The following is a 230,686-nucleotide window of genomic DNA, read 5'->3' on the forward strand; positions in this document are numbered from 1 at the left end:
GTGACCACGAGCATCTCCTCCCATTTCACACCGATGTCGCCCTTGCCGATGTGCGGCTCGACGGCCCACAAGCCCGGTTCGCAGGGCTGGTCCGCCTCTTCGTTCCACAGCGGCGTCTTGTTCAGGCGGGGGCGGATGGCGGAGGAGAGGAGATGGCCGCTGAGGTAGGCGATGGCCTGGGGGCTGAATCCATTGATCCGGAAGGTGGGCAGGCGAGTGCCGGGGACCTTGCCGACCTTGTGTGCGACGACCGAGCCGGGGTAGTAGCTGTGGATGTTCTCGAAGCCCTGGTCGGTGATCAGTTCGTCGATCTGCCGGTAGATCTCCGCCTGGGTGGCACCGCGCCGGACGAGTTGCAGGATGAGGTCGCGGTACGGCTCGAGCGCCATGCGCGCCTCGTGGAACTCATCGCTGTTCTCGCCGCCGAGGGTGCAGGAGTAGCCCATGTCGCAGGCGATGTTGCCGACCACGGGCCCGACGTCGAGGATGACGGCCTCGCCCCGGCGAAGCCGGCGGTCGGAGGGCAGGAACTGCTTGCCGAAGTGGGCCATCTTGGGGTTGAGGAGGCTGCCCAGGGCCCCGCCGCTGGGCTTGACGAAGTCCCGGAACCGGGTCCGCTCGCCGAACCACGCGAAACCGTAGTGGAAGAAGCGGCTCACTCCGTGGTCGCGGAGCCAGTCCTCGACGGCCCGCGCGGCCTGCTTCTCGGTGATCCCCTCGTACAACTGCGCCTCGACGGCTGCCACCGCGTCGTAGGCCAGTCGTTGGGCCGCCTTGAAGTCGTCGAGTTCCTGCTGGGTGAAGTGTTCCTTGGCCATGGGGGTGCAACCTCTCGGAGGAGTGCCGGGTCGGGTGGGCGGATCGTGCGGCGGCCGTCTGCGCCGCCGCGGGTCAGGACGGGGCGGGCGTGTCCCGGAGCGCGCGCTTGAGATCTTCCCGGTGGCGTTGGTGGGCAGGGTGTCGAGGAATTCGACCTGGCGCGGGTACTTGTAGCTCGCCATCTTCTGCTTGCACCAGGCGATGAGTTCGTCCTCGGTGAGTGCGGCACCGGGGGCCCGTACGACGCAGGCCTTGACCTCTTCGCCGTGCCGGTCGTGGGGGACACCGATGACCGCGGCCATGCTCACCGCGGGATGGGTGTGCAGGACTTCTTCGACCTCCCGCGGGTAGACGTTGAAGCCGCCGCGGATGATCAGGTCCTTGGCCCGGTCGACGATGTAGTACCAGCCGTCGTCGTCGCGGCGGGCCAGGTCGCCGGTGCGGAACCAGCCGCCGCGGATCACCTCGGCGGTGGCGTCGGGGCGGTCGTGGTAGCCCTTCATGACGTTGTGGCCGCGGATGGCGATCTCGCCGACGGTGCCGGGGCCCTCGACGGGGGTCCAGTCCTCGGCGACCAGGGCCACCTCCACGCCCCAGACGGGGCGCCCGATGGAGCCGGGACGGACCTCCTCCCCGCGCGGGGAGAAGGTGGCGACCGGGCTGGTCTCCGACAGGCCGTACCCCTCCCGGACTGTCACCTTGAACCGCTCGCCGAAGCGGCGGTGGATCTCCACCGGGAGCGCGGCGCCGCCGGAGACGGCGGTGCGCAGGTTGGCGGCGATCCGATCCAGGTCGGCGGTGGAGGTGTCCTCGCCGAGCAGGGCCCAGTACATGGTGGGCACGCCGGCGAAGAAGGTGACGGCGTGGCGCTCCATCAGGGCGAGGGCGGCGGAGGCGTCGAAGCGGGGCAGGCAGCAGGACCAGGGTGGACCGGCCGGCGAGGCCGGCGTTCATCTGCACGGTCTGGCCGAAGGAGTGGAAGAGCGGCAGGGTGACGAGGTGGATGTCGTGCTCGGCCTCACCGAAGAGCTTGTGGCAGGTCAGGGCGTTGAGGGCCATGTTGGCGTGGGTGAGCTCGGCGCCCTTGGGGCGGCCGGTGGTGCCGGAGGTGTAGAGGATGACGGCGGTGTCGTCGGCCGAGGTGGGCACTGTTTCGAAGTCGGCGCTGTGGTCCGCCAGCGCCGCGGTCAGCGTCTCGGCGCCCGGGACCGGGGAGTCCGCGGCGGCGGTCATCAGGAAGAAGTGCTCGCAGTCAGGGCTCTCGCCGAAGCCGGAAAAACCCTCCCGACCGAGGGGGAGTTCGGCGGTGCCCTCGAAGCAGAAGTAGGCCTTCGCGCCGGAGTCGGCCAGGTGATAGGCGATCTCACGGCCCTTGAGCAGGACGTTGAGCGGGACGACCACCGCGCCGGCCTTCAGGATGCCGTAGTAGACGATCGGGAACCACGGCAGGTTGGGGCAGGACAGGGCCACCTTGTCGCCGGGCCGGATGCCGCGGGAGCGCAGCAGGTTGGCCACCTTGCGGGCGGCGGTGTCCAATTCCGCGTAGCTGGTCCGCTGCTCACCCAGGACGAGGGCGGTGCGGTCGGGGACGGCTCGGGCGCTGTCCTCGAGCATGACGGCGAGGTTGAGCATGGAGACTCCGTGCGGGGGACGAGGGGCGGGGGTCAGAGCGCGGCGGGCAGCGGGGCGTCGCTGCCGCCTTCCACGCGCAGTTCTCGCTCGTAGCTGCGTGAGGCGGTCCACAGGGCGGCGGCGGCGACGGCGCAGAACAGCGGCATCAGGGCCAGGGCGTCGGCGATGCCCAGGGCGTCGGAGAGCCATCCGGTGAGCAGCGGACCCACGGCCAGACCGAAGAGGTTCTGGATCAGGGTGACCATGCCGAGCGCGGTGGCACGGACCTTCGGATCGACCACGTCCATCACGACCGCGGGGACGGGACCCACCGCCGCCGCCACGGTGAAGGCGCCGGCGACGATCAGGCCCAGTTGCAGGGGACCGGCCGGTACCCATGCGAAGGCGGAGGTCAGCAGGGTCAGCGCGAGCAGGGCGAGCCCTGCCGGCAGGGTCAGCTTCCTCCGCGCCCGGACTGCTGCGGCGCGGTCGGCCGCGTAGCCCAGCACGACGGTGCCGGCCGCGCTGGCGATGACCGCCACCGCCGTCACCGCACCGGCCCTGGCACTGGTGTAACCGTGGGTGCGGGTGAGGTAGCTGGGCAGCCAGGTGTAGAGCGTGGAGAGCACCACCAGCTGCGTGGCGCCGCCCAGATACGCGGCGACGGCGGTACGGCTGCGGAAGAGCTCGGCCACGGCGCCCCGCTCACGGGCGGGCGACTCGCCGGGCGCGGCGGCCGGTGCCGCCCCCGGCGCGCGCCCCTCACGCACGCGCAGGAACAGCAGCGCCAGGATCAGGCCGGGCGCGGCGAACACCGCGAGCGTGAGACGCCAGCCGAGCGAGGGCACCATCAGCCCTCCCAGGGAGACCCCCAGGACGACACCGAGCGGGCCGGCCGCCTGGAGCGCGCCCACCATCGTCGCGCGCCGCCGCTGCGGGAACAGGCCGGCGGTCAGGGCGCCGCCGGCCGGCCCGTAGCCGGCCTCGCCGAGTCCGATGGCGGCCCGGGCCGCCAGCATCTGGGTGTAGCTGCCCGCGACAGCGCAGGCCATGGCCGCCAGGCTCCACACTGTGCCCATCAGGGCGATGCACTTGGTCCGGCTCCAGCGGTCGGCCACCAGCGCGAAAGGCAGTGCGCCGATCGCCACCGTCACGGCGACCGCGGAGACCAGGGCTCCCAGCTGGGTGTCCGACAGCCCCCATTCGCTCTTGAGCAGGGGGAACGTGGCGACGATGATCTGACGGTCGATGAAGTCCGTGAGCATCAACCCGAAGGCGAGCGCGAAGACGGACCAGGCGTAGCGCCCGGAGACCGGACGCGGCTCCGAATCCGACGAGCCGGACTCCGAACGCACCACTGGGGTGGGTGAGGGGGTGTCCATGGGAGACCTCCGTGGCGGGGGCGGTGGGCGCACAGGTTGGGCGGGTGGCGGGTGAGGAGGGGGTCAGCCGACGCGACGTACGGCCGGTACGTGCCAGGTGCGCTCCAGGACCTCGGGCTTGGGCCAGAACATGCGCAGCATGAGATTGAAGGAACCCTCCGGCGCGGGAAGCCAGTTGGACTCCGGTCCCTCGGCCGGCGAGGAGTGCTGGATCAGCAGCGTCAACGAGCCGTCGTCGTTGAACTTCAGCGCGTCGCGGTCGCCGACGGTGTAGCGGTCGATCGGGTTGTCGACGAAGAACTGCCGGTCGTTGTACATGGTCAGCGACCAGAACGCGTTCACCGGCGGAAGGCTGCCGGCCTCGAAGTGCAGCTGGTAGCGGTTGCCTCCGTGCAGCGGCTCGCCGTCGGAGTCGACCCGGCACATCGGGTAGACCGCGTCCTGGATGAGGTTCGCGCCCAGGCCGACCAGCGTGACCGCGGATCGCTGCAGGTAGTCCGTGCCGTAGGTGCCGATGTCGAACGCGGTCATCCAGCCGTCGCGGACCTGCGCCCGCGGGCTGCGGCCGGCCGCCTGGATCTGCTCCAGGGCGTCGGCCGCGCCCCGGGTGATCATCTGCCGTGCCTCGGGGGCGAGGGAGTCCCAGTCGAACGGCCGGCCGGGGACGACGCCGAGCCGGGCCAGCCGTTCGACCATGGGTGCGTCGGCGGCCTTCGCCGGGTTGGCCGCCATGAGGTGGGCGGTCATGGCGAAGAACGTGGCGGCGTCGAGTGCGGCCACCTGGTCGACCGGAGCGGTCACCAGGTCCACCGGACCGGGCCCGGCGTCCACGGCGGCGGTACCGGCCGGCGGAGTCAGCCGGTAGCCGGCCTGGACGGCGTGCACCGCCGGGTAGTCCTGTACTCCGTCGACCTGGGTACGGCCGATGATCGCGACCAGGGAGGTGGGGGCGTCGATCCGCTCCACGTCGTCCGGCAGCTCGCCCTGCCAGCCCGGGCCGACCAGCGCGAACTCGCCGGCGGCACTGCCCGTGGTCCGCGTGCCGGGGCAGGCGAAGACATTGGTCCAGGCGTCGTACAGCGGCAGAAGGAAGTACCGCCCACGAGTCTCGGGTACGGACAGCCGCACCGGTCCCGACGACAGGTCCAGCCAGGCCAGCGAGTACAGCGTGTCCGCGTTCGGGCTGACCACACCCTCGAACGAGGCGTCCGGGGTGACCGGCAGGTGCGCGAAGGCGTTCAGCGGCGCGCTGCCGGGGACGGATGCGCCCGGGCTGGTCATCTGGCGCCTGGTCAGCTCCATGGTGACCAGCGGATAGGCGAAGACGTACGCCTCGGCGGCCAGTGCGGCCAACTCCCCAGTGACCTGGGTATCGGTCGTGGTCACGGAATCTCTCCTTGGGTCGGGGTGTGGGTGGTGCAGGTGCCCGGCCGTGCCGACGCGGGCTCCGCCGGCTCGCGCCGCCCGGGAGTCCCCGGCAGGTCGAGGTGAGCTTGCGGAACGGCAGCGGAGCGCATGGCCGGCGGGTCCGGGATCGAGGGATGCTCCGACGCCGGAGCGCTTGGACCGCGACGTTACCCGGCAGTCAGCAGGCTTGCTTTGCAAATCACGACGAATCATTTAGCATTTCACGACATTCGACAGCTGCCGGGAGGCCACCGTGCAACCGCAGATGCGCACCACCGGACTGGCCAACTACGTCGACCTCGTGCGCTCCCTGGGGGGAGATCCGTTGGCCCTGATGCGCACGGCGGGGCTGGACCCGGCCGCGCTCGCGGCCGCTGACCACTGGCTCCCCGTAGCCGCGGTCGCCCAGCTTCTGGAGGACACCGCCACCGCCACCGGCTGCCCCGACTTCGGCCTGCGGCTCGCCGAACTCACCCGGTTCTCCAACCTCGGCCCGATCGGCCTGGTCGCCCGCGAGGAGCCCTCAGTGCGCAGCGCCCTGGAGCTGCTCATCCAGCATCTCCACCTCTACAACGAGGCTCTCCGGGCAGAGATCGCCATCGGCAACGGCCTGGCCGGGGTTTGGATGGACCTGGAACTGGGCGCGGCCCCCAACCGCCGCAGCCAGGGGACCGACATGCTGGTCGGGGTCTGCCACCGCCTCATCGGCCGACTGCTGGGCCCCGACTGGACGCCGGTCGGCGTCACCTTCAACCACGCGGCCCCGGACGACCCCCGTCCCTACCACCGGGTCCTGGGCCCCGCCATCACCTTCGACCAGCCGCGCTCCGGCATCGTCCTCTACCCCTCGGACCTCGAGGCGCCCAACACGCTCGCGGACCCCCGGCTGCGGCCCTACACCCGGCAGTTCCTGCAGAACATCGCTCCGTCGCCGGGCAGCGCCTTCACCGACCGGGTACGGCAGGTCACCGAGGCGCTCCTGCCCACCGGCCGCTGTTCCCTCGAGCAGCTCGCCCGCACCTTCGACCTCGATGCCAGGACCCTTCAACGCCGCCTCGTCGAGAGCGGGGAAGGCTACTCCTCGATCCTCGACTCGGTTCGTACCGACCTGGCGCGCCGCTACGTCGGCGACTCCAAGCGCCCCCTCACCGAGATCGCCGGACTTCTCGGATTCTCCTCCCTGGCCGCGTTCTCCCGCTGGTTCCGTGGCCGCTTCGAAACCAGCCCCAGCACCTGGCGCACACACCACGAGCAGCCCTAGCCCTCGGACATCCACTCAAGGCATCGAGCCTGATGGGACAGCTGGTCGGCGTCGACAGCGACAACCGGCTCTGGTCCACGATTCAGCCCGTGGCGCCTCTCGGTCCGGGCCGCGCAGGAGGCGACATCCTCACGGACCATGCTGTGGCCTGCACGACCGTCGACGGGCGGCTCCACGCCATCATCGGCGGCAATGCCAAGGCCCATCGCATCGGGGGCTTACTGCTGGGCTGAGCACCCGAACGGCGGCCGACACTGCTGCCTGCCCAGGGGACACGCCGGGAAGCACTGGCACCCGTACAGCCGGACCAGCTTCTGATCTCCCGCCCGCCCCGCACCCGTGCTGTTGGGGGCGGGTGGGATGAGGCCCCGGCCGGACGCCGATCCGGCCGGGGCCGACGTATGCCGTACGCGTTCGGGGTGACTTGGACCGCCCCGGTGGCGGTCCGTCAAACCAGGCTGCCGCGCTCACAGTCCGGGCACGTCATGCTGCTCACACCCCTCGCCGACCAGTCGAGGGCAGGGCGCACGTCGTAAACGATCTCGTGGTCGTGCCCGCGGGTGTGGAAGGGGAATCGTCCGGCTACGACGTCGTAGGCGTGAACAGTGATACCGAACTCGTCGGCACCGCGCAGGAGTCCCGACACGTCGTCCGCCTCCAGGGCGGTCTTCAAGTTGGTCATGAGGAGGGACTGGTTCGCCGTCCGCGGCAACGCCAGGAACCAGCGAAACGAATTTTTCGCCCTTCCCCCTCGATGGCCTCGCCAGGCGTCATGAGAACGGCAGGGATCTCGCTCCGGTCGTGGCCTTTCGCGGCCAGAGCTACCCAGAACCCAGCCGTCGCGTCGTACTCCAGATTGCTTCCCGTGACCCCAGAGATGCAGGGCGCCGTCATTAGGCGCTGCAACGCCATTTCCCGGCCCGAACGCGTCACGGCGCGGTGCTGCGGGCTGAGCTTTGCTGCCCTGTGGCGGGTGTGTGCCCCGCCCGCCGCCGCAGCCGGCTCGAACTCCGCCCCACCGTCGCCCGGCCCGCCTCAACTCCCCGCCCATCGCCGCTACAGCAACGAACTGCAGCTGATGCCCCTCACCCGCCGGAAGCAGCCACTGGCCGTGCCGGGCGCACAGCCGGCGTCAGGGTGGCCGGTAGATCAGCACCCGCCCCTCGGCAGCGCCGCGCCGGACTGCACATTCATGACCGCCTCACCCGTGGCCGCCGGCTGGGAGACCGTTACCCGTGATCTGCTGCGGCTCATCGGCGACCTCGTCGACCCGCGTCCAGCGCCGACTCTCAGACACTGGTGCCGACGGGCTGCGGGCTCAGATCCAGAACGTGACCGGCAGTGCGGCCGCTGCCGCACGTCACAGCAACGGCGGCCCGTTCGGGGATGTGGGTGTCCTGCTGGACCGCGTTCTGCACAACGGCGTGCAGTTGCGGATCGCCGACCAACTCCTCATGAAGCTCCTGCTTGCCGACGCCGAACTCGGTCTCGTCCCGCTTGCGACCACGCCGACGGGAGAACCCTGTTGCACCGCGGCGGACTCCTGGACGCGATGGACACCCTGTTCGAGACCGTATGGCGCACCTCGCACCCGCTCGCTCTGTCCACCACCGGCAGCGAAGCCGAATCCGTCATCAAGCTCGGTTCGGAGGGACCGACCGACCTCGACCGAAAGATCATCGCGCTCCCACTGGCCGGGGTGACCGACCTGACGATCGCGACCCGCTCGGCCTGTCGCCCCGCACGCTGCACCGACGCCGCCTCATGGACTTGGCAGGCGTTCAGACCCGGATGCAGCTCGGCGGTCACGCCGTCCGATACGGCTGGGCAGAGCCCCAGGTGCCGGGTCCGACGTGACGGAGCCTGTCACGACGGGCGCCAGCCGCTCGACCGGGTGTTGCCCAGGCAGGTGGAGCGACCGCAACTCCCTGTCGCGTGTCCTTGCGCTCCATGGCGGACGAGTCGATCCGAACCCGGGCTGAGCCATCCGGGTAGACGCGGAATGGCCAACAGGCTCACAGACCGCATCATCCGTACGGTGAGGGTCACGACGTTCGCCACGGGTGCCCGGCACAGCACCGCCGCGGCCTGCGCGGAAGGACTTCGTATGGTCGATCCGGCGCCGAAGCCACCCGCCGAAGAGGCTGATGACAGCACCGACGGGCCGGAGGAAACCCTCTGGTGGCGACGGCTGTGGCCGGTGTCCTGGCGCAGCGTGGCGCCGGGCGCTGTCCAGCTGATGACGCAGAGCCGACGGTCGTGGGGCAAAGACGCGACAGTAGGGCTGACAGTGGCAGCCGTGGCGGTTCCCGGGTCGATGGGCATGGCCGAACTCGCGGGCGTCGAGCCGATCGTGGGGCTCTGGGCGTCGATGCTGCCGCTGGCCGCGTACGCCGTATTCGGGTCGTCCCGTCAGCTTGCAGTCGGCCCCGACGGCACGATCGCCGCTCTCACCGCGACGACGGTGGCTCCCTTGGCGGTCGGCGACGGTGGGCGCTACGTACTGCTGACGTCCTCGCTTGCTCTGGTCGTCGGCGCAGTTCTGATCGTGGCCGGAACCTTGCGCCTCGGATTCATGGCGGACTTCCTGTCCAAGCCGGTCCTGCTGGGGTACCTCAACGGGGTCTCGCTGATCATCATCTCTACTCAGCTGGCCAAGCTCGTCGGCATCAAGGTCGAAGCCGGTGACTTCTTCCCGACTCTCTGGCGGGTGGTGCGCAGGCTTCCCGACGCCTCGATGACCACCGTCGCGCTGAGCGGCGGAGTGCTTGCGCTCATTCTGCTGCTGAAGCACTTCACACCGAGAGTGCCTGGCAGTTTGGTCGCCGTCGTCCTCGCCATCATCGTCTCGGCTGTCTTTCACTTGGAGAACCACGGCATCGCCATCGTCGGTGATCTCAAAGGCGGCCTGCCCGCCCTCGGGTTACCCCGGATCGGACGGCAGGACCTCAATGACCTGGTGCTCCCCGCGGTCGGACTGGCGCTGGTCACCTTCGCCGACGGCAACGCCATTGCACGCGCCTTCGCCAACAAGAACGGATATGAGGTGAGCGCCAATCAAGAACTCGTGGCGCTCGGTGCCTCCAACGCCCTCTCCGGCCTGTCGGGGGCTTTCCCGATCGGCAGCAGCGGTTCACGAACAGCACTTTCGGACGCCTCCGGCGGTCGCACGCAGATCGTCAACCTCACCGCCCTCGTCGTCATCGCCATGATCGCGGCCTTCGCGACACCGCTCATCGCCCCGCTTCCCCAAGCAGCGCTAGGAGCGGTGGTCACTGCTGCCGCACTCAGCCTCTTCGACTTCGGTGCGATCTGGCGGCTACGTCGGATCCGGGACACCGAAGCGGCTCTCGCCTGTGCAGCACTCGTCGCCGTACTCGCTCTCGGCGTCCTCAAGGGACTCCTCGTCGCCGTGGGACTGTCGATCGGCGTCTTCGTCTACCGAACGGTGCGCCCGCACGATGCGATCCTCGGTCATCTCCAGGACATCGACAGCTACCGTGACATCGAGAAGAACGAGCACGCGCATACACAGCCCGGCCTGGTGGTCTACCGCTTCGATGGCCCCCTCTACTTCCCCAACGTCCCGTTCTTCACGACCCGCGTGACGGAACTGACCCACGACGCACAACCCGCGGTGCGCTGGGTCGTCGTCAACGTCGAAGCGGTCACCTACATCGATGCGACCGCCGTCGACGCCCTCGCCCAACTGCACTCGGACCTCGCCGCGCGCGGCACGCTGCTCGCCTTCGCCCGCCCCAAGGCCTTCCTGCGCCGCATCTTCGCCGACACCCTCCTCACCGACCAGGTCGGCGAGGCAAACCTGTTTCCCACGGTCCGGGCAGCGGTCGCAGCCTTCCAGGACCGCGCCACGAAGGTGTGACGCGGTCTGAGCGAGCTGGGCCCACGGGAGCCGCTGTCTCCACGGAGCGCCGGTAGCCAAAGCGCTCCGAGTGCAACGCTGCTGGCGAACCCTCAGCATCGGTCATCTGGTGGTGCCGAGCCTGGACCTGCTCGTGATGGCACCACCCGCACCACCGCACCCACGCCGATGCCAACAAGCCATGGTGCTTCCACCGTGTGTCTCGCGGTGCCCGGATCCTGGCAGTCAGGAGCGGTCTCCACGGCGGGATGTACGGCGCCGATCGGGGGTGGTCCTGACTTCCGTGCGGCCGTGGTCACCTTGAGCAACAGCTTGTGGAGGCGCTCATCGGCTTGGTCGAGCGTGGTGGCCGTAGTCAATGACTGCGTGGTGGAGGTGGGGGAGGCCTGTGAGTCCGAGCAGGCTGTGACCAGCGCGAGAGTTCCAAGAGCGGCACATATGGATACTCGACGTCGACGCACGGTTTCGCCTAGATGATCGCAAAGAGAGCTGATGGTATATCCAGGGGTCCGGCCGGGCCATGGGGGCTTCCTGGGGCCGTCTGAGGCCGGCTATCGCGACTTGAACACGGTGGTTACCTCGCTTCAGTGGTGACCTGTTCGATGATCGAGTGCCGCACGCTCCGGCGTAAGCCGACGCCCTGGACGGCATTCCCTTCACCCGCGGCACGGTGATATGGACGTGCACCCTCCCAGGACCCGAAAGCGGGACTGAAGGCAGCAGGATCTCGCGGCCTCGGTGACGTAACGGGGCCGCAGGTTCCGACGGCCCTTCCTTCGAAGGGCACCGCGAACCGCCCGTTGACGGCCGCGCCTCGTCTGGCCGGCGGAGTACGCCGCTCCCACCGCCCGGCCGGACGGGTACGGCGGCGCAGCAGCTCCATCCCCACGACGAGCAGCAGATGCTCTCCGGCCTGATCGAACTGCTCTTGGCGGGTGGGCTCGCGAAAGAGCCGGCCAGCTCTCCGGCTCCGGCGGCGAGGTCGCCACGCCGGGCGAGGTAGTCTGCCGTGGAGGCACGGTGGGCGGCGCGAGCACGTTCCAGCGTGCCGTCCAGGGTGCGGCCGAGGGCGGCGCTGAGGGCCTCGATGTGGCTCACGACGGCCCGGTCATCGGTGCCTTTACGGGCGTACGGGTCCGGCCGCGCGGATGGGGCCGCTGGTGGCGAACACCGACTCCGGCTCCATCACGTCCCGCACAGCGTCCTTCCCGCCCGTGGCAGACGAACCGCGGCGCGAGGTCGGGAACGATCCGTGACGACCGAGGATGCCGTCTCCGCCGCCTTTGGCGTAGGCGCCCGTCGGCAGACGCGCTCTGCGCGGAGGTTGGCGGTAGGAGGGCGCCCCAAGGCCACCCGCCGGCAGCGCCTGGCCCTGCGCTGGTCCTGAAGCCAGGATGAAACCGGCTCTGACGTCAGCCTCGGGCGGATCCGGGCGTGTCGCGGGACCTGGCCGGGCGAGATGGTGCACCGTCGGCGTCGTGACGATGGCTGTGCAGCATGGGCTCTCGGTCCCCGCTCCGGGGATGGTGCGGATTCCCGGCGGTTCCTTCCCGATGGGATCCGACGACTTCTACCCGGAGGAGCGCCCGGTCCACCCGGTGCGGGTCGACAGCTTCTGGATGGACGAACACCCGGTCACCGTCGCGGCCTTCCGCCGGTTCGTGAGGGCGACGGGGTACGTGACGGTAGCCGAGCGGCCGCTGGATCCCGGTGACTACCCAGGCGCCAACCCTGCCGACCTGGTGCCGGGCGCGCTGGTCTTCCGCAGGGCCTCCGGTCCCGTGGATCTCGACGACTGGAGCCAGTGGTGGAGCTACGCGCCGGGCGCGTCCTGGCGGCACCCCTACGGCGAGGGCAGCACCTTGAACGGACGGCAACTGCACCCGGTCACCCAGGTCGGCTACGAGGACGCCGCGGCCTACGCTGCCTGGGCGGGCAAGGACCTGCCGACAGAGGCGGAGTGGGAGTTCGCCGCCCGTGGCGGCCTCGAGGCGGCCGTCTTTCCGTGGGGCGACGACTTCACCCCCAAGGGCCGCCGGATGGCGAACACCTGGCACGGCCGATTCCCGTGGGAGTACGAGCCAGCCGGAAAGCTCACCGCCACCCCCGGCACCACCCCGGTCCGTAGCTATCCGCCCAACGGCTACGGCCTGTACGACATGGCGGGCAACGTCTGGGAATGGACCGGGGACCACTACACCGCCCGCCATCCGAACCCCACGCCCGCAGCCTGCTGCGCGCCCCGCAACCCCCGCGTACTGCAGGACCCCGCCGGGGCGCCAGCGGAACGCCATCCCAGGCGCACGATCAAGGGCGGTTCGCACCTGTGCGCGCCGAACTACTGCCTGCGCTACCGGCCCGCCGCGCGGCAAGGGCAGACGGAAGACACCGCTACCTGCCACCTCGGGTTCCGCTGCGTCGTGCGCTGAACCGTCCAGCCGCTGAGCCGTCCGGCCGGGAACGCGAGGATCGTCCTTGCGGCCCACTCGTCTGGCCCGCGCCGGTCGCTACAGCCTCGTGGTCCGGCCGGTCCCCGGACGCCACAGGTCCTCCATCCGGCAAGCCGTCACCCGATGCCAAGGCCATGAAGTCCTCACCTCGGATGGAGCACTGCCGGTACGCGCAGGCCCGCGTACGTGCTTACGGTCGGACAGGGGCGCCCTGCCCCGCAGTAAGCAACAGCTGTACGACACCCGGAAGCTCACCGCCCCAGCGAGGGCTCTCCGCCCACAGCGGCGCCAGGAGACGAGTGGCCACATCGGTGGACCTGAAGGAGTGGAACGGCGTGAAGCGCTTCAAGGGGAAGATCGCGCTCGACATTCGCGACTCGGAGCCGGACTGGGCACCGTACCTGGCTCCGAAGGCGCCCAAGGACGCTCCGAACATCCTGGTGATCGCCTGGGACGATGTCGGCTACGCGACGATGGACTGCTTCGGCGGACCGGTGCAGACACCGACGATGACCCGGATCGCGAACATGGGCGTCAAGTACACGAACTTCCACACCACCGCGCTGTGCTCCCCGAGCCGGGCCTCGCTCCTCACCGGCCGCAACGCCACCTCGAACGGGATGGCGACCATCGCCGAGTTCAGCTCCGGCTTCCCCGGCATCTCCACCCGTATCCCGTTCGAGAACGGCCTCATCTCGGAGGTCCTGGTCGAACGCGGCTACAACACCTACTGCCTCGGCAAGTGGCACCTCACCCCCGGTGAGGAGACCAGCATGGCCGCGTACAAGGGGCGCTGGCCCCTGGGGCGGGGCTTCGAGCGGTTCTACGGGTTCCTCGGCGGCGAGTCGAGCTGCTGGTACCCGGACCTGATCCACGACAACCACTCCGTCGAGCCTCCGGCCACCCCGGAGGAGGGTTACCACATCGCCAAGGACCTGTCCGACAAGGCGATCACCTTCATCCGCGACGCCAAGGCGGTCGACCCGGACAAACCCTTCTTCATGTATATGTCGCTCGACGCGGCCCACTCGCCGCACCATGTCGCCAAGGAATGGGCGGACCGCTACAAGGGTGTGTTCGACCAGGGCTACGAGGCGATCCGACCCGGGATTCTGCGCCGGCAAAAGGAGCTCGGGATCCTGCCGGACAACACCGAGCTCTCCGCCATCAACCCCCACGGCGAACCCGATGCGACCGGCCCCGACGGTCAGCCCTGGCCCGAGGTCGACGTCGTCCGCCCCTGGGACAGCCTGAGCGCGGACGAGCAGCGCCTGTTCTCCCGGATGGCGGAGGTCTTCGCCGGCTACGTCTCCTACAGCGACGACCAGCTCGGCCGGGTGCTCGACTTCCTGGACTCCGCCGGCGAGCTCGACAACACCATCATCGTCGCCGTCTCCGACAACGGCGCAAGCGGCGAGGGCGGTCCGGACGGCACCTTCAACGAGTGGCGCTTCTTCAACGGCGTGCCCACCCCGACCGAGCTGACTCTGCAGCACATCGACGAACTCGGCAGCACGGTGTCCTACAACCACTACAACACCGGCTGGGCCTGGGCCTTCGACACCCCGTTCCCGTACTGGAAGCGCTGGGCCGGCTACGAGGGCGGTGTGGCCGACATGTGCCTGATCGCCTGGCCCTCGAAGATCAAGGCAAGAGGCGAGGTCCGCGAGCAGTACATCCACGCCGTCGACGTCGTCCCTACCCTGTACGACCTCATCGGCATCGAGCCGCCCGAGACCGTCAAGGGCCGCCCGCAGAACCCCATCGAGGGGGAGAGTTTTGCGGCCTCGCTCGCCGACGCCGCGGCACCGGGCAAGCAAACCCAGTTCTACGCGATGCTAGGACAGCGCTCGATCTACCACGACGGCTGGCTGGCCTGCACGGCACACCCGCCGCTGAGCGGCTGGGGCAAGTTCGAACACGACCGCTGGGAGCTCTACGACCTCGCCAACGACCGCGCCCAGTCCAATGACATCGCGGCCGACCACTTGGAGAGGCTCGAGAAGCTCAAGGGCCTCTGGTACTACTACGCGGGCATCTACAACGGACTGCCGCTGGACGACCGCAGCACGCTCGAACAGGTCCTGGCCGAGCGCCCGCACGGCACCCCGCACCGGGACCGCTACGTCTACTACCCCGACTGCGCCCCCGTCCCCGAGCAGTCCGGCGTTGCGATCAGCGGCCGCTCGTACACCATCGCCGCCGGCGTCCGGATCGACTCCCCCGACGCCGAAGGCGTCCTGTATGCCCACGGAGGACTCGCCGGCGGCCACAGCCTGTACGTCAGGGACCGACGTCTGCACTACGCGTTCAACTGGCTCGGCACCGACCTGCGGACCATCGAGGGGGACCGGCCCATCGCCCCGGGCAGCCATGTACTCACCGCCGAGTTTGCCATGACGGGCCGCAGCACGGACCCGAACATGCCCGGCGCGGCCGGCACTCTGACCCTCTACGTCGACGACCAGCCGGTCGGCAGCGGAGACATCGTCACCCAGCCGGGCTTCTTCTGCGTCGTCGGCGACGGAATCTGCGTGGGACGTGACGGCGCCTCACCCGTCACGCCCGACTACAAGGTGCCGTTCCGCTTCACCGGCGGCGCCATCGACCGCGTCGTCGTGGATGTTTCGGGCGAACGGTACATCGACCACGAAGCCCAGGTCCGTGGCTGGTTCGTCATCGACTGACCCGGACCGGCCCCATGGATCGGCCTGGCCGCCTCCCGGGGCAACCTGGCCGTCGACGTCAGAGTGTGCCTTCGCCCACCGTGGCCCTGTGCGGTGCTCGGCCAGCGTGACCGGCGTGCAGTCACGAGCACGCTGACCGGAACAGGGAAACATCGGCGGCGAGACCCGTACCGACCTTTTACGTAATCGGTCCAGCTCGTGCTCGTGTGGTTGCTGCTGGCCAGAGGAGCGGCCCTCAGGTCAGGGAGGTGGCCCGTTCTTCAGCATCTGCCGTTCTTCAGCATCTGCGAACTTCGCTCGAGATCTCGACTGGCGGGGTTTCACGCCTGCGACGTGAAGGGTCCGATGTGCCGGGGACGGCTGTGATAGCAGCGCCTGGGTGACCCGCTGCGCGTCCGCAAGAAGGTCGGGGCCACGCCGCTTTGGTCCCGCGGCATCTGTGACGCCCGCTCGGTCCGACAGACGACCGGTCTCCCGCCCCGTAGGACCCCTTGCCGAACGTGGAGCAGTGGAGCTGCACTGGATCACGGCCGTTTGCGGCTGGTGACACGGTTTTACCGGCATCCCTAAGGCGTGGCTCTACCTTGCACCGTGGGTCAGAGATAGGAGACCGGAGCCGACTCTCTTGCTCACCAATCTCCTTCCGGGGCTTCAGTACGCGATTCGATGCCCGCCGTGGCGACTTCCCCGGAAAGGGCTTCGAGTCCGCGGTGACCTACGCCGTGGCGAAGCGGCTCGGCTATGCCGACGCCGATGTCGTGTGGCAGAGCGTGCCCTTCAACAAGGCCTTCGCCCCCGGTGCGAAGACCTTCGACTTCGACATCAACCAGGTGTCCATCAGCTCCGAGCGCCGGAAGGCCGTGGACTTCTCGTCCGGCTACTACGACGTGCGCCAGGCGGTCATCGCGCTGAAGGGCTCCAAGGCCGCGAAGGCGACGAGTCTCGCGGACCTCAAGGATCTGAAGCTGGGCGCCCAGGTCGGCACCACCAGCCTGGACTACATCGACGACGTGGTGAAGCCGGCCCGGCAACCGGCCGCGTACGCGAAGAACGACCAGGCCAAGTCCGCTCTGAAGAACGGCCAGGTCGACGCCATCGTCACCGATCTGCCGACCGCCTTCTACATCACGGCCGCCGAGGTGACGGACGCGAGGATCGTCGGGCAGTTCGAGAACAGGGGCGGCACGCCGGAACAGTTCGGGCTCGTCCTCGACAAGGGGAGCGCGCTGACCTCCTGCGTGACGAAGGCGGTGGACGCCCTGCGCGCGGACGGCACGCTCGCGAGGATCGAGGAGCAGTGGCTGTCCGAGGCGGTCGACGCCCCGGTGCTCAAGTGACGGCGACGACGGAGCAGCCGGGAGAGGACGCCTCCGACGGGGAGGCGTCCTCGGGGGGCGCGCGCGGCGGGGGCGTGCTCGGCGCGGAGGTGTCCGAAGGGAGCCCGTCCGAACGGGACCTGCCCGAACGGGACCTGCCCAGTGGAACGACGCACGGCCTGACAGAGGCGTACGTCCCGTCGCGGCGGAGGATCGAACGCGAGCGCCACCGGCGCGGCCGGGCCCGCCGGTCGGCGGCCGTGGCCGCGTTCTCCACCCTCGTCACGGCCGTCGTGCTGTACCTCGTCGTGGTCGACGCCCCGGGCTGGCCGCGCACGAAGGAGACGTTCTTCGACGCGTCGTTCGCGCGTGAGGCCTTCCCCAAGGTCCTCGACGGACTCTGGCTCAACCTCCGACTGTTCGCGGTGTGCGGCGTCCTGGTGCTCCTGCTGGGCACCCTGATCGCCGTGGCGCGCACGCTGCGGGGGCCGGTGTACTGGCCGGTTCGCGCCCTCGCCACGGCGTACACCGACTTCTTCCGCGGCCTGCCGCTGATCATCTGTCTCTCGATCGTCGTGTTCGGCGTACCCGCGCTCCAGTTGCAGGGCGTCACCACGGACCCCGTCCTCCTGGGCGGTGCGGGGCTGGTGCTGACGTATGCGGCGTACGTCGCGGAGGTCGTCCGCGCCGGCATCGAGTCCGTGCATCCCTCGCAACGGGCCGCGGCACGCTCGCTGGGCCTCACCGCACGGCAGACCCTTCGCCATGTGGTGCTGCCCCAGGCCGTCCGCCGTCAGGTCCCGCCGCTCCTGAACGACATGGTGTCCCTCCAGAAGGACACCAGCCTCGTCTCGATCGGCGGAGCGGTGGAGGCGATGCGTTCCGCGGACATCATCGTCGGCCGCAGCCTCAACTACACGGCGTACGTCATGGCGGCGCTGCTCTTCGTGGCCCTGACCATTCCGATGACGCGTTTCACCGACTGGGTCACCGCCCGCATGGACCGGCGCCGCGGCCAGGAAGGCATCGTATGAGCACGGCACCGGAACCCGGCGGTCCCCTGCTGCGGATGGAGTCCGTCCGCAAGACCTTCGGCGACTCGGTCGTCCTGCGGGACGTCGATCTGGAGGTCGCCCCACACACGGTCACCACGCTGATCGGCGCGTCCGGCTCGGGGAAGTCCACGCTGCTGCGCTGCGCGAACCTCCTGGAGGAGGTGGACGACGGAGCGATCTGGCTGGACGGGGAGGAGATCACCGACCCGCGGACCGACCAGGACCGGGTGCGCCGGCGGATCGGCGTCGTCTTCCAGGCGTACAACCTGTTCCCGCACATGACCGTGCTGGAGAACGTCACCCTCGCGCCGCGTCGCGTCCACGGGGTGGGCCGTGCGGACGCGGAGGCGTACGCGCGTGAGCTGCTCGAACGGCTCGGGCTCGGTGCCAAGGCGGCCGAGTACCCGGACCGGTTGAGCGGTGGCCAGCAGCAACGGGCCGCGATCGTGCGCGCCTTGGCCGTACGTCCCAGGCTGCTTCTCCTCGACGAGATCACCGCCGCCCTCGACCCCGAGCTCGTGGGCGAGGTCCTGGACGTCGTCCGCGATGTGAAGGAGGACGGCATGACCATGGTCCTCGCCACCCACGAGATGGGCTTCGCGCGCGAGGTCTCGGACCAGGTCTGCTTCCTGGAGGACGGCGTGATCCTGGAGCGCGGCACACCCGAACAGGTCTTCGGCGACCCGCAGCAGGAGCGCACGCGGCGCTTCCTCAAGCGGATCGTGGACGCGGGACGCGGGTGACCGGGGGCGTCCGCGGATCAGGGCGGACGCCGCCTCCGGGGTGGGGGAAACGACCAGGTCTCCGACCGGAATCCCCTGCTCAGGTGTTCGCCCGCCCCGTTCCCGCGAGCGCCGCCACCCGCTCCACCGCGAACGCGTATCCCTGCACGCCGCAGCCCGCGATGACCCCGTCGGCCCGTAGCGAGACATACGAGTGGTGCCGGAACTCCTCGCGCTGGTGGATGTTGGAGATGTGGACCTCCACCACGGGAAGCCCGTCACAGGTGTTGAGCGCATCCAGGATGGCGACGGAAGTGTGCGAGTACGCGGCCGGATTGATCACGATCCCCGCGTGGTTCAGCCGGGCCTCGTGGATCCAGTCCACCAGCTCGCCCTCGTGGTTGGACTGCCGGAAGTCCACCGTGCCGCCGTGCGCGGCCGCCGCCTTGACGCACAGCGCCTCGACGTCCGCCAGCGTGTCGGAACCGTAGATCTCCGGCTGCCGCTGCCCGAGGAGGTTCAGGTTGGGGCCGTTGAGAACCATGATCGGGGCGTTGGCGAGGGTGCGGGGCACGTTTCCTCCGGTCCGTCGGGTCTGCCGGCCCGTCAAGGACCGCTGTTCGGACCCGGTCTATCACGGTGCGCCGCAAGCGGGACGGCTCGTACGCTCTCGCCATGACGACCCCCGCGTACCCGCCCAAGCCCGTACCCGGTGACCGGATAGCCGTGATCTCGCCGTCCAGCGGACTGCCCGGACTCCTGCCCCTCCCTTACGAACTGGGCCTGGAGCGGCTGCGCAAGGAGTTCGGTCTGGAACCGGTGGAGTACCCGGCGACCCGGAGGATGGGGTCGACTCCGCGGGAACGGGCCGACGACATCCACGCGGCGTTCGCCGATCCCACGGTCAAGGCGATCCTCGCGTCCATCGGCGGCGACGACCAGATCACCGTACTGCCGCTGCTGGACCGCGAGTTGATCCGCGCGCATCCGAAGCCGTTCTTCGGGTACAGCGACAACACGAACCTCCTCGTCCACCTGTGGAACTCCGGAATCGTCGGCTATCACGGCGCGACGGTGATGTGCGAGCTCGGCCGGCCGGGTGCCATGGACCCGCTGACCGCGGAGTCGCTGCGGGCCGCCCTGTTCACGTCCGGGCCGTACGAGCTGCGTCCCGCCGGCCGTTTCCGCCAGGTCGACGCGCCCTGGGAACTGCCGGAGAGCTTCCTCACCGAGCCGAGGACCGAGCCGGGCGCGGGCTGGACCTGGATCCGCCCGGACCGGGTGGTCGAGGGCCGCTCCTGGGGCGGCAACATCGAGATCCTGTCGTGGCTGCTGATGGCCGACCGCGAGATCGCCCGTGATCCTTCCGTGTACGACGGTCACGTGCTGTTCCTGGAGACCTCGGAGGACATGCCCGGGGCCGACGACGTCTTCCGGATCCTGCGCTCCATGGGCGAGCGCGGCCTGCTGCGGCGGTTCCCGGCGCTCCTCATGGGCCGTCCGAAGGCGTGGTCGTTCGAGCGGCCCCTCGAACCGGAGGCCAGGGCCCGCTACGCCGAGGAGCAGCGCGATGCGGTTCTCCGTGCCATCGCCACATATGCCCCGGAGATGACGGTCGTCTTCGATGTGGATCTCGGTCACACCGATCCACAGCTCGTCATCCCCTACGGAGGACTGGTCCGGGTCGACGGCCCGGCCCGGCGCATCACCGTCACCTACTGACGCATGCCGCGCTCCCGCACGCCCCCGTAACCGGCGATCACTGTGGGTAGTTGATCTGGCATGCACGACGTACGCACCGTAAGGGCGCCCTCCATGCTGCGGCTCGCCGCGGCCTCCCTCACCGGCACGGCCATCGAGTTCTACGACTTCTTCGTCTACGGCACCGCGGCGGCGTTGGTTCTCGGACCGTTGTTCTTCCCGACGTTCTCGCCGCTGGCGGGGACGCTGGCGGCCTTCGGGACGTTCGGCGTCGGGTTCGTGGCCCGTCCACTCGGCTCGATGCTGTTCGGGCACATCGGGGACCGGCGCGGGCGACGGCCGGTGCTGCTGGCCTCGCTGCTGCTGACGGGCGCCGCGACCGTCGCCGTCGGCTGCGTTCCGACGTACGACCGCATCGGTGTCGCGGCCCCCGTGCTGCTGCTGGTGCTGCGGTTCCTCCAGGGGCTCGGACTCGGCGGCGAGTGGGGCGGGGCGGTGCTGCTGACGGCCGAGCACGCACCCGCCGGGCGGCGCGGGCTGTGGTCGAGTTTCCCGCAGATGGGTCCGTCCCTGGGATTCGTGCTGGCGAACGGCGTGATGCTGGCGCTGTCGTCGACGCTGTCCGACGCACAGTTCGCGCAGTGGGGCTGGCGGGTGCCGTTCTGGGCGGCGGGGGTGCTCGCGGTGGCGGGGCTGTGGCTGCGTCGCTGCGTCGAGGAGACCCCGGGATTCCTCGCCATGGACGACCGCGCGCGCGTGCCGCTCGCCGAGGTGGTGCGCGACCACTGGCGGCTCGTCCTGCTGACGGCCGGCGGACTCGCCGTCGGGTACGCCGTCTTCTACACGGTGACGACGTGGGCGCTCGCCTACGGCGTCGACCGGCTCGGCGTGAGCCGCACGGTCATGCTGACCTGCATCATGGCCGCGGTGGTGGTGAAGGGCTCGCTGACACCCGTGGTGGCCCTGCTGGGGGATCGTTACGGACGTCGGCCGCTGTGCATGGCGGGCTGCGCGGGCGCCGCTCTGTGGATGTTCCCGATGATCGGGCTGCTGTCGACCGGCGAACCCCTACTCATGTTCCTCGGCTTCCTGGTGGCGCTGATCGCCTTCGTCACCATGTTCGCGGTGATCGCCGCGTATCTGCCGGAGCTGTACGAGCCGCGGGTGCGCTGCACGGGCGCGGCCCTCGGCTACAACCTGGGCGGGGTCCTCGGGGGCGCGCTCACTCCGCTCGTGGCGACGGCGGTGGCGAGCGGGGAACGCGTGCCGTGGGGTGTGGCCGTCTATCTGACGGGGATCGCGCTGCTGAGTCTCGGGTGCTTCGCGCTGCTGCCGGAGACCCGGCCGGTGCCGAGGCTGACGGTCGTTCCCGTCGCGGAGTGACTGCCGGTCAGGGGTTGACGGCCAGTTCCAGATAGGCGGCGAACACGACCAGGTGAACGCCGCCCTGAAGCGGGGTGGCCCGCCCGGGAACCACCGTCAGGGAGCTCACGACCACGGTCAGCGCGAGCAGGACCATCTCGGTCGGGCCGAGGCCGAGAACGAGTGGTCCGGAGAGCCAGACCGAGGCCAGGGCGACGGCGGGGATGGTCAGTCCGATGCTGGCCATCGCGGAGCCGAGGGCGAGGTTCAGGCTGGTCTGCACCCGGTCCCGGCGGGCGGAGCGCAGCGCCGCGATGGTCTCGGGGAGCAGCACGAGCAGCGCGATGATCACACCGACCACGGAGTGCGGCATACCGGCCGCCTCGACCCCGGACTCGATGGTGGGCGAAACACCCTTGGCGAGGCCGACGACACCGACCAGCGCCAGCCCGAGGAGCCCCAGACTGACCTTGGCCTCGCGGGCGGACGGCGCGTCGGCGTGCTCGTCCACGTCGATGACCTTGCCCTGCTGGGTGATCGGCAGGAAGTAGTCCCGGTGCCGGACGGTCTGGGTCGCCACGAACAGGCCGTAGAGCACCAGGGAGGCGACCGCGGCGAAGGTGAGTTGCGCGGCGGAGAACTCCGGGCCCGGCTTGCTGGTGGTGAAGGTCGGGAAGACGAGGCTGAGCGTGGCGAGCGTCGCGACCGTCGCCAGGGCGGCTCCGGTTCCCTCGGCGTTGAACACGGCGATCCCGTGGCGCAGGGACGCGACGAGCAGACACACGCCGACGATCCCGTTGCAGGTGATCATCACGGCCGCGAACACCGTGTCCCGGGCCAGTGTCGAACTCTTGGCGCCGCCGTCCGCCATCAGGGTGACGATGAGGGCGACTTCGATGATCGTGACGGCGACGGCGAGGACGAGGGATCCGAAGGGTTCCCCCACCCGGTGGGCGACCACCTCGGCGTGATGGACCGCGGAGAGCACGGAACCCGCGAGGACCAGGGTGACCAACGCGACGACCGCGGCCGGCAGGTCGCGCCCCCAGGTGAGGGCCAGCAGCACCACCGCGATCACGGGCACCACGACGGTCCACCGCGTCACGAGTGACCTGAGCCGAACGATCATGCCGCGATCGTCGCAGTGGAAGCCGCGCCCCGCACTCCGGCGGCTCGCTGCCGCCGGAGTGCGGCACCGGGCACGCTCCCGCCGTGGGTCAGGCCACGGGGCACGTTCCGGAATCGCTGCGGTCGGGCCCGAAGGGGCACCGGGAGCGGTGGCGGCCGGTGTTCCGCGCACCGCTCCCGGAGGTGGCCGTCGCCGCGTCCGGCACGGTCAGGCGTCAACGCTCTCCTTCGAGGCGCTCTCGGCCCGCTCACGCGCCGCCTGCTTCCGGGTGGCGTACAGGCTGGTGATCGTGGTGATCACGAGGACCGCGCAGATCACGCCGAGCGAGACCGGGATGGATATCTCGGGAACGTGGACGCCGGACTCGTGCAGTGCGTGCAGGACGAGCTTGACGCCGATGAATCCGAGGATGACCGACAGGCCGTAGCTGAGGTGGACCAGCTTCTTGAGCAGGCCGCCGATGAGGAAATAGAGCTGTCGCAGACCCATCAACGCGAAGGCGTTGGCCGTGAACACGATGTACGGGTCCTGGGTCAGGCCGAAGATCGCGGGGATCGAGTCGAGGGCGAAGAGCACGTCGGTGGTGCCGATCGCGAGCATCACGACCAGCATCGGCGTCATGACGCGCTTGCCGTTCCGGCGGATCCACAGCTTGGTGCCGTGATAGCGGTCGGCGACGCCGAACCTGCGCTCGGCGGCCTTGAGCAGCCTGTTCTCCTCGAACTCCTCCTCGTCCTCGTCGGCCCTGGCCTCCTGGATCAGCTTCCAGGCGGTGTAGATGAGGAACGCGCCGAAGATGTAGAAGACCCAGGCGAAGTTCGCGATGATCGCGGCGCCGGCGGCGATGAAGGCCGCGCGCAGGACCAGGGCTATCAGGACGCCCACGAGGAGCACGCGCTGCTGGTACTTCGAGGGCACCGCGAACTTCGCCATGATCAGGACGAAGACGAAGAGATTGTCGACGCTCAGCGACTTCTCGGTGATGAAGCCGGCGAAGAACTCACCGGCCGGCTGTCCGCCGGCGAAGAGGAGCAGTCCGAGTCCGAACAGCCCGGCGAGGGCGATCCAGACGACGGTCCAGATTCCGGCTTCCTTGATCGATACGTCGTGCGGCTTGCGGCCGATGAAGAAGTCGACCGCGATCAGTGCGGCCAGCCCCACGATGGTCAGGACCCACAGGGTCAGGGAAACATCCACTGCGCCTCCGGCAGTACGTAACGGCAGATTTCAGTCGTTCGCCACCGGAGGTCTCTTCCACCCGAGGTCGCTGGGGCGCTGGATACGCCCCGGAGAGTCCGCGGGCCGACGCCCCGGGATCTGACTCGATCCGTATTGACGGGTGCGTCGCAGCAGATAGGGAGTACTCCCCTCCGAATGGAAAAAGAGTACCCGAATCACCAAGGAAAGGTAAAGAGGAAAGTAAAGGAAGATCCAAGTTGCCTGGTCAGAGAGCTTTACGGTTGCTTGGTGAAGCCGTTCGACACCTGCGGTCCGAAGCTTCGCGAGGGGTCGGGAGCGCCTGGATCAGGTCAGGGGTTCCACGACCGGCGGGCCGCCGCGACCGCCGCGAGGACCTGATGGAGCACCTGACTGTTCGCGGGGACGAGCGAGGGCTCGTACGTCCACGCGTGCCCGACCCACGGATCGGCGAGATGGTCGTCGGGCACCGGCGTGATCCTCAGCAGCGACCGCCACAGCGGATCGAGCAGCGGTCCATACGCCGCCGCGTCCTCCCGGTCGGCCACCATCATCAGATGGACGCCGACCGCCGGCCCCTCGTCCGCCAGATAGCGGAGCTGGGTGACGGCGCGGTCGTCGAAGCCGTGCGGGAAGTCGTTGACGATCAGGAGCTGCTCGGCGGTGTCGAGACCCGGCGGCAGCGAGTCGGCGGCTCCCCCGCGCAACGCCATCTGCACCAGGTCGACGCGCTGCGTGAGACGGTGCAGTACGTCCGCCACGCCGGTGGCACCCGCGGCCGGAGGGATGGCGAGCACCCCTGACTGCGTGAGGGGCGCCAGGGACGAGGCTCCGGTGCCGGCCGGGTCGATGACGTGCACGGTGAACTCGCCCGCGGGATACACGGCGAGCAGCCGGGCCGCGTGCGCCACGGCGGTGTCCATGGCGAGCCGGCGCACCTGGTCGGAGTCGGCGAGCGTGCCCTCCAGGGAGGTGCGACCGCTGTCGATCCACAGGCCGCGCTCCAGCGGCAGACGCACCAGCATGGGAATGCTGAGGTTCTCCGTCTCGGGCAGCCGGAGGTCGCCGAGCCGGAGCGCCATGGGTATCTCCATGGGGGCGCGGTAGGCGTGCCAGACCGGGTTGTCCCAGCGGGCGTAGGCCATCGGCAGCGCGGGCTCCACGACCTCGGCCTCGGCGGTGAGCTGGGCGAGGTCACGGTCGAGAGCGGCCCGTGCCTGGTCGACGAGCTGCGCATGCTTGGCGCGGGCGGTTTCGCGGGCCGCGTCGCCCTGCCCCCCGATCCGGCTGCGCGGGTCGGAAAGGACCTGGTCGAGCTCCTTCTCCATGCGGGAGTCGGCGAAGTCGACGGCGCTGCGGTAGGCGGCGACGGTCCTGGCCAGGTCCTCGAACATCCCCCATACCTGGTTGTACAGCCGCTCCTCCATCGACCAGCCGGTCGCGTCTCCCGCGACCGGCTGCGCGGGCTGTCCGGGCTGGGCCGGTGGAGCGGTGGGCGGGGGCGGCGGCGGCGCGGAGGTCTGGCGCCGGGGGTGGCTGTAGTCGACCGGCCCGGCGGTGCCGGGCGACGGCGACTGGGTGACCGCGGAGGAGTCGGCCTGTGCGGGGCCTCCCGGGTGACCGGTCCCCGGAGCCGTGGCTCCCTGCTGACCGGGTGTGTACGGGCTCTGCTGGGGCGGCACGGCTCCCGAGGTGCTTTGGGGCCCGGGTCCGGCGTAGGGCTGGTCCGGTCCCGGCGCCGAGGCGGCGGCCTGGCGGGACCGGTCCGCCTCCGGGGTGCGGGGCGGAGGCGCCGCGACCGACCGCGCCAGGCCCTGGGCCACCGCTTCGTTGATGCTGCCCGCGAGCTGCCGGGCCTCTGGAAGCCCCTGGTCGGCGAGGAGTTCGGCGAGACCGCCCGCGTAGCCCTGGCCGACCGCGCGCACCTTCCAGGCGCCCTGCCGGCGGTAGAGCTCCAGGGCCACGACGGCGGACTCGGCGTCCAGTCCGGTGAGGGTGTAGTTGGCGACCTCGTGACCGTCGAGGCCGGTGACCGCGACGAAGGGGGCGGCGACGGCGCCGAACCGGACAGGTCCGCCGACGCCGGTGGGCAGCGCGAGCAGCACGCTGACCCGGTGCACGGCCTGGGGCAGGGCGTCCAGGTCGAAGGCCAGCCGGTGGTCGGCCGCCGCCTGCTTGGACACCTCGAGCCCGGGAAGCGTGGGCGCGCCCGGATGGGCCACCCACTCGACGCCCCGGACTCTGCCCTGTTCGTCGCTGAGCGTGGCTCCGGCCACGATCGGCTTCCCGGCCGAGACGCGGACCTCGAGACGGACCTGAGGGAGCGGGTGGTTCTGCCCCCTGACCAGCTCGGCCGTCATCGTCTTGTCCCCCTATGTCGCTGTGTGCGGTGTGCGTCGGCCGCTCAGAGGTGCGGCAGGATGGCGGGCATCAGGTCCTGGAACGTGCGGCCGTTGGCCGGCGTGCCGAGGGCCGTCATCTGCCAGCCGGTTCCGGCGCGGTGCACCTTCGCCATGATCTGGGCCGTGTACTGGCCGCCGCCCGCCAGCGTGTAGCGGGCGAGTTCCTGGCCGTTGGTCTCGTCGACCAGTCGGCAGAACGCGTTCTGCACTTCCTGGAAGGTCTGGCCCGTGAAGGAGTTCACGGTGAAGATGATCTGGTCGATGTGGACCGGGACGCGCTGGAGGTCGACGAGGATGGACTCGTCGTCGCCGCCCTGGCCCGCTCCGCCGACGAGGTTGTCGCCGGTGTGCCGCACGGAGCCGTCGTCGCTGACGAGGTGGCGGAAGAACACCACGTCGACGGGCTGCTTGTCCGCGAAGAGCACGGCGGACGCGTCGAGGTCGATCTCGCGGGTGCGCGAGCCGAACAGGCCGCGCCGGGGGGCCGCCTGCCAGCCGAGACCCATACGGACCGCGGTCAGCGTGCCCCCGTCGTTCTTCTGCAGACTGATGGCCTGGCCCTTGGTCATGTTGACCGTCACGCGCTGTTCCCCTCTCGAACTGTCCCCTGTTGCCGCGGAGTCCGCGGATGAACAGAACCCTACGCAGCGGCACTGACAGCGCCGAACCCTGGGGCGGACTTTGTGTCGGTCTTGCAACACACCGCGCGCCGTGCCGGGGGCCGGCGCCCTCAACGGGAACGTCAGGCGATTCCCGCCTCCTTCATCTGCCGCAGCTCCTTCTTCATCTCGGACACCTCGTCGCGCAGCCGTGCCGCGATCTCGAACTGGAGGTCGGCCGCGGCGGCGCGCATCCGTTCCGTCAGGTCCTCGATCTGCTGCGCGAGTTCGGCCGCGGGACGGTCTGTCGGTACGGCGTCCTTGGCCTTGGCGGACTTGGCGGCGCGGGCCGCCTTGGCGCCCAGCGCGGGCACGGGGGCCTTGGCTCCCTTGCCGTCCTTCGTCCTGCGGTAGCCGGAGCCGAGCAGTTCCTCGGTGTCGACGTCCTCGCGGGCGATCTGCGCGACGATGTCGTTGATCTTCTTGCGGAGGGGCTGCGGGTCGATGCCCCGCTCCTTGTTGTACGCGATCTGCTTCTCCCGGCGGCGGTTGGTCTCCTCGATGGCCTTCTCCATCGCCGGGGTGATCTTGTCCGCGTACATGTGGACCTGGCCGGAGACGTTGCGCGCCGCGCGGCCGATGGTCTGGATCAGGGAGGTCCCCGAGCGCAGGAAGCCCTCCTTGTCGGCGTCGAGAATCGCCACCAGGGAGACCTCGGGAAGGTCGAGGCCCTCGCGCAGGAGGTTGATGCCGACCAGGACGTCGAACTCGCCGGCGCGCAGTTCGCGCAGCAGCTCGACGCGGCGCAGGGTGTCGACGTCGCTGTGCAGATAGCGCACCTGGATGCCCAGTTCCAGGAAGTAGTCCGTGAGGTCCTCGGCCATCTTCTTGGTGAGCGTGGTGACCAGGACGCGCTCGTCCTTCTCGGTGCGCTGCCGGATCTCGTGCACGAGGTCGTCGATCTGGCCCTCGGTGGACTTGACGACCACCTGGGGGTCGATCAGGCCGGTGGGGCGGATGATCTGTTCGACGTAACCGTCACCGCGGGAGAGCTCGTACTTCCCCGGCGTCGCGGAGAGGTAGACGGTCTGGCCGATGCGCTGCTGGAACTCCTCCCACTTCAGGGGGCGGTTGTCCAGGGCGGAGGGCAGCCGGAAGCCGTGGTCGACGAGGGTGCGCTTGCGGGAGGCGTCGCCCTCGTACATCGCGCCGATCTGCGGAACGGTGACGTGCGACTCGTCGATGACGAGCAGGAAGTCGTCCGGGAAGTAGTCGATCAGCGTGTTGGGCGCGGAGCCGGGTTCACGGCCGTCGAAGTGCATCGAGTAGTTCTCGACGCCGGAGCAGGAGCCGATCTGGCGGAGCATCTCGATGTCGTACGTCGTCCGCATGCGCAGGCGCTGGGCCTCCAGGAGCTTGCTCTGCTTCTCCAGCTCGGCGAGACGCTCACCCAGTTCCTTCTCGATGTCGTTGACGGCGCGTTCCATGCGTTCGGGACCCGCCACGTAGTGGGAGGCGGGGAAGACGTAGACCTGGTTGTCGTCGCTGATGACCTCGCCGGTGAGCGGGTGCAGCGTGGACAGTGCCTCGATCTCGTCGCCGAACATCTCGATGCGGACCGCGAGCTCCTCGTAGACCGGGAAGATCTCGATGGTGTCGCCGCGGACCCGGAAGGTGCCGCGGGCGAAGGCGACGTCGTTGCGGGTGTACTGGATGTCGACGAAGCGGCGCAGCAGGTCGTCGCGGTCGATCTCGTCGCCGACCTTGAGGTTGACCATGCGGTCCACGTACTCCTGCGGAGTGCCGAGGCCGTAGATGCAGGACACCGACGCGACCACGACGACGTCGCGGCGGGTCAGCAGCGAGTTGGTCGCGGAGTGGCGCAGGCGCTCCACCTCCTCGTTGATCGAGGAGTCCTTCTCGATGTAGGTGTCCGACTGCGGGACGTAGGCCTCGGGCTGGTAGTAGTCGTAGTACGACACGAAGTATTCGACCGCGTTGTTCGGCAGCAGCTCGCGGAACTCGTTGGCGAGCTGGGCGGCCAGCGTCTTGTTCGGTGCCATGACGAGCGTGGGGCGCTGGAGCTTCTCGATCATCCACGCGGTGGTGGCGGACTTGCCGGTGCCGGTCGCGCCCAGCAGGACGACGTCCTTCTCGCCTGCGCGGATGCGCTTCTCCAGGTCGGCGATGGCCGTGGGCTGGTCACCGCTCGGCTGGAAGTGGCTGACGACCTCGAAGGGCGCCACCGAACGTTCGATCTTGGATACGGGCCGCATGGATCCACCGTACGACCCCGCACTGACAACCGGGCCGGTTCACCTGCTCTGCGGGGTCCTGGAGCGGCGGTACGCGCGTTCCCGCACGGGGCGGACGGCCGGACGGCGGCCGTTGCGCACGGGGACGGTGTGGGCCGGGACGCCCGGCCGCCTGATCTCCGCGGGGCGCCGTTCGGGCTTGCCCACGATCATCTGCGGATCGAACATCACGACGACGCCCGCCAGACAGAGGAGGGCCAGGGGGCCGATCATCATGGGGGCGAGCAGGGCGGCCGCGGAGTCCCCGGCGGGGGTGCCGTCGGCCGGGCCGTGCAGATGGACGCTGAGCGCCGCCATTCCGGTGTAGTGCATGCCGCTGACGGCCAGCCCCATGACGAGGCTCGCGCCCACGCTCCAGAGGAATCCCCGTATCTGCCCGGCGGCCCAGAGGGCGGCGATGGCGGCCACGACGGCGATGACGACCGAGGCGGAGACGGTGAGGGTGTTGTAGGTGAGCTTCCCGTTGAGCCGCATCCCGGCCATGCCCAGGTAGTGCATCGAGGCGATGCCCAGGCCGGTGACGGTCCCTCCGGTGAACAGGGCCGTCCCCGTGGCGCCCTGGTAGCCGACGATGAAGATCCCGGCGCCGACCATCACGACGGCGACGCCCAGACTCGCGAACGTCGTGGGCCGGTCGTAGTGGACGGGGCTCTCCTCGACCGTGAAGCCCATCATCGCGATGAAGTGCATCGTCCAGATGCCGGAGGCGATCGCGACCGAGCCGAGCGCGAGCCAGCCGGCCCGCCAGGAGCCGCCGACGAGCATGGATCTGGCGGTGCAGCGAAGACCCAGCGCCCCGCCCAGGCAGGCCATGAAATACGCCACCAGCGGTGTGACGAGTCCGTAGGTGAAGCCGTCGACCGTGCCTCGCATGCGCGGCTGCCTTTCCCGCCCTGTAACGCCTGGAACCGTCCGAAACACCCCCGCGGCCCGGACCGCCGGAGCGGACCTGGTCGAGGCTGAGAGTACGACCCCACCGGAATGGTCGAACGATAATCCTGCAAACAATCACGACCTCTCCCCAGTTGTGCGGTGGCGGCGAGCGGACTTGGACAACTCCATTCAATCCGCGGCCATCTCCCTGCCCCCCTCCGTCGACTCTCTGCTGTCAATCTTGTGCTGTCCGTGATCGCCCGACGCGAGGAGAACGCATGCACGCGCGCGTTGCCGCCGCCACGACCGCCGCGCTTCTTGGGGGAGCCGTTTTGATACTGCCCGGCCCGCACGCCAAGGCCGGCGGCCGGATCACGGCACCGCTGGTCGTCGCCCACCGCGGCGCCTCCGCCTACGCTCCGGAGAACACCCTGGCCGCCGTCGACCGGGCGGCCGAACTGGGCTTCGACTGGGTCGAGAACGACGTCCAGCGCACCCGCGACGGCCAGTTGGTCGTCCTCCACGACGCCTCTCTGGCCCGCACGACCGACGCCGAGACGGTCTATCCCGGCCGAAGCCCCTGGGACGTCAAGGACTTCACCGCGGCGGAGATCACCCGTCTGGATGCCGGAAGCTGGTTCGGCCCGCGGTTCGCGGGCGCGAAGGTTCCGACGCTGCGGGAGTACATGGAACGCGTCTCGCGCAATCACCAGAAACTCGTCCTGGAGATCAAGAATCCCGAGCTGTATCCCGGCATCGAGCGGCAGACGCTCCGGCTCCTGAACAACCAGGGATGGCTGGATCCGGTGCATCTGCGGGACAGGCTGATCGTCCAGAGCTTCAGCGCGGACAGTGTGCGAACGGTGCACCAGCTGCGGCCCGGCGTCACGACGGCCTTCCTGGGAACGCCTCCGGTCGCGCGGCTGCCCTGGTACGCGCGGTTCGCCGACCAGATCAACTCCGATCACCGGTCGCTGTCCCCCGACTACGTCGCGGCGGTCCACGCGCTCCACGGCCCGCACGGCCCGATGAAGGTCTTCGCCTGGACCGTGGACGACGCGGCCACCGCGCGGAACCTGGCGGACTTCGGCACGGACGGCGTCATCACGAACACGCCCGACGTGATCCGCGCGGCTCTGCCCCAGCAGGCAACCGCACGGCGCGCGGAAGGTTCCGGGTACGCCCCGGGCGTTGTCAGTGGCGGGCCGTACGGTGGACCGCATGAACAGCCACGGGCGGAATGAGCAGCAGATCGTGTGGTCCGTCGTCGGCACGGACATCGGTCCGCTGCTCCTCGCCGCGACGCCCCAGGGCCTGGTCAACGTCGTCTTTCACGCCTCGGACCCCGTGCGCGACAAGGCACTCGACCGCCTCGCGTCCCGGCTGGGCGTCGAGCCGGTCGAGGCGCCCGGGTCCCCGCTACTGGCCGAGGCGATACGCCAGGTGGAGGCGTACTTCGCGGGCGAGCGGCAGGATTTCGACCTGCCGCTCGACTGGTCGCTGATCTCGGGATTCAACCGCCAGGTGCTGCGCGAGCTGGACTCGGGCGTCCCGTTCGGGTCCGTCGTGGCCTACGGCGACCTGGCCGGGCGGGTCGGCGCGCCCGGGGCGGCCCAGGCCGTGGGGGTGGCCATGGGCTCGAATCCGCTGCCGGTCGTGGTCCCCTGCCACCGGGTGGTCGAGAGCGACGGGGGCATCGGCGGTTTCGGGGGCGGTCTGGAGACCAAGCGCAAGCTGCTGGCCCTCGAAGGCGTCCTCCCGGAACCGCTGTTCTGAGGCCGCGACGGGGTCCGGCGGCCGTGCGTGCGGTGGCGTGACCGGTCCGGTGATCCTCAGAGACTGATGTGGTACGCCTTGCGCAGCGTCTCGTGGACGGTCCACGTGGTGCGGTCGCCCTCGCGCAGGAACGCCGCGTCGCCCGGACCCACCTCGATGACGTCGCCGCCCTCCACCTCGACGGTGGCGCGCCCGCTGACGACGACGAAGAGTTCGTTGGCCTCGGTGTCGGTCACCACGCCGGGCGTGATCTGCCAGATGCCCCGCAGCTGCTTGCCGTCGGCGGACTCCCACAGCACCTTGCCCGTCACGACGGGCTCGCCGGAGACGATCTGGGCCGGCTCCAGCGGCTCGGGATCGAGCTCGGCGTCGGGAATGTGGACGGCGAACGACGGCGTGGCCTGCGGGTACGTGGTCATGAGCGGACACCCTAAGGGCTCGCCCTCCGCCCGGCGCACCGAGGGGTCCCCACGCCCGGCCGTGCCGAAGCCACTTCGAGGACGTCCCCGCCGCCGAGGTGGCAGGGACGCGCGGCGGGCAGCGGACTTCGCCGCGCCAATCGGCTGTCGGTATCTGACGGGAGCTCGAACGCGCACGGTGTGCCCCTTCTCGTGCCGAGTTGTCCCTCCTGTCCCGGAGCTCGTGGCGTACCCCGCGGGTGGCGAGGGTTTGGCCGGGCGCGCCGCTCGCCAGAGATCCAGGGGGGAACGTCGACCGACGACAGGAGGCACGCGCGTGATCGTGACGTCCGAAGAGGTGCGGGAGGCGCTCGACGCGCAACGGCCGGTGGTGGCCCTGGAGTCCACGATCATCGCCCACGGGCTGCCGCGCCCGCGCAATCTGCAGGTCGCCCTCGAACTGGAGGAGGTCGTCCGCGAGGAGGGCGCCGTCCCCGCGACGATCGCCGTGCTCGACGGTCGGCCGCACGTCGGCCTGGACAAGGGGCAGCTCGAACGGGTCGCGAACGAGGACGGCATCCGCAAGCTGGGTCACCGTGATCTGCCGCTCGCGGTGGCTTCGGGGGCCAGCGGGGCGACGACGGTGTCCGCGACGGCGCTGCTGGCGGCCCGCGCGGGGGTGCGGGTGTTCGCGACGGGAGGGCTCGGCGGTGTGCACCGGGAGTGGACGGTCACCCAGGACGAGTCCGCCGACCTGGGCCTTTTGGCACGCACCCGGATCACGGTGGTGTGCGCCGGCGTCAAGTCGATCCTGGACGTGCCCGCGACGCTGCAGCGTCTGGAGACGCTGGGCGTGGCGGTGGCCGGGTACGGCACGGACCGCTTCCCCGGCTTCTACCTGTCCGACTCGGGGCACCCCGTGGACTGGACCCTCGACTCCCCCGAGCAGGTCGCGGAGGTGATGCGGGCCCAGGACGCACTGCAGGCTCCCGACTCGTCGCTCGTCGTCGCGAACCCCGTCCCCGAGGAGGAGCAGCTCGATCCCGCGCTGCACGCGCGCGTGCTCGCCGAGGCGCTGCACGCCTGCGAGTCGGAGGGTGTGACCGGACAGGCGGTGACACCGTTCCTGCTCGCCTATTTGGTGCGGCACACGGACGGTGCCTCGCTCGCCGCCAACCTGGCGGCGGTACGCGGCAACGTGCGCCTCGCGGGACGGATCGCGGCGGCCTGGGCGGGGGCGTGAGCGACCCGGACCGGCGTGCCGACGCCGGCGGGGCCGGGGCGGCCGACCGGGGTGGTCTCGCCGAGGGCGCCCTGCTCGTCGTCGGGGAGGTGGTGACGGATGTCGTCGCCCGGCATCGCGGCCCGCTGGCGGCCGGCACCGACACGGCCGCCACCGTCCGGACCGTACCCGGCGGCGCGGGCGCCAACGTCGCCTGCTGGGCCGTGCACGAGGGCTGCGCCGACGTACGCCTGCTCGGCCGGGTGGGCCTCGACGCGGCGGAGTGGCACGAACGCGAACTCACGGCGAGCGGCGTACGGCCCCTGCTGGTGACCGATCCGGAGGCGCCGACCGGGACGGTGATCTGCCTGGTGGACAGCGGCGCGTCGGCGGAGCGTACGTTCCTCACGGACAGCGGGGCGTCCCTGCGGCTGGCACCGGACGACTGGTCGCCCGCACTGCTCGACGGGGTCGCGCGACTGCATCTGTCGGGCTACCTGTTCTTCTCGGGATCGGGCCGGGCGCTGGTGTCGGTGGTGCTGGAGTCGGCACGCGCGCGCGGTGTGCCGGTGAGCCTGGATCCGGCGTCGGCGGGATTCCTCACCGAGCTGGGCGTGGACCGCTTCCTCGATCTGTGCGCGGGAGTCGACGTCCTGCTGCCCAGCCGTGACGAGGCGTGTCTGCTGACCGGGCTGCCCGATCCGGCCGACGCCGCCGCCAAACTGAGCCGCCATTTCCCCCTGGTCGTCGCCAAGCTGGGGAGTGACGGCGCACTCGTCGCCCGTTCCGGATCCGTCCGGGCCCGTGTCCCGGCGCTGCGGGCGACGCCGCGGGACACGACGGGCGCCGGTGACGCGTTCACCGGCGCGTTCCTCACCGCACTGCTCGGTGGCGCCGGCCCCGAAGAGGCGGCGAGAGTGGGGTGCGCGGCCGGGGCCCGGGCCGTGGAACGGGTCGGTGGAAGACCGCCCGCGGCGCATACCCGCCGGGACGAGGGAGGGTCGCGGGCCCACTGAACGCCCCGACCACGTGACGACGCACGCGGGGAGGGGGACCGATCCGGCTCGCTGTGCCTCCCGCCCCCGGTCAGTTCTTGCGGCCCCAGGCCGAGATCATCGGCGCGGTCGCCAGGTCCATGGCCCCGGCGGCGACGTTCGCGAGGTGCTGGTCGATCTCCTCCTGGGTGGCCAGGCCGGCGGTGACGAGCTGGTCGCGGATCTGCCGGACCGTGGCGTCCTCCAGCGCCACGCAGGCGGGCGAGGCGACGGGAAAGTACGCGTCGGCCTCGACGCCCCGCAGGCCCGCGTCCCGAAGCAGCCGCGGGAGCTTGCGCCCGTAGGCGAGGTCGGCACCGCGCTCGGCGAGCAGTTCGCGGAAGCCGTGTCGCAGCCGGTTCGCGAGCCGCTGCTCGGGACCGTGCTCCTCGGGGCAGAGCAGCGGCTGGAGGGCGGGATCGGCGTCTTCGACGAGGAGCCTGCCGCCGGGCCTCAGGGACTTGATCATCGACTGCAACGCACGCTCCCGGTCCGGTACATGGACCAGTACGAGCCGGGCGTGCACGAGGTCGAAGCCCTCCCCCGGAGGTTCCTCGACACCCACGTCGTGGACGCGGACCTCGACCGGTGAGCGGGCCACGGAGGCCGCCCACGAGGTGTCGATGTCGGTCGCGACGATCTTCCCCGTCGGTCCCACCTTCTTGGCGAGCCAGGACACGACGGACGTGCCGCCCGCCCCGACCTCCCAGCAGCGCCAGCCGGACCCGACGCCGAAGCGCTCCATGTGCCGGAACGTCGTGGGATCGAAAAGAGTGGCGAGGGCCTCGAAACGCCGGCCCGCCTCCGTCTGCTGGTTGTCGAGGAGATACCCGTCGGCTCGCGTCATGCGGCGATCATCCCAGTCGACCCGCCCATCGCGGATCGTCGACGCTCCCGTCGTCGGCACGGAGGTCGTGCGAGGGGCGGTCCCGCCCTATCCGGCAAGCCGCCCGCGTGGCGGAACGGAACGCTCCGTTCCCACAGCCTTTTCCGGTGTCCGACCAGGCCTGGCAGACTGGCGCGCCAGGCGCAAAGTGCGGCCCGGGGAGATCCACGCGAGGAGATCCAGATGTCCATGGCAGGGAATTTGCGGAAGGTGACGGCTCTCGGCGCGGTCGACGGCCTCCGCAGAGTGGCGCGGCTGACACGGCGGAGCCGTCGTGTCGACCTGAGTCACCCCGCCCGGTCGCCGCTGGGTTCCTCGGTGGTGAACTGCGTGGCGTACCGGGACGGCGTGCGGCTCCCCGAGAGCAGCGATCTGGTCGACACCGTGCGGCGCATCCGCAAGCGCGACGACGGATTCGTCTGGCTCGGGCTGCACGAACCGACCGACGTGGAGTTCGCGGGCATCGCGGAACTCTTCGACCTGCATCCGCTGGCCGTCGAGGACGCGGTCGAGGCGCATCAGCGTCCGAAGCTGGAGTGGTACGGCGACACACTGTTCGCCGTGTTCAAAACCGTCTGCTACGCGGAGCACAAGGAGCTGACGGCCACCAGTGAGGTGGTGAACACGGGCGAGATCATGGTGTTCGTCGGTCCGGACTTCGTCATCACCGTGCGGCACGGTCGGCACGGATCCCTGGGACCGCTGCGCGAGGAGCTGGAGTCCGACACGCAGCAGCTGTCCAAGGGGCCGGCCGCGGTCCTGCACGCGATCGCGGATCATGTGGTCGACGAATTCGTGAGCGTCACGGACTCGGTCCAGGCGGACATCGACCAGGTCGAGGCCGACGTGTTCGCCGAGAACGGCGCCCGGGCCGACGCGGGCCGCATCTACCAGCTCAAGCGCGAACTCCTGGAGCTGAAGCGGGCCGTGATCCCGCTCGCCCGGCCCGTCCAGGAGCTGGCGACCCGGCCGACGCGCGTGCTCGCGCCGGAGATACAGGCGTACTTCCGTGACGTCTCCGACCATCTCCTACGGGTCACCGAGCAGATAGCCGCCTTCGACGAACTGCTCAACTCGATCCTGCAGGCGCATCTCGCGCAGGTGACGGTGGCGCAGAACGAGGACATGCGGAAGATCACGGCATGGGCGGCGGTCATCGCCGTCCCCACCATGGTCTGCGGCGTCTACGGGATGAACTTCGACAACATGCCCGAACTGCACTGGAGGTTCGGTTACCCCATCGTCATCGGCGCCATATCCATCGGCTGTCTCGTCCTGTACCGGGGGTTCCGGCGCAACGGCTGGCTCTGACACGACCCTCGCCCGGCACGCCCGGCGGGTCAGCCCGTCATGCTGCCCGCGCCACCCCTTGCGTAGACACTCTCGACCCAGGCGGCGAGTTGTTCGTCGCTGAGGTGCTGGGCGAGGTCGGCCTCGCTGATCATGCCGACCAGTCGTTTGTCCTCGATCACCGGAAGCCGGCGGATCTGGTGCCCCTTCATCTCCTGGAGCACCTCGCCGACATCGGCGCCGGCGTCGATCCAGCGCGGTGTGCCCTGGGCCATCTCGCCCGCGGTGATGTGCGCGGGGTCATGACCCATGGCCACGCAGCCGACGACGATGTCGCGGTCCGTGAGGATGCCGCAGAGGCGTTCGTCCTGGTCGCTGATGGGCAGCGCGCCCACGTTGAGCTCGCGCATGAGCTGGGCCGCGCGGTCCAGGGTCTCGTGGGCGGGGATCCACTGGGCACCCCGGTGCATGATGTCTCCGGCGGTGGTCATGAAGTACCTCCTGATGCCGGACGGCCGGCGCGGCGCGGAACACACCGCTAGTCCCGGCGCCCTTCATTCTTGCCGCGCCCCAGGAGCCACGCACCCGGAGATCCGTGGATCCGGGCCCCCGGTCAGCCGTTCCAGGCCGGGTGGCGGGGGTCGTCCGCCCGTACGAGGAGGTCGGCGGCTGTGTCCGGACCCACCTCGCTCTCGTAGCGGGAGAACGCGGGAAGGGTCCAGTGCTCCGCCTCGGGAGTACGGCGACGGAGGGCTCCGGGAGACAGGAGCACGTGAACGCTGAGGTCGAACGGGAACCAGTGGCGCAGGAGGAGGGGGCCGTGGAGCAACAGGATTCCGCCGGGCGGGAGTTGGACGTACGGGCTGCGGGTGGCCCGGTCGGTGTCGGGGTCCCGGAGGTCGGGCAGGACCCTGCCGTCGCCGCCGGGTTCGAGGGGACCGAAGACCTCGCGCCACAGAGCGCCGGTGTCGAACCAGCCGTCGTAATAGGCGTCGACGTCCTGATGGCCGTATTCGAGCCGGAGCGAGGCGGGACGCAGGAAGCCCTGCGTGCCGACGACCAGCGCGGGACGGCCGCGTATCCGCAGCGCCTCGAAGACGCGCTGCGCGAGTTCGCCGGGGCGGGCGGCCGGCGCTCCGTCGAAGGCGACGCGGGGCCAGGGGCTGCCGTCCTGCGGCTTCAGGTCGAGCAGGCGGTCCGCGAGGTGGTCGCCGAGCCGTTCCCAGGTGATCGCTTCGAGTCGCACAGGACCTATGATGCCGCGCGCGTGGTGGGACCCCGCGGGTGCGTCGGGCGGCGGGCGGGCGCCGAGGGCATCGGGCCGCCGGCGTGTGGGTCGCGTGGGGGCATCGCCCGACGACGTAGATGTGGCGCCGGTCCGGGGAAAGAACCGCGTATGGCACCGATCGCTGATCCCCCGCGCCGCAACGGACCTCTCGTGGTCCAGCCGCTCAGGAAGCGGCACTGCGTCGAGTGCCGGAGCGGGCCGCTCCCGCTGCTGGTGCTGGAGGAGGGGGCACCTCGGTGCCTGGACTGCGCCGATCTCGGACACCTGGTGTTCCTGCCGCGCGGCGACACCGCGCTGACGCGCAGATCGCGGGAGGGCGGCACGCTGTCGGCCGTGGTGCTGCGGTTCAACCGGCGGCGTGGGCGCTACGAGCGGCAGGGGGTCATGGTCGAGGAGGCGGCGCTCGCCCTGGCCGAGGAGCGGTGTCTGGCGGACGCGGAGGCGCGGCGGCGGCGCCGGGCACGGGACGCGCGGCGCCGGGAGGCGGAGGACGTCCGCTTCACGGAGGCGTTCGCGCGGGAGATATCCCGGCTGTTCCCGGCCTGCCCGGCCGACCGGGCACAGGCGATCGCCGCGCACGCCTCGGTGCGCGGCAGCGGGCGGGTCGGGCGGAGCTCGGCGGGCCGCGCGCTGTCCGAGGCTGCGGTGACCGCGGCGGTCCGCGCGTCGGTACGGCACGTGGAAACTCCGTACGACCACCTGCTGATGAGCGGCGTTTCGCGGTACGAGGCGCGCCGCCGGATCGCGGCCGCGGTGGACACGAGGCTCTGGGAGTGGCGCGACGACATCACCGCGCAGGCGTGAGCACAGGAACGGCCGGACGAAGCGCGAGGGGCGGACGGCAGGGGTGCGGCGGGCGGACAGCGGGAGGGTGAGGAGCGGTCGGCAGAGGCGTGCGGGGCGGTCGGCGCCAGGGTGAGGAGTAGACGGCAGGGGTGTGGCGCCAGAGTGAGGGGCCTACGGCAGGAGCGTGTGGGGCGGTCGGCTGGACGGTGGAGACGGTCGCGTATGGGGGTGCGGGGCTCGGCCATGGCCGCCGGCGCCGTGGGGGATTTGGCTTGGGATGACGGCCGGCACTGTGCAGGATCTTGGGTTCGGCCGGATCGACACGGGAGTGGACATGATCGATGGACCGTATTTCGTGCTGACCCTGCTGGGGGTGCTCGGCTGCGGGCTCGTGGCCGGAGTGTTCCTCGGCTTCTCGACCTTCGTGATGAGAGCCCTCGCCCAGTTGCCGCCGGCGCAGGGAGTCGCCGCGATGAACGCGATCAACGTCGCCGCGGTCCGCCCCCCGTTCATGCTCGCGTTCGTCGGGTCGGCTGTGCTCTGCTCGGTGCTGGCCGTGGTGACGTTCGTGGTGCTGCCGGACGACGGGACGGTGGAGTTGCTGCTCGGCAGCGCGCTGTATCTGTTCGGGGCGTTCGGGGTGACCATCGCGGCGAACGTCCCGCGCAACGACGCACTGCTGAAGCTGGATCCCGGAACGCCGGAGGCCGCCGCCTACTGGCCCATATTCGTGCGCCAGTGGACGACGTGGAATCACGTCCGCACCGTGGCCTCGGCCGCGGCGGCGGTGTCGTACGTGCTCGCCCTCACCTGAGCCGTGTGCGCCTTCGCCCTGCCCGTGGCCGCCCTGGTCCGGGTGCTCGGCCCGCTGCCGTCCGGAGCGGCGACGGGTACGTGGGAGACGTATCGTGGCGGGAAAGGGGTGCTGCCCGGATTCCGTGGCCGACCAGGGCCGATGTCCGCGCGGCCGTACCCCCTCGTACGCGTACATGAGGGAGACGGCCATGGCCGATCCCAAGGGTTTCATGAACACACCCCGCCAGGAGTATCCGCGCCGGCCGGTCCGGGAGCGGGTGCGGGACTGGAACGAGGTGTACGTTCCCGGAGGCCTGCTGCCGATCATCGAGAAACAGGCCGACCGCTGCATGGACTGCGGCATTCCCTTCTGCCATGAGGCGTGTCCCCTGGGCAATCTGATCCCCGAGTGGAACGACCTCGTCTCGCGGGACGACTGGCGGGCCGCGAGCGACCGGCTGCACGCCACGAACAACTTCCCCGAGTTCACGGGGCGGTTGTGCCCCGCCCCGTGCGAGGCGGGCTGTGTGCTGGCGATCAACCAGCCGGCGGTCACCATCAAGAACGTCGAGGTCGCCATCGCCGACCGCGCCTGGGAGGACGGATTCACACCGCCGCGTCCGCCGGACCGCCTTTCGGGCCGGACGGTCGCGATCGTGGGGTCGGGGCCCACCGGGCTCGCCGCGGCACAGCAGTTGACCCGGGCCGGTCATACGGTGGCCGTGTTCGAACGGGCGGACCGGGTCGGGGGTCTGCTGCGGTACGGAATCCCCGCGTTCAAGATGGAGAAGCGGCAGCTCGACCGCCGGCTGACGCAGATGCGCGCGGAGGGGACCAAGTTCCGTACGTCGACGGCGATCGGCAGCGACATCGGGGCGGCCGAGCTCAAGGCCCGCTACGACGCCGTGATCCTGGCGCTCGGCGCCACCGCCTGGCGCGAACTGGACGTTCCGGGAAGGCAGTTGTCCGGCATCCATCAGGCGATGGAGTACCTTCCGCTGGCCGACCGGGTGTGCGAGGGGGATCTCCAGGTCTCCCCGTTGTCGGCGGCGGGCAGACACGTGGTGATCGTCGGCGGTGGTGACACCGGCGCCGACTGTCTGGGGACGGCGGTGCGCGAGGGCGCCGCTTCCGTGACACAGCTCGACATCTACGCGCAGCCGGAGGCCGAACGCGACGAGGACGCCGAGCCGTGGCCGACGTATCCGAAGATCTACCGGCTCTCCCCCGCGCACGAGGAGGCCGGCGCGCTGGGCACGGCGCCCGCGGCGGACGCGGACGCCCGGCTCTTCGCCGCGTCCACGCTCCGGTTCGAGGGCGACGCGGACGGCCGGGTGCGCTCACTGCGTCTCGTGGAGGTCGACGAGCGGCGCCGCCCGGTCCCCGGCTCCGGGCGGACCCTGCCCGCCGATCTCGTCCTCCTCGCTCTCGGCTTCTCCGGCCCGGACCTGCACGACGGACTGGTCGACCAACTGGGACTGGAAGTCGAGCCGCGCGGCACGCTCGCCCGGGGCGCCGACTTCGGCACGAACGTTCCCGGGGTGTACGCGGCCGGGGACGCGGCGCGCGGGCAGTCGCTGATCGTGTGGGCGATCGCCGAGGGCCGGGCGGTCGCCGCGGCGGTGGACCGGGCGCTCAGCGGGGCGGCCCGCTCGCGTCTGCCGGCACCGATCGGACCGTACGACCGCCCCATGACCGCCTAGTGGCCGCGGCCTGCCCGGTCATGGAATTCTTCAAAGTCCTTCATAAGTCCGCACCACGGTAAGTGATCAACTCGGAACCAAATTCAGGGAAGTCATGGAAAAGAGCAAACAAATCGTTCAGGAGAGAAGGAAGTCCGCCTCTCCCGCCTTCGCGCCCTCGATGAAAGCGGTCATCTCGCCGGGCGTGTAGATGAGGGCGGGACCGTCCGGGTCCGCCGACTGACGTACGGCGATACGGCCGTCCGCGAGTTTCATCGCCTCCAGGCAATTGCCGCCGTTGCCGCCGCTCCACGGTTTGTGCCAGCCCTCGCTGCCCAGTTCACGGGCGGGCATTCCGTTGTAGATGCGCACGTCGCCTATTCGCGGGTTGATGCGTTCCGGCGTGATGCGTTCCATTCACAGCTCCTTGCGGAGATCCCGGAGGATCTCCTTCGTGCGATGTGCCGTGGCGGCTTGGGCCGCCATGCGGTCCATGACCTCCAGGTGGGTCGCCACCTCGGAACGCGCGTCCAGGTAGACGGCGCCGGTCAGGTACTCGCTGTAGACCATGTCCGGGAGTTCCGGCATGGCGAATCGGAACAGCACGAAGGGCCCGTACGTGCCGGGGTGCGGACCCGAGGAGAACGGGATCACCTGCAACGTCACATGGGGCAGCTTCGTGGCCTGAAGCAACTTGTCGATCTGCGCGCGCATCACCTCGGGGCCACCGATGGTGCGGCGCAGCACCGTCTCGTCCATCACCACCCAGATGCGGGGCGCGTCCTCGCGCGTGAGCAGATCCTGCCGCTGCATGCGCAGTGCCACATGGCGCTCGATGTCCTCGGGACTGGTCTGCCCGATGGCTCCGGCCTTCATGACGCCGCGCGCGTAGTCCTCGGTCTGCAACAGGCCGGGGATGAAGTGCGGTTCGTACGAGCGCAGCAGGGAGGCCGCGCCTTCCAGGCTGACGTGCATGGAGAACCAGTCGGGCAGGATGTCGTGGAACCGCTGCCACCAGCCCGGCTTGTTGGCGTCCTCCGCGAGCTGGACGAAGGCTTCGGCCTCCTGGTCGCCGACCCCGTACGACCTCAACAGGAGCTGGAGGTACGGGATTTTGAGGGAGACCTCGGCCATCTCCATCCGGCGGACCGTCGCGGGGGCGACACGCAGGATCCGCGCGGCCTCCTCGCGCTTGAGACCCGCGCGTTCCCGCAGGTCCAGCAGGCGCCGTCCGAGGACGACCTGGCCGACCGTCGGCGCGGACCGCGGTTCGCTCACGCCCCCACCTCCCCTGAGTCCGGGCAGCCCGTTCGGCGCCGTCCGGGTTCTTCCTCGTCCACCTCGACGATCCCAACTGGCGCCGCTCGGCTAGCTGTTGCCAGCAGTGTGCCACGCGCCCCCACGGCGTCACACGGCACTCTGCATTTTTCAGAGTGAGTCTTGCCAAGTGTTCGCGGCGACGCGATAGTGGCAAGCGTGATTCCGTCCGCGCCGTTAGGAACAGACGCCGTCGAAGACCGGTTCGGTCTCCGAGCCGCCCTGGGGCACCACCCCGGCGCGGCCGCCGAGCGCCGGTTCCGCTTCGAGTTGGCCGCACACCCGGGCTCCGTGGCTCAGGCGAGACGCCTGACCCGGTCCCGCCTGTCCGGCTGGGCGGTGGGCGAGGACGCCTGTGACACGGCGACACTCGTGGTGTCGGAACTGGTCACCAACGCGATCGTCCATGCCGCCGGGCAACGCGTCGTCTGCGAACTGCAGGACGCCGGCGACGTGGTGCGCGTAGTCGTGTGCGACGAGGGGTGCGCTCCGGGCGAGCCGCACCCCTTGGCACAGCGGCCCGACGAGGAGCACGGGAGGGGATTGCTTCTCGTCGCGGCAGTGTCCAGGGGCTGGGGGGCCCAGGACACCGGGCCCGGTCTGCTGGTGTGGGCGGAGATCGCCCGCTCGGCAGACCGGGCCGAAAGCACCTGGCGCGAAGCGGGGGCGCCCGAGGCGGACACGGGTCCGCGGGCGGATCTCGGCTGGAGCGCGAAGAAGCCCCCGAACGACGGTCGGGGCACGGGGGCGGAGGGATCCTGGGGGGCGGGAACCGTGGGGAACCCCCGGCTTCCCTCCGCCCCGGGCGACAGCGGGGACCGGGATCCGAAACAGGATCCGGAACGGAAGCAAGACCGGGATCAAGGTCGGAATCAAGATCGGGATCGGGAGAGCCTGTGAGCCGTACGTCTGCGGCGGGGCCCGCGGCGCGGGTCCTGAGCCTGGACACGCTGGTCCGCGTGAACCGCGGCCGGCGGCGGTCCGGGCCGCCGAGGCGTCTCCCCGTCCCCGAGGGCATGAACGTGCCGCTCGGCTGCGACGCGGTGTCGGTGCCCGCCGACTTCGGACCGCTGTTGCTGGCGCGACTGCCCCGTGTGGGCTGCGTCTACGCCGACGGGGCGCACTGGTGGTGGATCGTTCCTTCCGACTCCGATGTCGCCCTGGAGTGGCCGACACCCGCCCACTACATCGCGGGGGCGGTCCTGCCGGACGCGCCTCGGATTCCCGGGCTCATCCACAAACCGGATGGCACGCTTCCGTATACCCCGCCGATCCCCCTCTACCTGGCGCTGTGCCAGGTCACGGGCACGACCCCCGCCTGGTCCCGGCCGATCAGCGCGTGAACCCCGTTCCGCGACGGAGGCTCCCCGCCCCTGTTCGAGAGCGGCCGGTCCGGCCGGCGCTCACTCGACGCCGTCGACACCGCCCACGACGACCAGGAACGCGTCGGAGGCGAGATCCATGACGACCTCCGCCGCCTGGCCCTCCTGACGGCGTGCCTGCGCGAACTCCTCCGCGGGCCACGACCCGCGTGGTCCTCCGGCGGGGAAACGCTCCAGAACCCTTCGCCCGTTCACGCTCAACCTCCATGTCGTACCGCTGTGGAGAGTTAAACGCCTGCAATGGGGTGAACGGCTCTGGCAGTGACGGTACTGAGACGAAGTCGACACCGGGCGGCAGAACGGCCGCATGGGACCCCGAGGTTCCGGATCAGCAGACGGCGGACACGCGCAGTCCCGCGCGCTCGCGCCGCTCGGCCAGCTCGCCGAGGAGTTCGGCGATCCGTTCGGTGTGCCGGGGCGTGAGCCGGCCGGTGCCGTCGAGCTGCACGGCGCACGCCGTGGTCGTGTCGACGAGCCGTTCCAGGGTGGCCGCGACCGCGCCGGTTCCCTCGGAGTGCCGTGCCAGGGCGGGGAGTTCGGCCGCGGCGAGATCGATCGCGGCACGGGCCTCGGCGAGCGCGCGATAGGCCTCCCGGCGCAGGACCCAGCGTCCCGTACGGTCGCGGGCCGTGCCGTCGCCCATCACATGGGCGAGATACACGTCCGCCGCCTCACCGGCCCGGGTGAGCCTGGCCCGCACGGTCCCGCCACGCTGGCCGAGGGTCGGCAGATGCCCGACGAGCAGCACGATCGCGCAGGCCAGCGAGGTCTCCACGATGCGGTTCCAGGAAGCCTGCGGCTCACCGCCGACCATCACGAGAGCCAGGACGAGGACCGTCACGACCGCGGTCTGCGCGGCGAAGTGCCGGGTGGCGACGGGGATGAGGGCACCGCTGACCGCGACCAGGGCGACGAACCCCTCCGGCCGCGGCAGCACGAGGGCGAGCCCCGCGAAGGCGACCGCGCCGAGGACGGTTCCCGCCGCACGGCACAGCACGCGTGAGGCGAGCGGTCCGAGATCGGGCTTGACGAGGAAGACGGCGGTCGCGGGAAGCCAGTACCAGTGTGGGTGGTTGCCGTACCAGCGTGCGTGGTGCAGGGCCTGGGCCACGGCGACACTCGCACCGAAGCAGAGGGCGACCCTGATGCCGTACTCCCGTCCGGCGGCACCGAGCGCGGTGCGCACGAGCGAGGCAGCGGTACGGCGTCTGGTGTGCAGCGCGTTCCCGGAACCCCGGTCGAAGGTCTCGGCGGCGTGCAGCAGGGCGTCGTGGAGGGCACGCAGCCCGGGAACGACGGATGTGCTGCCCGCCGGACCGGACCGGGTTCCGGGGACGGCGGGCGCCGGCAGCGGCCCGGTGGGGGCGCCGGTGCGGACGGCGGCCGCGAGCCGCCGGGGGCCTTCCGCGGCCCGTACGGGCACGGCCTCACCGGCCCAGGCGAGCGCGGTCGCGGCCTCGGCGAGCGGCAGGGCGGCCGCGTACTGCGCGTGCAGTCGCCGCTCGGCCGCGGAACTGGCGTACCGCCGGAGCCGGGGCCCGTCGAGCGCGTCCTGCGCGTGGTCGAGGGCCGCGGTCAGCGCGACGCGCCGCCGGGTCGCGTCTGATCCGCCCACGGCGAGCAGCAGCCGGGCGATGGCGTCGTACACACCCCCGACCGCGTCCCGCTCCCCGTCGAAGCGGTAGTCGCCGGTGTTCACCGCGGTCGTCGGCAGCGCCAGCCTGAGCGCGAGCAGCCAGCCTGCCCCGCCGAGGAAGAACAGCGCGCGCACCCACCCCGGTTCGGGCAACGGCATCCCGGCCCCGATCGCCGAGGCGACCAGGAACTGGGTCCCCGCCCCCGAGGCCACGGGTCCAACGGCGCTGACGGCGCCGGCGAGCAGTCCGAGCCCGGTGAGGACGAGGGTGAGTGCCACGGCGCCGGCATGCTGTCCGGCGTACGAACCGATGATCAGTCCGGCGGCACCGGCGAGGGCGGGTACCCCGAGCCGTTCGACGGCGACCCGCCGGCTGCCGGGGCGGTCGTTGATCCCCGTCAGCATGGCGCCGAGCGCGGCGATCACGCCGAGGGAGGTTCGGCCGCACAGCACGGCCGCGAGCAGCAGCGGGCCCGAGGCCAGCGCGCCTCGCACGACCGCGTTCCAGGGGACCGGTCCGCGCTGGGCGCGCAGGGCATGGGCGAGCCAGGGAGGTACGGCGAGAGGGGCGAGGCGCACGGGGCTCCTGTCGGGCGAGGGCGGGTGCCTTCGGGCGACGTCGGCCGGGCTCGTGTCCTGATCAGGGTAGTGCGCGTCGGCGGCGGACGACGAACGCGCGGATTTCAACGATGTGACATCTCACGGGATCAAGCCCCAGCGCTGAGAGCTTCACATCTCACGGGATCAAGCCCCGTCCCGAGAACTTCACATCTCCGGGAGTCGTCTTCAGAGCACTCCACATCTCGCGGGAGCCGGATGCGAAGGGCTGCGGGCTGCGGGACGTGGGAGGAGGAGCGGGTCCGAGGGCGTAGCCGGCCCCCGGACCCTGAGATGCCACCATGTCGCACGCCGGCACACTTGAGAACCCAGGTCAGTCGTTATGTCGCCGCGTCCTGCCTTTGGACCACCACGCATCGAGCTGCGCGGACTGGACTTGAACCAGCATCTCGGCGTACTGGGGCCTGGGCCCGGTCGATCCGGCGATCGGTGGCGAATGCTGAGTCTGGAGCAATAGTCTGAGATTGATCGCGGTCTGCCTCTACCGGAATTGGGCTACCGCGGCGCGTAGGCACTCCCTCGGCGGGAGTGCTCTTTGGTGCCGCGGGGAGGATTTGAACCTCCACTGGAACCGCGCATTCACGACAAGCCTCAGGTTCAGCTTGCGCTCCTCGCGCACCCCGGCCGTGGTGCGTTGTGGCCGGGGAGTTCAGAGGCTACCCCTGTGCGAACAGGTAGCCGAAAACCGCGTCGCCGACGCGCTGGTCGACGACATCCGCGCCGTTGGCCTCCTCGCGGGCGAACTTGACCGCCTGCTGCAACTTCTCGACCCGGTCGAGGAGTTCGTTCACGCGCCGCGCGGGCAGGGCCCCGGAGAACTTGACGGTCGTCCAATAGCCGACGGGGATGTCCTCGTAGTACACCTCGACCTGGGCCGGGTGCTTCTCGGTGGCCTCGGCCTTGACGTGGTTCCGCGGGACCTTCTTCGTACGAAGGGTCCGCACCGGCTCGGTCTTCCAGGCGTCGGTGGACGGGTCCCGTACCCAGGACTCGGAGGCGTCGAGGACGGGCAGCTTCCTGACGAAGGTGTTGAGATCGGTGAGCTGCTTCTCGAGGAAGAGCAGATAGGACACCGGCGCCTCGGCGACGAGCACGCGCCCGTCCACCACCACATCGGCCCGCGCCGTGCAGTTGGCCCAGTCCTTGGTGGCGGTCACGTCGAACAGCCGGGTCAGGGTCGCCGCGGTGTCCCGCAGCACGTCCTCGGCCTGCACCTGGACCCGGGTCGACTCGGGCGGAAGCTGCTCGCCCTCCTCGTCCTTCGGCTGGTACGTCCGCGAGATGCCGGCGAGCAACGCCGGCTTCTGCAGGCCATGATGAGCAGCCGTCAGGTCCTGATGAGACTTGGACTTGATGCCCTTCTCCACTGCGATGATCTGATTGAGTTTCGCCACGTCGGTGACGGTAGCAGCGACTACGGGAATCGTTCGAAACATTTTTCGCCCGGGACGGGCAGCGGGCACAGCGCCCCCGTCCCGGCCTCCGTCCCGACCCGCGTCCGTCCGGCACGCCTGCCGCCACGCACGGCACGCACGGCACGCACGGCACGCACGGCACGCCGTCGACGGTAATGAGGGTGCGCGGGCCCGCGTCGGACCCGCATCATCGGCAGGTCGTCCGTCACCCGTCGGCGGACCCCGTCCACAGGGAGCCCCCATGGTCCGGCGCGTCACCGTTCCCAGCCTCTTCACGCCACCCGTCTACGCGCACGCGTCCGTCGTCGAGGCGGGGACGCGACTGGCCTTCCTCGCCGGGTCCGTACCGCTCGACCCCGACGGGAAGCTGGTCGGCCCGGGTGATCCCGTACGCCAGGCCGAACAGGTGCTGGCCAACCTCGACGAGCAACTGCGTGCCGTGGGCAGCGACATGGCCCATGTCGTGTCGACCGACGTGTACGTCGTCAGTGGTGAGACCGCGGTGCTGTCCGCGGTCTGGAACGTCGTCGAGACCTCGGGGCTGAGTATCGGCCCGCACTCCTCGACCCTCCTGGGAGTGGCCTGTCTCGGGTACACCGGACAACTCGTGGAGATCACGGCGACGGCCGTCGTCCCGGAGGCCGAACCGGCGGCCGGGAGCGGGTCCGAGCACGCCTGACAGGCGCGGGGCGCCTACGGGGAGCGCGTCGTCAGCCCCGCGGACTCCGCCGCCGCGGCCAGGACCTGCCGCAGCATCTCCGGAGTGAGCCGCCCGGTGAAGGTGTTCCGCTGGCTGACGTGGAAGCACCCGAAGATCTCTACGGAAGCGGAAGCGGAAGCGGCCGCGAGACCGGAGGCGGAATCGGAAGCGGCCGCCGACGCGGACTCGGTGCCCGTACCCGGTTCGTCCGGTTCCGGCGGCCGTACGAGCGTCACCCGCGCCCCGTGGGCGAATGCCGGACGCGGCCGGGGCACCGTCCACCCCGCCTCCGCGAAGGCCGGCAGGGTGGCCTGCCAGCCGAAGGCCCCGAGGACGACCACCGTGCGCAGCGTGGGCCGCAGCAGTCGCAGCTCCCTGACGAGCCAGGGCCGGCAGGTGTCCCGCTCCTCGGGCGTCGGCTTGTTGGCGGGTGGCGCGCAGTGCACCGGAGAGGTCACGCGGACCCCGTACAGCTCCAGTCCGTCGTCCACGCTCACCGAGGTTCCCTGCGAGGCGAGCCCGACGTCGTGCAGCGCGGCGTACAGCACGTCGCCCGACCGGTCCCCGGTGAACATGCGACCTGTCCGGTTGCCGCCGTGGGCGGCGGGGGCGAGCCCGACGAGGAGGAGGGACGCGTCGGCCGGCCCGAACCCGGGTACCGGACGCCCCCAGTACGACTGATCGGCGAAAGCGGCACGCTTGGTGGCGGCCACCTCCTCGCGCCACTCGACGAGCCGCGGGCAGGCCCGGCAGTCGGCGATCCGCTCGTCGAGCACGGTGAGATCGGCGGAGCGGGCCGCGCCTTCCGCCGGAGCGCTGCTGTGCACATCACCACCGTACGACCGGCCCGACCGCGCGGGCCGCAGTCCCGCCCTGCCCGCTTTTCCCACCGGCATCACGTCATCTCCGCCCCCAGCGCCAGGAATCCGCAGATCAGCAGGAAGAGGATCGCGAGAAGGGGCCAGATGAAGCGGAGGTACTTGTCGTAGCCGACCTTGGCGAGGGCTACGCCTCCGATGGTGACGGCGGTGGTGGGGACCCAGAGGTTCATCCAGCCGCTGGCGGACTGCCAGGCGGTCACGACGACGGCACGGGAGACGCCCGCGAAGTCGGCGAGCGGGGCGAGGATCGGCATGGCGAGGGTCGCGTGGCCCGAGGTGGAGGGGATGAGGAAGGCCAGCGGCAGGTTCACGATGAAGACGATGATCGCGAAGAGGCTGGAGGAGGTGCCCTCCACGATGCCCTCGATGGAGTGCAGGACCGTGTCGGTGATCTTCGAGTTGTTCATGATCACGGTGACTCCGCGGGCGAGCACGATCACCAGCGCGGGCGAGATGAAGTCCGCGGCGCCCTGGACGATCGTCGCGCTCAGCTTCTGTTCGCCCATCCGCGCCACCACCCCGACCAGCACCGCCGCGCACAGGAACAGCGCCGCCAGCTCGGGGAAGGACCAGCCGAGCTCGAACCCGTAGGGCCGCGCGTCCGCCTTGCCGGTGAGCGCGCTCGACCACGGCACGACGGAGAAGATCATGAACGCGAAGACCAGTGCCGTGGTGACGAGGACCGCCTTGTGCAGACCGGTCAGCTCGGGAACCTCGCCGGCCGCGTCCTGGGCGTGCTCGCGGTCCCCCGGCAGGAACCCGGTGATCGAACGGTCGGGGCTCCGCTGCACCCGGCGCGCGTAGCGGATGACGTACCCGATCGTGACCGCCGTCAGCACGACCCACATCACGAACCGCAGGACGATGCCGTCGCCGAGCGAGATGCCCGCGGCGGACGAGGCGACGCCCGTGGCGAACGGGTTCACCGTCGAGCACAGCACCCCGATGCCGGCACCGAGGATGATCGTGCCGACGGCCACCATCCGGTCGTAGCCGAGCGCCAACATCAACGGCACGATCAGCCCGTAGAAACCCAGGGTCTCCTCGGCGAAGCCCTCCACCGTGCCGAGCACCGAGAACACGAGCATGATGCCCGCGATGAGCAGCGCGCCGCGGGTCCTCAGCCGGTGGGCGAGCAGGCCGATGCCCCGGTCGAGCGCGCCCGTCGCGAACACCACCGTGATGAACGCCCCGATGGCGAGCACGAAGAGGAACACGCCCGCGCTGCCGTACAGTTCGCCGGCGAACTCCGGCCCGACCTGCGCGGTCTTCTCGTCCAGGATCCCGTAGAGGCCGTTGACGGGCGAGAGGAAGAGGTCGTTGAGGCGGTCGACGAAGCTCTGTCCTGAGTCGACGCGGTGATACGTGCCCTGGATCGGCCGGCCCTCGGGCGTGCGGTCGTACTGCCCCGCCGGGATCAGGAACGCCAGGGCCCACACGGCGATCGTGACGATCGCGAGAACGGTCAGCGCGCTCGGGAACGTGAACCTGCGCCGGTGCGGCGGTTCCTCGGTGCCGGGCGCCTCGGTGTCGGTCGGGGTGGTCACCGGACCGTCCCGTCCGCGCTCACGTGTTCTCCCCCGCTCCCGCGCGGAAGTCGGCCGCGTACTCCCGTACGAAGGCGCACATCGCCACCACCGTGTTGCGCAGCTCCGAGAAGAGGACGCGCTCGTTGGGGGCGTGCAGGTTGCACATGTTGTCCTGCGCCCCGAAGAGCAGCACCTCGGCGTCGGGTGCGGCGCGCGCGAGGCCGTTGACCAGCGGAATCGAACCACCGGTCGCGATGTACGACGCCTCCTCGCCCCATGCCTCGCGCAGCGCGGTGAGTGCGGCGCGATAGGCGGGGCCGCCGGTCGAGGCCCGGTAGCCGGGGCCCGTGTCGCCGGGTGTGACGGTGAGCGGGACGCCGAGGGGCCGCAGCGAGCGCAGATGGTCGACGAGCGCGGCCTGCGCCTCCTTCGCGTCCTGGCGCGGATGGAAGCGGAGGTTGAGCTTGGCACGCGCGTACGGGACGACGGCGGAGGCCGCGTGGTCGACGCTGGGGGCATCCAGGCCGATCACCGTGATCGCGGGCCCGCTCCACAGCCGTTCGCCGAGACTCCCGCTGCCGATCAGCGGGATCCCGTCGCGGACACCGGCGAGTTCGCGGAACTCGTCCTCGGTGTACGTCGTTCCGCGCCACTCCTCGCGGCGCAGCCCCGCCACGGCAACATCGCCTTCCACGTCGTGCAGCGTGGACAGGGCGGTCAGCAGCACGATCAGCGCGTCCGGCGCGGCACCGCCGAACTCGCCGCTGTGCCGGGGCTCGTCGAGGGTGCGCACCTCGACCTGTACCTCGGCCGCGCCGCGCAGCGCCGTGGTCAGGGTGGGGGTGCCGGGGCGGAGATTGCCCAGGTCGGCGATGACCATCGCGTCGCACGCGAACCGCTCGGGATCGCTCGGCGGATAGTCGTCGAAGGGGCTGCCGTACTCCTCCTGCCCCTCGAAGACGATCTTCACCCCGACCGGTGGCCTCCCCTCGTAGGCCCGGAGCATCCCCAGGTGAGCGATCACGTTGGACTTGTCGTCCGCGATGCCGCGGGCCCGGAGACCGCCCTCGACGGGTGTCGGTTCGAAGGGCGGCGACAGCCACAGCTTCTCGTCACCAGGGGGCTGAACGTCGTAGTGCGAGTAGAGGAGGACCGTCGGCGCGTCCGGGTGCGGCGACGGGATCTCCCCGAAGATCACGGGGGCGGTGCCGGGAAGATCGATGCTCTCGACACGCTCCACCCCGGCGTCCCGCAGCAGTCCCACGAGGAGGTCGTGGGCTTCTCGAACCGGCTCGGCCGGGAATCCGGGGAACGCGACGGAGGGGATGGCGGTGAGGCGTTCCAGATCGGCGCGGAGGCCGTCCATCAACGCGTCGACCTTCGCTGCTGTCGTCACGCTCGGTCCCCTCTCCTGTTCCCCGGACGGCTTCACCGACAGCCTCCGCCCGCCCAGGGGGCCACGCATCCGGTGTGGTCCGTGCGACGGAAAAGGCATGCGGTGTCCCGGGCCGGGGGCATTAGAGTCGGGTCATGGCTTCTCAGGGTGCTGACGGGGAGATGAAGGACGCGAGGACCGAGGGCGAGCGCGAAGCGGACGACGGGCAGACCGCCAGGTCCGGCTCCGGCTCGGAGACCTGGTCCCGGACCGACTCCGGAGCCGCCTCCGGAGCTGATTCTCGGTACGACTCCGGGACCGCCTCCGAAGCCGTGTCCGGGGGCGACCCCGAAACGGACGCGTCGGCTGACTCCGCGAGCGCTGCCGCCGTCAGGGCCGCCGTCGCCGCGGGGCCCGGCGGGGGCGAGAGCGTGCGGGTCGACGCCTGGATCTGGTCCGTCCGTCTCGTCAAGACCCGCTCGATCGGTGCGACAGCCTGCAAGGGCGGCCATGTCCGGGTCAACGGGGACCGCGTCAAGCCGGCGTACTCCGTCCGCGTCGGCGACGAGGTACGCGTGTGGCACGAGGGCCGCGAACGGGTCGTCGTCGTGAAGCGGGTGATCCGCAAGCGGGTCGGCGCACCCGTCGCCGCCGAATGCTACGTCGACAACAGCCCACCGCCTCCGCCGCGCGAGGCCGTCGCTCCGGCGGGCGTCAGGGACCGGGGCGCGGGGCGCCCCACCAAGCGGGACCGCCGCGACATGGAACGCCTGCGGGGCATGCAGACGGGATCGTCCGGCCCCGTCCGGACCTCGGGCCCCTCCACGGGACCGACCGGCGCGACCGGATCCAAGGGCACGAACGGGTCCTCGGCCACCACCAGGTCGGGCGCGAACCGGGGCAAGGGCTCGACCGGGTCCACGGGCGCGACCGGGTCTTCAGGCTCGACCAGGTCCTCGGGCGCGAACGGGGGCAAGGGCACGACCAGGGCCAAGGGCTCCTCCGGCCACTGAGATCCTCCCCCCTCAACTATTGCCTCCCCCTCTTCCCCCCTCCCCCGCCCCTCCCTCCCCTCGCCTCCTCCCCCTCACCCCTTCTTCGTGATTCCCGGCCCCCCGGACGTACGTACGCGCCGAGGGCTCCCCCGGTCCCGGAGGAGCCCCGCGTCCTTGCCGGTCCGTCACGCCCGGCGTCCCACCCGGCGCCGTACCAGGCGGAGCAGTTCGGTCGTGTGGCCGCGCCTGGCCCAGGCGATCAGGCCGAGCGGCAGGATCAGGATCAGCGGGGTCGCCACGTACGGGCCGTGGACGACGGTGACGTTGACGATGAACGCACCGACCATCAGCGCGCTGAGCGCCACCGCGGCCACCGAGTCCAGCAGCGGGATCAACAGGGCGAGACCTCCGGCGAGTTCGAGCGCGCCGATGATGTACATGCCGCCGTGGCCCCAGCCCAGCTTGGAGAACGCCTCCGTCGCCGAGGGGTGGGCGATCAGCTTGGGAAGGGCGCTCGCGAACGCGTAGAAGAGGCCGAGGACGATCTGCAGGGTGGCCAGGGAGATCCGAGCCGCACGGGAGCGGGGGGTGACGGCGGCGCGGGTGGCGGTTAGGGGGAAGGCGGTCTCGGACACGGTGGTCTCCTGTGGGAAGCGGTGGTTGCTTTCACAGAGACAGACCTGGGGACTGCCGAGAACTCATCGGCGCCGGAAGGAATTTGTCGCGCACGGCCCCCGTCGCTCACCCGGCGACCGAGGCTCACCCCTTCACGGCTCTCACCCAGGTCCCGTCGTCCGTCAGATAGCGGTCGACCTTGAGCCCCGACTCCGCCAGCGCCTCCTCGAAGGCGTCCTTCGTCAAAGGGCGGGACAGGAACATCTGGGTCCACGTGGCGTCCGGGAACGTGTACTCCGCGCGCACCGAGTCGACCCCGTCCCCGACGGGTTCGGCGGACAGGATGCGCACGACGAATCCCGAAGGATCGGTGCGCTCGCGGGGCACCTCGGTGTGGTAGTTCTCGCCCTCGCGCTGGATCAGCACGCAACCGTCGTCGGCGACATGGCGGGCGCAGGTGTCCAGGAGCGCCCGCCGCACCCGGACGTCCCCGGCGTGCACCAGGAACGACGCCAGCAGCACGACGTCGAACGTCTCACCGAGGTCGAGGTCCTCGATGCTGCTGCGTATCCGGCGCGCCCCTCGGACGTGCTCCAGCATCTCGGCGGACTCGTCCACCGCCGTGACCGCGAAGCCGAGCTCCAGGAGGGGATGGGTCATCCGGCCGACCCCGCTGCCCAGTTCCAGGATCTGCGCGGCGGCGGGCACGGCCGCGGTGATGATGTCCGGTTCCGTTCCGGCGGGCAGCCGGGTGTAGAGCTCGACCGCGCAGCCGTCCGGCGTGATCGCACCCGGTCCGGTGCCCTCGTATCCCTGACGCATTTCGATCCTCATGCCCGTCCAACGGACGACTTCCGCACGCCCGTTCCCCTACTCCATCACTCATTCGGGTGACATGTTCGAGGGGCATACGTCCGAGTCCGGATCCGGTGGGCCGGGCTACAGCGCGAACCAGCCTCGCCCTCCGTACCAGTGTCCGCCCGCGCGCAGGTGGTCGACCACGGCGCGCTCGACGCTGTTGCGCCGCGGCAGTTCGCCGGGCGGGAGCTCCGGATCACCGAAGACGAAGCCGATGGGCATCGTGTCGTCCGGGGTCCTGTCCTCGGCGACCAGGTGGAAGCGGTCCTGGAAGCGGATGATGTTGGAGTCGGCCGGCAGATATCGCTTGAGCTGCGGGTCGAGCAGCCAGGAGTCGCAGACGGCGATCCGATGGCGCTCTTCGGGGTAGTGGCGGGCGAAGAACTCCCGCGCCAGATCGAGCGAACGGTCGCACGCGGCCGGGGAGAGCGGGCCGCGGAAGTCCGTGATGTGCAGGCTCAGACAGGGCGCGCCGGGGTGCGGGGTCGGCCCCACCGCCTCGGCGGCCTCGGCCGTGCGCCGCCCCAGGAGGGCCCGCTGGAACTGGAGCCGGCCGAGCTGGAACAGCTCGCCGTGGAAGTGCAGGGCGATCCACCAGGGGAACAGCAGCCCGGGGCCGCCGGCCCTCCTGTGGTGCACGGACACATGACGGCCGAGGTCGGCGAGCGTGCGCCGCGACACGTCCTCGGGTACCCCGCGCTCCCGGTGATGGGCGCGGACGTACGGAAGCGCGGCGATGAAGACGTACAGGTGGAAGCAGCGTCCGAGGAGTCCCGTCGTCGTGGGGAAGGCGGGCGGCTCCCAGCTCTTGCCGATGTCCCCCATGTCCCGAACGAAGCGGGTGACGCAGCGCGCGAGGAGGGTCATGGCCTCCGGGTCGGCGGCCAACCGGGCGCGCAGGGCGACGAGTTCGTTGATGTGTTCGTGGGGCACGGACAGGTCGAGCAGGATGTCGGGCAGCGCGTCGGCGTCCGGGAGCACCGCCTCGCGCGGGACGGAACGCTCGCTCTCCAGGTCCCTCAGCCACTCGGCGGTCCTCGCGTCCGCCCGCAACGCCGTCAGCAGCACCGTCGCCTCCCCCGGCGGCCGTGGTCCGACCGCTCTCCTTTGGTGAACGTGCACCACGAAGAGTACGTTTTCTCGTAGGAGTGGTGATCCTGATGCGTACGGGCAGTGAACCGGTGACAGCGCGCAGTGCTCTGCGGATGCGCTTGTGGCTGAGCGTCTGGGGGCTGCTCTGGGCCGTCTTCGGGACGGTCGCGTTCATCCTGGTCGGGCGGCCGGGCTGGGCCGCCGCGTGCGCCGTGCTGTGGGTGATCGTCACGGTCGACATGACCATGATCCTTCGGCACATCAGGGAGGGCCCGCACTACCAGCCGGGCCGTGACGTCCCGCCGTACGAGCCCGTGGACGACCGGCGAGGCTACCGGCCGCCGGAGCGTCGTCGGCCGTCGAGGCCGTCGCACCCCTGACGCGGCCGCACCGCCGCGTCCCCTCGTACGGAGCCTCGCGCGGCGCCCCGCAAGCCGGCGCTAGAGGTCGAACCGGGCGGCTTGCAGGTACTGCGGCTTCGGGTCGAGCGCGGCCGCCAGTCTGAAGTGCCGCTTCGCCTGTTCGGGGCGCCGCTGGCGCTCATAGGTCCGGGCGAGCGCGAAGTGCGCGAACGCGTTGTCCGGCTCACGCTCCAGGACGATCGTGAACTCCAGCTCGGCCGGCCGCAGTTGCGCGGCGGCGAAGAAGGCACGGGCGCGCAGCAGCCGGGCCGCCGTGTTCTCCGGGTGGGCGGCGATGACGGAGTCGAGCAGCTTCACCGCACCCCGCGGGTCGCGCGCGGCGAGCAGTTGCTCGGCGGCACGGAAGTCGATGACGTGCGTCTCGGGAGTTCGTCCGGTCGATCCGCTGGTCTCGGGCACGGCAGAGTCCTTCCCTCGCTGCAAGGGTTCAACGCCCCTCCGGAGGGGCCCTATTCCTGGGATGTGCGGGCCCTGTGCGTGAGATCGGCCCAGACCTCCGCCACGCGCCGCTCCAGCGCGTCCAGGGGCACGTCGTTGTCGATGACGATGTCCGCAATCGCCAGACGCTTGTCGCGCGAGGCCTGCGCGGCCATGCGGGCGCGGGCGTCCTCCTCGGTCATGCCGCGCAGGCGGACGAGGCGGTCGAGCTGGGTCTCGGGGCGGGCGTCGACGACGATCACGAGGTCGTACAGCGCGGCCAGGCCGTTCTCCGCGAGCAGGGGCACGTCGTGGACGACGACGGCGTCCTCCGGGGCCGCTTCCTCGAGGTCGCGCGAACGGGCGCCCACCAGGGGGTGCACGATCGCGTTCAGGGTGGCGAGCTTCTGCGGGTCGGTGAAGACGATCGAGCCGAGCCTGGGCCGGTCCAGACTGCCGTCACCGGTGAGGACGTCCTCGCCGAAGGCGTCGACGACCGCCGCCAGCCCGGGAGTTGCGGGCGCCACGACCTCCCGCGCGATCCTGTCCGCGTCGACCAGCACCGCGCCGTGCTCGACGAGCAGCCGTGACACTTCGCTCTTGCCGGCGCCGATACCACCGGTCAGGCCCACCTTCAGCATGCCTCGCAGCTTAGGCCCTGCCACCGACAGCCCCTCCGGCCGGGAGCCCGGAAGCTCCGGAAGCCCGGTGAGGAGGGGTCAGGCGTCGCCTTCACGTTCCGCCAGGAACCGCTCGAACTCCTGGCCGATCTCGTCCGCCGAGGGGATCTCCACCGGTTCCGCGAGCATGTTGCCGCGGGTGTCGGCGCCCGCGGCGGCGTCGTACTGGTGCTCAAGGCCCTGGACGAGGGCCACGAGCTCCTCGTCGCCCTCCTGGATCTGGCGGTCGATCTCGGTCTGGGTGCGGTGCGCCTCGGTCCGCAGGGCGTGCGCTATCCCGGGAAGCACCAGGCCGGTCGCGGCCGTGATGGACTCCAGGACGGTCAGCGCCGCGTCCGGGTACGAGGAGCGCGCGATGTAGTGGGGCACATGGGCGGCGACACCGAGAACGTCGTGGCCGGCCTCCATGAGGCGGTACTCGATGAGTGATTCGGCGCTTCCGGGCACCTGCGCCTCGTCGAAGGGGCTGCGGTGGCCGGGCACCAGGTCGGTGCGGTTGCCGTGCGGGGTGAGGCCCACCGGGCGGGTGTGCGGGACGCCCATGGGGATGCCGTGGAAGTTCACGCAGAGGCGGACCCCGAGCCGTTCCACGATCTGCTGGACGGCGGCGGCGAAGCGCTCCCACTCGGTGTCCGGCTCGGGGCCCGACAGCAGCAGGAAGGGCGCGCCGGTGGCGTCCTGGACGAGCCGTACCTCCAGGGTCGGTTCCTCGTACTCCGCCCAGCGGTCGCGCTTGAACGTCAGCAGCGGACGGCGGGCGCGGTAGTCCACGAGCCGGTCGTGGTCGAAACGGGCCACGACCTGATGCGGCAGCGAGTCGAGCACCCGGTCGACGATCTGCTCGCCGGTTTCGCCCGCGTCGATGTATCCGTCGAAGTGGTAGAGCATGACAAGACCGGCCGACTCCTGGGCGAGCGCCATGTCGACCACGGCCAGGCCCTTCGGCTCCCATGCGTACAAACCCTGCGGATCAAGCACTGTGACCGCTCCTCCTCGTGTTCGTACTGCACAACGTGGCCCGGGGCACGGACATTCCCGTCCCGGGCCGGTGGCGCACAGCAAAGTGGGCCCGCACCGAATCGGTGCGGGCCCACTTCTTTCAGCTACTTGCTAGCGGTGAGCATTCAGCTCTGGCCGCCGGCGAGCTTCTCGCGGAGGGCGGCGAGCGCCTCGTCCGACGCCAGGGCGCCGGAGTTGTCGTCCGACTCCGAGGAGTAGGAACCGCCGCCACCACCGGAGGCGGCCGGAGCCGCGCTGGAGGTGCTGGCACCCTCGGCCTCGGCCTGAGCGTCGGCCTCGCGGGACTTGATGACCTGAGCCTGGTGCTGCTCGAAGCGCTGCTGCGCCTCGGCGTACTGGTTCTCCCACACCTCACGCTGGGACTCGAAGCCCTCGAGCCAGTCGTTGGTCTCGGGGTCGAAGCCCTCGGGGTAGATGTAGTTGCCCTGGTCGTCGTACGACGCGGCCATGCCGTACAGGGTCGGGTCGAACTCGACCGAGGCCGGGTCGGCACCGAAGGACTCGTTGGCCTGCTTCAGCGAGAGGCTGATGCGACGACGCTCGAGGTCGATGTCGATGACCTTGACGAAGATCTCGTCGTTGACCTGGACGACCTGCTCCGGGATCTCCACGTGGCGCTCGGCCAGCTCGGAGATGTGGACCAGACCCTCGATGCCCTCGTCCACGCGGACGAACGCACCGAACGGAACGAGCTTGGTGACCTTACCCGGGACGACCTGACCGATCTGGTGCGTACGGGCGAACTGCTGCCACGGGTCTTCCTGCGTCGCCTTGAGCGACAGGGAGACACGCTCGCGGTCCATGTCGACGTCGAGGACCTCGACGGTGACTTCCTGGCCGACCTCGACAACCTCGGAGGGGTGGTCGATGTGCTTCCAGGAGAGCTCGGAGACGTGCACCAGACCGTCGACGCCACCCAGGTCCACGAAGGCACCGAAGTTGACGATCGAGGAGACGACGCCGGAGCGGACCTGACCCTTCTGGAGGGTGGTGAGGAACGTCTGGCGAACCTCGGACTGGGTCTGCTCCAGCCAGGCACGGCGGGACAGGACCACGTTGTTGCGGTTCTTGTCCAGCTCGATGATCTTGGCCTCGAGCTCCTTGCCCACGTAGGGCTGGAGGTCGCGGACACGGCGCATCTCGACGAGAGAAGCCGGCAGGAAGCCACGGAGGCCGATGTCGAGGATGAGACCACCCTTGACAACCTCGATGACGGTGCCGGTGACGATGCCGTCCTCTTCCTTGATCTTCTCGATGGTGCCCCAGGCGCGCTCGTACTGGGCACGCTTCTTCGAGAGGATCAGGCGGCCTTCCTTGTCCTCCTTCTGGAGAACAAGGGCTTCGATCTCGTCGCCGACCTTGACGACCTCGTTCGGGTCGACGTCGTGCTTGATCGAGAGCTCGCGGCTCGGGATGACACCTTCGGTCTTGTAACCGATGTCGAGCAGGACCTCGTCCCGGTCGACCTTCACGATGACGCCGTCGACGATGTCGCCGTCGTTGAAGTACTTGATCGTCTCGTCGATCGCGGCGAGGAATGCTTCCTCGTTACCGATGTCGTTGACCGCTACCTGCGGCGTGGTAGAGGTGGTCTCGGTGCTGCTCGTCATGTGGGAAAGGGCTCCGGTACGGACAGTGAGTCGTAGGTACTGCTTACGCCGGGAGCCCGTTTCGCCCTGTAGAAGCCGGACAGTGAAGGAAGCGCCCGACCCGGCACAGCCGGAGGCGCCTCGAAAACCGAGGGGACATACATACAGATGCGAGCACAGCCTGCTACGTCTGAGGAGCGCAGGCCCGCAGCGCAACTTGTAGCATACGGGGGCAGCCGGGCAGGGTCAATGCGCGAAGGCGCACACCCGGGGCGGATCGCCGCAATCCCGGCACAAGACCTGTCTCACAAGGCCACGCGGGCGGTAGGAAGCCCCTGTCGTGACACGCCCGAGACGGGTTGAACGGAAGAGTACGACGAGGGAGCCGATCATCCAAGAGCCCGAACCGTTCGAACCGGAAGCCACCCGACGCGACGCGGATCTCATCGAGAGTTCCCGGGCGAATCGGGGCTGGTGGGACCGGAACGCGGACGACTACCAGATCGAACACGGCACGTTCCTCGGCGACGACCGGTTCGTGTGGTGTCCCGAGGGTCTCGACGAGGTGGAGGCCGAGCTTTTGGGCCCCCCGGAGGACCTCAAGGGCAAGGACGTCCTGGAGATCGGCGCCGGCGCGGCACAGTGCTCGCGCTGGCTGGCCGGACAGGGCGCGCGCCCCGTGGCCCTCGACCTCTCCCACCGCCAGCTCCAGCACGCGCTGCGCATCGGCGGCACCGTGCCCCTCGTGGAGGCGGACGCGAGCGCGCTGCCCTTCGCGGACGGCTCCTTCGACCTCGCCTGCTCGGCGTACGGCGCGCTGCCCTTCGTCGCCGATCCGGTGCTGGTGATGAGGGAGGTCCACCGGGTGCTGCGCCCCGGCGGCCGTTTCGTCTTCTCCGTCACGCACCCGGTCCGCTGGGCGTTCCCGGACGAGCCGGGCGCCGAGGGTCTGTCGGTGTCCGCGTCCTACTTCGACCGCACCCCGTACGTGGAACAGGACGAGGAGGGCCGCGCGGTCTACGTCGAGCACCACAGGACGCTCGGCGACCGGGTGCGCGACGTGGTGGCCGGCGGCTTCCGCCTGGTCGACGTCGTCGAGCCCGAGTGGCCCGCCTGGAACACCCAGGAGTGGGGCGGCTGGTCCCCGCTGCGCGGGAACCTCATTCCGGGCACGGCGATCTTCGTCTGCGAACGGGACTGACGTACGCCCGTCCGGCGCTCGTACGAGACTGGGGTCGTGATCCGTTACGAAGCCCTGGACGCGCTGCCCGTGCGCGGCGCCCTGCCCTCCGTGGACGACGCCCTGGGGGGACACGGCGCCGCGGTGCTGGTGGCGCCGCCCGGCACCGGCAAGACGACGCTGGTGCCGCTCGCCCTGGCCGGTCTCCTGGACGACGGGCGCCCGCACCGCCGGGTGGTGGTGGCCGAGCCGCGCCGGATCGCGGCCCGGGCGGCCGCCCGGCGGATGGCGTGGCTGCTGGGCGAGAAGGTCGGGGAGAGCGTCGGGTTCACGGTGCGCGGGGAACGCGTGGTCGGCCCCCACACGCGCGTGGAGGTCGTCACGACCGGGGTCCTGCTCCAGCGGCTCCAGCGGGACCAGGAACTCACAGGCGTCGACGTGGTCGTGCTCGACGAATGTCACGAGCGGCACCTGGACGCCGACACGGTGGCCGCGTTCCTCCTCGACGTGCGGGCCGCGCTCCGTCCCGAACTGCGGCTGGTCGCCGCGTCCGCGACGACCGACGCCGGGGGCTGGGCCCGGCTGCTGGGCGACGCGCCGGTCGTCGAGGCGGCGGGGGTCTCGTATCCGGTCGAGACGGTCTGGACGCCGCCCGCGCGCCCCGTTCGGCCCCCGCACGGGATGCGGGTCGATCCGGCCCTGCTGACCCATGTGGCGTCCACGGTGCGGCGGGCGCTGGCCGAACGCTCGGGTGACGTCCTGTGCTTCCTTCCCGGGGTCGGGGAGATCGCGCGGGTGGCCGGGCAGCTCGGCGGTGTCGGGGACGTCGATGTTCTCCAGGTGCACGGACGGGCTCCGGCATCGGTGCAGGACGCGGTGCTCACGGCCGGCACGCGGCGCAGGGTGGTCCTCGCGACCTCGGTCGCCGAGTCGTCGCTGACGGTTCCGGGAGTGCGGGTGGTCGTGGACTCCGGGCTCGCGCGGGAGCCGAGGGTGGACCACGCGCGCGGGCTGAGCGCCCTGGCGACCGTACGGGCCTCACAGGCGGCCGGGCGGCAGCGGGCGGGGCGGGCGGGCCGTGAGGCGCCGGGCGCGGTCTACCGCTGCTGGACGGAGGCGGAGGACGGCCGTCTGGCACGGTTCCCGGACCCCGAGATCAAGGTGGCCGACCTGACGGCGTTCGCACTCCAGGCGGCCTGCTGGGGCGATCCCGGTGCGACGGGGCTGGCCCTGCTGGATCCGCCGCCGGGCGGGGCGATGGCGGCGGCGCGGACCGTCCTGTCGGCCGTGGGCGCGGTCGACGCCGCGGGGCGCGCGACGGCACGCGGTGTGCGCATGTCCCGGCTGGGCCTGCACCCCCGGCTGGCGCGCGCCCTGCTGGACGCGACCCCGCTCGTGGGCGCGGCCCGGGCCGCCGACGTGGTCGCCCTGCTGAGCGAGGAGCCCCCGCGCGAGTACGGCGACGACCTGGCCGCGGCCTGGCGCACCGCCCGACGCGGCGGCGACGCCTACGCGGCCCGCTGGCGCGCCGAGTCCCGCCGCCTGCGCTCGTCGGCGGCCGGCCTCGCGGACGCCTCGGTCTCCTCCGGTTCGGCCTCGGCCGGCGCCTCGGCTTCGGCCACCGCACCCGGCACCGTCACCGTCACCGGCACCAGCACCAGCACCGGACAAACGCCCCCTTCGGGCTCCCCTTCCCCCGGCTCCTCCCCTATCCCGCCCATCTCTCCCATCTCCTCTACTTCCCCCGTCACCTCTCTCTCCTCTGTCCCTCCTTCCTCCGTCCCTCCTTCCTCTCCGGGCGGGCGTGCCGGGGAGGCGGAGCCCGGGGACGACCGGGTGGTCGGGCTTGTCGCCGCTCTGGCGTTCCCCGAGCGTGTCGCGCATCTGCGGGGCGGCTCCCACCTCATGGTCAGCGGGACCCGCGCCGACGCCGGCGAGGGTTCCGTACTGCGCGGTGCTCCCTGGCTCGCGGTGGCCGTCGCCGACCGTCCCGTCGGCAGGGGGCACGCGCGCGTGCGGCTCGCGGCGGTGATCGACGAACCGACGGCACGGCGTGCCGCCGCCGGCCTCCACGACGAGGGCGAGGAGGTCCACTGGGCCGCGGGTGACATCGTCGCCCGGCGGGTGGAGCGGCTCGGGGCGGTGGAGCTGGCCGTGCGGCCGCTGCGCGACGCGGACCCCGGCCTCGTACGGGAGGCGCTGCTCGAAGGGCTGCGGGAGGAGGGCTTCGGTCTGCTGCGGTGGTCGGCGGACGCCGAGGTGCTGCGGCAGCGGCTCGCGTTCCTGCGCCGGCGGCTCGGCGACCCGTGGCCCGATGTCTCCGCGGAAGCCCTCCACGCGCGCGCGAGCGAATGGCTGGAGCCGGAGCTGAGCCGTGCGCGGCGGCGCGCGGATCTGGCGCGGATCGACGCCGGACAGGCGCTGAACCGGCTGCTGCCCTGGGCCACGGGGGAGGCGGCCCGGCTGGACGAGCTGGCGCCCGAGCGGATCGAGGTGCCGAGCGGGTCGCGGATCCGCGTCGACTACGCCGATCCGGCGCAGCCGGTGCTCGCCGTGAAGCTGCAGGAGATGTTCGGGCTCCAGGCGTCTCCGGCGGTGGCCGGTGTGCCCGTGCTCGTTCACCTCCTGTCGCCCGCGGGGCGGCCCGCCGCGGTGACCGCCGATCTCGCGTCCTTCTGGAAGGACGGCTACAAGGGCGTACGGGCCGAGCTGCGCGGCCGCTATCCCAAGCACCCGTGGCCCGAGGACCCGGCGACCGCCGAGGCGACGCGGTACACGAACGCGCGGCTCAGGCGCTGACCGGCTCGGGGTCGGCGGCGGGGGCGGGCGTGGGTTCGCCCGGCCTGCGGCCGCGGGCCTCCAGATACAGCGAGAGCGACAGCAGGGCCGCGCCCAGGAGCAGGAAGCCCCAGGGGAGGTACGAGGTCATCATCAGGACCAGGGTGCGGTTGGACTTGACGAGGTCGACGGTGTGCCGGGTGTAGTCCTCGCGCATCCTCACGTCCCCGGAGAACGCGGTCACCTTGTCGCGGCCGCCCAGGAGTGTGCCGCCGCGGAGTTCCTCCTTGTGGATCTCCTCGCCGAATACGGGCGCTCCGGTGACGGGTTCGACCCAGAACTTGCGGACCGTGGTGTACCAGCGGGTGGTGCCGGTCTTGGCGAGGGACTCGGGGGTGACGCCCTGGACGGGCATGATCTTGGGGAACTTCACCTTCGTCCAGGGGATGGTCTGCTCGAAGTAGTAGACCTTGACGCCCCGGAAGGTCGTGGTGCCCTTGTAGTGGATGGGCGCCGAGGTGCGGGTCTGCGCGTCGAAGTACTCGTAGTCCCGTTTCTCGGTCCTGAAGGGCCATTTGAACTCGATGCCCTGGCGGGTGACGGGGTCTCCGTCGACGGACTCGCCGGTGGCGTGGACGGGTTCCTGGCTGTGCGCGTCGAAGATGTAGCGCTCGGGGAGTTTGGAGACCATCTTCCCGTCGGGGCCCTGGACGTAGGAGAGGGAGTCCCAGACGACGACGTCACGGCCGGCGGTCCGTTCGATCTTCTCGGAGGCCTCGACGTTGCCCTTGAGGGTCTGGACGACGGTGACCTTGGAGACCTTCTTGGCCGTCATGGTGCCGTAGTCGAGCAGGGTCGCGTCCTTCGCCTCCAGGACCATGTCCTGGTACTGGCCGGCGGGGATCTTGGCCAGGCGCGGGAAGGCGTACCAGCGCAGCAGCGGGGACAGCGCCGCGAAGAACACGGCGAGCACGAGCAGGATCAGGCTTGCCTTGCGGCGCATCTCGACGGCCCTCCCGGTGCGTGTGTCAGGGGTGCTGGGGGACGGTGGTGAGCAGCGGCTTCGGCGAGGTGTGTCCGGCCGGCGAGCCCATGGCCGTGAGGGTCAGGACCAGCGCGAGTGCCGCGGCGAGACCGGTCGCGGCGGCGATGAGGGCACGCATGCGGGCCTCCCGGGGCCAGGAGCTGATACACCGTCAGGTCCGGCACCGTAGCAACGGCGGGGCGAGATGAGAACACGTCGCGCACACAACGGATCAGGGCGCCCGCGCGGCGTGAGCCGGGAGGGCGCCCTGGAGGCGAGCCGTGCCGCGCGGTGGCGGCTCAGTACTAGGAGGCGGTGGGAGAGGCGCTGGGCGTGGCGGTGGCGGGAGCGGCGGCCACCGTCAGTTCGACGGTCAGGGTCGCCCCGCCCGTGGTGGTGACCCGGAGCAGGAAGGTGCCGGTGGTGTCGTCGGCGTACAGCTTCGGCAGCTTGAGCAGGCCGTCCGCGTCGGTGGTCAGGGCGCCGAGGGTGCGTACGGGCTTGCCGTCCGCGTCCTTGAAGTAGGGGCCCTTGTCGTTCTCGCCCGCGTCGTCCGCGGACTTGACCAGGGTCGCGGTCGCGGCGACCTTGCCCGCCACCGCGCCCTTGTAGGTGGCCTTCACCTCGACCTGGTCGGCGAACTCGCCGCCCGGTACGCAGGTCAGCGCGGTGTCGGCGGTGCGTGCCAGGGTGTCGGCCTGGCGCGCGGTGACGCTCGCCGTGTAGTCGAGGCCGGCCATGACGCGGCCCACGACGGTGACGCGGACGGTGAAGTCGCCGGTCTTCTCTCCCGCCACGAGCGCGGGCGCGGTGGCCACGCCGAGTCCGTTGGTGACCAGCGTGGCGACGCTCTCGCCGCCGGTGAAGGTGGCGTCGGTGTCGCCGACGATGGTGAACCGCACCCGGACCTTCGCCACGGCCTTGTCGGCCTTGTCGTCGGTGCGCACGGCGATCTTCTGCGCGAAGGTGTCCCCCGCGGTCGCCGTGAGCTTGCCGGCGCCCACGTTCGTCAGGTGGTCCACCGTCTCGGTGGGCGTCGGCGTGGACGTGGGCGGGGTCGTCGGGGGCTGTGTGGCCGGCGGGGTCGGGGTGGCGGGAGGAGTCGGCTTCGGGGCGGGGCTCGACGGGCCGGGGCTGCCCGGCGAGGACGGCTCGGTGGGACTTGGGCTCGGCGAGGTGGGCTCGTCGCTGTTGTGCGAGGGCAGCGATCCGGTGCCGTCCGGCACCTCGTGCGTGCCCTTGCGGTAGTACTCCAGCCACGACAGGACGGTGTTCAGGTACGCCGTCGAGTTGTTGTAGCTGAGGATCGCCGCGTTCATCTGCGCCTGGACCGCCATGTCGTGGTCGAAGCGGCACAGGTAGTGCCCGGCGGCCAGCGCCGCGTCGTAGATGTTGTTCGGGTCCTTCTTGCCGTCGCCGTTGCCGTCGCGGCCCGCCCACTCCCAGGTGGAGGGGATGAACTGCATCGGCCCGACGGCGCGGTCGAAGGTGCTGTCGCCGTCGTACGCGCCGTTGTCGGTGTCCTTGATGTTGGCGAATCCGTAGCCGTTCAGGACCGGGCCGAGGATGGGCGACAGGGTCGTGCCGTTCGCGTCGACGCGGCCGCCGCGGGCCTGGCCCGACTCGACCTTGCCGATGGCGGCGAGGAGCTGCCAGGGCAGGTTGCAGGTCGGCTTGGACTCGTGCAGCGACGCCTCGGCCTGCTTGTAGGCGGCCAGCACGGTGGCGGGAATGCCCGCCTCGGCGGCGCCCGTGGCGGCGGGCGTGTCGCTTCCCGTGGTCGGCGCGGGGTTGGGGCTCTGCAGCGGCGGAAGGTCCGTGAAATAGCGGCCGTTGCCGGTCGCGGTGCCGTCGTCGCCCGTGTCGCCGGTGCCCAGGCCGAGGTCGGCGCCGGCCGACTGCCGGCCGTGGTCGTCGGTGATCGCTCCCGGGCCCTGGGAGGCGGACAGAGCCGCGACCGCGAGCGCGGCCACAGCGGTGGTTGCCGCGCCCTTGCGCAGCCTCCTGCCGAATTGCGCCGCCATCGAGTGAACCCCTCCCACGGACGACCGGTGTGACCCCGTCGCCTCTCCGTCCTGCGCTGCCGCTGCCTGCGGCCGTGCTCCCCGCACGGCAACCCAAGCGACCCTACGACAACTTCCGTCGCCCAGAGACCTGTTCGCGCCCGATATTCACCAGTTGGCCATGAGCCGTCGTCCCGCATACTGGTCTCCGGTGATCAACCGGCCGACCATAGCCGGTCAACAGGAGACGCAGGGGGACGATTTGCCCTTCACTCTCAGTCACGCCGCCGCCGTGCTTCCCGCGATCCGTGGGAACGGAAACGGCCGCGGGCGATTGATTCCCGCCGTTCTCGTGGCGGGTTCCTTCGCTCCCGACATGACCTACTACGCGGCGAGCGCGGTACCCGGGGCGATGGAGTTCGGCACGTTCACCCACACGTTCACCGGCGTGTTCACGGTCGATGTGGTCATCGCATGGGCGCTCGTGGGAGCCTGGCTGGTGCTGCGCGAACCGCTGGTGGCGTTGATGCCCGCGGCACGACAGGGGCGCACGGCACAACTTCTGCGCTGTGGAGCCACGCGTGAGCCGGTGTGTGCGCCGACCGTTCTCCGCTGGTACGCCTCCGCGGTGCTCGGCGCGCTGACGCATGTCGTCTGGGACGCGTTCACCCATCACGACCGGTGGGGCGTGGAGCTCTTCCCCGTCCTCGGACACACCCTCGCGGGCTCACCGCTCTACTGGTACGTCCAGTACGGCAGTTCGGCGGTCGCGGCCGTCGTGATCGTGACGTGGGTGGTGCTCGCGCTGCGCCGCGCCCCGGAGGGTCCCGTCGTCGCCGTGCCCGTCCTGTCCAGCGCCGACCGGTGGCTGGCCGCGGTGGTGATCGGCGGCCTCGCGCTGGCCGCCGCGGTGCAGCGGGCGGTGCGCTGGTGGGCGTACTGGAAGTCCGTCGCGAAGCCGTGGGAACTCATTCCGGCGCTGTGCTTCGGCGGGGGCGCCGGACTGGTCCTCGGCCTTTTCCTGTACGTCCTCGCGGTCAGGATCTGGCGTCCCGCTCCGGCTCGTCCCGCTCCTGAGGCGGCGCGTACGGAGCCGAGCCGTCCCGCCGCCCGCTGACCGCCCCGCCCGCGGTGAGAACCCGGAGCAGCCCGCACCCCCGGCCGAGGCCCCGGTGCACGGCTCGGGCGACCCGCTCGACGACACGGGCGCGGTACGGCATCGTCGGATGGTCGTACGACAGGACGATGACCCGGTAGCTGCGGGCCGGGCCGGTGAAGGAACCGATGCCGTGGACACGACCCCCGTTCGCGGCCCGGGGCAGCCTGCCGGTCGCGATGTGCGCCCCCGGACGGCGCCGCAGGCCCGGGAGCGCTCCGCGCGGCCGGCCGTCACGGAGCCGTGTGAACTCCCGCAGGCGCCGCGCGCCGGCCCGCCGGAACGCGCGGGCGCCGGACACCACCGCCGACCACGGCCGCGACCGGTCACGGGCCGTGCCGCGGGCCCGGCCGCCTCCCTCGTCGTCGCGGACCGACACCAGGACCGTGCCCGGGCGCGCGGACAGTGCCGCCTGGAGATCGCGGGACAGCCGGGTCCCGAAATCCTCGTCACGGGAGGAACCGCCGGACCCCAGGAGCTGGGCGGTGCCCGCTCCGGCCGCGACCGCGGGTACCGGCGCCAGCAGCACCGGGACGACGGCCGCGGCCACCGTCGCGGTCGCGACCACCACGGTCGTGGCCATGGCCGTACGGCGGTGCAGCGTGCGTATACCCATGCCCGCATCCTTACGTCGCCCTCCGGGCCGGGGCTCCCTGTGAGAGCCACGCGAGTGACGAGCCCGCACAGGCACCCGAGCCGCCCGCACCGGCACCCCGGGCCGCCCGCGCCGCGGCCGAAGACACCCGCGCCGCGGCCGGAGACGCCCGAGGGCCGCGGGTCCCGCACCTCGTGGTGCCGGACTCGCGGCCCTCGTAAGAAGGGGCGCCGCACCTAGTGCGCGGCCGACTCCCAGTCCGGGCCCACGCCGACGGAGACGTCCAGCGGAACATCGAGCCGGACCGCCGACGCCATCTCGTGGCGCAGCAGTTCCTCGGTCCTCTCCCGCTCACCGGGAGCGATCTCCAGGACGATTTCGTCATGGACCTGGAGCAGCATGCGGGAGTCCAGCTTCGCCTCGCGCAGCGCCCGGTCCACGTTGAGCATCGCGATCTTCACGATGTCGGCGGCCGTGCCCTGGATGGGCGCGTTCAGGGCCATGCGCTCGGCCGCCTCACGGCGCTGACGGTTGTCGCTGTTGAGATCCGGCAGATAGCGGCGGCGCCCGAACAGCGTCGCCGTGTACCCCGTGGCCCGGGCCTCGTCGACCGCGCGGCGCAGATAGTCCCGTACACCGCCGAAGCGCTCGAAGTACGTGTCCATCAGCCCACGGGCCTCGCCCGCCTCGATGTTGAGCTGCTGGGACAGACCGAACGCCGACAGCCCGTACGCGAGGCCATACGACATCGCCTTGATCTTGCGGCGCATCTCGGCGTCGACCGAGGACCGCTCCACCGAGAACACCTGGGAGGCGACGGTGGTGTGCAGGTCCTCACCGGAGGTGAACGCCTCCAGCAGACCCTCGTCCTCGGACAGATGGGCCATCACCCGCAGCTCGATCTGGCTGTAGTCCGCGGTCATCAGGCACTCGAAGCCCTCACCGACGACGAAGCCGCGGCGGATCGCGCGGCCCTCGTCCGTGCGCACCGGGATGTTCTGCAGGTTCGGATCGGTCGACGACAGGCGGCCGGTCGCCGCCACCGTCTGGTTGAACGTCGTGTGGATCCGGCCGTCCGCCGCGATCGTCTTGATCAGACCCTCGACCGTGGACCGCAGCTTGGCCTGCTCACGGTGACGCAGCATGATCACGGGCAGTTCGTTCTCGGTCTGCGCCGCCAGCCAGGCCAACGCGTCCGCGTCCGTCGTGTAGCCCGTCTTCGTCTTCTTCGTCTTCGGCAGGGCCAGTTCACCGAAGAGGACTTCCTGGAGCTGCTTGGGCGAACCGAGGTTGAACTCGTGCCCGGCGGCCGCGTGCGCCTCCTTCACCGCCTGCTGCACCGCGCCGGCGAACGTCTGCTCCATGGTCTCCAGGTGCGCCCGGTCCGCCGCGATGCCGTACCGCTCCAGCCGCGCCAGCAGGGTGGACGTGGGCAGTTCCATGTCGCGCAGCAGATCCGCCGCGCCGACCTCCTGGAGCTTCTCCCCGAACGCCTCCCCGAGATCGAGGATCGTGCGGGCCTGCGCCATCAGCGCGTCGGCCTCGGCCTGCTCGTCCGTACCGAAGGCGAGCTGTCCGTCGGCAGCGGCGGCGGGCCCGAGCTCTCGGCCCAAATACTCCAGGGACAGCGCGTCCAGCGCGAAGGAACGGCGGCCCGGCTTGACCAGATAGGCGGCGAGCGCCGTGTCCATGGTCACGCCCTCGATGGTCCAGCCGTGCTCGGCGAAGACCCGCATCACGCCCTTGGCGTTGTGCATGACCTTGTGCCGGTCCGGGTCGGCGAGCCACGCGGCGAACGCGTTCTCGTCGGACTCGTCCAGCCGGGACGGGTCGAACCAGACCGCGGGACCCGTCCCCGTGGCGATCGCCACCTCGGCGACCGACCCCGAGCCCAGCGCCCACGAGTCGACCGTGGACACGCCCAGCACCTCGGTGCCGTGCTCGGCGAGCCACGGCTTCAGCTCGCCCGCGCCCAGCACCGTCCCCTCGATCTCGACGCCCTCGGCGACCGGCCGCGCCTCCTCGGACTCCCCTGCTCCCGGGTCCACGGCGAGAAGCCGCTCACGCAGCGAGGGGTTCCGGATCTCCAGCGTGTCCAGGACCATCGCCACGGCCGTGCGGTCGTACGCGGCCCGCTCCAGGTCCGCCACCGTGCCCGACAGCTCGACGTCCTTGACCATCTCCGTGAGACGGCGGTTGAGCTTCACCGCCTCCAGGTGGTCGCGCAGGTTCTGCCCGGCCTTGCCCTTGACCTCCTCGACCCGCTCGACGAGCTCCGCGAACGAACCGAACTGGTTGATCCACTTCGCGGCCGTCTTCTCACCCACACCGGGAATGCCCGGCAGGTTGTCCGACGGGTCGCCGCGCAGCGCCGCGAAGTCCGGATACTGCGCCGGCGTCAGCCCGTACTTCTCGAAGACCTTCTCCGGGGTGAACCGGGTCAGCTCGGAGACGCCCTTCGTCGGATACAGCACCGTCGTGTGCTCCGAGACGAGCTGGAAGGAGTCACGGTCACCCGTGACGATCAACACCTCGAAGCCCTCGGCCTCCGCCTGGGTGGCGAGCGTCGCGATGACGTCGTCGGCCTCGAAACCGTCCACCGCGAACCGCCGCGCGTGCATCGCGTCCAGCAGCTCGCCGATCAGCTCGACCTGCCCCTTGAACTCGTCCGGGGTCTTCGACCTGTTCGCCTTGTACTCGGTGAACTCCTCCGAACGCCAGGTCTTGCGCGAGACGTCGAACGCCACCGCGAAGTGCGTGGGCGCCTCGTCGCGCAGCGTGTTCGCCAGCATCGACGCGAAACCATAGATGGCGTTCGTCGGCTGGCCCGTCGCGGTCGTGAAGTTCTCCGCGGGCAGCGCGAAGAACGCGCGGTAGGCCAGCGAGTGCCCGTCCATGAGCATCAGTCGCGGGCGGCCCGTACCTGCGGTCTTCTCGGTCTTCTTCGATGCTGTCTCTGCCACACCCCCGATCCTGCCACGGCCCGCTGACAACGAGAGCCCTCCGGGTCCGCCGCACCCCCTCCCCTCCCGGATCCCCACAACCCGCGGGCCGCGCTGTCGGCCGCGCGTGCGAGGATCGAAGGGGTACGAACACACGCACACCGACGTGCGCACGCGAAGGGGTTCAGCGATGGCCAGCAAGCCGCCGAAAAGCGATCCGGTCCAGGACGCGCCGCAGGTAGCCGGACCGAAGCACGCCGCGGCCGGGCTCCCCGCCATCGGACACACCCTGCGCATCGCGCAGCAGCAGATGGGCGTCCGCCGCACCGCGCTCACCCTCCTGCGCGTCAACCAGAAGGACGGCTTCGACTGCCCCGGCTGCGCCTGGCCCGAGCCCGAGCACCGGCACGCCGCGGAGTTCTGCGAGAACGGCGCCAAGGCCGTCGCCGAGGAAGCCACCCTGCGCCGGGTGACCCCCGACTTCTTCGCCGCGCACCCCGTCTCCGACCTCGCCGGCCGCAGCGGCTACTGGCTCGGGCAGCAGGGCCGACTCACCCACCCCATGTACCTGGCCGAGGGCGCCGACCACTACGAGCCCGTCCCCTGGGAACGCGCCTTCGACATCGTCGCCGAGGAACTCGCCGCGCTCGGCTCCCCGGACGAAGCCCTCTTCTACACCTCGGGCCGCACCAGCAACGAGGCCGCCTTCCTCTACCAGCTCTTCGCCCGCGAACTCGGCACGAACAACCTGCCGGACTGCTCGAACATGTGCCACGAGTCGTCCGGCTCCGCGCTCAACGAGACCATCGGCATCGGCAAGGGCAGCGTCCTGCTGGAGGACCTCTACCGCGCGGACCTGATCATCGTCGCCGGGCAGAACCCCGGCACGAACCACCCGCGCATGCTCTCCGCCCTGGAGAAGGCCAAGGCGAACGGCGCGAAGATCATCACCGTCAACCCGCTGCCCGAAGCGGGCATGGAGCGCTTCAAGAACCCGCAGACGCCCCAGGGCATGATCAAGGGCGCCGCGCTCACCGACCTCTTCCTCCAGATCCGCATCGGCGGCGACCAGGCCCTCTTCCGCCTGCTGAACAAACTGATCCTCGACACCGAGGGCGCCGTCGACGAGACGTTCGTCGCCGAACACACCCACGGCTTCGAGGACTTCGCCGAGGCCGCCCGCGCGGCCGACTGGGACGAGACGCTCACCGCGACCGGTCTCACCCGCGACAGCATCGACGAGGCCCTGGAGATGGTCCTCGCCTCGGAGCGCACCATCGTGTGTTGGGCGATGGGCCTCACCCAGCACAAGCACTCCGTCCCCACCATCCGCGAGGTCGTCAACTTCCTGCTGCTGCGCGGCAACATCGGCCGCCCCGGCGCCGGCGTCTGCCCCGTCCGCGGACACTCCAACGTCCAGGGCGACCGCACGATGGGCATCTTCGAACGCCCCGCCCCCGCCTTCCTCGACGCCCTGGAGAAGGAGTTCGGCTTCAAGCCGCCCCGCGAACACGGCTACGACGTCGTACGGGCCATCCGCGCGCTGCGCGACGGCGACGCGAAGGTCTTCTTCGCCATGGGCGGCAACTTCGTCTCCGCCTCCCCCGACACCGACGTCACCGAGGCGGCCATGCGACGCGCCCGGCTCACCGTCCACGTCTCCACCAAGCTGAACCGCTCGCACGTCGTCACCGGCGCGCGCGCCCTCATCCTGCCCACCCTCGGACGCACCGAGCGCGACCTCCAGGGCGGCGGCGAGCAGTTCGTGACCGTCGAGGACTCCATGGGCATGGTGCACGCCTCACGCGGCCGCCTGGAGCCCGCGAGCCCCCACCTGCTGTCCGAGCCCGCCATCGTCGCCCGCCTCGCCCGCAGGGTCCTCGGCGAGGCCAGCGGCACCCCCTGGGAAGAGTTCGAGAAGGACTACGCGACCGTCCGCGACCGCATAGCCCGCGTGATCCCCGGCTTCCAGGACTTCAACGCGCGCGTGGCCGACCCCGCCGGCTTCGCCCTCCCCCACGCCCCCCGCGACGAACGCCGCTTCCCGACGGCCACCGGCAAGGCCAACTTCACCGCCGCGCCCGTCGAACACCCCGAACTCCCCGAAGGGCGCCTGCTGCTGCAGACCCTGCGCTCCCACGACCAGTACAACACCACCATCTACGGACTCGACGACCGATACCGGGGCATCAAGAACGGCCGCCGGGTCGTCTTCGTCAATCCCGACGACGCCCGCGAACTGAAGATCGCGGACGGCTCGTACGTCGACCTCGTCGGCGAGTGGAAGGACGGCGTGGAACGGCGCGCCCCCGGCTTCCGCGTCGTGCACTACCCCACCGCCCGGGGCTGCGCCGCCGCCTACTACCCCGAGACGAACGTCCTGGTCCCCCTGGACTCGACGGCCGACACGAGCAACACCCCCGCCAGCAAATCCGTGGTCGTCCGTCTGGAACAATCGACAGCCGACTGAGCGTTCGCTCAGTGAGGGAATTCCACGACGACGTGGTCCACGACGAACGGAGCCGGGCCCCATGGGCGAACAGCACACCCCGAAGTTCCCGCAAGGGGTCATCGACGAGTACGCCGCGCTCGGCGTCGACCTGCCCGCGCTGTTCTCCGCGGGCCACCTCGGCAACCGCATGGGCGTCCAGATCACCGAGGCCTCCGCGGACCGCGTCGTGGGCACCATGCCCGTCGAGGGCAACACCCAGCCCTACGGCCTGCTCCACGGAGGAGCCTCCGCCGTCCTCGCCGAGACCATCGGCTCCGTCGGCGCCATGCTCCACGGCGGCATCACCAAGATCGCCGTCGGCGTCGACCTGAACTGCACGCACCACCGCGGCGTCCGCTCCGGCCTCGTCACCGGCGTGGCCACACCCGTCCACCGCGGCCGCACCTCGGCGACGTACGAGATCGCCATCACCGGCGAGGACGGCAAGCGCGTCTGCAGCGCCCGCCTCACCTGCATCCTCAAGGACGCCCCCCAGAGCTGACCCCCGGCTCTCCCGGGCGCTCACGGGTCCCCCGGGTCCCCCGGGGCGCTCCGGGGCCCCGCGGATCACCCTGGGCGATCCGGAGAGCGTGGACCCCTGGGGCGCCTCGGAGCGCTCGGAGGCGCGCGGATCCCCCGGAGTGGTCGAGGCACGCGGATCCCTGGGCGCGCCGTGACGCGCGGATCCTCCCGGGTCGCACAGGCGAGCGGACCACCCCGGGCCCAGGCGCGCGGGGTCTTCGGGTGCCGTCCCGAGGGCCGCGCGCTTCGGCGGCCCCGGCGCCGGGGTTCACCAGCCCCCGGAGTCGTCCGGAGCCCTTGAAGTTCCGCCTGCCCGCCGAGGTCCAACCCTCGCACTCTCGGCCCCCGTTGGGCCGAACCCCGACGCGGCCCGCGGCGGCGCGCCCGGGCACGGAGTGTCGTCGCGATCGCAATCGGCGACCCCGTCAGCCCCCTCCACGGCGCCCGTGACCGCCGAGGGAGACGCGCCCCGGTCACAAGTGCCCTGGCGACACGCGCACTTCCTTCCGCTTCGCGGGCGGCACCGAGCGCCGCACGGCCGGAACCGCCCACAAGTAGGCTCCGGTCCGCCCTAGTTGAGCGCGGCACCCCACCTCCGCTGCCACTGACAGTGAGGGCCGGAAACGCCCGCCTCATCACCTTGCGCGGCCCCGTATACAACCGCGCCCGCCCGCCGCCCGGCGTCCGGGCTCTCCCCGCCCCGACCTGCCTGTCCTCCACGACGACGCACAGCAACAGCAAAGCCTCACTTCGGCGGCATCCGGCAGCCCGGCGCGAAGACCGTCACGCGCGCCCCCCACTTCCCCAACGCGCCCTCCCCCACACCCACTTCACCCGGCCAGGACACCGCCGACCGCCTCATGCGGCGGTAACACACGGTTACCTCTGCCGCAATAAAGCAATCCCCCCGCCGCGAGCCGCGCCGCACCACGCCCCGGAAGGCCCCCCGAACCGCCGCACGGCGTACAGCTTCCGGTATCCGCCATCAACCCGGAACAGCGCGTTCTCACCATGCGAACACATAACCGCCTCCGGGGGGCACGCCGAAATGCTCCGATCGTCCGCCCCACGCCCCGCAGGGCACCCCCCGGATAACAAGAGCGTCACAGCCTTCCCCACGCTCCTCCCCACCCCCCCAACCTGCGCTTATAGTCACGGCCAGTCACCGCGCCGCCGGGCGCGTCACTGCACGGCCCTGCTTCATCCAGTACGGCCCGGCGAGAAACACGGCCCCCACCCTGGGGTGCCGCGCCAGGGAGAGGATTCAACGTGCGACAGCGTTCTATGGTCATACTCACCGCCGTGCTCACGACAGGAGCACTCACGCTGACCGCCTGCGGCTCGCGCGACGACAGCGGCGACAGCAAGAGCGACAAGAAGACCGAGATCATCATCGGCGTGGACGCGCCGCTGACCGGCCAGAACTCGGCCACCGGTCTCGGCATCCAGGGCGGCGTCCAGATCGCCGTGGACGACGCCAACAAGAACAACACCGTTCCCGGCGTGACCTTCAAGGTCAAGGCGCTCGACGACAAGGCCATCCCGGCCTCCGGCCAGGCCAACGCCACCCAGCTCGTCCAGGACGACAAGGTCCTCGGCGTGGTCGGCCCGCTGAACTCCGGCGTCGCCACCCAGATGCAGCAGGTCTTCGACACCGCGGGCCTCGTCGAGATCTCGCCGTCCAACACGGCGCCCGAGCTCACCCAGGGCAAGAACTGGCAGACCGCCAAGTCCCGCCCGTTCAAGACCTACTTCCGCACCGCCACCACCGACGCCCTCCAGGGCGGCTTCGCGGCCGACTACGCCTACAACACGCTGAAGAAGCGCAAGGTGTACGTCGTCGACGACAAGCAGACCTACGGTGCCGGCCTCGCCAAGCTCTTCAAGGCGGGCTTCACCAAGTCCGGCGGCAAGCTCGCGGGCGAGGACCACGTCAACACCGGCGACACGGACTTCTCCGCCCTCGTCACCAAGATCAAGAACTCCAAGGCCGACCTCGTCTACTACGGCGGCCAGTACGACGAGTCCGAGAAGCTCACCAAGCAGCTCAAGGACGGCGGAGCCAAGATCCCGCTGTTCGGCGGCGACGGCATGTTCTCCGACACCTACATCCAGACCGCCGGCAAGCCCTCCGAGGGTGACCTCGTCACCTCCGTCGGCCAGCCCGTCGACTCCCTCGCCTCCGCCGCCGACTTCATCAAGAAGTACAAGGCGTCCGGCCTCAAGGGCGACTACGGCACCTACGGCGGCTACTCCTACGACGCCGCCACGGCCATCATCAAGGCCATCGGCGCTGTCGTGAAGGACGGCAAGATCCCGGACGGCGCCCGCGCCAAGATCGTCGCCGAGGTCCAGAAGACGAAGTTCGACGGCATCGCCGGCCCCGTCTCGTTCGACGAGTACGGCGACACCACGAACAAGCAGCTCACCGTCTACCAGGTCGTCGACGGCAAGTGGAAGGCCGTCAAGAGCGGTACGTTCAACGGCTGATCAGCTACACCCGGGCCACTCCGGTGGATCGGTCCACCACCAGGCGACGGCGCCCCGAGCGGCACCACACGCCCGGTCCGATCCACCGGACAGGCCCTCCGCACAACCTCAGGGCCGCGCGGCCACGACCACACGTCACCGCGCGGCCCGCTTCATACGCCCTGATCAACTCTCCCCACCACATGGAGGCCACGCGGTGAACACCCTGCCGCAGCAGCTGGCCAACGGGCTGTTCCTCGGCTCGATGTACGGGCTGATCGCCATCGGCTACACGATGGTGTACGGCATCGTCCAGCTCATCAACTTCGCCCACGGCGAGATCTTCATGACCGGCGGCTTCGGCGCACTCTCGGTCTACCTCTACGTTCTGCCAAACGGCACATCCATGTGGATAGCCCTCCCAGCGATGCTGATAGGCGGCGGAATCGTCTCCGTCCTCATCGCCGTCGGGGCGGAACGCTTCGCCTACCGACCACTACGCGGAGCACCACGCCTCGCCCCGCTCATCACCGCCATCGGTCTGTCCCTGGCCCTCCAGCAGATCGTCTTCAACACCTACCCCGACGCCAAGACCGACCTGACGTTCCCCCAGCTTCCCTTCGGTCCCTGGCACATCGGCTCCGTCAGCATCCAGAGCGGCTCGGTCTTCGTCATCGTCGCCGCCCCCCTGTGCATGGCGGCCCTCGCCCTCTTCGTCAGCCTCTCCCGCACCGGCCGCGCCATGCAGGCCACCGCGCAGGACCCTGACACCGCACAGCTCATGGGCATCGACACCAACCGCATCATCGTCATCGCCTTCGCCATCGGCGGCTTCTTCGCCGCCGTCGCGGCCGTCGCCTACGGCCTGCGCTACGGCACCGTCAAGTACGACATGGGCTTCCAGATGGGCCTCAAGGCCTTCACCGCGGCCGTCCTCGGCGGCATCGGCAACATCTACGGCGCCATGATCGGCGGCCTCGTCCTCGGCCTCGCCGAGACCCTGGCCACCAGCTACATCGACGGCATCCCCGGCATGCAGCAGCTCGGCGGCGGCGGCTGGTCCTCCGTCTGGGCCTTCGTACTCCTCATCCTCGTACTGCTGTTCAGGCCACAGGGCCTCGTCGGCGAACGCGTCGCGGACAGGGCGTGAGCACCATGGCAACCACCGAGACCTCCACCCCCGAGCGCGGCCTGATCGCGCTCCCCGAGAGCGCGGCCCGCGTCCTCGTCGCGGTCGGCGCCATCGCCACCATCGCCAGCACCTTCATGTCCTGGACCTACACGTCCGACTTCCCCGGGGACCTCACCTACTACGGCTCCCCGGCCGGACTCCAGGTCCTCGACATCGTCGCCGGCGTCCTCACCCTGCTGTTCGCGCTGACCCTCTGGAACGTCCGCGGCCTCGGCTGGCTCAACCCGGCGGGCGCCACCCAGCCCGTCGTCCTCGCCGCCGCCTCCGCGTTCGCCGTGAGCTGGTTCAGCGCCATCGCCATCGCCGTCGACCTCAAGGGCCTCGTCGCACTCGACCCCGGCGCCTACGTCGCCGCCGTCGGCTCGCTGATCGCCCTCCTCGGCACCCTGGCACTCCCCAAGCCCGGTGACACCTTCAAGGACTACGTCACCAAGCCCGGCCTCATCCCGCCGGCCGCCAAGCTGCCCGCCTGGGTCGAGCGCCTCGTCATCACCGGCGCCACCGCCGTCGCGCTCACCGCGTTCACGTACGGCATCGGCGTCGACCCCGACGCGAGCGAAACGTTCCTGGGCTACCTGCTCCTCGTCGTCTTCGGCACCTGGGCCCTCCAGACAGCCGGACTCTTCGACCGCTTCGCCCAGCTCAACGCCCGCCACAAGGGATTCGCCACCACCATGGCGTTCCTCGCCGCGGCGATCTTCCCCTACTTCGCGAACAACGAGCACAACTCCAACGTCGGCGTGAGCATTCTCGTCGTCGGCACCGTCGCCCTCGGCCTCAACATCGTCGTCGGCCTCACCGGACTCCTCGACCTCGGATACGTCGCCTTCCTCGGCGTCGGCGCCTACGCCGCGGCCCTCGTCTCCGGCTCCGAGTTCTCCCGCTTCTCCGGCGTCCAGTTCCCCTTCTGGGCCGCCATGCTCACCGGCATGGCAGCATCGCTCGTGTTCGGCGTCCTCATCGGCGCCCCCACCCTGCGACTGCGCGGCGACTACCTCGCCATCGTGACCCTGGGCTTCGGAGAGATCTTCCGCATCGCCGTCAACAACCTGGACGGCGCCTCCGGACCCAACCTCACCAACGGCCCCAACGGCATCTCCATGATCCCGGACCTCAACATCTTCGGGTTCGACTTCGGCACCAGCCACGACGTCGCCGGCCACGCCCTCGGCCGCTTCGCCAACTACTTCCTGCTGATGCTGCTCATCACCGCACTCGTCGTCGTCGTCTTCTCCCGCGCCGCCGACTCCCGGATCGGCCGCTCCTGGATCGCCATCCGCGAGGACGAGACCGCCGCCACCGCCATGGGCATCAACGGCTTCCGCGTCAAGCTCGTCGCCTTCGCCCTCGGCGCCTCCCTCGCCGGCCTCGCCGGAACGGTCAGCGCCCACGTCGGCTACAGCGTCAACCCGGCCCCGTACCAGTTCGCCGGCTCCGTGCCCCCGAACTCCGCCTTCCTCCTCGCGGCGGTCGTCCTCGGCGGCATGGGCACCGTCAGCGGACCCATCCTCGGCGCCACCCTGCTCTACCTCCTCCCTGAGAAGCTCCAGTTCCTCAAGGAGTACCAACTCCTCGCCTTCGGCGTCGCGCTCGTCCTCCTCATGCGCTTCCGCCCCGAAGGCATCATCGCCAACCGTCGCAACCAGCTCGAATTCCACGAGGGCGACGACAGCGACGAGACCGTCCACATCCCCGAACAAGGCCTGCCCGACTCCACCGTCGGCGTCACCAAGGCAGGGGCGTAACCAACATGACCACCACCACAGCCCCCAGCCCCGTCCTCGAAGCCACCGGCGTCACCATGCGCTTCGGCGGCCTCACCGCGGTCCGCAACGTCGACCTCACGGTCAACGCCGGAGAGATCGTCGGCCTCATCGGCCCCAACGGCGCGGGCAAGACCACCTTCTTCAACTGCCTCACCGGCCTCTACGTCCCCACCGAGGGCAAAGTCGCCTACAAGGGCACGGTGCTGCCCCCCAAGCCGCACCTGGTCACCAGCGCCGGCATCGCCCGCACGTTCCAGAACATCCGGCTCTTCGCCAACATGACCGTCCTGGAGAATGTGCTCGTCGGACGCCACACCCGCACCAAGGAAGGCCTCTGGTCGGCCCTCCTGCGCGGCCCCGGCTTCCGCAAGGCCGAAGCCACCTCCCGCGAACGCGCCATGGAACTGCTGGAGTTCATCGGCCTCGACCACAAGGCCGACCACCTCTCCCGCAACCTCCCCTACGGCGAACAGCGCAAGCTGGAGATCGCGCGAGCCATGGCGAGCGAGCCGGGCCTGCTCCTCCTCGACGAACCCACCGCCGGCATGAACCCGCAGGAAACCCGCGCGACCGAAGAACTCGTCTTCGCCATCCGCGACCGCGGCATCGCCGTCCTCGTCATCGAGCACGACATGCGCTTCATCTTCAACCTGTCCGACCGCGTGGCCTGCCTCGTCCAGGGCGAGAAGCTCGTCGAAGGCACCTCCGAGGTCGTCCAGGGCGACGAACGCGTCATCGCCGCCTACCTCGGCACCCCCTTCGAGGGCGCCCCCGGCGCCGACGAACTCGCCGAGGTCGAGGCCGCCGAAGCCGCCGGAACAGCCGCGGACACCCAGCCCACGACCGAGGAAGCCGCCGACACCCCGGCAGCCGCCCCGGCCGACGACACCACGGAAGCCCCCGCGACCGAGGAGGCCGAGGAGACCCCGGCAGCCGAGGACAGCACGGCGACCGAGGCCACCACGGACACCGACGAAGCCCCCGAGGCCTCCGAGGAACCCGCGGACGCCACCCCGTCCGAAGACTCCGACGCACCCACCGCGTCCGACGACTCCGACGCGCAGGGCAGCACCACCAAGGAAGGAAACGCCCAGTGACCGCACTGCTCGAGGTCGAAGACCTCAAGGTCGCCTACGGCAAGATCGAAGCCGTCAAGGGCATCTCCTTCACCGTCGAAGCCGGCCAGATCGTCACCCTCATCGGCACCAACGGCGCCGGCAAGACGACGACCCTGCGCACCCTCTCCGGGCTCCTCAAGCCCAGCGGAGGCCGCATCCTCTTCGACGGCCAGCCCCTCGCCAACATCCCCGCCCACAAGATCGTCTCCCTCGGGCTCGCTCACTCCCCCGAGGGACGGCACATCTTCCCCCGCCTCACCATCGCGGAGAACCTCCAGCTCGGAGCCTTCCTCCGCAGCGACAAGGCGGGCATCGAGAAGGACATCCAGCGCGCCTACGACCTCTTCCCCATCCTGGGAGAACGCCGTAAGCAGGCCGCGGGCACCCTCTCGGGCGGCGAACAGCAGATGCTCGCCATGGGACGCGCCCTCATGTCCCAGCCCAAGCTGCTCATGCTCGACGAACCCTCCATGGGCCTCTCGCCGATCATGATGCAGAAGATCCTCGCCACCATCGCCGAACTCAAGGCGTCCGGCACCACCATCCTGCTCGTCGAGCAGAACGCCCAGGCGGCGCTCTCGCTGGCCGACCAGGCCCACGTCATGGAGGTCGGCAACATCGTCCTCTCCGGCACCGGCCAGGACCTCCTCCACGACGAGTCCGTCCGCAAGGCGTACCTCGGCGAGGACTGATCCGCCCGCGACCCCGGTCGCACGAAAAGGCCCGCACCTCCGTCAGGGGTGCGGGCCTCTTCCGTCCGCCGCTTCGACGCGGACCAAGCTCTGCCGGGCCGCGGTACTAGCCCTTCGCCGCCTTCTTCTCCGCGGCGTCCTCGATGACCGCCTCGGCCACCTGCTGCATCGACATACGACGGTCCATCGACGTCTTCTGGATCCACCGGAACGCCGCCGGCTCCGTCAGGCCGTACTCCGTCTGGAGAACCGACTTCGCGCGGTCCACCAGCTTCCGCGTCTCCAGACGCTGCGTGAGATCCGCGATCTCACCCTCCAGCGCCTTCAGCTCCGCGAACCGGGACACCGCCATCTCGATCGCCGGCACCACGTCGCTCTTGCTGAACGGCTTCACCAGGTACGCCATCGCGCCCGCGTCACGGGCCCGCTCGACGAGGTCGCGCTGCGAGAACGCGGTCAGCATCAGCACCGGGGCGATCGACTCCTCGGCGATCTTCTCCGCCGCCGAGATGCCGTCCAGCTTCGGCATCTTCACGTCGAGGATCACCAGGTCGGGCTTGTGCTCCCGGGCCAGCTCGACGGCCTGCTCACCGTCGCCGGCCTCGCCTACGACGGTGTAGCCCTCCTCCTCCAGCATCTCCTTGAGGTCGAGACGGATCAGCGCCTCGTCCTCGGCGATGACGACACGGGTCGTCAGCGGAGGCACGTGCGACTTGTCGTCGTCGGGCGCGTCTACGGGCTGGGGCGACTCGGGGGCGGTCACGGGGGCTCCTCGTTGCGGGCCGGGCAGGTAGTGCTGCTTAAGAAGACTACCTAGCGGCGGCGAGCTGCGATGACCCGGTATGCTTCCGCAGAGCCACTCACGCCGGGTTGGCGCAACTGGTTGACGCGGAGGTCTCAAACACCTCTGTCCGCAAGGACATGTGGGTTCGAATCCCATACCCGGCACAGTTCACCGCAAAGCGGAGGTCCACGTTCGCGTGGACCTCCGCTTTTTGCTGCACCCGGTAGCGATCAGTGACGCACGGTGTTCACATGAACTCTCATGGAACTGAAGTGCGAGAGAAGGCCCTCACCCTGCTCCGCGACGGAGCCAAGAACACCGACGTGGCACGACGGTTCGAGCTTCCGCCGGGAACGGTGAGCTACTGGAAGCATGTCGACCGGGTGAAACGGGGTGAGCCGGTCGCCGTTCGGCGTCGCTCCCCTGCCCGAGGTGCGACGGCCGCGACCTCGACGAGGCCTCGTACAGCTATCTCCTCGGCCTGTACCTGGGCGACGGGCACATCAGCCACTACGCGAAGCACAAAGTGCCCAGCCTCATGATCACCCTCGACGACGCGTGGCCGGGAATTCAGGACAGCACGGAGCGCGCCCTGCGAGCCGTGTTTCCCCACAACGCCACGTGCCGCGTTCGCAGCAAAGGCGCGCACAACATCAAGGTGTACTTCAAGCACCTCGACTGTCTCTTCCCCCAGCACGGCCCCGGCAGGAAGCACGAGCGGCCGATCGTGCTCGCGGCCTGGCAGCGGGAGATCGTCGATGACCACCCCTGGGAGTTCGTCCGGGGGCTCATCCACTCCGACGGGTGTCGCATCACCAACTGGACCACCCGCGTCGTCGGCGGGGAGCGCAAGCGCTACGAATACCCCCGGTACTTCTTCACCAATGTCTCCGACGACATCAGGCGGCTCTTCACCGACACCCTGGACAGGCTCGGCGTCGAGTGGACGCACTGCACCCGGCACGGCAACCCGTACAACATCTCGGTCGCCAGGAAGGCCTCCGTGGCCCTCATGGACGCCCACGTCGGCCCCAAGTACTGAGCAGCGAGGGCCCCTCGGGCGGCTCAGAGGGGCCCGTCGGACGTGTGGCGGCTACTTGGGGCTGTCGTCCTCGCCCACGTGGTGGACGCGGACCAGGTTCGTGGTGCCGGAGACTCCGGGCGGGGAGCCGGCGGTGATCACGACGATGTCGCCCTTGGCGCAGCGGCCGTACTTCAGGAGGAGTTCGTCGACCTGGTCGACCATGGCGTCGGTGGAGTCGACGTGGGGGCCGAGGAAGGTTTCGACGCCCCAGGTGAGGTTGAGCTGGGAGCGGGTGGCGGGGGTGGGGGTGAAGGCGAGGAGCGGGATGGGTGAGCGGTAGCGGGAGAGGCGGCGGACGGTGTCGCCGGACTGGGTGAAGGCGACGAGGAACTTGGCGCCGAGGAAGTCGCCCATTTCCGCTGCGGCTCGGGCGACGGCGCCGCCCTGGGTGCGGGGTTTGTTGCGTTCGGTCAGCGGGGGCAGTCCCTTGGCGAGGATGTCCTCCTCGGCGGCTTCGACGATGCGGCTCATCGTCCTGACCGTCTCGACGGGGTATTTGCCGACGCTGGTCTCGCCGGAGAGCATCACGGCGTCGGTGCCGTCGATGACGGCGTTGGCGACGTCGGAGGCTTCGGCGCGGGTGGGGCGGGAATTGTCGATCATCGAGTCGAGCATCTGGGTGGCGACGATGACCGGCTTGGCGTTGCGTTTGGCGAGTTTGATGGCGCGCTTCTGGACGATGGGGACCTGTTCGAGCGGCATTTCGACGCCGAGGTCGCCGCGGGCGACCATGATGCCGTCGAATGCGGCGACGATGTCGTCGATGTTGTCGACGGCCTGGGGCTTTTCGACTTTGGCGATGACGGGGAGGCGGCGGCCTTCTTCGTCCATGATGCGGTGGACATCGGAGATGTCCTTGCCGCTGCGGACGAAGGAGAGGGCGATGACGTCGAAGCCGGTGCGCAGGGCCCAGCGGAGGTCGTCCTCGTCCTTGTCGGAGAGGGCGGGGACGGAGACGGCGACGCCGGGGAGGTTGAGGCCTTTGTGGTCGGAGACCAGGCCGCCTTCGATGACGGTGGTGTGGACGCGGGGGCCGTCGACGGAGGTGACTTCGAGGCAGACTTTTCCGTCGTCGACGAGGATGCGTTCACCGGGAGTGACGTCGGTTGCGAGTCCGTCGTAGGTGGTTCCGCAGGATTCGCGGTCTCCTTGGGCGCCTGCTTCGACGGTGATGGTGAAGGTGTCTCCGCGTTCAAGGAGTACGGGTCCTTCGGTGAAGCGGCCGAGGCGGATCTTCGGGCCTTGAAGGTCGCCGAGGATTCCGACGCTGCGGCCGGTTTCGTCGGAGGCTTTCCGGACGTGCCGGTAGCGCTCTTCGTGGTCGGCGTGGGTGCCGTGGCTGAGGTTGAAGCGGGCTACGTCCATTCCGGCTTCGACCAGGGCTTTGATCTGGTCGTATGAGTCGGTGGCGGGGCCCAGTGTGCAGACGATTTTCGCTCGGCGCATGATTCGAGCCTAGGCCTTACCGGTCGGTAGAGAATTGGTCGCGCATGACTACTCAACAACCTTTGCGTGAAGGGTTATTGACAACTGTTGAATTGTGCGCCGCGCCGCTCCGATGAGCGGAGCGTGGTGCCCGGTGCGGCCGGCGCGTTCTTCGGCCTGTGCCCGTCCAGTGTGCGCCGGGCTGCGGGGTGGGTGCGCGGAAGAGTTGTGCGGTGACTTTCCGTGATGCTGCCAGGTGTGGCTAGAGCCGTGGTGGCGCCATGGTGAAGCGGGCGACGACCTGGGCGTGGACGTGCTGGCGTTGGGGTTCGAGGTCGAGGGGTGCGGGTTCGTCGTCGGCGGGGGCGGCGGCGTAGACGGCCCGGCTGCGCGCGCGGGTGCTCTGAGGGACCTGGGCGTGGGTGCCCTCGGTGCCGGTGTCGGCGAGTTCGACGAGGGCGGTGAGGGTGGTGTCGAGGGCGTCGGCGTATTCGCGGGCGCGCTGGACGGCTTCGCGGACGGCTTGTTGGCGTGCTGTGCGGTGGGCCGGTGAGTCGGGGCGCAGGGTCCACCAGGGGCCGTCGACGCGGGTGAGGTCGAGGTCGGCGAGGGCGGTGGTGAGTTCGCCGAGTGCGGTGAAGTCGTTCAGTTCGGCGGTGATGTGGACGAGTCCGTGGTGGGTGCGGGTGCGTTCTCCGCGGCTGTGGCGGCTGAGTTCGGGGGTGATGGTGAGGGCGCTGGTTTCGAGGTGTTCGACCGCGTCGCCGTGGGCTTTGACGAGTTCGAGGGCGCGGGCGTTGCGGTGGGTGAGGTCGGTGAGGGTCTGTCGGCGGTCTTTGCCGCGGGCGGTGACGGTGATGGTGATGCGGGCGATCTCGGGGTCGACTTCGAGGTGGGCTTCGCCGCGGACGGCGATGCGGGGTGTGGCGGGGGTGCCGTAGGGGACGGCGGGGGTGGTGGCCGGGGTGTGCCGGTCGGTGGGGCCGGTGTCGGGGGTCATACGTCCCACTCTGTCACTGGGTGGGGTGTCTCCGGTGCCGTCCGGCCATCAGATGGAAACCTCCAGGGTCTTTTGCGGGGGCGGGTGTTGGGCCAGAATCTACGCGCGTCGTCACCCCCGTCTCGAGGAGTTCGTGCCATGCCGTTGAATCGCCGGAAGTTTCTGAAGGAGTCCGCCGTGACCGGTGCGGGGGTGGCGCTCGCGGGTGTGGGCGCGGCTCCGGTGGCGCAGGCCGCGGAGGGGTCGAAGGGGGGCCGGCCGGTGAAGCGGTACGAGCTGACGGTGATGGGGACGACCGATCTCCATGGCCACGTGTTCAACTGGGACTACTTCAAGGACGCGGAGTACTCGGACAAGGCGGGCAACGCCCAGGGTCTGGCGCGGATCTCGACGCTGGTGAACGCGATCCGCGCGGAGAAGGGGCGTTGCAACACGCTGCTGCTGGACGCGGGTGACACGATCCAGGGCACTCCGCTGACGTACTACTACGCGAAGGTGGATCCGATCACCGCCAAGGGTGGTCCGGTGCATCCGATGGCGCAGGCGATGAACGCGATCGGCTATGACGCGGTGGCGCTCGGGAACCACGAGTTCAACTATGGGATCGAGACGCTGCGGAAGTTCGAGTCGCAGTGCCGTTTCCCGTTGCTGGGTGCGAACGCGCTGGACGCGAAGACGCTGAAGCCGGCGTTCCCTCCGTACTTCATGAAGGAGTTCCGTGTTCACGGTGCTCCGCCGGTGAAGGTGGCGGTGCTGGGGCTGACGAATCCCGGTATCGCGATCTGGGACAAGGCTTATGTGCAAGGGAAGTTGACGTTCCCGGGTCTTGAGGAGCAGGCGGCGAAGTGGGTGCCGAAGCTGCGGTCGATGGGTGCGGACGTGGTGGTCGTGTCGGCGCACTCGGGCACGTCGGGTACGTCGTCGTACGGTGATCAGGTGCCGTACGTGGAGAACTCGGCGGCGTTGGTGGCGCAGCAGGTGCCGGGGATCGACGCGATCCTGGTGGGTCACGCGCATCTGGAGATCCCGGAGTTGAAGGTCACGAACACGGCGACGGGCAAGACGGTGGTGCTGTCGGAGCCGCTGGCGTTCGCGGAGCGGCTGTCGGTGTTCGACTTCGGTCTGGTCTTCGAGAAGGGGCGCTGGCGGGTCGAGTCGGTGGCGGCTTCGGTGCGCAACACGAACGCGGTGGCGGACGACCCGAAGATCACGCGGTTGCTGAAGGACGAGCACGATCTGGTGGTGGCGTATGTCAACCAGGTGGTGGGTACGGCGACGGACACGCTGACGACGGTGGAGGCGCGTTACAAGGACGCTCCGATCATCGATCTGATCACGAAGGTCCAGGAGGATGTGGTGCGGGCGGCGCTGGTGGGGACGCAGTACGCGTCGCTGCCGGTGATCGCGCAGGCTTCGCCGTTCTCGCGGACGTCGGAGATCCCGGCCGGGAAGGTGACGATCCGGGATCTGTCGAGTCTGTATGTGTACGACAACACGCTGGTGGCGAAGGTGCTGACGGGTGCGCAGGTCCGTGCGTACCTGGAGTACTCGGCGAACTATTTCGTGCAGACGGCTGTGGGTGCGGTGGTCGACACGGAGAAGCTGACGAACGCGAACAATCGTCCGGACTACAACTACGACTATGTGTCGGGTCTTGGGTACGACATCGACATCGCGCAGGCTGAGGGTTCGCGGATCAAGAACCTGACGTACAAGGGTGCGCCGTTGGACGACGCTCAGCAGTTCGTGTTCGCGGTGAACAACTACCGTGCCAATGGTGGTGGCGCGTTCCCGCATGTCGCGTCGGCGACCGAGGTGTGGTCGGAGTCGACGGAGATCCGGACGCGGATCGCGGAGTGGGTCACGGCGAAGGGTGTGCTGGACCCGAAGGACTTCGCGTCGGTGGACTGGAAGTTGACGCGTGAGGGTGTGCCCGTGTTCTAGGGCGTTCTTGGTTCAGGTCGGCGGCGTCGGCGCGGTTTCTCGCGTCGGCGCCGTTTGTGTTGGGCGGGTGGGTGATGCGCTCGGGGAGTCCCGGCTTGTGCGTGAACCGATCAGTGGGGCTCGTCCGATGAGGGGATGTGGGGCGATCCTCATCGTCCTTCGACGAGGGGGATGAGCGGGACGAGGGGGGTGAGGGTTCGGGGTTCCTGTCGGGCGGCGGGGACGCGGGGGGTGCTGTCGAGACCGAAGGTGGTGAAGGCGGTGCGGCCGGGGAGGGGGTAGGGGTCCTTTCCGGTGAGGGAGTTGAGGATGGTGGCGCTGCGCCAGGCGGCGAGGCCGAGGTCGGGGGTGCCGACGCCGTGGGTGTGGAGTTCGGCGTTCTGGACGTAGACGCGGCCGGTGACGGTGGGGTCGAGGACGAGGCGGAACTGGTCGTCGATGTCGGGGCGTTCGGCGTTGTCGCGGCGGAGGTAGGGGTCGAGTCCGGCGAGGAGGGGTGCGATGGGGCGTTCGCGGTAGCCGGTGGCGAGGACGACGGCGTTGGTGGTGAGGCGGGAGCGGGTGCCTTGCTGGACGTGTTCGAGGTGGAGTTCGATCTTGGTGGTGGCGATGCGTCCCGCGGTGCGGACGGTGACGGCGGGGGTGAGGACGGCGTCGGGCCAGCCGCCGTGGAGGGTGCGGCGGTAGAGCTCGTCGTGGATGGCGGCGATGGTGTCGGCGTCGATGCCTTTGTGGAGTTGCCACTGGGCGGCGAGGAGGCGGTCGCGGACGGGTTCGGTGAGGGCGTGGAAGTAGCGGGTGTAGTCGGGGGTGAAGTGTTCGAGGCCGAGTTTGGAGTACTCCATGGGGGCGAAGGCCTCGGTGCGGGCGAGCCAGTGGATCTTTTCCTTGCCGATGGGGCGGTTGCGGAGGAGGTCGAGGAAGACCTCGGCTCCGGACTGGCCGGCGCCGATGACGGTGATGTGGTCGGCGGTGAGGAACCGGTCGCGGTGCTTGAGGTAGTCGGCGGCGTGGATGACGGGTGCGTCGGGGGCCGCGACGAGTGGTTTGAGGGGTTCGGGGATGTGGGGGGCGGTGCCGACGCCGAGGACGATGTTGCGGGTGTGGGTGCGGCCGAGGGCCTGTGCCTGGCCGTGGGCGTCGAGGCGGGTGAAGTCGACTTCGAAGAGGTCGTGTTCGGGGTTCCAGCGGACGGTGTCGACCTGGTGGGCGAAGCGGAGTCCGGGGAGGTGGTCGGCGACCCAGCGGCAGTAGGCGTCGTATTCGGCGCGTTGGATGTGGAAGCGCTCGGCGAAGTAGAAGGGGAAGAGCCGGTCGCGGTCCTTGAGGTAGTTGAGGAAGGACCAGGGGCTGGTGGGGTGGGCGAGGGTCACCAGGTCGGCGAGGAAGGGGACCTGGAGGGTGGCGCCGTCGATGAGGAGGCCGGGGTGCCAGTCGAAGCCGGGGCGTTGTTCGTAGAAGACGGTGTCGAGTTCGGTGAGGGGGTGGGCGAGGGCGGCGAGGGAGAGGTTGAAGGGGCCGATGCCGATGCCGACGAGGTCGCGGGGTGTTTCGGCGGTGGGGCGCTGGGGCTGGGGTGTCGGTCTCATCGGGGTGTGTGTCCTTCCACCAGTTTCAGGAGCGTGGCCAGGTCGCCGGGCCGGGTGTGGGGGTTGAGGAGGGTGGCTTTGAGCCAGCGGCGGCCGTCGAGGGTGGCGCGGCCGAGGACGGCGCGGCCTTGGTCGAGGAGGGTGCGGCGTACGGCGGCGACGGTGTCGTCGGTGGCGCCTTCGGGCCGGAAGAGGACCGTGCTGATGACGGGGTGGTCGTAGAGCTCGAGGCCGGGGTGGGCGGCGACGAGGTCGGCGAGTTCGTGGGCGTGGGCGCAGACCTGGTCGACGAGGTTCCCGATGCCGTGGCGTCCGAGTGTCTTGAGGGTGACGGCGATCTTGAGGATGTCGGGGCGGCGAGTGGTGCGCAGGGAGCGGCCGAGGAGGTCGGGGTGGCCGGCTTCGGTGTCGTCGTCGGCGTTGAGGTAGTCGGCGCGGTGGCTGAGGGGGGTGAGGTCGGTGGGGTCTCGTACGGCGAGGAGTCCGGCGGCGACGGGCTGCCAGCCGAGTTTGTGGAGGTCGAGGGTGACGGTGTCGGCGCGGGCGAGTCCGTCGAGTTTGCCGCGGTGCCGGTCGCTGAAGAGGAGGCCTCCGCCGTAGGCGGCGTCGATGTGGAGGCGGGCGCCGTGGGTGGCGCAGAGGTCGGCGATGTCGGGCAGCGGGTCGATGAGTCCGGCGTCGGTGGTGCCGGCGGTGGCGGCGACGAGGAGGGGGCCGCGCAGTTCGGTGAGGGCGCTGTCGAGGGCGGCGGGGTCGAGGGTGCCGGCGGGGGCGGGGAGGAGGACGGGTTCGGGGAGGCCGAGGAGCCAGGCGGCGCGCTGGAGGGAGTGGTGGGCGCCTGCTCCGCAGACGAGTTGGATGCCGTGGTGTTTCTCGCGGGCGAGGAGGAGGGCGAGGTGGTTGGATTCGGTGCCGCCGGTGGTGATGAGGGCGTCGCCCTGGACGCGTCGCACCCCCATCGCCTCCACCCGCGTGCCCTGCGCGTCCGTGCCCCGCGCCGCCTGCGTGCCTGAGGAGTCCGAGGCACCCCCGGCGTCCGGGGCAGCCCCGGTGTCCGAGGCAGCCCCGGTGTCCGAGGCGTCAGGGTCGCCGTAGACCAGGTGGGCGAGGGTCCGGGCGAGGACGGCTTCGAGTTCGGAGGCGGCGGGGGCCTGGTCCCAGGAGTCGAGGGACGGGTTGAGGGCGGAGGCCGCGAGGTCGGCGGCGGTGGCGACGGCGAGGGGCGGGCAGTGCAGGTGGGCCGCGCACAGGGGGTCGGCGGGGTCGGCGGCGCCTTCGGCGAGGGCGCGGACGAGGGTGTGCAGGGCGTCGGCGCTGCCGTGCGGGGGCAGGGGGTCGCCGAGGGCTGTGCGCAGGCGCTCGGCGACGCGTTCGGGTCCTCCGGCGGGGAGGGGGCCTCCGCGGGCGGCGGCGCCCTCGGCGAGGGCGTGCAGGACGGTGTCGAGCAACGGCCGCAGTGCGTCGGGGCCTTCGGGGCCTGAGGCGAGGGGCGGCGTGCTCATGGCTGTCCTCCGATGGACGTGCGGCGGGTCCTTCCCGGCGTGAACGTGTTTTGGGCAGGTGCGCCCGCCAAGGAGAACGATTCGGTCCCGGCGGGGGTACTGCCGTACGGAGGATTTGTGTGAGCGGGCCGGACACGCCGGACGCCGGACCGCTGCACGGGGCAGCGGTCCGGCGTCCGGGTTCGCGTGGGTGTGTCCGGTCGGCGGCCGGATCTGGCTGCTAGGCCTGCCTCACCCGCAGCGCGCGGGCGAGGTCGTCGAGTTGGTCGGCGAGCTTGCGGCGCAGGGCCGGGATGGGGTCGGCCTCCCTCAGGCAGCTCTCGCCGAGGGCGAGGGTCTGCGGGGTGACGGCGCTGGCGGGGAAGGCCCAGCGGCCGGCGGCCTCGGCGATGGCGGGGCCGCGTCGTTCGGCGACGGCCACGGCGTCGGGCCAGAACCGCTCGACGTACTCGCGGACGAGGTCGGCCTGTTCGGGCTGCCAGAAGCCCTGGGCGGTGGCGGTGAACAGGTAGTTGGAGAGGTCGTCGGTGGCGAACATCGCGTCCCAGGCGGCGCGCTTGGCCTGGGGGTCGGGCAGTGCGGCGCGGCAGCGGGCGGCGCCCTCCTGGCCGGTGGCGCTGGGGTCCTGGACGAGTTCGGCGTCGATCACGGCGTCGTCGACGGCGCCGAGGACGCTGAGCCGGCCGAGGATGCGCCAGCGCAGCTCGGGGTCGAGTTCGGGGCCGCCGGGGACGGTGCCCTCGGAGAACCAGGCGCTGATGGTGTCGGGGCGGACGGCGACGTCGATGAGGTGGCGTACGGCGGTCAGGCGCAGGCCGGGCTGGGTGCCGTCCTCGGTGCGGCGGATGAGGTCGCGGCACAGGTCGGTGAGGGTGGTGAGGGCGGTGGGCCGCTCCTCGGGGCTCAGGTACCGGCCGGCGACATGGGCGGTGGCGAAGGTCAGGACGCCCTGGACGACGGCGAGGTCGGTCTCGCGCGGCAGCTGGGTGCGGGCGGTCTCGATGTAGGCCATGGCGGGCAGTTCGCCGTCGCGTACGGCGTCGCGCAGGGCGTTCCAGACGACGGCCCGGGTGAGGGGGTCGGGGAGGCCTCCGAGGGCGGCTCGTACGGTCTGGAAGGACTTGGGGTCGAAGCGGACCTTGGCGTAGGTGAGGTCGCCGTCGTTGAGGAGGAGCAGGTCGGGGCGGCGGCCCGGCCTGGCGGTCTTCGAGTCTCCCTGGGGGACGTCGAGTTCGAAGCGCTCGCGCAGGGTGAGGCGGTCGCCCTCGCCGGGGACGGTGTCGTAGGCGCCGACGGCGATGCGGTGGGGGCGGCTGCCGTCGCGGTCGACGGTGAGGTGCCACTGGCCGTCGGCTTCGGTGATGTCGGGCCTGAGGGTGTCGACGCCGGTGGTGCGCAGCCAGGCGTCGGCCCAGGCGTGGACGTCGCGTTCGGTGGCGGAGGCGAGGTTGTCGATGAAGTCGGCGAGGGTGGCGTTGGCGAACTTGTGGCGGGCGAAGTGGGTGTTGATGCCCGCGAGGAAGTCCTTCTCGCCGAGCCAGGCGACGAGTTGGCGCAGTGCGGAGGCGCCCTTGGCGTAGGAGATGCCGTCGAAGTTGAGCATGGCGGACGCGGTGTCGGGGACGGCGTCCGGGTCGGGGGCGACGGGGTGGGTGGAGGGGCGCTGGTCGGCGTCGTAGCCCCAGGACTTGCGGGCGACGCCGAAGTCGACCCAGGTGTCGGTGAAGCGGGTGGCTTCGGTGAGGGTCTGGTAGCCCATGTACTCGGCGAAGGACTCGTTGAGCCAGATGTCGTCCCACCAGCGCAGGGTGACGAGGTCGCCGAACCACATGTGGGCCATCTCGTGGGCGATGACCATGGCGCGGGTCTGCCGCTCGGTGTCGGTGACGGCGGAGCGGTAGACGAAGTCGTCGCGGAAGGTGACGAGTCCGGGGTTCTCCATGGCGCCGGCGTTGAACTCGGGGACGAACGCCTGGTCGTAGGAGTCGAAGGGGTAGGGCTCGTCGAACTTCTCGTGGTAGCGGTCGAAGCAGGCGCGGGTGACGTCGAGGATCTCGTCGGCGTCGGCGTCGAGGTAGGGGGCCAGGGAGCGGCGGCAGTGGAGGCCGAAGGGCAGGCCGGCGTGTTCGGTGCGCACCGAGTGCCAGGGGCCTGCGGCGACGGCGACGAGGTAGGTGGAGATCAGCGGGGTGGGGGCGGCTTGCCAGCGGCCGTCTCCGAGGTGTTCGGTGACGCCGTTGGCGAGGACGGTCCAGCCTTCGGGGGCGGTGATGGAGAGGTCGAAGACGGATTTGAGGTCGGGCTGGTCGAAGGCGGCGAAGACGCGCTGGACGTCTTCCATGAAGAGCTGGGTGTAGAGGTAGGTCTCGCCGTCGGTGGGGTCGGTGAAGCGGTGCATGCCCTCCCCGGTGCGGGAGTAGCGCATGGAGGCGTCGACGCGCAGTTCGTGCTCGCCGGCGGTGAGTCCCTTGAGGGGCAGCCGGTTCTCGTCCAGGGTCGCGGGGTCGAGGGGCCGGCCGTCCAGGGTGACGGAGCGCAGTTCGGCGGGCTTCAGCTCGACGAAGGTGTCCGCGTCGGTGCGGGAGGTGAACCGGATGACGGTCAGGGAGTCGAAGGTCTCGTCCCCTCCTGTCAGATCGAGTTCGATCCCGTAGTGGTGGACGTCGAGGAGCTTGGCACGGGTCTGCGCTTCGTCGCGCGTCAGTACGGACATGAGGCCATGCTGCCCGATGGCACGGTCGGGACACAGGGGTGGTGCGGTATGTACGCTCTGCGCATTTCCGATCGCGGGGCGCGGTCACGGCGCGGCGGGGACGGTCGCCGCGCGGCCTGGCGGCGGTTGAGGCCGGCCGGGTGGCGGTCGCGGCGCGGCCGGGCGGCGCTTGAGGCACGGCCGGGCGGGCACCGGACAACCAGGGAGCGGTCACGGCACCTCCGGGCCCGTGGTCGCAGCGCGGCCGGGTCGCGGTCACGGCGCGGCCGGGTGGCGGTCGCGGCGCAGCACGGCCGGGGGCTCACAGCACGGCAGGGGGCGCGGGAACTGCGCGGCAGGGGGCGCGGTCACGGCGTGGCCGGGGTGGTCACCGGCCGACGGCGGGATGGCGCGCCCCGCCGCTGTCACTCCCCCGTGTCGGAGGTGCCGGTCGCGTCCGTGGTGCCGGCCGGGCTGCCGCCCGCGTCGTCGACGATGCGCTCGTGGTGCCGGATGACCTCGGCGATGATGAAGGTCAGCAGCTTCTCGGCGAAGGCCGGATCGAGCTTGGCGCTCTCGGCGAGGCGGCGCAGCCGGGCGATCTGGTGGGCCTCGCGGGAGGGGTCGGCGGGCGGGAGCTGGTGGGCGGCCTTGAGGTGGCCGACCTGCTGGGTGCACTTGAAGCGTTCGGCGAGCATGTGGACGACGGCGGCGTCGATGTTGTCGATGCTGTCGCGCAGCCGGGCCAGCTCCGCGCTGACGTCGGGGCCGGCTTCCTGGGGCTTGCTGGTGGTCATGACAGCCAACCCTACGTGGCGCGCGGGGGCCCGATCCTGACGGGACGCCGTGCGCGGTCGCCCGCGACCGGGGTCGCGGGCGCCGTGCTCACGGGCCGTACGGGATCAGAGTCCGGCGGCCGCTCTGGCTATGTCGGCGGCGAAGGTCGAGACCTCGCTGTACACGCCGGGGTATCCGGGCTCGGCGCAGCCCTCGCCCCAGCTCACGATGCCGACCTGGATGTAGGCGCCCGTGTCGTCCTTGCGGAACATGGGTCCGCCGGAGTCGCCCTGACACGTGTCGACGCCGCCCTGGGCGACGAAGCCGGCGCAGATCTCGTCGCCGGGGACGAGGTCGCTGCCGTACGCCTGCTTGCAGGTGGCGTCGTCGACGAAGGGGACGGTGGCCTTGAACAGGTAGCGCTGCTGTCCGCCGCCTTCGCGGGTGGCGCCCCAGCCGGCGACGGTGAAGTTGCCGTTGTTGTAGGCGGTGTTGGTGGCGATCTTCAGGGTGGGCAGGCTGATGGGCCGGGCGAGCTTGATGAGGGCCCAGTCCTTGCCCTTGCCGGTGTAGCCGGGGGCCTGGAGCACCTTGGTGGACTTGACCTTGACGGCGCTGCTGCTCTGGAGGTCGACGACGCCGGCGGTGGCGGTGATGGAGGTGTTGGTGCCGGAGCCGTTCACGCAGTGGGCGGCGGTCAGGACGATGCTCTGGGTGTAGAGGGCGCCGCCGCAGCCCATGGAGAGGCGGACCATGAAGGGGAATTCGCCCTGGGCGGCGCGTGTGCCGCCGACGACGGGCGCGGGTGCGGCGTGGGCGGTCAGCGGCTGGAGGGACACGGTGGCGAGTGCGATCGCGCCGACGGTGAGCAGTCTTCTGACGACGCCGTACTTCCTGAGAGACTTCAACGCGCTTCCTTTCGTGGGGGGTTGTCCGCGAGGCGGGCGCACGGGGAAATGCACGGGGAACCCTGCATGGCATGCACCTGCCAAGCTGGTGGGGATTATGAGGACCGTCCGCCGCGCCGGGCAAGAGCCGCATTCCGGCCAGTCGCGGCCTTCCGCCGTGCTCCCCCCGCCCCGCTCCCCCGTCACCGGGCGGAACCGCGCCTACAGTGGAGAGGAGTTCCGGCGTCTTCTGGGGGTGCGGGCGTGGCGAACGGCGGACCCGTCGAGCACGGCTTCCCGCATCTGGACACGGTGCGGGCATCGGTCACCGCGCTCTACAAGCGGCTCTCGTACGACACCGTCCACACCTTCGCGACCAGCGTGGCGCCCGCCGACGTGGCCTTCGCGGACGTCGACGACCTGCATCTGGGCGCCCAGCGCGTCGCCCGTGAGATGGTGCGGCACTACCGGCTGCCCGACGCCCGGATGATCATCGGTTTCCGCGAGATGACCCACGCGGCACATGTCGAACTCGCCGCGGGACCCGAGTACTTCATCGAGCTCAACGACCGCTTCCGCACCCACCGCAGGGACATCGGCGCCGCCCTCGCCCACGAGGTGATGCACGTCTATCTGCACCGCCTGGACCTCTCGTTCCCCGGCACCCGCGACACCGAGATCCTCACCGACACGGCCGCGGCCTACCTCGGCGCGGGCTGGCTGCTCCTCGACGCCTACCGCGAGGACGGCGCCTCCTCGCAGAAGCTCGGCTATCTGACACCCGAGGAGTTCGGCTATGTCCTCGCCAAGCGTGCCCTGGTCTTCGGCGAGGACCCCTCGGTGTGGTTCACGAGCGCGCAGGCCTTCACCGCGTACACCAAGGGCATGGAACTGGCCCTGCGCGACGGGCGGCAGCCCCCGCTGACCGCCGCCGGCTGGGCGGGCCGCCGCCGCTACGCCCGGGACCGCCGGCACGCCCAGGACCGTCACACCCCCGACCCCTCCGGCGTCCCCTACGCCTTCGCGCCCGACGAACGCGGGCCGTTGCGCGTCTCCTTCCCGTGCCCGACCTGCCACCAGCGGATCAGGGTGCCGGTCCGCGGCCGGGTGCGGGCGCGGTGCGGACTGTGCCGGACGGTGCTGGAGTGCGACACCTAGGCGCCGGACGGGCCCGGGTGACCCACCCTGTGGGCCACTCCGCGCGTGCGCCGTTCGCGGCACCGAGGGGCGGGCCGGGTGAGGCAGAACACCCCGAAAGCCTTTGCCTCGTGTGTCCGTGGCGAGCGAGGGTCGAAGGATGAGCACGAACGACCCGACCGCACTTCTCTTCCCCGCCGTGTACGAGGGGGACGACGACGCGGTCGTACGGCTGCTGCGTGCCGGGGTGAGCCCGGAGGCGGTCGACGAGGACGGCCAGAGCGCCCTGTACCTGGCCGCGGTGAGCGACCGGCCGGCCGTCGTACGGCTGCTGCTGACGGCCGGCGCCGAGCCCGACCGGCTCAGCCTGGGTACGGACGCTCCCCTGTGCGGCGCCGCGTGCGGCGGTCACACGGAGGTGGTCCGCGCCCTGCTCGCGGCGGGGGCGTACCCCGACACGGTGGAGGCGTTCGGTTTCACCGCGCTGACCTGGGCCCTGCGAGGGGGGCACACCGCCGTGGCGGAGGCGCTCCTCGCCGCGGGCGCTGACCCCGACCTGCCCGGGCCGGCGGGCGAGCCCCCGCTGGTGACGGCCGCGCACCGGGGTTCGGCCGGCTGTGTACGGGCCCTGCTCGCGCGCGGGGCGGGCGCGCGGGGCGAGGCGCTGGCGGAGGCCCGTCGGCTGCTCGGCGTCGGCGTCGAGGCCGAGCTCCGGGAGGGCCTGGCCCGCACGCACGGCGCCGGCCACCCGGCGGTCACCCACCGGCATTCCTCGCCCGAGGGCGTCACCGTCGAGGTGCAACTCCTGGACGAGCGGGGCAGGCCGTTCGCGGGCGCCGACCTGGAGACCGGCCACACGGAGATCGTCGCCCTGCTGAAGGCGAGCACGACCCGCCCCGGCCACTGAGCCCGACGGCTCCAGGAGCGGTACGGCGGCACGCGCGCCGGTCCCGTGGGGCTCCAGGTCGGGAACCGTGCCGTGCCCTGCCGTACCCGACCCCGGCGGGGCACGCCGGCCTCGACCGAACGACCTCCACCGAATGCACCGACCCCCGCTGACCCGGGCCCACACGTCACCGTGGGCTTCCGCCGGCCTGATCCGCCGGACAGGCCCTACCGCGCCCCGTACACCGCCCCCGGAGTCTCGGCCCGTGTCAGCAGTTCGCGGGCCGTCTCGCCCGCTTCCCCCGGGGTCCAGCGGGCTCCCTTGTCGATGCTCGGGCCCGGCCGCCAGCCCTCCATGACCGTGATCCGGCCGCCCTCGGTCTCGAAGACCCGGCCGGTGACCCCGGCGCTGGCCGCCGATCCGAGCCAGACGACCAGCGGCGAGACGTTGCCGGGGTCCATGGCGTCGAATCCGCTGCCGGGGGCGGCCATCGTGTCGGCGAAGGTGCGCTCGGTCATCCGGGTGCGGGCGGCCGGGGCGATGGCGTTGACCTGGACGCCGTGGCGCTCCATCTCGGCCGCCGCGACGAGGGTCAGCGCGACGATGCCGGCCTTGGCGGCGCTGTAGTTGCCCTGGCCGACGGACCCGAGCAGGCCCGCGCCGCTGCTGGTGTTGACGACCCTGGCGTCCGGCGCGCGGCCCGCCCTCGCCTCCGCGCGCCAGTGCGCCGCCGCCTGCCTGAGCGGCAGGAAGTGCCCCTTCAGGTGGACCCGCATCACGGCGTCCCAGTCGTCCTCGTCGAGGTTGACCAGCATCCGGTCGCGCAGGAATCCGGCGTTGTTGACGAGGGTGTCGAGACGCCCGTACGTGTCCAGCGCGGCGCGGACGAGGGATGCGGCGCCCTCCGCCGTCGCGATGTCGCCGCCGTGGGCCACCGCCTCGCCGCCCGCCGCGCGGATCTCCTCGGCCACCCGCCGGGCCGGGCTGTCCGCCGCGGGGACGCCGTCGAGGCCGACGCCGAGGTCGTTGACCACGAGCCGGGCGCCCTCGGCGGCGTAGGCCAGCGCGTGCGCCCTGCCGAGCCCGCGGCCCGCGCCCGTGACGATCACGACCCGCCCCTCGCACAGCAGTCGTGCGCTCATCGTGTCTCTCCTGACTGGTCCTTGTTGGCGGTGGCGGCGTCGAGGAAGGCGGGCCGTTCCCCGCCTCCGTGGACGAGGAGGGAGGCGCCGCTGATGTAGGCGGCGGCGTCGGAGGCGAGGAAGACGGCGGCGGCGCCGACGTCGGAGGGCTGGGCGAGGCGGCCCAGCGGGACGGTGCGGGCTACGGCGGCGAGGCCGTCCTCGCCGCCGTAGTGCAGATGGGCGAGTTCGGTGCGGACCATGCCGACGACCAGGGTGTTGACCCGGATCTCCGGCGCCCACTCGACGGCCATCGAACGGGCCAGGTTCTCCAGCCCCGCCTTGGCGGCGCCGTAGGCGGCGGAACCGGGCGAGGGGCGTGAGCCGCTCACGCTGCCGATCATCACGATCGAGCCCCGGGTCCGTGTGAGGTGCTCGCGGGCCGCGATGGACGCGGTGAGGGGAGCGACGAGGTTGAGCTCGACGACCCGGGCGTGCCGCTCGGCCTCCGCGTCGGCCAGCGGGCGATAGGGGGCACCGCCCGCGTTGTTGACCAGCACGTCGAGCCGGGGCAGGGCGTCGAAGAAGGCCCGTACCGCGGCCGCGTCGCGCAGGTCGAGGGGGGCGAAGTCGGCTTTGCCGATGGGGTTTTCGGGCGGCCGTCGGGCGCAGACCACGACGTGGGCGCCGGCTCGCACGAAGGCGCGAGTGATGCCCGCCCCGACGCCTCGGGTGCCGCCGGTGACGACGACGGTCCGGCCGCCGAGGTCCACGGCGGGTCCGGGCCTGTCCATGGTGTCCGCGTTGTCCACAGGGCCTCCCGCGCGGCCGCGATCGCTGCTAGCTTCGCATCACACCTAACAAACGTTTGGTGGAAAGGTAGCTGATGTCGCCATGGGTGTCTCCACGTCGTCCCCGGAAAAGGGGATTTCCGTCGTCACGGTCGACTTCCCGCCGGTGAACGCGCTGCCGGTGCGCGGCTGGTTCGCCCTCGCCGACGCCGTGCGGGCGGCGGGCGCCGGCCCCGGGGTCCGCTGTGTCGTCCTCGCAGCGGAGGGGCGCGGGTTCAACGCGGGCGTCGACATCAAGGAGCTGCAGCGCGACCCCACCGGCGGGGGCGCTCTGATCGGCGCGAACCGCGGCTGCGCGGAGGCCTTCGCGGCGGTGTACGAGTGCGAGGTGCCCGTCGTGGCCGCGGTGCACGGTTTCTGTCTGGGCGGCGGGATCGGGCTCGTGGGGAACGCGGACGCGATCGTGGCGAGCGAGGACGCCGTCTTCGGGCTGCCCGAGCTGGACCGCGGCGCGCTGGGGGCGGCCACGCATCTGTCCCGTCTGGTCCCCCAGCATCTGATGCGGGTCCTGTACTACACCTCGCGGACGGTGACGGCGGCCGAGCTGCACGCCCACGGTTCGGTGTGGCGGGTCGTGCCGCGCGAGGAGCTGCGGTCCGCGGCGCTGGAGCTGGCGCGCGAGATAGCGGCCAAGGACGGGCAGCTCGTCCGGCTCGCCAAGGCGGCCATCAACGGCATCGATCCGGTCGACGTGCGGCGCAGCTACCGCTTCGAGCAGGGCTTCACGTTCGAGGCCTCGCTGGCCGGTGTGGCCGCCCGCGTCCGCGACACCTTCGGCGAGGAGGCACCACGGTGAGCGACAAGACCATGTCGGCGCGGGACGTCGTCGGCCGGCTGGAGAGCGGGATGACGCTCGGTATCGGCGGCTGGGGCTCGCGCCGCAAGCCGATGGCGCTGGTGAGAGCGTTGCTCCGCAGCGAGATCACCGATCTGACCGTCGTGTCGTACGGCGGCCCGGACGTCGGTCTGCTCGCCGCCGCCGGCCGTATCCGCACGTTGGTCACCGCCTTCGTGACGCTCGACTCCGTGCCGCTCGAACCGCACTACCGCGCGGCCCGCGAGCGTGGCGCGTTCGAACTGAGGGAGGTGGACGAGGCGATGTTCATGTGGGGGCTGCACGCGGCGGCGAACCGGCTGCCGTTCCTGCCGGTGCGGGCGGGGCTCGGCTCGGACGTGATGCGGGTCGATCCGAGTCTGCGGACGGTCACTTCGCCGTATCCGGACCCGGTCTCGGGGATCCGGGAGGAGCTCGTCGCCATGCCGGCTCTGCGCCTGGACGCGGCCCTGGTCCACATGAACCGGGCGGACCGCGCGGGCAACGGCCAGTATCTGGGCCCCGATCCGTACTTCGACGACCTGTTCTGCGAGGCGGCGGACGCGGCGTACGTCTCCTGCGAGCGGATCGTCGACACGGCGGAGCTGACCAAGGAGGCGGCGCCGCAGACGCTGCTGCTCCAGCGGTCCTCGGTGACCGGCGTGGTGGAGACGCCGAACGGGGCGCACTTCACCTCGTGCGATCCGGACTACGCACGGGACGAGGCCTTCCAGAAGCTGTACGCGACCACGCCGTACGCCGAGTTCGCCGAGCGGTTCCTCGGCGGCGGCGAAGACGCCTATCAGAGCGCCGTGCGGGACTGGCGGAAGGAGCGGGAGCGGTGAACGGGGAGGGAGCGGGAGCGGTGAATGGAGAAGGTGCGGGACCAGGAGCGGTGGGCGTCACCCGGGCCGAGTACTGCGTGATCGCGTGCGCCGAGGCGTGGCGGGGCGACGGAGAGGTGCTCGCCGGCCCGATGGGCGTGATCCCCTCGATCGGCGCCCGGCTGGCCCGGCACACCTTCTCGCCGGATCTGCTGCTGACCGACAGAGAGGCGCTGCTCGTCGGTCTCGACGGCACTCCGGAGGGCTGGCTGCCGTACCGCAGGCATCTGACGGCGGTGACCGGCGGGCGGCGGCACGTGATGATGGGGGCGAGCCAGATCGACCGGTTCGGCAACCAGAACATCGCGTGCGTCGGCGACTGGTCGCGGCCCCGGCGCCAGTTGCTGGGCGTGCGCGGAGCTCCGGTCAACACCCTGAACAATCCGACCAGTTACTGGATCCCCAGACACTCGACCCGGGTGTTCGTGGAGCGGGTCGACATGGTGTGCGGGGTGGGGTACGACCGGGCCGCCGCCGCGGGCCCGAGCGCCACCCGCTTCCATCGTCTCCCCCGGGTGGTGACCGACCTGGCCGTCCTCGACTTCGCGACGCCCGACCACTCGATGCGGCTGGCGTCCGTCCACCCGGGCGTGAGTGTCGAGCAGGTCGAGGAGTCGACGGGGTTCGGGCTGAGCGTCCCGGACGAGGTGCCGTTCACCCGTGAGCCGACCGCGCGGGAGCTGGAGCTGATCCGCACGGTGATCGACCCGGCCGGCCGGCGCGAGCGCGAGGTGCCCGATCCGCGGGGCACCTCGACCGCTGGTCGGGGCGGGGGCGGGCGCTGATGGAGACCGCGCTGACCCGGCTCGTCGGTGTCCGGCATCCCGTCGTGCAGACCGGCATGGGCTGGGTGGCGGGGCCCCGGCTGGTCTCGGCGACGGCGAACGCGGGCGCGCTCGGCATCCTGGCCTCGGCGACGATGACGCTCGACCAGCTCCGTGACGCCGTGCGGGAGGTCAAGTCCCGTACGGACCGGCCCTTCGGGGTGAATCTGCGCGCGGACGCCGGGGACGCGGGCGACCGGGTGCGGATCATCGTCGAGGAGGGTGTGCGCGTCGCGTCGTTCGCGCTCGCCCCGTCCCGCGAGCTGATCGCCGGGCTGAAGGAGGCGGGGGTGGTCGTCGTGCCGTCCGTCGGGGCGCGGCGGCACGCCGAGAAGGTGGCCGCCTGGGGTGCCGACGCGGTGATCGTGCAGGGCGGTGAGGGCGGCGGCCACACCGGGGAGGTGGCGACGAGCGTGCTGCTGCCCCAGGTGGTGGACGCCGTGGACATCCCGGTGGTGGCGGCGGGCGGCTTCCACGACGGGCGGGGTCTGGTGGCGGCGCTGGCCTACGGGGCGGCGGGCATCGCGATGGGCACACGGTTCCTGCTGACCTCGGACTCGACCGTGCCCGACGCGGTGAAGGCGAGGTATCTGGCGGCGACGGTGCGGGACGTGACCGTGACGACGGCCGTGGACGGGCTGCCGCACCGCATGCTGCGCAGTGAGCTCGTCGACGCGCTGGAGGGGGCGGGGCGCGCCGGGGCGCTGGTCCGGGCGGTGCGCCGGGCCGCCCGGTTCCGGCGTCTGTCCGGGCTCTCCTGGTCCCGGATGATCCGCGACGGTCTCGCCATGAGACACGGCAGGGATCTGACCTGGAGCCAGGTCCTGCTCGCCGCCAACACCCCGATGCTCCTGAAGGCGTCGATGGTGGACGGCCGGACGGATCTGGGGGTGATGGCGGCGGGACAGGTGGCGGGCGTGATCGAGGATCTCCCGTCCTGCGCGGAGCTGGTCGAGCGGGTGATGGCGCAGGCCCACGCGACGCTGGAGTCCCTTCCCGCGGCGGGCGGCACGGATCCGTCGTGGGCCGAGGCCTGCGGCGGGCCGCCCGCTTAGCGCCCGCCCGGTGCCGGCACCGGCACCGGCACCGGCACACGTGTCCGGTCCCCTCCCGTCGGGTCCTTCAGATCCGTTCGATGATCGTCACGTTCGCCTGGCCGCCGCCCTCGCACATCGTCTGGAGGCCGAACCGGCCGCCGGTGCGTTCCAGTTCGTGCAGGAGGGTGGTCATCAGGCGGACGCCGGTGGCGCCGAGCGGGTGGCCGAGGGCGATGGCGCCGCCGTTGACGTTGACCTTCTCGGGGTCGGCGCCGGTCTCCTTGAGCCAGGCGAGGACGACCGGGGCGAACGCTTCGTTGATCTCGACGAGGTCGATGTCGGCGAGGGACATGCCGGTCTTCTTCAGGGCGTGGGCGGTGGCCGGGATGGGGGCCGAGAGCATCCGGATGGGGTCCTCGCCGCGTACGGAGAGGTGGTGGACGCGGGCACGGGGGGTGAGGCCGTGTTCGCGGACGGCCCGTTCGGAGGCGAGCAGCATCGCGGCGGCGCCGTCGGAGACCTGGGAGGAGCAGGCGGCGGTGATGGTGCCGCCGTCGACGACCGGTTCGAGCGCCGCCATCTTCTCCGGGCTGGTGTCGCGGCGCGGTCCCTCGTCGGCGGTGACGTCGCCGAGGGCGACGGTCTCGCGGGCGAAGCGGCCCTCGTCGGCGGCGCGGATCGCCCGCTGGTGGGAGCGGAGGGCGAACTCCTCCTGGTCGCGGCGGCTGATGCCCCATTTCGCGGCGATGAGTTCGGCGCCGTGGAACTGGTTGACGGGGCGGTCGCCGTAGCGTGCCCGCCAGCCCTCGCTGCCCGCGAAGGGGCCTTCGGTGAGGCCGAGGGGTTCGGCGGCCCGGCGGGAGGCGAAGGCGATGGGGATGCGGCTCATGTTCTGCACGCCGCCGGCGACGACGAGGTCCTGGGTGCCGGACATCACGCCCTGGGCGGCGAAGTGCACGGCCTGCTGGGAGGAGCCGCACTGCCGGTCCACGGTGACGCCCGGGACCTCCTCGGGCAGTCCGGCCGCCAGCCAGCTCGTGCGGGCGATGTCGCCGGCCTGCGGTCCGACGGTGTCCAGGCAGCCGAGGACGACGTCGTCGACGGCGGCCGGGTCCACGCCGGAGCGTTCGACGAGGGCCTTGAGCACGTGGGCGGCGAGGTCGGCCGGGTGGACGTCGGCGAGTCCACCCCCGCGTCGCCCGACGGGTGTGCGGACCGCTTCGACGATGTAGGCCTCGGCCATGACGACTCCCTCGGGGGTGTGGGTGGTTCGCTTACGTCTCCTCGCGGACGGAGATGCCGTCGAGCACCATCGACAGGTACTGCCGGGCGATCTCCTCGGGGCTGTGCTGACCGCCGGGCCGGTACCAGGAGGCGGCGACCCACACGGTGTCGCGCACGAAGCGGTAGGTGAGGCGGATGTCGAGGTCGGCGCGGAAGACCTCGGCGCCGACGCCGCGTTCCAGGGTGCTCAGCCAGGCCTTCTCGAAGTTGCGCTGGGACTCGGCGAGGAAGGCGAAGCGCTCCTGCGCGGCGAGGTGGCGGGCCTCCTTCTGGTAGATCGCGACGGCCGCGCGGTGCCGGTCGATCTCCCGGAAGGATTCGGTGACCAGGGCTTCGAGGGTTTCGCGGGGGCCGAGTCCGGCGTCGAGGACGATGTCGTAGCCGTCCCAGAGTTCGTCGAGGAACGTCCGCAGGATCTCCTCCAGCATCGATTCCTTGGAGTCGAAGTGGTAGTAGAGGCTGCCCGCGAGCATCCCGGCCTCGTCCGCGATCTTGCGGACGGTGGTGGCGTTGTAGCCCTGTTCGGCGAACACCTCGGCGGCGGTGCCGAGCAGTTCGCGGCGGCGCTCGGGGGTGGCGGTCACCTGGGGCTTCTTCTTGGTAGGCACCGGGTCATTGTCGTCCTACGCATGCTGGCTGCTCACGGACACGACCTCGCCGGTCAGGTACGAGGAGTAGCCGGAGGCGAGGAACACGATCACGTTGGCCACCTCCCAGGGTTCGGCGTGGCGGCCGAACGCCTCGCGGGCGGTGAGCTCTTCGAGCAGTTCGGGGGTGGTGACCTTCACCAGGTGGGGGTGCATGGCGAGGCTGGGCGAGACGGCGTTGACGCGGACGCCGTAGGCGGCGGCCTCGATCGCGGCGCAGCGCGTGAGGGCCATGACGCCCGCCTTCGCCGCGGCGTAGTGGGCCTGTCCGGCCTGGGCGCGCCAGCCGACGACGGAGGCGTTGTTGACGACGACTCCTCCGCCGCCGTGTTCCTTGAGCCGTTGGAGGGCGGCCCGGGTGCAGCGGAAGGTGCCGTTCAAGGTCACGTCGAGGACGGTGGACCACTGCTCGTCGGTCATGTCGACGAGGGCCGAGGTGCCGCCGAGGCCCGCGTTGTTGACGACGATGTCCAGTCGGCCGTGGAGGTGCTCGGCGGTGTCGAAGAGGGCCTGGACCTGGTCCTCGGCGGTGACGTCGCAGGGCAGTGCGGTGATCTGGCCGGGGCCGAACTCCGTGGCCAGGGTCTCGGCGGTCTCCTTGAGCCGGCGGGTGTGGGCGTCGCTGATCAGGACGCGGGCGCCCTCCTCCAGGAACCGGCGCGCGGTGGCTCCGCCGATGCCGGCGCCCGCGGCGGCGGTGATGACGGCGGTGCGGCCCTTCAGCAGTCCGTGGCCGGGTACGTACGCCGGGCTCTCGACGTCGCTCATGACTCCAAGCTAACCTACCAAACACTTGTTAGGGAAGCTCCGCCGGAAGGTGCCGCCGATGGATCTCACCCGCTCCCCCGCCGACGAGGCGTTCCGCGCCGAGGCCCGCGCCTGGCTGGACGTCCATGTCCCGGCGGCCCCGCTGCCCTCGCTGGAGACCGAGGAGGGCTTCGCGGCGCATCGCGCGTGGGAGGCCGAACTGGCCGCGGACCGCTGGTCGGTGGTGTCGTGGCCCGCGGAGTACGGCGGCCGGGACGCGGACCTCGTGCGCTGGCTGGGGTTCGAGGAGGAGTACCACGCGGCGGGCGCGCCGGGCCGGGTCGGGCAGAACGGCATCAGTCTGCTGGCGCCGACCCTGTTCGAGCACGGCACCGACGGGCAGCGCGCGCGGGTACTGCCGACGATGGCCACGGGCGAGGTGGTCTGGGCACAGGCCTGGTCCGAGCCCGAGGCGGGTTCGGACCTGGCCTCGCTGAGGTCGCGCGCGGTGCGCGTGGACGGCGGCTGGCTCCTGCGGGGGCACAAGACGTGGTCGTCGCGGGCCGCGTTCGCCGACCGGGCCTTCGGCCTGTTCCGCAGTGAGCCGAGCCCGCCGAAACGCCACCAGGGCCTGACGTACCTGATGTTCGACCTGCGCGCTCCGGGTGTGACGGTCCGCCCGATCGGGCGCCTGGACGGCCGGCCGGCCTTCGCGGAGCTGTTCCTGGACGACGTGTTCGTGCCCGACGAGGACGTGATCGGCGAGCCGGGTCAGGGCTGGCGGGTGGCGATGTCGACGGCGGGCAACGAACGGGGTCTGACCCTGCGGTCGCCGGGCCGTTTCCTGGCGGCCGCGGACCGGCTGGCCGCTCTGTGGCACGCCGACGGCGACCCGTCGGACTCCGCGCTGCGCGACCGGGTGGCCGACGCGGTGATCGGTGCGCGCGCCTACCAGCTCTTCACGTACGCCCATGCCTCCCGGCTGCTCGAAGGGGAGGACATCGGGCCGGAGTCCAGCCTGAACAAGGTGTTCTGGTCGGAGCTCGACATCGCGCTGCACGAGACGGCTCTGGATCTGCTGGGCCCCGAGGGCGAGGCGGCGGACACCGCGTGGTGCGAGGGGTACGTGTTCGCGCTCGCGGGTCCCGTCTACGCGGGCACCAACGAGATCCAGCGCGACATCATCGCCGAGCGGCTGCTCGGCCTTCCGAAGGGCCGCCGCTGATGCGCTTCCTCCTCGACGCCGAACAGCGCGCCTTCGCCGCCTCCCTGGACCGGATGCTGGCGGCCGCGGACACGCCGTCGGCGGTGCGCGCGTGGGCGGACGGCGACCACGCGCCGGGGCGGGCGCTGTGGTCGCGGCTGGCCGAGGCGGGCGTGTTCGCGCTGGCGGTCCCGGAGGCGTACGAGGGAGTGGGACCGCGTCCCGTGGAACTGGCGGTCGCCTTCGTGGAGTTGGGCCGGCACGCGGTTCCGGGTCCGGTGGTGGAGACGGTCGCCGCCGCCGTGCTGCTGGGTGAGCTGAGCGCGCTGGGCGAGCCGGGTCCGGCCGAGCGGCTGCTGCCGGGGCTCGCCTCGGGCAAGAGCCCGGCCACTCTGGTCCTGCCCGACGGCCACGCGCCCGCGGCGGGCGCTTCGGCACCATCCGGCGGGCACACGCCTGACGCGAGGGCGACACCTTCCGGCGACCACGCACCGGACCCGAACCCGGCGGCCCTGTCCGGCGGTTACGCGCTCGACGCGGACGCGGCGGCGGTGTCGCTCGTGGTGGACGGTGGCGGGCTGTGGCTCGTGTCCGGTCACGGGCCGGTGCGGGCGTCCGTGGACGGGGCGCGCCGGCTCGCCCGTCCGGAGGGCGGCGGCGAACTCCTGGCCGAGGGCCCGGCTGTCGAGCGCGCCGCGGTACGGGCGCTGGTGTGGGCGCGGCTCGCCACGGCCGCCCAGGCCCTCGGGGTGGGCCTCGCGCTCCTCGGCCGGACCGTCGAGTACGTGGGCCGGCGGACCCAGTTCGGGGTGCCCGTCGGTTCGTTCCAGGCGGTCAAGCACCGACTCGCGGACGCGCTGATCGCCCTGGAGTTCGCGCGCCCGCTGCTGTTCGGGGCCGCGCTGTCGATGGCGCCGGCGGAGGTGGCCGCCGCGAAGGTCACGGTGTGCGAGGCCGCGTACACGACGGCGCGGGCCGCGCTGCAGTTGCACGGCGCGATCGGCTACACGGCCGAGTACGACCTGTCGCTGTGGTTCACCAAGGCCCGCGCCCTGCGGTCGGCCTGGGGCACCCCGGCCGCGTGCAGGGCCGAGGCGCTGGCCGGTCTCAGTGGTGGTGGCCGTCCTCCCCGCTCGTGAGCGCCCGGTGCTCCTCGGCCGTCGGCTTCGGGATCCTGGTGCCGGGCCCGTACAGGGCGCGTGCCAGCCGGGCGCGCAGCCGTGCGGCCGGACCGACGCGGCGGGCCACGCCGTTGGCGTCGACGAGCGGGCCCACCTCGTAGGGCGGCGCCTGTTCGTGCTGGGTGAGGGTGAACCGCCGGGCCGGGGTGAGGGGTTCGTGGACCTCGATGTACTCGCCGTGCGGCAGCATCTTGATCGTGCCGGTCTCGCGGCCGTGCAGCACCTCGTCGCGGTCGGCGCGTTGCAGCCCCAGGCAGATCCGTTTCGTGACGACGTAGGCGAGCGCGGGTCCGGCGAAGACGGCGACGCGGACGAACCAGGTGATCGCGTTGATCGACAGATGGAAGTGGGTGGCCCACAGGTCGTTGCCGCCGCCGACGAGCAGGACGGCGTACAGCGTCAGCCAGGCGACGCCGAGCGCTGTGCGGGTGGGCACGTTGCGCGGCCGGTCCAGGATGTGGTGCTCACGCCGGTCGCCGGTGACCCAGGCCTCGACGAAGGGGTAGGCGGCGATGGCGGCCATGATGAGCGGGAAGAGCGAGAAGGGGATGAGGACGCCCAGTTGGAGGGTGTGGCCGAAGGCGTTGATCTCCCATCCCGGCATCACGCGGATGAGTCCTTCGGAGAAGCCGAGGTACCAGTCGGGCTGGGCGCCGGTGGTCACCAGGTCGGGACGGTAGGGCCCGAACGCCCACACGGGGTTGATGGTGGCGATCGCGCCCATGATCGCCAGGACGCCGAAGACCAGGAAGAAGAACCCGCCGGCCTTGGCCATGTAGACGGGCATGAAGGGCATGCCGACGACCGACCTCTGGTTCTTTCCGGGTCCCGGGTACTGCGTGTGCTTGTGGTAGAAGACCAGGATCAGATGGGCGACGACCAGCCCCAGCATGATGCCCGGCAGCAGCAGGACGTGGATGGGGAAGAACCTCGGGATGATGTCGTGCCCGGGGAACTCCCCGCCGAAGAGGAAGAAGGAGAGGTACGTCCCCACGACGGGAATCGACAGGATGGCGCCGTCGGCGAAGCGGACGCCGGTGCCGGAGAGCAGGTCGTCGGGGAGCGAGTAGCCGGTCAGTCCGGTGATGAGGCCGAGCATCAGCAGGGTCCAGCCGAACAGCCAGTTGACCTCGCGCGGCTTGCGGAACGCTCCGGTGAAGAACACCCGCATCATGTGCACGAGCATCCCGGCAAGGAAGACGAGCGCGGCCCAGTGGTGGATCTGGCGGATCAGCAGACCGCCGCGCACGTCGAAGCTGATGTCGAGCGTGGACTCGTACGCCCGGGTCATGACGATGCCGTTCAGCGGCCCGTAGGAGCCGTGGTAGACGACCTCGACGCCGCTCGGCTCGAAGAACAGGGTGAGATAGACGCCGGTGAGGATCAGGACGAGGAAGCTGTAGAGGCAGACCTCGCCCAGCATGAACGACCAGTGGTCCGGGAAGACCTTGCGCATGTTGGCCTTGGCCAGGGAGTAGATGCCGAGGCGTCCGTCGGCCCAGTCGGCGAGCCGCTCCCCCTTGCCGGTCTCGGGCGCGCGCCGGGCCCGTACGGCCGTGTCGCCCGAAGTCCGCGCCGTCCCGCTCCCGGGTGCTCCGTTCGCCGAAGTCCCCGCGGTCCGGCCGGAGTCGATCTCTCGTGCGCCCATTCGCCGCTCCCCTCGGCCCACCAGGGTGGCACGTCGGCCGTTCGAAGCCAACGGGGCGTCATGGAGGGGATGTCGGGGCGGACCGGGCAGGGGACGGGCGGTGTCCGCGCCCCGGCCTCGGCGGGGGAAGGGCGGGTCAGGCCAGGATTCCGCGGGCGCGAGCCGCCGCCAGCCACCGCGGGAACTCCGCCACCAGCCGGTCGTACAGCTCCCCGTCGCTCACCCGGCGCGGATCCGAACCGGCGTGGAAGAAGCCCGCGTTGTCGACGACCCGCTTGTGCGGCACGGCCAGTTCGTCGAGCTTGCGCAGGAAGTCGAACTGTCTGCTGCTCCGGTCGCCGAACCCCACGAACTGCCAGAACATCGGCAGCCTGGCGGCCTTGCACACATACCGTTCGGCGGCGAGCTTGTTGATCGGTCCTCCGTCGGTCTGGAAGACGACGAGGGCCGGGGCGTCGGAACCGCTGTCGAGGTAGTGGTCGATGACGGCGTCCATGGCGAGGTGGTAGCTGGTCCTGCCCATGTGTCCGAGCCCGGCCGCGATCCGTTCGATCCGCCCCCGGTGGTTGTCGAGCGCGATGTCGGTGACCGCGTCGACGTCCGTGGAGAAGAAGACGACGGGGACGACGCCGTCGTCGTCGAGGTGGGCGGACAGGCCGAGCACCCGGTCGGCGAGTGCCTGCACACTGCCGTCGTCGTAGTACGGCTTCATCGACCCCGAGTAGTCCACCACCAGGTACACGGCGGCCCGTTGGCCGCTCAGTCCGTGTTTGGTGAGACTGACTCCGGCGCTCCTGTAGGGGCCCACCAGCGCGGGCGCGGTCTCCTCGATCTTGGTGAGGCTGATTCCGGCCATGCGGGCTCCCGTCGTACGCGGACTGCGGAACGCCGAGAGTACGTGAACGTCCCGGCACCGTCCCGGCCCCTCCGGAGCGCGGACCCGGGGTGGCTCCAGGGCGGGTCCGGATCGTGGCCCTGCCGTTCCCCGCGGGCCGGGGGGTTGGATAGTTTGATCACCGCCGCCCCCACCGGCTCACCTACCCCCTGTACCCGTGCGTTCCAAGGAGCCGGCCGTGGAGTCCGAGTCCGCCGTCACCACCTGCTACCGCCACCCCAAGGTGGAGTCGCATGTGCGCTGCACCCGTTGCGATCGCTACATATGTCCGAACTGTATGCGTGAGGCGGCCGTCGGCCACCAGTGCGTGGAGTGTGTGAAGGAGGGTGCGCGATCCATCCGGCAGGCCCGCACGGCCTTCGGCGGCCGGATATCGACGGTGCCGGCGGTGACGTACGCCCTCATCGGCCTGAACGTGCTGGCCTATGTGGCCGAACTGCTGCGCTCCTCGGTCGTGGACCGGTTCGCGATGCTCGGCGCGGGTCTCGCGGACTCGGAAGGGGGCCACTACTTCTGGGACTTCCCGTACCCCTCGTCCCTCCACGCGGAGGGCCTCGTCGACGGGGAGTGGTACCGGCTGCTGACCGGCGCGTTCCTGCATCTGCCGCCCACGGAGGGCACGTTCGGGATCGCCCACATCGTGATGAACATGTTCGCGCTGTGGAACATCGGCCGGATCGTCGAGTCCCAGCTCGGCCGGGTCCGCTACCTCGCGCTGTATCTGCTGTCGGCGCTCGGCGGCTCGGTCCTCGTGCTGCTGATCGCGCCGCAGGAACAGGCGATCGGCGCGTCCGGCGCGATCTTCGGCATCAGCGCCGCCTACTACGTGATGGCCCGCCGCGTCGGCGCGGACATGGCCGGCGTCAACCGGTTCATGGCGGGCCTGCTGATCTGGCTCCTGATCTCGGCGGGGCTCACGTCCTGGCAGGGGCACCTGGGCGGGCTCCTCGCCGGCGGACTCGTGACCGCGGCCTACGCGTACGCTCCGCGCGACCACCGCAGGACCTTGATCCAGGCGTCGGTCTGCGTGGGCCTGCTCGCCCTGTTGGTGATCCTCACGGTACTGAAGGTGTCGGCGCTGCGAACGGGCGCGGTGTAGCGGGCGCGGGAGCGGACGCCGGGGCCCCTACGTCGGCACGGGCCCGGGCCGCCCTGGCGGAGCAGGGCGACGGCCGCCGCCCGGTCGGGTGTCTCGTGGTACACCTGTGCGGCGCCCTCGCGGCCCGCCAGGGGGCATGGCCGTGCCCCCGCCGTGCGTACCCTGTCCGCCATGAAACGCGCGGATTGTCTGTTCTTCGTTCTGGCCGCCGTGCTGATCACGGCGGCGGTCCATCTCGCCACGCCCGAGCACGCCACGGCCGACGCCAAGGGCGGCGCGTCGCCCCCGGCCCGGTCCCGCGCGCGGGCGGAGCCGGAGCGGGTGGCCGGCGGCAGGGCCGTCGTCGCGCCGGCGACCAGCCGTGCCACCCCCGTGAGCTCCACCGTCCCGGCGAGACCCGCAGCCCCGGCGAGGTCGGCCGGCCTCGCCGCTCCGGACAAGAAGGAACTCGCCCAGGAGATCGTGGCGAGCGCCGAGAACTCCACGCTGAACTGGCACGAGGCCTACGGCTACATCGAGGACATCGGCGACGGCCAGGGCTACACGGCGGGCGTCGTCGGCTTCTGCACCGGCACCCACGACCTGCTCACCCTCGTCGAGCGCTACACCGCGGCCCACCCGGGCAACGGGCTCGCCCGCTATCTCCCGGCCCTGCGCGAGGTCGACGGCACCGACTCCCACGAGGGCCTGGACCCGGGCTTCCCGACGGCCTGGCGCCACGAGGCCGGCCTCACCGCGTTCCGCGAGGCCCAGGACTCCGAGCGTGACCGGATCTACTTCGACCCCGCGGTCCGGCTCGCCGAGCACGACGGTCTCGGCACGCTCGGCCAGTTCATCTACTACGACGCCATCGTGCTGCACGGTCCGGGTACCGGCGACCACGGCTTCCAAGGGCTGCGCGAGCGCGCCCTGCGCGAGGCGGCCCCGCCGTCCGAGGGCGGCGACGAGAAGACGTACCTCGGCACCTTCCTGGACATCCGGCGCGCGGCCATGAAGTCCGAAGACCCCGACCGTGACACCAGCCGCGTCGACACGGCCCAGCGCCGGTTCCTCGACGAGGGCAACCTCGGCCTGCGCAAACCGCTGGAGTGGAAGGTGTACGGCGAGACCTACCGCGTGCCGTAGCCGCCGGGCGGGTGCGGACATGCGGCGGCGCCTGCCCAGTCGTCCGGTCGGGGACAGTGGGGCAGGCGCCGTCTCGTGTTCCGCACGCCTTTGTGCGGGACGTTTCGAGTGACCGTGTCAGGTCACGCATCCATGGGTCAGACCGTCAGCGAACGGTCCGTCGGGCGGATCGGGGCCGGCAGGTCGCTCGCTCCGGTGAGGAAGCGGTCGACGCCGCGGGCGGCCGAGCGGCCCTCCGCGATGGCCCAGACGATGAGGGACTGGCCGCGGCCCGCGTCACCGGCGACGAACACTCCGGGAACGTTGGTCGCGAAGTCGGCGTCGCGGGCGATGTTGCCGCGCTCGTCGAGCTCCAGACCGAACTGGGAGACCACGCCGTTCTCGACGTCCGTGCCGGTGAACCCCATCGCCAGCGTCACGAGCTGGGCGGGGATCTTGCGCTCCGTGCCCGGCTTCTGGTTCAGCTTGCCGCCGGTGAACTCTACCTCGACCAGGTGCAGCCACTGGACGTTGCCGTCCTCGTCGCCCTCGAAGTGGGTGGTGGAGACCGCGTAGACGCGCTCGCCGCCCTCCTCGTGCGCGGAGGTGACCTTGTAGAGCATCGGGAACGTCGGCCAGGGCTGGCCCGGGTTCCGCTCCTCGCCCGGCCGCGGCATGATCTCGAGCTGCGTGACGGAGGCCGCGCCCTGACGGTGGGCGGTGCCCACGCAGTCCGCGCCCGTGTCGCCGCCGCCGATGACCACGACGTGCTTGCCCTCGGCGGTGATCGGGGGCGCCACGAAGTCGCCCTCCTGCACCTTGTTCGCGAGCGGCAGGTACTCCATGGCCTGGTGGATGCCGGTCAGTTCCCGCCCGGGGACGGGCAGGTCACGGGCGGTCGTGGCGCCGGCGGCGATGACCACGGCGTCGTACCGCTTGCGCAGGTCCGTCGCCTTGAGGTCGCGGCCGATCTCGATGCCCGTACGGAAGCGGGTACCCTCCGCGCGCATCTGCTCGATGCGGCGGTTGATGTGCCGCTTCTCCATCTTGAACTCGGGGATGCCGTAGCGCAGCAGACCGCCGACGCGGTCGGCGCGCTCGTACACCGCGACCGTGTGACCGGCCCGCGTGAGCTGCTGGGCGGCGGCGAGACCGGCCGGGCCGGACCCGATGACCGCGACGGTCTTGCCGGAGAGGCGCTCGGGGGCCTGGGCCGCGACGGAGCCGCTGTCCCACGCCTGGTCGATGATCGAGACCTCGACGTTCTTGATGGTCACGGCGGGCTGGTTGATGCCCAGCACACACGCGGACTCGCACGGCGCGGGGCACAGCCTGCCGGTGAACTCCGGGAAGTTGTTCGTGGCGTGCAGCCGCTCGGAGGCGGCCTGCCAGTCCTCGCGGTACGCGTAGTCGTTCCACTCGGGGATCAGGTTGCCCAGCGGACAGCCGTTGTGGCAGAACGGGATGCCGCAGTCCATGCAGCGCGAGGCCTGCTTGGAGATGATCGGGAGCAGCGAACCCGGAACGTAGACCTCGTTCCAGTCCTTGAGCCGCTCCTGGACCGGCCGGGACCTGGCGACCTCACGGCCGTGGTTCAGAAAGCCCTTGGGATCAGCCATTGGTCGCCGCCTCCATCATCTTCTCGGTGATCGCGGACTCGTCGAGTCCGGCTCGCTCGGCGGCGTCCTTGGCGGCGAGCACTGCCTTGTACGTGCTGGGAATGATCTTGCTGAAGCGCTCCGCGGCGACGGGCCACTCGGCGAGCAGCTTCTCGGCGACCGTCGAGCCGGTCTCCTCCGCGTGCCGGCGCACGACGTCGTGCAGCCACTGCTTGTCGGCGTCGTCGAGCTCCACGACGGCGTCCACGCTGGCGACGTTGACGTTGTCGCGGTCGAGGTCGATCACATAGGCGACGCCGCCGGACATGCCGGCCGCGAAGTTGCGGCCCGTCTCGCCGAGGACGACCGCGTGACCGCCGGTCATGTACTCGCAGCCGTGGTCGCCCACGCCCTCGGAGACCACCAGCGCGCCCGAGTTGCGGACGCAGAAGCGCTCGCCGGTGCGGCCGCGCAGGAACAGCTCGCCGCCGGTCGCGCCGTAGGCGATGGTGTTGCCCGCGATCGTCGAGTACTCGGCGAGGTGGTCGGCGCCCCGATCGGGGCGGACGACGACACGGCCGCCGGAGAGGCCCTTGCCGACGTAGTCGTTGGCGTCGCCCTCCAGGCGCAGCGTGACACCGCGCGGGAGGAAGGCGCCGAAGGACTGGCCGGCCGACCCGGTGAAGGTGATGTCGATGGTGTCGTCGGGCAGGCCCGCGCCACCGAACTTCTTCGTCACCTCGTGGCCGAGCATGGTGCCCACGGTGCGGTTGATGTTGCGGATCGCGACCTGGGCGCGGACCGGCTGGGCGTCGGTCGCGGAGTCCGTGGCCAGCGCGTCGGCGGCGAGCTTGATGAGCTCGTTGTCGAGCGCCTTCTCCAGGCCGTGGTCCTGCTCGATGACCTGGTGCAGGGCCGCGCCCTCGGGCAGTTCGGGCACGTAGAAGAGCGGGGACAGGTCCAGTCCCTGCGCCTTCCAGTGGGTGACGGCGCGCTCCACGTCGAGGTTCTCGGCGTGGCCGACGGCCTCCTCGATGCTGCGGAAGCCGAGCTCGGCGAGGATCTCGCGGACCTCTTCGGCGATGAACTTGAAGAAGTTCACGATGTACTCGGCCTTGCCGGCGAACCGGTCGCGCAGCACCGGGTTCTGGGTGGCGATGCCGACCGGGCAGGTGTCCAGGTGGCAGACGCGCATCATGACGCAGCCGGAGACGACGAGCGGCGCGGTCGCGAAACCGAACTCCTCGGCGCCGAGCAGCGCGGCGATGACGACGTCGCGGCCGGTCTTGAGCTGACCGTCGGTCTGCACGACGATGCGGTCGCGCAGGCCGTTGAGCAGCAGGGTCTGCTGGGTCTCGGCGAGGCCGAGCTCCCAGGGCCCGCCCGCGTGCTTGAGCGAGGTGAGCGGGGAGGCGCCGGTGCCGCCGTCGTGGCCGGAGATGAGCACGACGTCCGCGTGGGCCTTGGACACGCCCGCCGCGACCGTGCCGACGCCGACCTCGGAGACCAGCTTCACGTGGATGCGGGCCTGCGGGTTGGCGTTCTTGAGGTCGTGGATCAGCTGAGCCAGGTCCTCGATGGAGTAGATGTCGTGGTGCGGCGGCGGGGAGATCAGGCCGACACCCGGGGTCGAGTGACGGGTCTTGGCCACCCACGGGTAGACCTTGTGGCCGGGGAGCTGGCCGCCCTCGCCGGGCTTGGCGCCCTGGGCCATCTTGATCTGGATGTCGTCGGCGTTGACGAGGTACTCGCTCGTGACACCGAAGCGGCCGGAGGCGACCTGCTTGATGCTGGAGCGGCGCGCCGGGTCGTACAGCCGGTCCGCGTCCTCGCCGCCCTCACCGGTGTTGGACTTGCCGCCCAGCTGGTTCATGGCGATGGCGAGGGTTTCGTGCGCCTCCTTGGAGATGGAGCCGTACGACATGGCGCCGGTGGAGAAGCGCTTGACGATCTCGGAGACCGGCTCGACCTCGTCGAGGGAGATCGACGGGCGGTCCGACGCGAAGCCGAACAGGCCGCGCAGCGTCATCAGGCGCTCGGACTGCTCGTTGACGCGGTCGGTGTACTTCTTGAAGATCTCGTAGCTGCCGGAGCGCGTCGAGTGCTGGAGGCGGAAGACCGTCTCCGGGTCGAACAGGTGCGGCTCGCCCTCGCGGCGCCACTGGTACTCGCCGCCGATCTCCAGGGCGCGGTGCGCCGGGGCGATGCCGGAGGCGGGGTAGGCCTTGGCGTGCCGGGCGGCGACCTCCTTGGCGACGACGTCGAGGCCGGCGCCGCCGATCTTGGAGGCCGTGCCGTTGAAGTACTTCTCGACGAAGACCTTCTCCAGACCGACGGCCTCGAAGACCTGGGCGCCGCGGTAGGAGGCGACGGTGGAGATGCCCATCTTGGACATGACCTTCAGGACGCCTTTGCCGAGCGCGTAGATCAGGTTGCGGATGGCCTGCTCGGGCTCGATGCCCTGGAGGAAGGTGCCGGCGCGGACGAGGTCCTCGACGGACTCCATCGCGAGGTACGGGTTGACGGCCGCGGCGCCGAAGCCGATGAGCAGGGCGACGTGGTGGACCTCGCGGACGTCTCCGGCCTCGACCAGCAGGCCCACCTGGGTGCGCTGCTTGGTGCGGATGAGGTGGTGGTGGACGGCCGCGGTGAGCAGCAGCGAGGGGATCGGCGCGTGCTCGGCGTCGGAGTGACGGTCCGAGAGGACGATCAGGCGGGCGCCGTTCTCGATGGCGGCGTCGGCCTCGGCGCAGATCTCCTCGATGCGGGCGGCGAGGGAGTCGCCGCCGCCGGAGACCCGGTACAGGCCGGACAGGGTCGCGGCCTTCATGCCGGGCATGTCGCCGTCGGCGTTGATGTGGATGAGCTTGGCCAGCTCGTCGTTGTCGATCACCGGGAAGGGCAGGGTGACGCTGCGACAGGAGGCGGCCGTCGGCTCCAGCAGGTTGCTCGCCGGGCCCAGCGAGGAGCGCAGGGAGGTGACCAGCTCTTCGCGGATCGCGTCCAGCGGCGGGTTGGTGACCTGGGCGAACAGCTGGGTGAAGTAGTCGAAGAGCAGACGCGGGCGCTGCGAGAGCGCGGCGATCGGCGAGTCGGTGCCCATGGAGCCGATCGGCTCGGCGGCGGCCTTGGCCATCGGCGCGAGGATGATCCGCAGCTCCTCCTCCGTGTAGCCGAAGGTCTGCTGGCGGCGGGTGACCGAGGCGTGGGTGTGCACGATGTGCTCACGCTCGGGCAGGTCGGAGAGCTCGATCTCGCCGGCTTCCAGCCAGTCCGCGTACGGCTTCTCGGCGGCGAGGCCGGCCTTGATCTCGTCGTCCTCGATGATGCGGTGCTCGACGGTGTCGACGAGGAACATCTTGCCGGGCTGGAGGCGGCCCTTGCGGACGACCCTCGCGGGGTCGATGTCGAGGACGCCGACCTCGGAGCCGAGGACGACGAGGCCCTCGTCGGTGACCCAGTAGCGGCCGGGGCGCAGTCCGTTGCGGTCGAGGACCGCGCCGACCTGGGTGCCGTCGGTGAAGGTGACACAGGCCGGGCCGTCCCAGGGCTCCATCATCGTGGAGTGGAACTGGTAGAAGGCGCGCCGGGCCGGGTCCATGGAGTCGTGGTTCTCCCACGCCTCCGGGATCATCATGAGCACGGAGTGCGGCAGCGAACGGCCGCCGAGGTGCAGGAGTTCGAGCACCTCGTCGAAGGAGGCCGAGTCGGAGGCGTCCGGGGTGCAGACGGGGAAGATCCGCTGCAGCTTGTCGTTGTCGCCGAAGAGGTCCGAGGCGAGCTGGGACTCCCGGGCGACCATCCAGTTGCGGTTGCCCTTGACCGTGTTGATCTCGCCGTTGTGCGCGACGAAGCGGTACGGGTGGGCGAGCGGCCAGCTCGGGAAGGTGTTGGTGGAGAAGCGGGAGTGCACGAGCGCGATCGCGGAGGCGAAGCGGCGGTCGGACAGGTCCGGGAAGAAGGGCTCGAGCTGGCCGGTGGTCAGCATGCCCTTGTAGACGATGGTCCGGGCGGACAGCGAGGGGAAGTAGACCCCGGCCTCGCGCTCGGCGCGCTTGCGCAGCACGAAGGCGCTGCGGTCGAGGGCGATGCCCTCGTTCTCGCCGTCGGTGACGAAGATCTGGCGGAAGGCCGGCATCGTCGAGCGGGCGGTGGCGCCGAGGAGTTCGGGGGCGACGGGGACCTCGCGCCAGCCGAGGACGGTGAGGCCCTCTTCGGCGGCGATCGTCTCGATCCGTGAGACGGCGTCGGCCGTGCCGTCGTTCGGGAGGAAGGCGATGCCCACCGCGTACGCGCCGGCTGCGGGAAGCTCGAATCCGGCCACTTCGCGGAGGAAGGCGTCCGGGACCTGGGACAGGATGCCGGCGCCGTCACCCGAGTCGGGCTCGGAGCCGGTGGCACCGCGGTGTTCCAGGTTGCGCAGAACGGTGAGCGCCTGCTCGACCAGCGCATGGCTCGCCTCGCCGGTGAGGGTGGCCACGAAGCCGACGCCGCAGGCGTCGTGCTCGTTGCGGGGGTCGTACATACCCTGCGCAGCAGGGCGAGCATCCATGAAGGACCACTTCCGGTCGTTCGTGGAGTGCTGGGACGGCTGGCGCGGAGTACGCATCGGCTCTCCCGTCGTCGTCGGGGCGGGGGGTCTCCCAGGCTCTCGGGCACTGGGGAGACAACTGCCGAGGGACGACTCTGGCCCTCTGCGGGGTGCAAAATTTCGTGCAGGTTACATGATGGAGTGGTTCTCGGGAACCGGATACTTCGTTCCAACATGCGGACACCACAGGAGCCGCGCGGGGGATGTCGGGCTTCAGCGGTGGAGGTTTCGGGACCTGAGCGGACAGATCGATGACCATCGGTCCGGTTCGTGGCGGAGGTGGTGTTCCGCCACGAGGGGCGCGGCGCGGGCGTCATTGCCCGCGGCGCTTACGGCTCATTCCCAGCAGCCACGGAATCGAAACCGCCGGGTAACAATTACTTATGCAGTCCCGTGCATAGGTGATCGAGGCCTCATCCTACGGCCGCGCCGAACAAAGTGCCGAGGGCGTACGTCACACCTGCCGCGGCGCCGCCGAGAGCGAGCTGCCGCAGTCCGCTGAACCACCAGGACCGCGCGGTCACCTTGGCCACGACGGCACCGCACGCGAAGAGCCCGATCATGGCGAGCAGCAGCGCGGGCCACAGCACGGTCGCGCCCAGCAGGTACGGCAGTACGGGCAGGAGGGCGCCGAGCGCGAACGAGCCGAAGCTGGACACGGCGGCGACGGCCGGGGAGGGCAGGTCGCCGGGGTCGATGCCGAGTTCCTCGCGGGCGTGGATCTCCAGGGCCTGCTCGGGATCACGGGAGAGCTGCCGGGCGACCTCGCGGGCCAGGGGGGCCTCGACGCCGCGGGCCTCGTAGAGCGCGGCCAGCTCGCGCTCCTCGTCCTTCGGGTGCTTGCGCAGTTCGCGCCGTTCGACGTCGAGTTCGGCCTCGACGAGCTCGCGCTGCGAGGCGACGGAGGTGTACTCGCCCGCGGCCATGGAGAAGGCTCCGGCGGCGAGGCCCGCGAGTCCGGTGATGACGATCGTCTGCTGGGACACGGAGCCGCCGGCGACGCCGGTCATCAGGGCGAGGTTGGAGACCAGGCCGTCCATGGCGCCGAACACCGCCGGGCGCAGCCATCCGCCGTTGACGTCGCGGTGGGTGTGGTTGTCGCGGTGCGCCACATGCAGCGCCGCCTCGGTCTCGATGATCGCCATACTCGTCCCCCGGAGAGCTTGATTGGACTGCTTCCACTTTTCGACAACCCTAAAAGTACGCCGAGAAATTCCCCGCCGCCAGCAAGGAAAGGCTGGGCTAACCTGCGGTTTTACCCTTCGACGCTCATCCGTGGCATGTCATGCACATATGTCGACCGGGTGACAGTGGAGCCCGCGAGGCTCCTGTCAACCGCCAAGGTGGGACAGATCCGCAAAGGGTTCCGCGCGCCGCATTCCGCGCGCCGACGGGCCCTGAGAGGAGAAGCACGTATGGCTTCCATCGCCTGCATTCCCTCGGCCCCGGCACCCGGGAGCGCCGCCGCCCTCCGTGACCGGGCACGCGGCGCACTGCTCGGACTCGCCGTCGGGGACGCGCTGGGCGCACCCGCCGAGAACATGAAGCCCTCGGAGATCCGCGCCCGGTGGGGCCGGATCACCGGGTACGTCGCCGAACATCCGGCCGGGACGGACGACACCGAGTACGCGATCTTCTCGGGACTGCTGCTGGCCCGGCACGGCTCGGCGCTGACCGTGGCGCACGTCGAGTCGGCCTGGCACCAGTGGATCGCGGACCGCGACGAGGGGCCGTTCCGCGGCGCCGGGTTCAGTGAGCGCGGCACGCTGGAGAACCTGCGCCGGGGGCTCGCGGCGCCCATCTCCGCCCAGCATCGGCACGCCTGGAGCGACGGTCTGGCCATGCGCGCGGCGCCCTTCGGCGTCTTCGCCGCCGGCCGGCCCGCCGAGGCGGCCCGGCTCGTGGCGATCGACGGCTCGGTGAGCCACGAGGGCGAGGGAATCTACGGCGGGCAGGCCGTCGCGGCCGGGGTCGCCGCCGCGATGGCGGGCGCCTCCACCGCCACGGTCGTCGCCTCCGCCCTGGCCGTCGTCCCGGACGACTCCTGGACGGCCCGCTCGCTGCGCCGGGCGGTCGCGGTGGCGCACCGCGGCGAACGCGCCGTGCGGTCCGCGGTCGTGATCGGCGGCTACCCGTGGACCGACCTGGCCCCCGAGGCCGTGGCCCTCGCCTTCGGCGCCTACGCGGCGGCGGACGGAGAGTTCACCGAGTCGGTCCTGACCGCGGTGAACATGGGACGTGACGCCGACACGACGGCCGCGGTGGCCGGGGCGCTGGCCGGCGCGACCCGGGGGATGTCCTCGGTCCCCGCCGAGTGGGCGGCGGCCATCGGACCGGCCCGCGGGAGCTGCCTGCCCTCCATGGAGGGCCACCACATCCTGGACGTTGCGGAACTGCTGACCCCGGAGCACGAGGAGAAGTGGGGCGCCGAGCGGCACGCGCCGCCCGCCCCCGAGACACCCGCGGCCCCTCCCCCGGACCCGTACGGGGCCACGGATCCGCCCCTGGAGCCGTACGGGACGCCCGCCGGTGACGCCGGAGCACGCCGGTGAGCCCCGGGCCGGCCGGCTACGACGAGCCCGGCGGACGGACGGGCGAGGGTGCCGTCTCCATGGCCCCCCTCGCACCGACGCGGCCCGGCACGGCGACGGACCCGGCACACCCCGGCCCGGCCACCGGGCCGGGGGTGTCCACCGAGGGCACGAGGCCGGGGGCGCCGGACACACCCGCGAAGCCCGGAGCACCCGGAACGGGGGCGGGCACCGGAACACCCGGAACGGGAACGAGACCGCGGACACCCGCGACGGGGGCCCGGCCGGACGCGCTCGCGCCGGTGGCGGGGCCCGGAGCGAGAACGGGGGCCGACGTGCTCGCGCCGGTGACGGGACCCGGAACGCCCGGAGCGGGAACGGGGACGGACATGCTCGCGCCGGTGACGGGACCGGGAACGGGAACGGACGTGCTCGCGCCGGTGGCGGGACCCGGAACGCCCGGAGCGGGAACGGGGACGGACATGCTCGTGCCGGTGGTGGAGCCCGGAGCGGGAACGGGGGCCGACGTGCTCGTGCCGGTGGTGGAGCCGGGGGCGCGGCGCGGGGGGACCCCTCGGGCCGGGACCGGGCCGGGGTCCGCGCGGGCGGCGGAGCCGGGGGCCTCGTGCGAGGTGAACCCGTGGGCCGGGGCCGGGACGGGAGCCGGGGAGGCGGTACAGCCTGCGCCGTCACCCGGGGCGGGCGTGCGCCGGATCGAGGGGCTGCTGCTCGGGCTGGCCGCCGGGGATGCCGCCGGATGGCCCGCCGCTCGGCACCGGGCCGCGCGGATGCCCGAGTGGACCCGGCGGCTGACCCGCGAGCTGGACACCTTCGCGGAGCAGAACGCGACGACCACCCTGCCCGTGCCGATCGCGCTGAACCAGCCGCCGGAACCCCTGCGGCTCGGCCCGTCGGACGACGCCGAGTGGGCGGCGTTCGCGGCGGAGGCCGTCCTGCGGGCCGGGGAGACCGGCGCGCTCGGCGACCTGAGCCTCGGCCGCAGGATGCGCGCGTCCATCGACCTGTCCTGGAACGCCGTCGCCAGCGAGGTGGCCGCCGCCGCGGACCGGGCCCCCGAGGTCGAGTCCGCCCTGCTCCCGCTGCGCGCCCGGATCTCGGTGCGGGCCGGACTCGGCAACCTCGCCACCGGTCTGCGCCCGCCCGCCACCGGCCACGACAACCCCCACTACTTCGACGACGCGGCCTGCGTCCGGGCCTGCGTGCTCGCCGCGGCACACCCGGGAGACCCCCGACTCGCCGCGGAACTCGCCGAGTTCGACGCCCGCTACACCCAGGACGGCGACGGGGTGCACGGCGCCCGCGCCATGGCCGCCGCCGTGGCGCTCGCCCTCGCCGGTCACGACGTCGGCACCTGCGTGGCGGCGGCCCTCGCCGAACTGCCCGCCGCCACGGAGATCGGCCGCAACGCCCGCGACGCCCTCGCGCTGGCCCAGGACAGCGAGAGCACCTTCGCGCTGGTCCCGCTGCTCGAGCACCGGATCGTCGACCACGTCTACAGCTACGGGATCGCGGCCGCCGAGACCGTCCCCGTCGCGCTCGCCCTGGCCCTGGCCGCGCACGGCCGGATCGCCGAGGCCGTACCGGCCGCCGCCTGCCTCTCCCGGGTCGCCGACTCGGCCCCCGCCCTGGCCGGGGCGCTCACCGGGGCGCTCGGCGGCGCCGCCGCGATCCCCGCCTCCTGGCGCGACGCCTGCCGCACCCTGTCCGGGTGCGCGCTCCCCCGGCTGACCGGCACGGATCTCATCGGGCTCGCCGAACTCCTGGAGGCGACAGGACTCGCCGACCCGCTCGATTCCCCGGAACTGGCCGCCCCAGAGGGATGATTCGGGCATGACGCCCAAAGGAGAAGGAACGGGAACCCTCGACGAACGGATCACCGGAGCCCTCGTCGGAGCCGCCGTCGGCGACGCCCTCGGCGGACCCGTCGAGGGGTACTCCCCGGAGCAGATCGCCGAACGCCACGGCGGCCGCGTGCACGGCGTCGTCGGCCCCTGGAACGGCGACGCCTGGCCCACCGCCCGCCCCATCGCCCCGTACCACAAGGGCGACGGACACGTCACCGACGACACCCTGATGACCCACGCGCTGGTACGGGTGTACGCGGAGGTCCGCGACCACCTCGACGCCTACGCGGTCGCCGGGCACCTCGTCCCCGACCTGATGACGACCCCCCGCTGGATCCCGGAACTGGAGGCCGAGGCCCTCCCCCTCCAGCGGATCTTCCTCGCCGAGAAATGGCTGGTCGCCCGCCTCCACTACGGCCACGTCGACCCCCGCGAGGCCGGCACGGGCAACATCGTCAACTGCGGTGCCGCGATGTACATGGCCCCGGTCGGACTCGTCAACGCGGCGAATCCGGCGGGCGCGTACGCCGAGGCGCTCGACGTCGCGGGCGCCCACCAGTCCTCGTACGGCCGCGAGGCCGCGGGTGTCTTCGCGGCGGCCGTGGCGGCGGCCTGCACCCCCGGCGCGACCCCCGCCTCGGTCGTCGCCGCGTGTCTGGCCCTGGCCAAGGACGGCACCCGCGCCGCCGTCGAGGCGGTCTGCGAAGTCGCCTCACGCCACACGGACTTCGAGTCGGCGCTCGTCCCGCTGCGCCGGGCGGTGGCCCCCTTCGACACCGTCGGCCCCGACTACCGCTCCCCCTCGCTCGGCGCCCGCCGCCCCTCGCGGCTCCACTCCATCGAGGAACTCCCCGTCGCGCTGGGCATGTTGCTGGTGTCCGGCGGCGACTTCCGGCACGCGGTCCTCGGTTCGGTCAACTACGGGCGCGACTGCGACTCCATCGCCACCATGGCCGGAGCGCTCGCGGGCGCGCTCGGCTCGGAGGTCCCGCACGACTGGGCCAAGACCGTGGCCGAGTCCAGCCGCCTCGACCTGGACGCCCCCGCGCGTACGCTGGCCGAGGTGACCCGGGAGATCTTCGACCGTGACGTCCAGCGCCGCCGGGCCCACGAGGCGGCGTACACCGCGCTGGCGGGAACACCGTGCTCCGGCTGACCTGGGTCCAGCCCGAGGACCTCCTCGGGCACGAGCTCCACCAGGCCGTGCAGGACGGCCGGGACCCGGCGGACGTCACCGCCCGCTGGTACGCGGCGGGCGGCAGGCCCGCCCCGCTGCGCGCGGGCGCGTCGGCGGCCCCGGCCTCACCGTCCCTGCGCCGGCTGGCGGCCGGGCTCCTCGACGAACTCGCCGCCCTGCCGGGCAGGCTGGCGGACGACGAGCCGACGGATCTGGCACTGATCAAGGCCCAGTGCCCCGACTGGCCGCCCCCGCGGTACACGCCCCTGCCCGCTCCCGGCCCGGCCCGCCTGGAGGCGGCCTGGCTCGGACGGGCCGTCGGCTGTCTGCTCGGCAAACCGGTGGAGAAACTCCCCCTCGAAGCGATCCGGGCCCTGGCCGAGGCCTCCGGCAACCGGCCCCTGCGCACCTGGTTCACCGCGCGGGGCGTACCGCGGGACCTGCTCGACGCCCACCCCTGGAACCGGCGCTCCGCCACCACCTCCCTCGCCGAGAACATCGACGGCATGCCGGAGGACGACGACCTCAACTACCCACTCCTGAACCTGCTGTTGCTCCAGCGGTACGGCCGGGACTTCACCACCGCGGACGTGGCCCGCCTCTGGCTCGACGAACTCCCCGCCGGCCGCACCTTCACCGCCGAGCGCGTCGCGTACCGCAACCTCCTCGGCGGGGTCGAGCCCCCGGACACCGCCCGCCACCACAACCCGTTCCGTGAGTGGATCGGCGCCCTGATCCGCGCGGACGTGCACGGCTGGACCAACCCCGGCGACCCGGCGGGGGCCGCGGAGCAGGCGTACCGCGACGCCGCCCTCACCCACACGGCCAACGGCGTCTACGCGGCGATGTTCACCGCCGCCGCCATCGCGGAGGCGGCCGGCGCGACCCGCGACGTCCACGCCTGCCTGCGGACCGGACTGAGAGTGGTCCCGCCCGGCTCCCGGCTGGCCCGGGCGGTGCGCCACGCCGTCCGTCTGGCCCGTACGACACCGGACTTCGACACGGTCGTGGACGAACTGCACGCGGCCCACCGGGACTGCCACTGGGTCCACGCCGTCCCCAACACCGCGCTGATCGCGGCCGCCCTCACCCACGCGGACGGCGACTTCGGCGGCTCCGTCTGCCGGGCGGTGTCCGGCGGTCTGGACACCGACTCGAACGGGGCGACGGCCGGAAGCATCGCCGGCCTCCTCACGGGCGACCCCGCCGGGCTGCCCGACCACTTCACGGGCCCCCTCAAGAACCGGCTCGCCACCTCCGTCGCCGACTTCAACGGCATCGGCTTCGACGCCCTCGCCCACCTCACACAACGGGAGACCGTTCGCCCATGACGCATATCGCCGTGCTCGGCAGCACGAACATGGACCTCGTCGCGTATGTCGCCAAAGCCCCGCAGCGCGGAGAGACCGTGACGGGACGGGAGTTCCGCACGGTCCCCGGCGGCAAGGGCGCGAACCAGGCGGTGGCCGCCGCGCACGCGGGCGCCGACGTCTCCCTGATCGGCGCGGTGGGCGCCGACTCCTTCGGCAGCCAACTCCGCTCCACGCTGGAGCACTTCGGCGTGAACACCGACCATCTGCGCACCACCGAGGGCCCGTCGGGCACCGCTCACATCGTGGTGGACGACGAGGGCGGCAACGCGATCGTCGTCATCCCCGGCGCCAACGGCACCGTCACCTCCCTGGCCCCCGGCGACGAGGGCCTCATCGCCAGCGCCGACGCGCTGCTCCTCCAGCTCGAGATCCCGCTGGAGGCCGTGCTCTCCGGCGCGGAGGCCGCCCGCCGACACGGCGTCCGGACGATCCTGACCCCGGCCCCCGCCCAGTTCCTCTCGCCCCAACTGCTGTCCGCCATCGACCTGTTGGTGCCCAATCAGCACGAGGCCGCCGCGCTCACCGGCTTCACCGACCCGCGCGGGGCCGCCGCGGCACTGCTCGAACAGGTCCCGGAGGTCGTCGTCACCCTGGGCGCCGAGGGCAGCCTGTACGCGACCCGGGGCGCCGAACCCATCACGGTGCCCGCGCCCAAGGTGACCGCCGTCGACTCCACCGCGGCGGGGGACACCTTCGTCGGCACGCTGGCGGTGGCGCTCGCCGAGGGCCGGGAGATGTCGGAGGCCATGGTGTGGGCGTCGGCGGCCGCCTCGGTGTCGGTGCAGCGGCCCGGGGCGACGTCCTCGATGCCGTACCGCTCCGAGATCGACACCCAGGCCGGCGCGTGAGCGGGCCCAGCGAGGACGGCTCCCTCGCCGGCCTGCGCGTCCTCGACCTCGCGACCCTGTTCGCCGGGCCGCTCGCCGCCACCATGCTCGGCGACTTCGGCGCGGAGGTCGTCAAGGTCGAACACCCTTCCCAGCCGGACGCGTCCCGGGGGCACGGTCCCTCGAAGGACGGTGTCGGTCTGTGGTGGAAGCTCCTCGGCCGCAACAAGCGCACGATCACGCTCGACCTGTCGAAGCGCGGCGGCCGCGCGACCCTGCTCCGGCTCGCGGCCGACGCCGACGTGATCATCGAGAACTTCCGTCCGGGCACCCTGGAGAAATGGGACCTGGGCTGGGCGGAGCTGTCCGCGGCCAACCCGCGCCTGATCCTCGCCCGGGTCACCGCCTTCGGCCAGTTCGGCCCGTACGCGCACCGGCCCGGCTTCGGCACGCTCGCGGAGGCCATGAGCGGCTTCGCCGCCGTCACCGGCGAACCCGACGCGCCGCCGACCCTCCCGCCGTTCGGCCTGGCCGACTCGATCGCCGGCCTCACGACCGCGTACGCCGTGCTCACCGCGCTTCGGGCGCGCGACCGGACCGGCGAGGGCCAGGTGATCGACATGGCGATCATCGAGCCGATCCTGACCGTCCTCGGCCCGCAGCCGATCTGGTACGACCAGCTCGGCCATGTCCAGCCCCGCACCGGCAACCGCTCGGCGAACAACGCGCCCCGCAACACCTACCGCACGGCGGACGGCTCCTGGGTCGCGGTCTCGACGTCGGCGCAGTCGATCGCCGAGCGGGTGATGCGGCTGGTCGGCCGCCCCGACGTGATCGACGAACCGTGGTTCGCGACCGGCGCGGACCGGGCACGCCACGCGGACATCCTGGACGGGGCGGTCGGCGCGTGGATCGCCGAGCGCGGCCGGGACGAGGTCCTCGCAGCCTTCGAGAAGGCCGAGGCGGCGGTCGCCCCGGTCCAGGACGTCCGGGACATCATGAGCGACCCCCAGTACCAGGCCCTGGACTCGGTCACCAGCGTCGACGATCCCGAACTGGGTCCGCTGCGCATGCAGAACGTCCTCTTCCGGCTCTCCGCCACACCCGGCGCGATCCACTGGGCGGGCCGCCCGCACGGCGCGGACACCGACGCCGTGCTCGGTGAACTCGGTCTGACGACGGCCGAGATCGGGGCACTGAGGGCGGAGGGGGCGCTGTGACCGCCGACCTCCTGCCGCTGACCTGGCTGTACGTGCCGGGTGACCGTCCCGAGGTGGTGGCCAAGGCGCTGGTCTCCGGCGCGGACGTCGTCCTCGTCGACCTGGAGGACGCGGTCGCGCCGCACCGCAAGGAGTACGCCCGCTCGGCCACCGCCGACCTGCTCGCCGAGGCGCCGCCCGTCCCGGTGCACGTCCGGGTCAACGCCCTCGACGGCCCCTTCTGCGACGCCGACGTGAAGACGCTCTCGCCGCTGCGCGGCCTGTCCGGCCTGCGGCTGCCGAAGGTGACCTCCCGCTCCGACGTCGTACGGGTGGCGGAGAGCGCGACCCCCGCGGAGGGCGGCACGGTCCCGCTCTACGCCCTGCTGGAGACGGCCCTGGGCATCGAGCGGGCCTACTCCATCGCCTCGTCCCATCGCGCGCTGCGCGGGGTCTCGCTCGGCGAGAGCGATCTGCGGGCCGACCTGGGCGTCCGTGACGACGCGGGCCTGGACTGGTCCCGGGCCCGCCTGGTCGTGGCCGCGCGGGCCGCCGGACTGCCGCCGCCGGCCCAGTCGGTCTACCCCGACATCCGCGACGTCGAGGGCCTGGCCTCGTCCTGCGCACGCGGTCGCGCCCTCGGCTTCCTCGGGCGCGCGGCGATCCACCCCCGCCAGCTCCCCATCATCGAGCGGGCCTACCTCCCCACTCCGGCCGAGGTCGACTCCGCCGAGGCCGTCGTCCGGGCGGCCGCCGCGGATCCGGGCGCGCAGGCCCTGCCGGACGGCCGTTTCGTCGACGCGGCGGTGGTCACGGGCGCCCACCGCATCCTCGCCCTCGCCCAGCGCCTCACCTGAGACCACGGGCCGGGCCCGAGCCACGGGGGCTCGGGGCGACCGGCCCAGGGCGACACGAAGGGGGCGCCGCGTCCCGGACGCGGCGCCCCCTTCGCTTTTACGTGCGTGTACGGGAAGGACTCAGCCCTTCTTGGCCGACCCGGCCTCGTCCCGTGCCACGGACGCGGCACCGGACCCGTCCTCGGGGTCCTCCTCGGACTCCGGCGCGGAAGCGGGCTCGGCGGAGTCGGTGGACGTGGCGGAGTCGGCGGTCGCGGCGGACTCGCCGACGGTCTCCTTGCCGAGATCGACCGAGTCGTCGCCCGTCCCGCCCCCGGCCTTGTCCTTGCCCTCGTCCTTGCCCTTGTCGGTGGTCCCGGCGTCGGACGTGCCCTCGGACGCGTCCGAGGCGCCCTCGGTGGCGACCGACTCGTCGTCCTCGGCCGACGCGTCCTCCTCGGCGCGCGGCTCCACGATCTCCTCCCGGCCCGGACGCAGCCGGGACGAGATCACGATGTAGAGCACCGCGAGGAGGAAGACCACGATCGCGGTCCAGTCGTTCAGACGCAGGCCCAGGATGTGGTGGGCGTCGTCGACCCGCATGTACTCGATCCAGCCGCGGCCGACGCAGTAGGCGGCGACGTACAGGGCGAAGGCGCGCCCGTGGCCGAGCTTGAAGCGGCGGTCGGCCCAGATGACCAGGAATCCGACGCCGACGCACCACAGGGACTCGTACAGGAAGGTCGGGTGGTAGTAGCCGGGGACGCGGCCGTCCGTGGAGGACGTGATGTGCAGCGCCCACGGGAGGTCCGTGGCCCTGCCGTACAGCTCCTGGTTGAACCAGTTGCCCCAGCGCCCGCACGCCTGGGCGAAGGCGATGCCGGGTGCCACGGCGTCGGCCCAGGCGGGCAGCGGGATACCGCGGCGGCGGCAGCCGATCCAGGCGCCCAGCGCACCGAGGGCGATGGCGCCCCAGATGCCGAGTCCGCCCTGCCAGATCTTGAAGGCGTCCACCCAGTCACGGCCCTCGCTGAAGTACAGCTCGTAGTCCGTGATCACGTGGTACAGCCGACCGCCGACGAGGCCGAAGGGCACGGCCCAGACCGCGATGTCGGCCACCGTGCCGGCCCGCCCTCCCCGGGCGACCCAGCGCTTGTTGCCGAGCCAGACGGCCAGAAAGACGCCGATGATGATGCAGAACGCGTAGCCGCGCAGCGGAATGGGGCCGAGGTGCAGCACACCGTGCGACGGGCTGGGAATGTAGGCAAGTTCCATGGCAAGGTCGACGCTACCGTGCCGGACGCCGCCCACGGCGGGCAGCCCCGCAACGGGTCCATAACGTGCGGTGCCCCCGACCGGTGGCGGGCGGGGGCACCGGAGCCGCGGAAGCGGCTCAGCCCTTGTTGGCCTCTTCCACCATCTGCTTGAGCTTGGCGGGGGTCATCGACTGATCCGCGTAGATGTTCTTGCCGCCCAGGAGCACGGTCGGGGTGCCCGAGAAGCCGCCGGCCTGGAACGCCGCGTTCGACTTGCGGACCCAGGCGTCGTGGGTGCCGTCGTTGACGCAGGCGCGGAAGGCCGGGGTGTCCAGGCCGTCGACCTTGCCGGCGAGCTCGATGAGCTTGGCGTTGTCGGCGAAGGCGTCGTCGGTCTCCTTGGGCTGGTTCTCGTACAGGACGTCGTGGTACGCGCGGAACTTCCCGGCGTCCTGGGCGCACGCGGCGGCGTTGGCGGCCTTGAGGGAGCCGCTGCCGCCCATGTTCCCGTCGATGAGGGTGACCAGGTGGTACTCGACGCGCAGCTTCCCGGCGTCGGTCAGTTCCTGGATCGTCGGGCGGTAGGCCGTCTCGAAGGCCTGGCAGGCCGGGCAGCGGAAGTCCTCCCACACCGTCAGGGTCGACTTGGCGCCGTCCTTGCCGACGGGGATCGCGAGAGCGTCCTTGCCGGTGGCGCCCGAGGGCGACACGACCGGACCCGACGTGTCGCTCTTCTTGTCCTTGCCCGAGTTGGCGGCCACCACGCCGATCACGGCGGCCAGGCCGAGGACGCAGATCACCGACGCTCCCACGATCAGCGCCCGGCGGCGCTTGTCCGCGGCCTTCTGCTTCTCTCGCTCGACCGCCAGCCGCTCGCGGGCGTTGCGCTTTCCGTCACGGTTCTTCTCGCTCACATCCGGCAGAACGAACCGGGGAGGCGCAGCGCGCCTCCCCGGTCCAAGGTCCACTCGTTCGAGTGAGCGGATTGTCCGTTACGCGCGGATCCGCCGTTCGTCGCCGCGCGGATCCGCTCCGTCACGTCACGCCGTCGTGCGCACACCCTTCGCCAGGTCGGCGGCGAGCTCCCGTACGGCTTCGAGGCCGGCGGCCTCGTCCGGCGCGTCCAGCATCCGCTTGACGAACGCCGAGCCGACGATCACGCCGTCGGCGAAGCCGGCCACCTCGGCGGCCTGGCGGGCGTCGGAGACGCCGAGGCCGACGCAGACGGGCAGCCCGGTGGTGGCCCTGGTGCGGGCCACCAGGTCCTGGGCCTGGTTCCCGACCGACTCCCGGGTTCCGGTGACCCCCATCAGCGAGGCCGCGTACACGAAGCCGCTGCCGGCCGCGGTGATCTCAGCGAGGCGGGCGTCCTTGCTGCTCGGCGCGACGACGAAGACGGTCGCGAGACCGTGCTTCCCGGCGTGCTCCCTCCACAGGGCCGACTCCTGGACGGGCAGGTCGGGCAGGATGCAGCCCGCGCCGCCCGCCTCGGCGAGCTCGGCCGTGAAGCGCTCGACACCGTAGCGGTCGATCGGGTTCCAGTACGTCATCACGAGGACGGGCTTGCCGGTGGCCTCGAAGGCCTCCCGGACGGTCCGCATGACGTCCGCGATCCTGACGCCGCCGCGCAGGGCGATGTCGTCGGCGGTCTGGATGACGGGGCCGTCGAGGACGGGGTCGCTGTGCGGCAGTCCGACCTCGACGACGTCGGCGCCGCCGTCGAAGACGGCCTTGATCGCCGCGATGCCGCCGTCGACGGTCGGGAAGCCCGCGGGCAGGTACGCGATGAGGGCGGACCGCCCCTCCGCCTTCGCGCCGGCGAGGGTGTCGCTCAACAGCTCGATGTTGCCGCTCACTTGGCGTCCCCCTCGATCTCGGCGTTCTCGGTGTCGGCGTCGGCGGCGACGACCGCGTCGACGCCGTTGTCGTAGAGGCCGAAGTAGCGGGCGGCGGTGTCCATGTCCTTGTCGCCGCGTCCGGAGAGGTTGACGACGATCAGCCCGTCCTCACCCAGTTCCCTGCCGACCTCCAGGGCTCCGGCGAGCGCGTGGGCGCTCTCGATGGCCGGGATGATGCCCTCGGTGCGGGAGAGCAGCCGCAGGGCCTGCATCGCCGCGTCGTCGGTGACCGCGCGGTACTCGGCCCGGCCGCTGTCCTTGAGGTAGGAGTGCTCGGGGCCGATGCCGGGGTAGTCGAGGCCCGCCGAGATCGAGTAGGGCTCGGTGATCTGGCCCTCCTCGTCCTGGAGGACGTACGACCGTGATCCGTGCAGGATGCCGGGCTCGCCCGCGGTCAGGGTGGCCGCGTGCTCGCCGGTCTCCACGCCGTGCCCGGCCGGCTCGCAGCCGATCAGGCGGACACCGCCGTCGGGGATGAAGGCGTGGAAGAGACCGATGGCGTTGGAGCCCCCGCCGACGCAGGCGATGGCGGCGTCGGGCAGCCGTCCGGCGCGCTCCAGGATCTGCCGGCGGGCCTCGACGCCGATGACGCGGTGGAAGTCGCGGACCATGGCGGGGAAGGGGTGCGGTCCCGCGACGGTGCCGAAGAGGTAGTGCGTGCGGTCGACGTTGGCGACCCAGTCGCGGAACGCCTCGTTGATGGCGTCCTTGAGGGTGCGGGAGCCGGACTTCACGGCGATGACCTCGGCGCCGAGCATGCGCATCCGGGCCACGTTCAACGCCTGGCGCTGGGTGTCGATCTCGCCCATGTAGATGGTGCATTCGAGGCCGAAGAGCGCGCAGGCGGTGGCCGTGGCGACGCCGTGCTGGCCGGCGCCGGTCTCCGCGATCACCCGGGTCTTGCCCATCCGCTTCGTGAGCAGGGCCTGGCCGAGCACGTTGTTGATCTTGTGCGAGCCGGTGTGGTTCAGGTCCTCGCGCTTGAGGAAGATCCGCGCGCCGCCGGCGTGCCGGGCGAAGCGCGGCACCTCGGTGAGGGAGCTCGGGCGTCCGGTGTAGTGGACGAGCAGGTCGTCGAGCTCGCGGGCGAACTCGGGGTCCGCCTTCGCCTTGTCGTACTCGACGGCGACCTCGTCCACCGCGGCGACCAGCGCCTCGGGAATGAACTTGCCGCCGAACGCGCCGAAGTAGCCCTCGGCGCTGGGGACTTGACCGTCGGGGTCGGGAATGAAGAACTCGCTGGGCATACGGACACCTCGCAGGGGCGACAGCCCCGGTCACGGGATCGGACAGGGTCACGGAGAACCGGACGCACCCGCGCTCCGGTGACACCGGCTGCTGCGCCGGTGACGTCGCCCGTCCTGTCGCGGTCCGCCCGCGCACCCGACGGGCGAGCCGTCGCGGGGACCGCGTGTGCCGGATTCCGGCGCGGTCTCGGTGCGGGGTGGGACGCGGCCCCGTTCGGCCGGCCGTGGACGCGGGCCCGGTTCACACACACGGTGACCGGTCCGGCACGGAGCCGAGGGGGATCAGACCCGGTTCACCTGTGGGAGTGACCGGGCCCGGAGGGCGTGAGCGCGAGTACGCGCCCGGGCCATCGCATGCCGTTGACCTGACCCGGCTCGTCGCCGATGACGTAACGGACCCGGCGCCCGTGCACCCGGCGCGCTGGTGCCCTGCAACCGCGCGGACGGCAGCCGCGGGCGAGGCGGGCGTAGGGGTCACGGGCCGCCGAAGGCACGGGAAGCACGGCGGCGGAGGGTGCGCCGGGGTGCCCCGCGTACGGGTCCCCGGGAAGCGAGAGGCGCGCGACGGGCGGCAGCGGCGGCAGCGGGCCCTCGTCGTGCGCCGCGGGCCCGGGCGATCCGGCCCTCGCCCGCGGGAGCGCTCCGGCGGACGCCGGAGCGGCCGACCCCGCGCGCGCCGGTACGCCGTCGGGGCGAAGGCCCGGACGGGGTACGGCGGCGAGGGTCGGGGCGGACACCGCGGGTCAGTCCCGTCCGTGCCGCAGGGCCGGGTGGGCGCCCGCCGCGACCAGGTCGGAGACGGCGGTCTTCGGGTCGCGGCCGGTGACGAGGGACTCGCCGACCAGGACCGCGTCGGCGCCCGCGTTGGCGTACGCGATGAGGTCGTGGGGGCCGCGGACACCGGACTCGGCGATCTTGACGAGGCCGTCGGGGATCTCGGGGGCGACCCGCTCGAAGGTCGTACGGTCGACCTTCAGCGTCTTCAGGTTGCGCGCGTTGACGCCGATGATCTTCGCGCCGGCGTCCACCGCGCGCTCGACCTCGTCCTCGTCGTGCACCTCGACCAGCGGCGTGAGCCCGATGGACTCGGCGCGCTCGATGAGGGACTCCAGGGCGGGCTGTTCGAGGGCCGCGACGATGAGCAGCGCCAGGTCGGCGCCGTACGCGCGGGCCTCCCAGAGCTGGTACGACGTGACGATGAAGTCCTTGCGCAGCACCGGGATGTCCACGCGGGCGCGCACGGCCTCCAGGTCGGCGAGCGAACCGCCGAAGCGGCGCTGTTCGGTGAGCACGGAGATGACGGCGGCGCCGCCCGCCTCGTAGTCGGCGGCCAGGGCCGCCGGGTCGGCGATCGCGGCGAGCGCGCCCTTGGAGGGGCTGGACCGCTTGACCTCGCAGATGACCTTGACGCTGTCGCCGCGCAGGGCGGCCACGCCGTCCTTGGCCGCCGGAGCCTTCGCCGCGCGCTCCTTGAGCTCGTCGAGGCTGACGCGCGCCTGCCGCTCCGCGAGGTCGGCACGGACTCCGTCGATGATCTCGTCGAGCACACTCACGCGAGCGGCCCCCTTCCCTGCGGTGGACGGTTGAAGCGGTCGATCGGTGACCCGGGTTCACCGTCCCTGACGGAAAAGTCGGGTCACTGCGATGGTATCCGGAGGAAGGCGTAGCCCTCGCATCCGGTTGACGCCGGTCCCACTACCTGGACATTTGTCATTTGATCAAGGGTGCAGCCAGCCACCGGAGGGAAGATTCCGGACAACGGTGAAGACCAGCGTCAACGCGCCCAGGCTCCACAGGTGGACGGGTCCGAGGTCGAGCCGGGCGGGCCGTCCGCGCGCGATACGGATCACCCAGACGGCCCACAGCACCGCGAAGGCCAGGTACCCGCCGACGGCGAGCGCGTTGTCCGTGAGCGCCGTGGCGAGGTCCCCGTGCGCGACGGCGTGCGCGCTGCGCAGACCGCCGCAGCCGGGGCAGTACACGCCCGTGAGGCGCAGCAGCGGGCAGACGGGGTAGTGGCCGGGCTCGTTGGGGTCGACGGCCCCGACGTACGCGAAGGCCCCCGCGACGGCCGCGAGCAGCGCGCCCGGAACGGCCAGCCGCCGCAGCACACCCGCGTCCGGCCCGGTCCGCGTCACCCTCTGGGTTTCGGCGTTCACGCGACGCATTCTGCCTCTCGCGCGGGCCGGGCGCTCGCCCGGGTACACGGAGGGCGGCCCCGGCGAATCGCCGGGGCCGCCCTCCGTCACAGCCTCAGTGGGTCAGGCGTCGGCGCCCACGGTCGAACGCGCCGTGTTCGCGGGCTGCGCTGCGGCCTTCGGCTGGCCGAGGCCCATGCTCCGCATGAGCATGCCCACGACACCGCCCAGGGCGACGACGACCATGCCGGCCCAGAAGCCCAGCGGTTCGGCCTTGACCATGAAGGCACCCGCGACGCAGAAACCGATGAAGGCGATGATGACACCGGTCCAGGCGGCCGGGGTGTGACCGTGGCTGCTGCCCGCCATGACTTGCTCCTCGTTGCTGTATGCGTGTGTGAGTCGGACGCTCACGGCCCATTGTCCCGTACGCACGGGTCCGCCGTGAGCGGGGGGTCACCCCCGCGCGTGCCGGTCCGGGCCGCTCACGGCGGGGGCCCCGGGCCCGGGAACCTCCGCGAACGGGCTCTAGGGCCTGTCCGGGTCGGGGGCGGTGTCGGGGCCGGTGGGGTCCTCGCCGCGGTCGAGGGCCTTCCAGAGGTCCTCGGGGCGGTCCGGGTCGACCGGCTTGGCCTTGCGGGGCCGGGGCCTGCCGTCCCGCTCGTAGCGGCCGGACATGGCGGGCCAGGTGCGGCCGTGGCGCAGCGCGAGCAGCCCGGCCAGCAGGATGAGCGCGCCGGCCGCCGCGGCCACGTACGGCCAGCCGGTGTGGCCGATCCCGGCCGCGGTGGCGGCGGTGTTGCCGGAGGCGGAGGCGGCCTGCTCGTCGAGGGCGGAGCTGTCGCTCGCGCCGAGGACGGAGGCGACGGCGATGCCCGCGCCGGAGAGCGCGAGGAGCGCGGAGACCAGGAGGCGGCCGGAGCGGCGGACGGCGAAGACGGCGACGAGCGCGGCGAGGCCGACTATCGCGAGCGCGGCGGGCACACCCGTGACGTCGCTGCCCTTGACGGTCAGCGGGAAGTCGCCGCCGGCCACGGTCGCGGTCCCCCGCGCCCAGCCCTGCCGGCTGGCGAGCAGGGCGACGGCCGCGCCGAGCGCGCCGCTCAGCAGGGTCACGGCAAGGCTGCGGCGGCCGGACCGGGCGGGTCCCGCGGCTTCGGTTCGGGGGTGAGGTACGGCAGTCACAGACCCCACTATCGCCTGAACCCCGGGCGAACCGTCAGTCGGGGTTGCGTGAGCCTCGTCCTATTCGGGCCGTTCGGGCGCGGTTCGCACGGATCGTACGGCCCCGGGTGCGGCCGGGACCGTCGGCCGGACGTCGGCCCGACCGCCCGCCTCCCGGCCGTGCGAGCCGGTCCGCGGCCCCCGGCCGACCCCGCCCGGAGCCGTTCGGCGTACGGGCCGGGCCCACGCGGACACGGCCCAGGGCGTTCCCGCGAAGTCGCGCCCGCCCGGCGTCCGGACGGACTACGCGACTTCGCCGGACACGCCTTGGCGACCGAGGCGGTTCGCGGTGTGGACCGCCCGCAGTACCGCCGCCGCCTTGTTGCGGCACTCGTCGTCCTCCGCCTGTGGGACCGAGTCGGCGACGATGCCCGCGCCGGCCTGGACGTAGGCCGTGCCGTCGCGCAGCAGGGCCGTACGGATGGCGATGGCGGTGTCGGAGTCGCCAGCGAAGTCGAGATAGCCGACGCAGCCGCCGTACAACCCGCGCCGGGACGGTTCCAGTTCGTCGATGATCTGCATCGCGCGCGGCTTGGGCGCCCCGGAGAGCGTTCCGGCGGGGAAGCAGGCGGTGAGCACGTCGAAGGCCGTACGGCCCGCGGCGACCCGGCCGGTCACCGTGGAGACGATGTGCATCACGTGCGAGTACCGCTCGATGGACATGAAGTCGACGACCTCGACGGAGCCGGGCTCGCAGACCCGTCCGAGGTCGTTGCGCCCGAGGTCGACGAGCATGAGGTGCTCGGCGCGCTCCTTGGGGTCGGCGAGCAGCTCGTCGGCGAGTGCCTGGTCGTCCTGGACGGTCGCGCCGCGCGGCCGGGTGCCGGCGATGGGGTGCACCATCGCCTGTCCGCCCTCGACCTTGACCAGGGCCTCCGGGGAGGAGCCGACGACGTCGAAGCCGTCGAAGCGGAACAGGTACATGTACGGCGAGGGGTTGGTCGCCCGCAGGACGCGGTAGACGTCCAACGCGCTGGCCGTGCAGGGGGTTTCGAAGCGCTGGGAGGGGACGACCTGGAAGGCCTCGCCGGCCCGGATGCGCTCCTTGATGTCCTCGACGGCGTCCTGGAAGTCGGGGCCGCCCCAGAGCGCGGTGTACTCGGGGAGTTCGGAGGGCGGGAGCGCGGCGGGCGGCTGGGACACCGCGCGCGAGAGGTCGGCCTCCATGGCGTCGAGGCGGGCGACGGCGTCCGCGTACGCCTCGTCGACGCCCGTGTCGAGGTCGTTGTGGTTGATCGCGTTGGCGATGAGCTGGACCGAGCCGTCCCAGTGGTCCAGGACCGCGAGGTCGCTGGTGAGCAGCATGGTCAGCTCGGGCAGGTTCAGGTCGTCCCGCTCGCCGGGGCCGATCTTCTCCAGGCGGCGCACGATGTCGTAGCCCAGATAGCCGACCATGCCGCCGGTGAACGGGGGCAGCCCCTCGGTGCCCGGGGTGTGCAGCGCCTCGATGGTGGCGCGCAGGGCCGCGAGCGGGTCGCCGTCGACCGGGACGCCGACCGGCGGGGTGCCGAGCCAGTGCGCCTGTCCGTCCCGCTCGGTGAGGGTCGCGGCGGAGCGGACGCCGACGAAGGAGTAGCGGGACCAGGACAGGGAGGTGCGGCCGTTCTCCGCGGATTCGAGCAGGAACGTGCCGGGGCGCTCGGCGGCCAGTTTGCGGTAGAGCGCGACCGGCGTGTCGCCGTCCGCGAGCAGTTTGCGGCTGACGGGGATGACACGGCGGTCGGTGGCCAGCTTGCGGAACGTCTCGAGGTCCATGGCGGCTGACCTTACTGATTCCGGGCCGGCGCGCCGGAATCGGCGTCCTCGGCCCCGTCGCCGGTGTCCTTGAGCAGCACATCCGCGTCGAAGCAGGTGCGGGCACCGGTGTGGCAGGCGGCGCCCACCTGGTCGACACGCACCAACAGGGTGTCGGCGTCGCAGTCCAGGGCCACGGATCTGACGTGCTGGAAGTGGCCGGAGGTGTCGCCCTTGACCCAGTACTCCTGGCGGCTGCGCGACCAGTAGGTGCAGCGGCCGGTGGTGAGGGTGCGGTGCAGTGCCTCGTCGTCCATCCAGCCGAGCATCAGCACCTCACCGGTGTCGTACTGCTGGGCGATGGCGGGGACGAGGCCGTCGGCGCTGCGCTTGAGGCGGGCGGCGATCTCGGGGTCGAGACTGCTGGCGGGAGGCGTGCTGGTCATGGGTGCCATTGTGCCGCGCCGGGTCGTCCTGCCCGGCCGTTGTCCACAGGCCGGACCCCGCGTTCGTCCACAGGTGGGACCCGGCCGGTCGCGCCGCGCTCTCCACTGGGCGCAGTGGCCGCCCGGCCGTAGGCTGGCCGTCATGTCGACCTATGCCAAGCGCGAACGGCTCCTCCTCGCCGATCTGTTGGAAACCGTGGGACCGGAGGCCCCGACCCTGTGCGAGGGCTGGAACACCCGGGACCTCGCCGCGCACGTGGTGGTGCGCGAGCGTCGCCTCGACGCCGCCGGCGGTGTCGTCGTCAAACAGCTCGCGTCCCGGCTGGAGCGGGTGATGGCGGAGTTCGCCGACAAGCCGTACGAGGAGTTGATCCAGCTGCTCCGGACGGGGCCGCCGCGGTTCTCACCGTTCTCCCTGAAGCAGGTGGACGAGGCGTCGAACGTGGTGGAGTTCTACGTCCACACCGAGGACGTGCGGCGCGCGCAGCCGGGCTGGACGCCGCGCGAGCTCGACGCGGTGTTCCAGGATGCCCTGTGGTCGCGTCTGGACCGCACGGCCAAGCTGATGGGCCGGGGCGCTCCGACGGGTGTGGTCCTGCGCCGCCCGGACGGCCGGACGACGGTGCTGAACAAGGGGACGCCGGTGGTGACGGTGACCGGCGAGCCCTCGGAGCTGCTGATGTTCGCGTTCGGCCGGCAGGGCGTGGCGGACGTCGAGCTGGACGGCGACAAGGACGCGATCACCAGGCTCCACGAGGCGAAGCAGCTCGGGATCTAGGGATCCGGAGCCCGCCCGTCCGCCGGGACCGGACCGGCGGTCAGCGGGGGAGTTCGGCGCGCCGCAGGTCCCGTACGCACAGGGCGAGGACCCCGCCGAGGCCGCACACGGCGGCGCTGGCGACGAAGACCGGCCCGGTCCCCCACCGGCCGATCGCGGCGGCGGTCACCGGCATGCTGAGCGGCGCGAGACCGAGGCTGACGATGCCGGCGACGGCGCTGACCCGGCCCAGGTAGGCGGGGTCGGACTGGGTCTGGATCAGCGCTCCGCACAGGGCGCCGCTGAGCCCGGCGAGCAGCCCGACGACGAGGGCGACACCGACGGCCCCGGCGACGCCCGGCACGAAGGCGAGCGCGCCGATCGCCACGGAGCCGCCGAGGATGGCCACGGCGGCGACGGTGCCCGCGCGCGGGAGCCGTCCGCGCAGGGTCAGCAGCAGCGCCGCGGCTCCGGCGCCGGTGCCGAACGCGGCGATCACCCAGCCCATCCCGGACGCGCCCCAGCCGCGCCGGTCGGCGAGCAGGGTCAGTCCGACGTTGAACGGTCCCACGAAGCCGAGGTCGCCGAGGGCGATGACCGCGATGAGCGGGGCGAGGACGCGGTGGCCGCGGATGTGGCGCAGCCCGTCGCGGAGGTCGTGCCAGGCGGTGCGGCCGGCCCCGCCCGCCTCGTCGTCCGGGGTGAGTTCCCGCATGCGTACGGAGATCAGCAGCGGCACCGACACGGCGATGAGCAGGCCGGCCAGCGCGAACGCGGTGGCCGCGCCGCCGAGGGCGACGGCGAGGCCGCCGAGCGGGGCGCCCAGCACATTGGCGGAGCGGATGGCGAGTCCGCGCATGCCCTGGACGCGGGCGAGCTGGTCGCGGCCGGTGACACGGGCGGGGAGCGCACCGACGGCGGGCATGAACACGGCGTCGACGACGCCGAAGACGACGGCGGCCAGGCCCAGCAGCCACAGCCCCGGGCTGGTCACGAAGAGCAGCGCGGCGACCGCCAGCACGGTCGCGCAGCGCACCGCGTCACTGCCGATGACGACCTTCCGCGGCCCGAACCGGTCGGCGACCACTCCCCCGCCCAGCATCAGCAGGGCCCGCGGTACGGCGCTGACGGACATCACGAGCCCGGCCTGGGAGGGGCTGCCGGCCTGGACGGCGGCCCACGACAACGCGATGTAGTAGACGTTGTCGCCGATCATCGACGAGGTGTAGGCGCCGAGCCAGCGCAGGACGTTGCCGTCGCGGTGGGCGGCCCTGCCGGGAGCGTGCGCGGTGGTCGGGGCGGGGCCGGGTATGACAGTCGCGGTCACGGGGCCGGGTCCTTTCGGGGCGGACGCGCTCTCGGGGTCAGACACGGAACGGGAATCCGTACACGTGCAGCGCGACGTTCTCGCGCCCTTCGGTGTCACCGGCCGCCTCGTCCGCGCGGCCCTTCTCGTCGTACTTCCGGATGACAGCGAGCAACTCCCGGTTGAGTTCGGTCAGTTCGGCCGGCGTCAGCCGCAGGGTGGACTCGGTGTCGGAGGATGCGCCGCCCCACTCGGCGCCCCAGGCGTGCCGCTCGTCCAGATAGCGCCGGTAGAGGTCGGCGCGCTGGTCGACGAGGAGCCGCGCGAACGCGGTGTGGGCGGCGGACGTCTCCGGTGCGTTCCGGAAGTCCTCGTCGTGGACGCTCAAACCCTCCGACGCGGGCTGCCACCAGCGCTCACGGCCGTCCCCGCTGCGCGGCTCCGCCTCCTCGATGAGCCCGTGCTCGGCGAGTTTGCGCAGGTGGTAACTGACGAGCGAGGGCGCCTCGTCGACCCGCTCCCCCAGCTGGGAGGCGGTGGCGGCGCCCGCGATGTGCAAGGCGCGGTAGAGCTGCATGCGCAGCGGATGGGCGATCGCCTTGAGCGTGCCCATGTCCGTGATCCGGCGGTCTTCCTTGCGCGTCATACCCTCACCGTAGATATGAAAGAAAAGTTGCGCAACTAATATTGCGCAACTTTCCTTTCGCACCTCCGGGGCCGGGAACCGAGGACGGGGAACCCTCACGGATCGAGCAGTGAATGCGCCGCCAGGGCGAGCGACAGCTCGACCACGTCCGCCGGCCGGGTCAGGGAGCGGCCGGTGAGCTGTTCGCAGCGCCGCAGCCGGTTCAGGACCGTGTTGCGGTGGCAGTAGAGGCGGCCCGCGGCCCGCTGGGCGGAACCGTCGCAGTCGAGCCAGACGGTCAGCGTGTCCAGCATGATGTCGCGGTCGGACAGGTCCAGGCGCAGCAGCGGCCCGAGGACCCGCTCGGAGAGTGCCGCGCCGAGGGCCGGCGCGGACACGACGAGCGCGGCGGGCAGGTGCTCCTCCAGGACGATGGTTCCGCCGGAGCGCGGACAGGCCCGCAGCGCCGTGTCGGCGAGGCGGCGGGCGTCGCCGATCGCCGCGAGCCCCTCGACGACCGGGCTCACTCCGACCCGGGCCGGCGGCGGGGCGGTCAACCGGCGGGCGATCTCCCCGGCGTCCAGGTCGGGTCCGTGCGTTCCCGGGCGCTCACCGCCCCGGCCGTCCGCCCGGTCCGCGCCGTCCGTCCCGTGCGCGCCGTCCGGACTCGTCCCGGCCCCCGGGGCGGACGCCGGCCCGGGGCCCGCGTCGAGGAGGCTCTCGTCGTGGCCGCGACCGGGCCGGCCCTCGTCGTGGGGGCGGTCGCCGAGCGGGACGATGCCGTAGGTGCCCTCGGCGTCGCGGTCGCGGTCGCGGTACCAGAGGATCCGCAGGCCGGAGAGACCCACCTGGCCGCGTACGTCCGTGAACGCCCGGCCGGCGGGCAACCGGACCAGCACGACCGCGTACCGGCCCTGTTCGGGAAGCCCCAGGGCGGCGGCGGTGGCCGGCAGATCGGTGATCCTGGCGGTGCCGTCGAGGAGCGCGGCCGTCATCAGCCGCAGCCGGTTCTCCCTGCGCCACATCAGCTCGCGCTCGGTCTGGCGGTAGGCGTCGGTGACCACGGCGCAGTGGTCGTCGACGAAGTTCCAGACGTCGGCGGCCACATGCACGAGCAGGCGCGCGTCGGAGGGATGGCGGCGGGTCGTCTCGTCGACGAGCTCCTGCCAGATCATGCCGCCGCCCAGCCGGAAGGCGCGCAACAACGCGTCCAGCGGAAGGCCGCGTTCGGCGCGGGCCCTGCCGATGGCCCAGGAGCAGCGGTGGGCGGCCTCGCGCAGTTCACCGGGCTGGATCAGGGACCCGACGTTGAGCCGCAGCGAGCGCCGCACCTCGTCGCGAACGCTCTCCGCGTCGGTCTCCATGGCCGCGCGGTACGCGGGTTCGCGCGCCACCAGGAGGTCCACCAGGCGTTCGGACAGTTCGGGCAGCCCCGCGATCAGCGCCCGGGCGGCGCGGTGCAGCACCGAGAGCGCCTCCGCGTCGACGGCCGGGCGGGCGGGCGGGACCGGGGGCCGTGGCCCTGGCCGGGACCGGACGTGGGCGGGTACGAGGTGCTGCATCGCTGTCCTCCACCGGGGTCGGCTCGGTCGGGACGCCCGCTCGGCCGACGCGCGGCACACGGGTGGCCCGGACCTCCTGATCCCGCAGGATGACATACCGCCCGGTCGGTACCTAGGGGTGTGCGGTGGTCTTCTCGGCCCGGTCCACCAGTCGGGACAGCTCGACGCGGGAGCGGACCCCCAGGGCGGCGAAGACATTGCGCAGGTGGTGGTCCACGGTGCGGGGGCTCACGGACAGGCGCAGCGCGACTTCGCGATTGGTGGCCCCTTCCGCCACACAGCGGGCGATCCGGAGCTGCTGGGGTGTCAGGAGGGTGAGCGGACCGGCCGGTTCACCCGGTCCGGCGTCCCCGGTGGCCCGCAGTTCCGCCCGTGCCTGCGCGGCCCAGCCGAGCGCCCCGCCGCGCTCGAAGGACACCAGAGCGTCCCGCAGCCGGCCGCGCGCCTCGCCGGGTCTGCGCCGCCGCCGCAGCCAGGCCCCGTAGAGAAGCTGGGTGCGGCCGCGTTCGAAGTCCCCGGCCACCTCGTCGTGCCGGGCCAGCGCGGCGGCGAACAGCGCCTCGCAGTCCTCGGGGCCACTCAACAACGCACGGCAGCGCGCCAGTTGGGCCGGGGCCTGGGGATCCGCGCCCTGCTCGGACCAGTCGGCGAACGCGGCGACCGCCGACCGGGCGGCCTCCGTCTGTCCCGTGCGGACAGCCGCTTCCACGAAGCAGGGGGCGGCGAGCATCCGTATCGCGAAGTGACCGCGGCGCGGGCCCGCGCCGACCAGCGGGCCGAGCCGCGCCGCGGCCTCGGCGAGCCGGCCGCGGGCCAGGTCGGCGCGGGCCCGCGCCCACTGGGACAGCGTGGCCGCCTGCGCGAGACCGTGGGCCGCGGCGACGCGTTCGGCGGCCGTGGCGTGCTCCGCGACGGTCTCCGGGGAGCCCTCCACGGACGCCACCAGGGCGAGGATCGCGTGGTGGTGCGCCGCGAGGTTGTCCTGGCCGGCTCCGGCCGCCGTGCGCAGGCCGTCCTCGGCGTGGGCGCGGGCACGGGCGTGACGGCCGGCCCGCAGCTCTCCGTAGGCCAGCCGTTCCAGCGCCTGGGCGACCAGGATGTACGGGCCCGTGGCCCTGGCGACGGCGAGGGCGCGGGAGTCGGCGCGCGCGGCGGCGGCGAGGTCCCCGAGGACGAGGGCGGCGTTCCCGGCCCGCAGCAGGGTCTCCGGGCCGTCGTGGACCCCGGCCGCGGTGCCCGCCCGGGCCACCACCTCCCGCAAGGACGGCCGGCCGGTGTCCGGGCGGCCGTGCATCACCGCGGACATCCCCGCCCGGTACGCGGCGAGCAGCGGGTCGGATCCCGGCTGCGCCGGACCCTGGTCCAGGGCTTCCGCGCAGGCCGCCGCGTCTCCCGCCGCCCAGGACGCCTCGACGGCGGCGAGCCGGGCGGCCAGGGCGCGGGGCGGGTCGGCCGGGTCCAGTGACTCGGCGGCCAGCAGCAGTACTTCGCGGGCGTCGGCGACCGGGCCGTCCTGGAGCGCGAGGAGCCCGCTCACCAGTTGGGCCGCGCCGCGCACGACGCCGGCCGGACGCTCGCACCCGGCCCGGGCGAGCAACTCCCGCGCGCGGTGCGGCAGTCCGGCCAGCCGGGCCTGGTCGGCCGCGTCGATCAGACGGACGGCGCACAGCTCCTGGTCGACGGCGAGTCCGGCCGCTCTCGCCCAGGCCGCCGAGCGCTCAGCGTGCGTCGGCCGAGCGTCCGCCGCCGCCGCGGCGGCGAGGGCGTCGCCGAGCCCCGGGGCGGGAGCGACGGCCGCCGAGGCCCGGTGGAAGAGGACGGGCAGGGCGCTCGGGCCCCCGGCGTGGGCATCGGCCAGCAGTCGGTGCGCCGCGCGGCGACGGGCGGGCGGGGCGGTGGCGTGAACGGCACGGGCCAGGCCCGGATCGAGGAGCCGGATACGGCCTCCGTCGAGCCGGAGGTGCCCCGCGGCCTCGGCGGCGTCGAGGACACCCGCCCCGAGGCCGCAGGCCCCGGCCGCCCGGAGAACCACCGAGGCGTCCACCCCGTCGGCCCTCGCGTCCCGCTCCCCCTCGGCCACCACCAGCAGCAACAGTCCGGCCTCGGCCGGACCGGTCCCCTCCGGGCCGACAGGCCCGGCCGGCGCGGCAGGCGTGTCGGGCGCGTCCACCGGGCCGGACGGGTCGGCCGGCTGGGTCGGACACGTCGTCGCGATCGGGCCGGACATCCCGAGCCCCGCGGGCGCGGAACGTGCCCGGGGCGGGCGGGGCGCCCCGGGCGGCGGTAACGGGGCCCGGGCCGGCGCCCCGAGGGGAATTCGCGCAGTCGCGTTTCCAGTCACACCGTCACGTTACTTCCGCGTAAACAACGGCGGAAGCCCCGCGTTCGCTTGCGCGTGCGGGCAAGGAACCCCCTCTGACCTGCACGGACACGACCGCTGCTGGGCGGGGTCCCACGCCGGGCGGGCAAGGCTTGTGCGCCCGCACAGGACCGCGCCCCGGTTCCCCGGAAACGCCCGCACGCGGGTGACCGCCACCGGGATCGGCGGCCGTCACCCGCGCACGGACGGACTGTGCGGGACGGACTGTGCACTGCGGACTGTGCGGTGCGGGTCAGGAGGTGTGCGGGCAGTTGCCCCGGTACTCGGCGATCGTCAGCGAGGCCTGCGGCAGCGGGCAGAGGAACTGCTCGTAGCGGGTGTCATTGTCGATGAATCGCTTGAGCCACGAGATGCTGTACTTCGCGATCGTCGTGTTCGAGCTGTTGGGCGTGAAGTGGGTGGCGCCCCTGAGCTCCAGGTACGCCTTGTCCAGCGTGCTCGGCAGACTCGCGTAGAAGGGCTCCGAGTGCGTGGCGACCGGCGCGATCGTGTCGCCGTCCGCGCCCACGATCAGCGTCGGCGTCTTGATCTCCGGCCAGGTGGTGTCCAGGTTCCATCCGGTGAGCGGGATCGCCGCCTGGAGCGAGGGACGGCTCTTCGCGGCCTCCAGTGTTCCGCCGCCGCCCATCGAGTGGCCCATGACGCCGAGCCGGCTGCTGTCGATCCTGGTCCGCACGGAACTGCTCTGGGTCAGGTAGTCGAGCGCGGCCAGCAGTTGCCGGCCGCGGCTGTCGGGCTGGTCGAGCGTGGTGAGGGTGTCGATGGTGAACACCACGAAGCCCTGCGAGGCGAGCCGGGGACCGAGCCAGGAGATGGACGACTGGTAGGCGGTGTACCCGGGTGAGATGACGACCGCGCCGAAGGTGCCGTCGGCGGTCGAGGTCGGGTAGTAGATCGTGCCGCCGCCGAAGCCGCTCACGGACAGGGAGGAGACGGTGGTGGTGGAGACGGCGTACGAACCACGCGAGGCCTCGATACTGGCGTTCGTGGGGGCGGGGCCGCGCTCGTACGGGTTCGCGGCGGCCTGCGCCGAGACGGCTCCTGCTGCGACGACGGCCTGCGCCCCGGTGGCCTGCGCGGCGACGAGGCCGCCCGTGGCCAGGAGCAGCGCGAGTCCGGCCCGCACCAGACGGCCGGCCGGCCGGTGCGGTCGGCGGGGGGACGGTTCGGATCCGACGGGTGCGACGGGGAGTGCGGGGTTCGGCTGCACGGTGGGTGCGTCCTCTCGGTGAGGCGGGGTGAGGGAGGACGGACCCGCGCCGCGGTCCGGGCGCCGCCCTGGCATGGGGTACCGGAAGGCGCGCGCCACGTCACGGCGGGGGTCCGTCTCCGTGGTTGCGCTGGCAACTGTCCGCCCCGGCACCGGCCCGCACATCGGCAGAACCACCGGCCGTGCGCACCGCCCCCGCGGCCCCACACGCGGATTCCGGCTCCCCCTCGCCCCCCGGAACGAGGCCCCACCGCCCGCGGGTGAACAGTCCCTTTCCCGCGAACTCGCTTCCCCGGGAGGAGGGCCGCACCAGCCCCGGAACGGGCGTCACCGTCCCACGACGAACACCCCTTTCCCGCGAACGTGTGTCCCCGGGACCGGGGCCGCCCGCCCCGCGGAACACTGCCCCGCCTGCCCCACCGGCCCCGGAAACGGTCATGGCCCGCGTCCGGCAGCGAAGGCTGCCCGGGCGCGGGCCATGACGTGAGCCGTACGCGGCCGTTGCGGCCACCGGCGGGAGTCGAAGCCGGCCAGGGACCCCCTGCTGAAGGCCCCGGCCGGGATCGTCAGCGGACGGGATGTCCCGCCTCGCGCAGGGTCTCCTTGACCTCGCCGATCCGCAGGTCGCCGAAGTGGAAGACGGACGCGGCCAGCACCGCGTCGGCGCCCGCCCCGATGGCCGGCGGGAAGTGGTCGAGTCGGCCGGCGCCGCCGCTGGCGATCAGCGGAACGGTGACGTGCTTGCGTACGGCCTCGATCATCTCGATGTCGTAGCCGTCCTTCGTGCCGTCGGCGTCCATCGAGTTGAGCAGGATCTCGCCCGCGCCCAGCTCGGCGGCCCGGTGCGCCCACTCGACGGCGTCGATGCCGGTGCCCTGTCGGCCGCCGTGGGTGGTCACCTCGAAGGAACCGCCCTCGGTCCTGCGCGCGTCCACCGACAGCACGAGCACCTGCCGCCCGAACCGCTCCGCGATCTCGCGGATGAGCTCGGGGCGGGCGATCGCGGCCGTGTTGACGCCGACCTTGTCGGCACCGGCCCGCAGCAGCTTGTCGACGTCCTCGGCGGTGCGGACACCGCCGCCGACCGTCAGCGGGATGAAGACCTGCTCGGCCGTGCGGCGCACCACGTCGTACGTGGTCTCACGGTTGCCCGAGGACGCGGTGATGTCCAGGAACGTGAGCTCGTCGGCGCCCTCGGCGTCGTACACCTTGGCCATCTCGACGGGATCGCCCGCGTCCCGCAGGTTCTGGAAGTTGACGCCCTTGACGACCCGGCCGTTGTCCACGTCCAGGCAGGGAATCACTCGGACCGCCAGGGTCATGACCGCGTTTCTCCCTGCTCCGTGGGGTCTGTCCGGAACGCCTCCACCTCGACCTCGACCACCAGCCGCGGGTCCACCAGACCCTCGACGATGATCATGGAGGCGGCGGGGCGGATGCCGTCGAACAGCGCCTTGTGGGCGCGGCCGACCTCCTCGACGTCCCGGGCGTGGGTGATGTGCATGTGGGTGCGGACGACGTCCTCGCGGCCCAGGCCGAGCCGCTCCAGGGCCGCGAACGCGACCCCGAAGGCGTTGACCGTCTGCTCGTAGGGATCGTCCTCGACGACGTCGCCGTCGATGATCGAGCTGCAACCGGACACCAGCACCAGGCCGTTCGGCAGCTCCACCGCGCGGGAGTACCCGAAGGCGTCCTCCGCGGGCGAGCCGGTCGAAAGGCGGCGTACGGCGCTCACCGGGCTACCGCCGCCAGGGCCTCTTCGAGGGTGAACGCCTTGGCGTACAGGGCCTTGCCGACGATGGAGCCCTCGACGCCGAGCGGCACGAGTTCGGCGATGGCCCGCAGGTCGTCCAGCGAGGACACCCCGCCGGAGGCGACCACCGGGCGGTCGGTCGCCGTGCACACGTTGCGCAGGAGCTCCAGGTTCGGGCCCTGGAGCGTGCCGTCCTTGGCGATGTCCGTGACCACGTAGCGGGCGCAGCCCTCGGAGTCGAGACGGCTCAGCGTCTCGTAGAGGTCGCCGCCGTCGCGGGTCCAGCCGCGGCCGCGCAGGGTCGTGCCGCGGACGTCGAGGCCGACGGCGATCTTGTCGCCGTGCTCGGCGATGACCTTGGCGACCCAGTCGGGGGTCTCCAGGGCGGCGGTGCCGAGGTTGACGCGGGTGCAGCCGGTGGCGAGCGCGGCGGCGAGGGTCTCGTCGTCGCGGATGCCGCCGGACAGCTCGACCTTGATGTCCATCGCCCCGGTGACCTCGGCGATCAGCGCGCGGTTGTCACCGGTGCCGAACGCGGCGTCCAGGTCGACGAGGTGCAGCCACTCGGCGCCGGCGCTCTGCCAGGCCAGGGCGGCCTCCAGAGGGGAGCCGTAGGAGGTCTCGGTCCCGGACTCGCCGTGCACGAGGCGGACGGCCTGGGCGTCGCGGACGTCGACGGCGGGGAGGAGTTCGAGCTTGCTCACAGTGTTCCGATCCAGTTGGAGAGGAGCTGGGCTCCGGCGTCGCCGGACTTCTCGGGGTGGAACTGGGTGGCCCACAGAGCGCCGTTCTCGACGGCCGCCACGAAGGGCTTGCCGTGCGTGGACCAGGTGACCAGGGGGGCGCGCAGCAGCGGGTTGCCGACTTCGAGCGACCAGTCGTGGACGGCGTAGGAGTGGACGAAGTAGAACCGCGCGTCGGCGTCGAGGCCGGCGAAGGCCTCCGAGCCGTCCGGGGCGTCGACGGTGTTCCAGCCCATGTGGGGCACGACGTCGGCCTCCAGGGGTCCGACCGTGCCCGGCCATTCGTCCAGTCCCTCGGTCTCCACGCCGTGCTCGATGCCGCGGGTGAAGAGGATCTGCATGCCGACGCAGATGCCCATGACGGGGCGTCCGCCGGACAGCCGGCGGCCGATGATCCAGTCGCCGCGCGCCTCCTTGAGGCCCTGCATGCAGGCGGCGAAGGCGCCGACGCCCGGCACCAGCAGCCCGTCCGCGTTCATCGCGGTGTCGAAGTCCCGGGTGATCTCGACCTCGGCGCCCGCGCGGGCGAGGGCGCGCTCGGCGGAGCGTACGTTCCCGAAGCCGTAGTCGAAGACGACGACCTTCCTGGAAGGGCTCAACTCCACACCTCCAGCCGCATGACGCCCGCGACGAGGCACATCGCGGCACCGATGGAGAGCAGCACGACGAGGCTCCTCGGCATGTCCTGCTTGACGAAGGAGTAGATCCCTCCGGCGAGGAAGAGACCGACGACGATGAGGATGCTGGAAAGGCCTGTCACAGTGCGCCCTTAGTGGAGGGGAGGATGCCGGCTGCGCGGGGGTCGCGCTCGGAGGCGTAACGCAGGGCCCGGGCCAGCGCCTTGAACTGGCACTCCACGATGTGGTGCGCGTTGCGTCCGTAGGGGACGTGCACGTGCAGGGCGATCTGGGCCTGGGCGACGAAGGACTCCAGGATGTGCCGGGTCATCGTCGTGTCGTACTCGCCGATCATCGGCGCCATGTTCTCGGGCTCGGTGTGCACGAGGTACGGGCGGCCGGACAGGTCGACGGTCACCTGGGCGAGCGACTCGTCCAGCGGGACGGTGCAGTTGCCGAAGCGGTAGATGCCGACCTTGTCGCCGAGGGCCTGCTTGAAGGCGGCGCCGAGGGCGAGGGCGGTGTCCTCGATGGTGTGGTGCGAGTCGATGTGCAGGTCGCCCTCGGTCTTCACGGTGAGGTCGAACAGACCGTGCCGGCCGAGCTGGTCGAGCATGTGGTCGTAGAAGCCGACGCCGGTGGCCACGTCGACCTTGCCGGAGCCGTCGAGATCGATCTCGACGAGGACCGACGTCTCCTTCGTCACCCGCTCCACGCGTCCTACGCGGTTCATGCGCTCTGCTCCTTCGGGGATGCGGGGTTCTCCCCCACAGAGCCCAGTAGTTCACGTACCGCGTCGAGGAACGCGTCGTTTTCCTTCGGGGTTCCGGCGGAGACCCGCAGCCACCCCGGTACGCCGTTGTCCCGGACCAGGACGCCCTGGTCGAGGATCCGCTGCCAGGCCGCGTGGGTGTCGGCGAACCGTCCGAACTGCACGAAGTTCGCGTCCGACTCGGTCACCTCGCAGCCCATCGCGCGCAGTTCGGTGACCAGCCGGTCCCGTTCGGACTTGAGCTGCTCCACGTACCCGAGGAGGGTGTCGGTGTGCTCCAGGGCCGCCAGCGCGGTCGCCTGTGTCACGGCCGACAGGTGGTACGGCAGCCGCACGAGCTGGACGGCGTCCACGACGGCCGGGTGGGCGGCGAGGTAGCCGAGGCGCAGTCCGGCCGCGCCGAAGGCCTTCGACATCGTCCGGGAGACGACGAGATTCGGCCGTCCTTCGAGCAGGGGCAGCAGCGAGTCGCCGTGGCTGAACTCGATGTAGGCCTCGTCGACCACGACCATGGACGGCTTCGCCGCCTGCGCGGCCTCGTACAGCGCGAGGACCGTCTCGGGCGGGACCGCGTTGCCGGTGGGGTTGTTGGGGGTGGTGACGAAGACGACGTCCGGCCGGTTCTCGGCGATGGCCCGCTCGGCGGCGACGAGGTCGATGGTGAAGTCCTCGCCCCGCGGGCCCGAGATCCAGGCCGTGCCCGTGCCGCGCGCGATGAGCGCGTGCATCGAGTACGACGGTTCGAAGCCGATCGCGCTGCGGCCGGGGCCGCCGAAGGTCTGGAGCAGTTGCTGGATGACCTCGTTCGAGCCGTTGGCGGCCCAGACGTTCTCGACGCCGACCGGGTGCTTTCCGGTCTTCGTCAGATAGGCGGCCAGCCCGGTGCGCAGCTCCACCGCGTCCCGGTCGGGGTAGCGGTTGAGTCCGCGGGCGGCCTCACGGACCCGCTCGGCGATCCGCTCGACGAGCGGCTCGGGCAGCGGGTACGGGTTCTCGTTCGTGTTCAGGCGTACGGGGACGTCGAGCTGCGGTGCGCCGTAGGGGGTCTTGCCCCGCAGTTCGTCCCGTACGGGGAGATCGTCGATGCCGGTCACTTGCCCTCGGGTACCTTCCAGCCGCGCGACACTTGTTCATCTCCGACAAACCTTGCCTTCACCGCCGCGCCGTGCGCGGGCAGGTCCTCCGCCTCCGCCAGCGTCACCACGTGATGGGCGACGTCGGCGAGCGCGTCCTTCGTGTAGTCGACGATGTGGATGCCGCGCAGGAAGGACTGGACGGACAGGCCCGAGGAGTGGCAGGCGCAGCCGCCAGTGGGCAGGACGTGGTTGGAGCCCGCCGCGTAGTCGCCGAGCGAGACCGGGGCCCAGGGGCCGACGAAGATCGCTCCGGCGTTCCTGACCCGGTCGGCGACGGCGGCCGCGTCGGCGGTCTGGATCTCCAGGTGCTCGGCGCCGTACGCGTCGACGACCCTGAGGCCCTCGTCGACGCCGTCGACGAGGACGATCGCGGACTGCCTGCCGCTCAGGGCCGGGACGATCCGGTCGTCGACGTGCTTGGTGGCCGCGATCTGCGGTTCCAGTTCCTTCTCCACCGCATCCGCGAGGGCCGGCGAGTCGGTGACGAGGACGGCGGCGGCGAGCGGGTCGTGCTCGGCCTGGCTGATCAGGTCGGCGGCGACGTGCGCCGGGTCGGCGGTGTCGTCCGCGAGGACCGCGATCTCGGTCGGGCCGGCCTCGGCGTCGATGCCGATCCGGCCGGTGAAGTAGCGCTTGGCCGCGGCGACCCAGATGTTGCCGGGGCCGGTCACCATGTCGGCCGAGGGGCAGGACTCGGTGCCGTACGCGAACATCGCGACGGCCGTGGCACCGCCGGCCGCGTACACCTCGTCGACGCCGAGCAGCGCGCAGGCGGCCAGGATCGTCGGGTGCGGCAGGCCGCCGAACGCGGACTGGGCGGGGGAGGCGAGCGCGATCGAGCCGACCCCGGCCTCCTGGGCCGGGACCACGTTCATGATCACGGACGACGGGTACACCGAGCGGCCGCCGGGCGCGTACAGCCCGACCCGGTCGACCGGCACCCACTTCTCGGTGACCGAGCCACCGGGCACGACCTGGGTGGTGTGCGTCGTACGGCGCTGTGCGCGGTGGACGAGACGGGTGCGGCGGATCGACTCCTCCAGGGCCGCGCGCACGTCGGGGTCGAGCTGTTCCAGGGCGTCGGCGAGGGCCTGGGCCGGAACACGTACGGACTCGAGCCGTACTCCGTCGAACTTCTCCGCGTAGTCGATCAGCGCCGCGTCTCCCCGATGATGCACGGCCTCGCAGATCGGTCGCACCTTCTCGAGGGCGGCCGAGACGTCGAAGTCGGCTCGGGGCAGCAGGTCGCGCAGGGCGGGGCCCTCGGGGAGGGCGTCGCCGCGCAGATCGATTCGGGAGATCACGGACTCAATTCTCTCAGACCGCGGCGGGGCGCCGGACGCCTGTATCAGTGGCTGATACAAGCCACTGTCGCCTCCCGTGGAAGATCCCCCTCACCGGGAGCGTTCGCGCCGTGACTGAGCGGGCATTGCAGGACCGTGGAACCCGCGAGTAGCAGGGGAGGAAGTGACATGCCGTGACCGAGGGTGCCGACCTGCGCGCCGGTGACCTGCCCGACGAGCTGACCGCCGCCGAGGCGGGGATGTGGCAGGCCTTCCGCAACGGCAGCGTGTACGACCTGCGCAGTGGGGACACCGCCGTCGACGATCCGCACGGCGGACATCCCTGGGGGCCCGAGCGCAGCGTCCGGGCCCGGATAGTGGCCTGGCTGCTGCTCGACGGGCCGCCGGCCCTCCAGGGCCGGGTCGCCTCCCTGAAGCTGACGGGCGTCCGGATCACCGGCGTGCTCGACCTCGCGGGCGGCGCGGTGGTGCCGTACGTGGAGCTGAAGGGGTGCCGGTTCGAGAAGGAGGTGCTGCTGCCGGAGTCCCGCTTCACCACGCTGCGGCTGGTGGACTGCGCGGTGCCCCGGCTGGAGGCGGCCCGGCTGCACACCGAGGGCGATCTGCATCTGCCGCGCTGCCACTTCCACAACGGGGTACGGCTGACCGACGCGCACATCGGCACGGATCTGCTGCTCAACCAGGCGGTCGTCTACCGGGACCGGCGCGGACAGTCGATCACCGGCGACGGCATGACCGTCGGACAGGACCTCCAGGCCGAGATGCTGGAGTCGCACGGCGAGCTCAGTCTGCGCGGCGCCACCGTCGGCGTGTCGCTGAGCCTGCGCGGCAGCAGGCTCCGCAACCCGTACACCCGGCTCGCCCTCAACGCCCCCCAGCTCACCGTCAACCGCACCCTCTACATGACCCCCGCGGGCCTCGGCAATCCGCTGGCGACCAGCGGCACCACCCCGGCGCGCGGCACCCTGGTGCAGCGGTTCGAGTGCCAGGGCGGGATCCGTCTGGACGACGGGCGCTTCGGTGACGCGGTCGACTTCGACCGGGCCCGTTTCACCTTCGACGACGACCAGGGGCTGTCGCTGCTGCGGGTCCAGACGCCCGAGCTGCGCTTCCTCGGCGAGCGGCCCGAACGCGGCAAGGTCGTGCTGTCCGGCGCGCGGATCGTCAACCTGGTCGACCGGGCGTCGAGCTGGCCGGGCCCCGGCAGCCTGCACATGGGCGGTTTCACGTACGAGAACCTGGTCCCGCAGGGGGCCTTCCCGCTGACCCGGCGCCTGGAGTGGGTGGCGGCGGCCACCGCCGAATACGCCCCGGAGCCGTACGAGCGCCTCGCCGCCGTGCTGCGCGACTCCGGTGAGGACGAGGACGCCCGCGAGGTGCTGCTCGCCAAGCAGCGCCGCCGCCGCGAGACCCTGCCGCCGGCCGCCAAGCTCTGGGGCTACGCCCAGGACTGGACGGTCGCCTACGGGTACCGTCCGGGCCGGGCCGCCCTGTGGATGGCGGTGCTGTGGGCGGCGGCGTCGATCGCCTTCGCGCACGCCGATCACCGGCCGGTCAACACCGACGGGCACCCCGCGTGGAACGCCTCGCTCTACGCCCTGGATCTGCTGCTGCCGGTCATCGACCTGGGCCAGGCCGGCTTCTGGCAGCTGCGCGGCGGCTGGCAGTGGCTGGCCGCGGTGGTGGTCCTCCTCGGCTGGATCCTGGCGACGACGGTGGCCGCCGGCGCCACCCGGCTGCTGCGCCGCGGCTGACGCCGCCCCGTCGCCGCCCGGCGATCGCACAGACATCGCACAGGTTTCGCACACCTGATGGGGCGCCATGCTTTTACCGGTCCTTGACCCGGCGGCGCACAACCAATCGGCTTTACGAAAGCGTCACCGATCGCCACTGGCACAGCTCCGACCTGCGGTTTTCAATGGTCGACACCATGGCACTGCTGAGCGCGCTCCTCCGTACCGCCCGGATGGCCCGGCACACCTCACGCCTCGCCGCCGGACTGCCGGCCGACGAGGAGGTGCTGCTCGACGCCCCCGACCACCGGCTGGGCCCCGCGCTGGTCGCGGCGGCCCAGAGCGATTACGCCCCCGCCGCCGCGCTGCTGGCCGCCACCCGCGAGTCCGCCGAGTGGGAGAACCGCGACCGGTACGCCCTCCGCCTCGCCGCCTTCGCCCGCTCCCGCGACGAATGGCTCGGACGGTGGCAGGCCGACGACCCGCACGACCCGGACGTCCTCCTCGTCAGGGCCGAACTGGCCGTCCGCCGCGCCTGGGCGTCCCCCGCGCGGGTGGAACTGCTGCGCGAGCTCGGCCCGCTGATCATGTCCGCCGCCGAGGGCGATCCGCGCGACCCGGTGCCGTGGCGGATCGCGCTCGACCACGCCCGCGGCACCAACGTCAGGCACACCGAGTTCGAGCAGCTCTGGGCCCAGGCCGTCCGGCGCTCCCCGCACCACTACGGCTGCCACGTGGCCGCTCTCCAGTACCTCTCCGCCGCCTGGTACGGCTCGCACAGCGAGTGCTTCGACTTCGCCGAGCCCGCCGCGCAGGACGCCCTGCCGGGCTCCCTGGTCCAGGCCCTGCCGGTGCGCGCGGCCTTCGCCTATCTGACCGAGGGCGGCGGTCCCGAGGTGCCGCGCGAGCGCCTGGACGCCGCGGCCGACCTCGCGATCTCGGTGTCGGCCTGCTACGCCGCCGCCGACCCGTGGCCCGCCGAGGTGCGCAATCTGCTGACGTACGTCCTGGTCCGGCTGGAGCGCTGGCAGGACGCCCTGGAGCAGCTTCGCCTCATCGGGCCGTACGTGACCTCGTTCCCCTGGGCCAAGGTCTCCGACGACCCGCTCGGGCAGTACCTGGAGCTGCGCGACGGAGTCCGTCTGGAGGTCGCCTCGGGCCTTCCGCTGCGGGACCGCCCCCCCGGCCGGCTCCCCCGGATCGGGTACGGCGGACTCGTCCGCTCCGTCGACCATTAGGCTTTCCCGTCGTGACCACCGTCCGGCTCCCGCTCTTCCCCCTGAACTCGGTGCTGTTCCCCGGGCTCGTGCTTCCTCTGAACGTGTTCGAGGAGCGCTATCGCGCCATGATGCGCGAGCTGCTCAAGACACCCGAGGACGAATCCCGCCGATTCGCCGTCGTCGCCGTCCGCGACGGCCATGAGCTCTCGCCCAGTGCGCCCGGCATGCCCGACGGGAGCGCCGTGCCCGACCGCGGGCCCGCCGCCGGGTTCGGGGACGATCCGCTCGCGGCCTTCCACGAGGTGGGCTGCGTCGCGGACGCGGCGACCATCCGGGAGCGCGCCGACGGCAGCTTCGAGGTGCTGGCGACCGGCACGACACGGGTCCGGCTGCTGTCGGTGGACGCCTCCGGGGCGTTCCTGACGGCCGAGCTGGAGGAACTCCCGGAGGACCCGGGCGACGAGGCCGGGGCGCTCGCCGAGGGCGTCCTGCGCGCCTTCCGGCAGTACCAGAAGCGGCTGGCCGGGGCGCGCGAGCGCTCGCTGTCGACCGGCGCGGACCTGCCGGACGAACCGGCGGTGGTCTCCTATCTCGTCGCCGCCGCCGTGATGCTGGACGTGCCGGCCCGGCAGCGGCTGCTCCAGGCCCCCGACACGGCCTCCCGGCTGCGCGAGGAGCTGAAGGTGCTGCGCGCGGAGACGGCGATCATCCGTAATCTGCCGTCGTTGCCCGCGTCGGACCTGACGCGCGGCCCGACGAGCCTGAACTGACGCTTGCGAGAAGGTCGATGGCCAAGAAGGCGAAGAAGCAGTCCGGCGGCACCCCCGCCACGGTGGCGCTGACGGAGGCGGGCGTCCCGTTCACCGTCCACGCCTACGAGCACGATCCCTCCCACCCGTCCTACGGCGAGGAGGCGGCCGAGGCGATGGGCGTGTCGCCGGAGCGGGTCTTCAAGACCCTGGTGGCGGACGTGGACGGCGCGCTCGTGGTCGCGGTCGTCCCGGTGGCGGGCTCGCTCGACCTCAAGGCCCTCGCCACGGCGGTGGGCGGCAAGCGGGCGGTGATGGCCGACCCGGCGGCGGCCGAGCGCACGACGGGCTACGTCCGCGGCGGCATCTCGCCCCTCGGCCAGCGCAAGAGGCTCCGTACCGTCCTGGACTCCTCGGCCTCCGGGCACGCCACGATCTGCGTCTCGGCGGGCCGCCGCGGCATGGAGGTCGAGCTCTCCCCCGGCGACCTCGCGAAGCTCACGGAGGCGGTGTCCGCACCCGTCGGACGCACGTGACCGGCCGTCGGCGCCCCGCGGCTTCACGGCTTGCGCGGCCCCTCGACGGATGCCTTCTCCTCGGTTAAGCACGAAGGGCATGTCGAAGAGAACGCGCAAACGCAAGTGGCGCATCAAGAAGGGCCGTTCCAACCACGGCCGCCGACCCGCCTGACCCACGCCGCACAGGGAAGGGCCGGCCGGACAGCCGTTCCCACGGCGTCCGGCCGGCCCCGACTCCCCGCGGCGGTACGACAGGCCCTGGTGCCGTGACGGGCAACGGCCCCAGGTCGTGTCCGGCCTAGACGGCCGGAGGTCCCTGCGGCGGCGCGGCCGGGTAGGGGTTCTGCTGGTACGGGTCGGGGTCACGCGGGCCGAACAGGGCCATGAGGCTCAGGTGGACCACCAGGGCGCTCAGGGACCACGCCAGCAGCGCGCCCTTGGCACCGAGCTTCAGCGGCGCGGAGAACGTGACGCCCTTGCCCACGGCCTTGGCGTGCTCGACCACGTTCTGCGTGGGGCCGAGCCAGATCCCCACCCGCCAGGCGAGCAGCGAGCCGAGCAGGCCGCCCAGGGCGAGCGCGATCACCAGGGGCACACCGCCGCGTCGGCGCACGAGGAACACGACCAGGGCGCTCAGCGCTCCGAAGCCGAGCGCGAGCAGGGTGAAGGTTCCGTCGACGCCGATCGCCTGCTCCCCCTCGGTGTCCTTCAGATACACCGCGGTGGCGTCCGCGACCAGCGGCACATGGGGTGCCAGCCACGACCAGAGCACCCCGAGCAGAGCCCCCGCGAGGGCGACCGCGACCGTGATCACGGCGGCCTCCCGCACTTCGGTCTTCATGCCGGGTCCGTCCTGTCCGTAGGAGACCTCGTACGCGCCCGGGTACACGGGGTGACCCGCGGGGCCGGGAGCGGGCGGAGTCTGCCAGGCAGGGTGCGGTTGCCGCCGGTCCTCGGGGGACTGTTCGTGCGGCGGCGGAGGTGGAGTCAGCGGAGCGGTCACCCTGCCATCGTGCCAGGCCCCGCTGTGGGCCGCGTCACCGGAGCCGCGTCACCGCACGGCGGCCCGGCGGTAGGCCCAGGCCGCGAGGGCCAGCGAGACCACCCCGACCGCGCCGCACACGGCGAGATCGGCGACGACGGCCGCCCAGTCGGGACGCGCCCCGAAGGTACGGGCGAAGGCCTCGACACCGTAGGTCGAGGGCAGCAGGTCCCGGAGGTACTGCACCGGGGCCGGCATCCGGTCCGCCGGGAGGACGCCCAGCAGCAGGGCCGCGGACATGCCCATCTGGCCGAGCAGGGTGGCAAGCTCGGGCCGCGGCGCGAGCAGCCCGAACGCGGCGCCGAGCCCGGCGAGCGCGGCGCCCGCGAGCGGGACGACCGCGGCCAGCACCCACAGATGGGCGAGCGGCAGCCCGAAGATCAGGCATCCGACGACGGCGGTGACGAGGGTGCCGGGCACCGTGAAGGACGCGTACGCGGCCGCGGCCCCGAGCACCACGGCCGCCGGCGGCACCGGCAGCGTCGCGTAGTGGTCGAGCCCGCCGCTCGCCCGCAGTTGCCCGAAGTACTGCGCGAGCAGGTTGAGGGCGACGAAGGCGACGACCAGGACCGTGGAGCCGGCGACCACGGCCCGCGCCTCGGCGCCGCCGTCCACCACTCCGCGCATCATGATCATGATGCCGAGGGACTGGAAGGTGGCCACGAACAGCAGCGGGATCCGGGCGACACGGGCGCGGGAGAGCTGCGCCCGGTACACGGCGGCCAGCGAGGGCCACAGCCGCGCCCGCGGCCCCAGCTCCGCGGCCGCGCCGGCGCCCTCGGCCAGGGGCAGCGCGCTGCCCGGCAGAACTCCAGCGGGTACGGCACTCACGTCGAACTGCTCCCCTTCGTCGGCAGCCGTCCTGTTCCGCTCACGTACGACGCCCCTCTCCCGTACGGATTCCACGCCCTGGACACTCACGCCTTCACCAGTCCCTGCGTCGCATGGCCGCCGAGCGCCAGATACACGTCCTCCAGGCTCGGCGTGGCCAGGGTGAAGTCGTCGAGTGCGGCGAAGGCGGCTCCGCCGGTGACCGTGGCCACGGCCGCGCGGGCCTCCTCGGGCGCGAGCCGCAGCGTCCAGCGGCGGCCCGACTCGACGGCGCGGGCCCGCAGCGCGGCGACCTCGGGAACGTGCAGCGGGGCGTTCTCGCGCCAGACGAGCTCGACCCGCACCTCGCCCGCGACCTGCTCCTTGAGCCCGGCGGGGGTGTCGCAGGCGATGACCCGTCCCTCGTCGAGGACGGCGACCCGGTCGAGGACCGTCTCGGCCTCGATGACGTTGTGGGTGACGAGCAGGACCGTGGCGCCCTGTTCCGCGCGGCGCCGGTCGACGGCGGCCCACACGGCGCGCCGGGCGACGGGGTCCATGCCCGTGGTGGGCTCGTCGAGGACGAGCAGCGGGCGCCGCCCGACGAGGGCCGCGGCGAGGCAGGCGAGCCTGCGCTGTCCGCCGGAGAGCTTCCTCAGGGGGCGGGAGGCGAGCGCGGTCAGGCCCAGTTCGTCGAGGACGGCGTCCCGCTCGGCCCGCGCCGCGCGGAGGTCGAGCCCGCGCAGCCGCCCGGTCGTCTCGGCGGCGAGGGACACCGTCAGCTCGTCCAGGGCGGTGGACTCCTGCCCGAGGTAGGCGAGGATGCGGGCCGCCCGTTCGGGGTGGCGCACGATGTCGTGTCCGAGGATCTCGACGCTGCCGCTGTCGGGGCGCATCAGCCCGGTGAGCTGGCGTACGAGGGTGGACTTGCCGGCGCCGTTCGGCCCGAGCAGCCCGAAGATCTCGCCCCGGCGAATGTCGAGCCGTACCCCGTCGGTGGCTCTGACCTCGGGCGTGGCGGGTGTGCCGCGGCGGCCTCGGACGGCCGGATAGGTCTTGGTGAGACCTCGCACGGCGCACACGACATCGCCCCTTTGTCCCGTCGGGGCCGTCTGTGCCGTGCGCGTACTCACGAAGGACGAGAGTACGTGGTCCGGAGCCCCAAGATGCGATCGGGGCCGTGGCGGGCCCCGGGCGAAGCCCTCCGCGGCCCCTGCCCGGGGCCGGGGATCACTCCCCCGCGGGCGCGTGCTCCGTCGCGGTGCGGACGTCGATCTCCCGCCAGAATCCGGCGCGGATCGCGTAGCGGTCGTGCTCGTCGATCTGGTCGTCCTTGTGCGCGAGCAGGCCGAAGCGGGCGGCGTAGCGCAGCAGTTCGCCGTCCACCCGGTGGGGGACCCGCGGGTACATCGCCGACAGCTTCTGCAGATGGCTCGCGTCGGTGAGGCGCCCCATCCAGCGGCGCGCGAAGACCTGGCCCACCTCGTACGGGTCGCCGCCGACCGTGGTGATGTCCTCCTCGCGGTCCGCCCACCGCTGCTCGGCGGAGGTGAGCTGGGCGAGCGTGGGCAGCGCGGCGGCCTCGGGGGACTCCGTGGTGGCGCCGGGCCGGTCGACCCAGCCCTTGTCCGAGGACCAGCGCAGTGTGGCGTTGGCGGGGTGCTGGGCGGGCTGGGTGCCCGGCCCGCGGAGCGCGGCCAGGTCCTTCGGTGTGGGGACTCCCTTGGCGGAGGGCAGCCGTTCCTGGGCGCCGTTCGGCGATTCGGCCGCCTGGTGGTGCTCGGCCTCCTGGGCGGAGCGCTCGGCGGCGGCCGCGAGCGCGGACTCGGGCAGCGGCGCGGAGAGGATGGCGGCGATCTCGGGGCGCGGTACCGGCGGCGGGGCGCAGATCCCGCCGATCTCCTTGGCGCGGACCGCCTTGATGATCCAGGCACGGTCGAGCACCCGCCGCTCGTCGGCCTCGGCCACCAGGTCCTCGGACTGGTTGTAGTCGCCGTCCGCGGCCTGCACGGCCCACAGGTGTACGGCCACGCCGTGCTCCTTGGCGGCCATCATGCCCGGCAGCAGATCGCCGTCGCCGGTCACGAGGACGATGTCGGAGCAGGCGCGGTTACGCGCGAGCTCGGTCAGCTCGGCGTGCATGGCGGCGTCCACGCCCTTCTGCGCCCACCGTCCGTCACTGCGGGTCAGCGCGCCCAGGCGCACCGTGACCCGGGGCATCACGCGCAGCCTGCGGTGTTCGGGCTGGGGTACGCGGTCGGGGGCGCCGTCGAACCAGTAGATGCGCAGCAGGGGCCGTTCGGTGTCGGACTCGGCGCGCTCGCGCAGGCCCTGGATGAGGGCGGTGTGGTCGACGGTGATCCGGGATCGGGACGGCTCCCCCGCGAGGAGACTGGCGGCGGCCCCGAGCAGATACCCGGCGTCCACCAGGACGATGCAGCGGTCCACGCGATCCACCCTCTTTCCGGGAGGTTTGCTTCGGGCTTCCTTGGAGTCTGCCCGACCGTGCGGAGGTTAACGGCCGGAACTCGATCTTCGGCGTGGCGGATCGGATGAACACCTGCCGACAGGTCTTATTACGCACGGTAATTCTACGAAATGCGCTGCTTGTCAGCCTATGTGAATCTGGTCGCGGCCCTGGCCCCTAGTTCCCCCGCAGGAGGCAGATCACCATGGCCAAGAACAAGAATCGCAAGCAGGGCAGCCATCAGGACCGCTCCTCGCAGGCCGAGCGTGCGCAGGAGCAGGCCCAGCGGTCGTCGGCGCAGGCACAGCAGTCGCCGATGTCGCAGGCCCAGGGCAGCCCCGCCGATGTTGCCCGTAAGCATCAGAGGCGTTTCGGCCACAACTGAGGCCGCCGCGCGGGCTGTTGAGGCCCGGACACGCACTGAGGGGCGCATCCCGTACCGGATGCGCCCCTCGATGCGTCTGTGTGTCTCCGCCGCGGTGTCTCCGCCGCCTTCGCCGCCTTCGCCGCGCGGTGGTCAGCCGGCCAGGCAGGCCGGGCCGAGCAGCACCTTCAGGTCGCCGAAGAGCGCCGGGTCCGGCTTCACCCGGTGCCGGTCGAGCCGCAGGACCGTGGTCCTGCTCGGGCCCTGGAGCCGGATGCGGACCTCGCTCTCGCCCTTGTGGTGACTGAGGATCTCGCCGAGACGGCTGACCATCGGCGGAGTCACCTTCAGCGCCGGGATGGTGAGGATCACGGGAGCGTTGGTGCCCGCGTTCGACAGGTCCGGGACCTGGAGTTCCATCGCGACCAGCCGCGGCACGTCCTCGCGCTTGTCGAGGCGCCCCTTGACGAAGACGACGGCGTCCTCGACGAGTTGGGTCGACACGAGCTGGTACGTCGCGGGGAAGAACATGCACTCGATGGAGCCCGCGAGGTCCTCGACGGTGGCGATGGCCCAGGCGTTGCCCTGCTTGGTCATCTTGCGCTGGAGGCCCGAGATGATGCCGCCGATCGTGACGACCGCGCCGTCCGCGTGCTCGCCTCCGGTGAGCTGGGAGATACCCGCGTCGGCCTTGTCGGACAGGACGTGCTCCAGGCCGAAGAGCGGGTGGTCGGAGACGTACAGACCGAGCATCTCGCGCTCCTGGGCGAGCAGGTAGACCTTGTCCCACTCGTCGGTGGTGAACTCCACGTCGAGTCCGAAGCCGGGCTCGCTGGTGTCCTCGTCCCCCATGCCGCCGAAGAGGTCGAACTGGCCCTCGGCCTCCTTGCGCTTCACCGCCACCACGTTGTCGATCATCGGCTCGAACTGCGCGGTGAGGCCCTTGCGGGTGTGCCCCATCGTGTCGAACGCGCCCGCCTTGATCAGTGATTCCGTGGTGCGCTTGTTGCAGGCGACCGCCTCGACCTTGTCGAGGTAGTCCGGGAAGGAGGCGTACTTCCCCTTGGCCTTGCGGCTGCGGATGATCGACTCGACGACGTTCGTGCCGACGTTGCGGACGGCCGAGAGGCCGAAGAGGATCACGTCGTCGCCCTGGGCGGCGAAGTTCTGCTCGGACTCGTTCACGTTGGGCGGGAGCACCTTGATGCCCATGCGCCGGCACTCGTTGAGATAGACGGCCGACTTGTCCTTGTCGTCCTTGACCGAGGTGAGCAGCGCGGCCATGTACTCGGCCGGGTAGTTCGCCTTCAGGTACCCGGTCCAGTACGAGACGAGGCCGTACGCGGCGGAGTGCGCCTTGTTGAAGGCGTAGCCGGCGAAGGGGACCAGCACGTCCCACAGTCCCTGGATGGCCTCGTCGCTGTACTCGTTCTTGCGGGCGCCCTCCTGGAAGAGGACGAAGTTCTTCGCCAGCTCGTCGGGCTTCTTCTTGCCCATCACGCGGCGCAGGATGTCGGCCTCGCCGAGCGAGTACCCGGCGATGATCTGGGCGGCCTTCTGGACCTGCTCCTGGTACACGATCAGGCCGTAGGTGACGGCCAGCACCTCTTCGAGCGGCTTCTCCAGCTCGGGGTGGATCGGCGTGATCTCCTGGCGGCCGTTCTTGCGCTCCGCGTAGTTGATGTGCGAGTTCATGCCCATCGGGCCCGGCCGGTACAGGGCCGAGACGGCGGAGATGTCCTCGAAGTTGTCGGGCTGCATCTGGCGGAGCAGCGAACGCATCGGGCCGCCGTCGAACTGGAAGACACCGAGGGTGTCACCGCGGCAGAGCAGTTCGAAGGTCTTGGGGTCGTCCAGCGGGAGGGCGAGCATCTCCAGGTCGACGCCCTTGTTGGCCTTCACCATCTTGATGGCGTCGTCCATGATCGTGAGGTTGCGCAGGCCCAGGAAGTCCATCTTGAGCAGGCCCAGCGACTCGCACTGGGGGTAGTCCCACTGGGTGATGGTCACGCCGTCGGTGTGCCGCACCCAGATGGGGGCGTGGTCGACGATGGGCTCGCTGGACATGATCACGCCGGCGGCGTGCACGCCCATCTGCCGCACCAGGCCCTCGACGCCCTTGGCGGTGTCGATGACCTTCTTCACGTCCGGCTCGTTCTCGTACATCCCGCGGATCTCGCCGGCCTCGCCGTAGCGGGGGTGCGAGGGGTCGGTGATGCCGTTCAGGTCGATGCCCTTGCCGAGGACGTCGGCGGGCATCGCCTTGGTGAGCCGGTCGCCCATCGCGTACGGGTAGCCCAGCACGCGCGCGGAGTCCTTGATGGCGTTCTTCGCCTTGATCTTGCCGTACGTGCCGATCATGGCGACCTTGTCGGCGCCGTACTTCTCGGTCACGTACCTGATCACCTCGACGCGCCTGCGCTCGTCGAAGTCGATGTCGACGTCGGGCATGGAGACGCGCTCGGGGTTGAGGAACCGCTCGAAGATCAGGCCGTGCGGGATCGGGTCGAGGTCGGTGATGCCCATGGCGTACGCGACGATCGAGCCGGCCGCGGAACCACGGCCCGGTCCCACCGCGATGCCCTGCTTCTTGGCCCACATGATGAAGTCGGCGACGACGAGGAAGTACCCGGGGAACCCCATCTGGATGATGACGTCCATCTCGTACTCGGCCTGCTTCTGGCGGTCGTCGGGGATGCCGCCGGGGAAGCGGCGCTCCATGCCGAGGCGCACCTCCTCCTGGAACCAGGTGACCTCGGTGAAGCCGTCCGGGATGTCGAACTTCGGCATGAGGTTCTTCGCCTCGAACATGCCGGTCGTGTCGATCTGCTCGGCCACCAGGAGGGTGTTGGCGCAGCCCTCCTGCCAGGCGTCCGAGGAGTCGACGGCGTACATCTCGTCCGTCGTCTTCAGGTAGTAGCCGGTGCCGTCGAAGCGGAAACGGTCCGGGTCGGAGAGGTTCTTGCCGGTCTGGATGCACAGCAGGGCGTCGTGGGCGGTCGCCTCGTGCGCGTACGTGTAGTGCGAGTCGTTCGTCACCAGGGGCGGGATGCCGAGCTTCTTGCCGATCTCCAGGAGCCCGTCGCGGACCCGGCGCTCGATCTCGATGCCGTGGTCCATCAGCTCCAGGAAGTAGCGGTCCTTGCCGAAGATGTCCTGGTACTCGGCGGCCGACTTCAGGGCCTCGTCGAACTGGCCGAGGCGCAGCCTGGTCTGGAGCTCGCCCGAGGGGCAGCCGGTGGAGGCGATGAGCCCCTCCGACCACTTCGAGATCGTCTCCTTGTCCATCCGGGGCCACTTCTGGAGCCAGCCCTCGGCGTACGCGTCCGAGGAGAGCTTGAAGAGGTTGTGCAGGCCCGTCCGGTTCGACGCCCAGATCGTCTTGTGCGTGTAACCGCCCGAACCGGACACGTCGTCGCGCTTCTGGTGCGGCTGGCCCCACTGGATCTTGCGCTTGTTGCGCCGGGACTCCGGGGCGACGTACGCCTCGATGCCGATGATCGGGGTGACGCCCGCCTTCTTCGCCGTGTGGAAGAAGTCATAGGCCCCGTGGAGGTTGCCGTGGTCGCTCATCGCGATATGGGTCATGCCCATCTCGTTGCACGCGTCGAACATGTCCTTCAGCCGCGCGGCACCGTCCAGCAGCGAGTACTGGGTGTGGACGTGCAGGTGCGTGAACGGCGGCTTCGACACGGTTTCGGCCTCCAGGAAGAACCATCGGTTACAGGCTGCGGACAGTCTGGGGGGTCAGCGTCGAAGTCTATGACGCGGGACTGACACTCGGCGGAGGATCATCCGTACCGTCGTACGGGGGCCCGTCCGGGGTGTGCGTTCGCCGCCGGAACCCGGGCACTCCCGCGTATCTTCGTCCGTTGGAAGTGGACGGACCCCTTGTCCCGGGGCGGCGCGCCCGCCCCGTCATGTCACGCACCACCTGCACCAGGAGGCACCCAGCGATGTCGGTCCCGCAGCTCAGCGCCGAGCAACGCGGCGAGCAGATCCTCGCCGTCTTCGACACCGCCTTCGGCGAGCTCCTGGCCGCCGACCCGGCCGCGTTCCGCGTGAAGTTCCGCAAGATGGCGGCTTCCGCCTTCGCGTTCTACCGCGGCACGGCGGCGCTCTTCTACCACGACCTCGACCAGGACCGGCGGGGCGGCCCGTACCTGGACGAGCGCACCTCGCGCGTGTGGATCCACGGCGACCTGCACGCCGAGAACTTCGGCACGTACATGGACGCCCAGGGCCGTCTGATCTTCAACGTGAACGACTTCGACGAGGCCTATGTGGGCCCCTTCACATGGGACCTCAAGCGTTTCGCCGCGTCCGTGGCCCTCATCGGGTACGCGAAGGCGCTCAGTGACGAGCAGATCACCGAGCTGGTGCGGGTGTACGCGGCCGCCTACCGCGAGCGCATCCACGCGCTGGCCACCGGCGCCAAGAGCGACGAGGTGCCGCCCTTCACCCTGGACACCGCCGACGGTCCGCTCCTGGACGCGCTGCGCGACGCCCGCTCGCTGACCCGCTTCGGGCTCCTGGACTCGATGACCGAGATCCGCGACTTCGAGCGCCGCTTCGCCCCGGGCGGCGGCTCCATCGAGCTGGACGCCGCCACCCGGTACAAGGTCCTCGCGGCCTTCGACGGCTATCTGGAGACGCTCCCGGAGTCCTCACTGACCCGCCCGGACTCGTACCGCGTGAAGGACGTCGTGGGCCGCCGCGGCATCGGCATCGGCTCGGCCGGCCTGCCCTCGTACAACATCCTTCTGGAGGGCAACAGCGACGCCCTGGAGAACGATGTGGTGATCTACATCAAGCAGGCCCAGACCCCGGCCGTCTCCCGGCACGTCACGGACGCCGCGATCCGCGGCTACTTCCAGCACGAGGGCCACCGCACGGTGATCTCGCAGCGTGCCCTGCAGGCACACGCCGACCCGTGGCTGGGCTGGACCGAGCTGGACGGCGCGGGCCAGCTCGTCGCCGAGGTCTCGCCGTACGCGGTGGACCTGGACTGGGGCGACATCGACGACCCCGAGGAGATCGCCTCGGTGGTCGCGGACCTCGGCCGCTCCACCGCCACGATGCACGCGGCGGCGGACGACGAGAGCGGTCACTCGGAGCTGGTGCCGTTCTCCACGGAGCGGGCCATCGACGCGGCCATCGCGGCCGACGAGGACGGCTTCGCCGACCTCCTGGTGGACTTCGCGCACAGCTACGGCGGCCGCGCGCGAGCCGACCACCAGATCTTCGTGGACCTGTTCCGCAACGGACGGATCCCGGGCCTGTAGAGCACACGGCCGGCCACGGGGCGTCACCCGCGGCCGGCCGCCCCACAACGCTCCCGTAACGCACAGGAGCCCTTTAGGGGATGCTTACGGGAGCGCGTGGGAGACTCACCTCTGCTATGGACATATCCGGGACCCAGCTCAGAGCCGCGCGCGCGGCCGTGTTCACGGCTGTCGTCGTGACGCTCTCCGCCGCGTCGCACGTGCTGCTGTCCCGGATGCCGCTGCCGCTGACCACCGTGGCCGCGATCAGCGCCGCCGTCTTCGCGCTCTCCTTCGCGCTCGCGGGCCGCGAGCGCGGCTTCGGCCGCATCGCCGCCCTGCTCGTCCCGCTGGAGCTGGCCGCCGACACCGTGTTCACGACCGGCCAGCACGTCTGTTACGGCGCGGCGGGCGGCCCGGTCGCGGGCCCGCTGCGCTCCGTCGGCCTCGACGTGCTGTGCGGCGGCACGGTGGGGACCCCGCTGTCCCGGGTGACCGGCGGCGCCCCCGACCGCGCCGCCGCCCTGCTCACGCACGCCGACCCGGCCGCCGCGTGGCTGCTGCTCGGCGCGCACGTCGCCGTCGGCCTGCTCGCCGCCGCGTGGCTGCGCCGGGGCGAGCGCGCCCTGGACCAGCTCGTGCGCGCGGTGGCCGCCTCGACCTTCCGGCCGCTGCTGCTCGCCGTCGCCGCGGTGACCGTACGGCCGGCCCCGGCCCGTCCGCTGCCGCGCACCGCGCACCGGCCGGCCGCCGCCCGCAGTCGCCTGTTCACGCACTCCCTGGGACGCCGCGGACCGCCCCTCAGGGCCGTTCCCGCCTGAACCCTGAGCACGAGCAGTCCCCCTTACGTATTCCGCGTACCACGTTGTGCGCGTCCCTGATGGAGAACACCACCATGAGCAAGCGGAACAGCCAGGCGTCGAAGACGGCGGCGCGCGAGAAGCTGCGCCAGGAGCGCGAGCGTCAGGCCAAGCGCGACAAGGTCAAGCGCCAGGCGATCGTGGCCGGCTCCCTCGTCGCGGTCCTCGCGATAGCGGGCGGCATCGGCTACGCCGTCGTGCAGAACAACAAGCCCAGCTACTGGGAGGGCCTGAAGGACGCCAAGGTCGCGGCCCCGGCCAACACCACGGGCGCCGACGGCACCACCGTCGTCATCGGCAAGGACACCGCCAAGAAGACCCTCAAGCTCTACGAGGACCCGCGCTGTCCCGTGTGCGCCTCGTTCGAGCAGACCGTCGGCACGACGGTGAAGAAGGACATCGACGACGGCAAGTTCAAGATCCAGTACGTGGGCGGCACGTTCCTCGACGGCGACTCGCTGGGCAAGGGCCAGATCGGTTCGCGCGGCGAGGGCTCCAAGAACGCGATGAGCGCGATGGGCGCCGCGCTGAACGTGAGCCAGGAGGCCTTCCTCGAGTACAAGACCGCGCTGTACTCGGCGAAGTGGCACCCGGAGGAGACGACGGACAAGTTCAAGGACGACGCCTACCTCATCAAGGTCGCGAACACCGTCCCCGCGCTGAAGAACAACGCGAAGTTCCAGGACGCGGTCAAGAAGGGCACCTACGACGCCTGGGCCCTGGCGATGTCGAAGACGTGGGACAACAACAAGGACGGCGTCACCGGCACGCCGAGCCTGGTGATGAACGGCAAGAAGCTCACCGGCTCGGACGGCAACGCGCCGATGACGGTCGCCGACTTCACCACGGCGATCGACGCGGCCCTCAAGGCCTGACCGGCCGACCCCCGGTGACCTGTGTGGTCCGAGTGATCTGAGCGGCGAAAAGCCAAAGAGCGGGCGAACTTTTCCAGTTCGCCCGCTCTTGGCTTGTACTGATCGGTAACCTCATCGCCCGTGACCAGTCGACTCAGATCAACCAACTCCGGGGACGCCCTCAACTCCCGCGCCCCGCGCCGCCGTACGGTCGTCAAGGCCGCGGCCGCCACCGCCGTACTCGCCGCCCCGCTCGCGGCCGCCCTGCCGGCCCGCGCCGCCGAGGCACCCGTCTTCCTGCACGGAGTCGCCTCCGGCGACCCGCTGCCCGACGGCATCCTGCTGTGGACCCGGGTGACGCCCACCTCCCAGGCGATACCCGGCTCCGGGCTCGGCCCGGACACCGAGGTGAGCTGGACCGTCGCCCGGGACAAGGCGTTCACGTCCGTCGTCGCCACGGGTTCCACCGTCGCGACCGCCGCCACCGACCACACCGTCAAGGCGGACATCCGCGGCCTCCAGCCCGCCACCGACTACTGGTTCCGCTTCTCCTCCGGCGGCACCGACTCGCCCGTCGCCCGCACCCGCACCACCCCGGCCGCCGACGCCTCCGTCGCCGGTCTGCGCTTCGGCGTGGTCTCCTGCGCCAACTGGGAGGCCGGCTACTTCTCGGCGTACCGCCACCTCGCCGCCCGAGGCGACCTCGACGCCTGGCTGCACCTCGGCGACTACATCTACGAGTACAAGTCCGGCGAGTACGGGACCCGCGGCACGGTCGTACGGCCGCACGCCCCCGCGGGTGAGATCCTCACCCTCGCCGACTACCGCACCCGGCACGGCCGTTACAAGACGGACCCCGACCTCCAGGCCCTGCACCACAAGGCGCCGGTCGTCGCGATCTGGGACGACCACGAGTTCGCCGACAACTCCTGGTCGGGCGGCGCGGTGAACCACACCGAGGGCGCCGAGGGCACCTGGTCGGCCCGTCAGACCGCCGCCAAGCAGGCCTACTTCGAGTGGATGCCGGTCCGCCCCGCCATCGCCGGAACCACCTACCGCCGGCTGCGCTTCGGCAAGCTCGCCGACCTCGCGCTGCTCGACCTGCGCTCCTTCCGCTCGCAGCAGGCGTCCACCGCCAGCGGCTCGGTCGACGACCCGGACCGTACGATCACCGGCCGCGCCCAGCTCGACTGGCTGAAGTCCGGGCTCAAGTCCTCGGACACCACCTGGCGTCTGGTCGGCAACTCGGTGATGATCTCGCCGTTCGCGGTGGGCTCCCTCTCCGCCGACCTCCTCAAGCCGCTCGCCAAGCTCCTCGGACTCCCGCAGGAGGGCATCGCCGTCAACACCGACCAGTGGGACGGCTACACCGACGACCGCCGCGAACTGCTCGCGCACCTGCGGTCCAACGCCATCCGCAACACGGTCTTCCTGACCGGCGACATCCACATGGCCTGGGCCAACGACGTGCCGGTGGACGCCGGTACGTACCCGCTGTCCCCGTCCGCCGCCACGGAGTTCGTCGTCACCTCGATCACGTCCGACAACCTCGACGACATCGTCAAGGTCCCCGAGGGCGTCGTCTCGGCCGTCGCCTCCCCGATCATCCGCGCGGCCAACCGCCATGTGCACTGGGTCGACACCGACCGGCACGGCTACGGGGTCCTGGACATCACGGCCGACCGCGCGCAGATGGACTACTACGTGCTGTCCGACCGCACGAACCCGAACGCGACCTCGTCCTGGGCCCGTTCGTACCGCACGCGCAGCGGCACGCAGTCGGTGGAGCGGACGTACGACCCGGTGTAACCCCCCGGGCTACAGCGAATCGAGGAAGCCGAGTGCCACCTTCCAGGTGGCCTCGGCCGCCTCGGCGTCGTAGTCCGGCAGGTCCGGGTCGGTGTAGACGTGCCCCGCGCCCGCGTACCGGTAGATCTCCACATCGGCTCCGGTTCGCTGCATCTGGAGATACCAGGCGCTCAGCCAGTCGTCCGTCTCGAACTGGTCGGGCTCGGCGACATGGAGCTGGACCGGAAGCCCGTCCACCGACGCGCTCTCGGCGATGTCCGACGTGCCGTGCAGCAGAAGCAGTCCGCGCGCCTTCTCGTCACCGAGGGCCAGGGTCTGACCGATCGAGGCGCCGAGGGAGAAGCCCGCGTAGACGAGGCCTCGGTCGGAGTAGGGCGCGGCGGCCAGGACCGCCCGCTTGAGCAGCTCGTCCTTGCCGATCCCGTCGCTGAAGGCCATGCCCTCCTCGACGGTCTCGAAGGTGTGCCCCTCGAAGAGGTCGGGGGTCCACACCTCGTGGCCCGCGGCGCGCAGCCGGTCCGCCGCCGCGCGCACCGCCGGCCGCGGGCCGTAGGTCGAGTGAAAGAGCATGATGTTCATGGACTCCATGGTGCCAGCCGGCACCGACGGCGCCCGCTCCGGCCGTCCGGCGGGGTGGCCCCGGGCCGGTTGCCGGGTGCCCCGGAACGATCCCCTGGGATACCCCGTTCCGCCCCGAGAACACATGTTCATCACGCCGGTGGCCGGTTAGCTTCTCAGGCATGGAGAACGTACTGCGCCCGGTGATCGTCGTCGGTGGCTCGGTCGTGCTCACCCTCCTCATCGGATGGTCCGTGGACCGTCTGCTGCGGCGGGCGGACGACCGGCACAGCGAGACCTCCCTGTGGGGTCTGCTCCGCCGCGGCCGTGTCCCCTTCCAGCTCGTCCTGTTCGCGGCCCTGCTCAGAGGCTCCTACGGCCAGGTGAGGCTCCTGGTCGAGCACCGGACCGGCATCGGCCGGACACTGACCCTGATCCTCATCGGCGCCGCCGCCTGGCTGGTGGTGAGCATCGCCACGGCGGTCGTCGAGACCTCGTACAGCCGCTACGCGAACGCGCACCGCGATCCGGCCCGGATCCGCCGGGTCCGCACCCAGGTCACGCTGATCCAGCGGGTGGTCACCGCGGTCGTCGGTGTCGTCGCCGCCGCCGCGATGCTGCTCACCTTCCCCGCGATGCGCGCGGCCGGCGCCTCGCTGCTGGCCTCGGCCGGGATCCTCGGCATCGTCGCCGGTGTCGCGGCCCAGTCCACCCTCTCGAACCTCTTCGCCGGACTCCAGATCGCCTTCGGCGACATGGTGCGGCTCGGCGACACCGTGGTGGTCGACGGCGAGTGGGGCACGGTCGAGGAGATCACCCTGACGTTCCTGACGGTACGGACCTGGGACGAGCGCCGGATCACCATGCCGGTCTCGTACTTCACGTCGAAGCCGTTCGAGAACTGGTCGCGCGGCACCCCCCAGATGACCGGCATCGTCTTCCTGCACCTCGACCACTCCGCCCCGGTGGAGGCGATGCGCGGGAAGCTGCGCGACATCCTGCGCGAGTGCCCGGCCTGGGACGGCCGCGACTACGGCCTCGCCGTCACCGACTCGACGCCCAACACCATGCAGGTGCGCGCCCTGGTCACCGCGAAGGACGCGGACGACATCTGGACGGTACGGGTCACGGTCCGTGAGCAGCTGATCCGCTGGCTGACCGAACAGCACCCCTACGCGCTCCCCCGCGTCAACACCTCCGAGGCGGCGCTGCTCCCCGGACGGACCTCGCGCACCGGCCGCCCGGATCCGGACGCGGCGGCGTCCCGCCCCCACGCCCGCCACACCCACGAACCACCCCGCACGGGCCCGGGCCGCGGCTGAGCGGTCCCGACCCCGGCCCCGGCGGACCACCCGGACCCGGCGCCCCGACGGGACGGCAAGGTCCGCCGGGCCCGGGGCCGCCACGCCGTCGGGGCACGGCGGGCGCGGGCGGACCAGGCCGCTCGCCCGGTGCGCCCGGCGGCGGGCACCCGGGGGCGCCGGTGAACACGCCGGCAGGCGGCAGACGTCAGCGGAGGCTGCGGACGTCCAGGTGTCTCAGGACGCGGTCCACGATCTCCGGGTCGGCCCCGGGCTCGCTCCGCGCGGACAGCACCTCGTGCCGGGCCGCGCTCATCATCTCCCCCTGGATCCGCCGCATCCGCTTCATCCGCCGGACCCGCTGCAGATGCGCCTCGCGCCGCTCCTCGTCCCCCATGTCGGGGCTGATCCGCACACCGATCTCGAAGGCCCGGCGCAGCAGTTGCTCGGAGAGCTCCTCCGGCAGCTCCTCCACCTCCTCGATCTCCCGCAGCCTCCGCTTCGCGGCCTTGGCGGCCCGTACCGCGAGCTCCTTCTCGAAGGCCTTCTCGACGTCCTCGTCGGCCCGCACCCCGAGTCTTCTGACGAGCCAGGGCAGGGTGAGTCCCTGGATCACCAGGGTCGCCATGATCACTCCGAAGGCGATGAACACGATCTCGTCGCGGTCGGGGAACGGCGACCCGTCGTCCATCTTCAGCGGGATCGCGAGCGCCAGGGCCACGGAGGCGACCCCGCGCATCCCGGCCCACCACATGACCACGGTCTCCCGCCACGAGGTCGGGATCTCCTCGTCGTAGTCCCGCTTGGCGTGCAGCCGCTTGGTCAGCCAGGTCGCGGGCAGCAGCCAGGCCAGGCGTACAAGCACGACCACGACCACGATCGTGGCGGCCCAGCCGAGCATCTCGCCCCAGCGGCCCGAAGCGGTCCGGATGGCGTTGTGGAGCTCCAGCCCGATGAGCCCGAAGGCGACGCCGGTGACGAGCGTGTCCACCACGTCCCAGACCGTCGATCCGGCGAGCCGGGTCAGGACGTCGTCGGCGTCGGTGGCGTACTCCGCGAGGAACAGTGCGGTGGTGAGGACGGCGAGCACCCCGGATCCGTGCAGTTCCTCGGCCGTGACGTACGCGACGTACGGCACCAGCAGGGTCAGCCCGATCTGCAGCGTGGCGTCGCCGACCAGCGTCATCAGCTTGTTCGCGGCCCATCCGAGGGCCACCCCGACGACGAGCGCGACGACGGCGGAGAGCACGAGGTCGAGCCCGGCCCGCCAGGGCGAGAAGGTCCCGCTGACCGCGGCGGCGATCGCCACGTGGTAGAGCACGATCGCCGTGACGTCGTTGAAGAGCCCCTCGCCCTCCAGGATCGAGACCAGCCGGCGCGGCAGCCCGAGCTGTCCCGCGACGGCGGTCGCCGCGACCGGGTCGGGGGGTGCCACGAGGGCGCCCAGCGCGAAGGCGGCGGCGAGCGGCAGGCCGGGCACGATCGAGCTCGCGACGGCGGCGACCGCCAGGGTGGTGACGAACACCAGGGCCACGGCGAGCAGGAAGATCGGGCGCCTGTTCGCGGCGAACTGTCTCCACGAGGTGCGGCGCACCGCGGCGTACAGCAGCGGCGGCAGCAGCGCCGGCAGGATCAGCTCCGGCGGGATGTCCACGTTCGGGACGAACTCCAGCACGGCCAGCACCATGCCGAGCAGGGTCATCAGGACCGGAGCGGGAAGCCCGAACCGCTCTCCGACCGGGACGCTGACCACGGCCCCGAGCAGCAGCACGAACAGCAGGGCCAACTGATCCACGGTCAGCGCTCCGGCGGGGTCTAGACGATCAGGGGCGAACCAGACCCCAAGCGTGCCACGCCGTTACGGCGATACCCCGCTCACAGGGCCTTGCGCATCGCGCGGTGCGGCATGTCCGCGTCCGTGAACTCCGGACCGTACGCCACGTATCCGAGCCGTTCGTAGAACCCCAGCGCGTGGGTCTGCGCGTGCAGGTCCACGGCGGTCAGGCCACGCGCGCGTGCGGCGGCCTCGATGGCGCCGACGAGCGCGGCGCCGACGCCGAGCCCGCGCGCCTCGCGCGTCACGGCGAGCCGCCCGAGCGAGCCGACGGCCGGATCCCCGCCGACCTTCGCCGCGGCGGCCTCGCCCTCCAGCAGGCGCCCGGTGCCGAGGGGCACGCCGTCCTCGCGGACCGCCAGCACGTGCAGGGCGCCGGGGTCGTAGGCGTCGTACTCGATGTCCTGGGGGACGCCCTGCTCGCCGACGAAGACGTCCTTGCGCACCGCGAAGCAGGCCTCACGGTCGGTGGTGCTCTCCGCGACCCGCACCTCGTAGGCGACGCCGCGTGCTTCCAGGGAGACGCCCGTCGCCACGTCCGGACCGCCGCTCACGCGTTGCTCTCCTCACGGACCTTGTCGAGTGCCTGCTGGAGGTCCTCGGGGTAGCCGGTCTCGAACTCCACCCAGCGGCCGTCCGCGGGGTGCTCGAAGCCGAGGCGCACCGCGTGCAGCCACTGGCGGGTGAGGCCGAGGCGCTTGGCGAGCGTGGGGTCCGCGCCGTACGTCAGGTCGCCGACGCAGGGGTGGCGGTGGGCGGACATGTGGACGCGGATCTGGTGGGTGCGCCCGGTCTCCAGCTTGATGTCGAGCAGGGAGGCCGCGCGGAACGCCTCGATCAGGTCGTAGTGCGTGACGGAGGGCTTGCCCTCGGCCGTGACCGCCCACTTGTAGTCGTGGTTCGGGTGGCGTCCGATGGGCGCGTCGATGGTGCCGCTGGTCGGGTCCGGGTGGCCCTGGACGAGCGCGTGGTAGCGCTTGTCGACCGTGCGCTCCTTGAACTGACGCTTGAGCGAGGTGTACGCGTACTCCGACTTGGCGACCGTCATCAGGCCGGAGGTGCCCACGTCGAGGCGGTGGACGATGCCCTGGCGCTCGGCGGCGCCGGAGGTGGAGATGCGGTAGCCGGCGGCCGCGAGACCGCCGATGACGGTCGGGCCCGACCAGCCGGGGCTGGGGTGCGCTGCCACGCCGACGGGCTTGACGATCACGAGCACGTCGTCGTCGTCGTGGATGATCTCCATGCCCTCGACGGGCTCGGCGACGATCTGCACGGGCGCGGGGGCTCCGGGCATCTCGACCTCGAGCCAGGCGCCGCCGTGCACCCGCTCGGATTTGCCGACCACCGAGCCGTCGACCGTGACCTTCCCCGCCGCGGCGAGCTCTGCGGCCTTGGTACGGGAGAAGCCCAGCATGCGGGAGATGGCGGCGTCGACGCGCTCGCCCTCCAGGCCGTCGGGCACGGGCAGGGTGCGGATCTCGGGAAGCGTGCTCACCCGTCGAGTATGCCGGACGGCTCGGACACCGCCTGACCACGGCCCGAACGCCTGTGCCCGGCCGGAGCCGCCGCGGAGGCGTCGTACAGGCCGCGGGAGGGCCCGTACGACAGCCGGGAGCGGGTCAGTCCTTGTGGACCGTGCCGTCCGGGTCCAGGCCCCGGAACGACAGCAGCACGATCAGGATGCCGCCGCAGACGATCGCGGAGTCGGCGAGGTTGAAGACGGCGAAGTGCTTGGGGGCGATGAAGTCCACGACCGCGCCCTCGAAGACGCCGGGCGAGCGGAAGACCCTGTCGGTCAGGTTGCCGAGCGCGCCGCCCAGCAGCAGGCCCAGCGCGATGGCCCACGGCACGCTGTAGAGCTTGCGGGCGAGCCGGGCGATGACGACGATCACGGCCGCCGCGATCACCGTGAAGATGATCGTGAACGCCTGGCCGAAGCCGAAGGCGGCGCCCGCGTTGCGGATCGCCTCGAACCTCAGCCAGTCCCCGAGGATGTCGATCGAGTCGTGGTGCTCCAGCTTCGCCACGACGATCATCTTGCTGACGAGATCGAGGGCGTACGCCAGCACGGCCACCGTGAAGAGCACGGCGATCCTGCGCTTGCCCCTGGGCCGCTCGGCCGGGGTCGGCGCGTCGGCGCCGGACCGGTCCCCGGACTCCGCGTTCCCGCCGGTGTGATCCGGTTCGGCTCCCGCCGCCCCTGGAATCTCCGGCGTACCGATGATGCGCTCCGCCTCTGCCACGTGAGTGAGTCCCTCGACCTAGGTTCCTGACTGAGGACGAGGGTACGGCACACGCTCGCGGGCCCAGGTGCTCAGGATCACCCGGACCCGCGAGGCGGTGCCGCTCCCTTGCGGCACCCGGGGATCAGTGCCTGCGTTCCTGCTTCTGCTTGCACTCGACGCACAGGGTGGCGCGCGGGAAGGCCTGCATGCGGGCCTTCCCGATGGGGTTGCCGCAGTTCTCGCAGAGCCCGTAGGTGCCCGCGTCGAGGCGGTCCAGGGCGTGCTCGGTCTGCTCCAGCGTCTCCCGCGCGTTCGAGTTGAGCGCCATCTCGTGCTCGCGTGTGATGTTCTTCGTCCCCGTGTCCGCCTGGTCGTCTCCCGCGCCGTCCCCGGAGTCCCGCATCAGGCCCGCGAGAGCCTCCTCGGACGACGAGATCTCGGCGCGCAGCCGCAGCGCCTCCGACTGGAGCTCCGCGCGGGCCGCCCCGACCTCCTCCGGGGTCCAGGGGTCCTCCCCCGGCCGCACCGCGAGCTCACCGGGCTCGACCGCGGCGATCCTCGCCTTCGGCACGGCGGTGGCCTTCTTGGCGGCCGTGGCCGCGCCACGGGTCTTCTTCGCAACCACCGTCGTGGCTCCCGTCGTCTTCGCGGCCTCGGCCGCGCCCTGGGCCGCCGCAGCGGCCGTCTTCCTGGCCGTAGCGGTGCTCTTCCGTGCCGTGCCCGTGCTCTTCCGCGCCGCGGAGGCGGCGGACTTCCCGGCCGCGGGCTTCCCCGCGGCCGTCGCCGCCTTCTTCGCGGTGGTCTTGCCGCCCGCCGTCTTCCTGCCCGCGGCCTTCGCGGACGCGGTCCCGGAGGAGGCGGCCTTGGTCCCGGGCGTCTTCGTCCCGGCCGTCTTCGTCCCGGCCGTCCGCGTGTTCTTCTTCCCGCCTGTTTCCCTGGCCGCCGCACTCGTGGATCTGCCCGACGCCGACTGCTGTACGGCGGTCTTCTTCGCCACCATGGCCGCGGCCCCTTCACATATTGTGATCTTGCTCGCGAATCGTGCTGGGACGATAAATCGACTTCCGGCCCGCGGCAACGGGGCCCGCCACGATTCGCCCGCCACGCGAGCCCCGCGCGGCGAGTCTGCCTCCGTTGTGCCCAGCTCCCCGCCGGGTAATCCGCCAGGATCGGCGTCCCGGGATCCGGACGGGCGCGCCTCGCCATTCGGGTCACCGCGCAGGCCACGGCCGTGACCGGGAAATCCGGTCGGCCGACGGCCCCGGGGCGCCGTACACTGGGCGCAGCGAGAAGCGTGGATGGGGACGAGTAGCGGCGTACGCGGCCAGGAGCGACCCGGGGACGGTGGAAGCCCGGGGGCGAGCGCGACGCGAAGATCACCCCGGAGCCGCCGGCAGAACACCCCTCTGGGGCCAGTAGACCCGGCATCGCGACCCCAATGAGGGGGCTCACCGACACGAACGGCGCGTCGGAGGGCCAAGGAGGGTGGTACCGCGGGAGCGCGCCGCACACGGCGTCCGCAGCAAGACGGCTCTCGTCCCTCCGACGGAAGGCAGAAAGTCCGTTGGAGGAAGCTCGCCGATGACAGCGCCGACGTACCGCCAGGTGCCCGCCCAGGTCGACCTGCCCGCACTCGAGCACGCCGTGCTCGATTTCTGGCGTGAGCAGAAGATCTTCGCCAAGAGCCTCGAGCAGTCCGAGGGCCGGCCGGAGTGGGTGTTCTACGAGGGCCCGCCCACCGCCAACGGCATGCCGGGCGCCCACCACATCGAAGCGCGCGTCTTCAAGGACGTCTTCCCGCGCTTCCGCACCATGCGCGGCTACCACGTGGCCCGCAAGGCCGGCTGGGACTGCCACGGCCTGCCGGTCGAGCTGGCGGTCGAGAAGGAACTCGGCTTCACCGGCAAGCAGGACATCGAGGCGTTCGGCATCGCGGAGTTCAACGACCGGTGCCGCGAGTCCGTGACCCGCCACACCGACGCGTTCACCGAGCTGACGAACCGCATGGGCTACTGGGTCGACCTCGACGACGCCTACCGCACCATGGACCCCGAGTACATCGAATCCGTGTGGTGGTCGCTCAAGGAGATCTTCGACAAGGGCCTGCTGGTCCAGGACTACCGCGTGGCGCCCTGGTGCCCGCGCGACGAGACGGGCCTGTCGGACCACGAGCTGGCCCAGGGCTACGAGACCATCGTCGACCCCTCCGTGTACGTCCGTTTCCCGCTCACCTCCGGTCCGCTGGCCGGCCGTGCCGCGCTCCTGGTGTGGACGACCACGCCGTGGACGCTGGTGTCCAACACCGCGGTCGCCGCCCACCCGGGTGTCACCTATGTCGTCGTGACGAACGGCGAGGAGCAGCTCGTCGTCGCGCAGCCTCTCGTGGAGAAGGCGCTCGGCGAGGGCTGGGAGACCACCGGCGAGTCCTTCACGGGTGCCGAGATGGAGCGCTGGACGTATGAACGTCCGTTCGAGCTCATCGAGTTCCCCGAGGCCGCCCACTTCGTGGTCAACGCCGAGTACGTGACGACCGAGGACGGCACGGGTCTGGTCCACCAGTCCCCCGCCTTCGGCGAGGACGACCTCAAGGTCTGCCGCTCGTACGGCCTTCCGGTCGTGAACCCGATCCGCCCGAACGGCACCTTCGAGGAGAGCGTCCCTCTCGTCGGCGGCGTCTTCTTCAAGAAGGCGGACGAAAAGCTCACGGAGGACCTCCAGAACCGCGGCCTCCTCTTCAAGCACGTCCCGTACGAGCACAGTTACCCGCACTGCTGGCGCTGCCACACCGCGCTCCTGTACTACGCGCAGCCGTCCTGGTACATCCGCACCACGGCCGTCAAGGACCGTCTCCTGGAGGAGAACGAGGGGACCAACTGGTTCCCGGAGTCCGTCAAGCACGGCCGTTTCGGCGACTGGCTGAACAACAACATCGACTGGGCGCTCTCGCGCAGCCGTTACTGGGGCACCCCGCTGCCGCTGTGGACCTGCGAGGAGGGCCACCTCACCTGTGTCGGCTCCCGCGCGGAGCTGTCCGAGCTGACCGGCACCGACCAGTCGGACCTCGACCCGCACCGCCCGTACATCGACGCGGTGACCTTCCCGTGCCCGCAGGGCGGCTGCGGTCTGACCGCGACCCGCGTGCCCGAGGTCATCGACGCCTGGTACGACTCGGGTTCGATGCCGTTCGCGCAGTGGGGCTACCCGTACAAGAACAAGGAGATCTTCGAGAGCCGTTACCCGGCCCAGTTCATCTCCGAGGCCATCGACCAGACGCGCGGCTGGTTCTACACGCTGATGGCCGTCGGCACCCTGGTGTTCGACAAGTCCTCGTACGAGAACGTCGTGTGCCTCGGCCACATCCTCGCCGAGGACGGCCGCAAGATGTCCAAGCACCTGGGCAACATCCTGCAGCCGATCCCGCTGATGGACCAGCACGGCGCCGACGCGGTGCGCTGGTTCATGGCGGCAGGCGGTTCCCCGTGGGCGGCGCGGCGCGTGGGTCACGGCACCATCCAGGAGGTCGTCCGCAAGACGCTCCTCACGTACTGGAACACCGTCGCCTTCCAGGCGCTGTACGCCCGCACCAGCGACTGGGCGCCCAGCGCGGCCGATCCGGCTCCGGCGGACCGTCCGGTCCTGGACCGCTGGCTGCTCTCCGAACTCCACGCGCTCACCGACCAGGTGACGCAGGCTCTGGAGGCGTACGACACCCAGCGGGCCGGCAAGCTCCTGTCGGCGTTCGTCGACGACCTCTCGAACTGGTACGTGCGCCGCTCCCGCCGCCGCTTCTGGCAGGGCGACAAGGCCGCTCTGCGCACGCTGCACGAGGTCGTGGAGACCGTCACGCGGCTGATGGCCCCGCTGACCCCGTTCATCACCGAGCGGGTCTGGCAGGACCTGGTCGTCCCGGTCAGCCCGGACGCCCCGGAGTCCGTGCACCTGTCGACCTGGCCGGAGGCGGACCTGTCCGTCATCGACCCGGAGCTGTCGCGCCAGATGGTGCTCGTGCGCCGTCTCGTCGAGCTCGGCCGGGCCACGCGCGCGGAGTCGGGCGTCAAGACCCGTCAGCCGCTGTCCCGCGCGCTGATCGCCGCCACCGGCTTCGCGGCGCTCGACCCCGAGCTGCACGCGCAGATCACCGAGGAGCTGAACGTGAGTTCCCTCGCGTCGCTCTCCGAGGTCGGCGGCTCACTGGTCGACACCACCGCGAAGGCGAACTTCCGCGCCCTGGGCAAGCGGTTCGGCAAGGGCGTCCAGGATGTGGCGAAGGCCATCTCCCAGACCGATGCCGCGGCCCTGTCCCTCGCCCTGCGCGAAGGCACCGCCTCGGTCGAGGTCGGCGGCGAGACCGTGACCCTGGCCCCGGACGAGGTCATCATCACGGAGACCCCGCGCGAGGGCTGGTCGGTCGCCTCGGACTCCGGCGCGACCGTCGCGCTCGACCTGGAGATCACCGAGGAGCTGCGGCAGGCGGGCCTCGCCCGTGACGCGATCCGGCTGATCCAGGAGGCCCGCAAGAACAGCGGCCTCGACGTGGCCGACCGTATCGCCCTGCGCTGGACCTCCACGGACCCGGCGGTCGTCGCGGCGCTCGGCGAGCACGCCGGTCTCATCGGCGACGAGGTCCTCGCCACGGACTTCGCCCAGGGAGAGGCCGACGGCGCCTACGGGGAGCCGTTCACCGACGAGGGGCTGTCCCTGGTGTTCCGCCTCCGCAAGGCGTGACGCGGAACACCCACCCACGCTGAAGGCCCGGGGCCGCCAGGAGATCCTGGCGGCCCCGGGCCTTCGCCCTTCCCGGGCCGGGCCGCCGCCGCCCGGCCCGGGATCGCGGGGTCTCTGTCCCCCACCCCTGCGGGGCCGCTCGGACTCCCCCGCGGTTCCGCCCGCCGATGTCGCCCCCTCCGCCCCTACCCGTCCCGTACCCGGGGCTCCGCCCCGGACCCCGCTCCTCGAACGCCGGAGGGGCTGAGCCTTCCCCTCCGCCAGAACAGCGGACCGGAGGGGATGGGGCTTCTTTTGATGGTGGCGCTGGATTCCCGTAGGGGGCCTTCGGGGCGCGGGGGCCACAGAAGGTCCACTCGCCGTCGTCGGCACCTCCTGGACCCCGTACAGGCCCTTGGCGGGCGTGCAAAAGGGCGGGGCCCCCGGATCTCTCCGGGGGCCCCGCCCTGAATGCTGCCGACGCCTAAGGCGTGCGAGCGGCCGTCAGTTGTCGTCCTCGTCGATGAGGAACCCGCGCATCGGCGAGGGCGCCTGCTGCATCGGCGACGGGCCCTGGGGCCGCACCGGAGCCATCGGCTGGGTCATCGCGGGCGACATCTGCTGCTGCCCGCCGTAGGACGGTCCGCCCTGCGACGGTCCACCCATGCCACCCATGCCCGGGTTGCCGCCGTAGGACGGCGCACCGGCACCCGCGGGAGCCATCGACGGCGCGGAGGACGCCGGCAGCGACGCGGCGGCCGGAGTGCGCGGCGGGGCGAGCGAGTCGTCCGCCTGCGTCTCCAGCTGGCGCAGCTGCGACTCCAGGTAGGACTTCAGACGCGTGCGGTACTCGCGCTCGAAGCCGCGCAGATCCTCGACCTTGCGCTCCAGCGTGGCGCGGGCGGACTCCAGGGAGCCCATCGCGACGCGGTGCTTCTCCTGCGCGTCCCGCTCCAGGGCGTCGGCCTTGGCACGGGCGTCGCGCTCCAGACCCTCGGCGCGGCTGCGGGCCTCACCGACGATCTTGTTGGCCTCGGAGCGTGCCTCGGCGATCGCCTGGTCGGCGGTCTGCTGAGCGAGCGAGAGGACACGGGCCGCGCTGTCGCCACCGGGACCCTGCTGCGGCATCTGCTGACCGGGGCCGCCCATGGGGCCACCCATCGGACCGCCCATGGGGCCACCCATGGGACCGCCCATCGGGCCACCCATCTGCTGCATCTGGCCGGGACCCTGACCCATCGGGCCCTGACCCATCGGGCCCTGGCCCATCTGACCCTGACCCATGGGGCCGCCCATGGGGCCACCCATCTGCTGCATCTGGCCGGGACCCTGACCCATGGGGCCCTGGCCCATCGGACCCTGACCCATCGGACCCTGGCCCATGGGGCCCTGACCCATCGGACCCTGACCCTGCGGGCCGCCCTGGCCGCTGGGGCCGGCAGGCAGCGCGGGAGCACCGCTCGGGAGCTGAGGCGGACCACCCATGGGGCCACCCATGCCCTGCGGCGGACCTGATATCCCGGCGGGCACAGGAGCGCCGGGCCCTCGCATACCCTGCGGCGGGCCCTGCTGGTCCTGCTGCTCCGGCGGTTTGCGCATACCCTGCTGCTGCTGGTTCTGCGCGGCCGCGCGCGTGGCGGCGGCCAGCTTGGCGCGCAGGTCCTCGTTCTCGCGGAGCAGGCGAGTCAGTTCGGCTTCGACCTCGTCGAGGAAGGCATCGACCTCGTCCTCGTCATAGCCTTCTCGGAGGCGGACGGTCGTGAACTGTTTGTTCCGCACGTCCTCGGGGGTCAACGGCATCTCTTCACCTCAACGTAGTCGTCGGCATTCGGCAAGACCGTATCGTTCACATCGCTCACATCACGCTCTGCGTAAGTCTGATCAAGATGAAGACGATGATCATCAGTACGAAGAAGGACAGGTCAAGCGCCACGCCCCCGAGACGCAACGGCGGGATGAACCGCCGCAGAAGCTTGAGCGGTGGATCGGTGACAGTGTAGGTGGCCTCCAGAACGACCACCATCGGCTTGCCGGGTTGCCATGAGCGGGCGAACTGGAAGACGTAGTCCATGACCAACCGGAAAATCAGCACGATGAGGAAGCACATCAGCGCGATGTAGAAGACCTGCCCGACCACGCTCATGATCCGTGCTTCCCTCTCCCCTGTTTCCCATGCGGTGTTTCCGGTCCTGCGTCTCAGCTCTGGTTGAAGAACCCGCCCTCTGCGATGCGGGCCTTGTCCTCCGCCGTGACATCGACGTTAGCAGGCGACAACAGGAACACCTTCTGCGTCACCCGCTCGATGCTGCCGTGGAGACCGAACACCAAACCGGCGGCGAAGTCGACAAGTCGCTTCGCATCAGTGTCGTCCATCTCGGTCAGGTTCATGATCACCGGGGTGCCCTCACGGAAGTGTTCCCCGATGGTACGGGCCTCGTTGTACGTCCGGGGGTGCAGCGTGGTGATCCGGTACGGCTCTCGTTCCGACACGACCTTGGGCATGATCACCGGGGCGTTCTTCTCCAGGCTCTGACGTTCTTGTGTGATGGACGCCACGGGGGCGATGCGCGCCGGACGCCCGGACTCCGCGGCGAGCGACGCGGAATGCGACACCGGTTCGCGGGGGGTCGAGGGCTGTACCACTCGTACCGGTTCGTCCCTTTGGGACGAGTGCGCCTGATGTGACTGGTGCGGCGGCTCATGCCGTCGCCGGTCGCGCTCGGGCTCCGGGTCGAGCTCGGGCTCGAAGTCGTCGTCGGGGTCGAATCCTCTGCCGTCGTACCCATCGTCCTCCACGAGGCCGAGGTAGACCGCCATCTTGCGCATCGCGCCGGCCATGCTCTGAGTCCTCCGCTCTGTGGTGGATCGGCTGACGAATTGCCAAGTGCCCGCGATCCACGAGGTCGTTATGCCCGCATTTGGCGGTAATGACCATATTTTCTGCTGTGGTCCGACTTCTTGGCGACGTTACCGGAGGCCGGGTCGGACTCCGAGTACCGCAGTACCGACGCGTACATGTGTCGCTCCGGCCGCCACAGCCTGTTCGAGATCCGAGCTCATCCCTGCCGAGACCATGTTCGCAGCCGGATGGGCCCGGCGTACGGCAGTCGACAAATCCATCAGCCGCCCGAACGCCTCTTGTTGCCGCCCCGCGTAGACGCCGGTGAGCGGAGCGACGGTCATCAGCCCGTCGAACCGGAGCCCCGGGGACCCCGCGACGAGGTCGGCCAACTCCTCGACCCCGCCGACCCCCACACCTCCGCGCTCGCCGCGGCCGCTCTCCTGCGCGTCCAGCGCGACCTGGACGAGGCATCCCACTTCGCGCTCCGCCCGCACCGCCTCCTTCGAGAGGGCCGTGACGAGCCGGGAACGGTCGATGGACTGCACGAAATCCGCGTAACCAACCACAGAACGCACCTTGTTGGTCTGCAATTGACCGACAAAGTGCCACAACAGCGGCAGGTCCGAGCACTCCGCACTCTTGGGCGCGGCGTCCTGGTCCCGGTTCTCGGCCACGTGACGCACACCGAGTTCGGACAGGATCCGCACATCGGCGGCGGGATAGGTCTTGGTGACCACGATCAGGGTCACTTCTTCGCGCTTGCGCCCGGCGGCGGTGCACGCCGCCGTGATGCGCTCTTCCACTTTCGCCAGATTCGCGGCGAGTTGAGCCTTACGGTCCGTCATGCCCCATCAGTCCAGCCAGACGTAACCGGCGAGCCGCCCGGTCGTGCGGTCCCGTCGGTACGAGAAGTGGTCCCCCGATTCGATCGTGCACACCGGCGACTGCTCCCGGTCGCGCACTCCGAGCCGTTCGAGCTGCGCGTGCACCCCGGCGGTCACATCGACCGCGGGTGTCCCCCACCGGGTCTCGGCGTAGGCCGCGGGTTCCACGCCGGCGACCTCGGCACGCATCGCGTCCGGCACCTCGTAGCACCGTCCGCAGACGGCGGGTCCGGTGCGGGCGACGATCCTGGCCGGGTCGGCGCCGAGTTCCACCATGGCCCGTACGGCCGCGGGAACCACGCCGGCGACCATGCCGGGCCGTCCCGCGTGCGCGGCGGCCGCCACCCCGGCGACGGGGTCGGCCAGCAGGACGGGCGTGCAGTCGGCGGTGAGGACGGCGAGTGCCAGCCCCCGCCGCGCCGTGACGATCGCGTCGACTGCGGGGATCTCCGAGGCGCCCCAGGGCTCCTCGACGACGGCCACGTCGGGCCCGTGCACCTGGTTCATCCAGACGACCCGGGCCGGGTCGAGTCCGAGTGCCTCGGCGGCCAGTTCCCGGTTGGCGCGTACGGCGCCGGGGTCGTCGCCGACCGCCCCGCCGAGGTTGAGCTCCTCGTACGGAACGGCGCTCACCCCGCCCCACCTGTCGGTGAAGGCGAAGTGGGCGCCGCCCACGGTGCTCGCGGCGGAGCGCTGTCCTATCACTTCAGGAAGTCCGGCACGTCCAGTTCCTCGGCCGCGCTGTCCGAGTAGGAGCGGGACGGCGGGACCGGCGGGGACACCGGCAGCTCACTGACCGGCTCCGGAGCGGGCTCCGGGGCCGGCTCCTTGGGCGTGACGCTGCCGAGCGAACCGAAGGACGGACGGCTCTCGGCCGGACGCGACGGGACGGGGTCGTCGCGCCGGGCCGAGGCCGAGCCGAGGACGTTCTCGCGCTTGGCCGGCGGCTGACCGCCGTCGAAGCCGGCGGCGATGACGGTGACCCGCACCTCGTCGCCGAGGGCGTCGTCGATCACCGCGCCGAAGATGATGTTGGCCTCGGGGTGCGCCGCCTCGCTGACGAGCTGGGCCGCTTCGTTGATCTCGAACAGGCCGAGGTCGGAGCCGCCGGAGATGGACAGCAGGACGCCGCGGGCGCCGTCGATGGACGCTTCCAGCAGCGGCGAGGAGATGGCCATCTCGGCCGCCGCCACCGCGCGGTCGTCGCCGCGGGCGGAGCCGATGCCCATGAGCGCCGAACCGGCCTCGGACATGACGGACTTGACGTCGGCGAAGTCCAGGTTGATCAGACCGGGCGTGGTGATGAGGTCCGTGATGCCCTGGACACCGGAGAGCAGGACCTGGTCCGCCGACTTGAAGGCGTCGAGGACGGAGACCTGGCGGTCCGAGATGGACAGCAGCCGGTCGTTCGGGATGACGATGAGGGTGTCGACCTCTTCGCGGAGTTCCGCGATGCCGTCCTCGGCCTGATTGGCGCGGCGCCGGCCCTCGAAGGTGAACGGGCGGGTGACCACGCCGATGGTGAGGGCGCCGAGCGAGCGGGCGATGTTGGCCACGACGGGCGCGCCGCCGGTGCCGGTGCCGCCGCCCTCTCCCGCCGTCACGAAGACCATGTCGGCCCCCTTGAGGACCTCCTCGATCTCCTCGCGGTGGTCCTCGGCGGCCTTGCGGCCGACGGCCGGGTTGGCTCCGGCCCCGAGGCCGCGGGTGAGTTCCCGGCCGACGTCGAGCTTGACGTCGGCGTCGCTCATCAACAGCGCCTGCGCGTCGGTGTTGATGGCGATGAACTCGACACCCTTGAGACCGACCTCGATCATCCGGTTGATGGCATTGACACCACCGCCGCCGACACCGATGACTTTGATGACTGCGAGGTAGTTCTGCGGTGCTGCCACGTCGAAGGCCTCTCGCCTCGAGTTACGTGTCGTCGCCTCGCGTGCTCGCGATCCGACGACTGATGCCGAATGGGACGGTCCGAACGCCGACCCGAACCCTAACGCTGAAGTTTAGGGTTACCAGTGTGTCTGTTCCTTGGACTCTTCCGAACAGGACACTAAGTCGACAAGTGGCGCGCGTTCAACGAACACGCCGAACCTCCCGTTTTTCTTTTCACCCTATGTGATCAGGCCGAGCACTGCCCAACCAGGGTGCTGGCCTGCGCCGATGCGAGTCAACTGCTGGACGATGCGGGGGCGGTGGGGGCACTTACGTCGAAGTGCCGGGCCCCGGAATCGGCTTTCATGAGAGCAAGGAGCGTCCTGGCCTTCGCCCGGCCCTTCTCCGCGCTGCCCCACTCGACGGTCCGGCCGCCCGTCAACTCCAGCGAGACGGCGTCGTAGGAACGGACCTTGAGGGTACGGGTGTCACGGGCGACCCGGTCCGGGATGTCGCCGGCGATCCGCACCGCCTCGCGCACGAGCCGGCCGACGGGGAAGCGGCGCGCGGCGGCGCCCTTGGACACCGCCAACTCCAGGACGGGCACGCCCTTCGGAGCCACGGAAACCGTGGCGAACCGGACGCCCTGGGCGTCCACTTCGACGAACTTCGCGCCTTTTCCGATGATGAGGACCGGAGTCCGTTCGGTCACCCTCAGACCGATTCCGTGCGGCCAGGAGCGGACGACCTCGACCGAGTCGATCCGGGGCAATTCCCTGAGCAGCCGCGCCTCGATGGCGTCCGTGTCGACGGAGACCAGCGGGGATCCGACCGGCACACCGGCCGCCTGGCGTACCTGCGCGGGGGTCAGCACCCGCGTCCCGGAGACGGACACGCTTTCCGTGCGCAACCAGGAGGAACCGTAGAGGATCCACACCGCGGCGGCTCCGGCCAACACCACGGCGAGCAAAAGGATGATGAGCCTACGAAGCCGGTGGAGCCGCCCGACGAGGGGCGGCCGGGGCGGGCCGGACTCCAGCTTCTGCCGTTCACCGCGCTCGGCGGTACTCGGTCCGGCCACGCTCCCTGCCTTCCCTCGTGCGGTCCTAGTGCCGGCGCGAGGCGATCGCCTCGTACACCATGCCGACGAGCAGCTCGTCGGCGTCGCGTCGGCCGAACTCGCTGGCGGCGACCGACATCTCGTACAGCCGGTGCGGGTCGGCGAGCACGGGCAGCACGTTCTGCTGCACCCACTGCGGGGTCAGCTCCGCGTCGTCGACCAGCAGTCCGCCGCCGGCCTTGACCACCGGCTGGGCGTTCAGCCGCTGTTCGCCGTTGCCGATGGGCAGCGGGACGTAGGCGGCGGGCAGTCCGACGGCGGAGAGCTCGGCGACGGTCATCGCGCCCGCGCGGCAGAGCATCATGTCGGCCGCGGCGTACGCGAGATCCATCCGGTCCACGTACGGTACCGGGATGTACGGGGGCATCCCCGGCATCTGGTGCACCTGCGGCAGTTCGTTCTTCGGGCCGACCGCGTGCAGGATCTGGATTCCGGCCTGCTGGAGGTACGGAGCCGCCTGCTGGACCACCTCGTTGAGGCGGCGGGCGCCCTGCGAGCCGCCCGACACGAGCAGCGTCGGCAGGTTCGGGTCGAGTCCGAACGCGGCGCGCGCCTCGGGCCGTACGGCGGCCCGGTCGAGGGTGGCGATGGTGCGGCGCAGCGGGATGCCGATGTAGCGGGCCCCGCGGAGCTTGTTGTCGGGCGTGGAGACGGCGACCTGGGCCGCGTACCGCGATCCGATCTTGTTGGCGAGTCCGGGCCGGGCGTTGGCCTCGTGGATGACGATCGGCACGCCGAGGCGCTTGGCCGCCAGGTAGCCGGGCAGGGCCACGTAGCCGCCGAAGCCGACGACCGCGTCCGCCTTGGTCCGCTCCAGGATCTGCTCGACGGCCTTGATCGTGCCGCGCAGCCGCCCGGGGACGGTGATCAGCTCGGGGGTGGGCTTGCGCGGCAGCGGTACGGCCGGGATCAGCGCCAGTTCGTAACCGCGCTCGGGTACGAGGCGGGTCTCCAGGCCCCGTTCCGTGCCCAGGGCCGTGATCCCCACGGTGGGGTCCTGCCTGCGCAGGGCGTCCGCGAGGGCGAGCGCGGGCTCGATGTGGCCGGCGGTCCCCCCGCCGGCGAGTACGACATGCACCGAAATTCACCGCTCTCCGGACGAACGCGCCGCAGAGGCACGCCGTCGCATCGTGTTCCATCTCCGGGGCCCCGCGGCCCTTGCGGACTCTCTCACCGCACCCCGCTTTCTGCCAAAGCGGGGTTGCCGCATAGCGAGAGCCGCTCGCGCAGCGGGGTCGTCACGCGCGAACGCGATCAGCAGCCCGATGGCGAACATGGTCGGCAGCAGGGCGGAACCCCCGTAGGAGAACAGCGGGAGCGGGACACCGGCGATCGGCAGCAGACCGAGCACCGCACCGATGTTGATCACGGCCTGGGCCGTGATCCAGGTGGTCACGCCTCCCGCGGCATACCTCACGAAGGGGTCCTCCGTGCGTCCGGCCACGCGGATACCCGCATAGCCTAGAGCCGCGAAGAGAGCGAGCACCGACAGCGTCCCCGCGAGGCCCAGTTCCTCCCCAGTGATGGCGAAGATGAAGTCGGTGTGCGCTTCGGGCAGTTGGCCCCATTTCTCCACACTGGCGCCGAGGCCCGATCCGAAGAGCCCGCCGGAGGCGAGGGCGTAGATGCCGTGCACGGCCTGCCAGCAGGTGTCGTGCGGCCCCGGCTCGGTCGCGCCGATGCAGGCCAGCCTGGACATGCGGTTGGGGCTGGTCTTGATGAGCAGGAAGCCGATCGCCAGGGCGACGGAGAGCACGCCCACGAACAGCCGGGTGGGCGCTCCGGCCAGCCACAGCAGCCCGAACAGGATGGCCGTGAGGATGATCGCCGTTCCCATGTCGCCGCCGAGCATGATCAGGCCGAGGAGCATGAACGCGGCGGGCACGAGCGGCACCAGCATGTGTTTCCACTGGGTCAGCAGCCGCTTGTCCTGCTTGCGGGCGAGCAGATCGGCGCCCCAGAGCACGAGAGCGAGCTTGCCGAACTCGCTGGGCTGGATCTGGAACGAGCCGCCGAGGGAGATCCAGTTCTGGTTGCCGTTGACCGAGAGTCCTATCCCGGGCACCTGCACCAGGGCCATCATGAAGACGGCTCCGGCCAGGATCGGGTAGGCCAGCGCCCGGTGCAGTTTCACCGGCATCCGGGAGGCGGCGAACAGCAGCACACCACCGATCAGGGCGGCGAGGAACTGCTTGCGGAAGAAGTACGAACCGGGCAGCGAGAGCTGGAGCGCCGTGATCTGCGAGGCCGAGTAGACCATCACGAGCCCCAGCACGGTGATCAGCAGGCTGCCGCCGAGGATCAGGTAGTACGCGGTCAGCGGCCGGTCCCAGGCCTTCTGGGCACGCAGGTACAGACGGCGTACGGGATTGTCGCGGGGCGCCCCGGCGGCGGCGGGCCGGCCGGCCCGCCGCGCGGGAGGGCGGCCGGTGCGGCTAGCCGGCATCGGGGTCTTCGGTCCACAGCGATGTCACGTGTCCGTCCCTCCCAGGTCCGCCCGGCCAGGCAACCGGGTCAGGCGCCGAGTTCGCGGACCGCCTCCGCGAACGCGTCACCGCGCTTGTTGTAGTTGGCGAACATGTCCATGGACGCGCAGGCCGGGGCCAGCAGCACCGTGTCCCCGGGCTCGGCGAGCCTCCTGGCCTCCTGGACAGCCGCGAGCATCGCCCCAGTGTCGGTCCGGCCGAGGTCGACGACCGGTACCTCGGGGGCGTGTCGCGCCAGGGCTTCGCGGATCAGCGCGCGGTCCGCGCCGATCAGGACGACGCCCCTCAGCCGCTTCGCCGACCGGGCGACGAGCTCGTCGAAGGTCGCGCCCTTGGCGAGCCCTCCGGCGATCCACACGATCGACTCGTAGGCGGCCAAGGAGGCTTCCGCGGCATGCGTGTTGGTGGCCTTGGAGTCGTCGACGTAGGCGACCCCGTCCACGTCGGCGACGTGCGCGATGCGGTGCGCGTCCGGCGTGAAGGCCCGCAGTCCGTCCCGTACGGCCTTGGGAGGCACCCCGAAGGCGCGCGCGAGGGCCGCCGCGGCAAGGGCGTTGGCGACGTTGTGCGGGGCTGGCGGAGTGACGTCGGAGACCTCCGCCAGCTCCTGGGCGTTCTTCTGCCGGTTCTCGACGAAGGCGCGGTCGACCAGGATGCCGTCCACGACGCCGAGTTGGGAGGGCCCCGGAGCCCCGAGGGTGAAGCCGACGGCGCGGCAGCCCTCCTCGACGTCCGCGGCGCGCACCAGGTCCTCGGTGGCCTTGTCGGCCACGTTGTAGACGCAGGCGACCCGATTGCCCTCGTAGATACGGCCCTTGTCGGCGGCGTACGCCTCCATGGAGCCGTGCCAGTCGAGATGGTCGGGCGCGAGGTTCAGCACGGTCCCGGAGTGGGCGCGCAGCGAGGGCGCCCAGTGGAGCTGGTAGCTGGAGAGTTCGACGGCGAGGACGTCGTACTCCTCCTCGCCGAGGACGGCGTCGAGGAGCGAGACGCCGATGTTGCCGACGGCCGCGGTGCGCAGGCCGGCCGCCTTCAGGATGGAGGCGAGCATCTGGACCGTGGTGGTCTTGCCGTTGGTGCCGGTGACCGCGAGCCAGGGGGCCGGCTTCCTGCCGTCCAGTTCCCGCAGCCGCCAGGCGAGTTCGACGTCGCCCCAGACCGGGACGCCCGCCGCGGCGGCCGCGGTGAACAGCGGCTTGTCCGGCTGCCAGCCGGGCGCGGTCACGATGAGCTCGGTGCCCTCGGGCAGGGTCGCGCCGTCACCGAGGCGCACGGTGACGCCGAGTGCCTCGAGGTCCGCGGCCTGCGCGCGCGCCCGGTCGTCGTCGCCGTCGTTGACGACGGTGACGAGCGCGCCGAGGCCGTGCAGGACCTTGGCCGCCGGGATGCCCGAGACGCCGAGGCCGGCGACGGTGACGTGCTTTCCCTGCCAGTTGGTCACTTCTTGGCTGCCCATCCTGCGTAGAAGAGGCCGAGTCCGACGATCACGCAGATGCCCTGGATGATCCAGAATCGGACCACCACAAGGACTTCGGACCAGCCCTTGAGTTCGAAGTGGTGCTGGAGCGGGGCCATGCGGAAGACGCGCTTCCCGGTCAGCTTGAAGGAGCCGACCTGGATGACCACCGACATGGTGATGAGGACGAACAGGCCGCCCATGATGGCCACCAGCAGCTCGGTGCGGGAGAGGATGGCCAGGCCGGTGAGGACACCGCCGAGGGCGAGCGAACCCGTGTCGCCCATGAAGATCTTGGCGGGCGACGTGTTCCACCACAGGAAGCCCAGGCAGGCACCCATCAGGGCGGAGGCCACCACGGCCAGGTCGAGCGGATCGCGCACCTCGTAGCAGGCGCCCGGGTTGGTCAGGGTCGTCGCGTTGGCGCACGACTCCTGGAACTGCCAGACCCCGATGAACGTGTAGGCGCCGAAGACGAGGACGGAGGCGCCGGTGGCCAGACCGTCCAGACCGTCGGTCAGGTTCACGCCGTTCGACATCGCGAGGATCATGAACAGCGCCCAGATGACGAACAGCACCGGGCCGAGCTTCCAGCCGAAGTCGGTGATGAACGACAGCTTGGTGGAGGCCGGGGTGTTTCCGCGGTTGTCGGCGAACATCAGGGCCAGCACCGCGAAACTGATGCCGACGATGAGCTGTCCGGCCATCTTCGCCTTGGCCCGCAGACCGAGCGAACGCCGCTTGACGATCTTGATGTAGTCGTCCAGGAAGCCGACCATGCCCATGCCGAACATCAGGCCGAGAACCAGCAGACCCGAATAGGTGGGCGGGTAACCGGTGATGACCTTGCTCAGGAAGTACGCGGCGATCGTCGCCAGGATGAAGGCGATACCACCCATGGTCGGCGTACCGCGCTTGCTGGCGTGCTCGCGCGGGCCGTCGTCGCGGATGTACTGGCCGTAGCCCTTGCGGGCCAGCAGCTTGATCAGCAGCGGAGTGCCGGCCAGGGTCAGGAACAGACCGAGGACTCCCGCGAAGAGGATCTGCTTCATCATCGGGCGGAAACCTCACCCTCGGTACCGTCGGCGAGCAGCGCGAGCGCCACCCGTTCCAGCCCGACGGACCTGGACGCCTTCACGAGCACGACGTCCCCTGGGCGCAGCTCGCTGCGCAACAGGTCGACAGCCGCCTGTGCGTCGGACACGTGCACCGACTCCTCACCCCACGAACCCTCGTTATATGCGCCCAGTTGCAGCCAGGACGCTTCCCTGCCCCCGACCGCGACGAGCTTGCCGACATTGAGCCGGACGGCAAGCCGTCCGACCGCGTCGTGCTCGGCGAGCGCCTCGTCCCCGAGCTCGGCCATCTGACCGAGCACCGCCCACGTACGACCCCCTTGTGCCTGACGGGCTGTGCCCATCGCAGCGAGCGCGCGCAGGGCGGCCCGCATGGACTCGGGGTTCGCGTTGTAGGCGTCGTTGACGACCGTCACGCCGTCCGGACGCTCGGTGACCTCCATCCGCCAGCGGGAGAGGGAGCCCGCCTCGGAGAGCGCGCGGGCGATCTCGTCTGCGGACATGCCCAGCTCATGGGCGACGGCGGCCGCGGCGAGCGCGTTCGACACGTGGTGCTCACCGTACAGGCGCATGGTCACATCACTGCACCCGGAGGGTGTGCGAAGGCTGAAGGAAGGCTGTCCGCTGTCCGTGAGCCGGACGTTCTCGGCCCGTACGTCCGCTTCGCCGGACTCTCCGAAGAGGATCACGCGCGCCTTCGTGCGGGACGCCATGGCGCGTACGAGGGGGTCGTCCGCGTTGAGGATCGCGGCGCCGTCCTCGGGGAGGCTCTCGACGAGCTCGCCCTTTGCTTGCGCGATCTGTTCGCGGCCGCCGAACTCGCCGATGTGGGCGGTGCCGACGTTGAGGACGAGACCGATCCTCGGCGGGGTGAGCTCCGTCAGGTAGCGGATGTGGCCGATGCCGCGGGCGCCCATCTCCAGCACGAGGAACTTCGTCTCCTCGGTGGCGCTGAGCGCGGTGAGCGGCAGTCCGATCTCGTTGTTGAGGGAGCCGGGGGTGAAGACGGTCGGCGCCTTGCTCCGCAGCACCTGGGCGATCAGGTCCTTGGTGCTGGTCTTGCCCGCGGAGCCGGTGAGGGCCACGAGGGTCGCGCCGAGCCGTTCGACGACATGGCGGGCGAGGGCGCCGAGGGCCGTCTGCACGTCGTCGACGACGATGGCGGGCACGCCGACGGGGCGGGACGCCAGGACGGCGGCCGCGCCGGCCTCGATCACCGCCCCGGCGTAGTCGTGGCCGTCCACGCGTTCGCCGACGAAGGCGACGAAGAGGCTGCCGGACTCCACTTCACGGGAGTCCCTGACGACCGGTCCGGTGACCTGTAGCTCCGGATCCGGTATGTCGTACGTCTGCCCGCCGACGACTGCTGCGATCTCGGCGAGGGAGAGGGCGATCACAAGTTCATCCCTGGGTCTGCTGGATAGCTTCGCGGAGCACCTGGCGGTCGTCGAAGGGACGCACCACCCCGGCGATGTCCTGGCCCTGCTCGTGGCCCTTGCCGGCGATCAGCACGGTGTCCCCCGGCTTTGCGCGCGCGACGGCCGCGGCGATGGCGGCGGCCCGGTCCTCGAAGACCTGGACCTCGCCCCGCTCGTGGGCCGGCACCTCCGCGGCACCCGCGAGCATCGTGGCGAGGATCGCGAGCGGGTCCTCGGAGCGGGGGTTGTCGGAGGTGAGGACGGCGGTGTCGGCGAGCCGGGCCACGGCCGCGCCCATCGGCATGCGCTTCGTCCTGTCCCGGTCGCCGCCGCAGCCGAGCACCACGTGCAGCCGGCCCTCGGTGACCTTGCGCAGGGCGCGCAGGACGGATTCGACGGCGTCCGTCTTGTGGGCGTAGTCGACGACGGCGAGGTACGGCTGGCCCTCGTCCACGCGCTCCAGCCGGCCCGGGACCCCGGGGACGGCGGCGATTCCGTCGGCCGCGGTCTGCGGGTCGATCCCGGCGGCCGTGAGGGCGACGATCGCGGCGAGCGTGTTCGCCACGTTGAAGGGGCCGGCGAGCGGCGAGCGGGCGGTGATCCGCTCGCCCTTGGGGCCGACCGCGGTGAACGTCGAGTCCATCGGGCCGACTTCGACCTCCTCGGCGCGCCAGTCGGCGTCCGGGTGGCCCTCGGCGGAGAAGGTGACGACGGGGACGGTGGCCTCCCCCGCGAGCCTGCGGCCGTACTCGTCGTCGAGGTTCACGACGCCGAGGCGGCTGCGCCTGGCCGTGAAGAGCTGGGCCTTGGCCTGGAAGTAGTCCTCCATGCCCGTGTGGAACTCCATGTGTTCCGGGCTGAGGTTGTTGAAGACGGCGACGTCGAAGACGCAGCCGTCGACGCGGCCGAGGACCAGCGCGTGGCTGGAGACCTCCATGGCGACCGAGTCGACCCCGCGCTCGCGCATGACGGCGAACAGGGCCTGGAGGTCGGTGGCCTCGGGTGTGGTGCGCTCGGACTTGATGCGCTCGTCGCCGATGCGCGTCTCGACCGTGCCGATCAGGCCGGTGGAGCGGACCGTCTTCAGGCCGCCCTCGACGAGGTAGGCCGTCGTGGTCTTGCCCGAGGTGCCCGTGATGCCGATCTGGAGGAGATCGCGCCCCGGGTGGCCGTAGATGGTGGCCGCGAGCTCGCCCATCGATCCCCGGGGGTCCTCGACGACGAGGACCGGCAGGCCGGTGGCCGCGGCGCGGCCGGCGCCGGTCGGGTCGGTCATCACCGCGACGGCGCCGAGGCCGGCCGCCTGGGTCACGAAGTCGGCGCCGTGCAGACGGGCGCCCGGCAGTGCGGCGTACACGTCGCCGGGTCGCACCGCCCGGGAGTCATGGGTGATGCCCGTGACCCCGACGTCGCTCTCCGGCTTCTCGGCACCCAGCTGATCGGCCAGCTCCGCGACGGGGATGGCGGAGACGTGAACCGGACGCGGCGGCCCCGGATATGTCACAGGGACGCCCTTCTGGGTGGTTTGGGACTGATCAGCTTGTGGCACGGCGGTGAGCGTACCGGGCTCACCCCCGCCGGGGCGAAGCGAGGGCGCGGACGGGGTGCGCGGGGGGCGCTGGTTCCCGGGGTCCGGGGTGATCGTTGTCACGAGTGGTTCCTGGTCCGTTGTGCGGGATTGCTGATCACGGCGTGCGGTCGGGGGCGGTCACGGCGTGTAGTCGACGGGCAGCCGGGCCGCGTGCGCGCCGGTGGGCGGGACCTGAAGGGTCTTCAGGGCGAACTCCATCACCTGCTTGAAGACGGGTCCGCAGATCTGGCCGCCGTAGTAGCTGCCCTTCGTGGCGTTCTGGATCGCGCAGTAGACGGTGACGCGGGGCTTGTCGGCGGGGGCGAAGCCCGCGAACGAGGAGGTGTAGCCGTGGTATTTCCCGGTGGCCGGATCCACGCGGTTGGCCGTACCGGTCTTGCCCGCGACCCGGTACCCGGGGATGCGCGCCTTGATGCCGGTGCCCTGCTTGTCGTCCACCACGGACTCCAGCATCTGGGCGAGTGTCTTCGCCGTCTTCTCGCTCACGACCCGGGTCTTCTTCGGCTCGGCGGCGGGTGTGAAGCGGCCGTCGGGCCCCTTCGTGCCGCGCACCAGGGTCGGCTCGACGCGGACGCCGCCGTTGGCGATCGTCGAGTAGACGGAGGCCGCCTGCATCGCGTTGATCGACACGCCCTGGCCGAAAGGAATCGTGTACTGCTGCGAGGTCGACCACTTGTCGGCGGGCGCGAGGATGCCCGCCGTCTCGCCGGGGAAACCGAGCCCGGTGGGGCTGCCGATGCCGAACTTGCGCAGATACGAGTACAGGACCTGGTTGGCCTGTTTCTGGGTCTTGCCGAGCTGGCCGGTCGCCAGGATGGTGCCGATGTTGCTGGACATGGCGAGCACGCCGTTGAGCGTGAGGTTCCAGGTCTTGTGGTCGACGTCGTCCTGGAAGAGCCGGTCGCCGCGGTGCAGCCGGTTGGGCACGACGACATGCGTCGCGGGGGTCGCCACGTTCTCCTGGAGGACGGCGGCCATCGACATCAGCTTGGCGGTGGAGCCGGGCTCGTACGCGTCCTGGAGGGCCGCGTTGCCCATGGCCGCAGCGTTGGCCTGGGTGAGGTCGTTGGGGTCGAAGCCGGGCGCGTTGGCCATGGCGAGGATCTGGCCGGTCCTCGTGTCCTGCACTATCACGTAGCCGCGGTCCGCCCCGGACTTCTTCACCTGCTCGGTGATGGCGTCCTGCGCGGCCCACTGGATGTCCCGGTCGATGGTGAGCTCGACGTCGGAACCGGCCACGGCCGGCGTCTCGGTGGAGCCCACGGTCGGCACCTGACGGCCCCCGGACTGCGCGTAGCGGATCTTGCCGTCCTTGCCGGTGAGCTGCTTGTTCAACTGCTGCTCGACACCGCCGCCGCCCTTGCCGTCGGCGTTGACCCAGCCCAGTATCCCGGCGGCCAGGTCGCCGTTCGGGTACACGCGCTTGCTGGCCGGTACCGCGAGGACGCCCGCGAGGACGTTGACCGTGTTCCGGTCGGTCTCCGCCTTGGTCCCGAGTGTGCTCTTGAGGTCCTTGATCTGCTGCCAGACCTGGGGGGTGCGGCGGTGCGCGAGGAGGACGTAGCGGGTGTTCTTCGTCCGCAGCTTCCTGGCGACGGTGTCGACGTCCTGGTCGATGATCGGGCCGAGGAGGGCCGCGGCCTGTTCGGGGGCGTCCCCCACCTCGGTGGCCTCGCGCGTGAACATCGTCGGGTCCGCGGTGATGTCGTACGCGTCCACGCTCGTCGCGAGTTCGACGCCGTCGCGGTCGGTGATCCCGCCACGCTCGGCGGCCAGGGTGCGCCCGACGTACCGGTTCTGCTCGGCCTTGGCCGCGTAGGTGCCCGCGTCCACGGCCTGCACCTGCAGCAACCGCACGACGAACGCGATCATCACCAGCGTCAGGGCGAGGCCGACCATGCGCAGGCGGGGGCGCGGGCTGCCGAGGCGGATGAGCCGCGGGCCGTCGGAACGGTTCGCGGCCGCCGGGCGGCGGCCGGGGCGGGCGCCCGGCCCCGGGCGGCTCCGGACCGCCGGGCGTGGGGGTCTGGCGGGGCCGGGCACGCGGCGGCGCGGCGGTTCCCTGTCGGACACTTCCGTCACCTGCCAGGGGTCGTGGAGGGCTGTTTGGAGGCTCCCGCGGAGGGCTGCCGCGAGCCGGAGGACGGTGTCGCGCCGCGCGCCGCGGGCCGGCTCGGGGTGCGGGCCGGGGCGAGGACCTCGGGCGGCGGGACCATCGGGGAACGCGCGGCGGAGCCGGCGGCTCCGGGAACACCCTTGACGGTGCCGTCGGGGCCGAGGAAGGCCGGGTCGCCGCCGGGGACCATGCCGAGTTCGCGGGCGCGGCGCTGGAGGGCGTCGGGGGCCGAGTAGGCGTCCACGTCCCGCTGGAGGGCCTGTTCCTCGTCGGTGAGGCTCTTGGTCTCCTTCTGGAGGTCGTCGAGGCGGAACGCGCCTTCGCTGAGCGCCGAGTTCAGCACGAGGAGCCCGATGAGGCCGCCGCCGAGGAGAAGGACCACCAGAAGGACGAAGGGGGTGCGGGCGGCCTGTCCGGCCCCGGCCGGAAGGAGCCGCGCGAGCCGGGCGGCCCGCCCCCTGAGTTCGGGTCTGCCGCTCACGCGCCCTCCCTGTGGCTCTGGTGTGCCGCCTTCACGGCCGCTCCATGGGTCCGGTTCCCCTACTCACGAAACCGCCGCCGGTTCGGTTCCCGGCCTCGGCGAGCCGCCGCGGGTCCCGGTGCCCGGTCCCCGCCCTCCGGCGGGTCCGGGAAACGGGCCCGGGGCGTCGCTCGGGTCCGGGTTTCCGCCTCACGGCCTCTCCTTCTCCCCGCGCCTACTCGGCGGATTCCTCGCGGATGCGCTCCGCTCCCCGCAGCCGGGCGGGAGCGGCCCGCCGGTTCTCGGCGACCTCCTCCTCGGTGGGAAGTTCGGCACCGCGGGTGAGGAGCTTGAGCCGGGGCTGGTAGCGCTCGGGGACGACCGGCAGTCCGGGCGGCGCGGTGTTGGCGGCGCCCGCCGCGAACACCTGCTTGACCAGCCGGTCCTCCAGCGAGTGGTACGACAGAACGGCGATCCGGCCGCCGACGGCGAGCGCCTTCACGGCCGCGGGAATCGCCCGCTCCAGGACACTCAGTTCGCCGTTGACCTCGATGCGCAGCGCCTGGAAGGTGCGCTTGGCGGGGTTGCCGCCGGTGCGCTTGGCCGCCTGGGGCAGCGCGTCCCGGATGAGTTCGACGAGCCGCGCGCTGTTGGTGAAGGGCTTCTTCTCGCGCTCGCGCACGATCGCGGAGACGATCCGTTTGGCCTGCTTCTCCTCGCCGTACGCCCGCAGGATCCGCACCAGTTCGCCCGGCGGGTAGGTGTTGAGGACCTCGGCGGCGCTCATGCCGGTCGTCTGGTCCATGCGCATGTCGAGCGGGGCGTCCTGGGAGTAGGCGAATCCCCGGTCGGCCTCGTCGAGTTGCATGGAGGAGACGCCGAGGTCGAACAACACGCCCTGGACGCGCGGGACACCGAGGCGGTCGAGCACGTCGGGGAGTTCGTCGTAGACCGCGTGCACCAGGTCGGCGCGGGTGCCGTAGGGGGCGAGCCGCTCCCCGGAGAGGCGCAGCGCCTCCTTGTCCCGGTCCAGGGCGACGAGCCGCACTCCGGGGAACCGGGTCAGCAGTGCCTCGCTGTGGCCGCCGAGTCCGAGTGTGCAGTCGACGACCACGGCTCCCGGCTCGGTGAGGGCCGGGGCCAGCATGTCCAGGCACCGGTCGAGCATGACCGGGACGTGTCGGCTCTGCCCCTCCGGTCGCCCGCTGTCACCCTCGTCGGGAAGCGCTTCGCGCCCTTTCATTCCGGGCCCTCTCAGGTCCGGCGCGGCCCTACGCACCGCCGGGTCCCCACCCGCTCGGGAAGGGGAGGCCCGCCGTCGCCGGATGAAGGGCGTCGGCCGACCGGGAGCGGGAGGAGGCCGAGCCGTACGTACGCGCCGCGCACGCGGGGAAACTCCGGAAAGTCGCCGGGTCTCCTGGGGAAAACAGTGCAGTGGGGAGAGCCTCGCCTCCCGCTTCGCGTCACTTTAGTCCACGGTGTCTCGCGGTCAACCAACCGGCATGCGCGTCGCGGACGGCGCTGGGACCGAAGCCACGGATCCGGAAGAATCACCCGAACGGGCAGGCCGTCACCGCCCGTGTGGATTACCTCACAACAAGCCGCGATGACATTCTTTGTCCCCTCTCACAACAGGCCTCGCCCATGCGTGACCAGTAACGTCGCAGGTATGACGACTTCCGCATCCGTTCCCACCGAACCCGAAGACGCCATAGACACGGAGCGCTCGGTCACCGACCGCCTCGTGGACGCGAACGGGAAATACGCGGCCGCCTTCGCCGACCCGGGGATGGACGCCCGCCCCGTCCAGCGGGTCGCCGTCGTCGCGTGCATGGACGCCCGCCTGGACCTGCACGCCGCGCTCGGCCTGAAGCTGGGCGACTGCCACACCATCCGCAACGCGGGCGGCGTGGTCACCGACGACGTGATCCGCTCCCTCACGATCAGCCAGCGCGCCCTCGGCACCCGCAGCGTGGCCCTCATCCACCACACCGGCTGCGGCCTGGAATCCCTCACGGAGGAGTTCCGGCACGACCTGGAGATGGAGGTCGGCCAGCGCCCCGCGTGGGCGGTCGAGGCCTTCCGGGACGTCGACCAGGACGTACGGCAGTCGATGCAGCGCGTGCGCACCTCCCCTTTCCTGGTGCACACCGACGACGTGCGCGGCTTCGTCTTCGACGTCACGACCGGCCTGCTGCGGGAGATCGACCCCTCCTGACCTGTCCCACCCCGACCCCGGTCGCCGGCCCTCCGCAGCTCGTGGGACCCTCTCTGCACAAAAAACCCCGGCCGTCCGGTGCCCAAAGAGCCGTAAGAACTGACATATCGCGGCCACTTGTCCACAGGCGGATGACACGAACCGGTAACGGCAACAAGAATGCGGGTGTGGCGTCACGCGGAACCTTTCGCGCGTGGTGCCCGTGTTTCGGGGTGGGCCGGTCCGCACAGGGCGTCGGCCCGAAGGGCCTAGGAGGGCCGGGGTGACGACCTATGACGATCGTGCGAGCCTGACGGATCTGACCGCCACTGCGGAGCGTGTCCGCAGTTCGGTGGAAGGAGTGATCGAAGGCAAGCCTGAGGTCGTACGGCTTTCGCTGACCGTGCTGCTGGCCGAGGGCCATCTTCTGATCGAGGATGTCCCCGGCGTCGGCAAGACCATGCTCGCCAAGACGCTGGCGCGTTCCATCGACTGTTCGGTGCGGCGCATCCAGTTCACGCCCGACCTGCTGCCCTCGGACATCACGGGTGTGTCCATCTGGGACCAGCAGCGCCGGGACTTCGAGTTCAAGCCGGGTGCGATCTTCGCGCAGATCGTGATCGGCGACGAGATCAACCGCGCCTCGCCCAAGACGCAGTCCGCGCTCCTGGAGTCGATGGAGGAGCGCCAGGTCACCATCGACGGGCAGACCTACGAACTGCCCAGCCCGTTCATGGTGGTGGCCACCCAGAACCCGGTCGAGATGGAGGGCACCTACCCTCTGCCGGAGGCCCAGCGCGACCGCTTCATGGCCCGTGTCTCCATCGGCTACCCCAGCGCGGAAGCCGAACTGCAGATGCTGGACATCCACGGCGGCGTGAGCCCGCTGGACGACCTCCAGCCGGTCGCCCACGCGCACGACATCGTGAAGCTGATCGACGCGGTCCGCACGGTCCATGTCGCCGACCCGGTGCGCCGCTACGCGGTGGACCTGGTGGCGGCCACGCGCACCCACCCCGACCTCAGACTCGGCGCCTCACCGCGCGCCACGCTGCATCTGCTGCGCGCGGCGAAGGCGTCCGCGGCGCTCAGCGGCCGGGAGTACGCGCTGCCGGACGACGTGCAGGCCCTGGCCGTCGCGGTCCTGGCCCACCGCCTGCTGCCCACGGCGCAGGCGCAGTTGAACCGCCGCACGTCCGAGCAGGTCGTCCAGGAGATCATCCAGCGCACCCCGGTGCCCGCCGCTCCCCAGCAGTCCGGCCTCTCGATGGGCCGGGGCGCGCCCACGTACGGTCAGCAGCCGCCCCGGAGGCTGTGATGACACAGGCGAGCGCGGACCACACCGCCGAGGACAAGGGCGGGCTGCGCACCGCGCTCGCCGGTCTCACCACGCGCGGCCGCTCGTTCCTGGCCGCGGGAGTGGCCGCCGCGATCTGCGCGTACGTCCTCGGGCAGAGCGAGCTGCTCCGGGTCGGCCTGCTCCTCGCGGTGCTGCCGCTGGTCTGCGCGGCCGCCCTGTACCGCACCCGCTACCGGGTCTCGGGCAGCCGCAGGCTCTCGCCCGGGCGGGTGCCCGCGGGCTCCGAGGCCCGCGTGCATCTGCGCATGGACAACATCTCGCGGCTGCCCACGGGTCTGCTGATGCTCCAGGACAGGGTGCCCTACGTCCTCGGTCCGCGCCCCCGCTTCGTGCTGGACCGGGTCGAGGCGGGCGGCCGCCGCGAGGTGTCCTACCGCGTGCGCTCGGACCTGCGCGGCCGCTATCCGCTGGGCCCGCTGCAACTGCGGCTGACCGACGCCTTCGGGATGTGCGAGCTGACCCGCTCCTTCTCGGCGTACGACACCCTGACCGTCATACCGCGCGTGGAGGCGCTGCCACCGGTGCGGCTGACCGGTGAGGCGAAGGGGTACGGCGACGGGCGGCAGCGCTCTCTCGCCCTGGCCGGCGAGGACGACATCATTCCGCGCGGGTACCGCCACGGCGACGACCTGCGCCGTGTGCACTGGCGGCTGACCGCCCGCTACGGCGAGCTGATGGTCCGCCGCGAGGAACAGCCCCAGCGCTCCCGCTGCACCGTGCTGCTGGACACCCGGGGCATCGCCTTCCAGGGCGCGGGCCCCGACTCGGCCTTCGAGTGGGCCGTCTCGGGAGCGGCCTCGACGCTGCTGCACATGCTCGAACGGGGCTTCTCGGTGCGCCTTCTGACGGACACCGGCAGCTCGGTGCCCGGCGAGGGCGCCGACGGGTTCGCGGGCGCGAGCCACGAGTCGGCGGACGCGGCCGGGATGATGATGGACACGCTCGCCGTCGTCGACCACTCGGACGGCACGGGCCTTTCCCGCGCCTACGAGGTGCTGCGCGGCGGCAACGAAGGAATGCTGATCGCCTTCCTCGGCGATCTCGACGAGGAGCAGGCGAGCGTGCTCGGCAAGATGCGCCAGCGCAGCGGCGGGGCCGTCGCGTTCCTGCTCGACAGCGAGTCATGGGTCCGGGAACCGACCGAGGTGCCCGGCCCGTTGGACGAGGGCACGGACCCGCTGCGCCTGCTGCGCGAGGCGGGCTGGACCGCCGTGACGGTGCCGCGGGGGGCGTCGCTCGCCGACCTGTGGCGCGAGGCGGACCGCCGGCGCACGTACGCGGCGTCGACGGGGACTACCGCGGGGGGTGGCGCATGAGCGGGCGGGCCAGGCTGGCGCTGTACGCGGCGGCGGCCACACTGATGACGTCGTTCGCGCTGCTGCCGCTGGTGAGCCCGGCGACATGGATCTTCCAGGCGGCGTTCCTGCTGGCCGTGCAGACCGGTGTCGGCGCGCTGACCCGGCGGGTCCCGCTGGCCCGGCCGCTGACCGTGGCGGCACAGGCCCTGGTGACGCTGATGATGCTGACGCTGGTCTTCGCCCGGGGCCAGGCCCTCGCCGGGATCGTCCCCGGCCCCGAGGCCTTCCAGCACTTCTCGGCACTGCTCCAGGCGGGCGCCGACGACGTCGGCAGATACTCCATCCCCGCTCCGCTCTCGGACGGGATCCGGCTGATGGTGGTCGGCGGTGTCCTGGTGATCGGGCTCGCGGTGGACACCCTCGCGGTGACCTACCGCAGCGCCGCGCCCGCCGGCCTTCCGCTGCTCGCCCTGTACTCGGTCGCCGCGGGCCTGTCCGGCGGCGGCGCGGCATGGCTGTGGTTCCTGCTCGCGGCCGCCGGCTATCTGATGCTGCTGCTGGCCGAGGGCCGGGACCGGCTCTCCCAGTGGGGCCGCGTCTTCGGCGGAGCGGGCCGGGCACCCGGCCCGGAGTCCGCGAGCGGTGTCGTCGCGCGCGTCCGCTTCGGGCGGCGGATCGGGGCGGTCGCGCTGCTCGCCGCCCTGTTCGTGCCGTTCGCGCTGCCCTCGCTCGACGGCGGTCTGCTGGACGGCGCGGGCCGCGGCATCGGCAACGGCACCGGAGGCGGCGGCACGATCGCCGCGGTGAACCCGCTGGTCTCGCTTCGCGACAGCCTGAACGTGGACGAGGACCGCACGGTCATGACGTACCGCACGAACACCGGGGACACACAGAACCTGTATCTGCGGATCGTCTCGCTGGACGACTTCGACGGCACAGCGTGGAAGCCGGCGCAGCGGCACATCGTGGACGTTCCGAAGACGTTCCCGTCGCCGATCGGTCTGTCCGGAGAGGTCAAGCGCGCGACGATCCGGACACAGATCGCGGCCGCCGACTGGTACGCGCAGGACTGGCTGCCGATGCCGTATCCGGCCAGCAAGGTGGACGTCAAGGGGAGCTGGCGGTACGAACCCGTGGGGCGCACCCTCGTCGGCGACCACGGACAGAACACGCGTGGCGCGCGGTACGAGGTCACCAGCCTGATGGTGGAGCCGACGGCGCAGCAGCTCGCGAGCGCCCCGGAGGCCTCGCCCTCGATGAAGCGCGAGTACACCAAGGTTCCGGAGTCGCTGCCCGCGATCGTGGCGAAGACGGCCCGCAAGGTCACCGCGGGCTCGGCCAACCACTACGAGCAGGCGGTCAAGCTCCAGGACTACTTCGCGGTCAGCGGCGACTTCCGTTACAACACCCAGGTGCAGGCCGGCAGCGGATCCACCGCGATCGCGAACTTCCTGAAGGCGAAGGAGGGCTTCTGCGTCCACTTCTCCTTCGCGATGGCCTCGATGGCGCGCACCCTCGGGATTCCGGCCCGCGTCGCGGTCGGCTTCACGTCGGGCACCCCGCAGGCCGACGGTTCGATGGCGGTCGGACTGCGGGACGCGCACGCCTGGCCCGAGTTGTACTTCGAGGGCGTGGGCTGGACCCGCTTCGAGCCGACCCCGAGCCGGGGTTCGGTGCCCTCGTACACCCAGACGAACACGCCGGGCGAGATCGAGTCCGCGGCTCCGAAGCCGACGTTCTCGACGTCCGCGGCGCCCTCGGCGGAGCCGTCGGCGAGCGAGAGCTGCTCGCCGCAGCTCCGGAAGCTGGCGGCCTGCCCAGGTCAGTCCGCGGCGACGGCGCTCGGCCCGGAGGACGACGACTGGCCCTGGACGACGTTCCTCCTCCTGTCGCTGGCCGGCCTCCTGCTCATGGGCCTGCTGCTGTCGCCCATGCTGTGGCGGATGCGGGTGCGGGCGGTCCGGCTCGGCGGTCACGGCCGCACCGAGGCGGACGTGGCGGCGCACACGCTGGGGGCCTGGTCGGAGGCGACCGATACGGCGTGGGACTACGGGATCGGGCCGACGGAGTCGCAGACGCCGAGAAAGGCGGCCGAGCGGATCGCCGGGCTCGGGGAACTGGATCCGGAGGCCGCGGCGGCGGTGCACCGGCTGGCCGCGGCCGTGGAGCAGGTTCTCTACGCTCCGCACCCCCGGCCGGTGGCGGGCCTCGCCGACGACGCGCGCCGGGTCGAGAGGTCCTTCTGGACGTCCGCGAGCCGTCCCGCGCGGCTTCGCGCTCTCTTCGTCCCCCGTTCGGCCGTCCGGGTGATCTGGATGGCCTCGGCCGCCTGGACGAACCTGAAAACCCGCCGCCCCCACCCGACCGGCCAGAACACCTGACGCCCCCGCCCGGCCCGGCCCGGCTGTGGGCAGGCGTCCCGCAGCCTGGGCCGGGCCACACCCCGCTGTGGGCAGGCGTCCTGCAGGGCGGGACGGGTGGGCACAGCCACCGGTGCCGGGTGCCTCGGAACGTGGTTCCCGGTCACCGGGGAGGCGGACCGTGGTTCCCGGGTCACCGGGGAGGCGGACCGTCGGGGCAGGGGCCGCCGCCGGCCCCGCAGGGGCGCACGGCGCACGCGTGAGGGGGCGTCCACCCGGATCCGGGTGGACGCCCCCTCACGCGTATGTCCGCGGACGACGCCGAAGGCTCAGTGGCCGCCCTGCTCGTCGCGACGACGCTGCCAGCGCTGTTCGATCCGGTCCATCATGGAACGGCGTTGTCGCCCCTGCCGACGAGCGGCGGACGAACCCGGAACGGTCGGCTGCTCACCCGGCTTGGGGGCTTTGCGCCAACCGGTGACGGCGAGCACCGCACAGCCCAGCATGACGAGGAAGCCCACCACGCTCAGCCAGATCTGAACCGCGACCATTCCAGCCATGAGGAGCGCGATACCCACCAGGAAGCCCGCGACCGCCTGGTAGACCCGTCGCCGGGTGTACGTACGCAGCCCGCTTCCCTCAAGCGCTGTCGCGAACTTGGGATCTTCGGCGTACAGCGCTCGCTCCATCTGCTCGAGCATTCGCTGCTCGTGCTCCGAGAGCGGCACGGAGTCCTCCTCATCGTGCAGTCGCCGGGGCGACCGGGGGTCCCCTTCAGGATAGGCAGGGAATCGGCCCCGTGAAACCCGCCCTCTACGCCAATTCGCCGACCGGAACCCTTCATGGCGCCCCGATGCGCTGAGGCGTGCATTCCCCAGCGAACGGTCCGTCATGCCGGACGGTCTCCCCCGATCATACGGCGCCGCGCACTCGATCGGGTGGTCTGTGGCGTACTCCATCTGCCGCCAAGCCCCTGATCAGCGGCGCACCGCGGGGGCCCCTCAGCCCTCGGTGGCCCCTCGGGCCTCACCCAGCACATGGAGCTGTGTGGCCACGGAGTGGAACGCGGTGAGCTCGGCCGCCGCCGCCTCCAGCTTCAGCAGTGCCTCCAGGGCTCCCGGCTCGGTGTCCACCAGGACCCCCGGCACGAGGTCCGCGAAGACCCGGACACCGTGCACGGAGGCGACGTGCAGACCGGCGCCCGCGACCAGCGAGGTGAGCTGCTCCGCGGTGAACCGGTGCGGAACGGGATCACTCTCGCCCCAGCGTCCGTCCGGGTCGTCGAGCGCGTGCCGGGCCTCCTTGAAGTGCCCGGCGAGGGCACGGGCCAGCACGGCACCGCCCAGGCCCGCGGCGAGGAGGCTGAGCACGCCCTCGGGGCGCAGCGCGTCCACGACGTTGCGGACGCCCTCGGCCGGGTCGTCCACGTACTCAAGGACGCCGTGGCACAGCACGGCGTCGTAGCGGCCGCGCTCGACCACGTCGAAGAGGCCGTGGGCATCGCCCTGGACGCCCTGCACGCGGTCGGCGACACCGGCCTCGGCGGCACGGCGCTCCAGCGCGAACAGCGCGTTCGGGCTGGGGTCGACGACGGTGACGCGGTGACCGAGGCGGGCCACGGGCACGGCGAAGTTGCCGCTGCCGCCGCCCGTGTCGAGTACGTCGAGCGACTCCCGCCCGGCGGCCTTGACCTGACGGTCCAGGGCGTCCTTGAGGACCTCCCAGACGACGGCTGTACGGAGAGAAGCGCGGGGGCGCATCGGGTCCGACACGGCAGTTGACTCCTCGGCGCGGCACCGCCTCATGAACGGCGGAGCGAAGTTCGGGCCTCCCGGCGGGGAGGCAGCAGGCGCCTCCACCCTATTGCCTCCGCCACCGTGGCCGGTCCTCCGTCTCACGCGCGCCGGATCACGCGAGGAGTGGGCGGATGAGCGCACGGTGGATCGCCCCGCGGTCCGCCGAAGTCCCCACCGGTCCGCCCGAAGTCCCCACCGGTCACCCCGCGTCCGGCACCTCCCCGTCCACCCTGCCCGTCCCGTCCAGCCGGTCCCGGTCAGGGTTCTGGTCTCCGTCCTGGCGGGGCTGGGGCAGCACGGGCTGCAGCGACAGCATCCGCTCGACCAGGCGCAGGAACATGTGGACGTCGCGTATCAGGTCGTCGGCGTCGCGGGTGCTGGCCGCCCCCTGGATGCCGGCCTCCGCGCGGGCACGACGGGTGGCCCCGGAGGCGAACAGCGCGCTCCACTCGGTCAGTTCGGGAGCGATCTCCGGGAGGACTTCCCAGGCGCTGCGGATCCGGGCTCTGCGCCGGGACGCGGGCTCCGGGTGGACCCGGGCGGCGAGGACGGCGGCGGCGGTGCGCAGCGCGGCCAAGTGGGCCGTCGCGTAACGCTCGTTGGGCGTCTCCAGGGCCGTCGCCTCGTCAAGTCCGGCGCGGGCCTGGGAGAGCAGGTCGAGGGCGGCGGGCGGGGCCGTGGCCCGGCGGAGCACGGGGTGGACGTCCCCCGCCGGTCCGGTCAGTGAGGGGGCAGGGCCGGTGGCGCGGCGCCGGCGGGCGGCGGCTGCGGACGAGCTGGCCATGACGAACCTCCTGTCGTCGTGTGACGGCACTGTGGCCGTATGTGCCCATCGTGCGGTATGCCACTGACAATCCGTTCTGACCTGCGGCTTTGCTTCGATCGACAGTTCGGGTTAGTTTTTGCACTGACCAGTCAGTTCAAAAGTGGTTCGTAGGGGTTCCACAGGATGGGGGAGCTGTGGACGGTCCGTACGGACTGCGTGTCACGGCCGAGGACTTCGGCCTCGAAGGACCCCGCGGATGGGTTTTCCGCGGGGTCCGTCTCGACGCGGAGCCAGGAGCGCTCGTCGCGATCGAGGGGCCGTCGGGCTCCGGCCGCACCTGCCTGCTGCTCGCCCTCACGGGGCGGATGAAGGCCACCGAGGGGACGGCGGCCGTGGGTCCCTCGAAGCTGCCGAAGCAGATGGCCGCGGTGCGCCGGACCAGCGCGCTCGCGCACGTGCCCGGCGTCACGGACCTCGACCCCGCGCTGACCGTCGGGGAGCACCTGCGGGAACGGGCCCTGTTGCAGCGGCGGTTCGGGGGATCGCTGCGCGGTCTGCTGCGGCCTCGCGGCGAGCGGGTGAGTGAGACCGAGGCGCGGATCGGTGCCGCGCTGGCCGCCGCCGGGCTCGACCCGGACACACTGCCCAAGGGCACGAGGACCGCCGTACGCGATCTGGAACGGCTCGAGACACTGCGGCTGTCGCTCGCGCTGGCCCTGATCGGCCGTCCGCGACTGCTCGGCGTCGACGACACCGACCTCAAGCTCTCGGACGCCGAACGGTCGGAGGCCTGGGCCCTGTTGGCGTCGCTCGCCGAGTCCGGCACGACGGTCGTCGCGGTGTGCAGCGAGGCTCCCGAGGGTGCCGTCGTCGTGACCACCGCACCGGCCGCCACGGCGAGGACCACCGCCGAGGAGACCCCGGGCGCCGACACCGGCACCACCACCCCCGCGGACACCGCCTCCGAGACCGCCTCCGAAGCGGACGCGGACACGGCCACCGCCACCACCAGCGACAGCGACAGCGACAGCGACAGCGACAGCCCGAACCGCGACAAGGAGACGGCCGATGCGATCGCCTGAACTGGCCTTTCTCGAACTCCGCCGCTTCGGCCGGGGCAAGCTCCCGCGTGCCGCCCTGGTCGCGCTCCTGCTGTTGCCCCTGCTGTACGGCGCCCTGTACCTGTGGTCGTTCTGGGACCCGTACGGCCGTCTCGACCGCATCCCCGTGGCGCTGGTGAACGACGACGAGGGAGCGAGGGCCGACGGCCGCAGGGTCGCCGTCGGGGACACCATCACCGAGGGGCTGCGCGACAGTGACACCTTCGAGTGGCACGAGGTGAGCTCGGCCGAGGCCCGCCGGGGCGTGGAGGACGGCACGTACTACCTGTCGCTGACCATGCCGGGCGACTTCAGCAGGAGGATCGCGTCCAGTTCCGGGACCTCGCCCGAGACCAGCGCGCTCCAGGTGCGGACCAACGACGCGAACAACTACATCGTCGGGCAGATCTCCCGCACCGTGTTCAGCGAGGTCCGGACGGCCGCCTCCACGAAGGCCTCGCGTTCGTTCCTCGACAAGATCTTCATCTCGTTCTCGGACATCCACGGGAAGACCGTCGAGGCCGCCGACGGCGCCGACCGGCTCAGCAGCGGCATCGGCAGGGCGAAGAAGGGCTCCAAGGATCTCGCGGACGGTCTGAAGGAGGCCCAGAAGGGCAGCGGGAAGCTCTCCGGGGGGCTCAGGAAACTCACCACGGGCGCGGGCGACCTGGAGGACGGTTCGCAGCAGGTCGCGGAGGGCACCCGGGCGCTGGCCGGCAAGGTCGACGGGGTCGCGGACAAGGTGGGCCCCTTCCTGGAGGACAACGAGAAGTCGATCGGCGACACGGCCGAACTGGTCGCCGACTCCGCCGCGGGGATCCGGCACAACCTCGGCACCCTGGTGAAGACCGCCCCGGCCGCGGCCAAGGGCGCGCGCGCCGCCTCCGACGCCCTGAACACCGTCCACCACGCGCGGTGCGAGGCCCTGCCGGTCCCCGACCCGGCGTGCCCCGAGCTGACGAAGGCCACGGAGGCCGCCGCGGACGTCGTCGCGGTCGCCGAGGACGTCAACACGCTGATCGACGACCAGGACGGCGACCTCGTCGAGCTGGACAAGAACCTGGCCACCCTGGAGAAGCAGGCCCGCGCCCTCGCCGGCCGGGCGCCGCATCTCTCCGAGGACCTCGACGACACCGTCTCCAAGATCGACAAGCTGAACGAGGGCGCCACCGCGGTCGCCCGGGGCGCGAAGCGGCTGCACTCCGGGCTCGGCACCGCGAAGACCGGCGCGGCGACCCTCGACAAGGGCGTCGGCCGGCTGGAGACCGGCGCGGGCGACCTCGACGGCGGCCTGTACAAGCTCGTCGGCGGCTCCGGGAAGCTGGCGGGCGGTCTGCACGACGGCGCCGAGCAGGTCCCCGACTACGACAAGTCCGACCGCGACCTGCGCACCGAGGTCATGGCCGACCCGGTGCGCATGGCCTCCCGGGATCTGCACAAGGCGCCCAACTACGGCACCGGTTTCGCCCCCTACTTCATCCCGCTGTCCCTGTGGGTCGGCGCGATGGTTGCGTACATGCTGATCCAGCCGCTGAACCGGCGCGCGCTCGCGGCGGGCGCCTCGGCGTGGCGCATCGCGCTGGCGGGCTGGCTTCCGGTCGCCGTCGTCGGCGTCCTGCAGACGGCCGCCCTGATGGCGGTGCTGCACTGGGCGATCGGCCTCCAGATGGCGCGGGCGGCGGGGACGGTCGGCTTCCTGTTCCTGGTCACGGCCTGCTTCGCGGCGATCGTGCAGTGGCTGAACGCCCGCTTCGGAGCCGCCGGCCGGATCCTCGTCCTGGCCTTCCTGATGCTCCAGCTCACCTCGGCGGGCGGCACGTACCCCGTCCAGACCAGTCCGGCCTTCTTCAACGCGATCCACCCCTTCCTGCCGATGAGTTACGTCGTCGAGGCGCTCCGCAGGCTCATCACCGGCGGCGGCCTGGAGCCCGTACGGACCGCGTGCGCCGTGCTGACCGCCTTCACGGTGGGCGCGCTCGCGCTCACCGCCCTGACGGCCCGCCGCAAGCAGGTGTGGACCCTCGACCGGCTGCACCCGGAGCTGAGCCTGTGACCACGCGCGCGGGTGCTCCTGTGACAATCGGTGCCATGGAAAGCAGCAGCACCACGGCGGGCGGCGGAAGCCGCCGCGAGGCGACCCGGCAGAAGCTCTACGAGGCGGCCGTCACCCTGATCGCCGAACAGGGCTTCTCCGCCACCACGGTGGACGAGATCGCCGAGCGGGCCGGAGTCGCGAAGGGCACGGTCTACTACAACTTCGCGAGCAAGTCGGTCCTCTTCGAGGAGCTGCTGCGCCATGGCGTCGGGCTCCTCACCGCGTCGCTGCGGGAGGCGGCGGAGAAGACCGAGCGGGACGGCGGCAGCAAGGTCGACGCGCTGGACGCGATGATCCGGGCCGGGCTCGTCTTCATCAACCGCTATCCCGCGTTCACGCAGCTCTACGTGGCGGAGCTCTGGCGCACCAACCGCGCCTGGCAGTCCACCCTGATGGTGGTGCGGCAGCAGGCGGTGGCGGTCGTCGAGGGCGTCCTGCGCGACGGAGTGGCGGGCGGGGAGCTCAGCGACGAGATCGACATTCCGCTGACGGCGGCGGCGCTGGTCGGGATGGTCCTGGTGGCCGCCCTGGACTGGCAGGCCTTCCAGCCGGAGCGCTCCCTGGACGACGTCCACGCGGCGCTGTCCCGGCTCCTCCAGGGGCGCGTGAGCGGCCACCGCTGAGCCGCGGCGACGGGGCCCGGCGCCGGAAGACCGGTGGCCGGCCCGTGGCCGGAGGGGTGGGGCGCCCTGACGTACGAGAGCGCCGGTACGGTCGGCCGCGTCCCCCGCGGGCGTCCGTACCGGCGCCTCGTCGTGCTCCCCCGTACCCCCGTCGGGCCCCCGTTCGGTCGTCCCCCGGGTTCCCCCGTGTCTCACTCCCGCCGAGCGGATCGGCGGAAGGAGCGGCCAAGGGCGCGGGTTCCGTTCCGCCGCCCCGTGTCGGCGGTGCCGGAGCCGCGCCCCTTTCCGTGTCTCCACTCTCCCGTTCGCGCAGGTCGGACCCATCCGTGCGCCTACTCATCTCACCCTGTAGGTACGGATACTCAGGCATACGTGCTCAGACCCAGGACGCCCCGGCCGCCGACTGGTTACGATCCCCTGCGTGTCGGTACTCCCCCTGGTCTTCACCAGCGGCTGGGCCAGCGGCATCAACGCGTACGCGGTGGTGCTGCTGCTCGGCGTATTCGGGGCCACCGGACTGAGCGACGAGGTCCCGGCGTCCCTGCAACGCCCTGAGATCCTGGTCACAGTCGGTGTCCTCTTCCTCTGCGAGGCGGTCGCCGACAAGATCCCGTACGTCGACTCGGTGTGGGACTCCGTGCACACCGTGATCCGGCCGGCGGCGGGTGCCTGGGTCGGGGCGCTGCTCGCCGAACAGAGCGGCTCGGTCTCGGATCTGACAGCGGCGGTGCTCGGCGGTTCGACGGCGCTGGCGAGCCACGCGGTCAAGGCCGGGACCCGGATGGCGGTCAACACCTCGCCGGAGCCCTTCAGCAACATCGTGGTGAGCATCGCCGAGGACCTCGGGGTGGCGGGCGTGATCACGCTGGCGATCTTCCATCCCTGGGCGGCGGCGACCGTCGCCGCCGTCCTGCTGTTCACCGGGCTCACGGTGGTCGCCTTCCTCGTCTCGCGCATCAGACGGTTCCTGCGCCGCCGGGCACAGCGCCGGGAGGAGCGGCGGACGGCCGGGGCGGTGGGGCGGCCGCCGGACGGTGTGCCGTGGCCGGACCGCGACTGACGGGACTGTCGGCGGGGGCGGATAAAGTCGCCGCCATGGGACGGATTGCGGTGATCGGCGCCGGGATGGGCGCGATGGCGGCCGCCGCCCGGCTGGCCGTCGCGGGCCACCGGGTGGTGGTGTACGAGCGGACGGAGACGTACGGCGGTGCGGTGCGCCGCTTCGAGCGCGACGGCTTCGCCTTCGACACGGGCCCGGCGCTGCTTCCGCTGCCCGCGGTTTACCGCGACCTGTTCGTCAAGACCGGGAAACGACCCCTGGAGGAATGCGTCGAGCTGGTGCAGGTCGATCCGTCGGCCGCCCACGTGTTCGCCGACGGCACCCGGGTGACGCTGCCGAACGCCTCGCGCGCGGGTGTGCTCGCCGCGCTGGACGAAGCGCTCGGCGACGGCGCGGGCACCCGGTGGGGGGACTTCCTGGTGCGGGCCCGTGAGGCTTGGGACCGCTCGCGCCGGCCGCTCCTGGAGGAGCCGCTGTGGCCCAACTGGACGGTGCTGGCCGAACGCGAACCGTACCCCTCGATGCCGCACAAGAGGCTGCTGCGCACCCGCAGGGCCACGACCCTCGCGGAGGTCGCCGCCTGGGAGCTGCGCGACACCCGCCTGACGGCCCTCCTGGAGGGCCACGCCGTGGCGTACGGGCTCGACCCGCGCGCGACCCCGGCGAGCGCCGCCGTGCTGCCGTACATGGACCACGCCTTCGGCACCTGGTACGTGCGCGGCGGCATCCGGGAGCTGGCGCGCGCGGTGTACGAGCGGTGTCTGGAGCGCGGGGTCGAGTTCGGCTTCGGCACGGCCGTCGAACGGATCGTCGAGAAGGACGGCCGAGTCGTCGGTGTGGAGCTGTCGCGGGACCGCTCGGCGGCTTCCGGTGCCGGCGGCGGCCCGGAGTCGTCCGGGTCCGGGGAACGCTTCGAGCCGGCGGATTTCGTGGTCGCGGGCGTGGCGCCGGACGCCTTGGACGGTCTCGTCGCCGGGGCGGTGCTCCGGGGCGGTGACGAGGTACCTGCGCGGCCCGCCGCGGCCAGCAGGCTGACGCTGCTGCTCGCGCTGCGCGGCGGACGGCCCGCCGGGACGGCGCACCGCACGGTGGTCCACTCGGCCGACCGCGACGGCGAGCAGGCCCGCCTCTTCGGGGAGCGCCCGGGGGTGCCCGCCGCGCCGACCGTCGTGGTGACCCGTCCGGACGATCCGGCGCTCGTCCCGGACGCGGAGCACGAGGCGGTCACGCTGACCGTCACGGTCCCGTCCGGCGCCCAGGTGTCGGAGAAGGACGTGGAGCGGGTTCTCGACGCCGCCGGGCGGGCCGTGCCGGGTCTGCGCGACCGGCTCCTGTGGCACGAGGTGCGCACCCCGGCCGACATCGCGGAGGTGACCGGTGCGGCGGGCGGCGCGGTGCCGGCGCCGACGCTCGCCGCGGCGGACGGCCGGCTGCTGCACCCGTCGAACACGACGCGGATCCGGGGACTCCTCGCGGCCGGGGGCTGGGCGCATCCCGGCGGCGGTCTGCCGCACGCGGGCATGTCGGGCGCCCTGGTGACCGGACTGATCGTGGAAGGGCCGGAGTTCCAGGGCTCGCAGTGAACGCTCCGGCGGGCGGCGGCGCGGGAAGGCCCTCAGCCGCTGTCCCGCCGGTCAGTAGCGGTACTGCTCGTCGTACCCCGCGTTGCCGTTGCCGTTGCCGTTGCCCTGGTAGGGGTACTGCTGCTGCTCGGGCGGGAGTTCGCCGCCGTACTCGTCGGTGCGCTGCTGCGGCACCCAGACGCCGCCGGCCGGGGTCTCGCCGCCGTACGTGCCGGTGGCGTACTGGTCCTGGCCGTAGTTCTGCTGCTGTTGCTGTGCGTAACCCTGGTCGCCGCCGTTGTAGGCGCTCTGGTCGTACGTGCCGTTCTGGTAGGTCTGCTGGCCCGTGTACGGGTCCGTGTAGCCGGCGTACTGCTGCTGGCCGTAGCCGTACTGCTGCTGGTCGTAGCCCGTGTAGCCGTCGTACGCGTAGGCCTGCTGGTTCTGGCCCGTCGCGTAGGCCTGCTGGTTCTCGCCCGTGGCGTAGGCCTGCTGGTTCTGACCGGTCGAGTAGGCCTGCTGGTCCTGGGACGGGGACGCGCCCGCGTAGGACTGGTCGGTGGCCGCCGCGTACGCGCCGGAGTCGTAGACCCCGTAGGAGCCGGTGTCCTCGGGCAGCGGCTGCGGCTCGTACACCGAGGTCGTCTCGGCCGCCGCGGGCTCGGCCGGCTCCGGGGGCGCGAAGCGGTCGGACGGGGCGGGCGTGAAGACGTCGTCCTCGTCCGCGTACTGGTCCTCGCGCCGGTAGGCGGCCACCTCGACCTCTTCGAGGTCGGCGTTCTCCTCCGCCTCGTCCGCGTCCTCCGGCTCACCGCGGCGGCGCTTGCTGAGCTTGCCGGGCTTGTCCTCCGCACCGGGGCCCTTGATGGCCCAGCCCTGCGCGAAGCCCTGACGGAACGACAGCGTCACATAGGTCTGACCGACCGTGAAGGCGGCCGCGCCCAGGCCGATGACGACGACCGAGTGCATCAGGACGCCGAGGACCACACCGAGGAAGCCGACGAAGGCGAGCAGGCGGAAGCGCAGTCGCGCCTTGTACTGCAGCAGCACCTCGCCGAGCAGCCACAGCGCGACAATGCCGAATGCCAGATAGAGGACCGTCAAGCCCATGTACGCCCCTCTCCCAGTGGCCGCTACGCAGTGTGTCGTACGCGGGTGCGACCGGTCTAGGCCTGCTGCGGGTGATGCAGGCCCAGATTCTCGTAGATTTCCAGCGTCGCGGTGGAGTTGTTGAGCGTGATGAAGTGCAGCCCGGGGACACCCTCGGTCAGCAGCCTCGCACAGAACTCCGTCGCGAACTCGATCCCAATGGAGCGTACAGCCGCCGGATCGTCTTTGACTGTGAGGATCCGCTCTTTCAGGACGTCCGGGAACGAAGCATTCGAGAGTTTGGGCAGCCGTTCCAACATCTTCACACTTGTCACGGGCATGACTTCCGGGATGACCGGCGTCGCGCAGCCCGCCGCGTCGACGCGGTCACGCAGGCGGAGGTAGGACTCCGGCTGGAAGAACATCTGGGTGATCGCGTAGTCGGCGCCGGCGCGGCACTTGTCGACGAAGTGGGAGACGTCCAGATCCCACTCCGCGGACCGGGGGTGCATCTCCGGGAAGGCGGCGACCCCGACGCAGAAGTCCCCGGATTCCTTGATGAGGCGCACCAGTTCGGCCGCGTAGGTCAGACCCTGGGGGTGGGGGACCCACTCGCCCATGGGGTCCCCGGGCGGGTCGCCGCGCACGGCGAGCATGTTGCGGATGCCCGCGTCCGCGTACTGCCCGATGATGTTGCGCAGCTCCGCGATCGAGTGATTGACCGCGGTGAGGTGCGCGACCGGGGTGAGGGTCGTGTCGAGGACGATCTGCTCGGTCTCCTTGACCGTGCCGGCCCGCGTGGAGCCGCCGGCTCCGTAGGTCACGGAGACGAAGTCCGGGGCCACGGCCTCGACCCGCCGCAGGGCGTTCCACAGGTTCCGCTCGCCCTTGGGGGTCTTCGGCGCCGAGAACTCGAAGGAAAAGGTCTGTTTGCCGGTCGCGAGCATGTCGCGCACGGTGCGTGCGCGATCAGTCCTGGTGGAAGCAGATCCGAGGGCCATACCCGCAGGTTAGCCAGAGGGCGTCGGTGACCCAACCGAACCGCTGACATTTGTCCGATCTGTCGATTTCTTGTCCACCCCTCGGACAGCGGCCCCGCCGGACCCCCGGCGGCGGCCGCCGCCGGGAAAACCTCCGCGGCCGCCGGGCCTCAGACCTCCCGCAGCCGCTTCGCGAACTCGGCCGCCGCCGCGCCCGGGTCGTCCGCCTCGGTGATCGCCCGTACGACGACGACACGGCGGGCACCGGCTTCGAGCACCTCGTCGAGCCGGCCGAGGTCGATGCCGCCGATCGCGAACCAGGGACGGTCGGTGCCGAGGGCCGCCGTGTGGCGGACCAGGCCGAGTCCGGGTGCGTGGCGGCCGGGCTTGGTGGGGGTGGGCCAGCAGGGGCCGGTGCAGAAGTAGTCGACGCCCTCCTGGACGGCGGCGGCAGCGGCTTCGGCCTCGGAGTGCGTGGAACGGCCGACGATCACCTCGTCGCCGAGGATCGCGCGAGCCGCGGGAACCGGGAGGTCGCCCTGGCCGAGGTGCAGGACGTCGGCGCGGGCCGCGTGCGCCACGTCCGCCCGGTCGTTGACCGCGAGGAGCTTTCCGTGCCGGGCGCAGGCGTCCGCGAAGACCTTGAGGTGCTCCAGCTCCTCCCCCGCCTCCATGCCCTTGTCGCGGAGCTGCACGATGTCCACGCCGCCCGCCAGGACCGCGTCGAGGAATTCGGCGAGGTCGCCCTGGCGTCCACGGGCGTCGGTGCACAGATAGACACGGGCGTCGGCGAGGCGGCCCCGTGCGGTCGTGGCGGCGTTCTCGGGCATGCGGGGTCCCCCGTTGTCGGTGCGCGGGGAGCGCGGCGGCCGGGAGGGTCCCGCCGCCGTGCTCCCCGTGCCGGACGGTCTCGATCAGGTCAGACGGCGAGCGCCTGGGCGCGACGCTTCACCTCCGTGCCGCGATTCTCGCTCAGTGCCTGCGCGGGGGTGCCGGGCAGGGTCGGGTCGGGGGTGAAGAGCCATTCGAGGGCCTCTTCGTCGGAGAAACCGTCGTCCCTCAGAAGCGTCAAGGTGCCGGCCAGGCCCTTGACCACCTTCTGTTCGTCCACGTCGATGAAGTCGGCGGGGACGTGCAGCGCGCGGTTCTCACCACGGCGTACGGCGATGAGCTGGCCCTCCTTGACCAGCTGCCGGACGCGTGTCACCTCGACATCGAGTTGCTCGGCGATGTCGGGGAGGGTGAGCCAGGCGGGGACGAGAGCATCGGTCTTTGCGTCAATCTCGGTCACGGGACAAGCCTGCCATCCCGGACCGACAGCCGGAAGCCGAGGGCGTCCGACCCGGGGTGACGGGATCAGGCCGTGGCGCCCTTCAGCGGCCTCGACGGGTTCGCGAGCAGCACCGGATCCATCGCGGCGCCCGCCTCGATCAGCCGGCGGCCCTGGGCGAGGTCCCTCGGGCGGCCCACCGCCAGGAGGGCGACGAGCCGTGTCCCGCGGAGCCAGCACACCGACCAGGAGGCGCCCGCGGGGTCGCCGCGCCACACCAGGGTGTCGGCGGGCGTGTGGTGGCCGACGTACTGCACGAAACGGCCGAACTGCTCGGACCAGAAGTACGGCACGGGGTCGTAGGCGGCGGGCGTCTCGCCGACGATGTTCAGGGCGACCGTGCGCGGGCCCTGGAGGGCGTTGTCCCAATGGTGGACGAGGAGGCGTTCCTCGTAGCGGCCGGACGGGAAGGAGGCGCAGTCGCCGACCGCGTAGACGTCCGGCAGCGAGGTGCGCAGATGGTCGTCGGCGACGATCTCGCGGTGGGCGCCGAGTTCGATGCCGGAGCCGGCGATCCAGGCGGTGGCGGGCCGCGCGCCGATCCCGACCACGACGGCGTCCGCGGGCACCCGGGAGCCGTCGTCCAGGATCACCGCGCCGCTTTCGACACGCTCCACGCGCGCGCCGGTGCGCAGCGAGGCCCCGCTGTCCGCGTACCAGGCGGTCATCGGGGCGGCCACCTCGGGCGGCAGCGCCCCGGCGAGCGGCCGGTCGGCGGCTTCGACGACGGTGACCGCGCAGCCCGCCTCGCGCGCCGCCGTGGCGAACTCGGCGCCGATCCAGCCCGCTCCGACCACCACGATGTCGTGCTGCCGGGTGAGTACGGGACGCAGCCGGTCGGCGTCGTCCAGGGTGCGCAGCAGATGCACGCCGGGAACGCCTTCGGCGCCGGGGAGCCGGATCGGTTCCGCGCCGGTGGCGACGACCAGGACGTCGTACGGGACGGATCCCGCGTCCGTGTCCAGTTCGTGGTCGCCGGGGCGCACGCCGAGCGCCTCGCTGCCCAGCCGGAGATCGATGTCCAGGGCCTCGAAGTCGATGTCGAAGGCGGAGCCCTCGGCCTTGCCGAGCAGGACGGCCTTGGACAGCGGCGGCCGGTCGTAGGGCTGGTGCGGCTCCGCGCCGATCAGCGTGACGGTGCCCGTGAAGCCCTGTTCGCGCAGGGCGACCGCGGTCTGCACCCCGGCCATGCCCGCGCCCACCACGACGACCCGCCGTGCCGTGGGCCTCTGCGACTGTGCCTGCGTCTGATCGCTCACCTGATCACCATAGACACGTGACGATGCGTCAGTCAGCGGACGTGCTCGGTGACCTGTTGCACACGGCTTGCACACGGTCGGTCGCGGGCGGTTCCTCCACCACGCTCGTCCCGGCGCCCGGCTGCGACTCCCACGTCCAGGTCTCCTCCAGCCGCACCCGGCCGTCGGGGAGTTCCACGACGAGGGACACGCAGTGGCCCGACGCGGTGGTCCCGTCCCGCTTGAGCTGCACGTACCGGAAGTCGAGGCGGTCGCCCTCGCGGGTGCCGACGAGATGTCCGCGGACGACGTCGCCGCCGGTGTAGTCGGCCCAGACCACGCCGTCCTCCTCGTGGTAGGTGAACCGGGTGCGGGTGCCCACCTGGCCCGGGGCCTGGTCGGCGACGGGGGCGAGCACGAGGCCGTCGAGCGGTCGCGCCATGGGCGGAGGCTCCCTTACTGAGACGGACGGGGGCGGGCTAGGGTGGCCAACGTAAAGCACTCGCGGGAGCCCGGACGCACCGGGCTGAGAGGGAGGCTGGGCGGCCTCCGACCGTACGAACCTGATCCGGGTCATGCCGGCGAAGGGAGGGGCTGGACGCCCATGCCGTCTGCACGTTCGTCGGACGTCCTCGTCGTCGGGGGCGGGATCATCGGTCTGGTGACGGCCTGGCGGGCCGCGCAGCGCGGGTTCACGACCGCGCTCGTGGACCCCGAGCCGGGCGGCGGCGCCGCACAGGTCGCGGCCGGGATGCTGGCCGCCGTCACCGAACTGCACTTCGGCGAGGAGACCCTGCTGGGCCTCAACCTCGCCTCCGCGCGCCGTTATCCGGACTTCGCCGCCGAGCTCACCGAGGCGTCCGGACAGGACCTCGGCTACCGCCGCAGCGGCACGCTGGCCGTCGCGCTGGACGCCGACGACCGCGCCCATCTGCGGGAGCTGCACGCGCTCCAGGTCTGCTCGGGGCTGGAGTCGGAGTGGCTGAGCGGCCGTGAGTGCCGCCGTCTGGAACCGATGCTCGCGCCCGGCGTGCGCGGGGGTCTGCGGGTGGACGGCGACCACCAGATCGACCCGCGGCGCCTCGCCGCCGCCCTGGTCACCGCGTGCGAGCGGGCCGGAGTGACCGTCCACCGGACCTGGGCGGAGCGTCTGAGCGTCGTACGGGAGCGGGCGACCGGTGTCGTCACCGCGGACGGCACCGGCCTCACCGCGGACCGGGTGGTGCTGGCCGGGGGCAGCCTCAGCGGGCGCCTGGCGGGCGTCCCCGAGGACGCCGTGCCGCCGGTGCGCCCGGTCAAGGGGCAGGTGCTGCGGCTGACCGTGCCGCGGCGGTACGCGCCCTTCCTGAACCGCACCGTGCGGGCCGTGGTGCGCGGCAGCCACGTCTACCTGGTGCCGCGCGAGAACGGCGAGCTCGTGGTGGGCGCGACCAGCGAGGAGCTGGGCTGGGACACCACCGTGACGGCGGGCGGCGTGTACGAACTGCTGCGCGACGCCCACGAACTGGTCCCCGGGATCACCGAGCTGCCGCTCACCGAGACCCGCGCGGGGCTGCGGCCCGGCTCGCCCGACAACGCTCCGCTGCTCGGCCCGAGCGCCCTGGACGGGCTGCTGCTGGCCACCGGGCACCACCGCAACGGTGTGCTCCTGACGCCCGTGACCGGTGACGTGATGGCCCACGTGCTGACCACCGGCGACCTCCCCGCCGAAGCCCGCCCCTTCACCCCCCTGCGCTTCGGCGCCACGGCCCGCACGGAGCTGCCGGTATGAACATCGTCGTCAACGGGGAGCGGCGGCTGATCGACGCCGGGACCGCTCTCGACGCGCTCGTCGCGACCCTCACCGCCTCGTCGTCCGGGGTGGCCGCCGCCCTGAACGAGACCGTCGTCCCGCGCACGCAGTGGCCGTCCACCGCGCTCGCCGAGGGTGACCGCGTCGAAGTCCTCACCGCCGTCCAAGGAGGCTGACCCATGGCAGACGATCCCTTCGTCCTCGGCGGTACGGTCCACGGGTCCCGGCTGATCATGGGGACGGGCGGCGCGCCCAGTCTCGACGTGCTGGAGCGCGCCCTGGTGGCGTCCGGAACGGAGCTGACGACGGTCGCGATGCGGCGCGTGGACGCGTCCGTGCACGGCTCGGTCCTGTCGGTGCTGGCGCGGCTGAACATCCGCGTCCTGCCGAACACGGCCGGCTGCTACACCGCGGGCGAGGCCGTGCTGACGGCCCGTCTGGCGCGCGAGGCGCTGGGCACCGATCTGGTCAAGCTGGAGGTCATCGCCGACGAGCGCACCCTGCTGCCCGATCCGATCGAACTGCTCGACGCGGCGGAGACACTGGTCGACGACGGCTTCACCGTGCTGCCGTACACGAACGACGACCCGGTGCTGGCGCGGAAGCTGGAGGACGTCGGCTGTGCGGCGATCATGCCGCTCGGCTCGCCCATCGGCTCCGGGCTCGGGATCCGCAACCCGCACAACTTCGAGCTGATCGTCGAGCACGCGCGCGTGCCGGTGATCCTGGACGCGGGAGCGGGCACGGCGTCGGACGCGGCGCTCGCGATGGAGCTGGGGTGCGCCGGGGTGATGCTGGCCTCGGCGGTGACACGGGCGCAGGAGCCCGTGCTGATGGCGGAGGCCATGCGGCACGCGGTGGAGGCGGGCCGTCTGGCGCGGCGGGCGGGGCGCATCCCGCGGCGGCACTTCGCGACGGCGTCCTCTCCCGTGGAGGGCATGGCGGTGCTGGACCCGGAGCGCCCGGCGTTCTGAGCCCCGGCGCCCCGCAGCGGCTTCGTCCGGCATCGGTTTCCACCCGGCGGCGGTTCCGTCCGGCGTCGGTTTCCGGCCGCGCGCGCGGTGCGGGTTGTCGTGTTGCGTCCTTGTGGTGACAGACGGGGCATGATCGGACATCCGTGCGACGAACAGACCTTCGCATGCCCGGTGTGCGTCACAGCTCGGATGCAGTCGGGCGCCCGAATCGCCCGAACGGGGCGCCGTGACAGTGGTGGCTCGTAGACTCACCTGCGTGGATACGACCCTTCAGGACCCGCTTGTCGGACACGTGCTCGACGGCCGCTATCGCGTCGACGCGCGGATCGCGGTCGGCGGGATGGCCACGGTCTACAGGGCCTTGGACACCCGCCTCGACCGCGTGCTCGCGCTCAAGGTGATGCACCCGACGCTGGCCGCCGACGCCTCGTTCGTCGAGCGGTTCATCCGCGAGGCCAAGTCGGTGGCCCGGCTGGCGCACCCGAACGTGGTGCAGGTCTTCGACCAGGGGGCGGACGGGTCGTACGTCTATCTGGCCATGGAGTACATCGCCGGGTGCACCCTGCGCGACGTGCTGCGCGAGCGCGGCGCCCTGCAGCCGCGGGCCGCGCTCGACATCCTGGAGCCGATGCTCGCCGCGCTCGGCGCGGCCCACCGCGCCGGGTTCGTGCACCGCGACATGAAGCCGGAGAACGTCCTCATAGGGGACGACGGCCGGGTCAAGGTCGCGGACTTCGGGCTCGTCCGCGCCGTGGACACGGTGACGAGCACGACGGGCACGGTCCTCGGCACGGTCTCGTACCTCGCCCCCGAGCAGATCGAGCACGGCACCGCCGACACCCGGGTCGACGTCTACGCCTGCGGTGTCGTCCTCTACGAAATGCTCACCGGCGCCAAGCCGCACAGCGCGGACTCCGCCGCCCAGGTGCTCTACCAGCACCTCCACGAGGACGTACCGCCCCCGTCGGCCGTCGTGCCGGGCCTCGCGTACCCGCTCGACGAGCTGGTCACCGCGGCCACGGCCCGCAATCCCGAGCTCCGCCCGGCCGACGCGGTGGCCCTGCTCGGACAGGTCCTCGAAGCGCGCGCCGGCCTCACCGCCGACCAGCTCGACGCGGTCCCGCCGGGCGCCCTGTCCGTGGGCCACGACAACGCCGACGACCGTACGAGCGTGATCCCGCGCTCGCTGTCCGTCCCCCGTCTGTTGCCCGTGAACGACGACGACTCCCTCGACCGGACCAGCCGGTTCGAACAGAGCAGCCCGTTCACGACCGACAGCAGCCCCTTCACCACGACGCCGGTCCCGCAGCGGACCCCGGGCACACGGCCGCCGCGGCGCGGGATGCTGCTGGTCGTCGCCGCGATCGTGCTGGTGCTCGGCCTCGGCGCCGGCGTCTGGTACATCAACTCGGGCCAGTTCACCAAGGTCCCGCCCGTCCTGGCGAAGACGGAAGCGCAGGCGAGGACCCAGCTCCGGGGCGCCGGGCTCGACGTCAAGCAGGTCAAGCACGCCTACAGCGACACCGTGAAGCGGGGCACGGTCATCAGCACCGACCCGAACGTCGGCGAGCGCATCCGCGACAACGACTCCGTGACGCTGACCGTCTCCGACGGCCCCCAGACGGTGAAGGTGCCGGACCTCAAGGGCCTCGCCCTGTTCAAGGCCAAGGAAGTACTCAAGGGCGACGGGCTCGTCGCGGGCATGGTCACGCGTGAGTTCAGCGAGGACGTGACGAAGGGCTTCGTGATCGGTACGGATCCGGCCACGGGCACCGAGCGGCACTCGGGTTCGGCGATCGCGATCGTGGTGAGCAAGGGCAGCCCGGTGGAACTGCCCGACGTGACCGGCTCGTCGGTCGAGGACGCCACCGCGCAGTTGGAGGGCGCGGGCCTGAAGGTGAGGATCGCCCCGGAGCGGGTCAACTCCGAGTTCGACAAGGGCCAGGTCGCCCAGCAGACGCCGCGCGCGGGCCGTGAGGCCGCCACGGGCGACACGGTGACACTGACCCTCTCCAAGGGCCCCGAGCTGATCGAGGTCCCGGACGTCGTGGGCGACAGCGTGGACGACGCCAAGAAGGCCCTGGAGGACGCCGGGTTCAAGGTCGACGAGGACCGCGGGCTCCTCGGACTCTTCGGCGACACGGTCAAGAAGCAGTCGGTGGACGGCGGCGACACGGCGCCCAAGGGCTCGACGATCACGATCCAGATCCGCTGAGCGGATCCCCCGCCGGGGACCCCGTGGGGCGGGCCGGGAACCCCACCGGCACCCGGCGGGGTGCCCCACGGGTCCGCCCGCGGGGTGGCCGGCGGCGCGTGACACCCTGACGGGTGTGACCAGCAAGCAGCTCCGCAACCCCGTCGGCGGCCATGTCCCCGTGGCCGGCGGCCTCAACTCCGTCGGTCTGGCCTACGCCCGTGAGCTCGCGGCCGAGACCGTCCAGGTCTTCGTCGCGAACCCGCGCGGCTGGGCGACGCCCGCCGGGAACCCGAAGCAGGACGAGGACTTCCGCGCCGCGTGCGCCGCCGGGTCGATCCCGGCGTACGTGCATGCCCCGTATCTGATCAACTTCGGCTCGCACACCGAGGCGACGGTCGAGAAGTCGGTGGAGTCGCTGCGGCACTCCCTGCGGCGCGGACGGGAGATCGGCGCGCTCGGGGTGGTCGTGCACACCGGGAGCGCCACCGGTGGCCGGGAGCGGTCCGTCGCGCTGCGGCAGGTGCGCGACCGGCTGCTGCCGCTGCTGGACGAACTGACCCACGACGACGACCCGTTCCTGCTGCTGGAGTCGACGGCCGGCCAGGGCTCCTCCCTCTGCTCCCGCACCTGGGACTTCGGGCCCTACTTCGAGGCCCTGGACGCGCATCCCAAGCTGGGGGTCTGCCTCGACACCTGCCACATCTTCGCGGCGGGCCACGATCTGACCGGGCCGAGCGGCATGCACCAGACCCTCGACCTGCTGGTCGACACCGTCGGCGAGGGGCGGCTGAAGCTGATCCACGCCAACGACTCCAAGGACGTGGTCGGCGCGCACAAGGACCGCCACGAGAACATCGGCTCCGGCCACATAGGCGAGGACCCGTTCCGCGCCCTGATGACGCATCCCGCCACCGAGGGCGTACCGCTGATCATCGAGACGCCCGGCGGGACGGAAGGGCACGCGGCGGACGTGGAGCGGCTGAAGAAGCTCCGCGACGGCTAGTCCCACGACCTTGCGGGAATACCCCAGGGGGGTATGTGGTTCTCTTCGGTAAGAAGGAGCCTCGACACGACCCTGGGGGAATTCATGGAGCACGAGGCACACGCACCCGCGGACCAGCACGTACACGCACCGGCACACGCGCACGACCACCACCGCGGGCCGGCCGCGGCCGGCTGGGCCATGGCCGCCACGGCCACCCTGCACTGCCTCACCGGCTGTGCCGTCGGCGAGGTGCTCGGCATGGTGGTGGGCACGGCGCTCGGGTGGGGGAACGTCTCGACGACGGTCCTGGCGGTCGTGCTGGCCTTCTTCTTCGGCTACGCGCTCACCCTGCGCGGGGTGCTGCGGGCGGGCGTCGGTCTCCGCACCGCCTTCCGCGTCGCGCTGGCCGCGGACACCCTGTCCATCGCGGTGATGGAGCTGATCGACAACGGCGTCATCGCGCTGTGGCCGGACGCGATGGACGCGCAACTCGACGACCTGCTGTTCTGGGGATCGCTGCTGATCTCGCTCGCGGTGGCCTTCGTGGTCACGACGCCGGTCAACAAGTGGACGATCGGCCGGGGCAAGGGACACGCCGTGGTGCACCGGTACCACCACTGAACCGCCGGGACACCGGCACCGGGGACGCGCGCGGGAGCTCGGACCGCGGGCTCAGAGTTCGGGGCCGTCCCCGGGTTCCTCCTGGTAGGAGTAGCGCTGTTCGCGCCAGGGGTCACCGACGTTGTGGTAGCCGCGCTCCTCCCAGAAGCCCCGGCGGTCGGCGGTCATGTACTCGACGCCGCGCACCCACTTGGGCCCCTTCCACGCGTACAGATGCGGGACGACCAGGCGGAGGGGGAAGCCGTGCTCCGCCGTCAGCAGCTCGCCGTCCTTGTGGGTGGCGAAGATGGTTCGCTCGGAGGCGAAGTCCGCGAGCCGCAGGTTCGAGCTGAACCCGTACTCGGCCCAGACCATCACATGGGTGACGGCGGGCGCCGGCGGGGCTATCTCCAGGATCGTACGGGCGGGGACGCCACCCCATTCGGCCCCCAGCATGCTGAACTTCGTGACGCAGTGCAGATCGGAGACGACGGAGGCGTACGGGAGGGCGGTGAACTCGTCGTGGCTCCAGCACTGCTTCCCGCCGTCGGCGGTGGCTCCGAAGACGCGGAACTCCCAGCGCTCGGGGCGGAACTTGGGGACGGGGCCGTAGTGCGTGACCGGCCAGCCGCGCTGAAGTCGCTGTCCCGGCGGAAGCTCCGACTGTGCCGTTTCTCCAGATTCGCGCTCCACCGGCTGACCCATGACTCCATCCTGACAGACCCGGAACAGTGCCCATGACCAGCGCGGGCGGGATCGGGGCAACTCGGAGTAAGCATGCACTTACTGGACGCTCCGGTACACCGGTGCAAAGATGCGGCGCAATCTGCCCGTCAACCCGCCTGGAAGGAGCCTCTGCGATGCAGGGCGACCCCGAGGTCATCGAATTCCTCAACGAGCAGCTGACCGCCGAGCTGACCGCGATCAACCAGTACTTCCTGCACGCGAAGATGCAGGAGAACTTCGGCTGGACGAAGCTCGCGAAGTACACCCGGCACGAGTCGTTCGACGAGATGAAGCACGCGGAGGTGCTCACCGACCGCATTCTCTTCCTGGACGGCCTGCCGAACTACCAGCGGCTCTTCCACGTCCGGGTGGGGCAGACCGTGACCGAGATGTTCCAGGCCGACCGGCAGGTGGAGGTCGAGGCGATCGACCGCCTCAAGCGCGGGATCGAGGTGATGCGCGCGAAGGGCGACATCACGTCCGCGAACATCTTCGAGTCGATCCTCGAGGACGAGGAGCACCACATCGACTACCTGGACACCCAGCTCGAACTGGTCGAGAAACTCGGCGAGGCGCTCTACATCGCGCAGCTCATCGAGCAGCCGGAGAGCTAGACGGCTTGAGAGCCGGACGGCCGACGGGCCGGAAGGCGCCCGGAGGGTCAGGCGGCCTCGCGCGCGGAGGTCTCGTACCCGGCGGTCTCGCGCCGCTCGGCCTCGGCCTGCGCGAGGACCTCGGAGAGCACCGGCATGCCCTTGTCGGCCAGTTCACGGCGCGGACACGAACCCCTGCCCAGCAGTGCCTGGATCCGGCGCACGCACGAACCGCAGTCCGTGCCCGCCTTGGAGGCCGACGCTATCTGCCGAGGAGTGCAGGCGCCGTCCTCCGCGTGCTTCTTCACCTGCTGTTCGGTGATCCCGAAGCAACTGCAGACGTACACGCGGTTCACCTCCCGCCGGAATCGTTGGGTCGTGCCGTCCCGATAATCGGTGAGGCTAACCTAACCTTACCCGTCGCGCCGGAACCACAAAAGTGGAGTGGGGTGCGGATCGTATGTGATCCGCACCCCACTTCAGGTGTCCCTATCGGGCGTGACGCCTGTCGATCTTCTACTGGTCGCGGTACATCTCGGCGACGAGGAAGGCCAGGTCGAGGGACTGGCTGCGGTTCAGACGGGGGTCGCAGGCCGTCTCGTAGCGCTGGTGCAGGTCGTCGACGAAGATCTCGTCGCCGCCGCCCACGCACTCGGTGACGTCGTCACCGGTGAGCTCGACGTGGATGCCGCCCGGGTGCGTGCCGAGACCCTTGTGGACCTCGAAGAAGCCCTTCACCTCGTCGAGCACGTCGTCGAAGCGGCGGGTCTTGTGGCCCGAGGCCGCCTCGAACGTGTTGCCGTGCATCGGGTCGGTCACCCAGGCCACGGTCGCGCCGGAGGCGGTGACCTTCTCGACCAGCTCGGGCAGCTTGTCGCGGACCTTGTCCGCGCCCATGCGCACGATGAAGGTGAGCCGGCCCGGCTCGCGGTCCGGGTCGAGGCGCTCGATGTACTGCAGCGCCTCCTCGGCCGTAGTCGTCGGGCCCAGCTTGATGCCGACGGGGTTGCGGATCTTCGACGCGAACTCGATGTGCGCCCCGTCGAGCTGACGGGTGCGCTCGCCGATCCACACCATGTGGCCCGAGACGTCGTACAGGTCGCCCGTGCGCGAGTCGACGCGGGTCAGCGCCGACTCGTAGTCGAGGAGCAGCGCCTCGTGCGAGGAGAAGAACTCGACGGTCTTGAACTCCTCCGGGTCGGTGCCGCAGGCCCGCATGAAGTTCATCGCGTTGTCGATCTCACGCGCGAGCTGCTCGTAGCGCTGGCCGGAGGGGGACGACTTCACGAAGTCCTGGTTCCAGGCGTGCACCTGGCGCAGGTCGGCGTAGCCGCCGGTGGTGAAGGCGCGCACCAGGTTCAGCGTCGAGGCGGACGCGTTGTACATCCGCTTCAGGCGCTCGGGGTCCGGGATGCGGGACTTCTCGTCGAAGTCGAAGCCGTTGACCGAGTCGCCCCGGTAGGTCGGCAGGGTCACGCCGTCGCGGGTCTCGGTGCCCTTGGAGCGGGGCTTGGAGTACTGGCCGGCGATCCGGCCGACCTTGACCACCGGAACCGAGGCGGCGTACGTGAGGACGGCGCCCATCTGGAGCAGCGTCTTGAGCTTGTTGCGGATGTGGTCGGCCGACACGGCGTCGAAGGCCTCGGCACAGTCGCCGCCCTGGAGAAGGAACGCCTCTCCCTTGGCGACGGACGCCATCCGGGCGCGCAGCTGGTCGCACTCGCCCGCGAAGACGAGCGGCGGATACGACTCGAGGTCCGCGATCACATCGCGCAGAGCCTCGGCATCGGGGTACTCGGGCTGCTGCGCCGCGGGCAGGTTTCGCCAGGTGTTGCCAGCGCTCGCGCTGGACTTAGCGTTCACGGTCACCCGGACAACATTACGGGGTCGTGTCGGGCGTCCCATCCACATGCCCATCAAGTGAGACGAACCGCGCTCGATCGGTGACGCTCCGGGCGGGCGCCGCGACCCTGCGCGGCGCCCGCCCGGGAGCGGGGACGGAGCCCTAGTCCACGTCGAGGCGGTCGCGGTCGATGGAGATCCGCACCCCGCCGTGGGTCTCGGTCGTGTCGCCCACGTACTGGTGGACGCGCTGGTGCTTGGACCACAGGGTCGAGGGGATCGAGGAGTCGGACGTGCTCGACACACGGTTCCAGCGGGCGAAGTGGATCACGTCGGGCAGGGTGACCCGGCTCTTGTCGGCGATCAGGTCGGACACCAGGGACGAGGTGTTGCCGTACGCGCCGGAGCGGTAGCCGAGCGCGTGCAGGCGCACGGTGTACGCCTGGAGGTAGGCGAGCACCGAGTCGGTGACCTTGCCTCCCGGCTCGTAGTGCTCCAGGTCGAGATAGAGCACCGAGCCCTTGCCGAAGCCCAGCGCGGCCGCCTGCTTGACGGCGTCGTCGGCGCCCGCGGTGCCCTGCGACACCGGGCTGGTGATCGCCGCGCAGCCGCCTCCGCAGCTCCCTCCGTCGGAGGAGGGCTGCCGGCCGACGTACAGCGGGAAGAACCGCCAGCCGTTCGTGTACTGCGTCCGCACCCAGCCGGCGGTCAGGTGCTGCTGGGCGCAGGCGCGGTTGATGCCGCCGATGTAGACACCGATGGCGCCGTACGGGGAGTCGTCGCGCCAGGCGTTCATCGCCGACTGGCTCGGGGCGGTGCAGGCGTCGAAGCCCTCGCCGCGGAAGGAGGTCGCGTCCTTCGGCAGCGCGGCCACCGCGCGCTGCTGCGCGGGTTCCTCGCGCCGGGCGGTGGCGACGGGCAGTCCGGCGCTGCTCAGGACGTCCTGGATGCGCGCGCGGTCGTATCCGTAGGCCGCGGTGACGGCGATGCGGTCGGCGGTGGCCCGGTAGGTGCGGGCCACCGGGTTCTCGGTGACGGCCCCGGGGGCCACGGGGGCGGGCTGGACCAGCAGCGCCTCGGTACGGCCGCTGGCCCTGGCCGGGCAGTTCTGGTCGGTGCCCGGGGTGCCGAGGTAGACGGCGTGCCGGTCGAAGCGGACACAGGTGTCGGGATGTTTCTTCAGGTCCACGATCCGCCAGGAGTCGGGGACGGTGAAGATGTAGCCGCGGTAGGCGACCTGGGTCAGGTCCTCGGCGTCGCTCGGACGCGGGGCGGAGCTCGCGGGGACGAGCGGTCCGGCGGCGAGGGCGGCCGCCGCGAGGAGCACGGTCAGGGCGCGGGCGCCGGTCCGGCGGGTCTGGGACGAACGGCTTGCGTGCATGGTTCTCGTTTCTCGGTGCGTTCGGGCTGTCTGGCCATCCATGGCCGGTGACCGGACGGTAGGAACGCCCCGCGGGGCCGTTTCACGCTGTTGCCCGCCCCTCGCCGTCGGGTAAGGTGCGGCGCATGTTCGCGCATTCGAACCAGAACTGGTGGTG

General features: G+C 71.5%; 196 protein-coding genes, 1 tRNA gene, 3 pseudogenes and 1 riboswitch (2 of these 201 running past the window's edge). Of the genes and pseudogenes, 82 read left to right on the forward strand and 118 right to left on the reverse strand.

Features of this window, described 5'->3' with window-relative positions:
* The 4 genes and pseudogenes from ACIQ7M_RS11790 to ACIQ7M_RS11805 form a co-directional block, all read right to left on the reverse strand.
* Nucleotides 1–1,694, reverse strand: the 5' portion of a protein-coding gene (locus ACIQ7M_RS11790; RefSeq protein ID WP_403642652.1) for an AMP-binding protein. It extends 70 nt beyond the left edge of the window; the window shows 1,694 of its 1,764 coding nt (coding positions 1–1,694); it begins with the start codon at nt 1,692–1,694; its stop codon lies beyond the left edge, outside the window.
* 88 nt (nt 1,695–1,782) lie between these two features.
* Nucleotides 1,783–2,451 (reverse strand): annotated as a pseudogene (locus ACIQ7M_RS11795) (AMP-binding protein); the annotation flags it as partial.
* Nucleotides 2,452–2,483: 32 nt separating this feature from the next.
* Nucleotides 2,484–3,812: an MFS transporter gene (locus ACIQ7M_RS11800; protein WP_403642655.1), complete on the reverse strand. Its 1,329-nt coding sequence runs from the start codon at nt 3,810–3,812 to the stop codon at nt 2,484–2,486.
* Nucleotides 3,813–3,875: 63 nt separating this feature from the next.
* Nucleotides 3,876–5,198 (reverse strand): DUF1254 domain-containing protein, encoded by a 1,323-nt coding sequence (locus ACIQ7M_RS11805; RefSeq protein ID WP_403642658.1) that lies wholly within the window; start codon nt 5,196–5,198, stop codon nt 3,876–3,878.
* Between the two features lie 274 nt (nt 5,199–5,472).
* On the opposite strand from ACIQ7M_RS11805, the gene ACIQ7M_RS11810 reads away from it, so the two are divergent.
* Together ACIQ7M_RS11810 and ACIQ7M_RS11815 are read left to right on the forward strand one after the other, a co-directional pair.
* Nucleotides 5,473–6,480 (forward strand): AraC family transcriptional regulator, encoded by a 1,008-nt coding sequence (locus tag ACIQ7M_RS11810; protein ID WP_403642661.1) that lies wholly within the window; start codon nt 5,473–5,475, stop codon nt 6,478–6,480.
* Nucleotides 6,481–6,512: 32 nt separating this feature from the next.
* Nucleotides 6,513–6,713 carry a hypothetical protein gene (locus tag ACIQ7M_RS11815; RefSeq protein ID WP_403642664.1) on the forward strand — a complete coding sequence of 67 codons (201 nt, stop codon included), beginning with the start codon at nt 6,513–6,515 and terminating at the stop codon, nt 6,711–6,713.
* A 215-nt stretch (nt 6,714–6,928) separates the two neighbouring features.
* Here ACIQ7M_RS11815 and ACIQ7M_RS11820 read toward each other — a convergent pair whose 3' ends face one another.
* Complete coding sequence (locus ACIQ7M_RS11820) at nt 6,929–7,162, reverse strand: hypothetical protein (protein WP_403642667.1); 234 nt, start codon at nt 7,160–7,162, stop codon at nt 6,929–6,931.
* A gap of 1,425 nt (nt 7,163–8,587) precedes the next feature.
* Between ACIQ7M_RS11820 and ACIQ7M_RS11825 the strand changes: the two genes are divergently transcribed.
* The 6 genes and pseudogenes from ACIQ7M_RS11825 (at nt 8,588) to ACIQ7M_RS11850 (ending at nt 18,614) form a co-directional block, all read left to right on the forward strand.
* A complete protein-coding gene (locus tag ACIQ7M_RS11825; protein ID WP_403642670.1) occupies nt 8,588–10,363 on the forward strand; it encodes a SulP family inorganic anion transporter in 1,776 nt (591 codons plus the stop codon).
* A 1,484-nt stretch (nt 10,364–11,847) separates the two neighbouring features.
* The gene (locus ACIQ7M_RS11830; RefSeq protein ID WP_403642673.1) at nt 11,848–12,792 is read left to right on the forward strand and encodes a formylglycine-generating enzyme family protein; all 945 of its coding nucleotides are present in this window, start codon (nt 11,848–11,850) and stop codon (nt 12,790–12,792) included.
* Nucleotides 12,793–13,112: 320 nt separating this feature from the next.
* Complete coding sequence (locus ACIQ7M_RS11835) at nt 13,113–15,500, forward strand: sulfatase-like hydrolase/transferase (protein WP_403642676.1); 2,388 nt, start codon at nt 13,113–13,115, stop codon at nt 15,498–15,500.
* Between the two features lie 689 nt (nt 15,501–16,189).
* Nucleotides 16,190–16,837: pseudogene (locus tag ACIQ7M_RS11840) on the forward strand (ABC transporter substrate-binding protein); the annotation flags it as partial.
* 119 nt (nt 16,838–16,956) lie between these two features.
* Nucleotides 16,957–17,850, forward strand: coding sequence for an amino acid ABC transporter permease (locus ACIQ7M_RS11845; RefSeq protein WP_403643507.1), 894 nt, complete (start codon nt 16,957–16,959; stop codon nt 17,848–17,850).
* Nucleotides 17,847–18,614 carry an amino acid ABC transporter ATP-binding protein gene (locus tag ACIQ7M_RS11850; protein ID WP_403642679.1) on the forward strand — a complete coding sequence of 256 codons (768 nt, stop codon included), beginning with the start codon at nt 17,847–17,849 and terminating at the stop codon, nt 18,612–18,614. Before ACIQ7M_RS11845 ends, ACIQ7M_RS11850 begins: the two co-directional genes overlap by 4 nt.
* Before the next feature lie 79 nt (nt 18,615–18,693).
* On the opposite strand, the gene aroQ is transcribed toward ACIQ7M_RS11850, so the two are convergent.
* Complete coding sequence (aroQ, locus tag ACIQ7M_RS11855) at nt 18,694–19,167, reverse strand: type II 3-dehydroquinate dehydratase (RefSeq protein ID WP_355765354.1); 474 nt, start codon at nt 19,165–19,167, stop codon at nt 18,694–18,696.
* Nucleotides 19,168–19,268: 101 nt separating this feature from the next.
* Between aroQ and ACIQ7M_RS11860 the strand changes: the two genes are divergently transcribed.
* Complete coding sequence (locus ACIQ7M_RS11860) at nt 19,269–20,315, forward strand: S66 peptidase family protein (protein WP_403642683.1); 1,047 nt, start codon at nt 19,269–19,271, stop codon at nt 20,313–20,315.
* Nucleotides 20,316–20,375: 60 nt separating this feature from the next.
* Nucleotides 20,376–21,677, forward strand: coding sequence for an MFS transporter (locus ACIQ7M_RS11865; RefSeq protein WP_355765350.1), 1,302 nt, complete (start codon nt 20,376–20,378; stop codon nt 21,675–21,677).
* Nucleotides 21,678–21,684: 7 nt separating this feature from the next.
* Here ACIQ7M_RS11865 and ACIQ7M_RS11870 read toward each other — a convergent pair whose 3' ends face one another.
* From ACIQ7M_RS11870 to ACIQ7M_RS11895, 6 genes are all read right to left on the reverse strand, one after another.
* Nucleotides 21,685–22,785 (reverse strand): ionic transporter y4hA, encoded by a 1,101-nt coding sequence (locus ACIQ7M_RS11870; RefSeq protein WP_355765348.1) that lies wholly within the window; start codon nt 22,783–22,785, stop codon nt 21,685–21,687.
* Nucleotides 22,786–22,992: 207 nt separating this feature from the next.
* The gene (locus ACIQ7M_RS11875; RefSeq protein WP_355765346.1) at nt 22,993–23,982 is read right to left on the reverse strand and encodes a TerC/Alx family metal homeostasis membrane protein; all 990 of its coding nucleotides are present in this window, start codon (nt 23,980–23,982) and stop codon (nt 22,993–22,995) included.
* 332 nt (nt 23,983–24,314) lie between these two features.
* A complete protein-coding gene (locus ACIQ7M_RS11880) occupies nt 24,315–26,342 on the reverse strand; it encodes a TerD family protein (RefSeq protein WP_403642688.1) in 2,028 nt (675 codons plus the stop codon).
* Between the two features lie 44 nt (nt 26,343–26,386).
* The gene (locus tag ACIQ7M_RS11885) at nt 26,387–26,965 is read right to left on the reverse strand and encodes a TerD family protein (RefSeq protein WP_355765342.1); all 579 of its coding nucleotides are present in this window, start codon (nt 26,963–26,965) and stop codon (nt 26,387–26,389) included.
* A 161-nt stretch (nt 26,966–27,126) separates the two neighbouring features.
* Nucleotides 27,127–29,259, reverse strand: a complete 2,133-nt coding sequence (uvrB, locus tag ACIQ7M_RS11890; protein ID WP_403642693.1) for an excinuclease ABC subunit UvrB — start codon at nt 29,257–29,259, stop codon at nt 27,127–27,129.
* Nucleotides 29,260–29,298: 39 nt separating this feature from the next.
* Nucleotides 29,299–30,171: an MHYT domain-containing protein gene (locus ACIQ7M_RS11895; protein ID WP_403642696.1), complete on the reverse strand. Its 873-nt coding sequence runs from the start codon at nt 30,169–30,171 to the stop codon at nt 29,299–29,301.
* A 278-nt stretch (nt 30,172–30,449) separates the two neighbouring features.
* Between ACIQ7M_RS11895 and ACIQ7M_RS11900 the strand changes: the two genes are divergently transcribed.
* A complete protein-coding gene (locus tag ACIQ7M_RS11900) occupies nt 30,450–31,415 on the forward strand; it encodes a glycerophosphodiester phosphodiesterase (protein WP_403642699.1) in 966 nt (321 codons plus the stop codon).
* On the forward strand, nt 31,393–31,947 hold the full coding sequence (locus ACIQ7M_RS11905; protein ID WP_355765333.1) for a methylated-DNA--[protein]-cysteine S-methyltransferase: 555 nt from the start codon (nt 31,393–31,395) through the stop codon (nt 31,945–31,947). The genes ACIQ7M_RS11900 and ACIQ7M_RS11905 overlap by 23 nt, the downstream gene beginning before the upstream one ends.
* Nucleotides 31,948–32,003: 56 nt before the next feature.
* Here the strand turns inward: ACIQ7M_RS11905 and ACIQ7M_RS11910 are convergent, their stop codons facing one another.
* Nucleotides 32,004–32,366, reverse strand: a complete 363-nt coding sequence (locus tag ACIQ7M_RS11910) for a cupin domain-containing protein (RefSeq protein WP_403642703.1) — start codon at nt 32,364–32,366, stop codon at nt 32,004–32,006.
* A gap of 316 nt (nt 32,367–32,682) precedes the next feature.
* Here ACIQ7M_RS11910 and ACIQ7M_RS11915 point away from each other — a divergent pair, with 316 nt between their 5' ends.
* Both ACIQ7M_RS11915 and ACIQ7M_RS11920 read left to right on the forward strand, forming a co-directional pair.
* Nucleotides 32,683–33,588, forward strand: coding sequence for a pseudouridine-5'-phosphate glycosidase (locus tag ACIQ7M_RS11915; RefSeq protein WP_403642706.1), 906 nt, complete (start codon nt 32,683–32,685; stop codon nt 33,586–33,588).
* A gap of 71 nt (nt 33,589–33,659) precedes the next feature.
* The gene (locus ACIQ7M_RS11920; protein ID WP_403643510.1) at nt 33,660–34,583 is read left to right on the forward strand and encodes a carbohydrate kinase family protein; all 924 of its coding nucleotides are present in this window, start codon (nt 33,660–33,662) and stop codon (nt 34,581–34,583) included.
* 70 nt (nt 34,584–34,653) lie between these two features.
* On the opposite strand, the gene ACIQ7M_RS11925 is transcribed toward ACIQ7M_RS11920, so the two are convergent.
* Complete coding sequence (locus tag ACIQ7M_RS11925) at nt 34,654–35,448, reverse strand: methyltransferase domain-containing protein (RefSeq protein ID WP_403642709.1); 795 nt, start codon at nt 35,446–35,448, stop codon at nt 34,654–34,656.
* Between the two features lie 222 nt (nt 35,449–35,670).
* On the opposite strand from ACIQ7M_RS11925, the gene ACIQ7M_RS11930 reads away from it, so the two are divergent.
* Nucleotides 35,671–36,798, forward strand: a complete 1,128-nt coding sequence (locus ACIQ7M_RS11930) for a magnesium and cobalt transport protein CorA (protein WP_403642712.1) — start codon at nt 35,671–35,673, stop codon at nt 36,796–36,798.
* A 29-nt stretch (nt 36,799–36,827) separates the two neighbouring features.
* Here the strand turns inward: ACIQ7M_RS11930 and ACIQ7M_RS11935 are convergent, their stop codons facing one another.
* Nucleotides 36,828–37,268, reverse strand: coding sequence for a CBS domain-containing protein (locus ACIQ7M_RS11935; RefSeq protein ID WP_355765318.1), 441 nt, complete (start codon nt 37,266–37,268; stop codon nt 36,828–36,830).
* A 122-nt stretch (nt 37,269–37,390) separates the two neighbouring features.
* Entirely contained in the window at nt 37,391–38,023 is a 633-nt protein-coding gene (locus tag ACIQ7M_RS11940) for a uridine kinase (RefSeq protein WP_403642716.1), read from the reverse strand.
* 150 nt (nt 38,024–38,173) lie between these two features.
* On the opposite strand from ACIQ7M_RS11940, the gene ACIQ7M_RS11945 reads away from it, so the two are divergent.
* The 3 genes from ACIQ7M_RS11945 (at nt 38,174) to ACIQ7M_RS11955 (ending at nt 41,349) form a co-directional block, all read left to right on the forward strand.
* On the forward strand, nt 38,174–38,869 hold the full coding sequence (locus ACIQ7M_RS11945; RefSeq protein WP_403642719.1) for a DUF2293 domain-containing protein: 696 nt from the start codon (nt 38,174–38,176) through the stop codon (nt 38,867–38,869).
* Nucleotides 38,870–39,185: 316 nt separating this feature from the next.
* Complete coding sequence (locus ACIQ7M_RS11950; protein ID WP_355765309.1) at nt 39,186–39,665, forward strand: anthrone oxygenase family protein; 480 nt, start codon at nt 39,186–39,188, stop codon at nt 39,663–39,665.
* Between the two features lie 190 nt (nt 39,666–39,855).
* The gene (locus ACIQ7M_RS11955) at nt 39,856–41,349 is read left to right on the forward strand and encodes a glutamate synthase subunit beta (RefSeq protein WP_403642723.1); all 1,494 of its coding nucleotides are present in this window, start codon (nt 39,856–39,858) and stop codon (nt 41,347–41,349) included.
* Nucleotides 41,350–41,466: 117 nt separating this feature from the next.
* On the opposite strand, the gene ACIQ7M_RS11960 is transcribed toward ACIQ7M_RS11955, so the two are convergent.
* A complete protein-coding gene (locus tag ACIQ7M_RS11960) occupies nt 41,467–41,745 on the reverse strand; it encodes a DUF397 domain-containing protein (RefSeq protein WP_355765303.1) in 279 nt (92 codons plus the stop codon).
* On the reverse strand, nt 41,746–42,606 hold the full coding sequence (locus tag ACIQ7M_RS11965; RefSeq protein ID WP_355765300.1) for a helix-turn-helix transcriptional regulator: 861 nt from the start codon (nt 42,604–42,606) through the stop codon (nt 41,746–41,748).
* 198 nt (nt 42,607–42,804) lie between these two features.
* Between ACIQ7M_RS11965 and ACIQ7M_RS11970 the strand changes: the two genes are divergently transcribed.
* Nucleotides 42,805–43,545, forward strand: coding sequence for an ATP-binding protein (locus ACIQ7M_RS11970; RefSeq protein WP_403642728.1), 741 nt, complete (start codon nt 42,805–42,807; stop codon nt 43,543–43,545).
* Nucleotides 43,542–43,988, forward strand: a complete 447-nt coding sequence (locus ACIQ7M_RS11975; protein WP_403642731.1) for a hypothetical protein — start codon at nt 43,542–43,544, stop codon at nt 43,986–43,988. Before ACIQ7M_RS11970 ends, ACIQ7M_RS11975 begins: the two co-directional genes overlap by 4 nt.
* Before the next feature lie 60 nt (nt 43,989–44,048).
* On the opposite strand, the gene ACIQ7M_RS11980 is transcribed toward ACIQ7M_RS11975, so the two are convergent.
* The 3 genes from ACIQ7M_RS11980 to ACIQ7M_RS11990 all read right to left on the reverse strand — a co-directional run bounded on the left by ACIQ7M_RS11980 (nt 44,049) and on the right by ACIQ7M_RS11990 (nt 47,675).
* Complete coding sequence (locus tag ACIQ7M_RS11980) at nt 44,049–44,222, reverse strand: hypothetical protein (RefSeq protein ID WP_355765291.1); 174 nt, start codon at nt 44,220–44,222, stop codon at nt 44,049–44,051.
* A 133-nt stretch (nt 44,223–44,355) separates the two neighbouring features.
* Complete coding sequence (locus tag ACIQ7M_RS11985) at nt 44,356–46,242, reverse strand: FUSC family protein (protein ID WP_403642734.1); 1,887 nt, start codon at nt 46,240–46,242, stop codon at nt 44,356–44,358.
* Between the two features lie 695 nt (nt 46,243–46,937).
* Nucleotides 46,938–47,675 carry a hypothetical protein gene (locus ACIQ7M_RS11990; protein WP_355767892.1) on the reverse strand — a complete coding sequence of 246 codons (738 nt, stop codon included), beginning with the start codon at nt 47,673–47,675 and terminating at the stop codon, nt 46,938–46,940.
* 262 nt (nt 47,676–47,937) lie between these two features.
* Between ACIQ7M_RS11990 and ACIQ7M_RS11995 the strand changes: the two genes are divergently transcribed.
* Nucleotides 47,938–48,375 carry a RidA family protein gene (locus ACIQ7M_RS11995; RefSeq protein WP_403642738.1) on the forward strand — a complete coding sequence of 146 codons (438 nt, stop codon included), beginning with the start codon at nt 47,938–47,940 and terminating at the stop codon, nt 48,373–48,375.
* 14 nt (nt 48,376–48,389) lie between these two features.
* On the opposite strand, the gene ACIQ7M_RS12000 is transcribed toward ACIQ7M_RS11995, so the two are convergent.
* The 3 genes from ACIQ7M_RS12000 to ACIQ7M_RS12010 are packed head-to-tail and all read right to left on the reverse strand — an operon-like array spanning nt 48,390 to nt 52,202.
* Nucleotides 48,390–49,292: a uracil-DNA glycosylase gene (locus ACIQ7M_RS12000; RefSeq protein WP_403642741.1), complete on the reverse strand. Its 903-nt coding sequence runs from the start codon at nt 49,290–49,292 to the stop codon at nt 48,390–48,392.
* Complete coding sequence (locus ACIQ7M_RS12005; RefSeq protein WP_355767886.1) at nt 49,292–50,824, reverse strand: YfcC family protein; 1,533 nt, start codon at nt 50,822–50,824, stop codon at nt 49,292–49,294. The genes ACIQ7M_RS12000 and ACIQ7M_RS12005 overlap by 1 nt, the downstream gene beginning before the upstream one ends.
* A gap of 19 nt (nt 50,825–50,843) precedes the next feature.
* Nucleotides 50,844–52,202 carry a M20/M25/M40 family metallo-hydrolase gene (locus ACIQ7M_RS12010; RefSeq protein WP_403642744.1) on the reverse strand — a complete coding sequence of 453 codons (1,359 nt, stop codon included), beginning with the start codon at nt 52,200–52,202 and terminating at the stop codon, nt 50,844–50,846.
* Between the two features lie 134 nt (nt 52,203–52,336).
* On the opposite strand from ACIQ7M_RS12010, the gene ACIQ7M_RS12015 reads away from it, so the two are divergent.
* Nucleotides 52,337–53,194, forward strand: coding sequence for an RNA-binding S4 domain-containing protein (locus ACIQ7M_RS12015; RefSeq protein ID WP_403642747.1), 858 nt, complete (start codon nt 52,337–52,339; stop codon nt 53,192–53,194).
* 167 nt (nt 53,195–53,361) lie between these two features.
* On the opposite strand, the gene ACIQ7M_RS12020 is transcribed toward ACIQ7M_RS12015, so the two are convergent.
* The 3 genes from ACIQ7M_RS12020 to ACIQ7M_RS12030 all read right to left on the reverse strand — a co-directional run bounded on the left by ACIQ7M_RS12020 (nt 53,362) and on the right by ACIQ7M_RS12030 (nt 55,717).
* Nucleotides 53,362–53,811 (reverse strand): DoxX family protein, encoded by a 450-nt coding sequence (locus ACIQ7M_RS12020; protein ID WP_403642750.1) that lies wholly within the window; start codon nt 53,809–53,811, stop codon nt 53,362–53,364.
* A gap of 124 nt (nt 53,812–53,935) precedes the next feature.
* On the reverse strand, nt 53,936–54,613 hold the full coding sequence (locus ACIQ7M_RS12025) for a class I SAM-dependent methyltransferase (protein ID WP_403642753.1): 678 nt from the start codon (nt 54,611–54,613) through the stop codon (nt 53,936–53,938).
* 117 nt (nt 54,614–54,730) lie between these two features.
* The gene (locus ACIQ7M_RS12030) at nt 54,731–55,717 is read right to left on the reverse strand and encodes an acyltransferase domain-containing protein (RefSeq protein WP_403642756.1); all 987 of its coding nucleotides are present in this window, start codon (nt 55,715–55,717) and stop codon (nt 54,731–54,733) included.
* A gap of 92 nt (nt 55,718–55,809) precedes the next feature.
* Between ACIQ7M_RS12030 and ACIQ7M_RS12035 the strand changes: the two genes are divergently transcribed.
* Complete coding sequence (locus ACIQ7M_RS12035; protein ID WP_355767870.1) at nt 55,810–56,121, forward strand: DUF6343 family protein; 312 nt, start codon at nt 55,810–55,812, stop codon at nt 56,119–56,121.
* Between the two features lie 60 nt (nt 56,122–56,181).
* On the opposite strand, the gene ACIQ7M_RS12040 is transcribed toward ACIQ7M_RS12035, so the two are convergent.
* The 4 genes from ACIQ7M_RS12040 to rpsA form a co-directional block, all read right to left on the reverse strand.
* Nucleotides 56,182–56,562 carry a tetratricopeptide repeat protein gene (locus ACIQ7M_RS12040; protein ID WP_355767867.1) on the reverse strand — a complete coding sequence of 127 codons (381 nt, stop codon included), beginning with the start codon at nt 56,560–56,562 and terminating at the stop codon, nt 56,182–56,184.
* 50 nt (nt 56,563–56,612) lie between these two features.
* Complete coding sequence (gene coaE, locus ACIQ7M_RS12045) at nt 56,613–57,221, reverse strand: dephospho-CoA kinase (RefSeq protein ID WP_403642761.1); 609 nt, start codon at nt 57,219–57,221, stop codon at nt 56,613–56,615.
* A 78-nt stretch (nt 57,222–57,299) separates the two neighbouring features.
* Nucleotides 57,300–58,238: a PAC2 family protein gene (locus ACIQ7M_RS12050; RefSeq protein ID WP_355767862.1), complete on the reverse strand. Its 939-nt coding sequence runs from the start codon at nt 58,236–58,238 to the stop codon at nt 57,300–57,302.
* A gap of 146 nt (nt 58,239–58,384) precedes the next feature.
* Nucleotides 58,385–59,890, reverse strand: a complete 1,506-nt coding sequence (rpsA, locus tag ACIQ7M_RS12055; RefSeq protein ID WP_355767860.1) for a 30S ribosomal protein S1 — start codon at nt 59,888–59,890, stop codon at nt 58,385–58,387.
* 319 nt (nt 59,891–60,209) lie between these two features.
* Here rpsA and ACIQ7M_RS12060 point away from each other — a divergent pair, with 319 nt between their 5' ends.
* Complete coding sequence (locus ACIQ7M_RS12060; protein WP_386982266.1) at nt 60,210–61,070, forward strand: class I SAM-dependent methyltransferase; 861 nt, start codon at nt 60,210–60,212, stop codon at nt 61,068–61,070.
* Between the two features lie 36 nt (nt 61,071–61,106).
* Nucleotides 61,107–63,848 (forward strand): ATP-dependent RNA helicase, encoded by a 2,742-nt coding sequence (locus tag ACIQ7M_RS12065; protein WP_403642765.1) that lies wholly within the window; start codon nt 61,107–61,109, stop codon nt 63,846–63,848.
* On the opposite strand, the gene ACIQ7M_RS12070 is transcribed toward ACIQ7M_RS12065, so the two are convergent.
* The 3 genes from ACIQ7M_RS12070 to ACIQ7M_RS12080 form a co-directional block, all read right to left on the reverse strand.
* Nucleotides 63,838–64,830, reverse strand: coding sequence for a DUF3068 domain-containing protein (locus ACIQ7M_RS12070; RefSeq protein WP_403642768.1), 993 nt, complete (start codon nt 64,828–64,830; stop codon nt 63,838–63,840). The genes ACIQ7M_RS12065 and ACIQ7M_RS12070 overlap by 11 nt on opposite strands.
* A 25-nt stretch (nt 64,831–64,855) precedes the next feature.
* Nucleotides 64,856–64,990: an SPW_0924 family protein gene (locus tag ACIQ7M_RS12075; RefSeq protein WP_355767849.1), complete on the reverse strand. Its 135-nt coding sequence runs from the start codon at nt 64,988–64,990 to the stop codon at nt 64,856–64,858.
* Between the two features lie 166 nt (nt 64,991–65,156).
* Nucleotides 65,157–66,875: a lytic transglycosylase domain-containing protein gene (locus ACIQ7M_RS12080; RefSeq protein ID WP_403642771.1), complete on the reverse strand. Its 1,719-nt coding sequence runs from the start codon at nt 66,873–66,875 to the stop codon at nt 65,157–65,159.
* A 241-nt stretch (nt 66,876–67,116) separates the two neighbouring features.
* Between ACIQ7M_RS12080 and ACIQ7M_RS12085 the strand changes: the two genes are divergently transcribed.
* Nucleotides 67,117–67,971, forward strand: coding sequence for a DUF4184 family protein (locus ACIQ7M_RS12085; protein WP_355767843.1), 855 nt, complete (start codon nt 67,117–67,119; stop codon nt 67,969–67,971).
* On the opposite strand, the gene ACIQ7M_RS12090 is transcribed toward ACIQ7M_RS12085, so the two are convergent.
* Together ACIQ7M_RS12090 and polA are read right to left on the reverse strand one after the other, a co-directional pair.
* The gene (locus ACIQ7M_RS12090; protein ID WP_403642774.1) at nt 67,892–68,626 is read right to left on the reverse strand and encodes a hypothetical protein; all 735 of its coding nucleotides are present in this window, start codon (nt 68,624–68,626) and stop codon (nt 67,892–67,894) included. The two genes, ACIQ7M_RS12085 and ACIQ7M_RS12090, sit on opposite strands and share 80 nt — an antisense overlap.
* Nucleotides 68,627–68,841: 215 nt before the next feature.
* Nucleotides 68,842–71,568 (reverse strand): DNA polymerase I, encoded by a 2,727-nt coding sequence (gene polA / locus ACIQ7M_RS12095; RefSeq protein WP_403642777.1) that lies wholly within the window; start codon nt 71,566–71,568, stop codon nt 68,842–68,844.
* A gap of 169 nt (nt 71,569–71,737) precedes the next feature.
* Between polA and ACIQ7M_RS12100 the strand changes: the two genes are divergently transcribed.
* From ACIQ7M_RS12100 to ACIQ7M_RS12130, 7 genes are all read left to right on the forward strand, one after another.
* Nucleotides 71,738–74,017, forward strand: a complete 2,280-nt coding sequence (locus ACIQ7M_RS12100) for an FdhF/YdeP family oxidoreductase (RefSeq protein ID WP_403642780.1) — start codon at nt 71,738–71,740, stop codon at nt 74,015–74,017.
* Between the two features lie 61 nt (nt 74,018–74,078).
* The gene (locus ACIQ7M_RS12105; RefSeq protein WP_326788392.1) at nt 74,079–74,540 is read left to right on the forward strand and encodes a hotdog fold thioesterase; all 462 of its coding nucleotides are present in this window, start codon (nt 74,079–74,081) and stop codon (nt 74,538–74,540) included.
* Between the two features lie 1,304 nt (nt 74,541–75,844).
* The gene (locus ACIQ7M_RS12110; RefSeq protein ID WP_355768160.1) at nt 75,845–77,050 is read left to right on the forward strand and encodes a branched-chain amino acid ABC transporter substrate-binding protein; all 1,206 of its coding nucleotides are present in this window, start codon (nt 75,845–75,847) and stop codon (nt 77,048–77,050) included.
* Between the two features lie 196 nt (nt 77,051–77,246).
* Nucleotides 77,247–78,179 (forward strand): branched-chain amino acid ABC transporter permease, encoded by a 933-nt coding sequence (locus ACIQ7M_RS12115; RefSeq protein ID WP_355768134.1) that lies wholly within the window; start codon nt 77,247–77,249, stop codon nt 78,177–78,179.
* Between the two features lie 5 nt (nt 78,180–78,184).
* The gene (locus ACIQ7M_RS12120; protein WP_403643514.1) at nt 78,185–79,966 is read left to right on the forward strand and encodes a branched-chain amino acid ABC transporter permease; all 1,782 of its coding nucleotides are present in this window, start codon (nt 78,185–78,187) and stop codon (nt 79,964–79,966) included.
* Nucleotides 79,967–79,971: 5 nt separating this feature from the next.
* On the forward strand, nt 79,972–81,084 hold the full coding sequence (locus ACIQ7M_RS12125) for an ABC transporter ATP-binding protein (RefSeq protein ID WP_403642784.1): 1,113 nt from the start codon (nt 79,972–79,974) through the stop codon (nt 81,082–81,084).
* The gene (locus ACIQ7M_RS12130; RefSeq protein WP_355768140.1) at nt 81,081–81,797 is read left to right on the forward strand and encodes an ABC transporter ATP-binding protein; all 717 of its coding nucleotides are present in this window, start codon (nt 81,081–81,083) and stop codon (nt 81,795–81,797) included. The genes ACIQ7M_RS12125 and ACIQ7M_RS12130 overlap by 4 nt, the downstream gene beginning before the upstream one ends.
* A gap of 106 nt (nt 81,798–81,903) precedes the next feature.
* Here the strand turns inward: ACIQ7M_RS12130 and ACIQ7M_RS12135 are convergent, their stop codons facing one another.
* Nucleotides 81,904–82,560 carry an ANTAR domain-containing response regulator gene (locus ACIQ7M_RS12135; protein WP_037624717.1) on the reverse strand — a complete coding sequence of 219 codons (657 nt, stop codon included), beginning with the start codon at nt 82,558–82,560 and terminating at the stop codon, nt 81,904–81,906.
* Between the two features lie 101 nt (nt 82,561–82,661).
* On the opposite strand from ACIQ7M_RS12135, the gene ACIQ7M_RS12140 reads away from it, so the two are divergent.
* Nucleotides 82,662–82,745 (forward strand) — tRNA-Leu (locus ACIQ7M_RS12140).
* Between the two features lie 87 nt (nt 82,746–82,832).
* Nucleotides 82,833–83,623: pseudogene (locus ACIQ7M_RS12145) on the forward strand (helix-turn-helix domain-containing protein).
* Nucleotides 83,624–83,674: 51 nt separating this feature from the next.
* On the opposite strand, the gene pyk reads toward ACIQ7M_RS12145, so the two are convergent.
* Both pyk and ACIQ7M_RS12155 read right to left on the reverse strand, forming a co-directional pair.
* Nucleotides 83,675–85,111, reverse strand: coding sequence for a pyruvate kinase (pyk, locus tag ACIQ7M_RS12150; protein ID WP_403642788.1), 1,437 nt, complete (start codon nt 85,109–85,111; stop codon nt 83,675–83,677).
* A 241-nt stretch (nt 85,112–85,352) separates the two neighbouring features.
* Complete coding sequence (locus tag ACIQ7M_RS12155) at nt 85,353–86,090, reverse strand: SIMPL domain-containing protein (protein WP_403642791.1); 738 nt, start codon at nt 86,088–86,090, stop codon at nt 85,353–85,355.
* A gap of 138 nt (nt 86,091–86,228) precedes the next feature.
* Between ACIQ7M_RS12155 and ACIQ7M_RS12160 the strand changes: the two genes are divergently transcribed.
* The gene (locus ACIQ7M_RS12160; RefSeq protein ID WP_355768151.1) at nt 86,229–88,034 is read left to right on the forward strand and encodes a 5'-nucleotidase C-terminal domain-containing protein; all 1,806 of its coding nucleotides are present in this window, start codon (nt 86,229–86,231) and stop codon (nt 88,032–88,034) included.
* Between the two features lie 149 nt (nt 88,035–88,183).
* On the opposite strand, the gene ACIQ7M_RS12165 is transcribed toward ACIQ7M_RS12160, so the two are convergent.
* The 5 genes from ACIQ7M_RS12165 to ACIQ7M_RS12185 all read right to left on the reverse strand — a co-directional run bounded on the left by ACIQ7M_RS12165 (nt 88,184) and on the right by ACIQ7M_RS12185 (nt 95,502).
* A complete protein-coding gene (locus tag ACIQ7M_RS12165) occupies nt 88,184–89,623 on the reverse strand; it encodes a lysine N(6)-hydroxylase/L-ornithine N(5)-oxygenase family protein (protein WP_386987184.1) in 1,440 nt (479 codons plus the stop codon).
* Nucleotides 89,620–91,125 (reverse strand): pyridoxal phosphate-dependent decarboxylase family protein, encoded by a 1,506-nt coding sequence (locus tag ACIQ7M_RS12170; RefSeq protein WP_403642796.1) that lies wholly within the window; start codon nt 91,123–91,125, stop codon nt 89,620–89,622. The genes ACIQ7M_RS12165 and ACIQ7M_RS12170 overlap by 4 nt, the downstream gene beginning before the upstream one ends.
* Nucleotides 91,126–91,345: 220 nt before the next feature.
* Nucleotides 91,346–93,838, reverse strand: a complete 2,493-nt coding sequence (gene pepN / locus ACIQ7M_RS12175) for an aminopeptidase N (protein ID WP_403642799.1) — start codon at nt 93,836–93,838, stop codon at nt 91,346–91,348.
* 404 nt (nt 93,839–94,242) lie between these two features.
* A complete protein-coding gene (locus ACIQ7M_RS12180; RefSeq protein WP_403642802.1) occupies nt 94,243–94,614 on the reverse strand; it encodes a chorismate mutase in 372 nt (123 codons plus the stop codon).
* A gap of 105 nt (nt 94,615–94,719) precedes the next feature.
* On the reverse strand, nt 94,720–95,502 hold the full coding sequence (locus ACIQ7M_RS12185; protein WP_403642805.1) for a S1 family peptidase: 783 nt from the start codon (nt 95,500–95,502) through the stop codon (nt 94,720–94,722).
* A 243-nt stretch (nt 95,503–95,745) separates the two neighbouring features.
* On the opposite strand from ACIQ7M_RS12185, the gene ACIQ7M_RS12190 reads away from it, so the two are divergent.
* Nucleotides 95,746–96,639, forward strand: a complete 894-nt coding sequence (locus ACIQ7M_RS12190) for a hypothetical protein (protein WP_403642806.1) — start codon at nt 95,746–95,748, stop codon at nt 96,637–96,639.
* Between the two features lie 139 nt (nt 96,640–96,778).
* A complete protein-coding gene (locus tag ACIQ7M_RS12195) occupies nt 96,779–97,525 on the forward strand; it encodes an ankyrin repeat domain-containing protein (protein WP_389847473.1) in 747 nt (248 codons plus the stop codon).
* Between the two features lie 206 nt (nt 97,526–97,731).
* Here the strand turns inward: ACIQ7M_RS12195 and ACIQ7M_RS12200 are convergent, their stop codons facing one another.
* Entirely contained in the window at nt 97,732–98,646 is a 915-nt protein-coding gene (locus ACIQ7M_RS12200) for an SDR family oxidoreductase (RefSeq protein WP_403642809.1), read from the reverse strand.
* Entirely contained in the window at nt 98,643–99,419 is a 777-nt protein-coding gene (locus ACIQ7M_RS12205; protein WP_403643517.1) for an SDR family oxidoreductase, read from the reverse strand. Before ACIQ7M_RS12205 ends, ACIQ7M_RS12200 begins: the two co-directional genes overlap by 4 nt.
* A 100-nt stretch (nt 99,420–99,519) precedes the next feature.
* On the opposite strand from ACIQ7M_RS12205, the gene ACIQ7M_RS12210 reads away from it, so the two are divergent.
* The 4 genes from ACIQ7M_RS12210 to ACIQ7M_RS12225 are packed head-to-tail and all read left to right on the forward strand — an operon-like array spanning nt 99,520 to nt 103,053.
* Entirely contained in the window at nt 99,520–100,272 is a 753-nt protein-coding gene (locus ACIQ7M_RS12210) for an enoyl-CoA hydratase family protein (RefSeq protein WP_386984987.1), read from the forward strand.
* Entirely contained in the window at nt 100,269–101,135 is an 867-nt protein-coding gene (locus ACIQ7M_RS12215) for a CoA transferase subunit A (protein ID WP_403642813.1), read from the forward strand. Before ACIQ7M_RS12210 ends, ACIQ7M_RS12215 begins: the two co-directional genes overlap by 4 nt.
* 20 nt (nt 101,136–101,155) lie before the next feature.
* Complete coding sequence (locus ACIQ7M_RS12220) at nt 101,156–101,959, forward strand: CoA-transferase subunit beta (RefSeq protein WP_403642816.1); 804 nt, start codon at nt 101,156–101,158, stop codon at nt 101,957–101,959.
* A complete protein-coding gene (locus ACIQ7M_RS12225) occupies nt 101,959–103,053 on the forward strand; it encodes an NAD(P)H-dependent flavin oxidoreductase (RefSeq protein ID WP_403642818.1) in 1,095 nt (364 codons plus the stop codon). The genes ACIQ7M_RS12220 and ACIQ7M_RS12225 overlap by 1 nt, the downstream gene beginning before the upstream one ends.
* Nucleotides 103,054–103,120: 67 nt before the next feature.
* On the opposite strand, the gene ACIQ7M_RS12230 is transcribed toward ACIQ7M_RS12225, so the two are convergent.
* The 3 genes from ACIQ7M_RS12230 to ACIQ7M_RS12240 are packed head-to-tail and all read right to left on the reverse strand — an operon-like array spanning nt 103,121 to nt 105,734.
* Complete coding sequence (locus ACIQ7M_RS12230) at nt 103,121–104,278, reverse strand: acetyl-CoA C-acetyltransferase (RefSeq protein ID WP_403642821.1); 1,158 nt, start codon at nt 104,276–104,278, stop codon at nt 103,121–103,123.
* Between the two features lie 31 nt (nt 104,279–104,309).
* Nucleotides 104,310–104,927, reverse strand: a complete 618-nt coding sequence (locus tag ACIQ7M_RS12235; protein WP_403642824.1) for a TetR/AcrR family transcriptional regulator — start codon at nt 104,925–104,927, stop codon at nt 104,310–104,312.
* A gap of 15 nt (nt 104,928–104,942) precedes the next feature.
* Nucleotides 104,943–105,734, reverse strand: coding sequence for an SDR family oxidoreductase (locus tag ACIQ7M_RS12240; RefSeq protein WP_403642827.1), 792 nt, complete (start codon nt 105,732–105,734; stop codon nt 104,943–104,945).
* A gap of 58 nt (nt 105,735–105,792) precedes the next feature.
* On the opposite strand from ACIQ7M_RS12240, the gene ACIQ7M_RS12245 reads away from it, so the two are divergent.
* Both ACIQ7M_RS12245 and ACIQ7M_RS12250 read left to right on the forward strand, forming a co-directional pair.
* Nucleotides 105,793–106,938 (forward strand): acyl-CoA dehydrogenase family protein, encoded by a 1,146-nt coding sequence (locus ACIQ7M_RS12245; protein ID WP_403642830.1) that lies wholly within the window; start codon nt 105,793–105,795, stop codon nt 106,936–106,938.
* Nucleotides 106,938–108,056 carry an acyl-CoA dehydrogenase family protein gene (locus tag ACIQ7M_RS12250; protein WP_403642833.1) on the forward strand — a complete coding sequence of 373 codons (1,119 nt, stop codon included), beginning with the start codon at nt 106,938–106,940 and terminating at the stop codon, nt 108,054–108,056. The genes ACIQ7M_RS12245 and ACIQ7M_RS12250 overlap by 1 nt, the downstream gene beginning before the upstream one ends.
* On the opposite strand, the gene ACIQ7M_RS12255 is transcribed toward ACIQ7M_RS12250, so the two are convergent.
* Together ACIQ7M_RS12255 and ACIQ7M_RS12260 are read right to left on the reverse strand one after the other, a co-directional pair.
* Entirely contained in the window at nt 108,025–109,746 is a 1,722-nt protein-coding gene (locus ACIQ7M_RS12255; protein ID WP_386985003.1) for a cytochrome bc complex cytochrome b subunit, read from the reverse strand. The genes ACIQ7M_RS12250 and ACIQ7M_RS12255 overlap by 32 nt on opposite strands.
* A 136-nt stretch (nt 109,747–109,882) precedes the next feature.
* Entirely contained in the window at nt 109,883–110,602 is a 720-nt protein-coding gene (locus ACIQ7M_RS12260) for a VWA domain-containing protein (RefSeq protein WP_355759952.1), read from the reverse strand.
* A 217-nt stretch (nt 110,603–110,819) separates the two neighbouring features.
* Here ACIQ7M_RS12260 and ACIQ7M_RS12265 point away from each other — a divergent pair, with 217 nt between their 5' ends.
* Nucleotides 110,820–111,740, forward strand: a complete 921-nt coding sequence (locus ACIQ7M_RS12265; protein ID WP_403642837.1) for a rhomboid family intramembrane serine protease — start codon at nt 110,820–110,822, stop codon at nt 111,738–111,740.
* A gap of 171 nt (nt 111,741–111,911) precedes the next feature.
* Nucleotides 111,912–112,865 carry a chitosanase gene (locus ACIQ7M_RS12270; protein WP_403642840.1) on the forward strand — a complete coding sequence of 318 codons (954 nt, stop codon included), beginning with the start codon at nt 111,912–111,914 and terminating at the stop codon, nt 112,863–112,865.
* 137 nt (nt 112,866–113,002) lie between these two features.
* Here ACIQ7M_RS12270 and ACIQ7M_RS12275 read toward each other — a convergent pair whose 3' ends face one another.
* The 3 genes from ACIQ7M_RS12275 to ACIQ7M_RS12285 form a co-directional block, all read right to left on the reverse strand.
* Entirely contained in the window at nt 113,003–114,463 is a 1,461-nt protein-coding gene (locus ACIQ7M_RS12275; protein ID WP_355759958.1) for a glutamate synthase subunit beta, read from the reverse strand.
* Complete coding sequence (gene gltB / locus ACIQ7M_RS12280) at nt 114,456–119,051, reverse strand: glutamate synthase large subunit (RefSeq protein WP_403642843.1); 4,596 nt, start codon at nt 119,049–119,051, stop codon at nt 114,456–114,458. The genes ACIQ7M_RS12275 and gltB overlap by 8 nt, the downstream gene beginning before the upstream one ends.
* 395 nt (nt 119,052–119,446) lie before the next feature.
* Nucleotides 119,447–120,178, reverse strand: coding sequence for a VIT1/CCC1 transporter family protein (locus tag ACIQ7M_RS12285; protein ID WP_389847500.1), 732 nt, complete (start codon nt 120,176–120,178; stop codon nt 119,447–119,449).
* A 270-nt stretch (nt 120,179–120,448) separates the two neighbouring features.
* Here ACIQ7M_RS12285 and ACIQ7M_RS12290 point away from each other — a divergent pair, with 270 nt between their 5' ends.
* From ACIQ7M_RS12290 to ACIQ7M_RS12320, 7 genes are all read left to right on the forward strand, one after another.
* The gene (locus ACIQ7M_RS12290) at nt 120,449–121,585 is read left to right on the forward strand and encodes an ADP-ribosylglycohydrolase family protein (protein ID WP_389847502.1); all 1,137 of its coding nucleotides are present in this window, start codon (nt 120,449–120,451) and stop codon (nt 121,583–121,585) included.
* A 368-nt stretch (nt 121,586–121,953) separates the two neighbouring features.
* On the forward strand, nt 121,954–123,408 hold the full coding sequence (locus ACIQ7M_RS12295; RefSeq protein WP_403642847.1) for an ADP-ribosylglycohydrolase family protein: 1,455 nt from the start codon (nt 121,954–121,956) through the stop codon (nt 123,406–123,408).
* Nucleotides 123,409–123,415: 7 nt separating this feature from the next.
* Complete coding sequence (locus ACIQ7M_RS12300) at nt 123,416–124,585, forward strand: ADP-ribosylglycohydrolase family protein (RefSeq protein ID WP_355759966.1); 1,170 nt, start codon at nt 123,416–123,418, stop codon at nt 124,583–124,585.
* Nucleotides 124,573–125,937, forward strand: a complete 1,365-nt coding sequence (locus ACIQ7M_RS12305) for an ADP-ribosylglycohydrolase family protein (protein WP_389847506.1) — start codon at nt 124,573–124,575, stop codon at nt 125,935–125,937. The genes ACIQ7M_RS12300 and ACIQ7M_RS12305 overlap by 13 nt, the downstream gene beginning before the upstream one ends.
* The gene (gene rbsK / locus ACIQ7M_RS12310) at nt 125,934–126,827 is read left to right on the forward strand and encodes a ribokinase (protein ID WP_403642851.1); all 894 of its coding nucleotides are present in this window, start codon (nt 125,934–125,936) and stop codon (nt 126,825–126,827) included. Before ACIQ7M_RS12305 ends, rbsK begins: the two co-directional genes overlap by 4 nt.
* Nucleotides 126,824–128,026: a CaiB/BaiF CoA transferase family protein gene (locus tag ACIQ7M_RS12315; RefSeq protein ID WP_403642854.1), complete on the forward strand. Its 1,203-nt coding sequence runs from the start codon at nt 126,824–126,826 to the stop codon at nt 128,024–128,026. Before rbsK ends, ACIQ7M_RS12315 begins: the two co-directional genes overlap by 4 nt.
* Entirely contained in the window at nt 128,023–128,862 is an 840-nt protein-coding gene (locus ACIQ7M_RS12320) for a CoA ester lyase (RefSeq protein WP_355759973.1), read from the forward strand. Before ACIQ7M_RS12315 ends, ACIQ7M_RS12320 begins: the two co-directional genes overlap by 4 nt.
* Nucleotides 128,863–128,982: 120 nt before the next feature.
* Here the strand turns inward: ACIQ7M_RS12320 and lgt are convergent, their stop codons facing one another.
* The 11 genes from lgt to hisI form a co-directional block, all read right to left on the reverse strand.
* Complete coding sequence (gene lgt / locus ACIQ7M_RS12325) at nt 128,983–130,116, reverse strand: prolipoprotein diacylglyceryl transferase (protein ID WP_403642857.1); 1,134 nt, start codon at nt 130,114–130,116, stop codon at nt 128,983–128,985.
* A gap of 118 nt (nt 130,117–130,234) precedes the next feature.
* On the reverse strand, nt 130,235–131,011 hold the full coding sequence (locus tag ACIQ7M_RS12330) for a thioredoxin domain-containing protein (protein WP_355759977.1): 777 nt from the start codon (nt 131,009–131,011) through the stop codon (nt 130,235–130,237).
* 126 nt (nt 131,012–131,137) lie between these two features.
* Nucleotides 131,138–131,953 carry a tryptophan synthase subunit alpha gene (gene trpA, locus ACIQ7M_RS12335; protein WP_389847514.1) on the reverse strand — a complete coding sequence of 272 codons (816 nt, stop codon included), beginning with the start codon at nt 131,951–131,953 and terminating at the stop codon, nt 131,138–131,140.
* Nucleotides 131,950–133,242, reverse strand: a complete 1,293-nt coding sequence (gene trpB, locus ACIQ7M_RS12340; protein WP_355759981.1) for a tryptophan synthase subunit beta — start codon at nt 133,240–133,242, stop codon at nt 131,950–131,952. The genes trpA and trpB overlap by 4 nt, the downstream gene beginning before the upstream one ends.
* A gap of 293 nt (nt 133,243–133,535) precedes the next feature.
* A complete protein-coding gene (trpM, locus tag ACIQ7M_RS12345; protein WP_403643520.1) occupies nt 133,536–133,745 on the reverse strand; it encodes a tryptophan biosynthesis modulator TrpM in 210 nt (69 codons plus the stop codon).
* 240 nt (nt 133,746–133,985) lie between these two features.
* Nucleotides 133,986–134,795 carry an indole-3-glycerol phosphate synthase TrpC gene (gene trpC / locus ACIQ7M_RS12350; protein ID WP_355759983.1) on the reverse strand — a complete coding sequence of 270 codons (810 nt, stop codon included), beginning with the start codon at nt 134,793–134,795 and terminating at the stop codon, nt 133,986–133,988.
* Nucleotides 134,796–134,960: 165 nt separating this feature from the next.
* Nucleotides 134,961–135,410 (reverse strand): DUF2752 domain-containing protein, encoded by a 450-nt coding sequence (locus ACIQ7M_RS12355; RefSeq protein WP_355759984.1) that lies wholly within the window; start codon nt 135,408–135,410, stop codon nt 134,961–134,963.
* Nucleotides 135,411–135,503: 93 nt separating this feature from the next.
* The gene (locus tag ACIQ7M_RS12360) at nt 135,504–135,749 is read right to left on the reverse strand and encodes an HGxxPAAW family protein (RefSeq protein WP_355759986.1); all 246 of its coding nucleotides are present in this window, start codon (nt 135,747–135,749) and stop codon (nt 135,504–135,506) included.
* Nucleotides 135,750–135,908: 159 nt separating this feature from the next.
* Entirely contained in the window at nt 135,909–136,574 is a 666-nt protein-coding gene (locus ACIQ7M_RS12365) for a TIGR02234 family membrane protein (protein WP_403642863.1), read from the reverse strand.
* Nucleotides 136,575–136,847: 273 nt separating this feature from the next.
* A complete protein-coding gene (locus ACIQ7M_RS12370; protein ID WP_403642866.1) occupies nt 136,848–138,359 on the reverse strand; it encodes an anthranilate synthase component I in 1,512 nt (503 codons plus the stop codon).
* An 11-nt stretch (nt 138,360–138,370) separates the two neighbouring features.
* Nucleotides 138,371–138,784, reverse strand: coding sequence for a phosphoribosyl-AMP cyclohydrolase (gene hisI, locus ACIQ7M_RS12375; RefSeq protein ID WP_386989170.1), 414 nt, complete (start codon nt 138,782–138,784; stop codon nt 138,371–138,373).
* A 142-nt stretch (nt 138,785–138,926) separates the two neighbouring features.
* Here hisI and ACIQ7M_RS12380 point away from each other — a divergent pair, with 142 nt between their 5' ends.
* Nucleotides 138,927–139,562, forward strand: a complete 636-nt coding sequence (locus tag ACIQ7M_RS12380; protein ID WP_403642870.1) for a TIGR03085 family metal-binding protein — start codon at nt 138,927–138,929, stop codon at nt 139,560–139,562.
* 40 nt (nt 139,563–139,602) lie between these two features.
* On the opposite strand, the gene ACIQ7M_RS12385 is transcribed toward ACIQ7M_RS12380, so the two are convergent.
* The 13 genes from ACIQ7M_RS12385 to hisD all read right to left on the reverse strand — a co-directional run bounded on the left by ACIQ7M_RS12385 (nt 139,603) and on the right by hisD (nt 152,949).
* Complete coding sequence (locus ACIQ7M_RS12385) at nt 139,603–140,868, reverse strand: MFS transporter (RefSeq protein ID WP_403642872.1); 1,266 nt, start codon at nt 140,866–140,868, stop codon at nt 139,603–139,605.
* A 37-nt stretch (nt 140,869–140,905) separates the two neighbouring features.
* Nucleotides 140,906–141,493, reverse strand: coding sequence for an ArsR/SmtB family transcription factor (locus tag ACIQ7M_RS12390; protein ID WP_403642875.1), 588 nt, complete (start codon nt 141,491–141,493; stop codon nt 140,906–140,908).
* Nucleotides 141,494–141,588: 95 nt separating this feature from the next.
* Nucleotides 141,589–143,034, reverse strand: a complete 1,446-nt coding sequence (locus ACIQ7M_RS12395; protein WP_403642878.1) for a PucR family transcriptional regulator — start codon at nt 143,032–143,034, stop codon at nt 141,589–141,591.
* Between the two features lie 112 nt (nt 143,035–143,146).
* The gene (locus ACIQ7M_RS12400) at nt 143,147–145,261 is read right to left on the reverse strand and encodes a LuxR C-terminal-related transcriptional regulator (protein ID WP_403642881.1); all 2,115 of its coding nucleotides are present in this window, start codon (nt 145,259–145,261) and stop codon (nt 143,147–143,149) included.
* Between the two features lie 385 nt (nt 145,262–145,646).
* Nucleotides 145,647–146,540, reverse strand: coding sequence for a dienelactone hydrolase family protein (locus ACIQ7M_RS12405; protein ID WP_355760055.1), 894 nt, complete (start codon nt 146,538–146,540; stop codon nt 145,647–145,649).
* 650 nt (nt 146,541–147,190) lie between these two features.
* The gene (gene hisF, locus ACIQ7M_RS12410; RefSeq protein ID WP_355760004.1) at nt 147,191–147,946 is read right to left on the reverse strand and encodes an imidazole glycerol phosphate synthase subunit HisF; all 756 of its coding nucleotides are present in this window, start codon (nt 147,944–147,946) and stop codon (nt 147,191–147,193) included.
* Nucleotides 147,943–148,359 carry a RidA family protein gene (locus ACIQ7M_RS12415; protein ID WP_355760006.1) on the reverse strand — a complete coding sequence of 139 codons (417 nt, stop codon included), beginning with the start codon at nt 148,357–148,359 and terminating at the stop codon, nt 147,943–147,945. Before ACIQ7M_RS12415 ends, hisF begins: the two co-directional genes overlap by 4 nt.
* Entirely contained in the window at nt 148,356–149,081 is a 726-nt protein-coding gene (gene priA / locus ACIQ7M_RS12420; RefSeq protein WP_403642886.1) for a bifunctional 1-(5-phosphoribosyl)-5-((5-phosphoribosylamino)methylideneamino)imidazole-4-carboxamide isomerase/phosphoribosylanthranilate isomerase PriA, read from the reverse strand. The genes ACIQ7M_RS12415 and priA overlap by 4 nt, the downstream gene beginning before the upstream one ends.
* Nucleotides 149,078–149,725, reverse strand: coding sequence for an imidazole glycerol phosphate synthase subunit HisH (gene hisH / locus ACIQ7M_RS12425; RefSeq protein ID WP_389847543.1), 648 nt, complete (start codon nt 149,723–149,725; stop codon nt 149,078–149,080). Before hisH ends, priA begins: the two co-directional genes overlap by 4 nt.
* Nucleotides 149,716–149,880 carry a hypothetical protein gene (locus ACIQ7M_RS12430; protein WP_326788335.1) on the reverse strand — a complete coding sequence of 55 codons (165 nt, stop codon included), beginning with the start codon at nt 149,878–149,880 and terminating at the stop codon, nt 149,716–149,718. Before ACIQ7M_RS12430 ends, hisH begins: the two co-directional genes overlap by 10 nt.
* Nucleotides 149,877–150,470 carry an imidazoleglycerol-phosphate dehydratase HisB gene (gene hisB, locus ACIQ7M_RS12435; protein ID WP_037623339.1) on the reverse strand — a complete coding sequence of 198 codons (594 nt, stop codon included), beginning with the start codon at nt 150,468–150,470 and terminating at the stop codon, nt 149,877–149,879. Before hisB ends, ACIQ7M_RS12430 begins: the two co-directional genes overlap by 4 nt.
* The gene (locus ACIQ7M_RS12440; RefSeq protein ID WP_355760013.1) at nt 150,467–151,603 is read right to left on the reverse strand and encodes a histidinol-phosphate transaminase; all 1,137 of its coding nucleotides are present in this window, start codon (nt 151,601–151,603) and stop codon (nt 150,467–150,469) included. Before ACIQ7M_RS12440 ends, hisB begins: the two co-directional genes overlap by 4 nt.
* Nucleotides 151,600–152,949: a histidinol dehydrogenase gene (hisD, locus tag ACIQ7M_RS12445; RefSeq protein WP_403642892.1), complete on the reverse strand. Its 1,350-nt coding sequence runs from the start codon at nt 152,947–152,949 to the stop codon at nt 151,600–151,602. The genes ACIQ7M_RS12440 and hisD overlap by 4 nt, the downstream gene beginning before the upstream one ends.
* A 173-nt stretch (nt 152,950–153,122) precedes the next feature.
* Between hisD and ACIQ7M_RS12450 the strand changes: the two genes are divergently transcribed.
* From ACIQ7M_RS12450 to ybaK, 4 genes are all read left to right on the forward strand, one after another.
* Nucleotides 153,123–154,703, forward strand: coding sequence for an oxidoreductase (locus tag ACIQ7M_RS12450; protein ID WP_355760017.1), 1,581 nt, complete (start codon nt 153,123–153,125; stop codon nt 154,701–154,703).
* Between the two features lie 176 nt (nt 154,704–154,879).
* Complete coding sequence (locus ACIQ7M_RS12455) at nt 154,880–155,920, forward strand: hypothetical protein (RefSeq protein WP_403642896.1); 1,041 nt, start codon at nt 154,880–154,882, stop codon at nt 155,918–155,920.
* An 11-nt stretch (nt 155,921–155,931) separates the two neighbouring features.
* Nucleotides 155,932–156,672: an LON peptidase substrate-binding domain-containing protein gene (locus ACIQ7M_RS12460; protein ID WP_355760020.1), complete on the forward strand. Its 741-nt coding sequence runs from the start codon at nt 155,932–155,934 to the stop codon at nt 156,670–156,672.
* A gap of 17 nt (nt 156,673–156,689) precedes the next feature.
* Nucleotides 156,690–157,187: a Cys-tRNA(Pro) deacylase gene (gene ybaK, locus ACIQ7M_RS12465; RefSeq protein WP_355760022.1), complete on the forward strand. Its 498-nt coding sequence runs from the start codon at nt 156,690–156,692 to the stop codon at nt 157,185–157,187.
* A gap of 280 nt (nt 157,188–157,467) precedes the next feature.
* Here ybaK and ACIQ7M_RS12470 read toward each other — a convergent pair whose 3' ends face one another.
* From ACIQ7M_RS12470 to ACIQ7M_RS12485, 4 genes are all read right to left on the reverse strand, one after another.
* Complete coding sequence (locus ACIQ7M_RS12470; protein WP_403642899.1) at nt 157,468–158,172, reverse strand: AAA family ATPase; 705 nt, start codon at nt 158,170–158,172, stop codon at nt 157,468–157,470.
* Nucleotides 158,173–158,220: 48 nt separating this feature from the next.
* On the reverse strand, nt 158,221–159,042 hold the full coding sequence (locus ACIQ7M_RS12475) for an ABC transporter permease (protein ID WP_403643523.1): 822 nt from the start codon (nt 159,040–159,042) through the stop codon (nt 158,221–158,223).
* An 86-nt stretch (nt 159,043–159,128) separates the two neighbouring features.
* The gene (locus ACIQ7M_RS12480) at nt 159,129–160,103 is read right to left on the reverse strand and encodes an ABC transporter ATP-binding protein (RefSeq protein WP_386987426.1); all 975 of its coding nucleotides are present in this window, start codon (nt 160,101–160,103) and stop codon (nt 159,129–159,131) included.
* A gap of 148 nt (nt 160,104–160,251) precedes the next feature.
* The gene (locus ACIQ7M_RS12485) at nt 160,252–161,469 is read right to left on the reverse strand and encodes an NYN domain-containing protein (RefSeq protein WP_355760026.1); all 1,218 of its coding nucleotides are present in this window, start codon (nt 161,467–161,469) and stop codon (nt 160,252–160,254) included.
* Between the two features lie 224 nt (nt 161,470–161,693).
* Here ACIQ7M_RS12485 and ACIQ7M_RS12490 point away from each other — a divergent pair, with 224 nt between their 5' ends.
* The gene (locus ACIQ7M_RS12490; RefSeq protein WP_355760028.1) at nt 161,694–161,873 is read left to right on the forward strand and encodes a hypothetical protein; all 180 of its coding nucleotides are present in this window, start codon (nt 161,694–161,696) and stop codon (nt 161,871–161,873) included.
* A 132-nt stretch (nt 161,874–162,005) separates the two neighbouring features.
* Here the strand turns inward: ACIQ7M_RS12490 and dnaE are convergent, their stop codons facing one another.
* Complete coding sequence (gene dnaE / locus ACIQ7M_RS12495; protein ID WP_355760030.1) at nt 162,006–165,545, reverse strand: DNA polymerase III subunit alpha; 3,540 nt, start codon at nt 165,543–165,545, stop codon at nt 162,006–162,008.
* Between the two features lie 263 nt (nt 165,546–165,808).
* On the opposite strand from dnaE, the gene ACIQ7M_RS12500 reads away from it, so the two are divergent.
* The 4 genes from ACIQ7M_RS12500 (at nt 165,809) to ACIQ7M_RS12515 (ending at nt 170,639) form a co-directional block, all read left to right on the forward strand.
* Nucleotides 165,809–167,137, forward strand: a complete 1,329-nt coding sequence (locus ACIQ7M_RS12500; RefSeq protein ID WP_355760032.1) for a DUF2252 domain-containing protein — start codon at nt 165,809–165,811, stop codon at nt 167,135–167,137.
* A gap of 116 nt (nt 167,138–167,253) precedes the next feature.
* Complete coding sequence (locus ACIQ7M_RS12505; protein WP_403642904.1) at nt 167,254–167,937, forward strand: hypothetical protein; 684 nt, start codon at nt 167,254–167,256, stop codon at nt 167,935–167,937.
* A 74-nt stretch (nt 167,938–168,011) separates the two neighbouring features.
* Nucleotides 168,012–168,851 (forward strand): thioredoxin domain-containing protein, encoded by an 840-nt coding sequence (locus tag ACIQ7M_RS12510; RefSeq protein WP_403642907.1) that lies wholly within the window; start codon nt 168,012–168,014, stop codon nt 168,849–168,851.
* Nucleotides 168,852–168,971: 120 nt separating this feature from the next.
* Nucleotides 168,972–170,639: an alkaline phosphatase D family protein gene (locus ACIQ7M_RS12515; protein ID WP_403642910.1), complete on the forward strand. Its 1,668-nt coding sequence runs from the start codon at nt 168,972–168,974 to the stop codon at nt 170,637–170,639.
* A gap of 9 nt (nt 170,640–170,648) precedes the next feature.
* Here the strand turns inward: ACIQ7M_RS12515 and ACIQ7M_RS12520 are convergent, their stop codons facing one another.
* On the reverse strand, nt 170,649–171,218 hold the full coding sequence (locus tag ACIQ7M_RS12520; protein ID WP_355760040.1) for a dienelactone hydrolase family protein: 570 nt from the start codon (nt 171,216–171,218) through the stop codon (nt 170,649–170,651).
* Nucleotides 171,219–171,379: 161 nt separating this feature from the next.
* Here ACIQ7M_RS12520 and ACIQ7M_RS12525 point away from each other — a divergent pair, with 161 nt between their 5' ends.
* A complete protein-coding gene (locus ACIQ7M_RS12525; RefSeq protein ID WP_355760041.1) occupies nt 171,380–172,519 on the forward strand; it encodes a mechanosensitive ion channel domain-containing protein in 1,140 nt (379 codons plus the stop codon).
* A 187-nt stretch (nt 172,520–172,706) separates the two neighbouring features.
* Here the strand turns inward: ACIQ7M_RS12525 and ACIQ7M_RS12530 are convergent, their stop codons facing one another.
* From ACIQ7M_RS12530 to ACIQ7M_RS12550, 5 genes are all read right to left on the reverse strand, one after another.
* Nucleotides 172,707–174,293: a Na+/H+ antiporter gene (locus ACIQ7M_RS12530; protein ID WP_355760043.1), complete on the reverse strand. Its 1,587-nt coding sequence runs from the start codon at nt 174,291–174,293 to the stop codon at nt 172,707–172,709.
* Between the two features lie 80 nt (nt 174,294–174,373).
* On the reverse strand, nt 174,374–174,850 hold the full coding sequence (locus ACIQ7M_RS12535; RefSeq protein WP_403643526.1) for a GNAT family N-acetyltransferase: 477 nt from the start codon (nt 174,848–174,850) through the stop codon (nt 174,374–174,376).
* Nucleotides 174,851–174,882: 32 nt separating this feature from the next.
* Complete coding sequence (locus tag ACIQ7M_RS12540; RefSeq protein ID WP_355760045.1) at nt 174,883–175,827, reverse strand: RluA family pseudouridine synthase; 945 nt, start codon at nt 175,825–175,827, stop codon at nt 174,883–174,885.
* A 124-nt stretch (nt 175,828–175,951) separates the two neighbouring features.
* Nucleotides 175,952–176,575: a signal peptidase II gene (gene lspA / locus ACIQ7M_RS12545; protein ID WP_355760047.1), complete on the reverse strand. Its 624-nt coding sequence runs from the start codon at nt 176,573–176,575 to the stop codon at nt 175,952–175,954.
* A 124-nt stretch (nt 176,576–176,699) separates the two neighbouring features.
* Nucleotides 176,700–177,557 carry a TraR/DksA family transcriptional regulator gene (locus ACIQ7M_RS12550; RefSeq protein ID WP_403642916.1) on the reverse strand — a complete coding sequence of 286 codons (858 nt, stop codon included), beginning with the start codon at nt 177,555–177,557 and terminating at the stop codon, nt 176,700–176,702.
* A gap of 581 nt (nt 177,558–178,138) precedes the next feature.
* Here ACIQ7M_RS12550 and ileS point away from each other — a divergent pair.
* Complete coding sequence (gene ileS / locus ACIQ7M_RS12555) at nt 178,139–181,282, forward strand: isoleucine--tRNA ligase (protein ID WP_403642919.1); 3,144 nt, start codon at nt 178,139–178,141, stop codon at nt 181,280–181,282.
* 483 nt (nt 181,283–181,765) lie between these two features.
* On the opposite strand, the gene ACIQ7M_RS12560 is transcribed toward ileS, so the two are convergent.
* The 16 genes from ACIQ7M_RS12560 to rsmH form a co-directional block, all read right to left on the reverse strand.
* Nucleotides 181,766–183,061 carry a DivIVA domain-containing protein gene (locus tag ACIQ7M_RS12560; RefSeq protein ID WP_403642922.1) on the reverse strand — a complete coding sequence of 432 codons (1,296 nt, stop codon included), beginning with the start codon at nt 183,059–183,061 and terminating at the stop codon, nt 181,766–181,768.
* Nucleotides 183,062–183,116: 55 nt separating this feature from the next.
* On the reverse strand, nt 183,117–183,404 hold the full coding sequence (locus tag ACIQ7M_RS12565; RefSeq protein WP_355767733.1) for a YggT family protein: 288 nt from the start codon (nt 183,402–183,404) through the stop codon (nt 183,117–183,119).
* Nucleotides 183,405–183,457: 53 nt separating this feature from the next.
* A complete protein-coding gene (locus ACIQ7M_RS12570) occupies nt 183,458–184,099 on the reverse strand; it encodes a cell division protein SepF (RefSeq protein ID WP_355767736.1) in 642 nt (213 codons plus the stop codon).
* A 129-nt stretch (nt 184,100–184,228) separates the two neighbouring features.
* Entirely contained in the window at nt 184,229–184,948 is a 720-nt protein-coding gene (locus ACIQ7M_RS12575; protein ID WP_355767738.1) for a YggS family pyridoxal phosphate-dependent enzyme, read from the reverse strand.
* Between the two features lie 6 nt (nt 184,949–184,954).
* Nucleotides 184,955–185,692 carry a peptidoglycan editing factor PgeF gene (gene pgeF, locus ACIQ7M_RS12580; RefSeq protein ID WP_355767741.1) on the reverse strand — a complete coding sequence of 246 codons (738 nt, stop codon included), beginning with the start codon at nt 185,690–185,692 and terminating at the stop codon, nt 184,955–184,957.
* Nucleotides 185,689–186,882 (reverse strand): cell division protein FtsZ, encoded by a 1,194-nt coding sequence (gene ftsZ / locus ACIQ7M_RS12585; RefSeq protein WP_386986787.1) that lies wholly within the window; start codon nt 186,880–186,882, stop codon nt 185,689–185,691. Before ftsZ ends, pgeF begins: the two co-directional genes overlap by 4 nt.
* A gap of 275 nt (nt 186,883–187,157) precedes the next feature.
* Complete coding sequence (locus ACIQ7M_RS12590; protein WP_403642927.1) at nt 187,158–187,943, reverse strand: cell division protein FtsQ/DivIB; 786 nt, start codon at nt 187,941–187,943, stop codon at nt 187,158–187,160.
* A gap of 25 nt (nt 187,944–187,968) precedes the next feature.
* Nucleotides 187,969–189,060 carry an undecaprenyldiphospho-muramoylpentapeptide beta-N-acetylglucosaminyltransferase gene (gene murG / locus ACIQ7M_RS12595; protein WP_389850259.1) on the reverse strand — a complete coding sequence of 364 codons (1,092 nt, stop codon included), beginning with the start codon at nt 189,058–189,060 and terminating at the stop codon, nt 187,969–187,971.
* 6 nt (nt 189,061–189,066) lie between these two features.
* Nucleotides 189,067–190,428, reverse strand: a complete 1,362-nt coding sequence (gene ftsW / locus ACIQ7M_RS12600) for a putative lipid II flippase FtsW (RefSeq protein WP_403642930.1) — start codon at nt 190,426–190,428, stop codon at nt 189,067–189,069.
* 68 nt (nt 190,429–190,496) lie between these two features.
* Nucleotides 190,497–191,924, reverse strand: coding sequence for a UDP-N-acetylmuramoyl-L-alanine--D-glutamate ligase (murD, locus tag ACIQ7M_RS12605; RefSeq protein WP_355767755.1), 1,428 nt, complete (start codon nt 191,922–191,924; stop codon nt 190,497–190,499).
* Nucleotides 191,906–192,976 (reverse strand): phospho-N-acetylmuramoyl-pentapeptide-transferase, encoded by a 1,071-nt coding sequence (gene mraY, locus ACIQ7M_RS12610; protein ID WP_355767781.1) that lies wholly within the window; start codon nt 192,974–192,976, stop codon nt 191,906–191,908. The genes murD and mraY overlap by 19 nt, the downstream gene beginning before the upstream one ends.
* Complete coding sequence (gene murF, locus ACIQ7M_RS12615; protein WP_355767757.1) at nt 192,976–194,397, reverse strand: UDP-N-acetylmuramoyl-tripeptide--D-alanyl-D-alanine ligase; 1,422 nt, start codon at nt 194,395–194,397, stop codon at nt 192,976–192,978. The genes mraY and murF overlap by 1 nt, the downstream gene beginning before the upstream one ends.
* A 4-nt stretch (nt 194,398–194,401) precedes the next feature.
* Nucleotides 194,402–196,069 carry a UDP-N-acetylmuramoyl-L-alanyl-D-glutamate--2,6-diaminopimelate ligase gene (locus ACIQ7M_RS12620; protein ID WP_403642935.1) on the reverse strand — a complete coding sequence of 556 codons (1,668 nt, stop codon included), beginning with the start codon at nt 196,067–196,069 and terminating at the stop codon, nt 194,402–194,404.
* Nucleotides 196,070–196,126: 57 nt separating this feature from the next.
* A complete protein-coding gene (locus tag ACIQ7M_RS12625; RefSeq protein WP_403642938.1) occupies nt 196,127–198,082 on the reverse strand; it encodes a peptidoglycan D,D-transpeptidase FtsI family protein in 1,956 nt (651 codons plus the stop codon).
* A 5-nt stretch (nt 198,083–198,087) separates the two neighbouring features.
* Nucleotides 198,088–198,606: a septum formation initiator family protein gene (locus tag ACIQ7M_RS12630; RefSeq protein WP_355767765.1), complete on the reverse strand. Its 519-nt coding sequence runs from the start codon at nt 198,604–198,606 to the stop codon at nt 198,088–198,090.
* 214 nt (nt 198,607–198,820) lie between these two features.
* Nucleotides 198,821–199,828 (reverse strand): 16S rRNA (cytosine(1402)-N(4))-methyltransferase RsmH, encoded by a 1,008-nt coding sequence (gene rsmH / locus ACIQ7M_RS12635; RefSeq protein WP_403642942.1) that lies wholly within the window; start codon nt 199,826–199,828, stop codon nt 198,821–198,823.
* A gap of 426 nt (nt 199,829–200,254) precedes the next feature.
* On the opposite strand from rsmH, the gene ACIQ7M_RS12640 reads away from it, so the two are divergent.
* The 4 genes from ACIQ7M_RS12640 (at nt 200,255) to ACIQ7M_RS12655 (ending at nt 205,821) form a co-directional block, all read left to right on the forward strand.
* The gene (locus ACIQ7M_RS12640; RefSeq protein ID WP_355767770.1) at nt 200,255–200,803 is read left to right on the forward strand and encodes a carbonic anhydrase; all 549 of its coding nucleotides are present in this window, start codon (nt 200,255–200,257) and stop codon (nt 200,801–200,803) included.
* Between the two features lie 262 nt (nt 200,804–201,065).
* A complete protein-coding gene (locus ACIQ7M_RS12645) occupies nt 201,066–202,100 on the forward strand; it encodes an AAA family ATPase (RefSeq protein WP_403642945.1) in 1,035 nt (344 codons plus the stop codon).
* The gene (locus ACIQ7M_RS12650; protein ID WP_403642948.1) at nt 202,100–203,458 is read left to right on the forward strand and encodes a DUF58 domain-containing protein; all 1,359 of its coding nucleotides are present in this window, start codon (nt 202,100–202,102) and stop codon (nt 203,456–203,458) included. The genes ACIQ7M_RS12645 and ACIQ7M_RS12650 overlap by 1 nt, the downstream gene beginning before the upstream one ends.
* A complete protein-coding gene (locus tag ACIQ7M_RS12655; RefSeq protein WP_403642951.1) occupies nt 203,455–205,821 on the forward strand; it encodes a transglutaminaseTgpA domain-containing protein in 2,367 nt (788 codons plus the stop codon). Before ACIQ7M_RS12650 ends, ACIQ7M_RS12655 begins: the two co-directional genes overlap by 4 nt.
* Before the next feature lie 308 nt (nt 205,822–206,129).
* Here ACIQ7M_RS12655 and ACIQ7M_RS12660 read toward each other — a convergent pair whose 3' ends face one another.
* The 3 genes from ACIQ7M_RS12660 to ACIQ7M_RS12670 all read right to left on the reverse strand — a co-directional run bounded on the left by ACIQ7M_RS12660 (nt 206,130) and on the right by ACIQ7M_RS12670 (nt 208,380).
* Nucleotides 206,130–206,528: a DUF3040 domain-containing protein gene (locus ACIQ7M_RS12660; RefSeq protein ID WP_355775083.1), complete on the reverse strand. Its 399-nt coding sequence runs from the start codon at nt 206,526–206,528 to the stop codon at nt 206,130–206,132.
* Nucleotides 206,529–206,801: 273 nt separating this feature from the next.
* Nucleotides 206,802–207,572 carry a methyltransferase gene (locus ACIQ7M_RS12665; RefSeq protein WP_355775080.1) on the reverse strand — a complete coding sequence of 257 codons (771 nt, stop codon included), beginning with the start codon at nt 207,570–207,572 and terminating at the stop codon, nt 206,802–206,804.
* Nucleotides 207,573–207,795: 223 nt separating this feature from the next.
* Nucleotides 207,796–208,380 (reverse strand): SAV_6107 family HEPN domain-containing protein, encoded by a 585-nt coding sequence (locus ACIQ7M_RS12670; protein ID WP_403642955.1) that lies wholly within the window; start codon nt 208,378–208,380, stop codon nt 207,796–207,798.
* 176 nt (nt 208,381–208,556) lie between these two features.
* Between ACIQ7M_RS12670 and ACIQ7M_RS12675 the strand changes: the two genes are divergently transcribed.
* The 5 genes from ACIQ7M_RS12675 (at nt 208,557) to ACIQ7M_RS12695 (ending at nt 214,823) form a co-directional block, all read left to right on the forward strand.
* The gene (locus ACIQ7M_RS12675) at nt 208,557–209,444 is read left to right on the forward strand and encodes an ATP-binding cassette domain-containing protein (RefSeq protein ID WP_403642958.1); all 888 of its coding nucleotides are present in this window, start codon (nt 208,557–208,559) and stop codon (nt 209,442–209,444) included.
* A complete protein-coding gene (locus ACIQ7M_RS12680) occupies nt 209,431–211,515 on the forward strand; it encodes a YhgE/Pip family protein (protein ID WP_403642961.1) in 2,085 nt (694 codons plus the stop codon). Before ACIQ7M_RS12675 ends, ACIQ7M_RS12680 begins: the two co-directional genes overlap by 14 nt.
* Nucleotides 211,516–211,550: 35 nt before the next feature.
* Entirely contained in the window at nt 211,551–212,180 is a 630-nt protein-coding gene (locus ACIQ7M_RS12685) for a TetR/AcrR family transcriptional regulator (RefSeq protein ID WP_355775069.1), read from the forward strand.
* Nucleotides 212,181–212,601: 421 nt separating this feature from the next.
* Complete coding sequence (locus ACIQ7M_RS12690) at nt 212,602–213,240, forward strand: DUF4126 domain-containing protein (RefSeq protein WP_403642964.1); 639 nt, start codon at nt 212,602–212,604, stop codon at nt 213,238–213,240.
* A 35-nt stretch (nt 213,241–213,275) separates the two neighbouring features.
* Nucleotides 213,276–214,823 carry a phytoene desaturase family protein gene (locus ACIQ7M_RS12695; RefSeq protein WP_403642967.1) on the forward strand — a complete coding sequence of 516 codons (1,548 nt, stop codon included), beginning with the start codon at nt 213,276–213,278 and terminating at the stop codon, nt 214,821–214,823.
* A gap of 51 nt (nt 214,824–214,874) precedes the next feature.
* Here the strand turns inward: ACIQ7M_RS12695 and ACIQ7M_RS12700 are convergent, their stop codons facing one another.
* The 6 genes from ACIQ7M_RS12700 to ACIQ7M_RS12725 form a co-directional block, all read right to left on the reverse strand.
* Entirely contained in the window at nt 214,875–215,912 is a 1,038-nt protein-coding gene (locus ACIQ7M_RS12700) for a hypothetical protein (RefSeq protein ID WP_403642970.1), read from the reverse strand.
* A 56-nt stretch (nt 215,913–215,968) separates the two neighbouring features.
* Nucleotides 215,969–216,892 (reverse strand): methylenetetrahydrofolate reductase [NAD(P)H], encoded by a 924-nt coding sequence (metF, locus tag ACIQ7M_RS12705; RefSeq protein WP_355771309.1) that lies wholly within the window; start codon nt 216,890–216,892, stop codon nt 215,969–215,971.
* Between the two features lie 149 nt (nt 216,893–217,041).
* Nucleotides 217,042–217,701, reverse strand: coding sequence for a thiamine phosphate synthase (thiE, locus tag ACIQ7M_RS12710; protein WP_355771312.1), 660 nt, complete (start codon nt 217,699–217,701; stop codon nt 217,042–217,044).
* Nucleotides 217,702–217,790: 89 nt separating this feature from the next.
* Entirely contained in the window at nt 217,791–218,162 is a 372-nt protein-coding gene (locus tag ACIQ7M_RS12715; protein ID WP_389850221.1) for an Rv2175c family DNA-binding protein, read from the reverse strand.
* A gap of 65 nt (nt 218,163–218,227) precedes the next feature.
* Nucleotides 218,228–219,460, reverse strand: coding sequence for an NAD(P)/FAD-dependent oxidoreductase (locus ACIQ7M_RS12720; protein WP_386986874.1), 1,233 nt, complete (start codon nt 219,458–219,460; stop codon nt 218,228–218,230).
* A gap of 28 nt (nt 219,461–219,488) precedes the next feature.
* The gene (locus ACIQ7M_RS12725; protein WP_403642975.1) at nt 219,489–219,881 is read right to left on the reverse strand and encodes a hypothetical protein; all 393 of its coding nucleotides are present in this window, start codon (nt 219,879–219,881) and stop codon (nt 219,489–219,491) included.
* Nucleotides 219,882–219,933: 52 nt separating this feature from the next.
* A riboswitch (TPP riboswitch) is annotated at nt 219,934–220,046 on the forward strand.
* Between ACIQ7M_RS12725 and thiO the strand changes: the two genes are divergently transcribed.
* The 6 genes from thiO to ACIQ7M_RS12755 all read left to right on the forward strand — a co-directional run bounded on the left by thiO (nt 220,044) and on the right by ACIQ7M_RS12755 (nt 226,008).
* A complete protein-coding gene (gene thiO / locus ACIQ7M_RS12730; RefSeq protein ID WP_403642977.1) occupies nt 220,044–221,210 on the forward strand; it encodes a glycine oxidase ThiO in 1,167 nt (388 codons plus the stop codon). Its footprint overlaps the riboswitch before it by 3 nt.
* Nucleotides 221,207–221,407: a sulfur carrier protein ThiS gene (gene thiS / locus ACIQ7M_RS12735; RefSeq protein ID WP_355771323.1), complete on the forward strand. Its 201-nt coding sequence runs from the start codon at nt 221,207–221,209 to the stop codon at nt 221,405–221,407. The genes thiO and thiS overlap by 4 nt, the downstream gene beginning before the upstream one ends.
* A gap of 3 nt (nt 221,408–221,410) precedes the next feature.
* Nucleotides 221,411–222,205 (forward strand): thiazole synthase, encoded by a 795-nt coding sequence (locus ACIQ7M_RS12740; protein ID WP_403642979.1) that lies wholly within the window; start codon nt 221,411–221,413, stop codon nt 222,203–222,205.
* 256 nt (nt 222,206–222,461) lie between these two features.
* Nucleotides 222,462–224,420: a Stk1 family PASTA domain-containing Ser/Thr kinase gene (gene pknB / locus ACIQ7M_RS12745; protein ID WP_355771329.1), complete on the forward strand. Its 1,959-nt coding sequence runs from the start codon at nt 222,462–222,464 to the stop codon at nt 224,418–224,420.
* A 115-nt stretch (nt 224,421–224,535) separates the two neighbouring features.
* Complete coding sequence (locus tag ACIQ7M_RS12750; RefSeq protein ID WP_403642982.1) at nt 224,536–225,405, forward strand: deoxyribonuclease IV; 870 nt, start codon at nt 224,536–224,538, stop codon at nt 225,403–225,405.
* 84 nt (nt 225,406–225,489) lie between these two features.
* Nucleotides 225,490–226,008: a DUF4396 domain-containing protein gene (locus tag ACIQ7M_RS12755; protein WP_403642984.1), complete on the forward strand. Its 519-nt coding sequence runs from the start codon at nt 225,490–225,492 to the stop codon at nt 226,006–226,008.
* Nucleotides 226,009–226,059: 51 nt separating this feature from the next.
* Here the strand turns inward: ACIQ7M_RS12755 and ACIQ7M_RS12760 are convergent, their stop codons facing one another.
* Nucleotides 226,060–226,692 carry a sulfite oxidase-like oxidoreductase gene (locus tag ACIQ7M_RS12760; protein WP_355771335.1) on the reverse strand — a complete coding sequence of 211 codons (633 nt, stop codon included), beginning with the start codon at nt 226,690–226,692 and terminating at the stop codon, nt 226,060–226,062.
* Between the two features lie 155 nt (nt 226,693–226,847).
* Here ACIQ7M_RS12760 and bfr point away from each other — a divergent pair, with 155 nt between their 5' ends.
* Entirely contained in the window at nt 226,848–227,327 is a 480-nt protein-coding gene (gene bfr, locus ACIQ7M_RS12765) for a bacterioferritin (protein WP_037623273.1), read from the forward strand.
* A 47-nt stretch (nt 227,328–227,374) separates the two neighbouring features.
* Here bfr and ACIQ7M_RS12770 read toward each other — a convergent pair whose 3' ends face one another.
* From ACIQ7M_RS12770 to ACIQ7M_RS12780, 3 genes are all read right to left on the reverse strand, one after another.
* Complete coding sequence (locus ACIQ7M_RS12770; RefSeq protein ID WP_355771338.1) at nt 227,375–227,662, reverse strand: (2Fe-2S)-binding protein; 288 nt, start codon at nt 227,660–227,662, stop codon at nt 227,375–227,377.
* Nucleotides 227,663–227,822: 160 nt separating this feature from the next.
* Nucleotides 227,823–229,175: a class II 3-deoxy-7-phosphoheptulonate synthase gene (locus ACIQ7M_RS12775; protein ID WP_355776212.1), complete on the reverse strand. Its 1,353-nt coding sequence runs from the start codon at nt 229,173–229,175 to the stop codon at nt 227,823–227,825.
* A 136-nt stretch (nt 229,176–229,311) separates the two neighbouring features.
* Entirely contained in the window at nt 229,312–230,529 is a 1,218-nt protein-coding gene (locus ACIQ7M_RS12780; RefSeq protein ID WP_403642990.1) for a glycoside hydrolase domain-containing protein, read from the reverse strand.
* 125 nt (nt 230,530–230,654) lie between these two features.
* Here ACIQ7M_RS12780 and ACIQ7M_RS12785 point away from each other — a divergent pair, with 125 nt between their 5' ends.
* Nucleotides 230,655–230,686: the 5' portion of a trp operon leader peptide gene (locus ACIQ7M_RS12785; RefSeq protein WP_101392327.1), read on the forward strand. 25 nt of this gene lie beyond the right edge of the window; the window shows 32 of its 57 coding nt (coding positions 1–32); the start codon lies at nt 230,655–230,657; its stop codon lies off the right edge, out of view.

It is taken from the genome of Streptomyces sp. NPDC096324, from assembly GCF_044763015.1.
Lineage (GTDB): Bacteria > Actinomycetota > Actinomycetes > Streptomycetales > Streptomycetaceae > Streptomyces.

Excerpts from the sequence above, each read along its gene's own strand:
- ACIQ7M_RS12255 (WP_386985003.1), bottom strand. The coding sequence starts at position 109,746 with ATGGGCGCACGAGAGATCGACTCCGGCCGGACCGCGGGGACTTCGGCG.
- ACIQ7M_RS11830 (WP_403642673.1), top strand. The coding sequence starts at position 11,848 with ATGGCTGTGCAGCATGGGCTCTCGGTCCCCGCTCCGGGGATGGTGCGG.
- ACIQ7M_RS12640 (WP_355767770.1), top strand. The coding sequence starts at position 200,255 with ATGACGACTTCCGCATCCGTTCCCACCGAACCCGAAGACGCCATAGAC.
- ACIQ7M_RS12275 (WP_355759958.1), bottom strand. The coding sequence starts at position 114,463 with ATGGCTGATCCCAAGGGCTTTCTGAACCACGGCCGTGAGGTCGCCAGG.
- ACIQ7M_RS12290 (WP_389847502.1), top strand. The coding sequence starts at position 120,449 with ATGGCTTCCATCGCCTGCATTCCCTCGGCCCCGGCACCCGGGAGCGCC.
- ACIQ7M_RS12740 (WP_403642979.1), top strand. The coding sequence starts at position 221,411 with ATGGCAGACGATCCCTTCGTCCTCGGCGGTACGGTCCACGGGTCCCGG.
- ACIQ7M_RS12270 (WP_403642840.1), top strand. The coding sequence starts at position 111,912 with ATGAAACGCGCGGATTGTCTGTTCTTCGTTCTGGCCGCCGTGCTGATC.
- ACIQ7M_RS12035 (WP_355767870.1), top strand. The coding sequence starts at position 55,810 with ATGCGTACGGGCAGTGAACCGGTGACAGCGCGCAGTGCTCTGCGGATG.
- ACIQ7M_RS12550 (WP_403642916.1), bottom strand. The coding sequence starts at position 177,557 with ATGGTGGCGAAGAAGACCGCCGTACAGCAGTCGGCGTCGGGCAGATCC.
- ACIQ7M_RS12000 (WP_403642741.1), bottom strand. The coding sequence starts at position 49,292 with ATGCCGGTGGGAAAAGCGGGCAGGGCGGGACTGCGGCCCGCGCGGTCG.
- ACIQ7M_RS12210 (WP_386984987.1), top strand. The coding sequence starts at position 99,520 with ATGGGTGTCTCCACGTCGTCCCCGGAAAAGGGGATTTCCGTCGTCACG.
- ACIQ7M_RS12500 (WP_355760032.1), top strand. The coding sequence starts at position 165,809 with ATGTCGGTCCCGCAGCTCAGCGCCGAGCAACGCGGCGAGCAGATCCTC.
- ACIQ7M_RS12155 (WP_403642791.1), bottom strand. The coding sequence starts at position 86,090 with ATGACCCCCGACACCGGCCCCACCGACCGGCACACCCCGGCCACCACC.
- hisI (WP_386989170.1), bottom strand. The coding sequence starts at position 138,784 with ATGACCAGCACGCCTCCCGCCAGCAGTCTCGACCCCGAGATCGCCGCC.
- murD (WP_355767755.1), bottom strand. The coding sequence starts at position 191,924 with ATGGGCAGCCAAGAAGTGACCAACTGGCAGGGAAAGCACGTCACCGTC.
- ACIQ7M_RS12360 (WP_355759986.1), bottom strand. The coding sequence starts at position 135,749 with ATGGCGGGCAGCAGCCACGGTCACACCCCGGCCGCCTGGACCGGTGTC.
- gltB (WP_403642843.1), bottom strand. The coding sequence starts at position 119,051 with ATGCGTACTCCGCGCCAGCCGTCCCAGCACTCCACGAACGACCGGAAG.
- ACIQ7M_RS12780 (WP_403642990.1), bottom strand. The coding sequence starts at position 230,529 with ATGCACGCAAGCCGTTCGTCCCAGACCCGCCGGACCGGCGCCCGCGCC.
- mraY (WP_355767781.1), bottom strand. The coding sequence starts at position 192,976 with ATGAAGCAGATCCTCTTCGCGGGAGTCCTCGGTCTGTTCCTGACCCTG.
- ACIQ7M_RS12245 (WP_403642830.1), top strand. The coding sequence starts at position 105,793 with ATGGATCTCACCCGCTCCCCCGCCGACGAGGCGTTCCGCGCCGAGGCC.
- thiE (WP_355771312.1), bottom strand. The coding sequence starts at position 217,701 with ATGCCCGAGAACGCCGCCACGACCGCACGGGGCCGCCTCGCCGACGCC.
- ACIQ7M_RS11900 (WP_403642699.1), top strand. The coding sequence starts at position 30,450 with ATGCACGCGCGCGTTGCCGCCGCCACGACCGCCGCGCTTCTTGGGGGA.
- ACIQ7M_RS12285 (WP_389847500.1), bottom strand. The coding sequence starts at position 120,178 with ATGGCGATCATCGAGACCGAGGCGGCGCTGCATGTGGCGCACCGCGAC.
- ACIQ7M_RS12240 (WP_403642827.1), bottom strand. The coding sequence starts at position 105,734 with ATGAGCGACGTCGAGAGCCCGGCGTACGTACCCGGCCACGGACTGCTG.
- ACIQ7M_RS12230 (WP_403642821.1), bottom strand. The coding sequence starts at position 104,278 with ATGGCCGAGGCCTACATCGTCGAAGCGGTCCGCACACCCGTCGGGCGA.
- ACIQ7M_RS12570 (WP_355767736.1), bottom strand. The coding sequence starts at position 184,099 with ATGGCCGGCGCGATGCGCAAGATGGCGGTCTACCTCGGCCTCGTGGAG.
- ileS (WP_403642919.1), top strand. The coding sequence starts at position 178,139 with ATGACAGCGCCGACGTACCGCCAGGTGCCCGCCCAGGTCGACCTGCCC.
- rbsK (WP_403642851.1), top strand. The coding sequence starts at position 125,934 with ATGACGCATATCGCCGTGCTCGGCAGCACGAACATGGACCTCGTCGCG.
- ACIQ7M_RS11995 (WP_403642738.1), top strand. The coding sequence starts at position 47,938 with ATGGTCCGGCGCGTCACCGTTCCCAGCCTCTTCACGCCACCCGTCTAC.
- ACIQ7M_RS12520 (WP_355760040.1), bottom strand. The coding sequence starts at position 171,218 with ATGAACATCATGCTCTTTCACTCGACCTACGGCCCGCGGCCGGCGGTG.
- ACIQ7M_RS12260 (WP_355759952.1), bottom strand. The coding sequence starts at position 110,602 with ATGGCCGGAATCAGCCTCACCAAGATCGAGGAGACCGCGCCCGCGCTG.
- ybaK (WP_355760022.1), top strand. The coding sequence starts at position 156,690 with ATGGCCAAGAAGGCGAAGAAGCAGTCCGGCGGCACCCCCGCCACGGTG.
- uvrB (WP_403642693.1), bottom strand. The coding sequence starts at position 29,259 with ATGCGGCCCGTATCCAAGATCGAACGTTCGGTGGCGCCCTTCGAGGTC.
- ACIQ7M_RS11895 (WP_403642696.1), bottom strand. The coding sequence starts at position 30,171 with ATGCGAGGCACGGTCGACGGCTTCACCTACGGACTCGTCACACCGCTG.
- ACIQ7M_RS12075 (WP_355767849.1), bottom strand. The coding sequence starts at position 64,990 with ATGCGTGCCCTCATCGCCGCCGCGACCGGTCTCGCCGCGGCACTCGCG.
- ACIQ7M_RS12120 (WP_403643514.1), top strand. The coding sequence starts at position 78,185 with ATGGCAACCACCGAGACCTCCACCCCCGAGCGCGGCCTGATCGCGCTC.
- lgt (WP_403642857.1), bottom strand. The coding sequence starts at position 130,116 with ATGGAACTTGCCTACATTCCCAGCCCGTCGCACGGTGTGCTGCACCTC.
- ACIQ7M_RS12110 (WP_355768160.1), top strand. The coding sequence starts at position 75,845 with ATGGTCATACTCACCGCCGTGCTCACGACAGGAGCACTCACGCTGACC.
- ACIQ7M_RS11960 (WP_355765303.1), bottom strand. The coding sequence starts at position 41,745 with ATGGAACGCATCACGCCGGAACGCATCAACCCGCGAATAGGCGACGTG.
- ACIQ7M_RS12370 (WP_403642866.1), bottom strand. The coding sequence starts at position 138,359 with ATGGACCTCGAGACGTTCCGCAAGCTGGCCACCGACCGCCGTGTCATC.
- ACIQ7M_RS12295 (WP_403642847.1), top strand. The coding sequence starts at position 121,954 with ATGCTCGCGCCGGTGACGGGACCGGGAACGGGAACGGACGTGCTCGCG.
- bfr (WP_037623273.1), top strand. The coding sequence starts at position 226,848 with ATGCAGGGCGACCCCGAGGTCATCGAATTCCTCAACGAGCAGCTGACC.
- ACIQ7M_RS12400 (WP_403642881.1), bottom strand. The coding sequence starts at position 145,261 with ATGTCCGGCCCGATCGCGACGACGTGTCCGACCCAGCCGGCCGACCCG.
- ACIQ7M_RS11800 (WP_403642655.1), bottom strand. The coding sequence starts at position 3,812 with ATGGACACCCCCTCACCCACCCCAGTGGTGCGTTCGGAGTCCGGCTCG.
- ACIQ7M_RS12090 (WP_403642774.1), bottom strand. The coding sequence starts at position 68,626 with ATGGGTATACGCACGCTGCACCGCCGTACGGCCATGGCCACGACCGTG.
- ACIQ7M_RS11870 (WP_355765348.1), bottom strand. The coding sequence starts at position 22,785 with ATGATCGTTCGGCTCAGGTCACTCGTGACGCGGTGGACCGTCGTGGTG.
- ACIQ7M_RS12725 (WP_403642975.1), bottom strand. The coding sequence starts at position 219,881 with ATGGCGCGACCGCTCGACGGCCTCGTGCTCGCCCCCGTCGCCGACCAG.
- ACIQ7M_RS11825 (WP_403642670.1), top strand. The coding sequence starts at position 8,588 with ATGGTCGATCCGGCGCCGAAGCCACCCGCCGAAGAGGCTGATGACAGC.
- ACIQ7M_RS12225 (WP_403642818.1), top strand. The coding sequence starts at position 101,959 with ATGGAGACCGCGCTGACCCGGCTCGTCGGTGTCCGGCATCCCGTCGTG.
- thiO (WP_403642977.1), top strand. The coding sequence starts at position 220,044 with ATGCCGTCTGCACGTTCGTCGGACGTCCTCGTCGTCGGGGGCGGGATC.
- ACIQ7M_RS12755 (WP_403642984.1), top strand. The coding sequence starts at position 225,490 with ATGGAGCACGAGGCACACGCACCCGCGGACCAGCACGTACACGCACCG.
- ACIQ7M_RS11950 (WP_355765309.1), top strand. The coding sequence starts at position 39,186 with ATGATCGATGGACCGTATTTCGTGCTGACCCTGCTGGGGGTGCTCGGC.
- ACIQ7M_RS12105 (WP_326788392.1), top strand. The coding sequence starts at position 74,079 with ATGGGCGAACAGCACACCCCGAAGTTCCCGCAAGGGGTCATCGACGAG.
- ACIQ7M_RS12195 (WP_389847473.1), top strand. The coding sequence starts at position 96,779 with ATGAGCACGAACGACCCGACCGCACTTCTCTTCCCCGCCGTGTACGAG.
- ACIQ7M_RS12700 (WP_403642970.1), bottom strand. The coding sequence starts at position 215,912 with ATGGGCTTGACGGTCCTCTATCTGGCATTCGGCATTGTCGCGCTGTGG.
- ACIQ7M_RS11815 (WP_403642664.1), top strand. The coding sequence starts at position 6,513 with ATGGGACAGCTGGTCGGCGTCGACAGCGACAACCGGCTCTGGTCCACG.
- ACIQ7M_RS12390 (WP_403642875.1), bottom strand. The coding sequence starts at position 141,493 with ATGACGCGCAAGGAAGACCGCCGGATCACGGACATGGGCACGCTCAAG.
- metF (WP_355771309.1), bottom strand. The coding sequence starts at position 216,892 with ATGGCCCTCGGATCTGCTTCCACCAGGACTGATCGCGCACGCACCGTG.
- ACIQ7M_RS11945 (WP_403642719.1), top strand. The coding sequence starts at position 38,174 with ATGGCACCGATCGCTGATCCCCCGCGCCGCAACGGACCTCTCGTGGTC.
- ACIQ7M_RS12455 (WP_403642896.1), top strand. The coding sequence starts at position 154,880 with ATGGCACTGCTGAGCGCGCTCCTCCGTACCGCCCGGATGGCCCGGCAC.
- ACIQ7M_RS12250 (WP_403642833.1), top strand. The coding sequence starts at position 106,938 with ATGCGCTTCCTCCTCGACGCCGAACAGCGCGCCTTCGCCGCCTCCCTG.
- ftsW (WP_403642930.1), bottom strand. The coding sequence starts at position 190,428 with ATGCCGGCTAGCCGCACCGGCCGCCCTCCCGCGCGGCGGGCCGGCCGG.
- ACIQ7M_RS12015 (WP_403642747.1), top strand. The coding sequence starts at position 52,337 with ATGGCTTCTCAGGGTGCTGACGGGGAGATGAAGGACGCGAGGACCGAG.
- ACIQ7M_RS12025 (WP_403642753.1), bottom strand. The coding sequence starts at position 54,613 with ATGCGTCAGGGATACGAGGGCACCGGACCGGGTGCGATCACGCCGGAC.
- pepN (WP_403642799.1), bottom strand. The coding sequence starts at position 93,838 with ATGTCCGTACTGACGCGCGACGAAGCGCAGACCCGTGCCAAGCTCCTC.
- ACIQ7M_RS12380 (WP_403642870.1), top strand. The coding sequence starts at position 138,927 with ATGTCGACCTATGCCAAGCGCGAACGGCTCCTCCTCGCCGATCTGTTG.
- ACIQ7M_RS12510 (WP_403642907.1), top strand. The coding sequence starts at position 168,012 with ATGAGCAAGCGGAACAGCCAGGCGTCGAAGACGGCGGCGCGCGAGAAG.
- ACIQ7M_RS12680 (WP_403642961.1), top strand. The coding sequence starts at position 209,431 with ATGCGATCGCCTGAACTGGCCTTTCTCGAACTCCGCCGCTTCGGCCGG.
- ACIQ7M_RS12560 (WP_403642922.1), bottom strand. The coding sequence starts at position 183,061 with ATGCCGTTGACCCCCGAGGACGTGCGGAACAAACAGTTCACGACCGTC.
- hisF (WP_355760004.1), bottom strand. The coding sequence starts at position 147,946 with ATGACCCTGGCGGTCCGAGTGATTCCCTGCCTGGACGTGGACAACGGC.
- ACIQ7M_RS11910 (WP_403642703.1), bottom strand. The coding sequence starts at position 32,366 with ATGACCACGTACCCGCAGGCCACGCCGTCGTTCGCCGTCCACATTCCC.
- ACIQ7M_RS12080 (WP_403642771.1), bottom strand. The coding sequence starts at position 66,875 with ATGGCGGCGCAATTCGGCAGGAGGCTGCGCAAGGGCGCGGCAACCACC.
- coaE (WP_403642761.1), bottom strand. The coding sequence starts at position 57,221 with ATGCTGAAGGTGGGCCTGACCGGTGGTATCGGCGCCGGCAAGAGCGAA.
- ACIQ7M_RS12525 (WP_355760041.1), top strand. The coding sequence starts at position 171,380 with ATGGAGAACGTACTGCGCCCGGTGATCGTCGTCGGTGGCTCGGTCGTG.
- ACIQ7M_RS11905 (WP_355765333.1), top strand. The coding sequence starts at position 31,393 with ATGAACAGCCACGGGCGGAATGAGCAGCAGATCGTGTGGTCCGTCGTC.
- ACIQ7M_RS11930 (WP_403642712.1), top strand. The coding sequence starts at position 35,671 with ATGTCCATGGCAGGGAATTTGCGGAAGGTGACGGCTCTCGGCGCGGTC.
- ACIQ7M_RS11925 (WP_403642709.1), bottom strand. The coding sequence starts at position 35,448 with ATGACGCGAGCCGACGGGTATCTCCTCGACAACCAGCAGACGGAGGCG.
- ACIQ7M_RS12160 (WP_355768151.1), top strand. The coding sequence starts at position 86,229 with ATGCCGTTGAATCGCCGGAAGTTTCTGAAGGAGTCCGCCGTGACCGGT.
- ACIQ7M_RS12300 (WP_355759966.1), top strand. The coding sequence starts at position 123,416 with ATGACGCCCAAAGGAGAAGGAACGGGAACCCTCGACGAACGGATCACC.
- ACIQ7M_RS12395 (WP_403642878.1), bottom strand. The coding sequence starts at position 143,034 with ATGCAGCACCTCGTACCCGCCCACGTCCGGTCCCGGCCAGGGCCACGG.
- ACIQ7M_RS11880 (WP_403642688.1), bottom strand. The coding sequence starts at position 26,342 with ATGACGGCCGAGCTGGTCAGGGGGCAGAACCACCCGCTCCCTCAGGTC.
- thiS (WP_355771323.1), top strand. The coding sequence starts at position 221,207 with ATGAACATCGTCGTCAACGGGGAGCGGCGGCTGATCGACGCCGGGACC.
- ACIQ7M_RS12650 (WP_403642948.1), top strand. The coding sequence starts at position 202,100 with ATGACACAGGCGAGCGCGGACCACACCGCCGAGGACAAGGGCGGGCTG.
- ACIQ7M_RS11860 (WP_403642683.1), top strand. The coding sequence starts at position 19,269 with ATGACGACCCCCGCGTACCCGCCCAAGCCCGTACCCGGTGACCGGATA.
- ACIQ7M_RS12205 (WP_403643517.1), bottom strand. The coding sequence starts at position 99,419 with ATGGACAGGCCCGGACCCGCCGTGGACCTCGGCGGCCGGACCGTCGTC.
- ACIQ7M_RS12490 (WP_355760028.1), top strand. The coding sequence starts at position 161,694 with ATGGCCAAGAACAAGAATCGCAAGCAGGGCAGCCATCAGGACCGCTCC.
- ACIQ7M_RS12165 (WP_386987184.1), bottom strand. The coding sequence starts at position 89,623 with ATGAGACCGACACCCCAGCCCCAGCGCCCCACCGCCGAAACACCCCGC.
- ACIQ7M_RS12070 (WP_403642768.1), bottom strand. The coding sequence starts at position 64,830 with ATGCGCCGCAAGGCAAGCCTGATCCTGCTCGTGCTCGCCGTGTTCTTC.
- ACIQ7M_RS12565 (WP_355767733.1), bottom strand. The coding sequence starts at position 183,404 with ATGAGCGTGGTCGGGCAGGTCTTCTACATCGCGCTGATGTGCTTCCTC.
- rpsA (WP_355767860.1), bottom strand. The coding sequence starts at position 59,890 with ATGACGAGCAGCACCGAGACCACCTCTACCACGCCGCAGGTAGCGGTC.
- ACIQ7M_RS11820 (WP_403642667.1), bottom strand. The coding sequence starts at position 7,162 with ATGACCAACTTGAAGACCGCCCTGGAGGCGGACGACGTGTCGGGACTC.
- ACIQ7M_RS12505 (WP_403642904.1), top strand. The coding sequence starts at position 167,254 with ATGGACATATCCGGGACCCAGCTCAGAGCCGCGCGCGCGGCCGTGTTC.
- ACIQ7M_RS12760 (WP_355771335.1), bottom strand. The coding sequence starts at position 226,692 with ATGGGTCAGCCGGTGGAGCGCGAATCTGGAGAAACGGCACAGTCGGAG.
- pyk (WP_403642788.1), bottom strand. The coding sequence starts at position 85,111 with ATGCGCCGAGCGAAAATCGTCTGCACACTGGGCCCCGCCACCGACTCA.
- ACIQ7M_RS11850 (WP_403642679.1), top strand. The coding sequence starts at position 17,847 with ATGAGCACGGCACCGGAACCCGGCGGTCCCCTGCTGCGGATGGAGTCC.
- ACIQ7M_RS11935 (WP_355765318.1), bottom strand. The coding sequence starts at position 37,268 with ATGACCACCGCCGGAGACATCATGCACCGGGGTGCCCAGTGGATCCCC.
- hisB (WP_037623339.1), bottom strand. The coding sequence starts at position 150,470 with ATGAACCGCGTAGGACGCGTGGAGCGGGTGACGAAGGAGACGTCGGTC.
- ACIQ7M_RS11865 (WP_355765350.1), top strand. The coding sequence starts at position 20,376 with ATGCACGACGTACGCACCGTAAGGGCGCCCTCCATGCTGCGGCTCGCC.
- ACIQ7M_RS12180 (WP_403642802.1), bottom strand. The coding sequence starts at position 94,614 with ATGACCACCAGCAAGCCCCAGGAAGCCGGCCCCGACGTCAGCGCGGAG.
- ACIQ7M_RS12100 (WP_403642780.1), top strand. The coding sequence starts at position 71,738 with ATGGCCAGCAAGCCGCCGAAAAGCGATCCGGTCCAGGACGCGCCGCAG.
- ACIQ7M_RS12695 (WP_403642967.1), top strand. The coding sequence starts at position 213,276 with ATGGGACGGATTGCGGTGATCGGCGCCGGGATGGGCGCGATGGCGGCC.
- ACIQ7M_RS12170 (WP_403642796.1), bottom strand. The coding sequence starts at position 91,125 with ATGAGCACGCCGCCCCTCGCCTCAGGCCCCGAAGGCCCCGACGCACTG.
- ACIQ7M_RS12655 (WP_403642951.1), top strand. The coding sequence starts at position 203,455 with ATGAGCGGGCGGGCCAGGCTGGCGCTGTACGCGGCGGCGGCCACACTG.
- ACIQ7M_RS12575 (WP_355767738.1), bottom strand. The coding sequence starts at position 184,948 with ATGACGGACCGTAAGGCTCAACTCGCCGCGAATCTGGCGAAAGTGGAA.
- ACIQ7M_RS12200 (WP_403642809.1), bottom strand. The coding sequence starts at position 98,646 with ATGAGCGCACGACTGCTGTGCGAGGGGCGGGTCGTGATCGTCACGGGC.
- ACIQ7M_RS12355 (WP_355759984.1), bottom strand. The coding sequence starts at position 135,410 with ATGCGTCGCGTGAACGCCGAAACCCAGAGGGTGACGCGGACCGGGCCG.
- ACIQ7M_RS11955 (WP_403642723.1), top strand. The coding sequence starts at position 39,856 with ATGGCCGATCCCAAGGGTTTCATGAACACACCCCGCCAGGAGTATCCG.
- ACIQ7M_RS12125 (WP_403642784.1), top strand. The coding sequence starts at position 79,972 with ATGACCACCACCACAGCCCCCAGCCCCGTCCTCGAAGCCACCGGCGTC.
- ACIQ7M_RS12670 (WP_403642955.1), bottom strand. The coding sequence starts at position 208,380 with ATGGCCAGCTCGTCCGCAGCCGCCGCCCGCCGGCGCCGCGCCACCGGC.
- trpB (WP_355759981.1), bottom strand. The coding sequence starts at position 133,242 with ATGCCCAGCGAGTTCTTCATTCCCGACCCCGACGGTCAAGTCCCCAGC.
- rsmH (WP_403642942.1), bottom strand. The coding sequence starts at position 199,828 with ATGAAAGGGCGCGAAGCGCTTCCCGACGAGGGTGACAGCGGGCGACCG.
- ACIQ7M_RS12685 (WP_355775069.1), top strand. The coding sequence starts at position 211,551 with ATGGAAAGCAGCAGCACCACGGCGGGCGGCGGAAGCCGCCGCGAGGCG.